This is a genomic window from Amycolatopsis sp. NPDC051061 (genome assembly GCF_040682935.1).
In the GTDB taxonomy this organism is placed as follows: Bacteria; Actinomycetota; Actinomycetes; order Mycobacteriales; family Pseudonocardiaceae; genus Amycolatopsis.
The window spans coordinates 53,341-231,889 of the sequence record NZ_JBFBBZ010000013.1 but is presented as its reverse complement, the minus strand read 5'-3'; the positions used below and the strand labels follow the sequence as shown (position 1 = coordinate 231,889).

Sequence of the window (178,549 nt, the reverse complement as noted above, 5' to 3'; positions counted from 1 at the left end):
GCGTGGTCACGTTTCCGTCGCCGACGACAACACCAAGCCCGCCTCAGTCACTACAAACGACGCGGCTACCCACTCACCTGACTGCCGTTGCAGTACTAGCCCAAAGCCGTGAAGGCCACCTTCAGGAACTTGAAGTTCCTGAAGGTGGCCTTCACGGCTTTCAGAGGGTGTCCCAGAGGAGGCGCTGGGCGCGGTCCGGGTCGGCGACCGTCGTGGAGACGTCGTCGAAAAGGCGCGTGACGCGGTCTTCCGGTGTGTAGCGCGGCCAGCCCGGATCCCCGGTCGCGACGAACCGGACCCACGCGTCGCACATCTGCGTCGCGATCGCCTGCATCCGCTCGGCCGGGAACGTCCGGCCGGCGAACAGGAACCGCCAGTTCTTGTTGCGGATGTCGTCGAACACCAGCGGCAGGTCGAGCCCGTGCGGCGCGCCGAGGCCGCGGCCGCGCGGGGCGATCCGCCAGTCCAGGCGGTACATCCACGCGTCCGGCTGCTTCTCGGCGAAGCGGATCGCCGGGATCCACCAGTCCCCCGCGGTCAACGCGCGGTTGCGGATCTGGTCCTCCGGCCAGTCCGGCAGCAGCCCGGCGTAGGCCGCGACGGCCTTCTCCACGGCGGAAGCGTCCAGCATCGTCGAACCGACGCCCAGCAGCTTCGCGCCGCCCGACTGCAGCCAGCTGAACAGGTCTTCCTCATCGGCCGTCGTCCCGATGAGCAGCGGGACCTCGCGGACGGCGTCCAGCGGTCGTTCCGGCAGCAGCTCGTCGCCGACGACCACACGGTAGGTCACCTTGGTCCCCGACGCCGCCGAAACCCGTTGCTGCGCCTGAAGAATTTGCTTCACCGGTAGGGTGGCGAGGTCGCCCGGGGCAGCGTCCAGTTCGGACAGGACCGCCGAAGCGATCGCCGCGCCTTCAGCCGGCGTGTGCACCACCGAGCCGACGCCGGTGCCGCTCTGCACGATCGCCTGCCGGACCAGGCCGCGCGTCGCGGGCACGGCCAGCAGCGTCCCGACCGTGCGGCCGCCGTTGGACTGCCCCGCGAGCGTCACGCGATCCGGGTCGCCGCCGAACGCGCCGATGTTGTCGCGCACCCACTCCAGCGCGGCGACCTGGTCGCGCAGGGACAGGTTGGAGCCGGCCACACCGGGCAGGTGCAGCATGCCGAGCACCCCGAGCCGGTAGGCGACGGTCACGACGACGACGCCTCGCCGCGCGAACGCGGACCCGTCGAACTGGTGCGGCGCGCCCATCACGCCGCCCCCGCCGTGGATCCACACCAGCACCGGATACGACCCGGGCGACGCCGGGGCGTAGACGTTCAGGTAGAGGCAGTCCTCGTCGCCGGTGAAGCCCCGCCCGGTCAGCTCCGGCTGCGGCGCTCGCGGCGCCCACTCGACGGCCTCGCGGAGACCGGACCACGGCGCCGCCGGCCGGGGCGCGCGGAACCGCAGCTCCCCCACCGGCGGCTCGGCGTAGGGCACGCCGAGGAACGTCCTGACCCCGTCCCGCTCGGCGCCGCGCAGGGCGCCGGCCGCGATCTCCACCGTCGTCACGCCTCCAGCCTATGTGCGGCCACCTGGGCTGAAGGTGCCCTTCGTCGCATCTGACGCGGTGAAGGGCACCTTCCTCTCGTCACATGAGAGCAAGGTGCCCTTCAGCCCTGGCCAGGTGACACGGGCCGCGAGCGGCGGGTAATGATTACCCCGTGCACATCGCGGCAGAGATAGTGGCGCTGGTCGTGACCGTCCTCGTCGTCAGCGCGGTGGCGCGGCGGCTGGACTGGTCCGCTCCGCTGTGCCTGATCGCCGTCGGCGTCGGCGCGTCGTACGTCCCCGGGGTGCCCGAGTACCACCTCGACCCCGAGGTCGTGCTGCTCGGCCTGCTCCCCCCGCTGCTGTATTCGGCGGCCATCCAGACGTCGCTGGTCGACTTCCGGAAGAACCGCGGGGCGATCGGGCTCATGTCGGTCGGGCTGGTCGTGTTCACCGCGTTCGGCGTCGGGCTCGTCGCCTGGGCGGTGATCCCCGGCCTCCCGCTGGCCGGCGGGATCGCGCTCGGGGCGATCGTCGCCCCGCCGGACGCGGTCGCGGCCAGCGTCGTCGCCCGCCGGGTCGGCATGCCGCGCAAGCTGATCCGGCTGCTGGAAGGCGAGAGCCTGTTCAACGACGCGGCCGCGCTGGTCGCCCTGCGCACGGCCATCGCCGCGCTGGCCGGCTCGGTCAGCTTCTGGCAGGTCGGCGCCGACTTCTTCCGCGCGGCCATCGGCGGGATCGTGGTCGGGCTGGTCGTCGGGTTCGCGGCCGCGTTCATCCGCGCCCGGCTGAACGAGCCGGTGCTGGACACCGCGCTGTCGTTCGCGGTGCCGTTCATCGCCTACATCCCGGCCGAGGCGATCCACGGGTCCGGCGTGCTCGCCGTGGTCGTCGCCGGGCTCATCCTGGGGCACAAGGCGCCGAAGATCCTTTCCGGCTCGGCCCGGCTGGCCAGCAGGCTGAACTGGCAGACCATCGCGTTCCTGCTGGAGAACATGGTCTTCCTGCTGATCGGCCTGCAGCTGCGGCGGATCCTGTCCGAAGTCGGCGAATCCGGGCTGTCGCTGGCCGTGCTGACCTGGATCTGCGTGGCGGTGCTCGCCGCGACGATCCTCACGCGGATGCTGTGGCTCATCGGGATCGGCACCGTGAAGCGGCTGGAACGGCGGCTGCTCCCGACCAAGGCGAGGGTCAAGATCTGGCCCTGGCGCTACTCGGCGGTGATCTCCTGGGCGGGCATGCGCGGCGTCGTCACGCTCGCCGCGGCCTTCGTGCTGCCGGCGGACACCCCGCAGCGCGCCGTGCTGGTGCTCGCCGCGTTCGTCGTCGTGGCCGGGACGCTCGCCCTGCAGGGCATGACGCTGCCGCCGCTGATCCGGCGGCTGCGCCTGCCGCGGCCGGACCCGGCGGAGGACGCGCTCCAGGAAGCGTCCGTGCTGCACGACATGACCACCGCGGCGCTGGCGAAGCTCGAGGAGATCCAGCGGCCCGACGACCCGCCGGAGATCATCCAACGCATCCGCGACCGGCTGCAGAACCGCTCCGACTCCGCGTGGGAGCAGCTCGGCAGGCAGAGTGTCCTGGCCGAGACCCCGAGCGACGCCTATCGCCGCCTGCGGATCCAGCTCCTCGACGTGGAACGCGAGCAGTTCCTGAAGGCCCGTGACGCCGGCAGCGCCGACGACAACGTCCTCCGGAAGGTCCTGGAACAGCTCGACATCGAAGAGTCCATGCTGGACCGGGACGAGGAAGAACCCGACGTGGAAGGCCGCGAGCTGCGCACCCCGGCCGCGACGGCCGGTTCGTGCAAGCACCTGGCCCACGAGTGGACCGACAAGGAGCCCAGCTCGGAGGACGCGTGCGCCGCCTGCCTCGAGGAAGGCACGACGTGGGTGCACCTGCGGATGTGCCTCAAGTGCGGCAACGTCGCGTGCTGCGACTCTTCGCCGCGGCGCCACGCCACCCGGCACTTCCACGAGTCCCGCCACCCGGTGATGCGCAGCTTCGAGCCGGGCGAGACGTGGCGATGGTGTTTCGTGGACAAGCAACTCGGCTAACCTCGGGCCCATGAGCACGCCCGAGCAGGAGATCGAATACCGCCAGCACCGCTTCAGCCCGCCGTCCGGCGCGACCGAGATCTTCCTGGTGCGACACGGTGAATCGGCTCCGGCTCGCGGGGACAACCCGTTCCCGCTGGTCGACGGCCAGGCCGACCCGGAACTCGCGCCCGACGGCCGTGACCACGCCCGGCGCGTCGGCGACCGGCTCGCCGGCGAGCGGATCGACGCGATCTACGTGACGACGCTGCGCCGCACCGCGGAGACCGCCGCACCGCTGGCGGAGAAGCTCGGGCTGACCCCGGTCGTCGAGCCGGACCTGCGCGAGATCCACCTCGGCGATTGGGAGAACGGCCTCTTCCGGAAGTACACGACCGACGGCCACCCGATCGTCGATCGGCTGTGGACCGAGCAGCGCTGGGACGTCATCCCGGGCGCGGAGTCCGACGAGCGGTTCGGCGCCCGGCTGCGCGGCGCGCTGACGCGGATCGCCGCCGCGCACCCCGATCAGCGCGTCGCCGTGTTCACCCACGGCGGCGTGATCGGCGAGGTGTTCGCGCAGGCCAGCCGCTCGGTCGAGCGCTTCGCGTTCCTCGGCGCCGACAACGGGTCCGTTTCGCACCTCGTGCTGCACGGCGACCACTGGATCATCCGGCGCTTCAACGACACTTCGCACCTGGCTACGCCGCTCGGCTGAGCTTTCCCGCCGCGACGAACTGCACGGTCACCAGGATCGAGACGGCTTCCGCGGCGAGCAGCCCGATCAGCACCAGCACCTGCGTCAGGCCCGCCTGGATCGGCCCGGCGCCGCCCAGCAGCACCCCGACGTAGGCGCCCGGCAGCGTCACGAGACCGACCGTGCGGGTCTGGTCCAGCGCCGGGATCAGCGCGTGCCCGGCGCTCGGACGGCAGATTTCCAGGGCGGCCGCGCGCGGCAGGAACCCCAGCGCGAGGGCGGCTTCGTACTCGCCGTAACGGGCCTTCAGCTCGTCGAGCGCCCGGCGCGCGGCCTGCGACGTCGCGGTCATCGCGCCGCCGATGACGATGCCGGCGATCGGTACGACGGCGATCGGCTTGAGCGGGACCACTCCGGCGCCCAGGATCAGCGCGAGCACCGGCGCGACGCCGGCCGCGATCGCCAGCGCCGTCCACGGCAGGTTCGCCCAGGTGCCGGCGCGGCGCGCCGACGTCACCGCGGCGATGCCGAACATCAGCAGCACGAACAGGCCGGTGAGCGGAACCGACCGCAGGACGGCCGTGATCACCAGGGAGACCAAGGCCAGCTGCACGACGGCGCGGACGGCGGCGATCAGGACGTCGCGGCCGCGGCCGAGCCCGCCGGCCTGCACGACCGCGGTGCCGGCGACGGCGAGCAGGACCAGCACCGCCACCAGGGCGGGCCCGAAGGTGATCGCGGCGTCGTTCACGCCGCCCATTGTGGGAGTCAGACGGCGCAGCTGAACTGGCGGCCCGCTTCGGCGACGGTCTTCTCGGCGACGACGACGCCGTCGACGACGATCCGGCAGCGCAGGTCGCCGGGCCCGGGGTTGCGGGCGGCGATGCTGTAGAACTCGGTGCGCCCGACCGGGCCGACGCGGGTGAATTCCGCCGACCACGGCGTCGTCACCTCGGCGTGCTGGGTCAGCGCCGAGCCCGCGGCGGCGTAGGTGACGTCCCGGGCGCCGTGCGCGCCGAGCAGCTCGTAGACGACGGAGTGGCTCGTGGTGGCGACCGCGGCCGGGACGACGACCGCGGCGGCCACCGGCTCGTCCTTGGCCGGTCCGCGGGTGGTCCGGGGCACGACGAACGCCGTCACCGCGACGGCCGCGGCGAGCACCCCCAGGACGACCACGACGCTGCCGGCCGACCTGGCGCGGCCCGGGCCGTCACGGCCGGGGCGGATCGCGGGGGGAACACCCATGGAGAGGTCTTCTCTCGTCGCGCGCACTTCCGTCGAGTGCGTCGTCTACATCTCGCCGTGACCTCACTGCGCGTTAGCCGCGATGGCCGAGATGTCCAACTTTCACCCAATCGGGTGCCTCGGCCGCCCGGTCCATTCCACGCTGTTTTTGTCGGACCCCGGGTGCATCATCGGGGGCGTGTACGAAGAGGCGGCACCACCGGCGCCGTTGGCGGGCGTGGCGCGCTGCGTGTGGCGATCGGCTTCGGCGGGACCGAAGCGGATCGTCCCCGACGGCTGCCTGGACCTGGTGGTCGGCGACGGCGGGGTGTTCATCGCGGGCCCGGACACGGCGGCGTGGTCGTCGGTGACCCGGCCGGGGGCCGAGCTGCGCGGGGTCCGGTTCACGCCGGGTCGGGCACCGGCGGTCCTCGGCGTGGCGGCCGATGAGCTGCGCGACCGCCGGGTATCGCTGGACGAGCTGTGGGGGCGCGCCGGGGAGGTGCTGGCGGAGCGGTTGCTGTCGGGCGAGCTGACACCGGCGCAAGCGGTTGCGTCCCGGTTGTCGGAGGTGCCGGAGGCGGACCCGGCGGTGGCGGCACTGATCGCGAGGCTGGACGCGGGGGCGGCGCGGGTCGCGGAGGCGGCGGCGATGGTGACGGGAGCTGGTGAGGCCGCCGCGGCACCGGATGTCGCGGCCGCTCGGCTCGAAGAGCCCTTCGCCGTGAGCGAGCGGCGGCTGCGGCGGCGGTTCGTCCAAGCCGTCGGGTACGGGCCGGCCACCTACCTCCGCGTCAGCCGCTTTCAGCGAGCCGTCGCGCTGGCTCCGCGGGTTCCGGGGCTCGCCGCGCTGGCCGCCGCCGCGGGGTACTCCGACCAGGCGCACCTCAGCCGGGACTGCCGGGCGCTGACCGGCCTGACCCCCCGCGCCTACTTCCGCGGACCCTCCACTGTGGACTTGACCCACGGTGATCGGCTCCGTTCGGCGTAACCCGTGCGAGCAACCGGAAGTGGGACCTCACCCAGGAAGGTAAGCGGACGGTAAACGACTACCAAGAGCGCTATCCTCCCTTCGACCGGTGATCAGGGAGGGCGTGTGGCCACCATCAGCGACGTCGCGGCGAGGGCCGGCGTCTCCACGGCGACCGTGTCGCGCGCGCTCAACGGCAAGTCCACTGTGGACCCGATGCTCGCCGCGCGCGTCCAGGAAGCCGCCACCGAGCTCGGCTATCACCCGAACGGGTTGGCGCGGAACCTCCGCCGCCAGGAGACCGCCGTTCTCGCGCTGATCATCTCCGACGTCGAAAACCCGTTCTTCACGGCCATCGCGCGCGGCGTCGAGGACCTCGCGCAGCGGTCGGGCTACTCCGTCGTGCTCTGCAACTCCGACGAGAACGAGGACAAGGAGCGCCGCTACATCGAGGTCGCGCTGCAGGAGCGGGTCGCCGGGGTGGTGCTGTCGCCCACCGGCCGGTCGACGAACGTCGAGGGCCTGCGGCGCCAGGGCACGCCGCTGGTGGCGGTCGACCGCCCGCTGCCGGCCGACGCGGGCGACCAGGTCCTGGTCGACACGCGCCACGCGGCCGCCGACGCCACGCGCCACCTGCTGGCGGGCGGCTACCGCCGCATCGGCTGCCTGACCGGACCCGCCGGCGTCCGCACCGCCGACGACCGCTTGGCCGGGTACGCCGACGTCGTCGGCGAGGCGAACGTCGTGTCCCGGCGCGCGGAGTACCGCGCCGAGGGGGCCCGGCTGGCGGCGCTGGAGCTGCTCGACGAGCCGTCCCCGCCGGACGCGCTCCTGGTCGCGAACAGCACCATGGCGATCGGCGTGCTGGAGGCGCTGTCGTCGCGCGGCCTGCGCTCGGGCCGCGACGTCGGCATCGTCTCGTTCGACGACGCCCCGTGGACGACGCTCATCGACCCGCCCCTGACGGTGGTCGCCCAGCCGGCGTACGAGGTCGGCCGCGTCGCGGCGCAGCTCCTGCTGGCCAGGATCACCGACAGCAGCCGCGAAGCGACGACCACGACACTCGAAGCCCGGCTGATCGAGCGCAAGAGTTCCCGCCGCTGACGCTGGCCAGGCCGCACCCGAAGGGTCGGCTCGCGTACCCGGACGGTCGGCTCGCGTACCTGGAGAGTCGGCTCGCGTACCCGGACGGTCGGCTCGCGTACCCGGACGGTCGGCTCGCGTACCCGGACGGTCGGCTCGCGTACCTGGAGAGTCGGCTCGTGCGCACTCGAGGGGTCGCGTGGAGCGACGTGCCCGGGGGGCCGGCTCGTGCCAGGCCCCCCAGGCACGCCCCACCCCCTGTGTCCCCCATGGCCGGCGCCAACCCGCCGGATCCTGTGAGCACGGAGCGGAAATCGTTTACTCACCCGGAACGTAAGACCGGGGAAGCGCACTGTCAACCTGGACAACGTCGTCCGATCCGGGGAGACTGACGGGAAGTTGCCTACTCAACGTGTTGAGTGATGTGCGTCAAGTGTCGATCTCTGGTGAATTCACCCACAGTCAGGGCAAGAAACCGCACGAACCCGCACACGCGCGCTGTTTCGGGTTAACCTGAGCCACATGTCTGTAGCGCTGGAGAACATCCTCGCCAAGGCGGGCCTGAAGGTCGACGCGAACGAGTTCCTCACGCTCGTCGAAGACGCGGCGCGCAGGCTGTCCCCACCGAACCCGGATCCCTCGCACTACTTCTCCGCCGACCAGCGCGCCGCGCTCACCGACGTCGGCCTCGACCTTTCGCCGCGCCGCGAGGGCGAACCGGACTTCCGGGCGCGCACCGTCGCCGCCCACGCCGTGCTCGCCGAAGGCGCGCTCAGCGTCAACGAAGCCGCGAAGGCCCTCGGCGTCGACGACAGCCGGATCCGCCACCGCCTCAAGGAAGGCAGGCTGACCGGCTGGAAAGACGGCGGCTGGCGCCTGCCCGCGTGGCAGTTCGCCGGCTCGGGCGTGCTGCCCGGCCTCGAGGTCGTGCTCAAAGCCCTCCACGGCGACCAGCCCGCGCTCGTCGTCGCCGCGTTCATGAGCACCCCGCAGCCGGACCTGGTCATCAACGAGCATCCGGCGACCCCGCGGCAGTGGCTCCTGTCCGGGGGTGACCCGGACCACATCGCCCGCCTCATCGCCATGCTCGGCTCGCCGTTCTAGGCTGGAGCGCCCCGAGCAAGATCACCGACAAGGACGGACCACCCCCGACCCATGGCCCGGCTACCGCTGCCGCCCGCCCGATCCGTCCTGGTCCGGCAGCTGAACCGCGCCAACGACGTGGTGACGGTCCAGCCCACGACCAGGCTGGTACGGATCTTCACGGCGCACGGCAACCACCCCCAGCAGTGGAATTCGTTCCGCTACACCGGCCCGCTCCCCCACGGCCGGTTCGACCAGCAGTCGCCCGGCCGCGGCGGCGCGCCGGTCACCGATCCCGCGAACGGGGTCCTCTACTTCGGCCTCACGGTCCGCACCTCGGTCGCCGAGGTCTTCCAGACGAGCTCGGCGGTCGACCGCCGCACGCGCGGCCCCCGGCTGGTCGTCGTCCGCCCGACGCGCACGCTGCGCCTGCTCGACCTGACCAGCCTGTGGCCGACGCGGGTGGGCGCGTCGCAGGAGATCTCGAGCGGCCCGAAGAAGCTGACGCAGGCGTGGGCCCGCGCGATCCGCGGCGCGTTCAGCGACCTCGATGGCCTTTGGTACCGCTCCTCGATGGACTCCGGCGACCCGGCGATCTGCCTGTGGGACCCGCCGGCGGGCGCGGCGCTGCCGATCGCGCCGGACGTGCTGCTGCCGCTGGACCACCCGGGCCTGGACGTCCCGCTCGGCCGGGTCTGCGAAGAGCTGAACTACACGCTGCTGAACTGAGCCTCGAGCAGCGGAACGATCGCGCTCAGGTCGCTGGAGTCGACGACGTGGGTCGCGACGGCGCGAGCGGCCGCGCTCGCGTTGAAGCCGATGCTCATCCCGACGGCGGCGAAGAGCGGCAGGTCGGACCGGCCGTCCCCGACCGCGACGCACCGCTCGGGCGCGATGCCCTGGGCCAGCGCGAAGTCCCGCTTGCCATACTCGTCGAGGTGCTCGGCGACGTCGCCGGTGTAGCGGCCGGCTTCGGCCGCGGGCACCGGCCCGCAGTACGCGGCGAACCCGAACCGCGCGGCGAGCAGCTCGCCCACCGGTGTCCACGCGAGCGTCGTCAGGATCGGGCGCAGGCCGCGTTCGTGACACCACGCCACCGTCTCGGCGATCCCCTCGACCAGCGGCAGGGACTCCAGCCGCGCCCCGATCTCGGCCTCGGTGTGCCCGGCCCAGCCGCGGGCGTCGATCACCGACGCCTCCTGGTTCGTCATCAGGCCCGCATCGTACGCCGCTTCGGCCGCGACGAGCTCGGCTTCGTGCCCCAGCACCGCGGCCACCCACGCGCACGAGCTCGTGCCGGGGACCAGCGTGCCGTCGACGTCGAAGCAGACCAGGCCCTCAGCCAAGGGTGCCTCGCGGACAGACGAACCCCACGATCTCCGACGCGATCAGCCCCGCCTGCTCCGCGGGATCGGCGTCGAGGATCGCCCGGGTCTCCGCCTCCGACGTCCGGAAGAACGCCACTCCCGTCACCGGCAGCGAAGACGACGGCTCCGGCACCGCGCCCGCGAACAGCAGCGACCCCGCCGCCTGCTGCTGACGCGCCGAGGACAGGTGCCGGGCCCGCAGCTCGCGAGCCATCTCCTCGGAGATCTCGCCGGCGCGAGGACCCGCCCGGAACAGCACCATCCGCCAGGTCTCGAGCTCGAAGTCCACCTCGGGCACCGTCATGGGACGACGTTCGCAGGCGCCCGGCGGCAAAACAAGCTACAGATGCCGCGCCCACCACTCGAGGATCGCTTCGAAGCGCTGGAGGCGGTGCCGCGGACGCCCGGACCGGGACAGCTCGTGCCCCTCGCCCGGGAACAACACCATCTCCGCCGGCGCGCCCGCCCGCCGCAGCGCCACGAACATCCGCTGCGCCTGCTCCAGCGGGCAGCGCCAGTCCTGCTCCGAATGCACCACCGCGAACGGGATCTTGATCTGCGCGGCGTAGGAAAGCGGTGAACGCTCGCGCTGCACTTCCGGCGAAGCGCCGATGTACGCGTCGACGAACGTGTAGCCGATGTCGGAACTGCCGACCATCGAGTCCCACGCGTTGACCGCGCGCTCGCTCCAGGCCGCCTTGAACCGCTCGCCGTGGTGGGCCGCCAGCCAGCTCGTCATGAACCCGCCGTACGAGCCGCCCATGATGCCCACGCGCGAGGCGTCGAGGTCCGGCCGTTCGAGGGCCTTGTCCAGCAGCGCCAGGACGTCGTCGACGTCGACCGTGCCGAAGGCGTGCGTGATCGCGTGGCCGTGGGTCTGGCCGTAGCCCGCCGACCCGCGCGGGTTGCCGAGCACCACCGCGTAACCCGCGGCCGCGTACACCTGCGCCTCGTCGAACACCGCCCAGTCCTGCTGGGTGAACGGGCCGCCGTGCACCACGCGCAGCACCGGGTGCGGTCCCTCACCCTCGGGCAGCACCAGCCAGCCGTGCACCGGGTAGCCGTCCGGCGCCGTGGTCTCCAGCTCCACCATCGGCCGGATGCCCTTGTCGCGCAACGGCTTCGAGTAGTCCGTCAGCACCTGCGGGACGCCGTCCCGGAGCAGCACGACCTCACCCGACGTCGACGGCGTCGCGATCACCGCGGCCAGCACCGAGCCGTCCAGCGTGAACGAGCGCAGGGCGGTGCGGTCCGCGTAAACCACCGGCAGGTCGGCCAGCGGGGCGTCCGCGGCGTCGACGGCGACCGCGCGCAGCTCCACCGCGCCGCGGTTGCGGACGGCCACGAGCACGTCGCCCTCGCGCGGCGCCGGCGGGCCCGCCGAGGCCTCGCAGTCCACGGTTTCGATGTCGGTGAGCCGGCGCGCCTTCACCGGGCCGGCGCCGAACTCCGGGGTGGCCGCGTAGAGCCCGGTCATCGCGGCTTCGTGGTGCTCCGCGAAGGACTGTCCGAAGTAGAACAACGTGCCGTCGGCCGCGAACACCGGGCGCTCCGCGAACCCTTCGCCCCGCACGAGGACCTCGGGCTCGCCACCTGAAGCGGAGATCGCGCAGATGTCGCGGAAGTCGCTCTCGGCCGCGCCCCAGTCCGGCAGCGCGGTGAAGACGACGCGGGTGCCGTCCGGCGTCCACACCGGGTGGGTCACGTCGTAGCCGTCGCCGGTCAGCGGCTCGGGCTCCGCCAGTTCCGCATCCAGGGCGTCGACGACGAACAGCCGCTGCATGCGGTCGCGCAGGAACCCGATGTCGTCGATGCGGTAGTCCATGCGCGTGATCCGGCGCGGGGCCTCGGCGGCCGGCTCCGGCGTCTCGTCGTCGGCATCCGCCGTGCCGTACCGGCCGGCTTCGGGCACCCGCGCGGTGAAGGCGATCCGCCGGGAGTCCGGCGCCCACACCGGCTCGCCGACGCCGAGGTGCAGCGACGTCAGGCGGCGCGCGTCACCGCCGTCGGCCGGCATGACGTGCAGCTGCGGGCTGCCGTCGGCCCCCTTGCCCTCCCCCGCGCGGAGGAACGCCACCCAGCGCCCGTCCGGGGAGATCGCGGGCGCCGCGTCGCGTGGACCGTGCGTCCACGCGGACTCGCCGCCGTCGAGCGGGACGCGCCGCAGCGAGCCGTGCACGGCGTTCGTCTTCAGGTCGGGCTTCTTCAGCGCGGTGAGCAGCAGGTCCCCGCGCAGCGCGGGACGGCCGGGGACGACGAGGTCTTCGATGTCGGCAGGACGCACGTCCTCGACCGTACCCGAAATCCTTAGCGCTGCGAACGACCTTCGTCGGGACTTACGCGGCGACCTGCTTGCGCTCGTCGCGCCGGGCCTTCGCCAGGCTGGCCACCGTGGTGACGGTGAGCACGACGATGATGACGCCGAGGGAGACCCAGTTGTTGATGTCCAGCCAGTCCGGCACGACGTGGTACTCGTGCAGGGCGTGCAGGAACAGCTTCGCGCCGATGAACGCCAGGATCACCGCGAGGCCGTAGGTGAGGTAGACCAGCTTCGTCACCAGCCCGCCGAGCAGGAAGTACAGCTGCCGCAGGCCCATCAGCGCGAACGCGTTGGCGGTGAAGACGAGGAACGCCTCCTGGGTGATGCCGAAGATCGCCGGGATCGAGTCGACCGCGAAGAGCAGGTCCGCCGAGCCGATGGCCACGATCACCAGCAGCATCGGCGTGATCATCCGCTTGCCGTTCAGCTTCACCGTGTAGTGGTGGTCGTGGTAGTCGTCGGTCACCGGGGCGAACTTGCGCACCTGCCGGGTGACGGCGTTCTCGTGGTACTCCTCGTCCTCGCCCTTGCCGCGCAGCATGCTGACCGCGGTCCAGACCAGGATCGCGCCGAAGAGGAAGAACACCCAGACGAACTGCGCGATCAGGGCGGCGCCGATGGCGATGAAGACGCTGCGGAAGGCCAGCGCGAGCAGGATGCCGACCAGCAGCACGCGGTGCTGGTGGATGGCGGGCACCTTGAACGACGCCATGATGATCATGAAGATGAACAGGTTGTCGACGCTCAGCGAGTACTCGGTGATGTACCCGGTGAAGAACTCGACACCCGAGTCGTGCCCGGCGAAGTACCACACGCCCGCACCGAAGAGGACCGCGCAGGAGACGTAGAAGATCACCCAGCGAGCGGCTTCCCCCGTGGTCACTTCGTGCGGCTTGCGATCGACGATGACCAGGTCCAGCGCGATGAGCGCGAGCAGGCCGCCGATCGTGGCGATCCACAGCCACAGGGGGACATTCATGAAACCGAAACCTCCGGATAGCGCGCATGAGCAACTAACCGGAGGTCTCTTCCGCCGGTGAACACAACCGGCCGACGGTGCCGGGGGCGCAGGCCACCGTGCTGACGACACCGCCGCGAAGGAATACTCCCCTCACAGCGCGTCCAGTTTGCCGGTTCTCCCCGGCCGAGCGCCAGCCGGAATCGCGCACGTCACCGTGTTGGTCCTGTAATTTCGGTCACCTCGGTCCACCAGGCGGTCACGAGCGTGTGATCGAGGTGAGCCGGTGAGGACACTCTCAGGAAACTTCACATACGGTCACCCCGTGCCCCGACTCCCGCTCCCGCGTACCCGCGGAGCCCGCCTCACCGCGCTCGCCGTCGTCGTCGTGGTCCTGGCCGCCGGCGCGGTCTTCTGGATCACGCGGCCCGCCGCGCCCGCGCCGGTGCCCACCCAGGACGCGTTGATCGACATGCCCGCCGCCCCCGGGTCGGCGGAGCAGGTCAAGATCGACACGACCACCTACCTGCCCGCCACCGTGCCCGCACCCGCGGTGCTGCTCGCGCACGGGTTCGGCGGGGACAAGAACAGCGTCGCCGACGACGCGCGCGAACTCGCCCGGAAGGGCTTCGTCGTCATGACGTGGTCCGCGCGCGGGTTCGGCAAGAGCACCGGCAAGATCGGGCTCAACGACCCGGACGGCGAGGTCGCCGACGCGAGCCGCCTGATCGACCGGCTCGTCGCACAGCACCAGGTGACCACCGACGCCGGCGGCGACCCGCAGGTCGCTGTCACCGGGGCCTCCTACGGCGGCGCGCTCTCGCTGCTGCTGGCCGGCACGGACAAGCGCGTCGACGCGATCGCCCCGGTGATCACCTACAACGACCTAGCGCAGGGCCTGGTCCCGAACGCGGCGACGCCCGGCCTCGAGGCCTCGGGCACCCCGGCCGCCGGCGCCTTCGCGACCGACGGCGTCTTCAAGAAGAGCTGGGCCGGCATCTTCTTCTCGGCCGGTTCCGGCGCCGCCTCCAGCGGCTCGCCGTCGGCCGAAGCGCCGGAAGCCGGGCAGCAGACGGACGCCGGGTCCACCGGCGCCGCCGGGAACGCCGCGGCGGCCGTCCCGGCCGTGCCCCCGGGCGCGGGCGGCGGTCGCCAGAGCGGGCCGGCCGACCCGTGCGGCCGGTTCACCGCCGCCGTCTGCCGCGCCTACACCGAGCTCGGCACCACCGGGCAGGCGAGCCAGGCCAGCGTCGACCTGCTGCGCCGCGTCTCCCCCGTGTCGGTGACGAACCGGATCTCCGTGCCGACCCTGCTGGTCCAGGGCGAGAGCGACACCCTGTTCGGCCTCGACCAGTCCGACGCCACCGCGCGGCAGATCACCGCGGCGGGCGGCAAGGTGCGGACGATCTGGTACACCGGCGGCCACGACGGCGGCAAGCCCGGGCCGCAGCTGCGCGCGAAGATCGCGGACTTCCTGTGGACCGCCGTCCAGGGCGGCGACCCGGGCACCGGGTTCAGCTACGACGTCCAGGGCACGTTGCGCGCCAACGGAACGCCATCGGTCCGCACGGTCAACGCAGACACCTACCCCGGGCTGACCGGCCCGGCCACCGAGCGGCGGCTGCTGGCGATGGCCGGCCCCGCGCAGGCGATCGTGCGCCCCGCCGGGGCGAACCCCTCGGCGGTGAGCGGGATCCCCGGCCTCAACGGCGTAGCGAGCAGCACGTCGCGGCTGGGCGCGCTGTTCAGCAACGACCCGCCGGGCCAGGCCGCGCAGTTCACGACCGCGCCGGTGGACGGGCAGGTCGTCGTCAGCGGCTCCTCGACCGTGCGGCTGCGGGTCGCCGCGGACCCGGCGCACCCGCAGCCGGACGCGGTGCTGTTCGCGAAGCTCTACGACGTCGGCCAGGACGGCTCCCGGGTCCTGCCGGCCAACGCGATCGCGCCGTTCCGGGTGAGCGGGCTGCCCGCCGATGGCACGCCGGTCGACGTCACCGTGACGCTGCCCGGCATCGTCCGGCCGATCGAGGGCGGGCACTCGCTGCGCCTGGTGATCGGCACGACCGACCAGGCGTTCGCGACGCCGGCCGCGCCCGCGGTGTTCCGGGTCGCGCTCGCCGGCGGCACCGCTTTGGCCGTGCCGGTCGTACCCGGGACGTCCGTCGGCTCGCCGGCCCCGGTCGGGCAGCTGGCCGGCATCGGCGTGACGCTGGTGATCGCCCTGGCCGTGGTGCTCTTCGCGGCGCTGCGCCGCCGCCGGGCCACCGACGTCGATCCGGAGCTGGCCAAGACGCCGCTGGTCATCGAGGGGCTGCGCAAGGAGTACCCGGGCGGGTTCGTCGCGGTGAACGACCTGTCCTTCCGCGTCGAGCCGGGCCAGGTGCTCGGCCTGCTCGGGCCGAACGGCGCGGGCAAGACGACCACGCTGCGGATGCTGATGGGCCTGATCACGCCGACCCAGGGCCAGATCCGGGTCTTCGGGCACAAGATCACCGCGGGCGCGCCGGTGCTCTCGCGCATCGGCTCGTTCGTCGAAGGGTCCGGGTTCCTGCCGCACCTGTCCGGCCGGTCGAACCTCGAGCTGTACTGGGCGAGCACCGGACGGCCGGCGGAGAAGGCGCACTTCGCGGAGGCGCTGGAGATCGCCGGGCTCGGCACGGCCGTCGACCGGCGCGTGCGGACCTACAGCCAGGGCATGCGGCAGCGGCTGGCGATCGCGCAGGCGATGCTCGGCCTGCCGGAGCTCATGGTGCTCGACGAGCCGACCAACGGGCTCGACCCGCCCCAGATCCACCAGATGCGCGAGGTGCTGCAGCGGTACGCCGCGACCGGGCGCACCGTGGTGGTGTCCAGCCACCTGCTGGCCGAGGTCGAGCAGACCTGTACGCACGTGGTGGTCATGCACCGCGGCGCGTTGGTCGCTTCGGGCGAGGTCGGCGAGCTGGCCGCGGCCGGCGGCGAAGCCACGTTCCGGGTCGACGACCCGGCAGCGGCCGCCGCCGCGCTGAAGGCGGCCGACGGGGTCACCTCGGTCGACGTCGACGGCGATCTGGTGCACGCCGACCTCGACGGGCTGCCGCGCGCCGAGGCGGTCGCGGCGCTGGTTCGCGCCGGCGTCGCGGTGGAGCAGGCCGGGCCGAGGCGCCGGCTGGAAGACGCGTTCCTGCAACTGGTCGGAGAAGAGTCGTGAACAGCTCGCAATCGGGTGTGCACACCGATCCGCACGCGCTCGACGAGCTGAGCGACGTCGCGTCGCACGAGCACGCCGGGGTCGGGCCGGACGGCGCCGTCGAGGGCTACAGCGCCCGGCGGACGCTGCGGCTCGGCGTCGAGCTGCGGCGCCAGCTCAAGCGGCGGCGCACGCAGTTCCTGCTCGGCTTCGTCGCGATCCTGCCGTTCATCCTGGTGCTCGCGTTCGAGGCCGGGCAGTCGAACCCGAACCGGCGCAGCGGCGGGTTCGTCGACCTGGCCACGGCGTCCGCGCCGAACTTCGTCGTGCTGGCGCTGTTCGTGTCCGGAACGTTCCTGCTGCCGATGATCGTCGCGCTGTTCTTCGGCGACACCATCGCGAGCGAGGCGTCGTGGTCGAGCCTGAAGTACCTGCTGGCGGTCCCGGTGCCGCGGCAGCGGGTGCTGCGGCAGAAGGCGATCGTGTCCGGGCTCCTGTCGGCGGCGGCGCTGGTGCTGCTGCCGCTGGTGTCCCTCGGCGTCGGGGTGCTCTGGTACGGCGCGGGCGACGCGATCAGCCCGACCGGCGACGCGGTGTCCTTCGGCGACAGCCTGCTGGCCATCGCACTGTCCACTGTGTACATCATCCTGCAGCTGGCCTGGGTGGCCGGGCTGGCCCTGGCGCTGAGCGTGTCGACCGACGCCCCGCTGGGCGCGGTCGGCGGCGCGGTGCTGGTGGCGATCCTGTCGCAGATCCTCGACCAGATCACGGCGCTGGAAGGGCTGCGCAACTACCTGCCGACGCACTACGCGTTTTCGTGGATGGACCTGATCTCGACCGACGTCGACTGGACCAACCTGGCGAGCGGCCTGCTTTCGGCGGTCATCTACGGGACGGTGTTCTTCCTCTACGCCGGGCGGCGGTTCGCCCGGAAGGACATCACCAGCTGATGACCGCCGTGGTGGAGGGCCACCGGCCGCCCGCACCGCTGGTGAAGGCGTTCAACGTGGTGCTTCGCGCGCTGCTGCCGAGCCCGCTCGGGCGCGGCGTCCGCGAGTTCATGCTGCTCGCCTTCACCGGCCGCCGGTCCGGACGCCGCTACCGGGTCCCGGTGACCGCGCACCGCGACGCCGGCGGGCTGTCCGTGCTCACGCCCGCCGGCTGGCGGCTGAACTTCACCGGCGGCGCGGACGCCGACGTGACGTTCGCCGGGCGGACCACGCGGATGCACGGCGTCCTCGTCGACGACGAGGACGCCGTCGTCCGGATCTACCTGGACCGGATCACCGAACTCGGGCTGCGCGGGGCGGCGCGGCAGATCGGCCTCCGGTTCCCGGCCGGCCGGCTGCCGACGGCGGCCGAGGTCGCCGGGTTCGTGCGGCGGGAGCACTTCGGCGTCGTCCGGTTGAGCGGCCGGACCTGAGCGTCCGGGGTACGGTCGGGCCGTGCCGATCACCTTGGACAGCCACCACGACGTCGCCGTGCTGCGGATCGACCACGGCAAGGCCAACACCCTCGACAGCGACTCCTGCCGCGACCTCGTGCTCCGGCTCGAGGAGGCCTCGCAGGCCCGCGCCGTGGTGCTCACCGGCACCGGCCGCATCTTCTCCGCGGGCGTGGACCTCAAGCGGATCCACGACGGCGGCGCGGCGTACGTGTCGGAGTTCCTGCCGCTGCTGTCGGACGCGCTGCTGGCCGTGTTCGGCTTCCCGCGTCCGGTGGTCGCCGCGCTGAACGGGCCCGCCATCGCCGGCGGCGCCGTGCTCGCCGCCGCGTGCGACCACCGCGTCCTCGGGCCCGGCACCATCGGCGTCACCGAGCTGCTGGTGGGGGTGCCCTTCCCGCTCGCCGCGCTGGAAATTCTGCGCTGCGCCTACGGCACGGCCCCGCTGCCCGCCCTCACCTACTCGGGCGAGGTCTACGGCGGCGAAGACGCCCTCGCGCGCGGCTTGGTCGACGAGCTGGCTCCCCCGGACGAGGTGCTCGAGCGGGCGCTGGCCGTCGCGGCCCGGCTCGGCGAGCTGCCCGCCGAACCGTTCGCGCACACCAAGGCCCAGCTCCGCCAGCCCTTCCACGAGCGGATCGCCGAGCACCGCCACACCGACGACCCGGAGGTCGAGCGGCAATGGCGCTCGCCCGCGGCGCTCGCCGCCGTGAAGTCCTATGTGGACGAGGTGCTCCGCTAGGCGGCGCGCACGCCGCTCTCGGCGAGGGCCTTGATGCCTTCGACCGTCTTCTGCATGTTGCCCTGCAGCTCGCCCAGCCGCATCGCGACGATCTCCTCCTCGTGCTCGGGCATCGAGCCGATGATCGTCGTCAGGTTGGACGGGCCGGGACCGATCTGGGCCCACTGGCGCAGGATCGTGCCGTCGCCGTCGGGGACGAGTTCGAAGCGCCACGACGCGGCCGGGTTCGTCACGTCCATCACGGCCCACGCGAACAGCCGCTCGGGCTCGTAGCCGGTCACGGTCGAGACCGTCTCCCACTCCCCGGCGACCGGGTGGGAGTTGCGGCCGCGGAACTGCGCGCCCAGGCCGGGCTCGGACCCCTCGACCCAGCCACCGCCCTGGAACTCGTTCGAGAACCGGGCCGGCAGATCGATGTCCAGCAGCCAGGACCAGACCTCGGCCGGCCGCGCGGCGATGCGGACTTCGACCTGGGTCGTAGGGCAGTCGGAAACCTTCATGGCGGACCCCTCGCTCGATGCCGGTGCCTACGGCTTCGGACCGTAACGTGGTGCTGATCACCCGGACAACTCGCACGGTGCCCGCGGTTGCGCACGGTGGAGGACGCGCGCGCCACCCGCCGAAAGTCGGAATCTGACCGATTCTGCGCCCGGACAGCCGATTGCCGACCGCGGCCGGTTCTGTGAGGGTCCCACGGGGAGATCCGAAGCCGGGGAGGGTGCGTCCATGCGCAGACTGTTCACCGCCGTCGCGGCGGCCGTGCTGGCCGTGGTCGGGCTCGCGCCCGCCGCGGGCGCGGCGACCGACATCGAAGCCGCCCTGCGGAAGATCCCCGGCCTGACGATCGTGCAGGAGGACCCGGCGCCGGCCGGGTTCCGGTTCTTCGAGCTGACCTTCACCCAGCCCGCCGACCACCGCCACCCCGGCGCGGGCACCTTCCAGCAGCGGTTCACCCTGCTGCACCGCGACTTCGCCGCGCCGACGGTGGCCTTCACCAGCGGCTACAACGTCAGCACCGCGCCGAACCGCTCCGAGCCGACGCAGCTCGTCGACGGCAACCAGCTTTCGATGGAGTACCGGTACTTCACGCCGTCGCGGCCGCAGCCGGAGAACTGGGCGAAGCAGCTGACGATCTGGCAGGCCGCCGCGGACGAGCACCGCGCGGTGCAGGCGTTCAAGGCGATCTACCCGGGCAAGTGGCTGGCCACCGGCGGCAGCAAGGGCGGCATGACCGCGACGTACTTCCGGCGCTTCTTCCCCGACGACGTCGACGGCACGGTCCCCTACGTCGCGCCCAACGACGTCATCGACCCGATCGACGTCTACAACAAGTTCCTGTCCCGGGTGGGCGACGACCCCGGGTGCCGTAACGCGCTCAAGGCCATCCAGCGCGACGCGCTGAAGCGGCGTGACGAGCTGGGCGTGATCGCCGCGGCGGACGCGGCCAAACGCGGCCTGACGTTCTCGATCGTCGGCTCGGCCGACAAGTCCCTCGAGATCTCGGTGATCGACTCGTACTTCGCGTTCTGGCAGTACCAGAAGCAGGCGGACTGTGCGACGGTGCCGGCGCCGGGCGCGCCCGCGGCCGACGTCTACGCCTGGTACGAGAAGGTGGAGAGCCTCAACACCTACTCGGACCAGGACCTCGAGCCGTTCATCCCGTACTACTACCAGGCGGCCGCGCAGCTGGGTTCGCCCGAGGCGTACGACGGCTACCTGCGCGACCTGCTCCGCTACCCCGGCGCCGACCAGCCGAAGACGTTCGTGCCTTCGTCGGTCAAGATCCCGCGGTTCGACTACCTGGCGATGCCGGACATCGACTTTTGGGTGAAGTCCCGCGGCACCCGGCTGCTGTACGTGTACGGCTCGAACGACCCGTGGGGCGCCGAGCCGTTCGAGCTGGGCTTCGGCAGCCGCGACTCGTACCGCTACTACGTGCCGGGCGGCAACCACGGCTCGAAGATCGCGCAGCTGCCCGCGGCCGACGCCGCCGCGGCGACCGCGACGGTCCGGCGCTGGGCGGGGCTGCCTGCGTCCGCCGCTTTGACGGCTCGCAGCGCCCCGGCCGGGTTCCCGGACTTCGACGCCGACCTCACCCTCGCGGCGCGGCCACCGCTGTGAATTTCACGGCTGGGACTTTCCTCGGGCCGGGCGTAGTCTCACGGCACCTTGTCTCACGGCACCCTGACGGCCCGGCCTGAGGAGGCACACATGCCTCGTCCCGTCCACTTCGAGATCCACGCGGGCGACCCCGAACGCGCGGTGGCCTTCTACACGGCGGTGTTCGGCTGGAAGTTCGAACGCTGGGGCGAGGTCCCGTACTGGGTGATCACGACCGGCGAGGGCGACGGCATCGACGGCGGGCTGGTCCCCCGCGTCGGCCCGGCCCCCGAGGAGTCGGCGCCGGTGCACGGTTTCGTGAACACGATCGACGTCACCGACCTCGACCACGCGCTCGCCGCCGTGACCGAGGCGGGTGGATCGCTGGCGCTGCCGAAGAACCCGGTGCCGGGCGTCGGGTGGCTGGCGTACGTCAAGGACACCGAAGGCAACATCTTCGGCATGCTGCAGCCGGACTCGGAGGCACCGGCGCCGGGCTAGGGCCGCTTCGCCTTCGGCAGCCTTCGAACGACGTCGTCGTAGGAGGCGTCGATGAGTTCTTCGAGTTCGGCGCCGGGGACACCGGCGCCGAGCTCGACGCGGTTCCAGCCGTAGCGGCCGAGGTAGTCCATGACGGTGACGGAGTCCGGGTACCGTTCCCGGACCTCGGCGGCTTCGTCCTTGGTGGCCCCGCATTTGACGGCGACGCTGCCGGGCTCCTCCTGCCCGATGAAGGCGAAGCCCTTGCCGCCGACCTTGGCGACGAGCACGTGGTCACCGAAGGGGTAGGTCTCCTCGGCCCCGGGCTTGCCGAGGCAGTGGGCGACGACGGCTTCGATGTTCACTGCTCGAGCTTGACGAGGTCGAGGTCGGTCTGCGGGAAATCCTGGCCGATGCAGAGCAACGGTTCCCTGGCTATCTTGGCCGTCGCGTAGCAATGGCAATCGCCCAAGTTGAGCTTCGCCGAGTGCCTGCCCTTTCCGAACCTCTGGAACGCCTCGATGGCAACTTCGGCATGGCGGTGGTCGAACGGGAGCGTGACCACCCCCCACTCCTGCAGGAACCGTTCGAACAGGCTCCGGCCCCGCATTCCGAACTTGGCCTGCAGGACGATTCCCGCCTCCGCCCTGGTCGGTGCACCGATCTTGGGCTCGGCGGCCGTGATCAGTGCCCGCTCGAGGACCATGCTTTCCGGCTCGCGGTTGATCATCGCGATGATGGCCGACGAATCGATGATCACACGCCCTCCGGTCCGAAGCCGAGGATGTCTTCCTGCTCTTCCTTGGAGATCGGCACGCCCAGCTGATCAGGTGGCAACTGGGACCAGACCTCCTCCTCCAAGAAGCGATGCAACCGCGCAAGTCGCTCTTCGGGCGTTTCCGTGTCCGCGAGCAGCTGGTCACGCCGCAGACGCAGCGCCTCCCGGACGGCACCGGTCTTGGTGTCGCCCGTCAGCTCGGCGACCTCGGCGGCCAAGCGCTCGGCCTCCGGGTCCTTGATGTTCATCGCCATGGTGTAACCATACCGCGCAGGGTGTAATACTCGATCGGACGACCGGCGTCACTTGATGCCGGCGGCGTCCATCCCCCGGAGCTCCTTCTTCAGGTCCTGGACTTCGTCGCGCAGCCGGGCGGCCAGCTCGAACTGCAGGTCGCGCGCCGCCTGCATCATCTGGTCCGTCATCTGCTGGATCAGGTCCGCCAGCTGGGCGCGCGGCATCGCCGACACGTCCTTGTCCACCAGCATCCCCGAGCTGCGCACCCGGTCGCCCTGCTCCGGCTTCTTGCCGCGGGAGGAGTTGCGGCCCGAGCCGCCCACCGAGACCTGCTCGGTGTCCTCGGCCTCGCTGTAGACCCGGTCGAGGATGTCGGCGATCTTCTTCCGCAGCGGCTGCGGGTCGACCCCGCGCTCCACGTTGTAGGCGACCTGCTTCTCGCGGCGGCGGTCCGTCTCGTCGATCGCGTGCTTCATCGAGTCGGTGATCTTGTCCGCGTACATGTGGACCTCACCCGACACGTTTCGCGCCGCGCGGCCGATCGTCTGGATCAGGGACGTCCCGCTCCGGAGGAAGCCCTCCTTGTCCGCGTCGAGGATCGCCACCAGCGACACCTCCGGCAGGTCGAGCCCCTCGCGCAGCAGGTTGATGCCGACCAGCACGTCGAAGTCGCCCGCCCGCAGCTGCCGCAGCAGCTCCACCCGGCGCAGCGTGTCGACCTCCGAGTGCAGGTACCGCACCCGGATGCCCAGCTCCAGCAGGTAGTCCGTGAGGTCCTCGGACATCTTCTTCGTCAGCGTGGTGACCAGGACGCGCTCGTCCTTCTCCGCGCGCTCCCGGATCTCGTGCACCAGGTCGTCGATCTGGCCCTCGGTCGGCTTCACGACCACCTTCGGGTCGACCAGGCCCGTCGGCCGGATGACCTGCTCGACGAACTCACCGCCCGCCTGGCCCATCTCGTACGGGCCGGGCGTCGCCGACAGGTACACCGTCTGCCCGATCCGGTCGGAGAACTCCTCCCAGGTCAGCGGCCGGTTGTCGACCGCGCTCGGGAGGCGGAAGCCGTACTCCACCAGGTTGCGCTTGCGGGACATGTCACCCTCGTACATGCCGCCGATCTGCGGGACCGTCTGGTGCGACTCGTCGATCACCAGCAGGAAGTCTTCCGGGAAATAGTCGATCAGCGTCGCCGGAGCGGTGCCCGGACCGCGGCCGTCGATGTGCCGCGAGTAGTTCTCGATGCCGGAGCAGAACCCGACCTGGCGCATCATCTCGATGTCGTAGGCCGTGCGCATCCGCAGCCGCTGCGCCTCCAGCAGCTTGCCCTGCTTCTCCAGCTCGGCCAGCCGGTCTTCGAGCTCCTTCTCGATGCCCCCGATCGCCTTTTCCATCCGCTCCGGGCCCGCGACGTAGTGCGTCGCCGGGAAGATCCGGACCTCGTCGACCTCCTTGACGATGTCCCCGGTCAGCGGGTGCAGGTAGTACAGCTTCTCGACCTCGTCGCCGAAGAACTCGACGCGGATCGCCAGCTCCTCGTACGCCGGGATGATCTCGACCGTGTCCCCGCGCGCCCGGAACGTGCCGCGCGCGAAGGCGATGTCGTTGCGCGTGTACTGCACGTCCACGAGCGCCCGCAGGAACACGTCGCGGTCGAGCTGCATGCCGACCTTCAGCTTCGACGACCGGTCGAGGTAGGACTGCGGGGTGCCCAGGCCGTAGATGCAGGACACACTCGCGACCACGATGACGTCGCGCCGCGACAGCAGGTTCATCGTCGCCGAGTGCCGCAGCCGCTCGACGTCGTCGTTGATCGACGAGTCCTTCTCGATGTACGTGTCCGTCTGCGCGATGTACGCCTCGGGCTGGTAGTAGTCGTAGTAGCTGACGAAGTACTCGACCGCGTTGTGCGGGAACAGCTCGCGCAGCTCGTTGGCCAGCTGCGCAGCGAGGGTCTTGTTCGGCGCCATCACCAGCGTCGGCCGCTGGACGCGCTCGATCAGCCACGCCGTCGTCGCCGACTTGCCGGTGCCGGTGGCGCCCAGCAGCACGATGTCCTTCTCGCCCGCCCTGACCCGGCGTTCGAGGTCGTCGATGGCCGCCGGCTGGTCACCGGCGGGCTGGTAGTCGCTGACCACCTCGAAGCGGCCGCCGGTCCGGGGGATCTCCGAGACCGGGCGGAAGTCGGACTGGGCGAGCACGGGGTGTTCGGTTGCGAAAGCCACGTCGACCAGAGTAAGCCGACCCACCGACAATTTCCGTCGGGCCTGGTCAGCGGGGCCGGAACACCGTGACGGAGGTGACTTCGCCATCGGTCACGGCGCAGTGCAGGACGGCGCCGGGCACGGGGCCGTCCCCGAAGCAGGAGACCAGCACCCGGTCGGGGCCCGTCGCCTGGACCTCGGTGCGCGGGAACTCCCCGAGCACCTCGGCGACTTCCCCATCGGGTTCGGCCAGGTGGGCCAGCACCACCTCGCGCGGAGCGGGCGGCGGCGGGATCGGGAGGCCGTGGCCTTCGAAGAGGCGGTTCAGCTGGTCGGCGGCCGAAACCGCGCGCGGGAAACCCGCGAACGCGGCCGTCTGGACGACGACTTCGCAGACCTCGGCGGGCGACAGTCCCGAAGCGAGACCCGTGCGGAGGTGGACGCTCAACGGCGGGCCCACCATCCCGGCCGCGACGATCGCCGCCAGGGTGGCCGCCTCCCGCGTCCGGCTGTCCAGTGCCGGGCGTTCGTGCAGGTGGCCGTAGACCGTGCCGACCGCCAGCTCACCCAGCGCGGGGACGGTGGCGAACAGCGCGTCGAGCCGCTGCGCACCGCCCTCGACCAGCCCGGCGAAGGTCTCGCGGCCCCGGTCGTGCAGGTCCGCCATCGGCTCGGTCATCGGCCCTCCCCCTCAGCAACTGCAGTCGCAGCAGTCACAACAGTCGCAGCAGTCGCAATCGCAACCGCAGCCGGAGTGGGGTTTCCCGCTCCACGGACCAGGATAGGGATCGCGGCAGCAGAATTGGCACGTGCAGCACATATAGGGAGTGAGCGCGCAGCCGAGGAAGAAGTTGCGCTTCTTCGGCGGGACGGCGAACTTCGGGTACCAGAGGCCGCCGCCCTTGCCGTCGAGCGGTTCTGGATCATCGGAATCGCCGGGCCCATCGGGACCCCCAGGTCCGCCGGGGCCACCGGGCCCACCTGGACCACCGGGGCCTCCCGGACCTCCTGGCCCGTTGGGGCCGCCTGGGCCCCAGCTGCCGGGAGCACCCGGTGGCGGAACCGGCCCCGGCGGCGGAAAGCCCTGCGGCACGCCGGATCCCGGGCCGCCCGGAGGCTGGTGCGGGTACTGCTGAGGAGCGGGCCCCCGGCCGATCCAGCCCGGCGGCGGCTGCTGCGGATGCTGCGGCGGCGTGGGCCCCGGCCCGATCCACCCGGGCGGCGGCTGCTGCCCGATGTCCGAGCCGTGGACGTGCGCCGAGCCGGCCCCCGAGCCGTGGGCGTGCGCCGAACCGTGCCCGAAGGCGCGCCGCACCGCCTGCCGCAGCTCGTGGACCAGCAATGCGTGCACCAGCCCCGGCTCCGCGAAAGCAGCCTCCCGCAGCGCCAGCTCCACACCCAGCACAGCGTCGTCGCACAACCGCCGCGCCTCGGCCCACGAGGTTCCCGTGGCCCGCAACGGATTCCACGCACCGGCCGCGACATCCGCCGCGTAGTCCTCCACCGCGTCCAGCAGGTGCGCCACCCGCCCGAACAGCCGGCCCGCCTCCGCCAGCGGCGCCGCGTTCCCCGGCCGCCCGGCCAGCTCCGCCGTCCGCGCGAACGCCGCGGAAGTGGCCAGCTCGGCGGGCTCGGTCGCGAGGAGCGCCGAGTCACCGAAACGAACGGAATGCTCCAGCAAGCCCTGTCTCGAGACCGCGTCCACCAACACCGAGGTGTCGAACCCGACCCGGCCGCCGGTGCTGCTGCCCTGCGAAGCCCACCGGGCCGCGACCCGCCGCGCGGCCATGGCCACCGGACGCCGGCCGAAGGCGCCGTCGCGGTCCTCGACGTGGTCGTCCACCTTCGCCGCGGCCAGCACCAGCGACACCGCCGCCGCGAGCTGGGCGCCCTCGCCGCGCGCCACCGACGCCGCCCGCATGCCCCGAAGCGGGCACGGCCCGGCGTCGCGGCGAAGGTCGGCGCGCGGCGTCTGGGCCTCGACCAGCGCGGAGATGATCAGCCCGTCGTAGTTCGTGACGACGCGGGCCAGCTGCCCGTGTTCGTCACGCAGCGTGAGACACAACCCGCAGAGGTGAGCGAGCCAGTCCGCGTGCAGGCCTTCGGACAGCCGATGCCGGCACGGTCTGATGATTCCGAACACGCCCGGCTCCCCTCACCCACAGTCGCCGAACCTTAGCCCGAACGTGTGGCGCGAGCGTCGCTTGTGCGCGATTCGTGATCCGCCCGGCAGGATGAGCGCCATGGCCGCACTGCACCCGCCGAAGGTCGAGGTCTTCGATCCCGCCGCGCGCGCGAACATCGACCCGAAGGGGATCCTCCGGGAGGTCGAGGAGTACCGCGAGGAGCCGTTCGGCCTGTACCTCGCCCGCCCCACGCCCGGTCGCGCCCAGTTCCACTACCTCGAATCGTGGCTGGTACCCGGCCTCGGCCTGCGGCTCACCGACTTCTGGTTCTCCCCCGGCCACGTACGCGACCAGGACTTCTACCTCGACGTCGTCCGCGTCCGCCGCGACGGCCCGCGCTGGGTCGCCACCGACCTCTACGTCGATCTGGTGCTCAAGGACAAGCTGTCGCTGCGGGTGATCGACACCGACGAGCTCCTCGAAGCCCACGCCGCCGGTCTCGTCACCGCTGAAGACGCGCAGTACGCGCTCGAGACCACCTACGCGACCGTGGAAGGGCTGGCCGCGCACGGCTACGACCTGACCGCCTGGCTGTCCACGAGGGACATCACGCTGACCTGGCGGCGCCACCCTTAGGCGCCGCCGCATCCTCCGAACGATGGATGCGATGCGGACCGTTCTGATGACGCGCCGCACCGGCCCGGCGCGGGATTCTCGATCCAGCGGAAACGGATCGAGAAGGGGGACGGCGCGATGCCGGTCATCGAGGTCGAGCACCTGCACAAGCGGTACGGGGACAAGGTCGCGGTCGACGACGTGTCGTTCACCGTCGAGCGCGGCGAAATCTTCGGGATCCTCGGCCCGAACGGCGCGGGCAAGACCACGACCGTCGAGTGCCTGGAAGGACTCCGGACGCCCGACAGCGGCCGGCTCGCGGTGCTGGGCCTCGACCCGCGCCGCGACCGGGCCGAGCTGCGCCAGCGCGTCGGCGTCCAGCTCCAGGAGAGCCGGCTGCAGGACAAGCTGCGGGTCGGCGAGCTGCTCGAGCTCTACGCCGCCTTCTACCGCTCCCCGGCGGACCCGGACAAGCTGCTCGACACGCTCGGGCTCACCGAGCACCGCGCCACGGCGTACAAGAAGCTCTCCGGCGGCCAGCAGCAGCGGCTCTCCATCGCGCTCGCGCTGATCGGGAGCCCGGAGCTGGCGGTGCTCGACGAGCTCACCACCGGCCTCGACCCGCAGGCCCGGCGCGACACGTGGGACCTGATCGAGACCGTGCGCGCGCAGGGCGTGACGATCCTGCTGGTCACGCACTTCATGGCCGAAGCCGAACGCCTCTGCGACCGGATCGCGGTGATCGACGCCGGCCGCGTCGTCGCGGTCGACTCGCCCGCCGGGCTGGTCGCGCGGGTGTCCGACGAGCAGGTCGTGCGGTTCCGGCCCTCGGCGCCGCTGGACCCCGGGGTGTTCGAGGCCCTGCCCGAGGTCCGGAAAGCCGAGCGCCACGGCGATCGGCTCATGGTCACCGGCGGCGGGAACGTGCTGCACGCGGTGACGTCGCTGCTCGCCCGGCTCGGTGTGATCGCCGGGGACCTGCGGGTGGAGCAGGCCGGCCTCGACGACGCCTTCGTCGCACTCACCGGCCACCGGCCGGAATGAAGGGACCAGCCATGTCCGTCCTGACCAAGCTGACCACCGCCGAGGCCAAGGTGTTCCTGCGCGACCCGGGCGCCCCGGCCGTCGTCGTCGGCATCCCGCTCGCGCTGCTGCTGGTGTTCGGGCTGATGCCCGGCGCGAACCAGCCGGACCCGAAGTACGGCGGGCACAGCGCCCTGGCCACGGTGATCGCGCCGATGGCCGTCACGATCCTGCTGGCCATGCTGGCGCTGACGCTGTTCCCGAACGCCATGGCCACCTACCGCGAAAAGGGCCTGCTCAAACGGCTTTCCGCGAGCCCGGTGCCGCCGAGCCGGCTGCTCACCGCGCAGCTGCTGGTGAACCTGGCGGCCGCGGTCGTCGTGGTCCTGCTCATCGCGGGCGTCGGCGGGCTCGTCCTCGGCATCCCCTTGCCGGGCAACCCGGGTGGCTTCCTGCTGTCGATCGTCCTCGGCGCGCTCGCGCTGTTCTCCGTCGGCCTCCTGGTCGCGGCCGTGGCGCCGACCGGCCGTGCGGCGAGCGGCATCGGCAGCGCGCTGTTCTTCCCGATGCTGGCGCTGGGCGGGGTCTGGGTGCCGAAGGAGCAGCTGCCGGTCTTCCTGCAGCACGTCGCCGACGTCCTGCCGCTCGGGGCGACGCTCAACGCGCTGCGCGCCACCTGGGCCGGCGACGCCCCGGAGCTGCTGCAGCTCGGCACGATGGCGGCGTTCGCCGTCGTCTGCACCACGATTTCGGTGCGGGTGTTCCGGTGGGAGTGACGACCGCACCCGCTCCGGCCCGGGTCCGGCCGGTCGCGCCGTTCGCCGTCGCCCCGGTGGCGATCGTCACGACGCTGATGGCGATCCCGTTGCTGTTGACGGCGAACCGGTACGGCTACTTCGGCGACGAGCTCTACTTCCTGGCCGCCGGGCGGCACCTGGCCTGGGGGTACGTCGACCAGCCGCCGCTGCTTCCCTTGCTGGCCAGGATCATGGACGAGGTCGGGCATTCGCCGTTCGTCCTGCGGATCCCCGCGATGCTGGCGATGCTCGGCGGGGTCGTGCTGACCGCGCTGATCGCCCGGGAGCTCGGCGGCGGCGCCAAGGCGCAGATCCTGGCCGCCGCGACCTTCGCCGTCTCGACGAACTTCCTGGCGGGCGGGCACTACCTCGCGACGTCCACAGTGGACCCGTTCCTGTGGACTCTGCTGCTGTGGCTGCTCGTCCGGTGGCTGCGCACCCGTGCCGACGGCCTGCTCGTCTGGGCCGGCGTGGTGACGGCGGTCGCGCTCTACGCGAAGTTCCTCGTCGGCGGGTTCTGGCTCGCCGCCGGGGTCGCGCTCCTCGTCTGTGGTCCCCGCGAACTGCTGCGCCGGCCCGCGTTGTGGCTCGGCGCCGCGATCGCCGTCGTAGCGCTGGTGCCGACGCTGCTCTGGCAGGCCGCGCACGGCTGGCCGCAGCTGGACATGGGCGCGGCGATCTCGCAGGAGGTCGGCGGGACCTGGGGCGGCCGGCTGACGTTCCTGCCGACGGCCTTGCTCACCGCCGGCCTCCCGGTGGGCGCCATCCTGCTGGGTTATGGCCTGTGGCGGTCGCTGCGCAGCCGTGAGCTGCGCTTCCTCGGCTGGACGACGCTGCTGCTGACCGTCGTGTTCCTGGCGGTGAACGGCCGGTTCTACTACGTCGCCGGGATGTACCCGCTGTGCTGGGCGGTGGCCGCGGTCGCGCTCGAACGCCGGGAGCCGGCGCGCTGGTGGCGGTGGATCGCGACCTGGCCGGCTTACGTGCTCGCGGTGGTGCTGGTGCTGCCCGTCGCGCTGCCGACCTGGCCCCGGGCGTGGCTGACCGAGCACCCGTCGCTGCCGTCGCCGGTGTTCGCCTTCGCGGAAATCGGCTGGCCGGAAGGGGCCCGCTCGGTGGCCGGCGTGTTCGCCCGGTTGCCCGGTCGGGACCACACGGCGGTGGTGACCGAGACGTACTGGGAGGCGAGTGCGCTCGACCGCTTCGGCCGCGACCTCGGCCTGCCCGAGCCGGCCAGCGGGAACCGCGGGTACGCGACGCTGGTCGTGCCGTCCGAGGGTGCGACGGACGTCCTGTTCGTCGGCGCCGACCCGCGGCCGCTGCTCGGGCACTTCGCCGACCTGCGGCCGATCGGCACGGTGGACACCGGTGCCGCGAAGCCGAGCCACTTCGACGGTGTGCCGCTGTGGCTGGCGACCGGCCGGACCGAGCCGTGGTCCGCGCTGTGGCCGAAGCTGGTGAACACCCACACGTGAGCGGGTGCCCGGCGTCACCATCCGCACGGTGGCGCCGGGTGGGCCCACGTAGGGTGCGGGAAGGACCGGCGCCGACCCAGGACAAGGAGCACGATGGACGCCGTAGCCGCGGCCCCCGCCCCGGTGAAAGCCGGGCTCGCCCCCTTCGCCCGGCTGCCGGTCGCGCTGCTCGCGCTGGGCACGGCCACCGCCCTGCTGCTGACCGCCGGCCGCTACGGCTACTTCGGCGACGAGCTGTACTTCCTCGCCGCCGGGAAGCACCTGGCGTGGGGCTACGCCGACCAGCCGCCGCTCGTCCCGTTCCTGGCCTGGGCGATGGACTCGCTGGCGCCCGGATCCCTGGTCGTCTTCCGGCTGCCGGCGATCGCCGCGACCGCGGCCGGGGTCGTCGTGACCGCGCTGATCGCCCGGGAGCTCGGCGGCCGGCGCAAGGCGCAGGCGCGCGCCGCGGCGGCGTTCGCGATCTGCGGGCAGTTCGTCGGCAGCGGCCACTACCTGGCGACGTCGACGATCGACCCGCTGCTGTGGACGCTCGTGCTGTGGCTGCTGGTCCGCTGGGTCCGCACCCGGGCCGACTCGCTGCTGGTGTGGCTCGGCGTCGTGACGGCCGTGGCGCTCAACGACAAGCTGCTCATCGGCGCGTTCTGGGTGGTGGCCGGGCTCGCGGTGCTCGTGTTCGGACCGCGAGAGCTGCTTCGCCGCCCGAAGCTCTGGCTGGGCGCGCTGATCGCCGCCGTCTCGCTGGTGCCCACGCTGCTGTGGCAGCGCGCGAACGGCTGGCCGCAGCTCGGCATGGGCGACGCGGTCGGTGCCGAGGTCGACGCGGCGGGCGGCCGCGAGAGCTTCGTCCCGAACCTCCTGGCCGGCGCCGGCTGGGTGATCGGCGCGCTCGGCGTCCTCTACGGCCTGGCCGTGCTGCTCGGGAGCAAGCAGCTGCGGCCGTACCGGTTCCTCGGCTGGACGGCGCTGGGGGTCGTCGCGGTCTTCCTGGTCGCCAACGGGCGGTACTACTACGCCGCCGGGATGTTCGGCGTGCTGTGGGCGGCGGCCGCGGTCCACCTGGAGGCGCGGGAGCCCGCGGTGTGGTGGCGGTGGGTGCCGACCTGGCCGGTGTTCGTGCTGTCGGCCTTGTTCAGCCTGCCGTTCACGCTGCCGCTCTGGCCGGCGCACTGGCCGGCCGATCACCCGGGCGCGCCGCGGCCCGCCTACGCGGCCGAAGAGATCGGCTGGCCGGACCTCGCCGACGACGTCGCCGCGCTGTACCGGACCGCGCCGCCGGGCACGGCCGTCGTCACCGGCGGCTACTGGCAGGCGGGCGCGCTCGGCCGCTACGGGCCCGAACGCGGCCTGCCCGAGGCCTACAGCCCGAGCCGGGGCTTCTGGTACTTCGGCCGGCCCGCCGACGACGCCGACACCGTGCTCTTCGTCGGCTACGACCCGTCGAAGCTCGCGAAGTACTTCGGCAGCGCGCACATCGCCGGGCAGGTCGGCAACCGGCTCGGCGTCGCCAACGCGAGCGCGCACATGCCGGTCTGGCAGCTCACCGGCCGGACCGCGAGCTGGGCGGCGATCTGGCCCCGGCTCAAGGACATGAGAGCGTGAGCCTCGAGGTCGACTGGGGCCGGCCGATGTGGCCGCCGGAGTCGGCGCGGACCCCGGATGGCTGGCAGCCGTGGCTGTTCCGGGCCGAGCGGATCCTGCCCGGCGTGCTGCTCGCCGTCGCGACCGTGGTCACCCTCGGCGTCGGCGGGCACGACGCCCGCTGGTGGGCGACCACCGGCGCCTTGGTCGCCGCGGCCGCGCTCTGGGTGCTCGGCACGGTGGTCCTCGCGCCGCCGCGGCTGCGCGAACGGCCGGCCTTCGCCCTGCTCACGTTCCTCGGCGTCATCGGGCTGGGCAGCGTGCTCGAAGTCCGGGACATCACGTTCCTCATCTTCATGGTCTTCGCGTTCCTGGCCGCCATGCGGCTGCGGCCCACGTGGCTCGCCTTCGCCGCGCTGGCGGTGACGTCGCTGCTGATCAACACCCTCGGCAACGGCGGGCCCGTGCACGCCCTGCGGGAGCGACCGGCGATCTGGATCACGATCATCGTCGTGCAAACCGCGGCCATCGGGGGCGGCGGTCTGCTCTCGACGGCCATCGCCCGGCAGAACGAGGAACGCCGGCGCATGCTCGACGACCTCGCCGCGGCGCACGCGGAAAACGAAGGCCTGCAACAACAGCTGCTCAGCCAGGCCCGGGAAGCCGGGATCCTCGACGAGCGGCAGCGGCTGGCGCAGGAGATCCACGACACCCTGGCGCAGGGCTTCACCGGCATCATCACCCAGCTCGAAGCCGCCGCGCTGGCCAAGGACGACCCCGCGGAGTGGCAGCGGCACCTGGGCTCCGCGAACGCGCTCGCGCGCGAGAACCTCACCGCCGCCCGGCGTTCGGTGCGCGCGCTGCACCCGGAGGCTCTGGACGCCGCGTCGCTGCCCGAGGCGCTCACCGGCGTCGCGGCCCGCTGGAGCGAGCGGACCGGCGTACCCGCCGTGGTCACCGCCACCGGCGACCGGCGGCCGCTGCACCCCGAGATCGAGTCGACCATCCTGCGCGTCACCCAGGAAGCATTGTCCAATGTGGACAAGCACGCCGCGGCCGGGCGGGTCGGCCTCACCCTGTCCTATATGGACGACGAAGTGACCCTCGACGTCCGCGACGACGGCGCCGGGTTCACCCCCGGGCCCGGTCCGGGCTTCGGGTTGCCCGGGATGCGGCGCCGGGTCCAGCGGCTCGCCGGTACGCTGCACGTCGAGTCCGAACCCGGCGGCGGCACCGCGATTTCGGCCGTCCTGCCCGCCGTCCCGTTCCCGCCGGAGGCCGCCCCATGACGATCACCGTGCTCATCGCCGACGACCACCCGATCGTCCGCGACGGGCTGCGCGGCATCTTCACCGGCCGCGGCTTCGAGGTCGTCGGCGAGGCGGCGAACGGTGCCGAAGCCGTCGTGCTGGCCGAGCGGCTGCGCCCCGACGTCGTGCTGATGGACCTGCGGATGCCGGGCACCGACGGCGTCGCGGCGATCACCGAGCTGGCCCGGCTGGGCAACCCCGCGCGGGTCCTGGTGCTCACGACCTACGACACCGACTCCGACGTCCTGCCCGCCATCGAGGCCGGCGCGACGGGCTACCTGCTCAAGGACGCCCCGCGCGAGGACCTCTTCCGCGCCGTCGAAGCCGCCGCCCGCGGGGAGGCCGTGCTCTCCCCCGCGGTCGCCAGCCGGCTGATGGGCCGGATGCGTGAGCCGGCGCGGGAACCGCTGTCCCAGCGCGAGCGCGAGGTGCTCACCCTGGTCGCCCGCGGGTCGACGAACAAGGAAGCGGCGAAGAAGCTCTTCATCAGCGAAGCGACGGTCAAGACGCACCTGATCCACGTCTACGCGAAGCTCGGCGTGAAGGACCGCGCGGCGGCCGTCGCGGTCGCGTTCGAACGCGGGCTGCTGGGCTCCTAGGGCTTCCAGCCGGTGGTCGCCGCCCACTTCTCCGCGCGGGCGAACACGCCGTTGACGAATTCCTGCTTCTCGTCCGCGTAGGCCGCGACGTTGCCGTCCTCGGCGTGCGCGCCGGCCAGCCGCAGCTTGACGTCGCGGTAGTCGTCGCGCTCGTCCGGGTTCGCGCGCAGGTAGTCGCGGAAGAGCAGCGCGAGCCGCCACGCGGGCGTCTCCTCGGACCGGACGTGCAGGTTCACCGCGCGCTTCGGGTCGGCACCGACGTGCAGGCGCTTCGGCCACGTCCCGGTGCCGTCCTGGGCGTCGTCGCGCCAGTCGCCTTCCAGCCGCGGGAACCCGGCGTCGGACAGCACCTCCCGCAGCGTGTCGGCGTCGTCCAAAGTGGACACGGTGAGCTGGAAGTCGAGGACGTCCTTCGCGGGCAAGCCGGGGACAGCGGTGGAGCCGATGTGGTCGGCGCGCCGGGCCAGGTGCCCCGCCGCGGCGCGGATCCGGGAGAGCACCCGCTCGGCCTGCGCCGGCCAGGTGAGGTCGTACTCGGCGATCTTCGGAGACACCGGCGGCCGCGGCCGCCGCAGCCGGACGTTCGCCTCGAACGGCACGAGGCGGTCGGCCCACAGCGCGTCGACGTCGGCGAGCACGGCGTCTTCGGCGCCGCCGTTGTCCAGGAGCACGTCGGCGACGGCGCGGCGCTGCTCATCGCTCGCCTGCGCCCGGATCCGGGCCCGCGCGTCCTCCTCGGCCATGCCCCGCGCCGTCACCAGCCGCCGGACCCGCACCTCGACCGGCGCGTCGACGACCACGACCAGGTGGTACGCGGTCGCAAGGCCGTTTTCGACCAGCAGCGGGATGTCGTGGACGATGACGGCGTCCGGCGCGGCGGCGGCCATCAGCTCGCCGGTGCGGGCGCCGACCAGTGGGTGCACGATCGCGTTCAACCGGCGGCGCGACTCGTCGTCGGCGAACGCCTTCGCGGCGAGCACGGGCCGGTCGAGCGAACCGTCGGCGGCCAGGATCTCCTCGCCGAACTCCTCGACGAGCCGGGCGAGCCCCTCGGTGCCGGGCTCGACCACTTCTCGGGCGATCCGGTCGGAGTCGATCAGCACGGCGCCGTGCTCGGCGAGCCGGTTCGCCACTGTCGACTTGCCGGCTCCGATCCCACCCGTCAACCCCACACGCAGCATGCCGATCACCCTAGTCAGGCCACCCGGGCCGCTCAGCGGTGCGCCCATTCGTGTGGCACGGGCGCCCACCCCGTAACACGGGTAATCGTTTTCCGATGCGTCGGGCAGCGGGTCACCCGCCCGCTTGGTCAAGGGAGGGACCATGAGGATGACGAAGATCGGCAGGACCGCGGTCGTGCTGCTGGGGGCGGGCGGGCTCGCCATGGCGGCGCCCGGCGTCACGACGGCGAGACCGGCCGAGCCGGTCGGCCACTGCGTCTCCGGTGTCTACCGGGTCCAGGTCGAGCCGTCCGGCCCGCTGTACGTGGTGAAGAGCGCGTGGATCCCCTTCATCACGACGTGCTCGAAGGGCGAGGTCACGGCGCCGCCCGCGTGACGGGCCGACGGGGGCACACGAACGGGTGATCCGCAAGGCGATCGTGACGCGTGACTCAACCGATATCCGGACACGCCGCGTTGCTTGCTCACCTTTGCCGGCCGGGCTGCGTACCGTCCGCGCGACAGGGTCGCCCACACGGAGGAACGATGGCGGACAGCAAGCACGCCGGGAAGCACCGGCTCGGCACGCCGGGGCTGGCGCACTGCCTTCTCCACCGCACTGTGGCCGACGCGCTGGCGGACTACCGCCGGACCTGGCTCAGCGCCCTGCTCGTCCCGGCCAAGCACAGCTTCGCCGGCCTCCGCCGCAGGGCCCGCGCGGCGGCACTCGAGCGCATCTGGGTCCCGGCGGTGGGCACGGTGACCATCCGGCCGGCGGCCGTCCACGCCGCCGCTGCCTGACGGCCGCTCGCGGGACGGCCGAGCCCCGGTGCGGGCAGGCGGTCAGCTACTCGATGTCTTGAATGACTCATTCAGGTCGTCGGACGTCTTGAATGACTCATTCAAGACACCACCCGGGGGCCGGTTGCCTCAGCGGCCGACCTCGAGCGTGTCGATGGCGATCTCCGCGGACAGCGTCCGGTGCACCGGACACTTGTCGGCGATCAGCATCAGTTTCGCGCGCTGGTCGTCGTCCAGCTCGCCCGCCAGCTCGATCTCGCGCGTGATCCGGCTCAGCATCCCGTGCTCGGTCTCGCACCGGGCGCAGTCCTCGGCGTGGATGCGGTCGTGCCGGAGCCGGATCGTCGCCCGGGTCAGCGGGATGCCCTTGCGGTTCGCGTACATCCGCAGCGTGATCGCCGTGCACGAACCCAGCGACGCGAGCAGCAGCTCGTACGGGTTCGGGCCGGCGTCGGCGCCCCCGACCGCGACCGGTTCGTCGACGAGCAGCTCGTGGGTCGCCGTCGTGACCCGTTGCGTGTAGGTGCCGTCGCCGCTCGCGGTGACGACGACCGTGCCGGACTCGGGGTGCTCCATCCGCGTCAGTCCTCCCAGGGTGATTCCAAGATCGTGGTCACGAAGTCCGTGCGCACGAAGCCTGGCACGAACCGGGCCAGCACGTCGGCTTTGATGTTCCCGAAGGTCGTGTCGGGCCGGTCACGGATGCCGTCGGTGAACGCCGCGAGGATGCGCCGCTTGAAATCCGGCCGCGGGTGCGCGGCCACGACCGCGGCCCGGGCCTCGGCGGGGAGGTCGTGGAACCCGATACCCAGGACGTCGTACTCGACGCCGGCCGTCACTAGCGCGACCTCGGGTTCCATGTGCTCGGGGATGCCCGGGGTGGTGTGCAGCGCGATGGCCGTCCAGGCGACCCGGGCGCGTTCGGCGTCGACGCCGTGGCCGAGCAGGAAGCGCCGGGCCTCGTCCGCGCCGTCGAGCTCGAAGCGCCGGTCGGTGCGGTGGCCGGCGACGAGGCCGAGGTCGTGGAACAGCGCCGCCACGTAGAGCAGCTCGGCGTCGAAGCCGAGGCCGCGGCGCCGGCCCTGGAGCGCGCCGAACTGGTAGACGCGGGCGGAGTGGTCGTACAGGAGCGGGCCCGCGGTGTCGCGCACGTATTCGGTGGCTTCGCGGGCGAGGGCGGTGTCAGGGACTTCGATGGTCATGACGTCGACGATGCCCGTCCGCGCGATGCTCGAACCTGCGTCCATCGGACGGGAACCCCGCACATCCGGACATCCGGCACGTTCCCAAGACGCGCCGGATATCGTATCTTCTGCTGCGGGTGGGTCACCCGGACGTCGTCGTGCGCGAAGGGGGTGCGCCGTGGCCACCAGGCACCTGTCGATGCGTCCCGCCGAGCAGGGCAACCGCGAGCGCTTCCTCGACGCGGCTCTGGCGATGCTGTTCGACCGCGGCGTCACGGGGCTGACGGTGCGCGGCGTGGCCGAGGCGGCCGGCGCGTCGACGATCTCGGTGTACACGCGCTTCGGCGGCCGCGCGGGCCTGCTCGACGCGCTGTACGAGCGCACGTTCGACTCGCTGCGGGCGCTGCTGGAGGGCCTGCCGCCGGCGAGCCCGGACGGAGTCGCGGACCTGCTGCACCTGGCGCTCGAGTACCGGCTGTTCGCCCGGGAGAGCCCGGTCCGCTACGCGCTGATGTTCGAGCGCCCGGTGCCGCGGTTCGATCCGGACCCGGCGCTGCGGTCGGCGGTCCTGCGGACGACGTTCGCGCTGTTCATCGCCCGGGTCCAGCGGGTGAGCCCCCCGGGCGCGGACGCCCGCGAGGCGGCGTACCAGCTGTGGACGGCGATGCACGGCCTGGTCGGGGCGGAGCTGATGCTGGCGTCGCGGACGCCGTTGCCGGACTGGTTCATCCCGCCGACCGACGAGGCGAACGAGCGGATGTACCACCGGGGAGTGACCGCGATGATGACCGGCCTGGGCCTGCGCAACCCCTGAGCCGGACGCGCCGAGCGGACCAGGCCGGCGAACCTCAGCCGACCACCCGAGCCGGAAACCCCGGAACGCAGCGAACCCCCGGTCCACTCAGGACCGGGGGTTCGCTGTCAGCTCAGACGCTCAGAGCGCTGGTGCTCACGCACCGCCGGAGAGCTTCTCGCGGAGCGCCGCGAGCTGCTCGTCGGAGGCGAGGGTGCCGCCGGTGCTCTTCGTGTCGGTCGAGGTCGAGCCCGAGGTGTAGCTCTCCGAGCCGCTACCACCCTCGACACCGGTCGCCGCGTCGGCGGCGGCTTCCGCGTCGGCCTCGACGGCCTTCTGGACCTGCTTCATGTGGGCCTCGTAACGAGTGTGGGCCTGGGCGTACTGGCCTTCCCACTCCTCACGCTGCTTGTCGAAGCCTTCCTGCCACTCCTGGGTGTCCGGGTCGAAGCCCTCGGGGTAGATGTAGTTCCCCTCGGTGTCGTACTCGGCGGCCATGCCGTACTGGGCCGGGTCGAACTCGGTGTCCGGCGTGACACCCTCGTTCGCCTGCTTCAGCGACAGCGAGATGCGACGGCGCTCGAGGTCGATGTCGATGACCTTGACCATGACGTCGCCGTTGACCTGCACGACCTGCTCCGGGATCTCCACGTGGCGCTCGGCCAGCTCGGAGATGTGGACCAGACCCTCGATGCCCTCTTCGACGCGCACGAACGCACCGAACGGAACCAGCTTGGTGACCTTGCCCGGCACGATCTGGCCGATCGCGTGGGTGCGGGCGAACTGGCGCCACGGGTCTTCCTGGGTCGCCTTCAGCGACAGCGAGACGCGCTCGCGGTCCATGTCGACGTCCAGGACCTCGACCGTGACCTCCTGGCCGACCTCGACGACCTCGGACGGGTGGTCGATGTGCTTCCAGGACAGCTCGGAGACGTGCACCAGGCCGTCGACGCCACCCAGGTCCACGAAGGCACCGAAGTTGACGATGGAGGACACGACGCCCTTGCGGACCTGGCCCTTGGCGAGCGCGTTGAGGAACTCGCTGCGCACCTCGGACTGGGTCTGCTCGAGGTAGGCGCGGCGGGACAGGACCACGTTGTTGCGGTTCTTGTCCAGCTCGATGATCTTCGCCTCGAGCTCGCGGCCGACGTACGGCTGCAGGTCGCGCACGCGGCGCATCTCGACCAGGGACGCGGGCAGGAAGCCGCGCAGGCCGATGTCCAGGATGAGGCCGCCCTTGACGACCTCGATGACGGTGCCCTTGACGGGCTCGTCCTTCTCCTTGAGCTCCTCGATCGTGCCCCAGGCGCGCTCGTACTGCGCGCGCTTCTTGGACAGGATCAGACGGCCTTCCTTGTCCTCCTTCTGGAGAACGAGGGCTTCGACCTCATCGCCGACGGTGACAACCTCAGCCGGGTCGACATCGTGCTTGATGGACAGCTCACGCGAGGGGATGACGCCCTCGGTCTTGTAGCCGATGTCGAGCAGGACCTCGTCGCGGTCGACCTTGACGATCGTGCCTTCGACGATGTCACCATCGTTGAAGTACTTGATCGTCTTGTCGATAGCCGCGAGGAAATCTTCCTCCGACCCGATGTCGTTGATGGCGACCTGCGGGGCCGCGTTCGGGGCGGTCGGGGCGGTGGCGGTGTCGATGGTCATTAGGCGGGTTGCTCCGGTGGATGGGATCGAGGGTTGGCAGTTGTCGGCGCGATGGGCTGTTGGGAGCATGCGACGACCCTGCGAGCAAACGTCCACCAGTGAACGACCGCGGCATGACCCGCATAACGGTGCGCGACCCCGAACCCGACCAGGAAAAGCTGAGCGGAAGGCAGCGCGAACCCACTGCGCTGACACTTATCCTACGCGGCGGCCGCTAGGCGGCACAATCAGGGTCCCCCTCGGTCGCTAAGGTCCTCGCGGAAGCAAACCGCACGCACCAGGACGCAGGGACCGGAGACCACCATCATGCCACCGGAGGAGTCCCCCGCGCCGGGGCGGCACGACGCGGCCGAGCACCGGCTGGGCACCGCGGCCGTCGCCTACCGCGCGGTCGGGGGCGCCGAAGCCGCCGCCGCGAACCTGGCCTGGTGGGACGCCGACGCCGACGACTACCAGGCCGAGCACGGCGGGTTCCTCGGCGACGCCGACTTCGTCTGGTGCCCGGAGGGCGTGCGGGAGGCGGACGCACGGCTGCTCGGCGACGTCCGCGGCAAGCGCGTGCTCGAGGTCGGCTGCGGACAGGCCGCGTCCTCGCGCTGGCTGGCGGCCCAGGGTGCCCGCGCCGTGGCGACCGACCTGTCCGCCGGCATGCTGCGCCACGCCCGCGAAGGCAACGAGCGCACCGGCGCCGACGTCCCGCTCGTGCAGGCGAACGCCGAGTACCTGCCGCTGGCGTCCGGCAGCTTCGACGCCGCCTGCTCGGCCTTCGGCGCGATCCCGTTCGTGTCGTCGGTGGACGCGGTCTTCGCCGAGGTGCACCGGGTGCTGCGGCCGGACGCGCCGTGGGTGTTTTCGGTGACGCACCCGATGCGGTGGATCTTCCCGGACGACCCCGGCCCGCAGGGGCTCACCGTCACCCAGCCGTACTTCGACCGCACGCCGTACGTGGAGGTCGACGACGAGGGCACCGCGACCTACGTCGAGTACCACCACACCCTCGGCGACTACGTGCGCGCGCTCGCCGCGGCCGGGTTCACCCTCACCGACCTGGTCGAGCCCGAGTGGCCGGAGGGGCACACGCGGGTCTGGGGCCAGTGGAGCCCGCTGCGGGGACGGCTCTTCCCGGGCACCGCGATCTTCCGCACGCGCCGCTCGTGAACCCCCTGGAGCAGGAGCAGAACGCCCGGTTCGCCGCGCTCGACCCGCTGCTGCCCCCGATCGCCGCCCCGCCGGCGGCGAGCGAACCGCTGGTCGTGACCACGGGCGGGCGCCGGGCGGGCGGCCTGCTGACGCACGTCGTGCACGCCCCGGGGGCGTGGCCCGCGCTGTGGGGCCCGCTCGAGATCTGGGACCTGACCGCGGTGCCGGGCGACAGCGGCGCGGCGGGGCTGACCGCGCTGCTGGGGGCCTGGCGCGACCGGATGCGCGGGACGCGGCCCGATCCGGACTCGGGCTGTTCGCTGGCCTGGCCGAGCCGCGACGCCGAGGCGTCGGCGGTCCTGCTGGCCCACGGCTTCGCGCCGATGACGTGCCTGGCGGTGCGGGCCCCCGCACCGCCCGCGGACGACGGGCCGTCGCGGGTGGCCGTCCGCCTCGCCGGCGAGGGCGACATCGAGGCCCTCACCGACCTGCGCGAAGCGGAATGGCGGTACACCTCGCTCGTCGGCACCGCGGTGCCGCGGGCCGGCGCGCGGGAACTGCTGCGCGCGGAGGTCGTCCGCGCGCTGCGCTTCAGCGGCCTGGTCTGGCTCGCGGAGGACGACGGCGTCCCGGTGGGCATGGCCGCCTGCCTGCCGACCTCGCCGGCGCCGGGCGACGGCATCCACGGCCGGCTCCAGCCAGGCCGCTGGGGGTACGTCGACACGCTGTCGGTCGCGCCCGGCCTGCGGGGCGGCGGCGTGGGCCGGGCGCTGATGGCGGTGGCCCATCGCGAGCTGCTCCGGCCGGAGGTGCGCGGTACGTTCCTCTTCTACCACCCGGCGAACCCGCTCTCGCCGGTGTTCTGGCACCGGCAGGGCTATCGTCCACTGTGGACGATGTGGATCCGGCGACCCGCCTGGTCCTGATCGACGCACCAGGGGGGCCCATGGACATCGCCGAACCGCTGCTCGCCGCCCACCGCGCGCGCTTCGCGGCGGTCGACGCGCTGCTGCCGCCCGCCGCGCCCCCGGCGGAGGGACGGCGGCTGGACGCCGCGACCGCGGACGGCACCCGGGTCGCCGGGGTGCTCCAGCGGCAGCGCGTGGCCCCCGGCGACATCACGACGCTGTGGGCGGCCGCCGACGTCTGGCAGCTCTTCCCGTACTTCGGCGCCACCGGCACCGAAGGCGTGGACCTCCTGCTGCGCGCGCTCAAAGGCGTGGTGGAGGCGGAGGAGACCGGCGACGACTCGGCGTGCGTCGTCCTCTGGCCCAGCCGGGACGCCGAGGCGATCCGCGCCTTCCTCGACCACGGTCTCGTCCCGCTGGCCGCGGTCGGCGTGCGCACGGCTCCCCCGGTCGAGGCGGACCCGGCGGTCACCGTCCGCCGCGCGGGACCCGACGACTTCGGCACGGCGCTGGAGCTGGCCACGGCGACGTTCGACTACACCGGCCTCGTGGCCGCGGCCGGCCGGGACGACACGGCCGAGCTGCTCGCCCCCGCACTGCGGGACGCGCTGGCCGAGGACGAGCCGGCGGTGTGGCTGGCCGAGGAAGCCGGCGAAGCCCGGGCCCTCGCGCACTGCGGGTGGATCGACGCGACCCCGGGGAGCGCGGCGGCCGAGCTGCTCCCGCCGGGACGCTGGGGTTACGTGAACAACGTGGTGACGGTGCCCGGCGAGCGCGGCAGTGGCTTCGGCCGGGCGCTGATGGCCCACGCGCACCGGGAGCTGCACCGGGGCGGCGCCACGCGCACCTACCTCTACTACAACCCGACCAACCCGCTGGCCTCGGTGTTCTGGCACCGGCAGGGTTACCGTCCGCTGTGGACCAGCTGGGAGGTGCGCCCGGCGTCGGCGCTCCGCTGAGCGGACACCCCTTCCGCGGCGCGGGGCCGCTCTGCCCGGTGCGTCACCCACGAGTGTGACGTGCGTCCGGTGATCTTGCCGCGTCCCGCCGCGGGGACTAGCTTTTGAACTGACCGGTCAGTTCAAAAAGTTCCCGACGCTGGAGTAACCGTGCAGGTCCGCGCCGATCGGGTGTCCCTCGAAGGGCACCACGGCCCCTTGTTACCGCCCACCTCGCTGACCGTCGGCGAGGGCGACCTGGCGATCGTGCACGGCGAACCCGGCGTCGGCGTCACCGCGTTCGGCCTCGCGCTGGCCGGCCGGCTGAAGCCGACCACCGGCACGGTGCACGCCGAAGGAACCGACGCCGGGCTGCCCGAGCTCGTCGCCGTCGTCGACGCCCCCGGCGTCAGCGAGCCCGACGACGCCCTCGCCCTGCGCGTGGTCGTCGGCGAGGAGCTGGCGCTGGCCCACCGCCCGGCCGGCAAGGAGGACGTCGCGCGCTGGCTCGCCGGGCACGACGCCGCGCCGTTCGCGGGCACGCGGTTCGAGAACCTCACCCCGGCCCTGCGCACGCGGCTGCTGACCGAGCTGGCCGCCGAGCGCAAGGGCGTGCGGCTGCTCGTCCTCGACACCCCCGACCGGCACACCAGCGACGTCGACAGCTGGGCCGGGCTGGCGCGCGAGCAGGCCGAACGCGGCCTGGCCGTCGTCGTCCTGACCGCGACGACGCCGCTGTCCGCGCTGCCCTTCACGCCCGCGCGCCTCGGCTCGGCCGAGCAGCCCGAGCCGCAGCACCACTCCCCCGAGCCCGGACCCGCCCCCACCGAAGAGCTCCCCGAGAGCACCGACGGAGTCTCCGAATGAACGCCTTCCGGATCGCGCGCAACGAGCTGCGCCGCCTCTCCACCGGCACGATGCCGAAACTGGCGCTGGTCGCGCTCGTGCTGGTGCCGCTGCTCTACGCGTCCTTCTACCTCTACGCGAACTACGACCCGTACGGCCGCCTCGACAAGCTGCCCGCCGCTGTGTTCACCAGCGACACCGGCGCGAAGGACTCCGGCGGCCAGCAGCGCAACGTCGGTCGCGAGGTGACCGACGAGCTCGTCAAGTCGGGCACCTTCCAGTGGCACGAGGTGTCCGAGCAGGAGGCCCGCGACGGCGTCCGCGACGACAAGTACTCCTTCGCGATCGGCATCCCCAGCGGCTTCTCCGCCGCGCTGCTGTCGGTCGGCAACTTCCAGCCGCAGCAGGCGACGATCACGCTGACCACCAACGACGCCAACAACTACCTGTCCGGCACCATCGCCAAGCAGGTGGCCGAGCAGGTGCGCAAGACGATCGCGGAGAAGGTCGGCAGCGAGGCCGCGGATCGGTTCCTGGTCGGCTTCTCGACGATCTACGCCAAGATCCAGGAGGCGTCGACCGGCGCGTCCCAGCTCGCCGACGGCGCTTCACGACTCGAGTCGGGTCAGCAACAGCTGGCCGACGGTGCCGCGAAGCTCGCGGACGGCTCGTCGACGCTGGCGACCGGCCTCGGCACGCTCAAGAGCAGCACGGCTTCCCTTCCCTCGCAGACGGAGAAGCTGGCCGACGGCGCTTCGCAGGTCGCGGCCGGAGACCAGAAGGTCGCCGACGCAGCGTCGCTGGCCGCCACGGCGTCGTCCGACATCCAGGGCAAGCTCGACTCCTACCGCACCCAGCTCGTCACCGACCTGCGCAACGCGGGTGTGCCGGAGGAGCAGGTCCAGGCGATCGTCGCGCGCGCCGATCAGCTGCGCTCCCCGGTCGACCAGGCGAACAGCAAGATCCAGCAGGCCAACGGCGACCTCGCGAAGCTGGCCGACGGCGCCCGGCAGGTCTCCGACGGCGCGGCCAAGCTCGCCGCCGCGTCCCCGCAGCTGGCGAACGGCATCGCGCAGGCGTCCGACGGCGCGAACCAGCTGCGTGACGGCGCTTCGCAGCTCGACGACGGCGAGAAGACCGCCGTCACCGGCACCAACCAGCTGGCGGACGGCGCGGTGAAGCTGCGCGACGGGCTGGCCGCCGGGCTCCAGCAGATCCCGAACCCGGACGACCCGACCCGCGCGGCGACGGCCAACACCATCGCCGACCCGGTGGCGGTGAACGCCAACGGCGAGGCGTCGGCGGGGACGTACGGCGCCGGGCTCGCGCCGTTCTTCATCTCGCTGGCCACGTGGATCGGCGCGTTCGTGCTGTTCCTGATCCTGCGGCCGCTTTCGACGCGCGCGCTGACCGCGGGGGCGGCGCCGTTCCGGGTCGCGGTCGGTGGCTGGCTGTCGTCGGCGCTGCTCGGCATCGCGCAGGTGGTCGTGCTCTTCGGCGCGGTGACGTGGCTGGTCGGCATCCACATCGCGCACCCGTTGGGCGCCATCGGGTTCGCCGTGCTGGTGTCGCTGACGTTCACGTCGGTGGTGCACGCGCTCAACGCGTTCTTCGGCGCGGTCGGGAAGTTCCTCGGCCTGGTGCTGCTGGTGCTGCAGCTGGTCAGCGCGGGCGGGACGTTCCCGTGGCAGACCATCCCGGACGCGCTGTACCCGCTGCACGTGGTGCTGCCGATGGGCTACGCGATCGACGGCTTCCGCCACCTGTTCTACAGTGGCGCCACTGTGCAGATCCTGGGAGACATCGGCGTGCTGCTGGCTTATCTGGTGGGCGGGATCCTGGTGTCCACCCTGGCCGCGCGCAAACGTCGCGTTTGGACGGTGTCGGCGCTCAAACCCGAGCTGAGCCTGTGAGCGGCGGGACGAAGCAGAAGCTCTTCGAAGCCACCTTGCGGCTCTCGAAGAGCCGGGGCCTCGTGGGGCTGACGGTGGACGACATCGCCGCCGAGGCGGGCGTCGCGAAGGGCACGGTCTACTACAACTTCGGCTCGAAGGACGGCCTGGTCGACGGGCTCCTGCGGTACGGGGTGGACATGCTCGCACTTCGGCTGCGCGCCGCGGTTTCGGAGGCGGATCCGCTCGACGTGATCGAGGCGCAGGTCGACACGACGCTGGAGTTCATCGCGGCTTACCCGGGGTTTTCGCAGATCCTGGTGAGCGAGCTGTGGCGGACGCCGGGCCAGTGGCACGACACGCTTTCGTTGCTGCGCGAGGAGATCATCTCGATCGTGAAGCACCAGCTGTCGCGCTTGGAATCGGCCGGCCGGCTGCCGGAGGGAGTGGAAATCCCGACGGCGGCGGCGGGGCTGTTCGGCACGATGCTGGTGGTGGCGCTGGACTGGCAGGTGTTCGGACCGCAGCGGAGTCGGGGTGAGGTGCGGGAAGCGGTGATGGTGCTGATCCGAGGGCTCGGCCGCCGCTGAGGACGGTCGCCGGGTCGGCCGGTTCAGCCGACTTCCGGGGCACCACTCGCGGGGCGCCCCCCGTTTTCCACTTTACCGGTGGGCACCGACAGTTCCGGCACCGAACGCGGTGGACGGGCACTCGGCCGAGGCGGGACCGCGCAGTTCGTGGGCCGGCCCGCCGGGGCGCCCCCCGTTCTCTACTTTACCGTTCGGCACCGACAGTTCCGGCGCCGAACGTCAGCCGCGGTCCTCGATGCGGGCCCGGACCGCGGCTGCGTACGTGTCGACCGCCGTGGCCGCCGCGGTCAGCTCGCAAGGACCGTCGATCAGCAGCCTCTTCGCCGGGACATACACCTGCTCCAGCTCCGGATCGCCCGCCAAGCCCTGCTCGCGCGCGAGCTCGTTGTCCGCGGCCAGGCGCGCCCGCAGTTCCTCGCGGCGGGCGACCAGTCCGTCGAGCACCGCGCGCTGGCGGCGGCCGTCCTCGACCGCCGGGGCGACCGCGTGCTCGTGGCCGCCGATGTGCTTCTCGACCCACTCCGCGTCGCCGTCGACTTCGGCCGACCGCAGCTGCTTCAGCGCGCCGCGCAGCCGCTGGGCCCGGGCGGGCAGCATCGCGACGCCGGTGAACCGGGTCGCCACGCGCAGCTGGTACGCCTCGATCTCGGCGAGTTCCTCGACGGACTGGGTCAGCACGTCGAGCCGGCCCGCGAGGTCGTCCGGCGCCGGGCGGGCCCCGAGGGTGCTCGCCCGCACCGCCGCGACCCCGGGCGAGGACTCCTCCCGGAACCCGAGCAGCAGGCGGATGCCGAGCTCGGCCGCGCGGCCGGCCAGCGGGGCCAGCACCTCGCCGACGAGCCGGTCGGGTTCGGCGGAGTCGTCGATCGCGTCGACGACGAGGGTGCGGCCCGCGACCCCGGTCGTGAGCCGATCGGCGATCCGGTGGCGGACGGCGTCGGCGGTACGGCCGGTGGCATCGACGGCGAGGTCGACGCTGCCGGCCGGCGGCATCCCGCCGGGCGGCAGGCCGGACACGCCGAGGGAGCGTTCGCGGTCGGCGAGGACGATCCCGAACCGCAGGGCCGCGGCGACGGGCGAGCCGGCCTCGCCGGTGTCGACGACCCAGACCGTGCCGGGCTCGGCCTTGGCGAACCAGTCGGCGACGCGCTGCACGAAGGAGCCGTCGACGGCTTCGCCGACGGGCCGCGAAAAACTCGCGTCGACCGCCGGGCTGCCCGAGGTCCAGATGCTCAGCTGCGGCAGGTGCCCGAGCATGGTCTCGACCGGGATCATCCAGGTCCCGGAGTCCTTGCCGACGACGACGCCGACGACGTGGCCGGTCGCCTCGTCGAGCACCGCCGTGCCCCCGAAGCCGGGGCCGAGCGGTTCGGCTTCGGAGGTGCGGAACAACCGGACCCACTCGCCGCCGGGACCGCCGGGGTGCTCGGGGCCGCCGAGCCGTGCGTGGGTCCAGCGGCCGATCGAACCCGGCGGGAACCCGAAGGCGCGCACGAGCTGGTGCTCGCCGAGCGGCATGCGGTGCAACGGTGCGCGGAAGACGCGGGATTCGGGCCGTTCGAGCCGCAGCACGGCGAGATCGCCGCGCCCACCGCCGTCGGAGGGCACCCAGCAGCCTTCGACGACGGCGGCCGTGGCGGGCATCGCCTCGGCCAGGCCGACGAAGTCGACGCTCAGCGCGGAACGCGGACCCCCGGCGGCTTCGACGACGTGCGCACTCGTGAGGACGTGGTACTCGTCGAGAACCGTGCCCGCACCGCACACCCGGCCGAGTTCGTCGTGCAGCCGGACCCGCCAGCGTCGTCGCTCACGCTCGAACCCCATTCGGCGGACCCTACGCCGTGATCGCCACGCCTCGGGTGCCGACCTCCCTACCCAGCGGTAATGGCTCACCCGAACGGAGTCCTCCGTTCGTCGCAATGCCAACGGTTTTCGTGCGCGGATGACTGAACGGGCCCCCGGGGAGACCGTTCAGCGGGACCGTGGCTCCGTCCGGCGGTCTGCCCGAAAGAGCACCCGACACTGCACCGCTTGACCGTCAAACCCGGCCGAAGACCGCGCTCCCCGGGGCCGCCGGGTCGTCGCCCGCCCAGAACTCGTACCAATGGCCCGTGAACTCGTCGTGGGACAGGCGGCCGTCGCCGTCGGTGTCCAGGAAGGCGAACACCTCGTCCGTCGGGGTGCCGGCGCCGCTCCAGGCCTCGATCATCCGGCGGTACTCCGCCGCCGAGATCGTGCCGTCGCCGTTTTCGTCCACCGCTTCGAACATCGCCGACGCGGTGCCGGTGACCGCGCCCGGCGTCTTCGGGAGCTCGTCGACGACGCCGAGGACGTCGTCGAGGCTGACCTTGCCGTCGCGGTCGCGATCGGACGCGTCGCGCAGCGTCGCCCACCAGCCCATCATGATGGTGGCGAGCTTCTCCCCCTCAAGCGTGCCGCCGTCGGTGCCGCGGAGGTCGAGCCATCTCGCCGTGAGCGCCCGGAAGTCGGACTCGGTCAGGTAGCCGTCGTCATCGGTGTCCATCGCGCCGAACACGCCGGAGATCTTGCGTCGCTGGAAGTCACTGGCCATGCACGAAGCATCGTCCCGGCAACGAGCACCCGACGACGTCCGCCCGAGTACACCCGCGCCACGACCCGGTGATCCGAATCGCGACGCTGAGTGAACCCGGACGTCAGTGCGCGGCTTCGTTCCAGGACCGGCCGTAGCCGACCGAGACCTCCAGCGGCACGGCCAGCTCGTAGGCCGACCCCATGCCGTGGCGCACGAGCTTCTCCAGCTCCTCGCGCTCCCCGTCGGCGACCTCGAGCACCAGTTCGTCGTGCACCTGCAGCAGGATCCGGCTCTTCAGCTTCGCCTCGACCAGCGCGCGGTGGACGTTGAGCATCGCGACCTTGATGATGTCGGCCGCGCTGCCCTGGATCGGGGCGTTCAGCGCCATCCGCTCGGCCATCTCGCGGCGCTGGCGGTTGTCGCTGTTGAGGTCCGGCAGGTAGCGGCGGCGGCCGAAGACCGTCTCGGTGTACCCGTTCTTCGCCGCGACGCCGACGACCGAGTGGAGGTAGTCGCTGATCCCGCCGAAGCGGTCGAAGTACGCCTCCATCTGCGCCTTGGCGTCCTCGGTGGAAATCCGCAGCTGTTGCGAGAGCCCGTACGCCGACAGCCCGTACGCGAGGCCGTACGACATCGCCTTGACGCGGTAGCGCAGCTCCGGCGTGATCTCCTCCGGCGGCATCGAGAACGCCCGCGACGCGACGAACGTGTGCAGGTCCTCGCCGGAGTTGAACGCCTCGATGAGGCCCGCGTCCTTCGACAGGTGCGCCATGATCCGCATTTCGATCTGGCTGTAGTCCGCGGTCATCAGCTCGGTGAAGCCCTCGCCGACCACGAACGCGTCACGGATGCGGCGGCCTTCTTCGGTGCGGACCGGGATGTTCTGCAGGTTCGGCTCGGTCGAGGACAGGCGCCCGGTGGCCGCGATGGTCTGCAGCAGCGTCGTGTGGATGCGCCCGTCGTCGGCGACGGCCTTGATCAGGCCTTCGACGGTCGTACGCAGCTTCGTCGCGTCCCGGTGCTCCAGCATGTGCTGCAGGAACGGGTGCTCGGTCTTCTCGAACAGGCCCTGCAGCGCCTCGGCGTCGGTGGTGTAGCCGGTCTTGGTGCGCTTGGTCTTCGGCATGCCGAGCTCGTCGAACAGCACGACCTGCAGCTGTTTCGGCGAGCCGAGGTTGATCTGCTTGCCGATCACCGCGTACGCCTCGTCGGCCGCCTGCGTGACGCGCGAGAGGTAGTGCGCCTCGAGCGAGGTCAGCTGCTCCAGGTCGACGGCGACGCCGGCGATCTCCAGCGCGGTGATGACCTCCAGCAGCGGCAGCTCCAGCTCGGCGAGCAGCCGCGCGCCGCCGGTCTGCTCGAGCTCCTTGTCGAGGGCGCCGGCCAGCTCGAAGATCGCGCGGGCCTTGACCAGCTCTTCGTCGATCTCCTTCTGCTCCAGGCCTTCCACGCCGCCGTCGAGCAGCGACAGCTGTCCGTCGCCGCCGTCGGTCTCCGAGCGCAGCTCGCGGTGCAGGTACCGCAGCGCGAGGTCGTCGAGCTCGAAGGTGCGCTGCCCGGGCCGCACGAGGTAGGCGGCGAGCGCGGTGTCCATGGCGAGCCCGGTCAGCGTCCAGCCGCGGGAGTGGATGGCGTGCAGCGGGACCTTGAGGTCGTGGCCGGTCTTGCGGATCTTCGGGTCGGCGAACCACGCGGCGAGGGCGGCGTCGTCGGCCTGATCCATCGCCGTCACGTCGACGTACGCGCCTTCGCCGTCGGCCGATGCGAAGGCGACCGCGCGCAGGTCGGACCGGACCGACGCGCCCGCGGTGCGGAAGGCCAGCGCCACCGGCTCGCCCTCGCCCGCGTGCGCCGCGAGCCAGGCCGCGAGCTCGCCCGGGGCGAGCGCGGACCCCGAGACCTCGAAGCCTTCGTCGGCCTCGGGTTCGGCGCTTTGAAGCGTCGCGAACAGCCTGTCCCGCAGGACGCGGAACTCCAGCTCGTCGAACAGCGCGTGCACGGCCTCGCGATCCCACGGGCGCAGTTCCAGCCCGGCCGGGGCGATCTCCAGCTCCACGTCGCGGATCAGCTCGGTGAGCTGGCGGTTCAGCTGGACCGAGCTGAGGTGGGCGCGCAACGCCTCGCCTGCCTTGCCCTTGACCTCGTCGACGCGGTCGATCAGGTCGTCGAGCGAGCCGAACTGCTTGATCCACTTGGCGGCGGTCTTCTCGCCGACGCCGGGGATGTTCGGCAGGTTGTCCGAGGGGTCGCCGCGCAGCGCGGCGAAGTCCGGGTACTGCCGCGGGGTGAGCCCGTACTTCTCCTCGACGGCGTCCGGGGTGAACCGCGTCATCTCCGAGACGCCGCGCTTCGGGTACAGCACGGTGACCTGGTCGGTGACCAGCTGCAGCGCGTCGCGGTCGCCCGTACAGATGAGGACGTCGAAGTCCTCCGCCGTCGCCTGCGTCGTGAGCGTGGCGATGATGTCGTCGGCTTCGAAGTTCTCCTTCGTCAGCGACGGGATGCCGAGCACGTCGAGGACTTCCCTGACCAGGTCCACCTGGCCGCGGAACTCGTCCGGGGTCGCGCTGCGGTTCGCCTTGTACTCGGCGAAGGTCTCCGAGCGGAACGTCTTGCGCGAGAGGTCGAACGCCACCGCGAGGTGGGTCGGCGTCTCGTCGCGCAGCAGGTTGATGAGCATCGAGGTGAACCCGAAGACCGCGTTCGTGACCTGCCCGGTCTTGGTCTTGAAGTTCTCCGCGGGCAACGCGAAAAACGCGCGGTAGGCCATCGAATGGCCGTCGATCAGCAGCAGCTTCGGCCGCTCGGCGACACCGGTCGTTCCTGTGGCGTTGGCAACGGTCGTCTTCTCACTCGGGCTCACGGAGCCGAGTCTAGGCTGAGGGTCCGACACTCTTACGTGTCGCATAGGAACAGGAGCTTTGCGTGACCGAAAGTGCCGCCCCCATCGACGTGGACCGGCTGTCGGGGATCGACCCGGCCGCCGCGGACCAGCAGCTGAACGACAAGGTCGGCATGAAGCTGCTGGAAGCGACCGCCGAACGCGTGGTCGGCACGATCCCGGTCGAGGGCAACCTCCAGCCGTACGGCCTGCTGCACGGCGGCGCCAACGCCGTGCTCGCCGAAGCGCTGGGCTCGACGGTCGCCGCGCTGAACGCGGGCCCGGGCCGCGCGGCGATGGGGCTGGAGCTCTCCTGCACGCACCACCGGGCCGTCCGCTCGGGCACCGTCACCGGCGTCGCGACGCCGCTGCACGTCGGGCGCGGCACCATCACCGCGGAGATCGTGCTGACCGACGACGAGGGCCGGCGCACCTGCACCGCACGGCTCACCTGCGTCGTCCGGGACCGCCCGCCGGGCGCCTGAGCCGGTGGACCTCGACCTCGCCCAGGTACGGGCGTTCGTCGTGACCGCGGAGCAGCGCCACTTCGGGCGCGCGGCCCAGGCGCTGTTCCTCACCCAGCAGGCGCTGTCGAAACGGATCCGGAAGCTCGAGGACACCCTCGCGACGCCGTTGTTCCTGCGCACCAACCGTTCGGTCGAGCTCACCGCCGAGGGCGAGCGCTTCCTCCCGCACGCGCTTGAGCTGGTGCGGGTGGCCGACGCGGCGGTGGCCGCGATGGGCGCCGACGACCGGCCGCTGCGCCTCGACGTCGTCGACTTCCGGCTCTCCCCCATGTTCGTGCTGCGCCGGCTCGCCGCGCGCGAGCCGGCGATGCGGATCGACCGCGTCGCCGGTGGCGGCTTCGCCAACGCCGTCGAGCCGCTGCTGACCGGCCGGCTCGACGCCGCCATCGGCCGGGTCACCGGCTTCGGCGCGCCGCTGCCCGACGAGCTGGAGCACCGTCCGATCCGGCTCGAGCCGCTGGTCGGGCTGCTCGCCCCGGAGCACCCCCTGGCCCAGCAGGACGTGCTGCGGCTCGACGAGCTGCGCACCGAGGGCATCTGGCTGCCCGGGTCCGGTGGGGCCGCGGAATGGCTGTCCTACCTGCAGGCGATGTGCGCCCGGTTCGACGTGCCGATCGACGACTCCGGCGTCAGCTACGACCTGCGGCACACGCTCGAGCAGACGCGGTACGGCAAGCGGCGCGTGACCCTCGCCGGCGCCGACATGGAGCTCGCGCCCGACCTCGACCTGAAAGTGCTGCCGTTCGAGCCGTCCCCGCTGTTCCCGTGGTCGCTGGTCTGGCGGCGCGGGAAAGCGCACCCGGCGCTGCGGCGGCTCCTCGCCCTGGCCGGGCGCACCAGTCGTGAAGAGGACTGGTGCGCCTACGACCCGGAGCACGCCTGGCTGCCGGAGGACGACCTCAAGCTCGCAACCACCGCGCGAACCACTCGCTGAACGCCGCGTCGACCTGCTTCGCGGCCGGCGTCCCCGGTGCGAACTCGTGCGCCATCCCGTCGACCGTCACCAGCTCGGTCCCCAGCTTCTCGCGCAGCGCCTCCGCCGGTTCACGCACGGCGACGTCGTCGTCCGCGCCGGCGACCAGCAGCAGCGGCGTGGTCAGCTCCCCGGCCCGGCGCACGAAGTCGTAGTGGCCGGCGACCTCCCGGGACCGCGGGGTCCACGGGTAGGTGACGTCGAAGAGCCGCTCGTTGCGGCCGATCACCGGCGCCAGCTGCGCGACCGGGCTGACCACGGCGGCGGCCTCGACGGCGACGTCCCCGCGGGCGAGCACCTCCAGCGCCACCAGCGAGCCCGCCGAGCCGCCGAAGACGCCGAGCGGGCCGTCCGCGCCCGGAAGCCGGTCCCGCAGCTCGGCCAGCGCCGCGGGGAACTCCGCCACCGCCTGCTCAGTGACCGGCCCGAAGACGTTCAGCACCGCGTCCTCGCTCGCCAGCCGGAACAGCTCCGCCGGACCGCCCTCGGGCAGCCGGGCCCCGGTCAGCGGCAGGCCGAAGTACACCCGCCACGCCGGCAAGCCGCTCATCGGCACCGCCTCGGCGAAGGTCTGCTCGCTCGCGGGCACCTCCATCAGGTGCCAGCCCGCCACCAGCGCCGCCGGCGCCGCCGGGTCCGCCGGCGGCAGCGCCACGAACGGCACGCCCGCCGCGGTGCCCTCGACCACTTCCCGCATCCTGTCTCTCCCTGTCTCTCGCCTGCCCCCAGCCAACCGCCGGGGAGCGGGGCGGGTCCAACAGCCGTTCGGGCACCCACGACAACCGATGGTTGTGACCGCGGTGCCCGAAGGGGCAGCCGTTCGGGCAGACCTGCCGGTCCCGGTCAGCGGGGCCGGTCCGTTCGGCCGCCGAACCGGACGTAAGGTGCATCCCTACGGTGGTGCCCGCCTCGCGGCGCCCCCGCCAGGGTGAACAGCGGGTCGACGGGAAACCGGCCACGCACCGTCCGCCGAAATGGGCGATGACATACCGGGGAAACACGGCTGTCACCCATTCGCAGAACAAGCCCCGATACTTAGCATCGCTGCGTGACCAGCGGCGGGCTGTAACGAAACGTCGTTCGGCTTTTCGTGCAATTCGTGTCGGTTGCGATCGTCACGATGTGGACACAGAGTAGTGAGGCCGCCTGTGCACATGACGGGCGAGAGGGATATCTTCCTGCCCTAACCTAGCCCCTGTGTCGGGGGCAACGCCCTACCGGCGGCTGGTTGGTTATGGGAGGTAGTCGGTGTCAGGAGTGCGTTTTGGACGGGTTCTCGCCCTCGCAGCGGCGACGTCGCTCGCGCTGGCGGGCTGCGCCGGTGGCGGCTCGTCCAGCAACAGTGGTGACGGAAGCACGCTGAAGATCGGGTTCATGGGCGACCTGACCGGGGAGAACTCCGGGATCGTGATCCCGCCCAACAACGGCGCCAAGCTCGCTATCGACGAGTACAACGCCACCAACCCGAGCGTCAAGCTCGAGCTGAAGAACTACGACAGCCAGGGCAAGCCGGAACAGGCCACCTCGCTGGTGCAGACCGCGATCGGGACGGACAAGATCACCGCCCTGATCGGCCCGGCGTTCTCCGGTGAGTCGAAGGCCGTCGGCGGCGTCCTCGAGCAGGGCAAGGTCCCGAGCGTGTCGCCGTCGGCGACCAACCCGGGTCTCGCCGCGAACGGCTGGAAGTACTGGCACCGCGTCGTCGCGAACGACAACGACCAGGGCCCCGCGATCGCGAACTTCCTCATCACGGCGAAGTCGCCCAAGAACGCGTACGTCCTCTCGGACGACCAGGAGTACAGCGTCGGCCTCGCGGACGCGTTCGAGAAGACCTTCAAGGACAAGGGCATCACGACCGAGCGCGACAAGTTCGCCAAGGACGCGTCGGACTACTCGTCGACCGTGCAGAAGGTCAAGGCGGCCAACCCGGACGTCATCACCTTCGGTGGTTACTACGCCCAGGGCGGCCGGCTGCTCAAGCAGCTCCGCGACGGCGGCGTGAAGGCCATCTTCGCCACCGGTGACGGCTCGCTCGACCCGCAGCTGGTCTCGGGTGCGGGTGCCGCGGCGGCCGACGGTGCCGTCATCGGCTGCCCGTGCAACATCCCGGACGCCGGCGCGACGAACGAGTTCGCCACCAAGTACAAGGCCAAGTTCAACGTCGACCCGGCGATCTACGCGACCGAGGGCTACGACGCGGCGACCGCGATCATCAACGCGGTCAAGGCGGGCAACACCACCGGCGAGAAGATCAACGACTTCCTCAAGACCGAGGACTTCAAGGGCGCGTCGAAGCAGATCAAGTTCAAGGAGAACGGCGAGCCGCAGACGAACGCGATCTACGTGTACCAGGTCGTCGGCGGGGTCATCAAGAACCTCGGCGACTCGACCGCCGCCAAGATCACCGGCTGACGGAGCTAGTTAACACCTAACGGGAGCGGGGGCGCTGTGCTCGGACACAGCACCCCCGCTCCCCGCCAATGTGGCGACCATCCTCGCCCCGTCAGGTAAGGCAACTACGTCATGTTCCAAGATCTGCAGAGCCAGTTTCTGGGCAGCACCATCGGCGGCCTGGTAGCCGGCTCCATCTACGCCCTCATCGCCCTCGGCTACACGATGGTCTACGGCGTGCTGAGGCTGATCAACTTCGCGCACTCCGAAATCTTCATGATCGGGACGATGACGTCCCTGTTCATCCTCATCGCCATCGCCGGTGGCACCGCCCCGATCACCGTCGGCGTGTTCGGGATGATCGGCATCCTCCTGCTCATCGCGGTGTCCTCGGCCGCCGTGTCCGGCGGGTCGGCCATCGTGCTGGAGCAGCTGGCCTACCGGCCGCTGCGCAAGAAGGGCGCGACCCGGCTGGCCGCACTGATCTCCGCAATCGGCGCCTCCCTGTTCCTGCAGGAGCTGTTCGGTCTCGCGATCATCCCCGCGCTGTCGGACAAGGCGGGCAAGGTCCAGCAGAACGCGCCCCGGTTCGTGCCGCACGAGGAGCTGTTCCGGATCGGCAACGGCGTCGTGCGCACCGACCACGTCTTCGTCGTCATCGCCGCCGTCGTCGTGATGGTCGTGCTCGACCAGCTGGTCAGCCGCACGCGCATCGGCCGCGGCATCCGGGCGACCGCGCAGGACCCCGAAGCCGCCGTGCTCATGGGCGTCAGCATCGACCGCATCGTCCGGATCACGTTCCTGCTCGGCGGCGCGATGGCCGGTGTCGCCGCGGCGCTCTACGTCATGGAGTACGAAAACACGGACTACCGGGTCGGCTTCCTGCTCGGCATCAAGGCGTTCACCGCGGCCGTCCTCGGTGGTATCGGCAACCTGCGCGGCGCCCTCCTGGGCGGCATCGTGCTGGGCCTGGTCGAGAACTGGAGCTCCATCTTCCTCGGTTCCGAGTGGAAGGACGTCACCGCGTTCGTGGTCCTCGTCCTCGTGCTGATGCTCCGGCCCACCGGCATCCTCGGTGAATCCCTCCAGCGAGCACGCGCATGAAAGGCGACGGAGTGGCTGACAACAACGAAACCCCGGCGCGCAAGGGTTTCCACCCCGTCGACGGGATGCGCGACTGGTGGGCCGACGCGCCGCACTGGCAGCGCTACGGCGTGTACCTCGCCCTGCTCGTCCTGGTCCTGATCCTGCCCGCGCCGTGGATCGGCGCGTTCATGTCGCCGTACTCGGACTGGACGACCGTCCTGATCTTCCCGGTCGGCACCTACATCCTGCTGGCCGTGGGCCTCAACATCGTGGTCGGCCACGCGGGCATGCTCGACCTCGGCTACGTGGCGTTCTTCGCGATCGGCGCCTACACGTGGGCGTCGATCGGCACGACCTACGGCTGGTCGTTCTGGCCGACGGTGGTGATCGGCATCTTCCTGGCCTCGGTGTCGGGCGTCATCCTCGGCGCACCGACGCTCCGGCTACGCGGCGACTACCTGGCGATCGTGACACTGGGCTTCGGTGAGATCGTCCGGATCACGGCGAACAACACCGACGGCATCGGCGGCGCGCGCGGCATCACGAACGTCCCGCACCCCGAGCCGCTGTTCGGCATGGAGTTCTTCCTCGACCCGGCGCCGTACTACTACCTGATGGTGTTCGCGATCGTGCTCGTCATCGTCTTCTCGGTGCGGCTCACCAAGAGCCGGGTCGGGCGGGCGTGGGCGGCGATCCGCGAGGACGAGGACGCGGCCGAGCTGATGGGCGTGCCGACGTTCAAGTTCAAGCTGCTCGCCTTCGCGATCGGCGCGATGATCGGTGGCTTCGCCGGCACGATCTACGCCAGCAAGGCCGTGTTCATCGAGCCGAACAACTTCCCGTTCATCCTGTCCGCGACCATCCTGGCCGCGGTCGTGCTGGGTGGGTCCGGCAACCTGCCGGGCGTCATCCTCGGGGCGTTCGTGATCGCGTGGCTGCCGGAGCGGTTCCGCCAGTTCAACGACTACCGCGTCCTGATCTTCGGTGCCGTCCTGGTGCTGATGATGGCGCTGCGGCCGGAGGGCCTGCTGCCGTCGCGGCAGCGCAAGGCCGAACTACGGGAAGGAACCGGTGGCATGGGCGCGCTGGGCGCGGAAGTGGCCGGCCCCGACTCCGAGGCTTCGGCGGAGGTGACGAAGTGAGCGCGCTGCTCGAATTCGACAACGTGACCATGCGCTTCGGCGGCGTCACGGCGTTGCGCGAGGTCAACCTCACCATCAACGAGGGCGAGATCTTCGCCCTCATCGGCCCGAACGGCGCGGGCAAGACCACGGTGTTCAACGTGGTCACCGGCGTCTACCAGCCGACCGAGGGCGAGGTCCGCTTCGACGGCGACCGCATCGACGGCATGAAGCGGTTCAAGGTCACCAAGCGCGGCGTCGCCCGGACGTTCCAGAACATCCGGCTGTTCCACAACATGTCGGCGCTGGAGAACGTCATGGTGGGCGTCGACGCGCACCACAAGACGGGCGCGATCGGCGCGACGCTCGGCCTGCCGTGGCACCGCAAGGAAGAGAAGCAGGGCCGTGAACGGGCCCGGGAGCTGCTCGACTTCGTCGGCATCGGCCGGGTCGAGCACAACGTCGCGAAGAACCTCTCCTACGGCGACCAGCGCCGGCTGGAGATCGCGCGGGCCCTCGCCACGGACCCGAAGCTGCTCCTGCTCGACGAGCCGGCCGCGGGCATGAACCCGGCGGAGAAGAACTCGCTGCAGGCGCTGATCCGCAAGATCCGGGACGACGGCCGCACGGTGCTGCTGATCGAGCACGACATGGGCCTGGTCATGCACATCAGCGACCGGCTGGCGGTGCTCGACTTCGGCCAGAAGATCGCAGAAGGGCTGCCGCACGAGGTGCAGAACAACCAGAAGGTGATCGAGGCTTATCTGGGGGTGTCCGAAGATGCTTCTTGAGGTCGAGGACATCAACGTCCACTACGGCAAGATCGCGGCCCTCAAGGGCATGAGCATCCAGGTCGGCGAGGGTGAGATCGTCTCCCTCATCGGGGCCAACGGCGCCGGCAAGACCACGACGCTCAAGACGATCTCCGGGCTCCGTCCGCTCACCAGCGGCCGGATCCTGTTCAACGGCCAGGACATCTCGAAGACCCCGGGGCACAAGCGCGTGCTGCTCGGGATCGGCCAGTCGCCGGAGGGCCGGGGCGTGTTCCCCGGTATGACGGTGCAGGAGAACCTCCTGATGGGTGCCTATACCCGCAAGGACGACCTCCAAGCCGACCTCGCCGAGGTCTACGAGCTGTTCCCCCGGCTCGCCGAGCGCAAGACGCAGTTCGGCGGCACGATGTCGGGCGGCGAGCAGCAGATGATCGCCATCGGCCGCGCGCTGATGACGAAGCCGAAGGTGCTGCTGCTCGACGAGCCGTCGATGGGCCTGGCGCCGATGCTGATCGCGCAGATCTTCGACATCATCCGCGAGATCAACAAGCGCGGGACGACGGTGCTGCTGGTGGAGCAGAACGCCCAGCAGGCGCTGAAGCTGTCGGACCGGGCGTACGTGCTCGAAACGGGCCGTGTGGTCCAGAGCGCGCCCGGGGCCGAACTGCTGAACGACCCGAAGGTGCGGGCCGCCTACCTCGGTGGCGACCTCGGCGTCTGAGTGGCTTTTTTTGGGGGCCCGGCTTCGTGCCGGGCCCCCTTTTTCACAGCTTGATGTCGGTGCCGTTGGCGTTCTTCATGTCGGTGATGGTCGGGCCACCGAACGCCCTGACGGCGACCGGCTTCCGGTCCTTGGGGATGTCCCAGTAGAGGTCGAACTCGACGCGCACGCCGTGCCCGAGGTCGAACTGGCCGGGCTGGCGCTTGATCAGCATGGCCTGCTCGTCCGGCGGGTGGGTGGCGCCCTGGTCGTCGACGAGCAGCTGGCGTTTCGTGTCGAACAGGACGCTCGAGGTCCCGGTGTTGGTGATCACGAGCCGCAGCCGGACGAACTGGCCCTTGGCGGGGAACTCGGTGTGGCTCCCGGTGATGCTGGGCAGGCCCGCGGCCAGGCCGATCAGCGAGAACTCGGTGTCACCGTTCTTCGCGAGCGGCACTTTGAGGGCGGTCTCGTCGGGCCGGACCTGGCGCGGCGGCAGCTCATAGGTCGTCGGCGCGGGCGTGCTGGGCGCCGCGGCGTCGCACCCGGCCAGCAGTGTGAGGGCGACGACGGCCGGCAGCAGTTTCACACTCGTGATTCTGCCCGCCGGCCGTCGGTCCGGCTAGGTTCCGATGCTTTCGACGACGGCCTCGGCGACGGCCTTCATGGTGGTCCGGCGGTCCATGGCGGTGCGCTGGATCCAGCGGAAGGCATCGGGCTCGGTGAGGCCTTGGCGGCTCATGAGCAGGCCCTTGGCGCGGTCGATGACCTTGCGCGTCTCGAGCCGGTCGGTGAGCCCGGCGACCTCGGCCTCGAGGGCCTGCAGCTCGGAGAACCGGCTGACGGCGAGCTCGATGGCGGGCACGAGGTCCCGCTTGGCGAAGGGCTTGACGAGGTAGGCCATGGTGCCGGCGTCCCTCGCCCGTTCGACCAGGTCACGCTGGCTGAAGGCGGTGAGGATGACGACGGGCGCGATCCGGTCACCGGTGATCTTGGCGGCGGCCTCGATGCCGTCCAGCTTGGGCATCTTGACGTCGAGGATCACGAGGTCGGGCTTGAGATCGGTGGCGAGGGAGATGGCCTGCTCGCCATCCCCGGCCTCACCAACGACTTCGTAGCCCTCTTCACGCAACATTTCGACGAGGTCCAGCCGGATGAGCGCCTCGTCCTCGGCGACGAGCACCCGACGCTGCGGCACGGTGGCGGCACCGTTGGCCTCGGTAGCCTGATCGGTCACCGGGGTCCTCCTGAAGATTCGGCGGGACGGTCGGTTTCGCGGCTTCCCGCGAACCTGAAGCCTACCGGGAACGATCCAGAAGCAGAGATGGCGTTCACCACGTAGTGGCGGGCGCGACACTCTGCGCCCCGGTAACTCGCCGGACACAGTGATCCCGTAGAGTCACTACGTCACGCCCCCGTAGCCCAACTGGCAGAGGCAACGGATTCAAAACCCGTCCAGTGTGAGTTCGAATCTCACCGGGGGCACCCGCAGCAATCACACCAGCGTCGACCTGCGGCTTCGCCATCCGGACGACTTCCGCGTCCGCTGCGGCTGTGGCCACCTCCTCGATCCTGTCGCCAGGCAGTGTGATGTCGATCATGGCGTGATCCGTTTCGTGGTCGATGCTGACGTGGAGTTTCGTGAGCTCGTAGAGCCGGACCTGGAGTTCGGCCGGCGCGCGGTGAAGGTTGACCGCCAGGTGCGGCAGCAGGTCGAGAACGTCGAGGTCCTCGCGGGTGGCTGTGGTCGGCGATTGCTGGTCGTCCTGGTCGAGTTGGGCGATCTGATCCAGCACGAGCTGACGTTCGGCCCCGATCGCGTTGTACCGGTCCTTCAGACCCTGGGTGAAGGGATCACCGGGGGCTGCATCCTCGGCCTGGCTGAGGATGTTGCTTTGCTTGCGAGCGAAGTCCGCGGCTCGCTTCTCCAGCCGAACTCGACGCTCGCGCCGTTCGGTGCGTTCCCGATCGTCGGCCTGATCCAGCTGCGGGGCGAGCAGGTCGATCCGGCGGTGACCGAACAGGTACTCGGCATACACGTGGTTGACCGCGGCAAGGATGGCGTCCTCGCGCATGTACACCGTCTGGGGATGGTCCGCGAACTTGTCCAGCCGACCGCGGTTGTTGTTCTTCGGCCAACAGCGGTAGTAGTTGTGCCCGCGGTGGTGATGCCCGAGCATCCGCCGACCGCAACGGCAGACCACCCGACCGCGAAGCAAGTAGGCCCGCTTGGTGTTCGGATGCAGGTTGAGGTCACTTCCGTCCCGCGACCCGCGCTTCGCCAGCCGACGCTCGACCAGCTCGTCGTACATCCACTTCGGAATCAACGGCTCATGCGCAGGCTCAACCGACCACACCCACATCTCCGGCGGGTTGACCACACCGGTGCCACCCCGGCTGCGCCGAGCGCGACGGTTGTAGACCTGGTAGCCGGTGTACTTCGGGTTCTTCAGCACATCGGCCACCGCAGACTTCGACCACGCTCCCCTGGCACGCCGGCCACCGGGCGGTTCCGGCGGCGGGTGTGCTTCCAGGTCCGCGTTCAGCCGCTCGGCGATCGTGTCGAAGCCCAGTTGCTCGTGATAGCGCCACTGGGCCATCAACGTGACCGTCTCGGCCCGCTGCCCGTCCGGCTCCAGGCGGGTCTTCGTGATGCCCTTCTCGGCCTTGACCGGGTTCGGGTGTCGGTACTTCTTCGCCCGGTAGCCGTAAAGCGCCTTGCCGATGTTGTAGCCCTCGCGGACGTGCGTGCACGTCCCGCCCCAGGACTGCTCCAGCATGTTGAGCACTTCGTACTCGGCCACCGACTGGTTGATCCGCCGTTGCAGGATCTGCTGGGCACGACCACCGGTGAGCATGATCGGCTCGTTCGAGGCGAACACCGTCACACCGGCGTCCTCCAGCCGACGCTCGACGCTCAACGTCTCGTACATCTTGCGCGCGATCCGCGACATCGACTCGCACATCACGACGTCGAACCGACGGCCTGGCCTGCCCGCTTCAGCCAGCAGGTCGCCGATCCCACCGTCGCGAGCGATCGGGATGTCGAAGCGCTCGTAGTTCGACTTCCGGCTTCGCTTGTCCAGCTCCATGCGTCCGGACTCGACGTCGTAGAAGTGCGCGACGATCACCCAGGAATCGGGCAACGCGACCTTGGACCGCTCCAGCTGGCGGAGCAATGACTGCCGCGGATCTTGGTGCTCCTCGGTCGACGTCCGGCCCACCCACGCGACCCGGACCTCCTTCGCGCGCAATGCCAGCGGCAGCGCGAACGGTGAGACCGCCAGGTCGGACATGCCGGTGTGCCCGGCCCGTGCGGCGACGGCAGGAGATGGAGGATTGGCAGCCTCGGTCATGCGGCACGCTCCTGCGAGTCGTCTACGGATTCGGCGCCAAGCTCGCGATCTTCACGTGCCCAAGCAAGCAGGTCTCGCAGCACGGTCGCGAGTTCGCCTGCAAGCCAGGCCGCCTCAGCACCGCGTGCTTCATGAACAGCAGCGCTGAACTCCCACTGCCGTTGCGCTTCGATGGCTGCAGCGCGCCGACCATGCGGGAATTGAATGACGTCCTCCGCGCCTGCCATGCGTCACCTCCCCCGACCCTCGTGCTCGCTCGGACCTTGGCGATCTCGGCCAGCTGTACCAGCTGAAACAGCTGGCACACAAGACGAATCACCCCAGCACGCACAAGCCTGAAGCGACTGTCTACTTTCCGGCGCAAATTTCCCACCGAGTTCGGCGGACGTTGTCGACGCCCCGCGAGGGGCGCGGCCGAGACGCCGTTGTCCAGCCCGGGCGGGGCCGGAGATCGGCAACGGGGAGCAGGCCCGCGGCACGCAAACTCGCGCCGCTCTCGCCCGCTTGTGTGTAGCTGATGAGGCGCACGTACCCCATGGCTCGCGCCGCGCGCCAGACAGCGCCGTACAGCTTCGAGTTCGCGTTCGGCTCGCCGACGGTGCAGCTGCGCGTGACTTCGAGCGTGACACCGTCATCAAGGCACCGAGCGACGGGACGGCCGGCTGTCGCCACACCGACCAGTTCGTCTCCGCGCGCGACGCCAATCGCGAACTTCATTCCGCGAGGTGGTCGGTGGTGCCGGTGGTGCGCGTCGATGAACGCGCAGGCCTGTCGGAAAGTCACGGGAACGATCTTCAAGCGCACCGCGGCTCATCCCCCGTCCGGGGCTGGGCACGCTGGAACACGCGCTCGTCGACCAGCGGCTCGTGTACCTTCGGCGCCGAAGTCACCCACTGCTCGACGGGAGCCGGACGGCCGGCCACGGTGCGCGCCCAGACCTGGCGCCCGGTGTACTTGACGTTGGCGACGATCCGCTGGACGGCCTTGCCGGTCCACTGACCGCCGGGCACCGGAGGCGGGTACTGGCGCGGATCCCCGTTGAGCCGGACGGCGATGGCGGCGAACGTCAGGCCGTCTTCGGCGCGCCAGCTGAAGATCTGCTTCACGACCGCGGCGGCCTGCCAGTCCGGGACGAGAACCGCCCGCAGCTTGCCGCGTCCGGCAGGCTCAATCACGCGGATGCGCAGGGCACGGTAGCCGTAGGGCGGCGGGCCGAGCTGATAGCCGGCGCGGACGACTTCGGCCATTGCCGCGCGGGCACGCCGGGTGGTCTCGGCGTGGTGGGCAGCGAGGAGGAGCTCGTCACCAAACTGGACTTCGGAGTCGGCGAGAGACCTGCCCGACCACAGAGTTGTCCATAGCTTGGACAGCCATCGTGGCCACGTCATGCCGCTCGCCCCCAGCCGGGGCTTGCAACGGTTTTGACGGGCAGCCGGCCGACCTCAGCGGCGGCGAGTTCAGCGTCGTGAACGAGCTGGAAAACGAGCACTTCGAGGTGGGCGACGACCGCGGTCTGCGCTCGGTCCGCGGCGCGGCGTTCGGCGAGGGAGGCGTGAGTCACGAGGCGGCTGCCGCGCAGTTCGGCTGTCAGGGCCACGCACCGCTCGATCGGCGCCAGCCCGGCCGAGACGCCGGCCGCGATGAGCGGCGTGGTCAGGTCGGTCAGGGAACCGTCGGCCCGGCGGCGGGGACGCGAGACGACGGCGACGTATCCGCCGGAACGCAGCAGTGGCTCGCAATGGACCAGCGTCGTGGAGAGCTCTGCGACGACGACTTCCGCAGCTGCCGAGTTTGTACCGGTCGTGCGGTCCGGCGCGGTACGCAGGCTGGTCAGGATGAGTCCGACTCGTCCGAGCAGCCCGGCGGCCCGAACGGTCGAGAGCACCTTCGGCCGCGCGTCGAGGACCGAGCCGTCGCACCAAGCGCCCCCGGCCTTGGCCGCGGTGACGTTGGCGCGAGCCAGCTTCCACCATCGGCTGTGGGCGGTCAGTCCGAGCGCATGTCGTCCGGCGCGCAGCGCTTCGGCAAGCACGGTGCCAGCGCCGCAATCCGGGTCCAACACGAGGTCGCCGGGACGCGAGTACGCGGCGATCGCGTGCGCAGCGACCGCCGGTGGAATTCGCTCGGTGTCGGCTTCGGTGCCGGGTACGAAGCCCGCGTCGCGAAGCTGCGTGAGCAGGTCACGCTGACCGGTCGACCAGACCGACAGCGGTGCCATAGAGCGCTCATTCATCGGAGGTCTCCCCCGCCGTCGGTCCCGGACATCGACGTCGGCCGGCGGGTGAACACGAGGAGGTCATCGTGCACGGGGAGGTGCCGGACGGGCGCCGCAAAGATCTGCGCGGCCGGCGCCGCGGCGGCGAGCGCGCCGTCCCGCACCGGAACGCGCAGCAGGGCGACGCGGTCGAGGTAGCGCAGTCCCACGTGGTGCGCGCCGCGCACGAGCGAACCGGCCGAGTTTATGAGGCGACCTGGTTCGCGATGACCGTGTGTGATCACGGCAAGCGTGCCCGTTGAGGTGAGCAGATCGGCCCAGTCAGCCGGACGGAACCAGTCGAGGGCGCGCGGTTCGGCCGCGGTGATGACCAGGTCGTAGCGGTCCGGACCGGACGTTGACGTGACCGGGTCCGGCCCGCAACCGTACCCTGCGAACTCGTCGGGGACGAGACCGCGAGCGAGCGGTCCGGGTCCGGACTCGGACTCGTCCGGTGCGTCGCCGTGCTGCTCGCCAACCGGCCCCGGGTTGGCGACAGCAGTCTGCGTCCGGACGCCGCGACCGAGTCGGAAGACGGTCCAGCCTGCCTCGTGCACCCCGGCATACGGTCCGGGCAGAGACCGGGCGCGGGGACCACACGCCGGCCGCGAGGCAGACGGTGCGAGGTAGGGCGCGGGCTCGACGAGAAGCACCCGTTGACCGGGCCGGGTGTAGGTCGTGACGATCTTGATGATCGCGGTGAGGAGCCAGCCGGCGAGCAGTCCAGTACCCGCGAGGACGTCGTCCTGAGCGCACGGCCAGACGGTGCTCGGCCGAGCTGGGCGGGGATGGCGCAAGTTGACCCGGTGCCTTGTGCGCCGCCTCCGCGGATGCGGGATTGGGATGGTCGGCGGGTCGGAGACGCCGTGCTCGTTCGAGCTGCCTTCTGGCGGGTCATCGTGGTGTGACGGGGTCATCGCGGTTTCCTCCGAGCGGTGGACGCTATGCGTTCTGACACCTCTCAACTCCGCATTTCGACCGCAGTTTGGACATGCGCCATCGAGCTTCTTTTCACATCCCGATTGATGTCGAAGGGGGGACCGCCAAACGAGCTAATAGCGCCGCACTAGCGGGCAACTATAACGCCACGTCAGACGCGTAACGCAACGTTTTGTCCAGTCAGCTCCAAGCGAGATGTTGATCTTGACGTCCAGCCTGGTCAGGACTGATTAGTAGGCCGCTAGTAGCTATCCGAAAATCCGCCAAAGACGCCTAGCAGCGAACTGGTATTTGCGTGGTACGAGGCCTGGCTTCATGACGTCGTTCTTATTCGCGTCGACGCCGTAGGAGCCACGACATGGCCACACAAACCGCCTTTCGCCGCCGTCGCAGCGAGGCAGCACCGAACTCCTTGGATATCGCCCGCGACACGTTCACCTTGTTGGTGACGGGGCCACATCCGGTCTCGCTGAACGGCAGATTGTTCACCGGCCTCCCGGACGAGGAAATCCCGCTGGACGAGGTCCGCGACCGGCTGCTGGCGCGCCGGTGCCCGCAGGCGACGCGGGATGCGGTCTGGGCGCACCTGGTGTTGCGCTCCCGGACCGAAGGGGCGACCTGGACCGTCGCTGCGGTCGGCGTCGCACTGCCCGCGCTGACCTCCGTCGCGGCCATTCTGTCCAACCGGTTCGCCGGCGATCCGGCCGACGTTCACGCCGAGGTCCTGCGTGGCTTCCTCGCGGCGCTGTCGACCATCGACCTGCGCCCGCCGCGGATCATGTTGCGGCTGCGCTGGGCCGCGTACCGGTCCGGCTACGACGCTCTCGCCGAGGCGTTGGCGAGTCCCACTCCGGTCGCGCCGGGCTTCCGATCGACGCCGCCGCACGCGCCGTGGGGTCACCCGGATCTCGTCCTCGCCCGTGCCGTCGCGGACGGAGTCCTGACCGAGACCGAAGCCGCGCTGATCGGTGCGACCCGGTTGGAAGAGGTGTCGGTCGCGGACTGGGCCGCGCGGCACCAGGCCGGCGAGTGGGCGGTCTACAAGGCACGCAAACGCGCCGAGCGCCGGCTCGCCGCGTACTTGCGCGAAGGCGCCGTCGAGACCGATCCGACCGACCCCTTGGTCGATCAGGTGGCTACCGCTGTGGCCCTGGCCTCACCCCCTCGCGAGATGCCCCAGTCGTCACCATCCGTGTTCACCGCAGACGGCGACGCGAAGCGGAAAGTTCGGGGCCGCGTGTCCAAAACGGACGCGGATTCCGGAGTTCAGGGCTGCGGGACGAACCCGCGCTCAGCCCGAACTTCGGAGGTGACCCAATGCGCGTGATCGATGCCGAGAGCGGGCCGCGTAGTGCTCGTCTCGACGGCGGCACGCCGCCGGACCGGACCACGGATACGAGCTCGACACTGTCGAATGCTCCGACCATTCGGCGAGGACGCCGTCGGCGGTGGTCGCACGTGGTGCTGGTGGTCGAGCTGTCGGCCGTCGCGTTGCTGGTCTCGGCGTCGGCGGGTCACGCCGACACGATGGTCGTCGCCCTCGCCGGCTCGGTCACCGCCGTCCTGGACAACGTCCGCAACTGGATCATGGGCATCCTGGCTGGCCTGGCCACGGTGTTCCTGTCCATCGGCGGCGTCCGCTACGTGATGGGCGGCGGCGACCCCGGCGAGGTCGAGAAGGCCAAGACGGCCTTCAAGTCCGCGGGGTGGGGCTACGGTTTGGCGGCGCTCGCGCCGCTGGTCGTGGAGATCCTCAAAGGGATCGTGGGGGCCTGACCGATGGCCGTCAGCACCCTGCCCACGGTTCGCCCGTACCGCCGGTCCGGCAGCCCGCCCGAGACCGCTGCCGCGGCGGATCGACCGATGCTCGCCCCCGTCCGCGACGCCGGCCAGCAGGTCTCCATCCGGCGGCGGCGCCGGCGAGCGGGCTGGCTGCTGGTGCTGACCGTCGTGCTCCTGGCCGGCATCCTCGCGGTCAACGCGTGGGCCTCGTCGGCCGCGCCTCGGCAGCCGCCGGAGGACCCGCCGCTGCCTCCGCCGACCGCGCTGCCGACGCCCACGACGTGCAGCTTCCCCGGCCAGCTCGGCTGCACATCGTCGACGCCGACCACCACGCTGAGCAAGCCGTGCACGGGCGAGGACTGTATCCCGCAGCCGACTCCGCCGGCGCCGAGCACGAACCCGCAGCAGCCGGGCACCGGAAGCGGTGACAGCGACTCGGACTGCGGCATCACCGACGTCGGCGCGTGCATCACCGAGGCCATCAACTCGGCGTTCCGCAGTGTCGTCGACGACGCGCTGGATCCGATCCTCGAGCTGATCGGCCACACCGCGCTGTCCACGCCGACGATCAGCGACCTGCCCGGCATCGGCGAGCTCTGGAACAGCTCCTGGGAGATCGTGGTCGCCGCCTACGGACTGCTCATCCTGCTCGGCGGCATCCTGCTGATGGGCCACGAGACCGTCCAGACGCGCTACTCGATCAAGGAGATCGGGCCACGCATCCCGATCGCGTTCATCGCCTCGGCGCTCTCGCTCTTCTTCGCCGACAAGCTCATCCGGCTGGCCAACGGCCTGACCCTGGGTGTCCTCGGAGACGGAGTCAACGCGCCCTCGCTGGGCAACACCTTCCAGGAGGCCGTCCAAGGCATCCAGACCGGCGGGCTCTTCATCATCTTGGTCGCGCTCGTGCTGGTGGTCCTCGGCCTCGGCCTCCTGGTCGTCTACGTCGTCCGGATCGTCATCACCCTCGTCCTGATCATCAGCGCGCCGTTCTTCCTGATGTGCCACGGGCTGCCCCACACCGAGCCGCTGGCGCACTGGTGGTGGAAGGCGATCACCGTGACGACAGGCGTTCAGTTCGCCCAGGCGCTGGTGCTGATCACCGCGGTACGCACGTTCCTGTCCGGCGGCGTGCACCTGTTCGGCTCGACGCTGTCCGCGCTCGGCACGCTGATCGCCGCGATCGCTCTGTTCTTCGTCCTGTTCAAGATCCCGTTCTGGATGCTGAAGGCCGTCAAGGTCGGCTCCGGCCGCTCCTTCCTCGGAGGTTTGGCGCGCGCATACATCGCGGCGAAAACCTTCGGCATGGTCGCCGGCAAGACCGGCGCGTTCGGCAAGGCCGGCGCCGCCGGTGCGACGAAGAACGCCGGTCGCGGCGGCGGCGCGGCGGCCGACCCACCATGGCCGGCACAACCGCGTATGGCGCCCAACCCCGAAGCGATCAACCGACGGCTCAAAGCGGCCCACGACGCCGAACGTGCCCGCGCAGCCCAGCGGCCGACGCTGCCCTCACAAGCGCCGCAGTTCCTGCAGCCCTCACCCCAAGACAGCACCCACGACCCCGCCGTGATCCCGGCGAACCAGGGACCGACCATGCCCGAATTCAGTTCCGCGCCGACGCCTGTCTCGCCCACGCCACAACGAAGGCCACGGTCGGCAACTCCGCAATTTCAAACCGCCGGCGGGCCGCGTCGACGTGGCGGCACATCGCCATCGGCTCGCCCGATCCGGTCAGCGTCGGTGCCACCGCAGTTGCAGTTCCGTCCAGCGACGCCGCCCGCACCACAACCGCTCCCAGCCAAACCGACCTCCGCACCTGCCGCGCCGGCATTCCGGCAGGCGGCGCCGGAGCTCCGCCTCGGTGATGCCCATCGCCGTACCCAGTCCGTTCCGCCGCCGATGTTCCGCGCGCCAAAGCCAGCCACCGGAGGTGAAGCGAAATGAGCCAACCCGTCCGGATTCCCGCCGATGTCGACCGCGAAGACCGGGTGATCGGTCCGCTCACCGCGCGACAGCTGCTAATCCTGACCGTCACCGGGATCGTGCTGTACGGGACGTACACGGTCACCCGCGCGTTCATCCCGCTGGCGGTGTTCCTGGTCATCGCCATCCCGATCGGCGTGACTGCCGCCTTCCTCGCATTGGGTCAGCGCGACGGCGTCTCCCTCGACCGGCTCGTGCTGGCGGCGCTGCGCCAGCGGCTGAGCCCTCAGCACCGGGTCGCTGCGCCGGAGGGCGTCCGGCCCGCACCCGAGTGGATCGGCCAGGCCGCGAGCCCGACGAGTTCTTCGACGTCGGCGATCGCACCGGCCGCGCTCCGGCTACCCGCCGAAGGGATCACCGATACCGGCGTCATCGACCTCGGCAAGGACGGCGCCGCCGTGGTCGCGGTCTGCTCCACGATCAACTTCGGGCTGCGCACGCCTGCCGAGCAGGAGGCGCTCGTCACCTCCTTCGGCCGGTACCTGCACTCGCTGACCGCGCCGGTCCAGGTGCTCGTCCGGGCGGAACGGCTGGACCTGTCGGGGCAGATCGGGAAACTTCGCGAACAGGCCGGCGGGCTGCCGCACCCCGCGCTGGAACGGGCTGCGCGTGAGCACGCCGAGTACCTCGATCAGCTCGGCCGCGCGACCGACCTGCTGCGGCGCCAGGTCCTGCTGATCCTGCGAGAGCCGCTGCGAACCAGCGGCCCGACCGACGGACTGGGCGGTGCCTCGCCGCTGGCCGCGTTGTCGGCGCGACGCAGGGCTGCGAGGCAGGTTGCTTCGATCGACGACGCCGCCCGACGCGCCGCCGAAGTGCGGTTGGTGCGTCGGCTGGGCGAGGCGGTGGAACTGCTGTCGCCGTCCGGGATCGTGGTCACCCCACTGGATGCCGGCCAGGCCACCGCCGTCCTCGCCGCGGCGTGCAACCCCGACAGCTTGATCCCGCCGAACTCCGACCTCGCCGGCTCCGACGAGGTCATCACCACCGCCCCGGACGAGAGCTGGAACGACACCGCGTTCGGCCGCACCGCGTTCGCCACCGAAGACGCGTTCGGCGCTGCCGAGCCCGGGTGGGAGGACGACGAAGACTCCGACGACTACGACGACGTCGCGAGGAGGGACCGCCGATGAAGAGGACCAGGCACCGTGACGCCGCAAGCAGGCAGGCACCCGTCGGGCAGGCCGGCGCGTTCACCCCGGATGCCATCTCCGTGCGTCCCCGAGCGCTCGAAGTCGGCGGCGAATGGGTCGCATCGTTCGCCGTCACCGGCTACCCGCGCGAGGTTCATCCCGGCTGGCTGCAGCCCCTGCTGACTTATCCCGGACGAGTCGACGTCTCGCTGCACATCGAGCCGATCGACCCCGTCACCGCGGCCAACCGGCTGAAGAAGCAGCTGTCGAAGCTGGAATCCGGTCGTCGGCACACCAGCGACAAGGGACGGCTGATCGACCCCCAGGTCGAAGCAGCCACCGAGGACGCCTACGACCTGTCCGCGCGAGTCGCCCGCGGCGAGGGCAAGCTCTACCGGCTCGGGCTCTACCTCACCGTGCACGCCGCGACCGAGGAGGCGCTCGGCGACGAGGTCGCCGCGATCCGGTCGCTGGCGGCATCGCTCCTGCTGGATTGCAAACCCACCACCTACCGGAGCCTGCAGGGGTGGATCACCAGTCTCCCGATGGGCCTGGACTTGGTCGGGATGCGCCGCACCTTCGACACCAGCGCGCTGTCTGCGGCGTTCCCATTCACGTCACCAGACCTGCCGCCGCCGGACCCGACCTCGGTCGGTGCCCCGAGCGGCGTGCTCTACGGCTTCAACGTCGGGAGCCAAGGGCTCGTCCACCACGACCGGTTCGCCCTCGACAACCACAACAGCGTGATCCTCGGCCGGTCCGGCGCCGGCAAGAGCTACCTGGTGAAGCTCGAGCTCCTGCGCAGCCTGTACCGCGGAATCGAGATCCACGTCATCGACCCGGAGGACGAGTACGCCCGGCTGGCCGCCGCGGTCGGCGGCACCTACGTCCATCTCGGCGCCGAACAGGTCCGGCTGAACCCGATGGACTTGCCGATCCACACCCGGCCGGACGGACGCCGGACAGCTCCCCGCGACGCGCTCATCCGGCGCAGCCTTTTCCTGCACACCGTCATCTCGGTGCTGCTCGGCAGCGAGCTCGCCGCGACTGAACGGGCCGCGCTCGACCGGGCGATCACCGCGACCTACCAGCGCGCCGGCGTCACGTCGGATCCGCGGACCTGGACCCGACCGGCGCCGCTGCTGGCCGACCTTGCGGAGGTCTTGGCCGAGGAAGAGGGGGCGGACCTCGCAGCGCGGCTACAGCCGTTCACCACGGGCGCGTTCTCCGGGCTGTTCTCCGGTCCGACCACGACACGGCCCGAGGGCCACCTCGTCGTGTTCTCGCTGCGCGACCTCCCCGGCGAGCTCAAGGCGATCGGCACGCTTCTCGCGCTCGATGCGGTGTGGCGCCAAGTGTCCAATCCCGCCATCCGCAAACCCCGGCAAGTCGTCGTCGACGAAGCCTGGCTGCTGATGAAGGACCCCGCCGGCGGCGAGTTCCTCCTCCGGATGTCCAAGGGCTCCCGCAAGTGGTGGGGCGGCGTCACGGTGGCGACCCAGGACGCCCCCGACGTGACGAGCACCGACCTGGGCAAGGCGATCATCGCGAACGCGGCGACGCAAATCCTGCTGCGCCAGGCACCGCAGGCAATCGACGAAATCAGCCGGATCTTCGACCTCTCGCAGGGCGAACGGCAGTTCCTCCTCACCGCCGACCGCGGCCAAGGACTGCTCAGCACCGGCACGCAACGAGTGGCGTTCCAGTCCATCGCGTCGCCGGTCGAGCACCAGCTCGTCACGTCGAACCCCGCCGAGCTCGCTGAGTATTCCGACACCTCCGCGGAGGTCGAAAGCTCCTTCGTCGATCTCGAAGCCGCCTGAAATTTCGAATTGCACCAAGGGGATGCTCATGTCTACTTCAGCTGCTCGTCGTCCTGCCCTGCTGCTGACGCAGAACAGGGAAATGCGCCAGATCGGCGTCTGGAACTGGTCGCTGCCGGCCTGGGCCGGGCGTCTGGCCGACGGCCGCACGTACAACACGTGCCCGAGCGCCGGGGTTTGCGCGCAAGCGTGCTACGCCCGCTCCACGCGGAATTGCATCGAACGAAAGACATGTGCGGCGTTCCTGCTGCGCCGTCACGGCTTCATCTAACTCTACTACAACTTCGACTCAGTGCTCCTACCTGCACGTTTGCCTTCGACCTTTCATCTGATGCAAGATTCTTCCAACAGGCGGAAGGAGGCATGGTGGCTGCTCGCGGCGATCCGCCGCCCGGCTCGGCACGGTTGGAGCTAGCCGACGACGTCCTGTTGCTGCGCCCTGAGGACGCCGTACTGACAGCGATGCTGGCCGGCTGGGAGAAGCAACAGCGCGGCGGACGACGGCTTCAGCAAGACACTGTCGACAGTCGCAGGAGTGTCATTCGCCGGTTTACCGCGTACACCAACGAGTATCCCTGGCGCTGGACCGCCGTTCACATGGACGAGTGGACGGCGGAACTGGTGATGGAGCAGGAGTTGGCGGAGTCGACGCTGCGCAACTACCAGGGCGCGATCCGCATGTTCTGCGACTACATCACCTCGCCACATTACGGCTGGGTCAGCGAATGCGAAGCCCGATTCGGCACGCATCCGGTGCAGATCGTGCACGAATGGAACAGCGCCGCCCACTTGGTGGATTACGAGGGCGGCCCGGGTCGCAGGCCGCTGACTCGTGAGGAGTGCCAGGCTCTGTTCGACTACGCCGACGACCAGGTTGAGAGGGCTGTACAGCTCGGTCGCAAGGGCGCACTGACCGCCTACCGTGACGCCACGGTCATGAAAGTCCTTTATGGATGGGGATTGCGCGTCACCGAGGCCAGCAAGCTGGACCGTGTGGACTGGTACCGAAATCCGAAGGCTCCGGAGCTTGGCAAGTTCGGCATGCTCAACGTGCGCTGGGGCAAGCGGTCCAGAGGATCGCCGCCGAAGCGGCGCATGGTGGCATCCACCATGCCGTGGGCCGTGGAGGCCGTCGAGGACTACCTGATCAACGCCCGACCTCGGTTCGGCCTGCCGGATCATCCGGCGATGTGGGTGACCGAGCGCGGTGGCCGGCTAAGGCCACGCGAGATCGAGGAGCGCTTCGCGGTCTACCGTGACGCACTAGGCATGGACTCAGATCTGGTACCGCATTGCCTGCGACACAGCCACGTCACACATCTGATCGAGGACGGTGCCGACCCGAAGTTCGTCCAAGAACAGGTCGGGCACCGGTTCGCCAGCACAACAGCGATCTACACCGGAGTGTCCGGAGACTTCATGAACACGATGCTGCGTCGGCACCTGGACCGTGGACTTTCCACCGAATGAAGGAGGAGCGGCGTGACCGCCAAGCTCGACTACACCTGGAACCTGCGGGAGATCATGGCCGCCCGTGGCATGTTCAGCACCACCGACATCCGGCCGCACCTGGTCGAACGCGGCATCACCTTGTCCTCGACCCAGATCTGGCGCCTGGTCACGGAGAAGCCCGAGCGGTTGAGCCTGAAGGTTCTGGTCGCGCTGATGGACATCTTGGACTGCCGCATGGACGAGCTGATCGTGCCGATCGCCGCCGTCTCACGCCGCGCCAATGCGGTTGGCGACAACTCCGCCCCCGACTCGGGACCGCACAGCGGACTCGGTGGTATACGGCCCAAGCGAGCGAGGATCACCGACTCATGACGCGCCCGGTATCCAGTCCTGAGCACATCGTCGCCGCGATCATCTCGAGGCTGAACCCCGCGGTCGACCAGGGCGAGGTAGCGGCGCTGGTCCAGAAAATGATTCCCTACCAACGGAACCGGAACAAGGTGGCCAGTCAGCTTGCCGAAAGACCGGACCTGCTCACCGGCGCCGGAGCGCACGGCTCGGCGACCGTCGTCGCGCTCATCGCCGAGCTGTGTGCGCGCGACGTGGCCGGCGTCGTCGCTCCGGCCTGCCCGTACTGCGACCGCGTCGTCCGTCTGTCTCACGGCCGGGACGGCTTGCGCTGCTGCAAGAGCTGCTGGAACAACGCCCACACCAAGCCCTGCGCTCGCTGCGGCAAGGCTGCCACCATGGTCCGACGCACCGACAACGGCGAGTCGCTGTGCGGCCAATTCGCCCGAGCCGAACCGTCACTGCACGAAGAGTGCAGCGGCTGCGGGCAGTTCAGTCTGCCTGCCCGCCGCGACGGCAGCAGCGTGCTCTGCAAAAATTGGGCACAGCCACCGACCGCGATCTGTTCGTCGTGCAAGCAGTCCAAGCCATGCTTGCACACCGACACCGCGTCACCACGGTGCAAGAACTGCTCCGACAAGCTTCGCGCCACGCCCTGCTCGGACTGCGGCCGGAAACGTGTGGTCAGTCGTCGCACCAGTGACGCCAAGCCACTGTGCAAAGAGTGTGGATCTATGGGCACCTGCACCGGATGCCAACGCGTTCGTCCGCTGCGCATCCGCACCGACGTCGGCGGCCTGTGCCAAACCTGCTACAAGCACGGCCCCGCGGCCCAGCACGTCTGCGAGCGCTGCGGTGCCGTCGGATCGCAGCACCGGATCGGAATCTGTGTTGCCTGCGCCTGGCCCGACGCAGTCCGTAATCTCCTCACCGGCCCCGACGGCACCGTCCGTCCCGAGATCCAGGCCGTCGAGGGTGCGCTGACCGCCACCGACGCCGCGACCGGCCTCAACTGGGTAGCCCGAACTCGCACACAGAGGATGCTTTCAGCTCTGGCAGTCGCGTCCGGTCCCGTGACACACGCACAGCTGGACGAACTGACCCCGGCCACCGCGGTGACGCGCCTGCGCACGATCCTTGTCGACGCCGGTGTTCTCTCCGCACGCGACGAGCGATTGGTCAGCTTGGAACGCTCCACCGCGCGTCGAATCGGCCGCGTCAAGGATCCGACCAGTCGTAAGATCCTGCGGAACTTCGCTAGCTGGCATCACCTGCGGCGGCTGCGTGCAATCGCCAGCCGCCAGCGGCTGACCCACGAGCAGGTAACCTATGCCGTCAACTCCCTCACTGCCGCCGCCAACCTGCTCAACTGGCTGCACGACCGCGGCCGGAGCCTGGCCGCGTGCAATCAAGCCGACATCGACGACTGGCTCACTAACGACTCCTTTTCCCGATCACGCGGTTTTGTGACCTGGGCTGTTAGCCGCGGTCATGCCAGAGGCATCGAGGTTCCCCGGTTGAGCAACGAGCCCGTTCGCGAAGTCTTCGCCGACCACGACGAGCGATGGTCCCTGGTTCGACGACTCCTCAACGACGACACCATTGCGACCTCCGACCGCGTCGCGGGACTCCTCGTCTTGCTCTATGGCCAACGAGCCGTGCGGATCACGCAACTGACGACCGAGCATGTGATCATCAATCAGGACAGCGTGGAGCTCCTTCTCGCCGACACGCCGATCTCGCTGCCCCCAATGGTCGGGGAGCTTGTCCTGCAGCTACTCCCCGACCGACGAAGCGTAACCACACCCGACCAAGAAGCGTGGCTCTATCCCGCAAAACGACTCGGTCAGCCGCTTTCTCCACGCGACCTGCTCGGACGACTCCGCGCCCTAGGCATCTCACCGACCTTAGGACGTAACACCGCGCTCATGGAGATGGCAGCCGAGATGCCCGCCGCCGTGATCGCGCGAATGCTTGGGATCAGCCTCGACCGCGCCACCCGCTGGACACAAGACGCCGGCAACACTCGACCCGGTTACGCCGCCGAACTCACTCGTCGCGCAACACTCAATTAGACTTCAAGTACGTGACAATACTGTCCCAGTTTTCCTTGATTAGATTGCTCCATGAAGGAATATCCAGTGGCGAAATCCAACGACCATAAAAAGACTCTGAGATCCCTTCATAGGTGACAAAGGTCATGAATCCCCGAAGACGAGTAGGCAGCGTCCGGCTACTTCGAATCAGATCCATCAGACTTCGATGCAATTCCTTCTCATCCGTCAGCCACACAGCGTAGTCATACTCGCCATCTTTCAAGTCATCGTCTTCGAAGACATAGACACTTACGCCCGTAGATTTGCTCACATCGAATTCTAGACCAGCCTCACTCAAACTGTAATCCGAATCGAGCTCTCGTCGAGAACGCAACCAATTGAGGTCGACACCAAAATAGCCCGGATTTTCACCCGAACTGACCGAAACTCCATCAATAGCTGGTTCGATCCAGAAACTTCCAGACTCCGTGCTCGACGCCCTGACGAGCCTAAGACCCCACCCCGACAAAGATCCTTCATTTGAATCTTGAGATTCAGATACCTCGCTAAGCTCGGCAACTTGCCGACGAAGAGCCGCCAGCAACTCATAGGGAACTGGCTGCCCTATCTGAGCGACTTGATCACCCTTCCACCGCTCCAACACCGAGACAGGAAATTCTTCGGGATGCTGATCGATGAGATGATGATGGGAGCTGCATAGAAGAAGCAGATTCTCGAAGGCATGCACGCTGCTATATTCTGCGACATGTCGCGGCCCACCAGGTTCCGGCGAGCGAATGTGAGCCACTTCGGCGTTGACCGACAGAATCCGCCCGTGAAGGAGCACCAGAGGTGCAGAACATTCCGGGAAGGCACAGTGGTTCGCACTACCGAAGAGTAAGCGCTTGGTAAGCTCACTGACGCCTTTAGGTGGCTTCGCCGGGGACATAACAACATCTTGCACCAACTCGAGCGACTTCGCAGCTACGCTCGAGCGGCAGGTCGAGGACCTCCGTCCGTCGTCGTCAGCTAGTCCCGGCACTCCCAGGTGGCTAGCCCACCGTGATTACCAGCGGGTTAGTCGGCACGGTGATCGGCGCTGGCAGCACCGTGGCGATCGACGCCGTCAAAAGCCGCTTCCCCGCCCTTACCGGCGACGCGGTCCGAGCCAGCCATCACCCCGGCAGTGCCCTCACAGGAATGCTCAGCATCGTCCACCAATCTTGACCTCAGGTAGTCCTCGCTGAGGACACGGCCTCAACAACGGCTGGCCGCTGGATCACGACGGGTCAGCATATCGCCTTCTGTCGATTAAGGCCGGTACGGTGGTTCGTAATGAGGTAGCGCGAGCAGGTTGTCATCTGAGACGCCGTCGGGTCGGTCGCGATAGTAGGGCTTGCCCTTACGGATGATGATCTCCTTATCTTCGATCAGAAGGACTCCGGCATCTTGTCGGATCGCATATTCCTCTGGAGTCAAGTCAAGTTGCAAAATCCGGGCGATGACGCCCTCCAAAAGACTCGGCAGTTCATCCCGCTCAAATGGCCCAACAAGCGGCTCGACGAGCAAGTCGACACGCCCGTTAACGGCTTCGTTTAACTCTTGCGCGGTGGGATCACGGCCGAGTAGTGCTTGAAGCTCTACGAATACGTTTTCGCGAATTTCCTGTCCTTGGTCGGCAAGGATTTGCCCTTTTGTCGTTATCTTGAAGTCCTCAATGAGTGCGTCATGTTGTTCGGTGATCTCTACGCGTGCGATGCACAGGATATTGTCGATTTGCCCGTCAACGACGTGTATTGCCTTGGGCACGAGGGAGATCGGCGCGGTCAGGCGGGTCGGACCTGCTGGCCGATCAGACTGAAGCCGGTCATGGATCTGCGCGTCGGAGAGGCTGACGAGAGTGGGGCCCCGGGAGGCCACGAACCGGTAGTCACGGCGGTCGGTCCCTGGAGCTATGGCGGCGAAATCGGAAGTGAAATTCGCGAAATCGTTCACTCGATACTGCAAGTAGGCCAGCGAGCCGTCCTCATTCCGCTCGACGTCTCTGATTGGTACGACAGCCTTCGGGGTGGGATCCTTGCCAACCGCTACTACTCCCGAGAAGGCGATCCCCTCAGCATTGATCACCATCTGGTCCATGAGGGTCACGACCTGGTGATTGGTGGTATACAGAGGATCCCAGCGTCGGCGTGCACCAACCACGCGCACAGGAAGGGCGTCAAAGAATGACAGGTCGACGGAGTCGACGATTTCGTCCTGGACGGCAGCAGCAATGATCGGCTCTGCTACTAAGTCACTGGCGATCAGCAGGCCAACAAATACGCCTGCACCTAGAACCGGATTCAGAAAAAGGGCACCAGCGATAGCGCCGGCCAGAAAACTCACTACGACCGCTCCGAGCCCAAAGTCCAGATCGGAGTCGAAGTCCCACGTCAGAGTGCCGTCCTCGAACACCGGTCGAAGTAGCAGGCTGAAGCCAAAGTTGGGATCGAAGGGCGCGTCGGTGTACTCCCCGCGCAGGTGCAGCTCCAACCGACCTGTGGGAAGGTTCAACGGCGGGGGACCTATCTCAGGCCCCACCACGATTCCCAAGTTGCGACCCAGCACATGTCTGTCAACCGTGCTTTCGTCGCGAAGCGGGAAGATGTAGCCGCTGCCATCAGCTTTGAGTTCGGCCATCCGAAATCGGATGTCAGGACCGAGCAAGTCGAGGAGATGCGGCGACGTGGCGAACGCGAGATCCTGCCCTAGGTCTAGGAAGCTTTGTCCGTCGCCGATATTGCCCCGCGGAGGCAGATACTCATCTGGGCCAGGTCCGCTCTTGAGCGCGAGATCGACGTAAACGCCGAGCGCCGCGGGCACGCCGGGACCGCCGACGTATGCCTGAAGGGCGCTCTGTTGGACAGATCCGCGCAGTAGCCCAAGGGATGTTTCACCATTGACTCTTCCCATGATCCCAGCGAGCATCTCGTCTTTGGACACACCGGCCGCTTCCAGAAACAGCTCGAGTGTTCCGCCGATGTCGATCACCTCAAGAGACAGGCGGTGGTTGATTTCGAACTCGCGCTCATCGGTATCAGACCGAAGCTCGAGCTTGACGAACAGATCAAAGAGGTCTGCAAGTTGGTCGCCCGTAATCAGGTCGGTCACCGTCACGAAGAACTGCGCGCGAACTACTGGCTGGTTTCCGCCCTCGACGATCTCAATGATGAAGCTGGATGGGTCACCGACCGCGATCGGCGCATCTGGATGCGGCGGGTAGAGGCGGTCGTAGTCTTGTGGCGGTGCGATCACAACATCGGCATCATGGCCGGGATCGCCAGGACGCATCGGTGGCCTTGTGATCCGAAACGCGTACTCGAACAGTCCAGCTTCGAGACGGGTGAACAGCAGGTACTGCAGATAGCGCTCAGACAGGAGCGTCTCGACGTCGAAGCCAGAAGTTACGAGCGACTGATCCACCATAGCTTTCTAGCCTCGCCTCCGCAGCTGATAGAGGCCCGCACGACCTCAAGTCACCCAATCGTCACGCTTGATCTCGACCACATGCGGACCGGAACATCTCGACGATCCTCCGGTGCCTACCGCCGCGCAAGGTCCCCGTCGTGCCGGGGCAGCTGCTCGGCGGGATGGATGCACCCTCCCTGGTCAAGGTTCCACACGGTTGCCGACGTGCTTGGCGATCAGTGACCCGCTGGTAGCAGCGTCAGTGGTAAGTGTGATGGTGCGGGCCGACGGGTTGAGCAGTAGCAGTAGCCGGCGAAGCGATCGGCTCTATCGATGCTCGCTGCTGCGATACCTGCCGCACCAGCGCGCTCGACGCATGACCCCTGGCAGCACGACTGCCTATTCCGCATGTTCTGATATCCGTGGTTACCAGTAGCACGGCACGTACACCTGGCCCGTCGTCCTTGCGAAGCACCAGGCGAACCTGATGTACGTCCTCGACGACCTGGCCGGCTGGCGAACCGCGATGGTTGACGAACTCGGCGCGGCCAAGTTCCGCGGTGGCTGGATCAGGATCCACGACAGCGGCGACTTCTTCTCCGACGACTACCTGCTGGCCTGGCTCGACATCTGCAGGACACGCCCGAACACGAACTTCTACGCGTACACCAAAGAGGTTTCCCGGTTCCGGTCCCTCGTCGAGCCCGATGCGCCGGCGAACTTCCTGTGGGTCTACTCGTACGGCGGCAAACAGGACGCCGCGCTTGACCCGGCAGTGGACCGCGTCGCCGACGTGTTCCCGGACGAAGCGGCGATCGTCGAGGCGGGGTGGGCCTCGCAGGAAGCCAGCGACCTCCTCGCGGTCCTCGGCCCGCAGCTGGTCGGCGTGCCGGCAAACCAGATTCCGAGCTACCTCAAGCGCCTGGCTGGACGCCGGTTCTCCGAATGGCAGGCCGAAGTCGACGCCGCACGTTCCGCCCGCCGCACGCGTCTGCGGCTGGTCGTCGACAACCCCCGTTCCGACGCGCTGCAGACGCGCGCCATCGAGGCCCGGCCTGAGCAAGGCGGCGAGCCGCGCGCTGCCTGATCCGGCGCTCCAACTTACGTTCGGAGGTCTTGATGTCCTGGCCGTTCGCCCTGTCCACCTCTCTCGCCTCACCTGCCGGCGACTACCTGCGCGACCCGCTCGGTGCGTTCCAGACCGTGCTGACCCACCTCCGCGATCTCATCTTTACCTGGGGTCCGATCGCCGGGCCGGTACTGGCGGTCGTGACGACCACCGCGGTGATCGCTCGGCGCCGGTGGCGCCGCCGCTTCCACGCGAGCCTGGTCACCGACGCCCGGTTGGTCACCGTGCTCGCGCCGCCGACCGTCGATCCGTCCGGCGCGATCACCGTGTGGTCCAACCTGGTCGGCCTGCTGCGACCAGGCTGGCGGCGGCGCTTCGGCGGGCAACCTCACCTGGCTTTCGAGTTGACGTTCACCGACGACGGCGTGCAGATCCGCTTGTGGGTGCCTGGCCTGGTGCCGCCGGGCATGGTCGAGCGCGCCATCGAGGCGGCCTGGCCCGGAGCGCACACCCGCACGACGCCGGCCAAGCCCCCGATCCCCACCGCCTCCGCGGCGGGCCAGCGAATCGAAGCGGCCGGCGGCGAGCTGCGGCTGGCTCGATCAGAAGCACTCCCGATCCGTACCGAGCACCCCGCGGACCCAATCCGGGCCCTGCTCGGCGCCCCGGTCGGGCTCGGCCCCCACGAGCGGGCCTGCGTGCAGATCCTCGCCCGTCCCGTCGCCGGGCACCGCGTGACCAAAGCACGGCGCGCGGCGAAGCGGGTGCACGCGGGCAGCTCGGTCAACCTGGTCGGCCGGCTGCTGGACGTCGTCACGCCAGGCAAAACCGTGAAGTCGTCGTCCAGTGCGCGGACGCCGGGGCTGGATCGGCAAACCAGCCTGGAGTTCGCCGCGCAAGACCGCGCCATCGTGGAGAAGCTGCGGCAGAACCAGTTCGAGACCCGAATCCGATACGCGGTCGCCACCACGGTCCCCGAGCACGCGACGACCGCCGAGGTCCAAGCGGTCCGGGAGGTCCTGCGGGGACGCGGCCACGCGATCGCCTCGGCGTTCGCCGCCTTTTCCGAGCACAACTACTACCGCCGGGTCCGGCTCCGCCGGGCCCCAGTCCAGGTTCTAACCGAACGTCGGTTCGGCAGGGGCGATCTGCTCTCGATTCCGGAGTTGGCCGCGCTCGCGCACCTGCCGATCGACGAAGCCACGCCCGGCCTTCAGCGCGCCGGCGCGAAGGCGGTACCGCCGCCGCCCGGCATCGCCACGGCTGGCGACTTGATCAAGCCGCTCGGCTTGTCGGACTCGGGGCACTCCCGGCCGATCGGCCTGCACGTCGCCGACGCGCGTCATCACCTGCACATCCTCGGCGCGACCGGCTCCGGCAAGTCGGAGCTGATGGCCCGCCTGATCCTCGACGACGCCGAGGCCGGCCGAGGTGTAGTCGTCGTCGACCCGAAGGGCGACCTCGTGTCGGACCTGCTGATGCGGCTGCCCGAGGAGCTCGGCGAGAAGGTCGTCCTCTTCGACGCCGACTCGCGCGCCCGACCGCCGGTGCTCAACCCCCTGGAGGGAGCAGACAAGGCCCGTGCGGTCGACAACCTCGTCAGCATCTTCTCCCGGATCTACGCCTCCTCATGGGGCCCGCGCACCGATGACATCCTGCGCGCCGGCCTGCTCACCCTGACCGCGATGCCCGGCACGCCGACGCTGGTCGACCTGCCGAAGCTCCTCACGGTCCCGGCGTTCCGGCAACGGGCCTGCGACCAGATCGACGATGACGTGCTGCGCGGGTTTTGGTCTTGGTACGACGCTCTGTCCGAAGCGAGCCGAGCGCAGGTCATCGCGCCGTTGATGAACAAGGTCCGCGGCTTCCTGCTGCGTCCGTTCGTCCGCGCCGCGATCGCCGGCGGGACGTCCACGGTGGACATGGACGAGGTGCTCAACACCGGCGGCATCTGCCTGGTTCGGATCGCCCGCGACGCGCTCGGGATGGAAACGGCGCGGCTGGTCGGCTCGATCGTCGTCGCCCGCACCTGGCAAGCCGCCACCCGCCGGGCCCGCGTCCCCCAGCGTCAGCGACGCGACTGCGGGCTCTACGTCGACGAGTGCCACAACTTCCTGAACCTGGCGTACCCGCTGGAAGACATGCTCGCCGAGGCTCGCGGATATCGCCTGTCGATGACCTTGGCCCACCAGTACCTCGGCCAGCTCCCGAAGGAACTCGAAGAGGGCATCAGCACGAACGCCCGGTCGAAGATCTTCTTCAACGCCTCCCCGGAGGACGCGAAGCGGCTGGCACGCCACACCATGCCGCGGCTGAGCGATCACGACCTGTCCAACCTGGGCGCCTTCCACGTCGCCGCCCGCCTGGTCCTCGCCGGCGAGGAAGCACCGCCGTTCACCGCAGTGACCGAAAAGCTGCCGCCCGCGGTCCCCGGCCGTGCCAGGGCGATCCGCAAAGCTGCTTCGCGCAATACGCGCCTTCCGACTACCAAGGTCAGCATCTGCTCCGGCAGGAACGTGGATCCTCGCCGCGCAAGTTAGCCACTTTACGATTCAATCAAAGACGATCAAAAACAAATTATAGTAACCATATATCACGGGCCCCAGGTTGCGACAATACCAACGTGCCGCATCGAACCCACACCACTCCAATTAAGCTTAACAAGCCAATTTCCAGGAATTGGACTTGATGCGCGGAGAAGTCGAACCGATCCCGAACCACCACCACCACCACCACCGACAATGTCAGCTTGGAGTCGATCAGAACCCCCTACTTCTCGGCCATTTGGATCAATGAAAGTCACCTCCGCCTCACTGGAAATACCCGTCACGGTGATTGCCAGATTGCCAGCCTTGTACGGTACACGAACCGAATAGCGCACCTCATTCGAGAATGAAACAGAATTACCCCTGAGGCATCGACTTTCAGAGAAGATACTTGCGGCCGCCCCCATTACATCAGCAGAACTATCAACAACGGTCGCCTTAGGGAAGTTTCCCGATCCGCAAGATCGCTGATATCCACCCGAAGCAAGTCTCTCAAGTGAGGTCTTGTCCACCGAACCGAAACCGATCGGCCAAATTTGAACACCTTTTCCCCGCGCCTCTGAAACCGTCTGCTCAAGGGCCGCCTGCGCATTACTGTTCCGCACCTCCGGAGAAGGCCCATATCGAGGACTGCTGGCTACATCGAGCTTCCCATCGGTCAGCAAATAGACCAGCTTCTGCCCTTCATCATCCTTTCCGTCCCCCAGCAGCGAGAGAGCTTCCTTCAGCGCCGCTACGTAGTCCGTTCCGCTAGATCCACGCGAACCCAAACGCGCAACACACGACGACAGAGTCTCGCGTTCATCGCGACCAGATATGCCCGCCGGCGGGCAGACGACGTCGACCGGAGAGCGACCTATTCCGTCGTCACTACTGAAACCGACTACTGAAATCTCAGGACGAGGAGATATCTCACTCAGAGCTATCAAGGCAGCAGCTTCGCGCTCACGGCTCATATCCTCTGCAGAAATCGAGGCAGACTGGTCGACAAGAATAACCATCCTAACCGGCGATGATACCACCTCGATAGGCTGGACCGACATTGCAGGCATCACCGAAAATTGAGGCGATAAGTACCATACCGCAGCAACTCCGATAACAACCGTCACAAGCGACACTGCCGCTATCAATGCACTCCGCGACTTGCGATAACGCCGCGAAATCGGGATAGAAATGAAACTGGCCCCATTGCGGAGCATGATCACCTCAGAAGCGCCTTGCGAAAGCGCAGCCGAATCTGACCGAGATTCCGTCACACCAAGAAGCGACGCCATGTACCTGCGACCAAACCCAGGAGACTCCACCGTAGGGTCAGCGCGATACCGAGCTCCAGTAAGCATCCGCCAGTAGCGGCTAGAGAATGATTCCCTCACGTCGTCTCCGCCTTCTCCGTCATGGCAGACTTTGACACACCGTGATCAAGGCTAGAATTTGACTTGTGCACTGACTGCAACGACTGGTGCGCTCCCAGCTGCTGAAGCAGTGCCGGCCCCGACGCCCCAACGGCAATAGCGGCCGCGACGCCAATCAACTGCTCGTGGAACACAGCACCGGCGGCCGCGCCGAGCACGAGCCGAGTGATACCGACCGCGGCAAGCACGGGAAAGTCTAGATGTCGTCGCAAAGTTGAGAGTTTGACAATACCAAGCTCCCGCTCCTCCCGACGGAGCTCCTGCCATGAATTGACGCGAGTCCAGACGGCGATGGCCTCCACCAGGGCTCCGCCCGCCGCGCCCAAGGATATCGCGGTGTACAGGTCCATCCGACTCCCTGACTTCGTCCATCGGAGCATCTCAGCTTGTCGTGACAGTCGCAGATCGCTCCGGCGATGTATCAAAACCCCGCCACCATCACCCGTATGGACCAGTGCACCGACGTCCATCAAAAACTCGAACACATTCCAAATTTATCATCTATAAAGAATGTTCGAGTTTTCTCCAAATAGAGAATTCATTACGTCGTCTGAGATCCAATAGGAGACTGCTTTATGATCTCCAACTCCACTCCCCAGCGAATGTTGCGCGGGCATTTGCCCCAACGTCCCACTCCGCGAGCAGCTACCACCGGCGAGCACCACGCCCAGCTCGCCGGGCGGCTGACCCAGCGCGATCGGTGGCTGGCCCGGATGCTCTACGAGCACAAGGTCTTCACGACCCAGCAGATCGTCGAGCTCTGCTACCCGAGCATGCGCGCGGCCAACCACCGGCTGCTCGACCTGTTCAAGTGGCGGGTCGTCGACCGGTTCCAGCCGTTCGTCACGACCGGCACCGCCCCGATGCACTACGTGCTCGACATCGCCGGCGCGGTCGCCCTCGCCTACGAAGACGGGCTCGATCCGAAGTCGATCGGCTACCGGCATGAAGACGCGATCGGGATCGCGCACTCCCTGCGTCTGGCCCACACGGTCGGCGTCAACGGCTTCTTCACCGCCCTGGTCGCGCTGAGCCGACGTCCCGGGGCTCGAGGGTCGCTGACCGCGTGGTGGTCCGAGCTCCGGTGCGGACGCCTGTTCGGCGACATGGTGCGCCCCGACGCCTACGGCCGGTGGCGCGAAGACGACCATCAGCTCGAGTTCTTCCTTGAGTTCGACTTCGGCACCGAGGACCTGGGCAAGCTCAGCCGCAAGCTCTACGGCTACGAGAAGCTAGCCGCCGCGACCGGCATCACCACCCCGATCCTCATCTGGCTGCCCACCCATCGGCGCGAGACGTCCGCCCGCCGAGCGCTCGCCGACTGCCTGTCCCAGTTCGACCGGCCCCAGCTCGTGCCGCTGGCCACCACCGCCGCGGACGCAGCCAGCAACCCCGCCGCCACCCGATGGCTGCCGATCGCCGGCCCGGCAACGCGTCACCCCGGCCGGTTGCGGCTCGTCGAGCTCGCCCAGCTCTGGCCCCAACCTGATCTGCCCGGCGACGTGCCGGCGTCAGGCTCGGTCCCGGCCCAGCCGGGTCCAGCGGCCCTGACCGCTCCGGATCCGTTCTCACCCGCCTCGCCCGCCAGCTGCTTCCCGAGGCGCCCATGAAGATCGCCTACACCGTGGTCGTGGTCGTCATCATCCTCATCGGCGGCATCGGGCAAGGCGTCGTGAAGGCCGTGTTCGGCAGCAGCACCGAGCCCAGCCAGAAGGCGATCGCCGACATCCCCGGCGACTACCTCGCCCTCTACCGAGCGGCAGCCGCCGCGTGTCCCGGGCTGGACTGGTCGATCCTCGCCGCGATCGGCAAGGTCGAGAGCGACCACGGCCGCAGCAAGCTGATCGGTATCGCGGAGGGGACCGAGAACTCGTTCGGCGCTCGCGGGCCGATGCAGTTCCTCCAGTCCACGTTCGACGGAGTCGTCGCCCGGCATCCACTACCGCAGGGCGGCAAGACCCCGCCGTCGCCATGGGACAAGCATGACGCGATCTACGCGGCGGCGTACTACCTCTGCGACTCCGGCGCGCCCAGCGACATCCGCAAGGCGCTGTTCGCCTACAACCACGCGGACTGGTACGTCGACGAAGTCCTCGACCAGGCAGAGAGGTACAGCAAGGCCGCAGTCGGCACCGGCCGTTGCGACGATATCCAGGCACCGAACGCCGCCACCGCCACGGCGATCAACTTCGCCTGCGGCCAGCTCGGGCTGCCGTACCTGTGGGGTGGGAACGGACCGTTGAACGGCGACAGCGGCTTCGACTGTTCGGGCCTCACCAAGGCGGCCTACGCGGCGGCCGGCATCGCCCTGCCGCGCACGGCCCGGACCCAGTACGCCGCCGGCCCGCTGGTGCCGGACAGCCAGCCGTTACTCCCCGGCGACCTGGTCTTCTACGGCACGCGCGGCAACGTCCACCACGTCGGCTTGTACATCGGGGCGGGGAAGATGGTGCACGCTCCGACCTTCGGCCAACCGGTCCAAATCAGCTCGTACCGCTGGAACGGAGATGACTACCTGGCAGCTTCGCGACCGGCCAGTTAAGCACACCTCGTGCATGCGCAAGATGGCTGAGAATTGCAACGCCGATGGGTCGTCGCCGGTGCTACCCGCTCATCTAACCGCCATTGCAGTACTAAGACGGAATATGCCAAACGCGCACAGTCAGGTCGTCCGATGCCGTAGCGAGCTCAGTGCCGTCGAGACTGAACCACATACTGCGGATTGAGCTTGTGTGTCCAGTCAATTTAGTTCTCGTCTGCCCGGTCGAAACGCTCAACACTTCGATCGAGAACGACGAGTTGGCGACCGCCAGCAAGTCGCCACGATCGCTGAACTGCCAGCCTTCCGCCCCGTCGATCTGCCGCGACAGATGTCCGTCAGGAACACTCCACAAGTCGACACCTCGCGCAATCTGCGAAGTGGCCAAGGCACTTCCGTCCGGCGAGAATTCGAAGTCGCCGAAGCCTCCAACCCTACCCTCGGGGAATTGGATCACTGGCTGCGGAGGTCGAATAGTCGCCTCCATCGCCCCGGTTCCAATTTGCCCGACCCTGACGTGTTCGTCATCAACCTTCGCAGCGAAGCAACAGCCGCTGGTAGGGAGGATTAGCGAATCTGCCTGAAAATCTTGCCCGACCTGCTCCCCTGTCTTCCCGTTGAGTATGCGGCGACCACCTTGAGAGGCCCCCAGAACAAACACACTGTCCCCAGTCGCGGCCAGGTCCTCCGAGAACCCCTTAAACGACATGGGGTTCCGCTCGCCTGCACGCCGGACCAGGTAGCTGTATGCGTTCCCGGCCACACCGTTCGGGTCATCGTCGATGTGAAGGTCGTACCGCACGGACAGGGTCCCATGCTGATCGAACTGCCACTCCTCGACCCGATCGAGTTCGTAGTCCTGTTCCGGACCCGCGGTCAGGTCCCACAGGAGCAGGTCGGTAGGAACTTGTTCAGCACGATAGGGCGACGCTTCGGAGTCGCGAACTTCCAACGCAGCCAGACCCGTGACGCCGACAGCGAAGTAGCTACTCATCGTCCCTTCGCCCGGAAACACAACGGTTGCCACCGGAGGCTTGCTGGTGTCGCGAATAAAAGGCGATGCTTGCTGCTGGTAGGTAGGTTTAGGCGCAGCGAGAGAGCGGCCGTGCGGATAGTACTGGCTATACGAAGGCGGTACCTCGGCGAGCCGATCGACGTTCTTACCGGTAACAGTGTCAGTCAAACGTAATTTGAGAGTTTCAGCATCGACCGTCACGAACGCCGTGCCATACGGACTGAAGGTGCCCGCCACGACGTTCTGCAATGGAGGAATACCAAGGGCGCCCGTGTTCTCATTCCACAGCTGCACGGCGCGGGTCTTGTCATTGAACACAGCGAATGTCTTGCCTTGAGGGCTGAACTCAAGATCAGCTGCCTCCGAAACAGCGAAGAGATGTTCTCCGTTTTCGCCCCACAGATCCACGGTTGGCGCTTGACCACTGGCAGTACTGGACGCCGTCGCAATTACACTGGTAACCGGATCCATCGCCCACGCGACCGCCCGAACGCGGTGGCCGACAAGCTGGCCCGTCGCCGCCGACCAGCGTGCGATCGAAAAGCTCTGACTACCAGATCTCGACGCGGTCACCAGCGTCTTACCGGAAGGTGCCCACCGTACGTCGACGACATCGCCAGCCGTTAGCGCCACACCCTCGTCCCACGGCCCTACAAGGAACGGTACGGCGATCATCGCAGAAAGAAGGACGACGACTCCGATCATGTAAACCGGCCGAGGTATCCGACGTTTCCTCGCTTCGATGCGATGCTCGACGACTCCCTCTGGACTCGTCAAAAGCTCCTGAACCCGAACATGCCGAAATTGGTAAACATTTCCGAAACGCCGGAGCACTTGACGTTTATGAGCGTCTGCAAGGAACCGCATGAGCCTGCGCGGAGTGTTTCGTCGCGGCGCGAAGACGACCAGAATGGATCGCGGCCAAGCGTAAGTAAGCAGGACGAGTAGTCCAACGAATAACGCAGGCAATACCAACGCGGCGATCATCACTGCAGGGTCGGACAGGTCCCGACTCAGCGCCTCCCAGGTCCGCTTGACCACGAAGCCGGTAGCCGAGGTACCCGGATAGCCCGGCCAGTTGGTCACAACGTTGCCGAGTAGCGTTCCAACCACCATCGCCAGAGTCCACGCCGGTACCACGAGGACCGCGACGACAATGGCCGTTGCCGCCGCGCCGGCGATCGAAGCGTTGCGGTCGCGCCTGCGACTAACCTGGGGGCCGGCCGGGGTGGCGCGCCCCGACCTGGCAGACAGCCAGGATTTCGCAGCCAGCGCGACGCCAAGCACAATCGGTAACAGAAGGCAGACGAGGCTCCATTGAACGAAGTCGATGACGGCATTGGGATTCCAGTTGCCATACACTGACTTGAACACCGCTTGAGCCAGTAGCAGTGGCACCGATACTGCCGTTCCCGTCCGGATGCCTGCCCAGAAACCTCGTCGAAGACGAGCCCAGGACCCGTCTATCTTGACGACCAGCTGGACGGGTTCGGGATGCGGTTTTATTAGCCACACCACCAGTACCGTAGCTGCGAAAAGCCCACCGAGCGCCGCGCCATAGGTGTTGAAAATCACCGCCAGTCCCGGCACTTCTGGCCTGACGGAAATTTGCGCGAGGACCAGGCATACCCCAAAGTACACTAAGCCGGAGGCGATACTCACCGCTAGAACGGGCCACGGAGCGAGCAAACGCTCGTGCAGCCTCCACCACGCGATGTCCCTATTGGAATGGCCGATGGCGCGCGCGACGGACGCAAGCTGGTGTATTCCTTGCGAGCTATCCGATTGGCCCGCGTTATCGTCCTGATAGGCCCGCCGGACGGCTTCTCGGGTAATATGATCTTCGATATCTTGTCGCGACCGGAATTGTGCTCCGATCAGCTCCTTCGGCTCTGTTCCTTCTTTCTCATAGACGGACTTGGCGAGTGAAACCATCAGTGGCGTGGACAACGCTTCGACGACAGCGGAGCCCGGCGCGGCCAGCAGGCCCTCCCACTTCGTACCAGCCACCGAAGCAGAACCAGTTAGCCCTCGAACGATGGCAGTTACATCAAGCGGCTTGATCGTCACCCTCGTGGTGTCGCGGAGATGCCGACTCCCGTGAGCGATGATCTGGTCGTAGTCCTCCTGACGGCAGACCACGACAAGGCGCTGGTCCGACCGGTCGATCGCCTCATTCAAACACTTGACCACTACCGTGCGGTCCGACTCAGCGAGCTCATCCAAGCCGTCGAGCAAAGGTACAATCAAGCCCTGCCCGAGCAACCTGGCCGGCTCAACCGTCGAGCCGCCGTAGTAGCGCTGCGCCACCGCTCTCACCACGAACTCGTCAAGGCTCTCCAAGGCGACGAGATCCCAGTCCGACAGGGCGAGCATCACCGGCGTCGGTCGTCCGCTCACCCGGCCTGCGCTGAGGCCGATCGCCAGCATGAGCAGGAGAGCGGTCTTACCTGAGCCCGGCTCGCCCAGGATCAGCAATCGCTGTGTCGGCAGCGCGCGGAACCGCTCGGCTAGCAGCCGGGTAGTCTCCTCAAAATCATGTTCGCTGTGCGTCCCTCCACCGTCCCACGCGAACGGGATAGGCCCTCCCCGGCCGCGAAGCCCACGGTTGGCTGCCTCTCCACGAAGTTCAAGGTCGACGATATCGGCCAGTTCGTCGACCAAGTCCGAAGACACTCTTGGTGCCGCTGGGTGGCGCCGGCGCTGCAGCCAATTAAAGGGGCCTGCAGCGAGACTGAGGACCGCCGCCGCACCGGCGATTACAGTCATGTTGGCCTGCGGATCACCCCACAGAGTCGTGCTGCCGCCTACAATAATCGTCAAGGTCGCGACGATCAGGAGCACCGTGCCCACATAGCTGAGCGCAACCACGCGAGCACGACGACGATCACCGGACATCGCGGTGACCGTCCGTCAACACGTACCTCTTAAACATGTAGATTTACTCGCGTAGATAGGTCGGGTTGTTACAGCTCCGACCCGTCACAGTTGGGCATCCGAACGTCGAGCGCGTCCGGTCCGACAGCAGATCGCGACGAACCGCGCCCGGAGCGTTCCTGGCGCGGTTCGAGTTCCGACGGATCACGGCGATGTCCATCCGAGTTTCCTCATCTCGGACGAGCAGCACTGACGGCGGAACCCGGAGGTCGGGGCACTGCCAGTTGCCGCCGGCTGATCCCCAGGCTGAAGCTAACGCCGGGTCCCTCAGAGTGATCTTACGAAGGCGTTCATCGCCTGATCGCGCTGCAGGTCCGCAGCAAGTCGACGGAGTTCCTCCCGCTGCGCCAGCGCCACCTCCCGCCAGCCGGGCTCCAGCGTGTTGCCCGCCTGGAAGACGATGTCTGTTCCGAGGTTCCAGATCATGCTGTTCACGGTGGCGCAGGCCACGGCGAGCGTGTCAACGTCGCACCCGATCCAACGGATGGTGTGCGGATCACGGCCTCGCTCCCGCATGACCTCCGCCACCGCGCGGAACATGCCGCCGGTTCCCATCATCGGGTCGGTGACGTTGCTGTGCTCCCGGACGTCGGACATGCCGGCGACGAGCTTCGCGATCGAACCGGGTGTGTAGAACTGACCCCGAGCCTTGAGCGCCGGTTTTGGTCGGAGGACCGTCAGCACGGTGCCGAGCAGGTCGACATCGAACCGTCGTTCGGTTCCGGTGAGGTGCGGTTGCCCCGCACGCAGCGCCGCTTGCGCGACGGCCACCGCGTGGCTGCGCACTTCGCGGTCGGGATCGTCAAAGATCCACGAGACCATCGGATGGAGAAGGTGCGTGATCTCAGGGCGATGCCGGATGACCGAAGACCAAGTGTGGCGCGCGAAGTCGTGGAAGGTGTCAGCGTCCCAGCTAGACACCGTCTCGTTGACGTGATGGCCGCACGAATCCTTCTCCGGCAATGCCGCAAGAGTGGCAACGACCGAGATCGGAACATCGAGCCGACCAGCTCCATAGGCGCGGTGCCATGCGGACTCAACTGCAGCGGCGATCTTATTCGCCAGTTGTTCAGTATTGATGGATGCGGAAACTTGATGATGCGATGAAGGCATGGAGGTTCCCTTCAGCGATCTACTGACACGGCGCGGCGTCACACCGCAGGTGGGAGCCATGCGTTAGACTGCAGACTCGCGCACCCCTCTGGGGTGTGCGGTGTTGGAACCCGGCGGGTGGTTGCCGCGCCTCTTCGGAGGTGTTCACCCGCCGGGCGCTACTAACAGATTCAAAGTCGGATTTCAGCGGTCCCAGTAGTGCCGCTCGAAATGCGTCACGTCGACCCTTGCCGCCGCGGCGATAGCGTCGGGCCAACGTAGCCCTTTTGCTTCATAGTTCTGTATAGCGTCGGCCAAGGCCTCGGCTCGCGGCGTCAGCCGCCAACCGAGCGAGCGGAAGAGGATGACCGCCCGGCCTTCCCGCGCGCACGTCGCAGTGACAGCGTCCACGCGCAAGTCCGCGGCGACGTGGCCGAGCAGCGTCGCCGGGTATCCGTCGAGGAACAGAGGCGTGTCGGGCGGCAACCATCCGGGCAACGGCGTCATCTCCGGTGGGTACTGCCGGCCGATGTGGCGCGCCACGGCCAGCAAGGTCACATCGCCGAACACCTGGTCGTCCTCGGCGTCGTCGATCTGGTGCGCCAGGCTGGCGGCGGCTCGGATGGCCTCACCCCACGTCCCCGAGTATTCGAACTCCTCGGAGAACCGTGCCAGCCGAGCGGCTTTCTCGGTGAGCCGGAATCCGAACGCCGGATAACAGGCGGCGCCACCGCCCTCCTCGAGGTATTCCGCGGTAGCCCCGAGACCTTGTAAGACGTGGCCGTGCAAGCCAAGGGCGTCGTGGTCGTCGAAAGCGGACGCGGCCGGCATGCCCGCAAACGGATGCGTTCGGCGTTGCAGTCCAGCGTGGTTGGTGACGTAGCGGAGGCGTCCGTAAAGTTCGGCACAGCCCAGGATTCGAGTGGTCATGGCACGTCCCGATCGATCTTCACGCGACCGCGTGGACGCCGTGTGCCATGGCCAGATCCTCAAGAGCCGCCACGGGAGGAGCTGCCGCGTGGTCAAGCCGGTCCAGGATCCGATCCGCAATGCGGAGCACGCACTCCGCGGAAGAGCGTGCCGTCTCGCGATCGGTGGCCCAACCGGCGACGTAGGGCACGGAGTACGCGAGCGTGTCCATGCCGCAGACCGCGGCGACGATGCACGCTACGGACTCGGCCTCGACCTCGAGCACATGCCGCGGTGTGGTGGCCAAGCGGGTTTCGTGGTCGCAGAGAATGTGCGCCAACTCGTGCGTGAGCGTCTTGGCGGCCTGCGCAGGCTCGACGTCGGCGTGCACGGTTACACGCCGCTCGGAGAACACAGTCCGGCCGAAAGCGCCGCCACAGTCTCCGCGCTCGACGGCGAAGCCGCAGGCGTCGATCTGGGCAGCGACACCGTCCCACAGGCCCCGTGGCGCGTCACCGCACAGGGCGATCGGCTCCGGCGGGGACGGCTGCGCGCCCCGCGGATCCCCTTGCAGCTGGGAGACGTCGACGACGGGCACGAGCATGAATCCTGACAGCGCAGGAGCCTTGTCCGGATCCGCCTCGGCGCCTTCGGTCGGTTTGGTGTTCTCGTCGTCGGTCGTCCTGCGGAAGCACGGCTTCCAGATTTTGATCTTGTGCGTGCCCTTGCGCATGAGGCCGTAGCCTTCGCGCTTCCACTCCGAAAGAGGCCGCACGTCGGTGGCTTCGGGGCACTGCTGCAGGATCATGATCAGGTTGTTGAGGCTGTAGCGGCGCAACCACGCGCGTGACGTGATCAGCTGCTGCCAGCCGTCGGCGGTCATCAGCTTGTCCACGCCCTCCAGCAGCTGGTCGCGGGCGGCCGCGAGGCGTTCGGCTCGTTCTTCGGGCGAAATCGTGCGCCGGGCCTTCGTCCCGGCCCTGGACGGTCGACGGGGTGCGCGCGTCATGACGGATCCCTTCCGATGGGTTGGTGCGGTGTTGGCGGTTCGGTGGCGTGCCGGGGTTGCCGTCCCGGAACACCACGGCTAAGGGTGTTTCTCGTTGTTCGCGAGCTGTCAGCCTTTGGCGCGTTCCCACTCGAAACCGGCGCCGATCGCGTACCTGCCGTCCGCCTCCCGGACGACTCGCGTCGGCAGGTAGCCATCCTGCGTCGCGGCGAGCGGGTCAAGAAGCATGATCGTGCTGTCTTCCCAGTACGCCACCGTGGCGCCCGGGTACAGCCGTCCGCAGGCGTTGAGCCAAGCGACAATGACAACCGCAACGTCGAGGCGGAAGCGCGGGATCCCCGACCGGCTCCAGCCGGTCACGGGATCCACCTGGGCCGGGAAAGCGGGATCGCTGCCGGTCGCATTGATCGTCACCGGAGTCTCACCGATCTCGGGCGTGAGCCGGTGAGCACCGGCGAGCAACGCTTGCTCGGCGGAGATGTCGGCAGCTGGCATGGTCAGTTCCCATTCCCACGCACCGGCGCCAATCGGGTAGCGGCCATCGTCGCCCGGTTCGATGCGTTCCGCACGATCGGCCGTGGTTGCGGTGATGGCGACTGCCTCGCCGTCGAATGCAGCGGCGGTGGCTCCGGCACCGTGGCAGTCGTTCAGCCAGGCGACCACGGCTTCGGCCGCCGTGCGGTTGAAGCGCGGCCGAGCGAACCTGTTCCAGCGCTCATCCTCGATCACGGCCGGGAAGACGACGCCGGAGTCGGCGACGGTTACGTAGACCTCGCCCGGCTGGGCGCGGTCGCATGCTGGTGCTGTGCTCATCGGAACCCTCCGTAGGCGTTCAGGCGGCGGGCGGCACGGAGCGCAGACGCCGAGTTGGCGCGTAGGTGCCGACGACGTAGGTTCCGTCGTGCAGCGGCGTCAAGCTCACGTGCAGCATGTGTTCCCCGGCGTACGGGGTGTGCATGATCAGCCGTCCGGCGAGGTCGCCGTCGGCGTCCTCAGGAACCCGGCGGATCGTGAAGGTGAAGGCGCCGCGTGGGTCACCGACCGAAATGGACAACGCGACCGAGTCTTCGGATTCGTCGGTTTGCGCGGTCGCACTGTTGCACCAGGACAGCCGGATCCGCTCGGGATCGTGCGGGCCCTCGCCGTAGTCTGGGTCGGTGTCGACCGTCGGCTCGAAGTCGGCACACGCGGTGTCGCCGGACGTCGATTCGTAGCCGTCCGGAGTCTCGGCCAGCTCCTCCCGGCACGCTCGGCACCGATGCGTCGGAGCCGAGTCCGTGTCGAACTGCAGGGTGATCGATTCGGCGACGTCGTCGGACAGCCCGATCGGGGTTCCGTCCACGGAGAGCACAGCAAACATTGCAGCCTCATAAGGAAGTAGAGGTGAGCGCACAGCTCACGAAGACGCGGGACCGCCCGCGCACGGCGAAAGATCAGAAGATGGAGAAGCCGACGCGACCGGTAGCGCATGCCGAGCAGGCGACGGTGCCGGATTCGTCGTCGATCTCGGCGGCGTCGTCGAAGTCCCAGGCGTCGGCGTCGCAGTCGTCGGGCCGGAAGTGCCAGGATCCCGACTCCGCCGACCAGCGCATCCCGCACGATCCGCACCTGGCAAGACAGGTTGACGCGCCGAACCCTTCGATTTCGAACAGCGAGCACAGCAAGTCGTCGCTGTCCCCTGAGATGCCTGCGACGCCGACCAGGTCCGTCGTGAAGTCGCCCGTCTCGCCGACCAGGTACCACCCGGCCGGGACGGTGTAGGCGCGTTCGGTGATCTCCCACCGGTCGGCGTACGCGTGCCCGTATCGGATCGCTCGGCTGTTTGCTTCCCGGGAACAGCGGTAGTCGACGCCGACCAGCGCGAAGGGCCGGACGACGTGCACGGCCGTCACTGTGCGCCCCTCAGACAGGTAGGTCTGGCCCGCGTCTTCCTGCAGCACGTCGCGCGTGTCGACGTACCCGGCCGCCTGCAGCTCACCCAACACGCCGGAGACGGACCGGTCGGCGACGTCCGGACACTTGGGGGCGTCCGGTCGGAAGTCCGCGAGTTCGACACGCGCGTACGGCTCAACGACGTACGCGCACTCCGCGTAGGTAGCGAACTTCAGTGCATCGTGGAGCCGTCGCCCCCATGGGTGGTCGGCGCTATCCACCAAAGCTTGGATGGTGTCCGTCGCATCGACGGTAAGGGAGAATTGGGACACGCACGCCTCAAGCATGGTCATCACTGAGCCTTCATTCAGGTGAGCGGTGTTGGTTAGCGAACCGGAGAGTTTGGGGTTGCCGTCCCGTTCTCTCCTACAATTCATTTTAGGACTGAGCCACAGGAAATCAAGACCTCCAACGGGTTATTTCCCGACAATTATGCACCCCTCGCAAGCCCGCCGGGTCGGACCGAGAGGCCAACAGATGGAAGCAAACACGCAGGTCAGCGCGCCGCCGAAACATAGACGAGCAAATAAAGAAATAAACAAAGAGCAGGACCAATAGAGCGCGAGAGGTAAATACAAGAAGACGAGTGGAAGGATTTTGCTCGAATGAATTCGGTTACACGTCAACGAAGCTGTCGGCAGCGCGCCCCTACCGACTGTTCACATGCCTGCCGGCATCCGAGTCGGGCGTCACATCGGTAGGCACCATAAGCGTTCCGACCTGGCGCTTCATATGCTGGCGGGGGCTACCGCTCTAACAGGCACCGCGAGAAGACCGTCGCAAGGACCTTGCGGAGGTAGCACCCTCCGCCGGTCGACTAGCTGCTGCACTGCCGGCGGCATCCTTCCACTGCGCGCTGCCTCGACGCTGTAGGAAATCGGCGAGATTGAGAGTCTCGGCGCTCACCTGCTGGTCGATCTCGGCGAGCGTGGTGCTCAGAAGCGCGACGGTCCGCGGAATAGCCGCGTACTGGCCCAACCGTGCCTGCATACGAATGATATCGCGGTAGACGCCTTCGTTGTACTGGTCGAACTTGCGAGCTCGTTCGAGCAGAACTAGCGCGGTCTCCGGGGAAATGTCGCCGTCGGCGCGGACAAGCGCGCCGAGCGCGTCCAAGACGTCTCGGCGGACGGATTCCCGGAACGGTTCGATCCACTGGGCGAGCAGATCCTCGGCGAGGTCGCCCCGATACAGCTCGACCGCGTTCCGGAGGTTGGCACTGCCGTGCCCGTCCGGTGGGCGCTGCGCCTGCAGAATGCGCTGCAGCTGCCAGAAGTCGACGTCGAGGAGTTCGTCGCTGAGCCGGTAGCGACCGTCCTCGTTGAGGACGACGTTGCCCGTCTGGTCGTCGGTGGCGTCGGCGAGCGCGCGGCGCAACGTCGAGAGGGTGTTGTGGAACGAGTTGTACGGCCTCGGTGGACGGCTGTCGGGCCAGACGGCCTCGTTGAGAACCTCGCGTCGGACTCCCTGGGGATGCAGCGCGAGGAAGACGAGCACTTCGCGCTGCTTCGGCGTGAACGCACCGCCCAGCTCGCGAACACCCGCTTCATCCCGTACGGCAAGTTGGACTCGGCCCAGCACGCGCAGGAACAGCCGGGGCTGCTTGGTGCGGACCGGCGGTTCCTCGCGGGCCACCGGCTGGTTGTCCTCGGCGTGCTGCTCCTCCTGCTCGAGCGAGCTGCTCGCCTCGATCTCCGCTGATCGCCGCTCGGGAACCGGTTCCCGAGCCTGTTCGGCGACGCTCTCTGCAGCTCGGAGCACCTCGAGGAGAGAGGTGGCGTCGGCTGCCGGAACGTTGAACAGGCGCGTACCGGTGAGGACGTCGTCGATCCCTGGACTGGTCGCGCTGATGGTGCCGTCCTGGCGGATGAGCAGCGTCGCCCCGGGACGCCACTGGCCGAGGAGCACGCCGGCCAGGCCGAGCGTCGAGCCATTGTCGAGGACGGCTTGCAGGCGACGATCAGCGTGGGATGCCGGTCTGGCGAGCAGTACGAGCGACGGTACAGCGGGCCGAACTCCGGTCTCCTCGATCGCGTGGCGAGTACGAGTCAGCAGGGCCGCCTCCATCTCGTCGAGCGCGGCATCGAGCGTCGCGACGACGTGAACGCTGCTCGGCAGGTCCTCGACGGCGACGCCGTCGAAAACCAGACGCAGGTCGTCAACGGGCACGATCACGCCGACACCGTTGCCAGGCTGCTGCTCGGCGAGCAGGTGCAGGAGCACCGCGCGGGCGGCCGCGGTTGCTCCGGCGCCGGCGAGGCCGAGCCCGCGGGTGCTGGCGAGGTTCAGGGCCAGTTCGCGCCGTTCTCGAACGCCGATCTTCGCGGGTACCTGGGCCAGCTCGCCGCTGAGTTCCGGCTCCCCCGGTGATGCCAGGTCGAGCTCGGCAACTTCACCAGGCTGCAGGTCGCCGTCGTCGTGCGCGGCGCAGAGGGCGCGGACCACGGGGGCGATCGGGCGCTGGAGGTCGGCACGGTCGCCGCTTCCGATCCGATAGCGGCGCCGACGCCACATCCTGGTCGACACCACGGCCGCGGCGATCGCTCCGGCGAGGCCGAGGCTGACGAACACGCCCGTCACCAGGTCCACGGCAGGCTCGGGACGGTCTTCACGGTGCTCCCCGGCCGCGGTTGGTTCCGGAGTGGGTTGGGTGGGCGCCGTGGTCGTGGGAGGTGAAGGCTGTCGGGGCGGCACCGACGGACGCTCCTGGTTGGGCGCCGGGACGTACCCGGTGATCTTCCAGCCGGGCCGCACCAGGCTGGGCTTCGTCAGCGCGCGTCCGTCGGGCTGCTCCACGCCGCGGTTCAGCTGGAAGAGTTCGGGCCAACGGCTGCCGCCACCGGGACCGTAGAGGCGCTCGGCGACGCGCCACAGGCTGTCGTAGACCCCGTCGTGTGGGAGCCGGACTTCCTCGGTGACCTGGACCATGCCTGCCGGAGCCGGCGCGGCGGGATCGATCACCGCGCCGGTCGCCTGTGGTGCCGGACCTGGAGGCAGCGATGCGACGACGGCGACCGGCCGGAGGCCGACGGTGGGCGCCGCGGTGCCCGCAAGCGGCGCCGAGTACGAGCTTCGGCTGCCGAGCAGGGTAAGCACGATGGTCCCGACGAGGACCGCGGCGACCCCGCGCAGTGGGCCGGGACGGCGACTCGGCCACGTCATTCCGCGCACCGCGTCGACGGAGCAGCGAAGGACGTCCAGAGCGAAGCAGAACCAGACGATCCAGCACACCACCGCCAAGGTGTTCAGCAGGAAGCGGATGCTCATCGGATTGAGCAGGGTCGCCTGGATCTCGTCCCAGGTCGGCAGCTGGTCTGGCAGCGGCCAGCCCACGAAGTGCACCAGCGCCCAGGGCAGGCCCACCACGAGACCGATCAGGACGCCGGACGCGAGCAGTCCGCGGACACACCGGAGTGCCGCGGCGAACACCCGCGTCCGGCGCGAGAGGGGCGGTTGCGAGGTCACGGCACCGGTACGGGAGCCCTGGTGGACGCATCGGCGGCCGACATCCGCGTGCCGGCGGCCGTCGGCGGCGCGCTCGGACTGATTTTCGGGGTAGGCGCGCTGGCGGTCTGCCGTTTACGCCTGGCCCGGGTCGTCTTGCTGCCGTCGCGCCACTGGGCGAGGTCGGCAGCCGGGACATCGGTGAACTTGGCCAGCTCGTCGACGCCGATGACGTCGCTCGCTCCGACGAGGACGTCCCCGAGCTGCCGGTCGATCTCGCTGAGCTTGTCGGCCACTTCAGTCCGCTGCCGCACGAGCTCACCGACGCGCCGCGCGGCTTCGGTCCTCTTCGCGCTGCGGGCTGCGTCTGCTTCCTCGACGCGGCGTTCGATCTCTTCGGTAGTCACCATTTTCTTGTCCTCTCATGGAAGTACGCCGGAGATTCCGCGCTGTGGTTCAGCTTGTCCGGCTCCGGTTACGGTGATCGAGGCGATGCTGACGAGCCCGAGCAGCTGGGTGGGCTGGTTGATGGTGACGGTTACGGCGACCTTGTTGCCGGTGACCGACACGCTGCCGGTGTGCCCCGCGGCGGCGAGGTAACTTCGGGCCGCGGCGCCAGCCCGTTGCGGGACCAGGCGCAGCGAGCCGTCGGCGCGGTACACAGCCAGATCGATCTCCTGGGCGCCGGCCCGTGCGGCCTCCTGCGCCTCGCCGATGGCGCGGACCTTGGCGGCCAGTGCCAGCCCGCCATCGAGGACAAGGCCGGCGAAGAGGAGGGCCGTGAGCGCGATGGTGACGACGAAGGCGGTTACCCGGCCTTCTTCATCGTCGCGCAGCCGACGTAGCACTGCGATCGACCTCATGCCGTACCTCCGGAGCTGCCGCGCCAGACGTCGACCGGCGAGGAGAAGGTGGACTCGAATGTCCGGCTGCCGGGCACGCCGAGCGAGGTCAGGTCGCCTAGTCCGACGCTGCACGTCACGGTGACGGTTACCGTGGATCCAGGTTTGAGCCCCTGGGTGTCGGCGGAAACCGACAGCGACTGGCATGCGATCCCGGCCGAGCGCAAGGCCGCGCTGGCGGTGGCCTGGGCGTTGGCGGTGGCTTGCGATGGACTGCGGGCCAGAGTGGCGGCGCGGGCGGCCTGGTGGGCGGCGTCGTTGATTCGCAGCTTGGTATCGGCCAGCCGGCCGCAGAAGACGACGAACAGCAAGAGCAGGATCAGCACCGGGGTCAGGAGGGTGAGCTCGGCCGCGGCGGATCCCCGGTCGTCCCGCCGTAGCGCAAAGAGGGTGCGGGCCGCGGTCATGGTGTCACCGCCCCGGCTTCGCTCGGCGGGGTGAATTTTTCCACTGGCCCAACGGCTTCTGCGTGGACCGTGAGGGTTGTGAATGGGATCAGGCTGGTCACGGTTCCGGTGACCGTCACGGATACTTGGGCGGCTCCACGCTGGACGTTCACCGAGGTCTCCCGCAACGGTCCGTTGCCCAGTTGCGTGAGGACTCGTTGTCCCTCGGTGTCACCCGTGGCTGCGCTGCCGCCGGAGATGCGTGCCGCGGACAGCGCCTGGGACGCAGCGGCTTGAGCAATGTGGACGGCGTGCATGTACAGCGCGAATTGAGCGATGAGCAGAACCAGCAGCAACAACAGCGGGGTGGCGATGACGAGCTCGGCCGTGCCGGCGCCGCGCTCATCCGTGCGAAGTCGGCGCAGTACGTTTCGAGGCATCGTGGTCACCGGCCTAGAGGGTGATGCCGTTGGCCTTCTCGGTCACCTTGGCGACAATGATTGCGATCACGGCAATCGCCAGGAGGACCAAGGCAGCGGTCACCACGACGGCTTCGGTTGAGTAGCCGCCTTCGTCATGACGGAGCCGTTCCAGCTCGGCACGGACGCGGGCGATCAGAATCTGAACTTCGTTCAACATCAGCTTCTCCCGGCGTCGCCGAGGCGACACCGATGACATACACGCCTGATCGGCAAGGCACACTGGTCCCGGGCTCCTGGTAGCCGGGTTTGGCTTCGCAACCTCCCTCCTACCAGGAGCCCGTCCGTTTAACCGCTCACGACACCCACGACCACCACAGGTTCAGGAACAGGCTCTCAGAGATTGCGGCGGGTCTACTCAACGGTGACCTGACCCTCTACGGCGGCGTGGTGCGTGACAGCGCTGGACACATCGTGGCCCAGCTCAAGGAAATCTCCGCCTCCAAGCTGCACCAGGACGCGGTCGGAGCGGCAGCCTGGATGCTCAAGAAGAAGCCAGTCGTCATTGCGGGGCTCGCCACGCTGGCGGTCGTCGGGACGGTCGCTGCGGCCGTTCCGCTCGTTCGCAAGCGAAATCGGGCGCTGTCGGAGTGCGTCAAGAACTGCAACGACTCGCTTCGCGCCTATCTTGAGGGTGTCCGCGACCAGAGCCTCGATGTTGAGATCATCGACCGCCTCATCGCCGATCTCGATGCGGTTAAGGCGTACTCCGAGAACGGCAACATCACGGTCGACTTCTCTGCGGAGCAGTACAAAACCCTGGTCCAGGTTGTCATCGACTACACGCAGCAGCTGGCCCAGGCGAACTCGTTCGATCTGGTTGAGTCACCGGAGTCGACCCCGATCTCGACGGGCGCTCCCGTCGTGGACCCGCGTCTCTACCTTGAGATCCAGCGGAGGATCTTCAACAACGCAGCCTGATCGACCCCGGCCGTGCCCCGCTGTCGGTGAGCTCGCGGACTGGCCGAAAAGGCCAGGCAGTCGACGCTGGTCAGGGCCGACGAGCAGTTCGCTCGAAGTAGGTCAATTCCTTGTCGGAGACCACGCTCAGGCCGAACACATAGAACACTGTGTTGCCCTCCGCGTCGCGGCCCATCGGCCCAGCCCGGGCCGGTGGCCTAGGTGAGCGGGCCGGGGGCGCCGGGCTGCTGAGCACGGAACCCGTCGAGATGCGCGATCGCCTTCTTCACGGACTCGAACGCCGTGGTCAGGATGCCGGGCTGGGCAGACGTGGTTCGGTCGTGCACTACGTACACGGCTCGCTCACTGTTTGTCATGGGCACCATACTGCCAGCTACAGCCGACCGTTGACGATCTCGACGCCGGATCTGCCGCAAGGCCGACCCCGCCGCCATCGCCGCGGCTGACCGCCGCCGGGCAAGTACCGCAACTGGACGGCTGGCCCGGTCGACTTCACCACCGTCGGCAAGAAGACCGGCGCGCTGGTCAGCGCAACCCTGCCCGCCCGTTCCTCGGCGAAAGCTGCTTCCTCCCAGGAACTTGTCGGCCTTGCGGGTAACGGTGCCGCCGTGGATATCGTGATGATCACTGTGCGAGGTGAGAAGCGCCTCGGGTGCAGGCCGCCCGGTATGGGCCGGCTGTTCTTCGGAGGGGTTCGATGGTGCTTTCCCGTCGCTCGATGCTCGGTGTGGCCGTGGCCGCAGGTGTCGCCACGACCATTGGCGGTTCGCCGGCGTTCGCATCGCCGGTGGTGAAGACCAGTCGCACGGAATCCGCACGTCATCGCACCGCCTATCTCGAGGCGGGACCGACGGACGGCCCACTCATGATCTTCTTGCACGGCTGGCCCGGCCTGAGCGTGGTCTGGAGGCGGCAGCTCGAGTACTTCGCGGCCGCGGGCTGGCACTGCGTGGCACCGGACCTGCGGGGCTTCGGAGGCTCCTCCGCGCCCGCCGATCTTTCCGCGTATGCGTTGTCCGAGCTCGTGCAGGACATGGTCGAACTGCATGATGGTCTGGGCGGGCAGCCCGCTGTCTGGGTCGGACACGATTGGGGTTGCGCCGTCGTCTGGGCGGTCGCCGCACACCACGCTCGCCGCTGCCGGGCGGTGATCACCCTTACGACGCCTTACATCGCCGACGGCCTGGCTCTGCGGAATCTGGTTCCCCTGGTCAACCGCTCGCTGTACCCCTCGAATCAGTACCCCGCTGGGCAATGGGACTACTACGCCGACTACTACGAGCATCTCGACCGGGCGGTCCAGGACTTCGAAGCGGATACCCACGCGACGCTGAACGTTCTGTACCAGCGAACTCCGGCCAGTGTTGTCGGAACACGGGCCACCCTCGCCGATGTCCGCCGGCGAGGAGGCTGGTTCGGTGACGCGCACCGGGCGCCCACCGTGCCGCGTGATCCGTCGATGCTGGCTCAAGTGGACTTCGACGCACTGGTCTCCGCTTATCTGAAGACCGGGTTCCGCAGCACGTGCGCGATCTACCTAAATGACGAAGCCAATCTCGCGTTCGCCGCGGCGGCTCCGGGCCGTCGCCTGCACATGCCCGCCTTGTTCGTCCACGCGCGGCGTGACGTCATCTGTGACACGGCTTTCAGCGCGCTTCCCGAGCCGATGCGGCAGGACTGTGCCGACCTGACCGAGACGACGCTGGACGGCGGTCACGGAATCATGATCGAACTCCCCGAGGAGACGAACGAGGCCATTACACGGTGGCTCGTGACGAAGCGCCTGTGACGCCGGACCGGTGGCGAGAACGGGAAACCCTGCGCCGCCTCGCCCGTTGTGGCTGAAAACCGCCATTGATTCCCGCAAGGAAGTGACTGCTGCATTCGGCGGCTGGACATGTCCGGCGGACAAGCCCGAAAGTGATCGCCGAAGTTCCCGCGTCGGAACAGGAAAAGAGGCCGATGTGTTCGGATCACTGTCGTCTTGGCCGTCCCGCATCGTCACGGCAGTCGTGGTTCTCCTCGTGTGGACCACCGGCGTGCTGCCCGCCCAGGCCCGAGACGGCCGTCCGGTGAGAGACGACGGCGTCGTCCGGGACGGCCATGCGCGGTTCGAAGTGCTGACGCCGACGTTGATCCGGCTCGAGTACGCGGGTGACGACCGATTCGAAGTCCGGCCGACCTTCAACGCCGTGGGGCGCGGGGTTGCGCCTCCCACCTTCACGACGAAGGTCGCCGGGGGGTACCGGGAAATCAGGACCGGCAGCCTGATCCTGCGCTACCGGCAGAACAGCGGTCCGTTCACCCGGTCCAACACGTCGGTTCAGCTGATTTCGACGGGAGTCACCGCCGCGCCTCTCTTCCCTTCGTACTGCGTCTTCTCGGCGGTCTGCGAAGGCGAGAACGGGCTCCCGGTCGGCTCGGCTTCCGTCGCATACGATCACCGGGGCTACACCGGGTCCGGTTTCCTCGCCGGGCTCACCGAAACCGGGGCCACCCTCACCCAGGACGTCTCCGCGGTTCCCGCGACGGGGCAGTACCAGCTCACGGTCCGGTACGCGAACGCGCAGGGCGGCGACGGCCAGAACACCACCCGCACCCTCTCCACGGTCGTCAACGGCGTACCCGGCCCACGACTCACCTTGCCGGTGACGTCGTCCTGGGACACCTGGGCCACGGCGTCGGTGTCGATCCCGCTGAACGCCGGGACGAACAAGGTCAGCGTCGTCCAGGGGACCGGCGACTCGGGCAACGTCAACCTCGACAGCCTGGCCGTCACCTCGCCGGGAACGGCCTACCCCGTCGCCGACTCGTCGCTGCTCACCACGGCCTACGGAGCCGGGCCGACGTCCGTGCTGGGCGGCTGGGACCGTTCACTGGACAACCCGGAGGCGGTCCCGACGCCCGAGCACCCGGGCCTGCTCGACCGCGACGGCTGGTACCTGCTCGACGACACGCGCTCGGCGTTGCTGAACGCGGACCGGACGATCACCGATCGGCCCACGCACGGGGCAGAGCCCTACCAGGACGGCTACTTTTTCGGCTACGGCAAGGACTTCAAGCGCGGATTGTCCGACCTGAACACGCTCACCGGTCCGACGGCCTTGCTCCCCCGATCCGCTTACGGCGTCTGGTACTCCCGCTACTTCGGTTATTCCGACAGCTACTACCGCTCCACGTTGCTGCCCAAGTTCCGGTCGACCGCCACGCCGATCGACTGGCTGGTCGTCGACACCGACTGGAAGTCGCCCTCGCAGTGGAACGGGTGGAACTGGAATACCGCCCTGTTCCCCGACCCGCAGGGGTTCATGAACTGGACGAAGCAGCAGGGACTGGACGTCACGCTCAACGTGCACACGTCCATCGCGAGCAATGACCCCCGGTTCGCGACGGCGAACGCGACCGCGGGTGGCCTGAAACCGGACGGTGGGGGGAACTACACCTGGGACTGGTCGAATCCCGCGCACCTGCGCAGCTACTTCGACCTGCACCAGCCGTTCGACCGCCAGGGCGTCCGGACGTGGTGGCTGGACTACTGCTCCGGATGCGGCGGGGCCACCGCCTCCGACCCCGGTGTCGCGCCGGACAACTTCATCAACCAGGCGTATGCGGACCACGCCGCCGCGCAGGGTTTCCGCGGGTTCTCGTTCGGCCGCATCGGGGGTGCCGAGCGGGGCGGCATCCACAGCAGCTTCCCGGTCGGTCCGTGGTCGGAACGCCGCAACACCCTCCAGTTCACCGGCGACGCCCCGGCGAGCTGGGACATGCTCGCGTTCGAAGCGCGGTTCACCCCTGACGAGGCGGCAGCGGGCCTCGGCAACGTGAGTCACGACATCGGCAGCTACCACGGCGGCCACCTCGCGGACGACCTCTACGCACGGTGGGTCCAGCTGGGCACCTTCCAGCCGGTCGACCGGCTGCACTCCGAACACGGAGACCGGCTGCCCTGGGACTACCCCGGTGCCGCCGGCGACAGCGCGACGAAGTTCCTCCGCTTGCGCGAGGCGCTGGTGCCCTACACCTACACCCTGGCGCAGCAGGCGAGCGCGACCGGTGTGCCGATCACGCGGCCGCTTTACCTGAACTACCCGGATCAGGACGCGGCCTACACGAACCCGCAGGAGTACTTGTACGGCGACAACGTGCTCGTCGCACCGATCACGACACCCGACAGTTCGGCGGGGACCGGTTCCGTGAACGCCTGGATCCCGCCGGGCACGTGGACCGACTACTTCACCGGAACCGTCTACACCGGACCGTCGACGGTGACGATCACGAAGCCGCTGGCCGAGATGCCGGTGTTCGTCAAGGCCGGCGGGATCATGCCGGCCCGGACGAACTACGTGGACAACGCCGCCGCGCCGCTCGACCAGCTGACGGTGAACGTGACCGCGGGCGCGGACGGCAGGTTCTCGCTCTACGAGGACCGCGGCGAAGGAAGCGGGCCGTCCACCACGACCGGGATCGGCTGGCAGAACACGGCGAGGACGCTCACGGTGGACGCGGCGTCGGGAGCCGCATCGAACCGCGCCTACACCCTGCGCCTGGCGAACTCCGCCGCGCCTGCCGCGGTGTCCGTGGATGGCGTTCGCCTGCCGGAAACCGCGTGGTCGTACACCACGAGCTCCCGGACGGTCACGGTCACCACGGCGACCCTGTCGTCGAGCAGCCGGCACACGATCAGCCTGAGTGGCGTGACCGCGCCGGCGAACTGACGAATTCCGGGTGGCGCGCCGCCGAAACGGCGCGCCACCTCGGCGGTGGTCGGTCTGTCGCAATCCCCTTCGTTGCGGAACGGCCGGAAGGATCTAGCGTCGGCCGGGTGAACTCTGCGCGTGTACCCCGTTCGGAAGCCGTTCAGCCGTTCCGGATCGCGGTCACCGATGCCGAGCTGGAGGACCTGCGGTGCCGCCTGCGAGCCACCCGGTGGCCCGATCACCTCGTGGGCGGCGGATGGGACTACGGCACGGATCCCGCGTACTTGCGCGAGCTCGTCGAGTACTGGGCTGAAGCGTTCGACTGGCGGCGTGAAGAGCGGCGGCTGAACTCGTACCCGCAGTTCCTGGCGGAGATCGAAGGCCTGAACGTCCATTTCGTACACCAGCGGGCCGGTGGCGGTGGTGGGCTGCCGGTGCTGGTCCTGCACGGCTGGCCGGGTTCGTTCGTGCAGATGCTCGACCTGCTGCCTCTGCTCGCGGCGCCCACGGAGCACGGTGGTGAAGGGGATGACGCTTTCGACGTTGTCGTCGGGTCGTTGCCCGGTTTCGGGTTCTCGGACACCACGAACCGGCCCGGCCTGACCGAGCCGCACATGGCGCGCTTGTTCCACCGTCTGATGACGGAAGTGCTCGGCTATGAGCGGTATGCGGTCCGGGGAAGCGATTTCGGGGGGAGTGTCGCCGAGGCGCTGGCCACTCGCTACCCGGAGGCCGTGGTGGGGATCCACCTGAGCGGCACCACGCCGCGCGCGGACAACCCGCCGCCAGACCCCGGCCCGGCGATCCGGCAGTACCTCCGCGATGTCGAGCGGTGGCGGGCATCCGAGGTGGGGTACGGCGCGATCCAGTCGACGAAGCCGCAGACGCCGGCGACGGCGCTGAACGATTCGCCCGCCGGCCTGGCCGGGTGGATCGTCGAGAAGTTCCGCCGGTGGAGCGATTGCGACGGCGAAGTCGAGCGTCGTTTCACCAAGGATCAGCTGCTGACCAACATCAGCCTCTACTGGTTCACCGCGACGATCGGATCATCGATCCGGCTCTACTGCGAGTCCGACTACGAACAGGAATGCGGCTGGGACGTACCGACCGCGCATCTCATGTCGTCGAAGGACATGTTCCCGACCCCGCGCGAATGGGTGGAGCACGTGTCCCGGGTCGATCGCTGGACGGCAGTGGACCGCGGCGGTCACTTCATCGAGTGGGAGGAACCCGGCCTCGTCGCGGAAGACATGCGGGCGTTCTTCCGGACCTTGCGCTGAGCGCGGGGCGCCGTGCGTGTCACGTCTGGGTGCCGACCAGGTACATCGACGTGACCTGGTTGTCCCACTCCGGGGGCACCACCTCTGACCTGCGAAAACAGGCGTCTGAGCGGGCTCGATCGGAGCGGCGATCCAGGCCACGATGTCCGGTTGTGTACGGCTGAAACCGGTGGTGTGCGGCCAGTCGCGGCCTACTTTTTGGCGGATCCGAGGCCTCGGACGGGCGGGTAGCCGGCCGCGCGGGAGAGCCGGAGACGGTACGGGCGGCAGTGTCCTGGCCCGGGCGGAGGTGGAGTCCGCCCCACCGGCGTGGCCCGCATCGGCGGCCCGATACTCGGCGTGGGCGGTGTCCGGCGCGCAGGTGATCGACAGTCCCCCGTCACTACCCGAACGGAGAGCTGTTTCAGTGCCTGCGCTCCAGTGCTGCCAGACCGGGGGCGCTGCCGGGCCGGCCTTCGGTGCCGGCATCACGACACCGATCGCACTGCGAGCAGACTGATCGCGCTGCTGGTCATCCCGCCGTCGAAGTCCGACCGCGAGCGCGTGATCCCGATGTCGCCGGAGCTGGTCCACGTCGTCGCCGCGATCCTGCGCCGGCACCTAGTTTACGGACCCGTTCCGCTGGTTCCCCGCTACGACGGGCACGAACGAACCTGGATCCAACCGATGCCCTACCGCTTCCAGCGTCAGATCGGCGCAGTCCGGCGCGTCGTCAGCACCGGCACCGTCCTGAACAACCTCCGGAGGGACTGTAAAACGTTTAACATTTTACAGTCCCGCCGGTGGAACAGCTCCCGGCCGAACTGCGGCGACGGTGAGAGCGTCAATAGCCGTGACGGTCGTGCCTGACGGGCCGGTTGCATCGCGTACGGCCGGTGTGGATTCACTGGAGGTTGCCGGTGACGTTGGCGAACGCCTCGATCCCGGTTCTCGACCAGCTTCGCCACGTCGTGGGTGATCTGGCGAAGAAGGACACCGTCATCGACGGCATCCGGACCTCGCCGCCTGTCACCGTGCCGCAGGGCGGCACCGCCGACGGGCCGGATACATTGCATCGAAGAACGCGCGGCGGTTCACCCCTGGGCGCCCGCCGCGGTCAGCATGTGCCACATCCGCGAGCGGATCGGTTTCCCGAGCGCCGTCCGGGGGATCGACGAGACGAATGCGATTTTCGCGATCGCCGGGTCGAACGAAGCCAGCGCGGCCCGGACCTCGGCGGTCTTGGCGGGGTGCTCGACCACGATGCAGGCGCCCAGCCGATCCCACTCGCCGGTGCTGTCGATCGCCACCACACCGCAATCGCGCACGGACGGTACCTCGAGCAGGCGCTCCTCGACATCGCCGGGAGTGGTGCGCCCGCTCGGCAGCATCAGGATCTCCTTGGCCCGGCCGATCAGGAAGACACACCCCAGCTCGTCGACGTAGCCGAGATCGCCGGTGCCGATCCAGTCCGGCGCCGGTGCACTGACACCGTTCGCTCGGTGGGATACCTCGATCTCCCCCACCTCGCCCGGCGCGCAGACCCGGCGACCGGCGTCGACGACCCTGGCCGCGGTGCCCGGGCTCGGCGAGCCCAGAGCAGTGGACTCGCCGAGGTCGACAAGGCGGGTGAAGATCGCCGGACCCAGCTCGGTGGCTCCGTAGATGGAGAAGATCCGCGCGTTCGGGAACGCCTCGACGGCGGCCGAGGCCAGCCCGCCGTGCACCGGACCGGCGAGCACCTTGACCGTCTTGATCCGCGCGAACGGATGGTCGCCGCGGTCGAGCAGCTTGCGCAGGCTGTACGGGGTCAGCACGATCTCCCGGCAACCATGCCGGTCGGCCAGTTCGGGGACCTCGGCAACACTTCGAGCGGCTACGCTGACGACACCGGCCGACAGGTGCCGGAGCAGGATGCCGTGGACCCCGGTCGACGTACCGAAGGGGACTCCACAGTGCACCACCCGGTCTGCCGGTCGGCCCGCCGGCCGCCACGGTCGGAAGTCCCAGTCTCCGTGGCGAGAGACGGTCGGTTTCGGCACGCCCGTGGTGCCGGAGCTGAAGATGACGTCCAGGGGGTCGTCGGGACCGGGCCGTGGACCCGGGCCGGGCCGGATCCGGTGTGGCGGTTCGTCCCCCTGTCCCAGCCGCACCACCGGGCTGCCGACCGTGGCAAGCAGCCGCTCGTCGTCTGATAGCACCGCCACCGCCCCCAGCCACGCGCAAGCCAGGTAATCGACGGCGGTCGCCGTCCAGGACCCCGCCGCGAGGGCGACGTGCGTTCCGCGGCCGACGCCTGCTTGGCGCAACAGCCGCGCCTTGCGCACGGCGCGGCCGAGCAGCGCTCGTAGCGGCAGGAACTCGTCCACGTCCACGACCGCCCCGTCGCCGGGGTCGAGTGTGCGGTGAGCCATCAGCTGGGCGATCGATTTTTCGCTCATCAGTCAGTCCTCGGTCAAGCCGAACTCGCGGGCCAAGCTTCTCCTCGACACCTTGCCGCGCGCTGTCTTGGGGATGGCGGCGACGACCACGATGTTCAGCGGGTTGTGGCTCGGACGCAGGTGATCGAGAATCGTGCTACGCAGGATCTTCGGTGTGACATCGGGACCTCCGGCCACCACGGCCACGGCCAGTCCTTCGCCGAGCGTTCGGTGCGGCACCGGGAACGCGACGCATTCCCGCACGCCCGGGTGCCTCGCCAGGACGGCCTCCACGTCATGCGGCGCGATCTTCTCGCCGCCGCAGTTGATCAGGTCGCCGATCCGGCCCTTGACCACCAGCTCCCCGGACTGGAGCGCGCCTTGGTCCGCGGTGGGTGACCAGCCGGCTCGCACGAGCTCGCACGCGGACGACGACAGTTCAGGTCCGGCGCGGGACAGGAGAGCGTCCCGGACGACGTTCGCGCCGCGGATCCAGATCTCCCCGTCGTGCCCGTCGGGCACGAGCCGTCCCGCGTCGTCCGCGATGGCGATCTCGCAGACGGTTCCCGGCCCGACGTCGCCGGGGCAGGACGGCGAGAACCGGCGGGACGACACCTCACCGGGCGCCTCGCTCAGGACGTAGGCGTTGAGCAGCAAAGACTCCCCCATGTCGCGAAGGTGTCCGACCAGTTCTGCGGTCAGTGGCGCGGAACTCGTCCGGAGGACCCGCGGAGTCCACTTCGGACCGAAAACGCCTCGGGCGAGCAGCAGGCCGAGCGCCGCCGGGCTCATCGCGCTCCACGTGCACCGCAGGCCTCTCGCCGCTGGGAGACGGGCAGCGGATGCGCGGGCGACCCGCGCACCACGGATCACCGGTGCGAGCAGCCCGGTGATCAGGCCGAGCGTGTGATGCAGCGGCGACACGGTGAGCACGGCGTCGTCCGGTCTGAGGTCGGCGTGGCGCCACACCCCGGCGAGCGCCGCCTCGACCTGCTCCGCGGGCAGCGTCACGAGGTGGGGCGCCGACGCCGTTCCCGAGGTGACCACGCCGAGTTGCAGCGCCCCCGCCGACGACCCGGCCCAGGTGTGCGGCGCGTGCGACAACCGGACCTCGTGTCCGGCCACGAGAACTGGTGTCGCGCGGCCGGTGGCCCACGCGGCAAGGCGCTCGAGCGCGTCGGAAACCACCACGAGATCGGGAGACGCGGTCTTCGCCAGGCGGTCCGCCGCCGCGTCGGGAGTGCGCCCGTCGACCATGACTGCCGTACCCCGTAAGGCGAGCAAGGTGGCGAGCGTGGTCACTCCGACGTCATCGCAGACCCACACGCACGAAGGTGAGCCGTGCCGCGCGATCGCGGCTGCGATCGCGTCGGCAAGACACAGCACGGCGTCCGCCGTCCACGATTCGCCGGTCGCCGGCCGGGTGAGCACCAGTGCGCGCGGGGCACCTTCCAGCGTCGCCCGGAGCACATCCGGCCACGGCCCGTCGAACCCCGTCACGGCCGCGTCCGGCCGGTCCGCGGGCTCACGTCCGCGTCCGCGGGTTGTGCGACTGGTGGATCCACCGGTCGAAGAGCCGGGCCAAGTCGCGGTCCGCGGCAAGCCACGCGTCCACGGTCCGCTTGAGGGTTTGAGCGCTTCGCCGGTCCGCGGGGTCGAACCTTCGGCGCAGCAGCGGGTAGCGCAGCCAAACGTGCAGGTACAGGTCGTCCAGAGCGGCCGGGTTGAGCGAACCTGCGAGCGCCGCCGTACGGGCCTCGTCGCGCTCGAACGGCCACGTGGTCCGGCCGCGTGGACCGTCCTCTTGGTACAGATCCATGTCCTTGAACGTCACCCGGCGCCGATTGAGGTAAGCAACCGGAATGCCCTTCCTGAGGCAGAAATCGATGGCCTCCGGAATGGTGTCGGCGATGAGCTCGTCCCGGCCGTCGAGCGATGCGCTGCACAGGAGCGGAACGCCGGTGGCTTCGGCGAACGCGGACAGCACCTCGTGCAGGAACGGGTCCTGTTCGCGGTTCAGCGTCTGTACCTGCGCGGCGCGGTCCAGATGTGCGATCGCGGGCACCATGGCCCCGCGGTCCTCGCGGACGAGGAACGTCTCGAGCAGGTACGGCGACGGGCGGGCGCCCTCGAACCACGCATCGCAGTCCTCCTGCCGCACCATCGACGCCGCCGGGCGCCACCACTCCCGCTCTTTGAGCCGGTTGAGCTCGTCCTTCGACTTCGGCGACGTCGGGTCGGCCAAGATCGAGCGATGACCAAGGGCGTGCGGCCCGGCGGCCGCCGGGCCGTCCACCCACACGACGGGACCCGCTCGCAGGTCGTCCACCACCTGCCGGCAGTCGCCCGGACGGGCGTCGGCGATGAAGCCCGCGAAGTCGCGCAGCGCTCCTGCGGCGTCGTGGTCCTCGTGTCCGAGGTAGGCACCGGGGTACCGGAAGTCGAAGCCGGTCCCGCAGCTCCGGTGGAATCTGTTCAGTGCGATGCCGAGCGACTGGCCGCTGTCGTCGACGCACGGCGGAGAGAGCAGGCGCCGGAACCCGAACTCCGCCATCAACGCGCTCGTCGTCGAAGAGTTCAACGCGAAGCCACCCGATAACGCCAAGTTCGTCACCGCGGGGTCGAACCCGAACCGCGCACGCGCCTCCTCCACATTGCGCACCATCACAGCCAGCGAGATCCGCTGGACCTCCTTCATGACCGCACTCACCACTTGCTCGTCGCCGCCGAAGCGCTCATCCGCCACCGCCCGGCCCCCCGCGAACGCCGCCACGACCGCGTCGTCCAGACGCCCGAGCAGCCGCTCACACTCGACCTGCAGCTTCGTGGCCGGCCCCACGAAAGATGTCCTGTCGAGCACTTCGTCCCGCAGCTCGTCCAACGTCGAGTCGCAGCGGGTGGCGGTGGCGAGCGCCACCAGGGCGTCCTCGCGCAACCCGTAGCGGTGCCGGGCCGCGGTGAACAACCGCGCGGGCGACGCCACCGGGAACCACGTGAACTCACCGGACTCGACATACGCACCGGCGAACGACGACGGGTATTCCTTCGACGCGGCCGACAGGACCGAGTCCGAGTCCGGGCCTCCGTCCACCGCCAGCGCGAGGACCGGCTCCGACCACGCGACCTCCGTGTCCAGCAACGCACAACTGAACACGTGCGCCACACTGTGCGGCGGCAGATCCACCTCCGCGAAGTCCGCTGTCACGTCGACGTAGCGGTCACCGCCGATCCCGGGGGTGCCCCAGAACTCCACCACTTGCGCGGCGTCGACACCCACCGACGTGAGCAACGACGCCACCAACTCGTCACCCGTCGCCGAATCGGGCACCGCGGCCCCGTGCCGCCGCCACCCCGACAGCCGCTCCACCGGCCAGTGCGCGATGACCCGCACCTCCCGGCCCGACTTCAGCCACAGCGACACATTGTTGTTGTGGCGCAACCAGGTGTCCAGCAGGTGGGGCAACCCCGGCGGGGTCAGGTACGCCGAAACGTAGTAGCCGTCCTTCATCGCGGACCGGGGTGGCTCGCCTCGAGCCGAGCCGCCACTCGTTCCAAAGGTTCCGAGGAGAGCAGAGCCTCGGCGCTCGCGACGATTCCCTCCTCTCGCAACGTCTCGACGACGATGATCGCCGACAGCGAGTCGCCGTCCAAGTCCTGGAAGGTCCGCGACGGATCGACCACATCGATCGCCAGCGTCTCGGCCACGACCTCGAGGAACCGCGTGGCGATCCGGCCGTCAAGCTCAACCTCGGACATGGTCCTCCTCCTTCTTCTGCCTCTCGCGGGGGCGGTCCACCAGGCCGGTCGCCCTGCTGATCCACAGCCGGATCCCCGCCTCGAGCTCGTGATTCGTCGCGAGCCAGCTGTCGACCGTTCGCCGAAGCGCCTGTGCGCTCCGGCGATCCGCGGGATCGAACCGTCGGCGCAGCAGCGGGTAACGCAGCCAAACGTGCAGGTACAGGTCGTCCAGACCGGCCGGATTGAGCTCACCTGCGAGCGCCGCCGTGCCCGCCTCGTCGCGCTCGAACGGCCACGTGGTCCGGCCGCGTGGACCGTCCTCTTGGTACAGGTGCATGTTCTTGAAGGTGACCCGGTGCCGGTTGAGGTACGCGACCTGGACGCCTTTCCGCAGGCAGAAGTTGATGGCCTGCGCCACGGTGTCGATGATGGGCTCGCCCTTGTCGTTGAGCGAGGTGTTGCACAGCAACGGAACACCCGTGGCTTCGGCGAACACGGACAGCACCTCGTGCAGGAACGGGTCCTGCTCGCGGTTCAGCGTCTGCACCCGAGCCGAGCGGTCCAGGTGCGCGATCGCGGGCACCCGGGCCTCACGGTCCCGGCGAACGAGGAAAGTCTCCAGCATGTAGGGCGACGGGCGAGCGTCTTCGAACCACGCAGCACGATCTTCCTCACGCACCATCGGCGCCACCGGGCGCCACCACTCCCGCTGCTTGAGCCGGTTCAGCTCGTCCTTCGACTTCGGCGATGTCGGGTCGGCCAAGATCGAGCGATGACCGAGCGCGCGTGGCCCGAGCTCGGCCCGGCCGTCGACCCACACGACCGGCGCCGACCGCAGGTCGTCCACCACCTGCCGGCAGTCGGCGGGTTCGACCTCGGCGATGAAATCGGCGAACTCCGCGAACGAGCCGGCCAATTCGCCGTCCTGGTGGCCCAGGTAGGCGCCCGGGAACCGGAAGTCGAAGCCGGTCCCGCAGCGCCGGTGGAAGGCGCCCAGTGCGATCCCCAACGACTGGCCGCTGTCGTCGACGCACGGCGGAGACAGCAGCCGCCGGAACCCGAACTCCGCCATCAACGCGCTCGTCGTGGGACAGTTCAACGCGAAGCCGCCCGCCAGCGCCAGGTTCGTCACGGTCGGGTCGAACCCGAACCTCGCACGCGCTTCCTCCACATTGCGCACCATCACAGCCAGCGAGACCCGCTGGACCTCCTTCATGACCGCGCTCATCACTTGCTCTTCGGCACCGAAACGCTCATCCGCCACGACCCGGCCCGTCGCGAACGCCGCCACGACCGCGTCGTGCATGCGCCCGACCATCCGCTCGCACTCCACCAGCAGCAGCGTCGCCGGCCCGGTGAACGGCAGCTCCTCGAGCGCCTCGTCCCGCAGCTCGCTCAGCTCCGCGTCACAGCCGGCCGCCGTGGCGAGCGCCATCAGCGTCCCCTCGCGCAACCCGTAGCGGTGCCGGGCCGCGGTGAACAACCGCGCGGGCGAAGCTACCGGGAACCACGTGAACTCACCGGACTCGACATACGCACCGGCGAACGACGACGAATACTCCTTCGACGCCAGCACCGAATCGGGGCCGCCGTCCACGGCGAGCGCAAGCACCGGCTCCGTCCACGCGACCTCCGTGTCCAGCAACGCGCAACTGAACACGTGCGCCACACTGTGCGGCGGCAGATCGACATCGTGGTGGTCCCCGCCGACGTCCACGTACCGATCACCGCCGATGCCGGGCGTCCCCCAGAACTCCACGACGTCCGCCGCGTCGACACCCACCGACGTGAGCAACGACGCCACCAACTCGTCACCCGTCGCCGAATCGGGCACCGCGGCCCCGTGCCGCCGCCACCCCGACAGCCGCTCCACCGGCCAGTGCGCGATGACCCGCACCTCCCGGCCCGACTTCAGCCACAGCGACACATTGTTGTCGTGGCGCGCTCGGAGGTCGAGCAGGTGCGACAGCCCCGGCGGGGTCAGGTACGTCGAAACGTAGTAGCCATCCCTCACGAATTGCCTCCAGGTCCGCTGGTCGAGGTGGGTGCCGAGGACGTCGCCGCGCTCAGTGCGGCCGCCAGTGTCCGTCCGCGGCGACGAAGCGCAGGATCGAGAGTTCCGGCGCGTGCCGGACACGGTCGGCGGTGAACGTCGCGCGAACCGAAGCGAGCCCGCGCACCACACCGGCGAGGCAGCTCCGCACCGCCTCGGCGCCGACGCAGTAGTGCCTGCCGAGGCCGAAAGAAACGTGCGGGGTACGCCGTTGCGCCATCGAGATCGGACACGGGAACGCCTGCGGGTCCAGGTTGGCCGCCGCCAGCGCCAGGAAGATCCGGCAGTCCGGCGGCACGAACTCTCCCGCGAGCCGCGTGTGGACGGTCGTGAACCGGCGAGAGAAGCGGAAGGGCGTCGCCACGCGGAGGACCTCTTCCGCGACAGTCGCCGGCGGCAGCGTGGCCAGCACCTCCGGCGTGACGGTGGTCGCGAGCGTCGTGATCACCGAGACCAAGGGATCGTAGGCACCGCTCACCGTCTGCGCCAGGGTCGCGACGGCGGACTCGAAGCCGAGCGCTGGGTCGTCCGCGATCGCGTGAACGGCCCGCAAGTACCTGGTTGCCCCCGAGGCGGCCGGCAGCGCACCAGCCAGCCAGTCCCCGAGCGCGCGCTGCGCCCGTACGACGTCGGCGGCCCGGGCGTCGTCCATGACGGGCCACGTCAGCTCACGGACGATCACCTGCGCCCAGCCGATGAGCTCCGTCGCCACATCGGCGGGGACCCCCAGCAGCCGGGCCACCAGCCCGGCCGCGATCGGCTCGGCGACCTGCTCCAACCAGGAGAACGAGTTCCCGCCGGTCTCCCGCCGCACCGCGACGACGTGCTTCAGCGCCGCTGCCCCGACGGCGTCGGTCACATCGCTCGTCGACCGGACCAGGTGCCTGCGAAGGCGAGTGTGGTAATCACCGTCGGAGAACAGCGGCCACCTCACGTAGTGGGCCTTCATGACGGTCTGGATCTCCCGCGACCCGTCCGGGAGGGTCGCGAGCGCGAGCACGTCACGACGCGGGCGCTGCGTGGTCAACTCGACGGCGGGCAAGGACGTTCTCACATCCGCGTACCTCAGGAGGACGAGTTCGCCAGTGCCCGCGCGAACCGCGTCCGACGGGCCCGCCGCCAGGCCGCGAAAGACCTCCATCGTGTCGACACCGGTGTAGTCGCGCAGCATGTCGATCATCGGACCTCGTCCCGTTCGCCGTCCGACGCCGCGGCCGGACTGGCGTACGCCCGCACCTGCGGGTCGACCAGCGGTATCACGGAGATCGCCACCCCGACGACGGCACCCAGCAGCAGGATGGGATGTGGATCGACAGCCTTGCCGAGCACGCCGACCACCGCGAACGCCACCGGCATCAGCGCCGACGAGCCCGCCGCATCGAACGCGAACACCCTGCCCCGCATGGCGTCCGGGACATCCCGCTGGATCGCCGTCACCCACAGCACGGTGTACACGTCGAGACCGACTCCGGCCAGGAAGTGCACGCCGACGAACGCCGCCACCGGCAGGTCCGCGCTGAGCACGAGCAGGAGCAGGCCGAACGGCAGGAGCGCGAGCTGCGCCAGGGTGCCCGGGCGAGCCGGCCGGATCCGCGCAACGACCAGCGAGCCGACGACGTTACCCGCCGCGAACGCCGACAGGCAGGCCGCGTAGGCGACCGGCTGGTGCCCGTACCCGGCGAGCACGGCCGGGAGCAGCGTCATCCACGGCACCATGCACAGCGCCACCTGCACGAGTGCCAGCACGATCAGCAGCCAGATCCACCGCCTGCTGCGCACCGCGTCGAAGCCCTCGCGCAGCTTCGTGGCGAAGCTCGCCGTCCGCCGCCGCGCCGTCGCCGTCGTGCGCACGCTCAGGAAGCACGCGAAGCTCACGGCGAACGTGGCCGCGTCCACGGCGAGAATTCCCGCGACGTCGGTGACCTGCGACAGCAGGCCGCCCAGCGCGGGGCCGAGGAACGCGCCCGCTCGCTTGGCCACGCTGATCACGCTGTTCGCCGGCTGCAGGTCCGCCGCGGAGACCACCAGAGGCAGCGCGGCGGAGAACGTCGGCTGGAACACCGCGCCGACGGCGCTCATCACGAACAGCAAGACCATCGCGAGCAGGTGCTGATCGGTGACGAGCGTGAGCCCGATCCCGAGCACCAGGAGCAACCGGGCGGCATCGCAGAGCGCGAGGATGCGGGTCGGCGGCCGCTCGTCCGCGATCACTCCCCCGGCCAGCGACGCGACCAGGGAACCCGCGCTGCGGGCAGCCAGTAACCACCCGAACGTCGCGACGTCGCCGTCGGCCAGCGCGGTGAACGCGAGGGCGAAAGGCAGCAGCGGGTCGCCGATCGTGCTCAGCGTCTGCCCGAAGAACATTCGCCGGAATGCCGGGTTCCTGGTCAGCAGCAAGGCCATGGGATCAGATCCGCTCCGCTCCGACAGGGATGTGCAGCCGCTGCACCACCGGGTTCCGCTTGCCCGCCGGACTGAGCACGAACTCTCCCGACGCCTTCGCGCGCAAGCTCAGATCGCTGCCGTCGGTGAAGTACCGGCTGAGGTGGGCGTTGACCTCGGTCACGGCCGCTTCCGCGTCTTGGCCGCCGGACGCCGGGATCACCAGCACGGCGACGCCCGGCTCGGACTGCACGATCTGGAAGTCGTGCAATCCGAGCCCGATCAGCGCCTCGTAGAGCAGGTACGGGCTGTACACCCGGCCGTCCGACGCGACGAGGCGCGCCTGCGAGCGGCCGTGGAGCCCCGCGATGGTGCGTCCCGGTCGTCCGCAGTCGCACGGCGCGGAGCTCGGCATCGCCAGATCGCCCGTGACGTACCGCAAGATCGGCATCACGTCCGACTTGAGCGACGTGAGCACGATGCTCTCCGCGCTGTCCTCGCCCGGCGTGCCGTGCGGCAGCGTCTCGCACACCACCCAGTCGTCTTGGAAGTGGAGAGACCGGCGCGGGCACTCCCACGCGGAAAGCCCGGTCTCGCTGGTGCCGTACATCATCGTCACCGGCGCTCCGAACACCTCCTCGACGAGCGCGCGACCCGGCTCGGGCATCTCCTCGTAGGTGGCGACGATCGCCGTCGGCCGCACCGCGATGCCGCGGTCCTGGCAGTAGCGCGCCATCGCGATCACCCGGCTGGACGTGCCGTACACCAGATCCACGTCGAACTCGCCGACGATCGCGTCGTACTCGGCGTGCACGTCGGCGGTGTCGCGGTCGTAGCAGTGCTCGAGCCCGCGCAGGTTCCACCACACATACGGCCGCGGATACAGCTGCACCTGGATCAGCGGCGAGTCCGCCCCGAGCAGCGGCGCCGCGAGCGCCACCCCGGTCTCGGGCAGGCCGCAAGCGGCGTACGCCCGTTCGCGGATGATCACGTCGGCGAGCCCGTCGCCCTCCTCGGTCTTGATACTGGACACCGGTTCGCCGGTGCTGCCGCTGGTGCGCAGCATGTACATCGCCCCAGGGCGAAGCACACCGTCCTCGGGCGAGCGCGCCACGAGATCGGCGAACGAGGCCCGCAGCTCCTGCTTGGTCAGCACCGGGAAGGCGGCCAGTCCGGGCGGCGGGCCGGCGACGTCGCCGGGGCCGGGGCCGGAAAGGTTGGCGTAGTACGGCACCTGCTCGTGGGCGACGGTGAGCAGGTCGGCCAGACGGCGCTCGCCCGCGGCGTGGTCCATCGGCACACCGGCCTCGATGTGCTCGCGGCGGCGGCGGAACTCGCCGGTCGTGCTCTCCTCGTCCCGTTCCCGCAGCGCCTCGTCGAACGCCGCCGCCAGAGAAGCCGGAAGCCCCATCTCACTCCTCTTCTCGCGAATCCCTTTGCTCCGGGCGCGCGGTCACGCGCCGACGTTGCCGGCCGGCGCGTGACCGCTGTTCGGCCTGGCCTAGTTGGCCTGCGGCACGGTCGTCTTCACCGCGGCCTTCTTGATTTTGCGACCAGCGAAGTGCATGGCTTCCCTCCTTTCGGTTCTCTGGAGCCGTGCCCGTTGCGGGCGCGGTCAGATCCGCATCGTGTCGACCGGTTCCCCCGCGAGGAGCGCACCCGCGATCGGGTAGAACTCCGGTCCGACGCTGGCGTGCTGGGCGAGCGTGGCGACGTCGCGCATCCGCCGCTGCAGCGCCGAACCGTCGTACAGGGCACCGCTGCCGGCGAGGCGGAACGACGTCTCGGTCGCCTCGGTCGCGACCTGCACCGCATAAGTGCTCGCCGCGCGCATCCTCGCCCGGTCCAGCAACGAGAAGTCACCGCCGGCCGCGGCGGTGTGCCAAGCCTGCCGGGCCTCCGCGTGGATCAGCGCCCGTGCGGCGCGGAGCTGGGTGTCCGCCTCGGCGATGCGTGTCTGGAACAGCGGCGATTCGGCGACCCGGCGCGCCCCGTAGGCGGGGCGCTTGCCACCCGCGGCCACTTCCGCCGCGTCCTCCAGCGCGGCGCGACCCGCACCGACCGCGACCGCCGCGATGAACAGCGCCAGCGGCGCCACCGGCGGCACGCGGAACACAGTGTCCGGCAACGTGCTCCACCCGCCGAAGAGCCGGCACGTCCGCTCGGCCGGGCAGAACACGTCACGCACCCGGATGTCGTGGCTGCCGGACCCGCGAAGCCCGAGCGCGCGCCACGTATCGACGATCTCCACCTCGGCTGCCGGGAGCAGGGCGAGCCGCATCACCGGCATCCCGTTGGACATCAGCTCGGGCTCGTCGCCGTTTCCGACCGCCGCATGCACGAACACCCACCCGCTGTGCCCGCACCCGCTGGCTAACGGCCACTGTCCCGACAGGACGTAACCGCCGTCGACCGGCCGCGCCGTGCCTTTCGGCGCGTGCGAACCGGCCGACACGACGTCCGGGCCATTCGCGTACACCGCGTCGACGGTGGCTTGCGGGAACAACCCGAACACCAGGAGGTTGCTGCACGCGATCATGGCCGACCACCCGGTGGACGCGTCCGCGGTGGACAGTTCCTCGATCACGTCCAGGCAGGCCGCGATGTCGAGCTCCTCACCGCCGTAGCGCCGGGGCACGAGCATCCGGAAGCACCCGGCCCCGGTCAGCTCGGCGACGAGGTCCGGCGGCAGTGCGCGGGCGTCCTCGATCTCCTGCGCGCGGCTCGCGATCCCGGGCGCCAGCTTGCGGACCCGGTCCAGCACGGTCGACGACACCGGTCCCCGCCCCATCACGTGGACCCGGTCGGCACAGCGCGCCACACTTCGGCCAGCCGGCGTAGGCCGTCGGCGAGCAGGTCGCGGTCCCTGGCCAGCGCCAGCCGGAGCTGCCCGGCGCCCTCGCCCGGCCGAGCCCAGTGGAACTGGTCGCACGGCAGCACGTGCACGGCGCGGTCCACCAGTCCGGCCCGCACGCGCTCGGCCTCGGCTGCCGAACCGACGCCGATCCGGCAGACGCTCACCCGCGCGTCCGGGTCGACCAGATCGATGCCGTCGAGGGAGTGCAGCGCGGTGGTCACCAGCCGTCGGTTCTCCGCGACCAGGCCGCGCAACCGCTCGAACCCGCCGTCGACGGCGTCGAGCGCGAGCAGCTCGACCAGCCGCAGCACGAAGGGTGACACCGTGAGCAGCACCTCGCTGAGCACGTGGTCCACGGCGTGACGCAGGTCAGCGCTGACCGCAAGGAAGCCGAGCTTGAGTTCCGAGACCGGCCACAGCTTCCCGGTGTCCTCGATGACCACGTAGGAGACCCCGGCCGCCTCCAGCACCTCGTAGTTGTCGAACTGGGCGCGCGTGTCGAACCCGCGGAACGACACGTCCAGGCAGAGGAGCAGCCCGTGGTGCGCACACGCCGCAGCCAGCCGTGCGAGGGCGTCGCGGTCGAGGAACCAGCCGGTCGGATTGTTCGGCGTGGTCACGAACACGCACGTCGCGCCGGCGGCGACGGCACCCGAGAGGTCCGCGGTCGCGCAGTCCGCCTCGGACAGCGGCCGCACCCGGACCTTGCGCACGAGGATGTCGTGGAGGTTGTCGAATGTCGGGTGCACCAGCGCCACCTCGTGGCCCAGGTCGGCGAGCACGTTCCCGACGACCATCGTCGCCACCGAAGACGAGTACACGCTGAACACCCGCTCGTCGGCCACCGGCGCGGTCCGCTGGCCGAGCGCGTGCAGGAACTCGGTCTGCGCGGAGCGCTCGAGCTCCCGAAACGACTCCACCTGCGCGGTCTCGAAGAGCTCGGGGAACCGGTAGACCACCTTCAGCTGCGAGTCGGTCAGCTCCTGGCGCGGGTGACCGTCCGCGAGGTTGATCGGCGTGTCCAGCGCCCGCTGTTCCAGCTCGGTCAGGTTCAGCATCCGAAGCCTCCGTTCCGCCCGGTGGCACCGCGCACCCCCGGCTCCTGATCCGGTCCGAGCCAGCGCGAGGCCGGGCTGACGATCCGTTCGCCCCGCTCGACGTACTCGATGACGTGTGCGGCCCACCCCACCAGCCGGGCCGCGGCGAAAACGCAGACGAACTCGTCGTCCGGGATGCCCACGGCCGACAGAACGCCGCCCGCGAAGTAGTCCACGTTGGTCAGGTTCGGCCGGTCCGGGTGGCGCGCGGCGAGCTCGCGCTCGGCCACGGCCTCGACCGCCGCCGCGACCGCGTGGTAGCGCGGGTTCGCCTCACGGCAAACCTCCGCGAGGATCCGCGCGCGCGGATCGTATCGGCGGTACTCGCGGTGCCCGAAGCCCATCAAGCGGCCACCGCGGGCCAGCAGATCCAGCACGAAGGCTTCCGCGTTCGCCGGGTCGCCGACCCGGTCGAGCATCCTGGTCGCTTCGGTGGTGGCGCCTCCGTGAGCCGGTCCCTTCAGCGCGCCGATCGCCGCGACGATCGCCGAGGTGAGGTCACTGCCGGTGGACCCGACAACCTGTGCGGTGAACGTGGATGGGCTCAGCGCGTGGTCGGCGGTGACCGTGAAGTACGCCTCGAGCCAGCGCACCTGCCGCGGGTCCGGCGCCTCGCCGTGCAGCAGGTGGAGGAAATTCGCCACGTGCCCGAGATCGGCGCGCGGCTCGAGCTCCGGCAGGCCGCGCCTACGCCGGTGGAAGGCGGCGACCGCGGTCGGCGCAACGGCGGTGAGCGCAAGCGCCTCCGGCACGTCGGGCGCCCGGACGCCACGGGCCGCGCCATGTGCGGACAGGATCGTCCGCAGCGCCGCGGCGGGCTCGGCGGCGCAGGGCAACCCCTCCAGTGCCGCCCGCGCCGCCGCGTTCAGCGGACGCCCACCCGCGAGCCGCGCGGCGAACGCCGTTGCGGCCTGAGGCTCGGGAAAACCGCCGTGCAGCAACAGGTGCACGATGTCCTCATAGGACCGGTCCACCACCGACTCGATCGAGTTGCCGCCGCGGTAGAGCAGTCTGCCGTTGGGGCCGTCGACGTGGCTGATCGCCGTTTCCGCGACGATCACGCCCTCCAACCCGGACCGGAACCCGGGATCCTCGGCGACCTTTCCCGCGGTGCTCATGGAGTCTCCGTCAGCAGTCGACCGCCGGTGATCGTCTCGGCGAACGAGAACCGATACCCGGCGATGATCTCGACCGGGCGCAGCATCGACAGCTCGTCGGTGGGCGAGTCGAACAGCTCGAGCTCGGCCGTGCCGGTCCACACCGACCCGATCCGCTGATCGGTGCTGCCGCCGGTGACCAGCTCGCTCACCGCGGTGCCGCCCGGGTCCCATGACGGGAACCGGCGCGTGTGGACCAGCGGGGCCAGCATCAGTTCGGGCGCGGCGGCCGGCTCGACCAGGGTCACCGACGCCTCGAGCAGCCGCCGGTCCCCTGCCGCCAGAGTGCCGGCGAACCGGGCACCTTCGCCCGCCGCCGGGGTCGCCCGCCCCAGCTCGAAGGACCTGGTGAGCGCGATGCTGCCCATCTTCTTGGGATAGCCTTGGATCAAACCTCGCACGAGCGAGAAGTCCTTGTCTACCCAGCAAAACGGACACCGCGCGACCGGCTGCGCCTGCCACTGGCACGCCAGCGCGACGTAGCACTCGCGGTACTGGGACCGCACGGGGTCCAGCAGCTCGGCGCCGCCGTCCGTGCACGACTGCCAGTCCCCGAAGATCGCCGCGGCGTGACCGGGCCGTGTGGACGCGGTCACGCCCGCGGGCAGGAACGCGGCAACGGCCGCCGGATCGGCGAGGTACTCGACCATCAGCACGTCGCCGGAGAAGTGCCACGGCGGTGGCGGCACCAGCGCCGACCTGCCGGTCGGCGACAGCGGCAGGGTGTAGCCGGTGAGGGCATCGGGGGCGCTCATACGATCAACCGCGATCCCGCGCTGACCCTGGCGTGTCGGGACCTGCGCAGGTCCCGGGCCACGTTGATCCGGCGCAGCCAGCGGTCGGTGCCGTCGTAGCGGGCGCCGAACGCCTCACGGCCGTGCACGACCTTGTAGTTGTCGATGACGCAGAGGTCACCGGGCGCGAGCCGGTAGCAGGTGAGCCCGTCCTCCACCGCGGCCATCAACTCCTCGAGTGCTTGCGCCGCGACGGGATCGCCCGCGGCTGCGTGGGTGTAGTGCTGGTCGAGTCGCAGGTACGGCGATCCAGGATCGCCGAAGAGCAACGGCACCGGCTCCGGGGTGTCCGTCATCCGGGCGAGCAGGTCCGCCACCCGGGTCCGGACCGGCGCGGGGATGTCGACGACCGGCGAGGCGGGCGCACTCGACAGGTGTGACCCGTCGGGCAGGATGTGGAACCGCGGCTCGTGGAGCACCGGGTCACCCAGCACTTCGGCGGGCAGGTTGTGCACGCACGCAAAGGTCGTCGCGACCGCGTCGGGATTGCGTAGGCACAGCAGCGCCAGGTAGTCCGACCGCAGTGGGTGGAACGCCTCCTCGGTGTGCCACGTGAGGGTGGAACTGCTGCCCGACGCCAGCTGCTCGTCCGCGTCCTCGCGGCTCGGCGCGATGGTGTGCACCATGCGGCCGCGCTGCTTCGTCGACCACGCCACCGGTGACCCGAGCAGGCTCCCGCACAGAAACAGGTAGAAGTCCAGCTCCCGCGTCGACACCGGCGGCCAGTGCTCCAGCCAGTGCGCGGGCGTCCGGCCCAGCCGATCGTCGTCCACCAAGAACCCGCGGACAAGGCAGATGCAGGCCGGCTCGTGCAGCCGGAAGTCGTTGAGCCCGGTCCGAAGGGCCCGGGGGAGCTCCTGCGCGTAGGCGTCGGCTTCGTCCTGGAACGCGGCGTCCTCGGCAAAGTCGAACCGAGCCACCACCTCGGCCAGCACCTGCTTCACCGCGGTGAGATCGGTGGCGGAGAGCTCGATGGTGTGCACGTGCGGTGCGCCGTTCACGCGTCACCTCCGGCGAGCTCGTGCAGACGCCACCCCAGCAGCCCGGACAACCGCTCGGCCGTCGCGTGCTCACCGTCGCCGACGACGACGATCGAGCCCGGCACCCGCTGCCGGCGGAGCGTGCCCGCGGTGGCGATCGCCCGCGCCCGCTCGGCTGGCGGCTCACCGCGGCGTCCGCCCCGGCCGTCGGTGACGACGAGGACGTACGGCGTCGCACACCCCTGGTATTGCCAGCGCCTGCCGCTCATCGCGACCGCCTGCGCGATCCCGTCGACCAGCGGCGTACGGCCCCGTGGCCGCAGCCCGAGGACGTGGTCGATCGCCTGCGTGGCGCACCGGGCGAACGGCTGGGCGACCGTGGCCCTGCTGCCCCCGGCGACGATCAGCGCGGTCCGGTCCCCTCGTTTGCCGCGGCCGAGCAGATCTGCCACGAACGTCCGCGCACGGCCGAAGGTGCCGTCCATCGCCATGGACCAGGACGCGTCGAGCACTACGATCAGCCCCACGTTCGGCCGTCCGGTGCGCCTGGTCCTCACGACGTCGCACATCCGGGGTCGCACCGGGCCCGCGGCGGGCTGTGCGCGCAGCGCAGCCCGCACCATGGTCGGCACCACCGCCAGCTGCCCGGTGGAGGCCGGCCACACCCCGGCCGGCAGTCCGCCCTCGGGTCCATGGGCCCCGACGACGAGCGTCGCGGTCGCGGCCGAGTCGGGCGCGTGGAGCCGTTCGGCCCGCAGCGGCCCGTGCTCGCCTGCGGTCAACGGCGCCGTGACCCAGGGCGTCCGGGTCCCGCCCGGCTGGACAGGACCGGACTCGGGCGCCACGTCCCCCGGCCTCGGCCGCCCGTTCGGCGCACCGGATCCGCCGGCGTTGCCGGGTTCGGCGGCGGCCGGTTCGGCACCACCCGGCTCGGCCTCCCCGTCGAGGCTCTCGGCCACCGGCTCGTCGGCGGCTCCGACGAGCGACTGCCACGGCTCGCCCCACTGGCCGAGCAGCGCGGAGAGCGAGTCGGCGGAGCCGTCCGGCACAAGGGCCGACACGGCGTCGAGCAAGGCCGCCCGATCGCCGACCCGGTGGTTGAGCACCAGCATCGCCGCCAGCGCGAGATCCCGCTCCGACACACTGTCCTGCCCGCCGAGCGCGGCCGCCGCGGCCGCCGCCCGCACCAGGACGAGGTCCGCACGGTGGCTCGCCACGGACAACCCGGCGACCAGATTGCCCACGCGCGCCAGCAACTCCGGCTGATACCGGACACCGTCGAGCCGCGTCCTCGCCCGCACCAGCCGACCGGCCAGCTCGCGATCGGCCGCGTGGTACCGCGCCCGAGCCGAAGCCGAACGCGTCAACTCCAGGCGGCGGTGCAGCACCAGTGTGCGCAGCGCCGGGTCCAGGACGACATCGGCGTCCACGCTCATGCCGAAGCGGTCCAGGATCTGGGGCCGCAGCCCGCCCTCCTCGGGGTTCATGGTGCCGATGAGACTGAACCGCGCGGGGTGCGCCGCCGACACGCCGTCCCGCTCGATCCGGTGCACGCCGGAACTGGCCGCGTCGAGCATCGCGTCGAGCAGGTGGTCGGCGACCAGGTTCACCTCGTCGAGGTAGAGGAAGCCGCGGTTGGCCGTGGCCAGCAGTCCCGGCGAGAGCCGCCGGCTGCCGTCGCGCAGGGCGGTCGCGAGATCGAGTGTGCCGAGCAGTCGGTCCTCGGTGGCCCCTACCGGCAGAGTCACCAGCGGCACCGGGCGCCGCGCACTGCTCAACGCCTCGCCCGCGGCGAGCCGGTCCCGGCACGAACCGCACAGCCCGGGCTGGTCGGCGGGGTCGCAGTGGACCGGGCACCCGTCCACGACGTCCAGGAGCGGGAGCAGGGCACGCATCGCGCGCACGGCCGTGGACTTCCCGGTGCCGGGCTCGCCCCGGACGAGAATCCCGCCGATGGCCGGGTCGACGACGGTGAGCAGCAGTGCCGCCCGCAAGCCTGCCTGACCGACCATGCTGCTGAAGGGTGGTGACCCTCGGTCGTCATCCCCGTGCGACAGATCCGGATCAGCCATCCTGGCCACCACCCGCCGACGCACCGCGGTGCGCGGTCGGCATGCGGTCGGCGTCCGGCAACGGCGTGGCACGGGACACGGACTCCAGATCGAAGTCGCGGCCGGGCGCGGCGAACGCCACCGCCTGCTCCAGGAGGTCCTCCTCGTCGAGCTCCACCAGGTCGAGGACGGTGTCGAGGCTTGCGGGACGCCTTCCGTCACTGGAGCGGCCCAGCTCGACGGCCTGCTCCTGGGTCATCCGGCCCAGCCGGGTCTCGAGTGCGCCGATCCGCGCGCCACGCCCGTAGCCCTCCTTCACGAACCTCAGGTAGTCGTGGGTGCCGACGAGGAAGCAGTCGAACTTCTCGTACTCGTGACCCGCCGGGACGCCTTCTTGCGGCGCGCCGCGCCACCCCAGCTCGCGAGTGATCACGTCCACCTGACGCCGTTCGTCCCAGCGGATGTGGTTGCTGAGGAACAGGGTTCGAACACCGGCTGCGTCGATTTCCTCGCGGCTCGGGAACGCGAACGGCGCCAGCGCCCTGGGGTCGACGTCCGGGACGGCGGCCGCCATTTCCGCGAAGCTGGTTCCGGTGACCAGCTCGTACCACTCGTCGTCCATCCGGTCGGACTCCGGGGCGTCCGCGTACGTACGACCCGGATAGCTGTAGTACTCACTGAGGCTGTGCGCATAGAACACCAGCGGAACGCCGAGCTGGATCGCGGTGCGCACCGGGTAGGCGGCGATGCCCGCGGTGCAGTGCCAGCACACGGTGCCGGCGAGCCCGAGTCCGGCGCGCATCAGCCGCTGCACCAACGGGAACGGCGGCCGCAGCACGACTTGGTCGACACCCAGCCCATCGATCACCCGGCGGCAGTTTTCCCATGCCTGGTCGCGAAGAAACCGGTTGTCGATGGTCGCCGCGAGACACCGCAGGCCCAGTACCTCGGTCAGGTAGTACAGAACGTACGACCCGTCCTTGCCACCGCCGAACGAGACCACGGCGTCGTACGGCCCCTGCCCGCGCACTTCCTGCGCCAGGACCGCGAGCTCGCGCTCACGCTGCGTCCAGTCGATCTTGTGGTGCTTCAGCTCGTGGTGACGGCACACGGAGCAGACACCCTCGTCGTCGAACGTGACGCTGCGCCGGCCCTCCGGCAGCCCGCACCGGCCGCACAGTCGCGTCGCCGTCACGACGGTCGCTCGCCGGTGGTCACTCGGCCGGCGAGTTCGTCGGCGACGGCCTGCTCCACCACGGTGCCCTTGAAGAAGTCCGGGTTCGCTCCGGCGTGCAGCTCGACGGTGTTCGAGAACACCAGCTCACGGAACTGGGTCTGGTCCACCAGCCCGTGCTCGACCAGCTCGTGCGCCTCGTGCAGCACCTCGGTCATGTCGGTGACGTCGAAGTGTGAGATGTCGGAGCTGAACAGCGGCTTCAGCTTGGGTCCGAGCCGGGTGTCGAAGGCGAGCGAGATCAGCGGATCGTCCGACTCGCAGCCGAAGTAGAAGTTGCGCGCGAACTCGTTCGCCACCTCGTCTGCGGACCCGACGCCCACGGCCGCGAAGTCGTCGAGGTCGGTCTCCCGGTCGGTCAACTCCTCGATGCCGGTGCCGGGGAACAGGATGTCCACGTTGGCGATCAGCTCATCCGCGCGCCCCTCGGCCCAGTCGCCGCCGTACTTCTCGATCAGCGAGCGCAGCACGGCCTGGTCGAGGTTGCGCGGACGCAGGTTCGCCAGCAGCGCCTGCGGGTTCCGCTTCTCCCAGTGCCCGACCAGGTCGGCGCACAGGCTCCGGCCCCAGGCGACGCCGCCTTCGAGGAACGCGAACTTCAGCGTGGGGAACCGGCGGGTGACACCACCGAGGTAGAGCGACCGTGCGAACGAGTGCGCCGCCTGGGCGAAGTGCCCCATGTGGTTGAAGACGTCGTTCGTCACCGACGCGCGGTCGGGCCAGCCCCGGCTGCCGCTGTGCGTCATCGGGGACACCTTCAGCTCGGCGAGTTTCGCCCACAGCGGGTCGTAGTCGTGCGCGCTGTCCAGCGCGAGGCTGTCCACGTAGAACGGGACGCTCGCCGGTTCGGCGCCGTCCTTGTCGAAGGCGGGGACCGGCCGGATCAAGCTGCCGTTGATGATGACGACCTTGAAGCCGAGCTCGTTGACGGCGAACTCCGCCTCCTCGATCGCCTCCTCGGGGGTGTTCGTCGCGATCGTCGCGGCGGGCATCATGCGGTCGGCAAAGGGCGCGAAGATCTCCGCGTGCATGATGTTCGCCGCGCGGACGGCCGCCCGGCGCAATGCCGGATCCTTGATGTAGTCCGGGGTGTTTCCCCGGGTTGCGAGAATCAGCGCGAAGTCGATACCGAACTCCGGGAGCCGCTCGTACATCAAGGCGGGCAACATCGCAGTCGCCCGGTCCAGGGTTCCCGCGGGGAAACCCCACCAGGCCGGGCGCCAGTAATGCCGGTCCCGCCGCTCCTGCGGCGACATCCGGTACCACGCGTCGCCCCTGCCGGATTGCATGCTCAGAAAGGTGTCCGCCTTGCTGCTGCCGGCGAGCTTGCGCACGTAGTCGGCCCACAACGGAATCGGCTCGGTCCAGTGCCCGTCACAGTCGATGACCGGATGGGAAAGCCCGGACCTGATTTTCGCCGAAGCACTTTCGGACGCCATCAACACTCCCGTCTTGACGTGCATTTCTTCGTCGTGTACGGCGGACCCACGGAATGGTTCACATGCTCTCGACGTTAGCAGCGGTCCGGATCTTCTTCCATCTATTCGGCGTCGACTGAAGTATCGGTGGCGGTAAATACTTCCCGACCGGACACGAACACCCGAAGCACCCGCTGGTAAATGTCGAGTGGATTACCCGACCACACCACGACGTCGCCGTCGAGCCCGGGGCGCAACGCGCCGACGCGGTCCGCGAGCCCCATGATCGCCGCAGGCACGACGGTGATGGCCCGCAGCGCGTCGTCCGGTGCCAGCCCCGCCCGCACCGCCAGGATCGCCTGCAGCGCCAAAAGATCGATGGGCACGAACGGGTGGTCGGTCGTCAACGCCACGGGCACGCCCGCCCGGACGAGAACCGCGGCGGTGACCGGGTCCCGCTGCCGGAGTTCGACCTTGGACCGGCTGTGGATCAGCGGCCCGATCACGCACGGGACGTCCCGCTCGGCGAGCAGGCCGGCGACGAACCTCGCCTCGGTCGCGTGCACGAGGACCAGCCGGTAGCCGAACTCATCGGCCAGCCGGATCGCGGTGGCGATGTCGTCGGCCCGGTGCGCGTGCTGGAAAAGCGGGTACTCGCGGGCAAGCACACCCGCCAATGCCTCGTGCCCGTGGTGCGTTTTCGGCGCGGAACCGTCCGCGGCCGACGCGACGTGGTCCCGGGCCGCCACGAACGCGTCGCGCAGCACCGCGACCGTGCCCATCCGGGTGCTCGGCAACGCCTGCCGGTCCCCGTAGGCGCGTTTGGGATTCTCGCCCAGCGCACTTTTCACACCCGCCGGCGCGCGGACCGTCAGCTCGTCGACGGTCCGGCCCCACGTCTTGATCGCGACGGCCTGGCCGCCGATCGGGTTGCTGCTACCGGGTTTCACCAAGCAGCACGTCACACCGCCCGCGAGCGCGTCGGCGAACGCGGGATCCGCGGGATTGATCCCGTCGAGCGCGCGCAGCCGCGCGCCGTTGGGATCGGTCACCTCGTTCCCGTCGGCGCCCGCCCATCCCTCGCCGTCCTCGATCAGCCCGAGGTGGCTGTGCGCATCGACCAGGCCGGGCAGCACCCACCGGCCGCGCACGTCCACCACCGGCACGTGCGCCGGCACCCGGACGTCAGCCCCCACCGCGGTGATCCGGCCGTCCTCGACGAGCACGGTGCCGCCGGAGACGGGGTCACCCGCGACCGGCACGACGTGGCCTCCCACCAGGGCGACGTCTCGACTTCCTGCCGTTTCATCGGTCCGCACGGGTCCGGTACACCCCCTCGGCGGAGTGCAGCGCGTGCAACGCGTCCAGCGACTCGCGCACCACCGCCTCGTCGTCGTGCACGAAGTAAGCGCCGCCGAGTTCCATCATCGCCAGGTTCGACGGCGTGATCCGCCGGCCGCGGCCGGGCACGCTCACGAGGCTGTGGAAACCGGGCAACCGGCGGACGGCGGACAGCCCGGGACTGCTCGCGAGCATCCCGGCGGTACGGGACCGCAGGTACGCCATACCCAGTGCGCGGCCGGTCGAGTACGGCGCTGCCAGCCGCCCGGCGAACCGGTCCGGCTCCAGGTGGCGTTCGGCGAGCAGGTGGACCTGGCTGCGACCGGTCGCGGCGAAGTACGGGTCGGTGTGCACGCACCCGAGGTGCCTGCAGTTCACCTCGACGAGGACGGGTCCGGCCGCCGACCACCGGACCTCGGTGTGCGCACAACCCTCCACGACGCCCAGCGCGTCCAAACACGACAGTGCGTACGCCACCACCCGGCGCAGCCGGCCGGTGAGTTCCTTGGCCAGCAGGAGATCCCGGCTGGTGGGCGCGCCGGCTGCCCAGTCGTAGCGCTGGTAGTACACATCGGACACCAGGTGCCGCCCGGCCATGCTGACGGTATTGACCCCGAACTGCGGTCCCGGTTCGTACCGCTGGAGAAGCACTGTGTCGTTCACGACGCCGATCCCGTTCGGCTTGCCGATCAGCTGCTCGAAGGCTTGCACCGCTTCGGTCCGGCCTTCGCAGCGCAGGCAGCCGCGGCTCGCGCCCGTATTGGTCCACTTCAGCACCACGGCTCCGGCGCCCAGCTCGTCCAGAGCGTTCTCCAGCTGCTCCCGGCTGGTCACCGCGTAGCTCGACGGCACCGGGATGCCGGCTGCCGCGACGGTCTTGACCATCACCGCTTTGTCCACCCGCGCGTCCAAGAGCGTCAGATCGTTGTGCGGCAGGCCGAGTGCCGCCCCGAGCCGGTCGGCGAGCCGCACCCCCCAGTTGCTGCCGGGCAGCACGGCGACCGGCCGTCGCGCCCGCAGGCGCGCCACGGTCTTACGGAAGGACTCGTGGACCTCGGTCAGCGGGGACACGGTGTCGGCGGCCTGCGCCCGCGCCAGCTCGGGCTCGTAGAGGTGCAGGGTGTCCACTCCCGCCTCCTGGCAGGCCTCGGACAGGTGGTACCCGCTCGACAGCGGGTTGACCAGCACGATCATGTCGTTCCTCCGTGTGCGTCGAAGAACTCGTGGTCGGCGAGGCCGTACGGCTCGAGGTCCGCCCACCCGGCCGCGTCGGCGCGGAAGCGGGCGTAGAACGGGCGGCCTACCAACCGGGGATCGCGCGCCTGCAGGAAGCGCAGCGCGAACGCTCGCCCGCCGGGCAGGTCTGCGACGCCATCCACGACGACCTTGCCCGGGGACACCGACATGACGGGCCCTCGTGCCGTGCGGGCGAGCCCGCTGACCCTCGTGAGCGCGTCCCGGTAGATCTCGTGCACCCGCACGAGCGGCACGCCGAAGTAGTGGTTGGCGCCGGTGTCACGCTCCACGAACAGGTAGTACGGCAGCACATCCCGGCGCACCTGCTCGCGCCACAGGTCGGCCCACACCAGCGGGTCGTCGTTGACGCGCCGGATCACCGGCGCCTGCGACCGCAGGACGGCTCCGGTCCCGCGAAGTCTGGCCAGCGCTTTGCGGGCGCCGTCGGTCCGCAGCTCCCGCGGATGCGACACGTGCAGCATCAAGGCCAGGTGCCGGCCCGCGTGCACGACGTCCTCGAAGAGCCGCAAGAGCGAGTCGGCGTCCGGCCCGGCGGTGATCCGATCCGGCTGGAACGAAACGGCCTTGGTGCCGATACGGATGGACTCGACGTGTTCGTACCGCGGATCGAGCAGCGGCCGGACGTATCGCTCCAGCAACGGCGTTTGCATCACGAGCGGGTCCCCGCCGGTCAGTACGACGTCCGAGACAGCCGGATGGTGATCCAGGTAGGACGTCATCGTCTCCGGACCGTCGACCGCCATCCGGAGGTCCGGCTCGCCGATGAACTGGGCCCAGCGGAAGCAGTAGCCGCAGTAGCTGTGGCACGTCTGCCCCTGCCTGGGGAATACCAGCAGTGTCCGCTCGTACTTGTGCTGAAGGCCCCGCACCGGCGTGTTCAACTCGAGCTGCCCGGCCGGATGCGGGTTCATGCCCGCCCGGATTTCCGCCACCGCCGCTCGCAGCCCGGCGGGATCCGCCGCCGCCTTGTCGAGCCGGTCGAAATCCGCCGGGGCCAGCATGTCCCGGTGCGGGAACAGCAGCCGGTACAGGGGGTCGTCCGGCGCCCGGGACCAGTCGACGAGCTCGTCGACCGCGTGAGTGTTGACCTTGAACGGCAGCACGGACGCAACCAGCGCCGCGTCCCGGGCCAGCACCTCGTCGCCGGTGCGCCGCTCGATCAGGTCTCGCAGGCTCGAGCCCGTGTACACCCGGGACCTCGTGCCCCCCAGCGTCGTCATCCGGCGACCACCGCCTCCGCCGCGACGAAGCGGTGCCAGCTGTTCGTCGCCCGGAACTCCACGAGCTCGCCGGTTCGTTCGGGCAGGCTGCCCTCGGCGAGCAGGGTGAGCGCACCGACCGCGTCCCGGCGCTTGACGCCTTGCCCGTGCTCCCGGACGAAGTCGAGCAGCGTGGACCGCTCGGCATCGCGCAGCCGGGCCGAGGCCAGCACGCCCGGCCAGTGGCGGTCCGGGTAGTACATCCGCTTCGCGGCGGTCACGACACCCTCGACTGCTTCCGGGCCGACGGCCGAACATTCGGCCGCGGCGTGCAGCGTTGCCCGGATGTCCACCATGGCAACGGAGAGCGCACGGTAGCCGTACTCGGCGGCGGCGTGTGCCACCGCGACCTCGTCGTCGTCCTCCAGCACCTCGTCCCGGTAGTCCTCGAACACCGAGCCGAGACCAGCCATGCCGTACTGGTGAAGCTCCGCCGCGCGCAGCGCGCCCATGCTGGCGCAGCCGAGAACCCGCCAGCCCACTGACATCGCATGGAGGATCTCTTTGTGCCGCACCGAAGGTACTTGCTCGAAGTAGCCGTCGACGATCAGCATCGTGCCTGGACTGTCCTGGTGTTGCGTGCAGCGGTACACATCGCCCATCGCGGCGGGCGGGTGGTACTGAGCCGCGAGGATGCGTTGTGCCGCCGCGACGGACAACGTCGGGCCGAGGAAGACGTGGGTGTTCACCAGACCGCTGTCCCTTCTGCAACCCGGTTCGGCAGGGGTTGTGATCCCTCGATCCCGGTGGGTGCGCGGCCCTGGGTGCGAGCCGTTCGACTTTCGGCCGACGGACTCATCACCGGATGAGCACCTGGTCGACACCGCCGGAACAGCGTGGCTCGCCGCGAGCCGGGCAACTACCGAAGACGGCATCACCGGCCCGCTTGCACGGCCGCGCCGACACGACGAACCCGCTGAGCTCCCGCTCGCGATCACGAGCGGTCCGGAAGGGACTGGTGCGGGTCAGGGGTCGACTCGAAGAGCTCATCGGCTCTCGGCCAGCGCGCGCAGACCCGGCTCGGCATCACCGAAGCGCGCCTCGAGACCCGGCACGACCACCTTGACCACGGGCACGCCGAGCTCCTCGTACGTCAGGTCGACGGCCACGACGTCGGCGAAACCCGCAGCCGTCATCCGGGCGCGGACGGTGTCGAGGTCGGCGGCCAGCGAGGCGGTTTCGGGTGGTTTGTGATCCGCGAAGTCCCGGGTGCACGGCACAGCGGCCAGCTCGGCGCTCACCCGAGCCAGCCGGTCCGGGTCGACAGCCTGCCGCAGCCCCTCGCGGCTCAGGTCGTCGCGGCTACCGGAGATGTAGGTGAGCCGGTTCTGCGCCGCTTCGGTCAAGGCCCGCGACAGCGCGACCCCAGGCCGCAGGTGGCAGCCGAACCCGTCGTGCAGGCCCACCGCACGCAGATCTCCGGAGGCCGGGGTGAGCAGGCAGCCGAACGCAGGAACCCCGATGTCGGAGGTGACGTCCCAGAGCAGGACGCCGACACCGGCGGCCCGGAGCACCGCGATCAGCTCTCGGCAGTGGGGGTCGGTAACCGTGTCCGGATCCACCCGCGCGTAGTCGGCGCGGCGTCGCCACAGCGCCTCGGCGTCGCGCTCGACGACCTCACAGAGCGCGTGGACGAGCGCTTCCGTCCTGGTGTTTCCGGACGCCAGACCGTTGCTGCTGCGCAGCAACCCGCTGGCGGCGCTGTCCCCCGCGCTGGTGAAGTCCAGTGAGACGACGTCGGACGGCACCCAGACCGGTTCACCCGTCTGCAGGTCCGCGCCCGCCACCCAGTCCATCCGCGCTGCCGGGTCGACCTCGCGGCCGGCCGCCGCCGGCAGCAAGTCGGCCGCCACGACCCGGTGCCCGCGCGCCGAGAGGAACTTGGCAGTGCCGCGCCGGGATGGGAGGCGGACCCGCTCCGCGTGCCAGATCTCGACGCTCTCCATGAGAGCGGAGACCTTGGCGGCGGCGTCCGTCCCGCCTTTCCCGAGGCTGATCACGAGCGACCGGGCGTGCGGGCGGATCGCGGCGAACACCGGGATACCGACGTCATCCAGCCCGGTCAGCCGGGCGAGCCGGGTGATGCCGCAGGTCGGGCGCAGCGGCATCACCCGGGCCAGTGTCTCTTCCGGCGTCCCGCATCGGCGCATCCCGGCCGTGTGGTCCAGCTCGCGCGCGAACCCGGTCGTGGACACGGACGCCCCCACGGCACCGAGGACGCTATTCCTGGAACGCCAGTCCGTCTCCGACGCTCTTCACCTCGCCCTTGAAAGCCAGCCCGTCGCCGACACTCTTGACTTCCTGGCGGAACGCGAGACCGTCGCCCACGCTCTTCACATCGCTTTTCACCACGGGTCGGTCGTCGTGGCTTTCGGCACGTTGCAGCATTCCAAACTCCTTCATCGCACCTGTTGTATTCGAGAATTATTAGCAGTCCCACAGAACGGCGAGCAATGTTTTCGGTCGTACCCGAAAGCATTGCGATCCAATCGGCGAGGAGCCTACTTTGACTGGCGATGCTCAAGGCAGGGGAAACGTCAATGACTAAGGACAACCTGGGTCGGGCCGGTGCGCTCATCGATCGACAGGACACCGCACCGACCCTTGACGACCAGGTCAACCGGCTCATCGATGGCGCGGGCCTGAACCGGGAGAACAATGAATTCTTCCACCGGGCTCGGCACTGTCCGACGGTCACGCCGGAAGCCGCGTACACGATTGCCGCGACATGGGGGCGAATGACGCGGTCGTTCATGTTCACGACGATCGCGAGTCTCGGACTGAACGCACGTCGGTTTGCCATGACCGAGGAACCGAATCACCTGGAGCTCGCGGTATTCCAGACCGCCTACCGGGTGATCGGCGACGACGTGGCCAACTTCGCCGGCGAGTTCGCGGCGGTCGGCCCCCAGGGCGCCGCGGGCATTCACTACGTCTGGTGGCACGACACCGTCACCGCGCGCCTGGCCCCGCACGCCGGGGAAGCGCGCACGCCCGGCGTGCCGGCCGGAGCGCGGGTGCTGCTCGCCAGCATGGCGCGGCTCGCGGACGAGCCCCTGGGAGCGGCCGTGCAATTGCGGGTCGTCGAGCACATCGCGCTCGACATCGCGGTCGCCTTCCGGCGAGTGTGCACCAACGTCGTCGTCGACGGTGCGCCGCTCTTCGCGCGGCACGGTGACCTGGACTGGATCGACTCTCACATCCGCGCGGAGACCGGCCACGCCGCGTCGGTCTCCGACGACGAGACGGGGATGACCACCGCCGTGGCCCCGACACCGGACCGCGATCGGTTCGTCGCACTCGTCGCGGAATACGTCGCCAGCTGGGCCGGCGCCCTCGACGAGTTCGCCCGGGTGCTGCCGCAGGCGGACGGGAACGCGAGTCGCGAATGACCGCCAGTGACCGGCTCGCCCCCTTAGCCGAGGTGGCGCGGCTGCGCCGGGGCGTGGTCCCGGATGCTGTCCGCGCCGACCCGGGCGAGCAAGCGCGGCTCGCGGCGCTGATCGAGAGCTCTCCCGCGCTCCGGGCCCTGCCGACGGCACAGGCGCTGACCGCGGACCTGCGGGGGTTCGCCGACGACCCGCGGATGACGAGGACGAAGGCGCACATCAACGCGGCGGTCGACCGGCAGCTGTTTTCCGTGTTCCGGGTGCCGTACTTCCCGTCGCTCGCCCTCGACTACCTCGTCTACACGCCCGTGCACACCGACGAGAGCGTGCTGACCGCGTATCCGAGCAACACGATGGCGGTCACCGTCGACGCGGCCACCGACGGATTCACCCCGCCCGGCGTGGTGGCGCTGTTCCCCGAGCACCACCTCGACGGCGTGCAGGACGACGACGATCTGATCTTCTACTTCATCGACAAGTTCGTGACGCGGCACTTCCGGGTGACCCGGCCGATGATCGAGCAGGTGATGGCCGAGGGGTCGTTCCCGAGCCTCGCGCACGCCGGCACCGCGGCCGTCCGGCAGGTTTCGGCGTGGTGGGTGCGCATGCACGAGCACCACCACCGCCTCGGCCCGATGCCAATTCCCGGCTATCTGAAGGCGAAGAGCGCCAAGCCGCTCGCGGGTCTGGAGGAGCTGCGCACGGACGTGTCGTCGATGCTCGCGTGCCTGCACGACCGGACACTCCCCGCGGCGGATGCCCTGCTCACCTACGAGTACGTCCTCGCGGAGCGGCTGCTGCGGTACGCAGTCGAGGGCATCCCCCGGCCCAACTACGACGCCGTCGCCTCGCAGTTGCTGTTCACCTACCTGCGCTCGCGCGGCGGTCTCGAGCTGCGCGCCGACCGGCTGCACTTGACCGGCGAGCTGCCCGCGGTGCTGGCCGCCTTGCACGCCGAGATCGACCGGATCGAACAACACATCCAGCACGAGCCGGTAGCGGACGTGCGGCGTCGACTGCTCGAGTTCACCAACCGCTACACCGCGTTCGACGAGCGGGCCGGGGACTACCGGCACCTCCCGTTCTTCAGCCGCGTCAAGGAAAGGCTGGGCGTGTGAGACCAGCAGACCGGTGGGCGCGCCCAAGATGCCGATCCAGCGGATCGACACCCCCGGGCGTCGAGTGCTTCGCCGCCACGATCCGGGTCCGGGTCCCGGCCGCACCACCGGGCGAGGCCAAGTCGTGAACACTCGACGCCCCGGCCGCCCCGGCCGCTCCGACAGCCCGCGGCGATACCCGATCATCGTCATCGACTGTGCCGATGTGGTCGAACTCGTCCAGGCGTGGGAGATCCTCTGCATGCCTCGCCGGCCGCAGGCAGAGCCCGTCGCGGGGCCGACCACGTGAGGGTTCGCCGCGAGCTTTGCGTCATCGTCGACGGCTACTCCAGCGGCAACGCGCTGGCGTCGGCGTTCACCGCGCACGGCTTCCAGACCGTCCACGTGCGCAGCGGCCCGACAGTCCCCGACGTGCTGACCCGCACGTTTCGGCCGCACGACTATGCGGGCTCCTTCACCTACCTCGGCGACGACGCGGAGCTGCTCGCCTGGCTCGACCGGCACGGCCAAGACGTGCGGTGCGTGGTCGCCGCCGCCGAGTCCGGAGTGCTGCTCGCCGACCGGCTGGCCGAACTGGTCGGCGCACCGGGCAATGGGACGCGGCTGAGCCCCGCTCGGCGGGACAAGGCGATGATGGCCGACGCCGTCGCGGCGGCCGCCGTCGCGACCATCCCGCACCTGCGTTCGGCCGACCGCGCGGAGGTGCTGCGCTGGAGCAGCCGGACCGGCGCGGACCACGTCGTGCTGAAACCGGTCTCCAGCTCCGGCACGTTCGGGTTCCACATCTGCCGCGGCGCCGAGGAAACCGGCCGCACCTTCGATCGGCTGATCGGATCCGCCGATGTGTTCGGCGCTCGAGTCGACGACCTGCTCGTCCAGCCGTTCGTGGTGGGCGAGGAGTTCAGTGTCAACGCGGTCAGCTCCAGCGGCCGCCACCTGGTGACCGACATCTGGCGCACCCGCAAGCGCCGGATCGGCCAGTCCCTTGTCTACGACCTCGAGACCCTCGTGCCCGTTACCGACGACGCGGGTGGCACCGGCCAGGTCCTCGAGGACTACGTGTCCCGGGTGCTCACCGCGCTCGGCATCGAATTCGGGCCGTCGCACACCGAAGTGATCCGAACCGGCGCCGGACCGGTGCTGGTCGAGTGCGCGGCCCGGTTCATGGGCTCGGTGGACATCTCACTGGTGTCGGCGGCCACCGGGCTCAACGCGGTGGTGGCCACCGCGGAGGCATACCTCGCGCCACCGATGTTCCACCGCCGGTTCGCCGAGCCCCTGCCACCGGTGCGCCGGCACCCCGCCATGGTCCAGCTGCTGTCCACCGTCGAGGGGACCCTCACCGGCTACGACCTCGACGCGTTGCGCTCACTGCCGAGCTTCCACGGGGTCGACACCTCGCTCGAGGCCGGTGCGCGTGTCGTGCCGACCACGAACTCCTACACCAGTCCCGGCCTGGTCTTCCTGTCCGCGGCCGACCCTGACCAGCTCTTGGCCGACCACGCCGCGATCCGCGCGATGGAGGCGGCGGGCGGGCTGTACCGCGTAGACACCGCGCCGACCGTCGCGGACCGCGTGCCATGACCTTCTCCGAGGACAATCACCCCTGGCTCGCCGCGATGCAGGAGCCCGGACCGCGGCAGGTCCTGCTCGAGGCGAACCCGCACATGCGCGGGTTCGCCGACGCCCTGGGCGCGCACCGCTTCCGGCTCCTGCCCCACCCGTTCACGATCGCCGCGGACGACCACGCGCGGCTGGCCGACGCTGCCCGCGTCCTCGTCCGGGCCCAGACGACGATCCTCCGCCATCTGCTCGCGACCCTGACTCGCGAGAACCTGCACGCCATGTTCGGGCTGCCTGCGTCCGCCGTGATCGACTGGGCGGAGCTCGCCGCCGAAGAACGGATCATCGCTCGGCTCGACGTGCTGCCGACCACCGAGGGCTACCGGTTCTGCGAGATGAACATCGACTCGTCGATCAGCGGCTTCGAGATCCACGACTGCGTGGACGTCCTGTGCGCGCGGCTCGGCTGGTCTCTGCTCGAGGGCACCGCGTCGCCGCAGCGGGACATAGCAGCGTTGATCGGGCGTATCGCCCGCGACCGGGCTTCCGAGCGGGTGGTCATCTGCGACTGGGACAGCCGCGTCGGCATCGGGTACTTCGGCTTCGACCTGCTGCGTGGGCACATCGTCGACGCCGTCCCGGAACTGGACGTCCAGCTCGTCCACCACGGCGACTACCGGGCCGAGTGGCTGCGCGAGGGCGACCGCACGCTCGTCTATCGGGGCTTCATGCATGCCGACGTCGACGATCCGGCCTTCGTCGAGCGGCTCGTCGGCAGCGGCGCCACGGTGGTCAACCTGTTCGACTCCGAGATCCGCACGCACAAGGCGTGGTTCGCGATGTTCTGGGACGAGCGGTACCGGCGGCTGCTGGACCCGGCGACCCTCGAAACGATCGGAACCTTCGTGCCGCGAACGGTCCGGATGACGCCGGGCAACCAGGCCGACCTCATCGCCCGGCGCGAGGAGCTCGTGTTCAAGCTGGCCCGATCCTCCGGCGGCCGGAACGTCGTCGTCGGGCGGGAGCACACCGCCGCCGAGATCACGGCCCGGCTGCGGGGCACCGGTCCGCTGGACTGGGTGGCCCAACGGTTCGTCGAGACCAGCAAGGTCGTTCTCGCGCGGGACATCGGGTCCGAACCACGGCCACACCACGTGGTGCTGGGCATCTACCTGGTCGACGGCGCGGCGAGTGGCCTGCTGCTGCGTGCGAGCGAGACGTCCACCGTGGTCAACGTCAGCGGGACGGCTGCCGCGGGCTGGGTGGTGCCGGCCACCGCCGCGGCCCGGCAGCGCCACCTCGACGAACTGCGTGCGCTCGGCGCGGCCACCCCCGTCGGCGGCCGTCGATGACCGGCCACTCCCCCGGCGATCTCATCGCTGAGTACCGACGAACCGCGGCAGGCACGCCCGACCTGGCCGACCTGCGCCGGGCCATCGCCGCGTACCCGCCGCTGACCGCGGTCAACGCCACTTACCTCGCGCAGCCGCTCTTCGTGCCGGCCGCGGAGATCACCACGTTCGCGGCCGACCTGCGCGCGGTCGTCGACCTCGCGGTGTCCTTGCCGGAGCGGGTGTTCGACGGCGACGCGGTCCGCTACTGCGCCGCGCTCGGTGTCGACGAACGGTCGGCGAAGTTGCTCACCCGGAGAGGCTGGCGGGAGCCGCCGCGCTACGGCCGGGCCGATGTCTACCACGACGGGCACGGGTTCCGGTTGCTCGAGATCGGCCTCAACAGCGCCGTCGGCAGCACGACCATGGCGGCTCACCTGCCCAGGGCTCTGCTCGCCGTTCCCGAGTTCGCCGAGTTCGCGTGCCGGCACGATCTCGGGTTCGTCGACACCGCCGACCGCTTGGCGACGGCGGTGCGGACTGCCGCGGCGGAGATCGGGGTGCGGGATCCGGTGGTCGCGCTCGTCGAGGCGCCGGGCGGAATGCGCGACTTCGCGGTGGCCTGGGGGCTGCTGCGCGACGACTTCCACCGCGCCGGTCTGGTGTGCCACGTCGCCGAGATCGGCGACTTGTCTTTCGCGGGCGGCCGGTTGCGCGCGAGAGGCGCGCCGGTCGACGTGGTGTTCCGGTGCTTCACAGTCGACGAGATCGTCCGGGAACCGGACGGCGAAGCGCTGTTCGAGCCGATCCGAACCGCAGTCGACGACGGCGTCGCAGTGCATTGGACACCGCTCGACAGCCACCTGTACGGCAACAAGGCGTGCCTGGCCCTGCTGTCCACGCCGGCGCGCCGCAACTACCTGTCCCCGGAGGAGATCGCGGTGGTGGACCGGGTGTTGCCCGAGACCCGGCGACTGGCGGCGGCCTCGGTGCCCGCCTACGCCGCGGACGGGACCGAACTCATGCTGAAGCCGAACGCGTCCTACCGCGGAATCGGCGCGGTGGCGGGCTGGGCGGTCACGCCTGACGAGTGGGCCCGAGCGCTGGCCGCCGGCGCGGCGGCCGGGTGCGTCGTCCAGCGGCGCGTGCGGCCGCGGATCGAGACCGTGGTCGACCCGGCGGGTACCAAGACCGGGTGGCACGCCTTGTGGGGTGTCTTCTACACGCCGGACGGGTACGCGGGCTGCACCGCGAAGGCTGTACCGGCTGGAGTGCCCGGTGTTGTCACCCGGGGAGCCCGGGCCGCCGTGTTCCACCACCCGGCATGAGTGCGGCGCCCGCACAGCCGCGGCCGAACCTGGTGCGGCACGCCAATTTTCGCCGCTTCTGGCTGGGCGACACGGTGAGCAGCTTCGGCTCCGCGGTAACGGTGCTGGCGCTGCCGCTGGTGGCGATCGAGACGCTCGACGCGTCGCCGTTCGAGGTCGGACTACTCACGATGAGCCAGTACCTGGCCTTCCTCGTACTGGGGCTTCCCGCAGGCGCGTGGGTCGACCGCATGAACCGGCGGCTGGTGCTGATCGGCGGCGACGTCGGTCGCGCGGTGCTGCTCGCCACGGTCCCGCTCGCCACGACCGTGCACGCGCTGACGATGGGCCATCTGTTCGCGGTCGCCCTGCTCGCCGGCGTGCTGCGGGTGTTCTTCGTCATCGCGTACCAGACGTATCTGCCGGAAGTCGTCGACGCCCCGGATCTCGTCCAGGCCAACGCGAGGCTGACGGCATCCCGCGGGGTCGCGGAGGTCGGTGGTCCCGGTCTCGCCGGGTACTTGGTGAGCTGGTTGACCGCGCCCCTGGCGATCGCGGCCGACAGCGTGAGCTTCCTCGTCTCCGCGCTCTTCGTCGCCAGGATTCGCACCGGCGAGACCGCCGCCCGCCGTCCCCGGCGGCCGCTCATCGCTGAAGTCGGCGAAGGCGCCCGGTTCGTGCTCGGCCACCCGCTGCTCCGCGCGATGGTGACACGCAGTGCGCTGTTCAACCTCAGCAACACCGTGCTGGCGACGATGTTCGTGGTGCTCTTGGCCGACGAGCTGAACCTGCCGGCGAGCACGATCGGGCTCGTGTTCACCGTCGCCGGCGGTGGGGCGGTGGCCGGAGCTCTCATCGTGGAGCGCGTCGCGGCCGCAGTCGGCGGGGGCCGCGCGATCGTCTGTGCCGCCTTCGTGGTCGGTCTCTCGGCCGTGCCGATGCCGTTCACCCAGCACGGTTGGCCGCTCTGGCTGGCCGCCGCGGGCGAGGCGGTCGGCTCGGCCGCCGTGGTCGTCTCGAACGTCACGCAGATCAGCTACCGGCAGCGGGTCTGCCCGAAGGAACTGCTGGGCCGTGTCAACGCGACGACGCGGTTCGTGGTGTGGGGCGCCGTCCCGCTGGGCGCGCTGCTCGGCGGGGTGCTCGGGCAAGGCGTGGGGATCCGGCCGGCGCTGTGGATCGGCGTGGTCGGCGAGCTGCTCGCCATCCTGCCGCTGGTGTGCTCACCTTTGTGGCGGCTGCGAAGGCTCGACGATGTCGCCTGACCCGGACCGCACGTCGGTGCGCCGGCTCAGCAAGTTCCAGCCGAGCGCGGTGATGGAGTGCATCACGGACTTGCCGTGCCGCTCCGTCGTGATGAGACCCGAATCGCGCAGGACGCGGGCGTGCTCGCTCGCCGCGGCGAGCGAGCAGCCGATGCTCGCGGCCAGCCTGGTCGTCGACCGTGGTCGCCGCAGCGCCGCCAGCGCCCGCGACCTCGTCGGGCCGATGAGCCGCGCCAAGGCGGGGTGTGGCAGCGTCGACGGGTCGCCGGAAAGTGCCTCGGTCATCTCGTCCCCCAACTGCGGCAACGTCACGACGCCACCCTTTGTGACGTCGATCGTCTCAGCCAGAATTCTAAGGACGCCCGGTGCGCGACGACGCCACGCCGGACGGATTTACCTAAACAGGTCGTCGTCCTCCAGCGGACACCGGCGCGACCATCGTCGCGCACGCCCGTCCGGCCGTCGTCAGCCAGGTTCACTTTCCGATAATTTGGGGAAATCATGAGTAAAATCGAGACCGGCGTACTGTCTACGTACACAATGGACACGCGGAGGTTGACGCAGGACCTGCAGACGGCGGAACGCTGTCCGTACACCGATACCTATGGCGAGTTCGCCTGCGGCGCATGGAAAAGCTGTGCCGTGTGGAACGGGACCGGTGACGGCCTGCAAACCAGCCTCGATGCCTACGACGGCCCCGCGGTCCTGACCGACTTGGGCAAGCAGCTGCCTTACCTCGAGGAGCTGGTCAATCGCCTGTTCGAAACCTCGCTGCTTCGTTACGCGCGCATCGCCCGGCTGACGCCCGGGAGTGCGCTCGTTCCGCACCGCGACTACCTCGAACTGGAGTCCGACCTCATCCGGATCCACCTTCCTCTCGAGACCGACGACGCGTGTCTCAACTCGCACGAGAACATCGTGTACCACATGGAAGTCGGCGAGGTCTGGTTTCTGGACGCCACGAAAACCCACAGCGCTTACTCCGCCTGGGACCGCGACCGCGTCCACCTGGTACTCGACTTCCACGCCTCGTCGATCGACGAGGTGATGGTCGCGGCCCCGTCGTACGGCGGGATCCCGGCCGAGCGCGCGATCAGCCGGGCACCACTGGCCGATGCGGAGTCCGAAGCATACGTTGCCGCGGGCGCGCTGATGACACACACGACACATCGCGAGTTCCTCAAGATCGCCATCACCACGTTGTTCACTCGGGACATCGAGCCGGCCGAGGTCTTCACCTTGTTCGAGGCAGCGGCTCTGCGCTCGGGTGATCCAGCCGTGCTCGCGGTGGTGGAACCGATGCGCGCTTACTTCCTGCACACCCGGCAGGCGATCTCGTGAAACTCCCGCTCTTCCAGGTCGATGCCTTCACGGAAAGGGTCTTCTACGGCAATCCCGCCGCCATCTGCCCGCTCGACGAGTGGCTCGACGAGGACCTGATGCAGTCGATCGCTCTGGAGAACAACCTCCCGGAAACCGCTTTCCTGGTAGCCCGGGGCGATGACTACGAAATCCGCTGGTTCACGCCGTCGATGGAGGCGGAGCTGTGCGGCCACGCCACACTGGCTTCGGCGCACGTCGTGTTCACCGAACTACGCCCCGATTTGTCCGAAGTGGTGTTCCACTCCGGCAAGGGACCATTGCGCGTCAGCCGGCTGGACGACGGGCAGCTGGCACTCGGCTTCCCGGCGCTGCCGGTGGTCCGGATCGACCCACCCGCCCGCCTGCTCGACGGCCTCTCGATCAACCCGACAGCGGTGTACGCGGGAATGGACTACGTGGCGCTGTACGAAACGGAGGAACAGATGTGCGCGGTCACACCTGACCAGAACGTGCTGCTCGGCCTGGATCGACGGGCGGTCACCATCACCGCCCCCGGTGTCGACCACGATTTCTCGTCCCGCTTCTTCGCGCCGAAGCAAGCAATCCTCGAGGACGCGTTCACAGGTTCTGCGCACTGCTTGCTGATCCCGTTCTGGGCGGACCGGGTCGGGCGCCGGAAGCTGGTCTCCCGGCAGCACTCCACCCGCCTCGGCCTGCCACACGTGATCGAGGCGTCTTGCACCCTGGTCGGCGACCGGGTCACCATCGCGGGCCACACCCGGTCCTTCATGTCCGGCACCATCTGTTTCGACGAAGGGCCCGCCGATGCCTGACGTCTACAGCCCGCAGGTGTACGCCGACGGCATCCCGTACGACGTCTATGCCGAGATGCGCGACGAGGAGCCGGTCTCGTGGCAGGAGGAGCCGGCTTTGCCGACGTCCCCCGAGGGTCCGGGGTTCTGGGCGATCATGCGGCATCGTGACGTGCAGTTCGTGAGCCGCACCCCGGCGATCTTCTCGGCACGCCTGGGCGGAACACAGCTGCGCGACCCGGACCCGGCCGACTTGCCTTACCTGCGGTCGATGCTGCTCAACATGGACCCCCCGGAGCACAATCGGTACCGCAAGATCATCAGCCGGACGTTCAGCCCGGCCAACATCGCCGCGTTCGACGCATTCATCGGTGATCACGTCGCGAAGCTGCTGGCGCCGCTGCGAGAACGCGATACCTGCGACGTGGTTACCGAGCTGACCGACGAGGTGGCGCTGTCAACCCTCACACACGTACTCGGCGTGCCCCATGAGGACCGCAAGTTCTTCTTCGACTGGGCCAACCGCGTCATCGGCTACCACGACGAGGACTACAACGACCTCGACGGCACCGATGCGGTGGTCGACCGGCGCAGCCCGTCCGAGCTGGCCGACATGATCGAGTACGCACGGAAACTCGCCGACTACCGGCGTCGAAACCCCGGTGACGACCTGATCACCGCCCTGGTGCACTCCGAGTCGGACGGCAGGAGTCTCACGGACGCAGAGTTTCAGAACTTCTTCTTCCTGCTCGCGGTAGCGGGCAACGACACGACGCGCAGCGCGCTGCCCGGCGCGCTGATGTCGCTGATGGCGCACCCGGATCAGTACGCCTTGCTGCGTGCCCAGCCCGAGCTGATCGGCACGGCGGTCGAGGAGTGCCTACGGTACGCACCCCCGGTCATCCACTTCCGCCGGACCGCGAAAGTCGACACCGCGCTGAGCGGTGTCCAGATCGGTTCCGGGGACAAGGTGGTCGTGTTCTACCCTGCGGCGAATCGCGACCCGGAAGCGTTCGACGAGCCGGACACGTTCACCATCACCCGCACGGGCGCTGCCCACGTGAGCTTCGGATACGGTCCGCACGTCTGCGTGGCTGCCGCCCTCGCGCGCACCCAGATGCGGCACGTGCTCGGCGGCGTCACCCGAGCGTTCAGCAGCATCCACGACGCAGGCCCACCCGAACGGCTGCTGTCCAACTTCGTCACCGGGATGAAGCACCTGGAGATAGCGCTTCGTGTCTGAAGCCGCTGGCGTGGTGGACGGCACAACCGAAGCACCTCGGAGGAGTTCGCTGAGGTTGTTGCGTGAACCGCGCCTGGGGGCACCCTGCCTACCCGAGCAGCGGCCCCGGAAAAGACGTCTCCTCCGGTTCCACCAACACCGACATAGTGGGCGACCTCGATTCTCGTATCGAGCTCGTCGAGGACTACAACAGCGTGAGTCCGTTGCTGAAACAGCTGCCGAACGATGAACGGACCATTCTCCAGATGCGATTCTTTGACGGTCTGAGTCAGTCGCAGATCGCTTCGCGAATCGGCGTATCACAAATGCAGGCCTCACGACTACTCACCAGAATCCTGGAGAAGCTATGCGAAAAGCTCGTCGAGTGACTGCCGCAGGGTGTCGAGCGAGCCGGTGATTTCTGCCCCTTCTGTGATCACCGTTTGCTGTGCGAGAGTGAACTCGGGGCCTGCAGCCCGGCTTCGTCGTCCACTCCGACACCGAGGCATTCGACCAGCTCGCCGCCCAGCCATCCGGTCACCCCGGCGATCGCGACACCTGCGAAGCCGAAGACCAGCGCCCACGCACTGGGGATCCAATCGGCGGCGTTCGCGCGCAACAGCCAGCTGACCGCGAACAGCACCAGCAGGAGCATGTTGCCCGCACCGTGGATCAGGCCGACCCGCTTGGCGCGTGTGCCGGCCGGGATGGCGTACCAGTCGATCCACCCGGGCAGGGCCGCCACCAGCCCGCCGATGATCCCCGCGGCGATCGTGTACGCCGCGGCCACCGGGAACCCGGCCCCGTCGGTGATCAGGTACAGGATGTCGAAGACGACCGCAGTGGCCAGCAACCCGAACGGGAACACGATCAACATCGGATGGACGGCGTGACCGAACGCCTTGACGCGACTTTCCACGATCAACCTCCCGGGGTGCGTTTCGAAGATCGGGATACCCCGTCACCCGCAACTCATGCACAGTGCTGTCCTCGCTGATCGTGTCGCCGAAAACGTCATCATCGCCGGATGCTGTGGGGCATGCCTGGGCCGCGCGCGGGCTGCGGGTGCCCGCGCGCGGCTCGCCACCGGGCCCTGAACCGTTGAACGCCACCGCCAGGCCGGCTGCCCGTGAGTCCGGCCCTCGGCACCCACGACCCGGGTCGAACCGTCGTCCGCTGTGCCAGTGGCCCGGCGCGGGACTAGGGTGGGCGGCGAAGGTCTTTCGTGTGCATCGGGTTTACGGTGCTCCGCCTTCTGACAGATCTCGTCTCGGGCGACTTGAAGGGTCGTTGGCGCACGACAGCGTGCATGACGACGACCCTGGTTCAGCCTCGAGCCGCAACCGCATCATCACCCCGCCGCACGTCCGGGCGGATGCGGAGGGCTCGATCGATGTGAACGGGGTCCGCGGCGACTCGGCGATCTCGCCGTGGCGAGCGGAGGTTGCACCATGGCTCGATCACGCTCCGATTCCGACAACATGTTGTGGCCGCAGGTGCTCGACGAGGTCACCGGCGCGCTCGGGGCGCTCACCGCGGCACTGGACAACGAAGCGGATTTCCAGGTGCTGCTGCACCAGGTGTGCCGCCAGGTGGTCGCGGCGGTGCCCGGGGCGGGAGAGGCGACGGTGACGCTCCTGCGTGATGAGCAGCCGCGCACCGCGGCCACGACCAGCGAGCTGGTCGCCGAGCTGGACCGCGATCAGTACCGCAACGGCGGCCCCTGCCTCGATGCCGCCCGTCACGGCGAAGTGGAGCGGGCGTCGGTGGAGCAGGCCCGCGAGCGGTGGCCGAAGTTCGCCGGCGACGCCCACGATGCCGGGTTCGACAGCTTCCTGTCCGCACCGCTGACGATCAACAGCGAACACGCTGGAGCGATCAACTGCTACGGCACCCGGGCACGGGGATTCGCCGACCTCGACGTCCAACTCCTGAAGCTCTACACCACCGCGGTCGAGGCGATCCTGCGTCTCCACCAGCGCTACCTCCACGCCACCGAACTCGCCGCGCACCTAAGCACCGCGCTGGCCTCCCGAGCGGTGATCGACCAGGCCAAGGGCATCCTCATGGCCATCCGGCAGATCAGCGCGGACGAGGCGTTCACCCTGCTGGTCGAACAATCGCAACGGGACAACGTCAAGCTGCGCGAACTCGCCGAACGCTTCGTCGCCCACGCTGTGAACGCCACCGGCCGATCCTAGCCAGCTCGGCCCGAAGTCGGCACGGTTCGCCGCGTTGAGAGAGACGTCCCAGCACACCAACGCCAAGTTGCACGGGGCTGCCAGTACCGTCGTGGCACCGGCAGTGCCGAGCAGGTCGAAGGAGATGCCTGGAAGCGCCAGAGGCCGCGAGAAGCCAGTTCGTACGCCTGGCTTCCCCACGATCTCGCGTCTTCGTCAGCCGGACTCGTCGGTAACACCGTGCGGGGCGCCGACCGGCTTGGACTCGGGGGAACCCCGTTGGCGGAGGTACACGCCCAGCACCGCCATCGAGCCGATCGCCAGGAACTCCGACTGCCGGTTCTGCAGCGTCCGATTCCAGAAGTCCGCCGACACCAGGTACTCCGGCCAGGACACCGGATCCCCGAAGTCGCTCAGCTGCTCGGCGTTGTACGCCGCGACCCCGGCGACGGACTGGGCCAGCCACGACAGCAGAAAGATCGTGCCCATCACCAGCCCCAGCGAGCGGGCGAACACCGCAGTCCGCCAGCCGCCCGCCTTCGCCCAGCGCGGCGAACCCGCCTTCACACACCGGCCGAGCAACTGGTCTTCGTCGCTTTCCGTGCCGATGCGACCCAGCGGCTTAGACTCCGGTGAACCGCGCTGGACCAGCCACACGGTCGCGATGACGTACAAGAAGAACTGCAGGTACTCGGACTGCCAGTTCTCCGCCACGTCGACCGCGAACGACGAGGACGTCAGGTAACTGCCAAGGCCGACCTGGTCCACGCCGTGGGCGAGTTGCTTGTCGTTGAAGTCCGCCAAACCGGACAGCGCTTGTCCGACGAGGCTCAGGAGGAAGAGGGCACCGAACGCCAGTGAGAGACCATTGTTGCGGAGGAACGCGCGAAAACCGCTCATCGCCCGAGCACTCCGATCAGGATGAAGTACGCCAGACCGCCGAGCACCACGACCGGCGAGTCTGATCATGGCCGCGGATACCCGGAATCGGGTCACCGCACACGGCCGTTGGGCGTCCAAGTCGAGATGAGGGCGATACCCGGCAGGGGCAGGACCGTGCCGACAGGCCGTACGGAACGAACCGCGGTCAGAAGTCCGGTGTCGAATCGACGGCGCGGTCGCGGCGGATCCGCTGCAGGTGCACGGCGCGGGTCAGGCGAATGATCGGGCGGATCAGCAGCTCGACACTGCCGACCAGGAACAGCCACGTGCCGGCCGTGGCGAGGTCTTCGGAGAAAAAAAGGACGCTGCCGGCGATGAACCACAACGCGATCAAGATGTCGTTCGCGATGCTGAGCACTTCGTAGCGACGCCGGATGACCAGTTCGTCGTGCCCGAAGGTCAGCACGAGGTCGGGCTTCGCGTCCGGCATCAGCTGGCCAGCACCTGCGGGGACAGGACTTTCAGCATGGCGTTGGTCCATTTCAGCTGCCTCAGCGTCTGCGGGTGACAGCGACCGGCCAGCTCCAGCAAATCCGGGTCCTTGACGGCCTGAGCGCCTTGGGCCAGCAGCTCCCAGTCGAGGGAGACCCCGGCTGCCTTGCGGTGCAGCCGCCGGAGGTCGGCGAGCAGCAGCAGGCCGGTTTCGGGGCGCCGGCCGCTCAGCTCGGCCACCGTCGCGCGGATCGCCTCCATCGGGCCGGACGGTGCCGGCGCCGCACCGGACAGGTGCACGTCGTAGGCGCGCGCGGCGTCCGCGAGGTCGCGGACGTGGGCCTGCGACCACCGGGCCAGATCATGGGCGACGTGGTGCACCTCGTGCTCGGCGGCGTGCCGATCGGCCACCTTGATGAGGTCCTTCGCCAGCGACGTTTCCGACCGGTGCAGCTCGCGGATCGCCAGTCCGAGCTTCATCGGGCCCCTCCCTTCGGCTCCACGGCTGTGAGGTCTTCCTCGACGCCGTTCCGAGGCCGGCCGGCCGCGATCGAGTCGCTCGCCGTCGTCCGGTCGGATGCCGCGCGGCGGATGGCGGCCGCGGCGGTCTTGAACAGCGGTTGCTTGGACACCGGATCCCAGTCGGTCAAGGTGAGTTCGTTGGCGGCGCGGCCGCCGTCGCGGCCGACGGGGTCTTCGGTGTCGAAGTAGCCGTAGTGGAACGGGATGAACAGGACACCTTCGCGGATACCGCCGACGCGGACACGAGCGTGGATCCGGCCGCGTGGGGTGGTGACTTCCGCCCAGTCCCCCTCGTGCAGATCGAGGCGTTTCGCATCGATGTCGGATACTTCCACCCAGGCCTCCGGGGCGGCAGCCTGAAGCTGCGTCGCGCGAGCGGTCTTGGTCCGGGTGTGGAAGTGGTAGATCGTCCGTCCGGTGATCAACGCGAACGGATGGTCCTCGCCCGGAACCTCGTGCGGCGGAAGGTATTCGGCCGCCTTGATCATCGCCTTGCCGTCCGGGTTCATGGCTTTGTACTCCGTCGGCTCCATCGGCGCGCCGGTGACCAGGTCACGTCCGTAGCTCTCGCAGTAGTCGGGCTCAGCGAAGAACTTCCCGTCGGCGTACAGCCGTTCGGTGCCGTCCGGGTTCTCGTCGTTGCAGGGCCATTGGACACCACTGGTCGTGCGAAGCTTCTCGTAGCCGAGGCCGGTGTAGTCGCACGGCCTCCCGGCCGACGCGCGCTTCCACGCCTCGAACGCGGACTCGGCGTCGTGCCACTGCGGGAGCGGCGCGCCGTCCTTGTCGCGGAAGTCCATGCGCCGGGCGTAGTCGAGCAAGATGTCGAGGTCCGGGCGGGCCTGGCCGGGTGGCTCGACGGCCTTTTCCGACAGGTGCACCGTGCGGTCGGCGTTGGTGAACGTGCCGGTCTTCTCACCCCAGATCGCCGCCGGAAGCACGACATCGGCCAGTTCCGCGGTCTCCGTGCGGAAGGCGTCCTGGACCACGAGGAAGAGCCGGTCCTGCGTGAGGATCGACCGGATCCGGCGCAGCTCCGGCAGGGACACGGCCGGGTTGGTGGCCGACACCCAGAGGAACCGCAGGGTGCCGTTTTCCGCGTAGCGCAGCATCTGCATCAGGTGCGTCGGCGGCCCGTAGTGCGGGATCTTGCTCTGCTCGACGTTCCACAGTTCGGCGAGCTCGGCGACGTGGGAGTCGTTGGCCCAGTTGCGGAAGCCGGTGAGGTCGCCGTCGGCGCCGCATTCGCGGGTGTTCTCGGCGGTGGGCTGGCCGTTCATCTGCAGGACGCCGGCGCCGGGCTTGCCGAGCATGCCGCGCACCAGGTTGAGGTTGTTGACCTGCACCGACGCCGCGCCGGCCTGGTGAGACTGGTAGAAGCCCTGCAGGACGGTGCACAGCAGCCGCTCCGCCGAGCCGAGGAGTTCGGCTGCGGCGCGGATTTCGGCTTCGGTCAGGCCGCAGATCGCCGCGACCCGCTCCGGCGGGTAATCCGCCACCATCTTCTCGAGATCACCGTAACCGACGGTGCACCGCTCGACGTAGTCGTGGTCGACCCAGTCGTGCTCGATGATTTCGTGCAGGAGCCCGTTCATCAACGCGAGGTTGGTTCCGGGCAGCGGCGCCAGGTGCAGGGTCGCCGCCCGGGCCACGGGGGTCTCGCGCGGGTCGACGCACAACACCGAGGGCGGGTTCGGACCGTCGAGCCGATCCAGGATGCGCGACCACAAGACGACTTGCGTTTCGGCGACGTTGTGTCCGAAAAGGGCGATGACGTCGGCGTGGTCGACGTCCGAATAGGACCCCGGCTGGCCGTCGCAGCCGAAGGACTCCTTGAGGGCGGCGGCCGCGGTCGCGGTGCAGAGGCGGGTGTTGCCGTCGAGGTGGTTGGTGCCGATACCGGCACGCGCGATGGCGGCGAGCGTGTAGTACTCCTCGGCGAACAGCTGGCCGCTGGTGTAGAAGCCGACCGCACTCGGCCCCTGCTCGTCCAGGAGCCGTTTGCTGTGTTCGACGACCAGCTCCATGGCTTCGTCCCAGCTCGCCTCGACGAGTTCGCCGTCCCGCCGGACCAGTGGGGTGGTCAGCCGGTCCGGGGACGCGTTGGCCTGCCAGCCGAACAGGTCCTTCGGGTCGAGCCGCCCGCGGTTGACGCGGTCGTCGGCACGGCCCCGAACTCCGGCGATCCGGCCGTCCTTGACCGCGATGTCCAGACCGTCCCCATTGGAGTGCAGAACCGCGGCGCTGCGGACCCAGCGGTCGACGTCAGCGGGTTCCAGCCCATCGGCCAGGTGACTGTCCACCCGTACCGGCCACGCTTCCCCCGGCCCGTAAGGCGTCCGGGTGCCCCATGGCTGGGTGATGCCGTCACGCTGCGCCACGACCGAACCTCCCGATCATCGTCGTACCGGCGGCGGATACCCGGGAGGACGCCCAGGCAAACTCCGATCCTTACCCAAGACAACTGTTTCCGACCGGTGGCCGATCACCGCCGGACCACGGGCACCCTCTGGCCGCTGCCGAGGCACCGCTCGGATCCTGCCCATCCGGCGGTTCCCCACCGGCTGATCGGGTGTGCGCCCGTCCAGGACGACGATCGCGCGTTGAGGTGGTGCGGACTGCCGCGTCAGCCCCGATGGGCGCGGACGTGACCCACGATGGCCTCGGCGATGTCGGGCAACGCGAGCACGTTCTGGACCAGCGTGGTACCGATCGCCGCCTCGGGCATCCCGAAGTGCTGCGAACTGGCCTCGTCCTGGGCGAGGACCGTGCCCCCGCAGTGCACGACAGCGCGGATCCCGGCCTGGGCGTCAGTGCCCTTGCCGGTCAGCACCACCGCCAGCGCCCGCGGTCCGCACGTCACCGCGTACGTCGCCGGCAGGAGATCCGCCGAAGGCCGGGCCGGCGGCAGCGCGCCGGCGTCGATCAGTCCGACTCGGGCATCGGAGGTGACCAGCAGGTGCCGGGCCGGTGGCGCCACGAGCACCGTTCCGGGGATGAGCCGGTCGTCGTTGACGGCTGCGCGGACCGTCAGGCCGGTCCGCGCGGCCAGAATGCCGGCCAGCTCGCTGGGACGGCCGGGCTGCAGGTGCTGGACCACCAGCAGCGCCGCGGGGAGCTCCGGCGGCAGCGGAGCCAGGACGCCGGTCAGCGCGGCCAGTCCACCCGCGGAGGTCACCAGCGCGATCACCGGGAACTTCAGCGCGTAGGGATCCTTGCCCGCGATCAGCTGTCGCGTCCGCTGAGCGCGTCCCGCATCTCGTTCGGGTGCACCGACCGCTGCCCGGGCTCCCCGCGGTCGAGCATCGCCGCATACGTCGCCGTGGTGACCCAGCCGTACGCGAGGTGCGGCACCACGTCGGCCACCCAGTCCGAGAACGACCAGTCGCGGGGATCCGACACTCCGATCGCGGCCATCGGCGCGGCCGACACGGCGATGGCGCCCACGGTGGCGACCGCGCCGGCCGTCGTCACGGACGGTCGCCAGCCCGCCGCGCGGATCGCGCCGTACCCGGCGCCCACCACCAGCCCGGACACGATGCCGAGCAGCGCGCCGGCCCCCGAAACGCGGTTGTCCCGCCCCCTGGCGGGGATTTTGACGCCCGCCAGGTCGGCCAGCCGGGTCACGCTCTGCTCCGGGGTCCGGCTGGCCGGCCTGCCGCGCAGCACCATGTCCAGGTAGGTGACGGCGTGCAACGCCGTGGTGCCCGCCGCTCCCGCGGCCAGGCCGCGCACAATCGATCGCCTCATGCCGACGGGTGCCCGGCCCCGGATCGCCGAAACGCGGGACTCACGGCGCGGCTCGCCGGACGAGGTCGCCGAACACGCCGAGGATCGCCCTTCCCGGCGACCGGAACCCGCTCCCCACCCAGCTCAGCTCGATGCCCGGACTTCCGGGCCGGTCACGACTCCTCCAGGCGATCGCGGTCGTCGTGGCCTTCGTCGGCGCGTTGGCTCAACACATGCTCGCGGACCGCGTCGCTGCCGGGTTCCTGCGCCAGGCCGCGGTAGATCATGTCGGCCTTGTCGTCCGGCAGGTGCGGCGCGAGCAGCGGCACGGCCGGGTCGACGACCGCCTCGACGACCACCGGCCGGTCGGCCGCGAAAGCCTCCTGCCACGCCTTGTCCACCGCGTCGGCGGAGTCGACCTTGATGCCGCGCAAGCCCAGCAGCTCGGCGTACCCCGCGTACGGGAATTCCGGTACCCGCTGCGACACCGGGAACCGGGCGTCGCCTTCCATCTCCCGTTGTTCCCAGGTGACCTCGTTGAGGTCCCGGTTGTGCAGCACCAGCACGACGAACCGCGGATCCGCCCAGGAGCGCCACCGGTCGGCCACGGTGATCAGCTCGAGCAGCCCGTTCATCTGCATCGCGCCGTCGCCCACCAGGGCCACTACCGGCCGGTCCGGCGCGGCCAGCTTGGCCGCGAGCCCGTAGGGCATCGCGCAGCCCATCGCCGCCAGGTAGCTCGACACGTGCGCGGGGACACCGCGCGGCAGCCGCAGGTGCCGGGCGTACCAGTAGGTCGCCGATCCGACGTCCACCGCGACCCGCGCGTCCTCGGGCAAGTGACCGGACAGCTCGTGCACGACCAGTTCCGGGTTCAGCGGATCAGCCGGGCGCTGGGTGCGCTGCGCGGCGACGTCCTGCCAGCGCGAAACGCTGTCGCGCACCCGGTCCTGCCACGTGCGGTCCGGGTTGCGCGCAAGATGGGTGAGCAAGGCGGCCAGGGTCTCCCGGGCGTCACCGACCAGCGCCACCTCCACCGGGTACTTCGCCCCGACCACCCGCGCCTCGATGTCGATCTGCACCGCCCTGGCCTGGCCCGGCTCGGGGTAGAACTCGGTCCACGGGTCGTTGCAGCCGACCATCAGCAGCGTGTCGCACCCGGCCATCATCTGCGCGCTCGCGGTCGTGCCCAGGTGGCCCATCACGCCGGTGTGCCACGGCGCGCTCTCGTCCAGCACGGGTTTGCCGACGAGCGACACGGTCACCCCGGCGCCGAGCCGGTCGACGACCGCCTCGACCTCGCGCGCCGCACCGGCCGCGCCCCGGCCCACCAGCAACGCCACCTTGCGCCCGGCGCGCAGGACGTCGGCCGCGCGGCGCAGGTCTTCCTGCTGCGCCACGACCTTGGGGCGGTTCACCACGACCGCCGAGGGGACCACCCCGTGCGTGTGCGGCAGTTCGCCGGGCGCGTCGGCGCGCTGGACGTCGTGGGGGACGATCAGGCAAGTCGGGGTGCTGGTGGCGATGGCGGTGCGGAAGGCGTTGTCCAGCACCATCGGTAGTTGCTCGGGCGCGAACACCGTCTGCACGTACTGGCCGCAGACGTCCTTGAAGAGGGTGTGCAGGTCGACCTCCTGCAGGTAGCCGCTGCCGAGCGCGGTCGTCACCACCTGCCCGACGACCGCCACGACCGGCCGACGGTCGAGCTTCGCGTCGTACAGCCCGCCCAGCAGGTGGATCGCACCCGGACCCTGCGTGGCCAGGCAGACCCCGGGCGTCCCGGTGTACTTCGCGTGCCCCGACGCCATGAACGCGGCCATTTCCTCGTGCCGCGTCGGCACGAACTCGGGGTCGCCGCCGGCGCGGTGCAGCGCGGCGAGGATCGGGTCGATCCCGTCGCCGGCGTAGCCGAACACCCGCGGGACACCCCACGAGCGCAACCGGGCCACCAGCGCGTCGGCGACCGTCCCGGTCACGCCGACACCTCCAGCACCGTCTTCAGCCAGCCTTCCTCACGGCGGTCGAACGTCTCGTACGCCTCGACGGCCGCCGTGGGGTCCGTGCGCTGGGTGATGAACGCGGTGGGGTCGAAGCCGCCGGTGGCGACCAGGTTCAGCAGCTCCGGCACGTAGCGGCGGTGGTTGCAGTTGCCCATCTTCACGGTGAGGTTCTTGTTCATGGCCTGTCCGAGCGGGAAGCTGGAGAACCCCGGCGGGTACACCCCGATGACCCCGATCGTGCCGGCCTTGGCAACGGCTTCGACCGCCCACTGCGCAACCAGGCTCGGCGCGTTGCCCGGCACCCACTGCTCACCCGAAGGCGACGCGTCCGGAGCCGCCTCGGCGCGTTCGGCCTCGAACTGCTCTGCCTGCTGCGCCACCTTTTCCGCGGCCGGCCCGCCGGACGGGCGCTGCGCGTCGACGCCGACCGCGTCGATCACCCGGTCCACACCGATCCCGCCGGTCAGCTCCTTCACCAGCGCCACCGGGTCCTCGCGGTTGAAGTCGACGGTCTCGGCGTGCTGCGCGCGGGCCGCGTCCAGCCGCGAGCCGATGCCGTCGACGACGAACACCCGGCCCGCGCCTTGGCGCTGCGCGGACGCGATCGCGAACTGGCCCACCACCCCCGCGCCGAACACCAGCACGCTGTCACCCCGGCCGACCTCCGCGAGACGGGCGCCGAACCACGCCGTCGGGAAGATGTCCGACACCAGGATCGCCTGGTCATCACTCACCGAATCCGGGACGGGGACAAGCGTCGTCATCGCGAACGGGACGCGCGCGTACTCCGCCTGCAACCCGTCCACCGGACCCGTCGATTCCGGACCGCCGAAGAAACACGTGCCCGCGCCGGGCCCGTTCGGATTGGCGGTGTCACACTGCGCGAAATAACCCGCCCGGCAATAGGAACACGTTCCGCACCCGACGGTGGAACACACCACCACCCGGTCGCCGAGGGAGAATCCCCGCACCGCCGGGCCGACCTCCTCGACGACACCGACGGCCTCGTGCCCCAGCACCGTGCCCGGCTGCATCCCGGGCATCGTGCCGCGCACTAGATGCAGGTCCGTCCCGCAGATCGCGCTGCGCGTGATCCGCACGATCGCGTCGCTCGGTTCCAGGATCTTCGGATCCGGCACCTCATCCACCCGGATGTCACCGACACCGTGCCACACCACTGCCTTCATGAGCTTCTCCTCGTGATCGCCGTCTCCGCGGCATTCCCGGCAGGGTCCGGGACAAACGCGATCACCTGACCCGCTGTCCGGGGTTCACGACTTGTTGCCGGGTTCCTTGGTCCGGCTGCCGAACTCGGTGTGGCCGTTCGGGCACTTCGGGATCTTGCGGCCTTCTTTGACGGGAGACCTTTTCACCGCACTTCGCGCAATGGAAGTCCCCGTCTTCTGCGCCTTTCGCCGGCTTTCGCGGTCATGGCAGAGTTCCTTCCTTCAGCTGGTGGTGGACATCAGGTCCCGGCAGGCCCGCTCGCACGACCGGCACGCGTCCGCGCAGATCCGGCAGTGCTCGTGCATCTCGGCGTGCGGCCCGCACTCGTCCCCGCACGACTTGCCCACCATCGCGCACGCTTCCCGCAGCGCGCGGATGATGTTCGCGTCGTAGCCGGTGTGCCGGGACAGCACGCGGGCGGTGGTGGCACACACGTCGGCGCAGTCCAGGTCGGTGCGCACGCACTTGGTCAGGTCCGCGACCGACTCCTCGCTCAGACAGACGTCGGCGCACGCGGTGCACGCCTCGGCGCACCGCCCTGCACGCCGGGGCGCGGCTGCTGGCCGTCGGCGTCCCGATCGCCGGGGCGCCGGTGGGCCGGGTGACCGACACCCCGCGCTACCGCCGGCTGGAGCGCCGGTACGGCGCGATGATCACCGGCCAGGAGATCAGCGGCTGCCACGTGCACGTCGGGGTACCGGACCGGGAGATCGCCGTGCAGGTGAGCAACCACGTGCGGCCGTGGCTGCCGGCCTTGCTCGGGTTGACCGCGAACTCGGCCATCCACCGCGGGCGGGACACCGGCTTCGCGAGCTGGCGGGCCGTCGAGACGTCGCGGTGGCCGTGTGCGGGCCCGCCGCCGGTGTGGACGTCGGCGGCGGAGTACGACGCGGCGGTGGCCAGGATGATCGAGTGTGGCACGGTCCTCGACGAGGACATGGTGTACTGGGACATCCGGCCGTCGGCCCACCTGCCGACCCTCGAAGTCCGGGTCAGCGATGTCCCGGCGACGGTCAACGAAACCGCGCTGCTGGCCGCACTCGTGCAGGCCCTGGTCTCGGCGTCCGTGCGGGCCGTGCAGGCCGGTGTGCCCGCGCCGCGGGTGCCCGGTCGGCTCCTGCGCATGGCGTACTTCCGGGCGGCACGCGAGGGCCTCGCGGGACGCTGGCTCGGCCGCCCTGCTCAAGCAGCTGCGCCCGGAGCTCGAAGCGTTCGGCGAATACCCCCGCGTGGCCAAGCTGCTGGCCCGTCAGCTCAATGGGGGGAACGGAGCCGACGGGCAGCGGGACCTCTGGCAGCGGCACCGGGACGTGCCTGAGCTGGCGGACACCGCCGTCCGCCGGACGTTGCTCGACTCGCAGCCGAGTCCGCCCGTACCGCGGCAGGTCACGGCCTGACGCCCGCCGGGGTCAGCACGAACCCGCTGCGGGGCCGCGCCGGGACCCGCCTCAGCGAGATGGTCAGATCCTGCTCCGGCACGTCGTAGTCCAGCCTCGCCAAGCGGATCACGAGATCTCGCAAGATCGACACCGTCGACGGCTCACCGGGACAGCGGTGGTTCGTCACCGGATCACCGCCGCCTTGCGGCACCAGCTCGAACGCGCCGATGTCGTGGCCGAGGAACCGCTCGGGGCGGAACACGAACGGGTCGCCCCACAGCTCGGTGTCGTGGTTCTGCCCCCAAAGGTGGAGCAGCACCATGGAGAACCGGGGAATGCGGTCGCCGCGCCAGGTGAGGTCCCGGACCGCGCGGCCGCCGATGAAGGGCGCGAACGGGTAGAACCGGCGTAGTTCGTGGGCGAACGCCTCGGCGAACGCGGTGTCTCCGGCGGCCAGGCGCTGCCGGTGCTGCGGCCAGCGGTGCAGCGCGTGCCCGGCGTAGGCGACGAACCAGCACACCGCGACCGTCGGACGGATGACGTTGAGCAGCTCGACCGCGGCCAGCCGGGGCGGCAGCAGTTCCCCCGTCGACCTCCCGGTGCCGCACGACAAGGTCGACGGCCGTACCGGGCTTGACCTCGGCCGCCCCGTCCCGCACCCGGGTGTGCGCCACTCCGGACGCCGACCGGGCCCGGAGGCCGGGCAGCCACGCGTACCCACCGAGCAGAGCAGCGATGGACTCGTCCGGCAAACGAGGGCGAATTCGCCTAGCCCACGGCGTACCCGCCCCGAGACGGGGTAAACCGCGGGCGCCGGGTCCCCGGCCGGATCAGGTGTTGCCTTCTTCGGAACTGATGTCGGCGAGCGCGGAGTCCGGGTCGCCTTCGATGGCGGCGTCGCCGAGGGACAGCACGCCGACCGGCCGGCCGTCCTCGACCACGGGAATGCGGCGCACGGCGGCTTCGCGCATGCGGGTGATCGCGGCGTCGGCGTCGTCGCCGGGGGACGCCGTGAGGAGCTGGTCGCTGCACACGTCGCCGAGCGTGCAGGCCGAAAGGTCGTCGAAGTCGGCCACCCCGCGAACGACGATGTCGCGGTCGGTGACGATGCCGCGCAGCTGCCCGTCCTCGACGACGAGCACGTTGCCGACGTCCTTTTCCCGCATGGCCCGGGCGGCTTGCCGCACGGGGGTGCCCGGCGACAGCGTCGCCAGGTCGGTGGTCATCAGTTCGCGCACCTGTTGAGTCATGGCAGTCCTTTCGTCGAATCACTTGCCGGTAATCGCGGCGCCGGAACGCGAACGGTCAGGGACGCCCGCGCGCCGGCGTCTGCTCGGCGACACCGTGCCGCAGCGGTGTCGACCCCGGGGCCGCGGTCGACTCGCCGACCGGCGAGCCGCCCGGCGTGCCGCTCACGGGTGGCGCCGCCTGGGGATCGCCGGGCGCGGGTTCGGCACCGTGGCGCAGCCGGTCGAGGCGGGTTTCGAGGAGCTGCAGGATCGCTACCCGCCCGCCGTGGGCGTGTTCGTGCTCGACGAGGGCGCGGACCTGGCTCTCGTCGAGCGACCGGATGCGGTGCTGCAGCACCCCGATCGGGGTCTGGTCGAAGTCGCGCAGCGGGAGCTCGTGCTCGGACATGCTGTCTCCTTTCTCGACCTGCGGCCTACCCGGTGCCGCGTCGAAGAAACACGGGGCGGCGATCGGGGTCCGCCGGGTTAGCCGCGGCCGGCGCGGGTAGCCGACGGCCCGAGGTCGCGCACGAGAGCAGTCGTGCCGGGAAAGGACGCACTCATGACCACACCGACCAAGCCACTGGCCGTCGTCACCGGGGCGTCGAGCGGGATCGGGCTGGAACTGGCGAAGCAGTTCGCCGACCACGGTTTCGACCTCGTGATCGCCGCCGAAGACGCCGAACTGATCAGCGCGGCGAAGCAGCTTCAGGAACGCGGTGCCGAAGTCGACTCCGTCCGGACCGACTTGGCCTCCTTCACCGGGGTGGAAGAGCTGATGGCCCGCATCGAGGCCGGCGGCCGCCCCATCGACGCGGTGGCGATCAACGCAGGGGTGAGCGTCGCCGGAGACGTCGCCGGGGACACCGACCTGCGCGCCCTGCTGAACATCATCAACCTCAACGTCACCTCCGCGGTGCACCTCGCCAAGCGGGCCACCACCGCCATGGCCGCACGCCGCCACGGGCGGGTGCTGTTCACCTCGTCGATCGCCTCGACCGCGCCGGTCCCCCACAACGCCGTCTACTCGGCCTCGAAAGCGTTCATCACGTCGTTCGCCGAAGCCCTGCGGATCGAACTGAAGGACACCGGAGTCACGGTCACCACCCTGCTGCCCGGTCCGACCGACACCGAGTTCTTCGAGCGGGCGGGCATGGAGGACACGAAGGTCGGCTCCGGCAAGAAGGACGACCCGGCCGAAGTCGCGCGGCAGGGTTACGAGGCGTTGATGAAAGGCGAGCAGAAGGTCGTCGGCGGGTCGGTCGCCAACAAGGCGATGGCGGGCGTATCGAGGGTTCTTCCGGACCGCGTCAAGGCCACCGCCCAGGGCAAGATGCACGAACCGGGCTCCGGGAAGCCCGACTGACCCCCGGGTGGCGGCGCAAACCGGGCGGACCGCCCGGCTCCGGGGCGTCGGCGGTCAGCCGGAGCCGCGAGAATCCGGGTGAGCGCCGGCATCAGCCTCTGCCAACACGACGATGACCAGTCGATCGCCCGGCGGATGGTGTGCCGCAGGAGCGCACCCACCCCTCTTCCAGGTCGACCCGCTGGTCCATGACCGTCACCGTCCCTCCGGACACCAGCGCCGCCCACGGCAGCGCTTCGTCCACCCGCTGCTCACGGCCGTCTTCGACGCCGAAGGCCAGGAGGCCCTCGCGGTCGGCGGCGATCTCGCCGGCGTTCGTGCCGACCAGATCCGGGCGTCGCCCGATCGCCGAGCAGCAAGGTGTCGACGTTGGCCTCGGCAGCTTGGCCACGACCTCGGCGAAACCGGTACCTCGTTCCGGTCCAGGCCCATGCGGTAGCGCTCGACGAGGCCGTCGAGCTCCTTCAGCCGGTGATCGGCCAAGCCGTCCGGATCTCCTGTTGCTCCCTTGAGTAGCCCGCGGCGCGGCCGCACGCGGACAGCTCGCGGGTGGTCTCCTGCGGCGCGGGTGCCAGCTTGATGTGCAACGCTCGGCGCGACTGCTGCTCTCCCGCCGGCAGCACGAGCCCCGGATGGAGAGTGGCCAGCTTGGCAAGCGAGGTGATCGTGTTCGCCGACGACGAGCCGGCATTCAGCAGCTCGTCGGCGAAGTCGAACGCGGTCAGGTCGGAAACCGGCAACTGCGCCCGCCAGTCGAAGAACCACTGCATGGCCCGCCGGCGGGCGATCGGCACGACCACCGAGGTGTCGACGCCGAGGCCGTCGGCACGAATCCAGCCAAGCGCGTCGGCGTGGTTGCCGGCCAGCCACCAGGTCACCTCGGCCGGCTTCACCACCAGCTTGGCCACGATCACCGCGACCTTGTCCAGCAGCCGCAGAGCTTTGAAGACGTCGCCGAACGTGGATTTCGGGGGGAAGGGGCTCGATGACATCCCGCCGTCCCACACCGGAGCAGGATCGAGTTCTGCTTCTTCGTGAGGTCGCCGAGGGCTTTGCCGAGCCTGTCGGCTTCGGCTTCCCGATCGCACGCGGCCTGGTCGTCGACGCCGGCCAATTCGCTTTCGAGCACCGCTCGGCGGTCTGCATGAGGCGAACTTCTGGGACGGTATTGCCGACGCGACAGCCAGACCGAGCCGGTGCGCGTGCCCCTGGCCGACTGCAGCCTCTTGAAGCGGCCGTCGCGCGGGCGGGAGAATTGGACGGCTCACCCTGCGACCTCGGTGAGGCTCCGCCGGGCCGGCGGATGCCCCACAGCTGCGGCACCACCCGGGCCCGGCAGCTGGATATGAAGGTAGCCAGGTAGAGCCAGTGCGGTTGATCCGTGGTTTCAGTACCAGCCGAGCTCGGCCAGCTGTTTCGCGGCTTTGCCCACGGGCCAGAAGCTCACCTTGTCCAACCGGCCCGACTCGGTCTGGAACTTGACGCCGCGGCTGAACGGCCCGCGCACCCGACGTACGCCGGTCACCTCGGCGCGGGCGATCCGGATCGGCACAAGGACCTGGACGCGCAGCTCGATCTGGGTTCGGCTGACCAGCAGGCTGGCGAACGGCCACGTCGCGCTGACGCCGTTGACCCGGGCCCCGCCCCGCAGGACGAGGTCGTAGTCCTCGTCCCGCAGCTCGGTGATCCGGCGCACGTGCTCCGGGGCCGGCGGCCGGACCTGGCCGAGACCTCCGGTCTTCTCCCGCCGCCGGATGCCGACAAACACCGTCGTCACCAAAAGAGCGCAGATCGCCAGCAGGACGATCCCCATTTCCGCGCCAGGGCTCATCGACGTTTCTCCCGCATCACCGGCGAAGTATCTCAGTCGAACAGACTCGTCAGCCAGTTCCAGACCTTCGGAGTTTCGACACCGGGAGACCTCGCGTCCGGTCGAACGCCTCCCCACGGCGCGACGTGGCAACCAGATCGGACCGGAAGCTGTCGGCGAGCGCGAACGTTCTCCCGCGAGCGCAAACCCAGCCCGGTCAGGTCAGGCTCACCACGACACCGGTCCGTCCCGCCGGGACTTCGCCGTGGAGCGGGATCACCTGCCCGGCCTCATACGTCTCGAGGATCAACAGCGGCAGCCCCGGATTGCCCACGAACCCGGTGGCGTCGGCGTTTCGGCGGCTCGGCGTAGCCGGCGGCGACCGCCGCGTCGATCTGGGCCCGGAGGACCTCGGCGTTGTCGCCGTTTCGAAGGGTAATAACCCCCAAAGTGAGCGGTCCGTTGAGACCTCTACCGCCCGAAAACGCGTCCTCCAGCACAACACCGTTCCGTGCGCTGGTCATCGACAACGTCAGCGGTCGGACGCTCGTCAACGTGTACCGTGCCTGCGGGGAATCGGGAGAGGCGAAGATGCCGGCAGGTGGCCGATGACCGGGCCCAGGTGCTACCCGAACAGCGGCCCCGGGTACGACGTTCCTTCCGGTTCCACCAGGACCGCCTCCGCGTCCTGCGGGTCGTACCGCACCACCACCGCCGAGCCCCGGGACGGCGCCTGGAACAACGGTGTCACCATCGTCGCCACCACGGTGCGCTCCCCCGTCTCCGTCGGGAAGCGGACGTGGACCACGAACCGCGGGTGACCCAGCACCCAGACGTTCGTGAACTCGATGTGCACCACTCGTCCCGTCACCTGCCGGCCCCGCTGCCGCAGCGCCTCCGCCCGGTCCTCCGCCTCCCCCTCACGAAGGAACGCCCGCAGCAGCACGACGATCAACACCAGCGCCACCACCGCCGACACCGCCGGGACCAGGTACGGCTCGTAGTACACGACCCAGTCCACATCGGACCAGGGCGCGGCCTTCCCGTCGAGGAACGGCAGCCGCTGCCCCACCGATTCCGGCGGCGTCCACGACGGGATCGCGACGCCGCTGCCCAACGCGACGCCCAGCGACGTCGTCAGCGAGCCGGCCCGGAAGCCGAGGCCGAGACCAAAACCAGGACGGTTCAGCGACATCCCCGCGCTCCACAGCATCGCGAAACCGAGGGATGACGCCACCGTCACCGCCACGCTGAAGAACAGCACCAGCGACACCGCCGGGCCCGCGTCGGCCCCCCACGCGTCGACGCGGTTCAGCGACATCAGCCGGAAGCCGTCCAGCAGGCCGAGCGCCCCCGACCAGCCCGCGGCCGCCCACGCCAGCGTCGTCGGGACGCCGAGCAGCCACAGGCGCCGGGGAGCTTCGAATCCGACCACGGCCGCCGCCTAGTCGATCGGGCCGAACACGGCGACCTTCGCCGGGTCGGCCGGGTCGACGCGGGCTTCGTGCCGGGTGCCGGGCGCGTACTGCCGGATCGTCGCCTGCGGTGTGATCAGCGGGGTCACCGTGCGGTAGGTGGTGCCGTCGGCGCGGGTGACCTCCAGCGTCGCGGTGTACTGCGCCTGCCCGGCGATCGTCCGGCCGGTCGGCTCCAGGGCGCGGATCACCAGCGTCGCCGGCTCGCACGTGTCGTACAGCCGCCGCAATTCGGTGCCGTAGGCCTGCAGCTCCTGCTGCTGACGCAGCTGCTCTTCCGGCGCAAGCGCCATGAACGCCGCCATGTCCGGGTCGGCGGTCAGGCCCCGCAGGGCCTGCGCGGCCAGCTGCGGGGTCGGCAGCTGCGGGGTGATGTCGTGCCCCTGCGCCGCCGCGGCCTGCCGGAACTGCTCCGCGTGCTGCCGGAAGTCCTGCGTGCCGCGGGCCATGCCCTGCTGGGTGGCCTCGTTGACCTTGTCGCGGATCTTCTTGAACATCGGCCCCGCCTTTCGCTGTGTGGTGTGCCCACAGCTTCGGGCGGGGCGCGTGCTACCGAACCCAGGTTTGCCCGTCGTCGGAGGCATCGAGGCAGGTCAGCGCCGCCCAGAAGACCGGCGAACGGCTCGGCTCGGCCCGTTCGCGCCACCGCGCCAGCCGCGTCCGCTGCCACGCGCAGAGCTCGGCGACCGGGTCGTCGCCGGCCAGTGCCGTGTCGACGGCGATCACCAGCTCGGCCATCGGGTCCGCGCCGGGCACCGCTGCCGACGTCGGCAGCGCCCACACCGTCGCGGCCACCAGCCGGGCCCCGGCCGCGACCGCCGCGAGCAGCACGCCGAACGGCTCGGCCAGGCCGAAGTCGCTTGCGCTGGCGCAGCCGATCAGGGCCACCCGCGCCGGCATCGCGTCCACTTCGGACAGCGCGAGGTCCGCCGCGGTGAAGGGCCGGTGCGCGCCGATCGGCGCGGCCGTGCCGGGCAGGCCGGCCGCGCAGGACAGGTGCAACGCGGTCTGCGCGCCGTGTTCGTCGCGGACCCGGCTGACGTGCCCCACGAACACCAGCCGCGAACACGGCTCGGCCAGCAGCCGCAGGAGCAGCCGCCGGTCGGTGTCGGTGCGGCGGACCAGGTCGAGACCGCGCGCGGCCGAGGGCCGGACGGGACCGGCGGCGAGCCGCGCGTCCAGGTGGCGGATCAGCGGCGACGCCGGATCCTGCTTGCCCAGCACCGAGCCCAGTTCGCCGAACGCACTCTAGCCGGGGATCCGCGGGTCGAGCAGGTAGACCGGCGGCCCGGGCGGCGCCGGCGGCCGGCGCGGGATCCCGACGGGAGCCAGCAGCGAAACGTCGGCGACGTCGAGGACACGCTCGTCGCCGTCGAAGCAAACGCCTTCCCCACCGGGTTCGAGCACGCGGTCCGGCCGCCGGTCGGGCAGGGCGAGCAGCCCCCACGGCACCGCGGCCAGCCTCGGCGACGGCTGCACCCGCAGCAGCGGACGCCGTCCGTCGACGGCCGCCTGCCGCAACCGCGCGACGAGGTCGGCCGGCAGCAGGTTCAGGCCGAGGATCCGGGCCAGCCGCTGTTCATCCGCGAAGGCGTTCAACGCCCGTCCGACAGCGTCGGGAACACTCTCACCTTCGTGCGGTGTCGGCGACGCGGCGTCCAGAAACTCGCGAGCCGTCGCGACGAGGGCAGTGTCGACCGGGTGGGTGTGGACGGTGTCGAGATCGCCGGTGCTCCGCCAGGTGAGGTAGGTGTGCCCGGCGTCGGCGTACCGCAAGAGGAACGTCTCACGCCCGGCGTCCGGCCAGGTGCGCACCATCGGGGTTTCCGTTCGGGGCAGGGCATACCGCTCGGCGGCGACGTCGAGCCAGCGGTCGAGCAGCATCGATGACGTCGGCGACCACCGCAGCGCGGGCGGCGGGGCCAGGCGCAACGGCAGCGACGACGTGACGGCGCCCAGCGCGGCGAGCGGCAGCCGATCGCCGTCGGACGCGACCTCGAAGGCGGGGACGGTCCCGGTGAGCTCGAGCGGTGGTCCCTCGGTGTGGGCCCCGACGGCGCAGGTGCGCTCGACGAGTTCCGCGACCAGCCTCGGCTCGTCCAGCCGGGTCAGCACGACCATCAGCAGTTCGGTCGCCGGGCCCGCGACACTCCGCGCCCACGCCGTGCGGGCTCGTGGCGACGCGAACTCGAAGCGGTACTCCGCCGCCGCCAAGGCCAGCGGGAGCAGCAATCGAGCAGCGCCCGCGGGTCGTCCCCACGCGCGAAGCCGATCGTGGCCGCGACGAAGTCCGTGTGCAGGCACTCCAGCCACATCCCGGACGCGCGCGCCGACTCTCGCGCCCGCGTCGCGTGGTCCTCGGCCGTGTCCCAGTCCCCCTCCGCCGCGGCGCATCGGGCCAACGCGACGTCGAGCCGTCGCAACCCCGGCGTGTCTTCGTGGGCCGTCCAGATCTTGCCGGCGTGCTCGAACTGGTCCCGCGCCTGCCGGACGTCGTCCGCGAGCAGCAGCAGCGTGCCCAGCGCGTGGCTCGCGTCCGCGACATCGCCGGTCGCGCCCGCCGCCGCGAGGTCGTCGCGGGCCGCGACGATCGCCGCGACCGCACCCGGGAAGTCACCGCCCAGCGCACGATCCGTGGCCAGGTCGACGGCGTACTTGGCCGGGTGGTCCGCGGTGAGCCGGACCAGGTCGGCACGCGCGTCGGCGTCTTCACCGCCGGCCTGGCGAAGCCGGGCACGTTCGGCCTGGACCATCGCGCGCAGGGACTCGTCGTCCAGCGCAGGCAGGATTTCGTCGAGTGCGGCCAGTGCCCCGGCCGGATCCCCGGCCGCCACCTGGACGCGGGCCTCGAGGATCCGCAGTTCCAGCTCATCGGCGCCGTGCGGGTCGAGCAGTTCGGGCGGGTACTGCTCCGGTCCGGCCGCCTTCCGCAGTGCCGCCCGATGCCGCTGTCCCGCGATCAGCTCACGGGCTCGTGCGACGTCACCCTCCTCGGTGGACAGTGAGATCACCACGCGGTCGGCCACCTCACGGGAGCCTTCGATCATCCGCAGCTCGGCGTACTGTCCGAAGTGGACGGCGGCGGCCGCGCTCACCCGGAAGGCCGTCAAGACGGCTTCGGCGCATTGGCGGGCATTGCGCAGGTCTCCCGCGGAGTAGCAGACGGTGGCCAGGTCACTGACGGCGGCGAGTTCGAGGTCGCTGCGGTCGAGCCGCTGCGCGAGCTGCCGCATCCGGCCGTACAGCCGTTGTGCCCCAACGATGTCCCGGGCCGCGGCGAGCCGCTTGGCCTCCTGCTGGACCTCGACGGCTTCGCCGAACAACCGCTGGTACTCGGGCTCGGTGAGCGAACACGCGGGCAGTTCGCCGTAGGGGGCCGGGTCCAGGCCGAAGTGCGCGGCGACGCACCGGCAGTTGTAGCCGTGCGAGCTCGCCCCGGCCAGTTCGGCCGGCACCGGCCGGTCCGGCGGAGTCAGCGGCGGCGGCAGACCCACGACCACGTCAGAACTCCCCGCCGGTGGCCGCGCGCTCGGCCAGCGTCCGGGCCTCCGGCGGCAACGCCTCGCGCGCCCGCACGAGCGACACCACCTCGGCCCGGTCCTCCGCCGTCGTGCCACCCAGGTCCTCGGCCGTCACGCCGACGATCAGTCCGAAGTGGACGGAATGCGGGCCGGCCAGGTCGACGGCACCGGCGAACCGCCCGACTCCCAGGCGCAAGGGGACTTCCGTGACCACCTCACCGTCACGGGTCGCGAACGCGGACAGCGCAGCGTCGGCGAACGCCCCGGTGACCTCCACTTCGAGCCGGGTGGCCGTCGGGGCCGCGACGACCCGCCAGGTCACGGTGTTCTCCGCGGCGTCGAGGACGCCCGGCGGCACCCGCGCCCAATCGACGCTCGTCCGCCCCTCGGCGACGACGCCTTCCCCGGCCTCGCCCGAACCTGCGCCCGCGGCCAGTGCGTACGCGCGCTGCCCCGGCGTCACGGCGGCCGCCAGCCGGGCCGCGGCTTCGGCGCGCACGACGTCGTCCTGGTCGTCGAACCAGGCCGACAACCTGGTGCACAGGCCGCGAACTTCATCGGCGACGGGCGTCGCGGCGAGCCCTCCGACGGCCGCGTCGAACAGTTCTCCGGGTGTGGCTTCGAAGCCGTCGAGCATGCCTTCGGCCACTGCCGCGGTGGCGACCGCGGCTTCGAGGTCGAGCAGCGCCGGGTCCAGGGACGGAATCCCGAGCACCACGCTCGCGGGCCACCACCGGCGGGCCCACAGCAGCAGCGCGAGCGTGGCCAGTCCGGGCCGGGCGGGGACGTCGACGTGCCCGGACGCTAGGGCCTCCAGGGCGTGTTCTTCCCCGACGAGCCGGGTCAGCCACGGTTCGGCGGCCGCCGCGTCGGTGAGTTCGACGCGCATCGAGGCGGGCACGCCGGCGAGCAGGTCGGCGAGGGCGAAGCGGACGAGACCGCCGTCCGCCGCGACGACAGGGGTGTGCACCGGGTGCGTCACGAGACGGCCTCCAGGTCCGGCAGGCGGGCCACGAGCGCGCGGCGCACCTTCGTCCGCAGGTCCAGCGAGGTCGAGCGGACGACGCCGGTGACGAGGTCTCGGACGTCCTCGGCGTCCGCCGGGAGATCTCCGCGTACGTCGAAACCGTGCAGGCGGATCCAGAGCCGGCCGAGGAACTGCTTGGCGAATTCGCGCAGCTCGCGCACGAGCTCGGCGTCCGGGCGCGGCGTGAGCGGTGTGGTGCCGGCCAGCGCCCGGCGCGCGTGGAGCACGTACCCCTCCCGCGCGACCTGGGCGTTGAGCTGCCGGGCGAACGCGGGTGCGGACCCGGGCGCGCCGCCGTCGAGCGGCCGGAGGGCGGGCGCGAGGACGACGCCGAGGGCAAAGCACGTGGCCAGGGCGGGCAGGCCGAGCCCGAACCCGGCCACGACCCGGCGGGCTTCGTCGTCGACGAGGTCGGCGACGGAACCGCGGTCATCCACGGGAAGCCGCCGCAGGGTCGCGCGCACTCGCCGTTCGACGCTGCGCTCGAGGAGTTCGGGGCCGGCTTCGTCCTGCCGGCGCAGCGGCGGGACAGCCGTGCGATCCCCGCGCTGCAGCCCGAGATCCGGCGCCGGCGAGCCGGACACGGCCTCGGCGGCCCGCGCGAGCGTCTCGGCTCCCCCGGGCTGACGCAGCGCGACGCCGAGGGCGTGTCCCGCGGCGCAACCGGCTCGCCACGCGGCGTCGGTGAGGGTGTCGACGAACTCGCCGAGCAACGCCACGGCGTCGTCCGGCGCGAGACCGGCGTCGGCGTGCCAGCGGCGGCGAAGCCCGGCGGTCAGGTCCGCGGCCGCCCGGGGATCGGCGAGGTACGCGGTCAGCTGCGCGACGCCGCCTTCAGCGCCTTCGCCGTGCAGCTCGCGCAACGCCGACGCGGCGGTCTCCGGTGCTTCCGGTCCCGGCGGGCCGAATCCCGTCGCCAGCTCGTACGCCAAGGGGAAGCAGACGTCCTGGACGTCGCCCGCGGTGATGCGCAGGGCCCGGCGCTGCCGCTTCAGGTGCACGAACCACGCGGCGGTCGCCCGCAGCCGCGGCGCGTCGGCGAGGAGCAGCTCGGTGATCTCGGCCGCCGCGGCGGGTTCCAGCAGTGGCCGGCCCAGTTTCGGCCGCGCCGCGGTGCGGACCACGAGCGGGTCGATGATCTTCTTGACGGTGCGGGTCAGCGGGCCGCCGTCCCCGGCCGACAAGACCTCGACGCCGGGGATCCGGTGCCACGCCGCCGCGAGAACGGCCGAGCGCAGCCGGGGCTTGCCCGATCCCGTCACCGCCATCCCCTCGCCACGATCGCACCTTACGTGATCGGGATGCCGCGTCGGCTGCGCTGCTCCGGCGGCACGCCAGGGCGGGCTTCAGGTCATGGACGGCGAGGACGCCACCACCATTGTGCCTACTGGGGGCCGTTGGTCAGCGAGAGGTTGAACGTGTAGCGGGACGCGCGGTAGACGTGCCAGCCGTACTCGACCACGCGGCCCGTGTCGTCGTACGTCGTGCGCTGCATGGTCAGCAGCGCCGCCCCCGGCTTCTCGTCCAGCAGCTTCGCGTCCTCTTCGGTCGCCAGGCGAGCGCCGATGTTCTGCTCCGCCGCGTGCAGGCGGACCCCCGCCGAGCGCAGCAGCTGGTAGAGGCCCTTGTCGCGCAGTTCCTCGTCCGTCGGGTCGATGACGCCGCCGGGCAGGTAGTTGTTCATCAAGGCCAGCGGTTCGCCGTCGGTCGAACGGAGGCGCTCGAGCCGCCGGACGTGCGTCAGGCCCGGGGCTTCCAGCAGCTCGGCGACCTCGGCGTCGGCTTCTTCGACGCTGTTGGCCAGCACCACCGACTCCGGCTTGCCGCCGAGGCCGGTGAGGTCGTCGAACAGGCTGCTCAGCCGCAGCGGCCGCGCCACCTTCGTCCGGACGACCTGGGTGCCGACGCCGCGCCGCCGCACCAGCAGTCCCCGGTTGACCAGCGCCTGGATCGCCTGGCGGATCGTCGGGCGCGACAGCCGCAGGCTGGCCGCCAAGTCGACCTCGTTGCCGAGGCGGGCGCCCGCGGGGAGGCGGCCGTCCTCGATCGCGGCGTGCAGCTGCCGGGAGACCTGGAAGTACAGGGGTTCCGGGCTGCCGGGGTCCAGCACGATCTCCCGGCCGGGGTCCCAGGCCGGGTGCGTGACGTCCACGCGGGACGACGGCGGCGGGGTGCTCATCGCCGGAAGCCTACCGCCAACTCGTCATCAGTAGGGATGACCTGATGTCCGTATGTCTTGACAAAGTCTCCGGGCGCGGGCAATCTCGATTTCGGACCAGCCGACGTCTGCCGGGAGGCAACTGTGACCGACCTGCTGCGGCGCCTCGTCGCGAAACGGGTGCACGACCCGGAAGCGATCGCCGAGGCGGCCGCGAACCGGGTGCGGGCCAAGTCGCCCTTCAACGACAAGGGCCGCACGATGATCATCGCCGCGGACCACCCCGCCCGCGGCGCCAACGCGGTCGGCGGCAACCCCACCGCGATGGCCCACCGCGGCGAGCTGCTCGAGCGGCTGTGCCTCGCCCTGGAACGGCCCGGGGTGACCGGCGTGCTGGCGACCGCGGACGTCATCGACGACCTGCTGCTGCTCGGCGTGCTGGACGGCAAGACCGTGATCGGGTCGATGAACCGCACCGGGCTGGCCGGGTCGAGTTTCGAGATCGACGACCGCTTCGCCTGCTACGACGCCGAAGCGATCGAGCGGATGCGGTTCGACGGCGGCAAGACGCTCACCCGGATCTGCCTCGACGACCCGGTCACGCCGAGCGTCCTCGAGAACACAGCGAAGGCCGTCAACGACCTGGCGGACCGCAAGCTGATCGCCATGGTCGAGCCGTTCCTGTCGGCCTGGGTCGAGGGGCGCGTCAAGAACGACCTCTCCCCCGACGCCGTCATCAAGTCGATCACGATCGCCGCCGGGCTCGGCCGCTCGTCGGCCTACACCTGGCTCAAGCTGCCGGTGGTGGACGACATGGAGCGCGTGCTCGCGTCGTCGACCCTGCCGGCCGTCCTGCTCGGCGGCGAGGTCAAAGACCCGGACGCGGCCTTCGCCGCGTGGCAGCGAGCACTCACCCAGCCGACCGTGCAGGGCCTGGTCGTGGGGCGGTCACTGCTCTACCCGCACGACGGGGACGTCGCCAAGGCCGTCGACACCGCGGTGGGGCTGTTGTGAAAACCGGCATCGCGAGGGCGGCCGGCACCGCTACCTGGAGGAGCACCGTGCACACCATCGAACATTGGATCAACGGCACCACCACATCCGCGGGCTCGACCCGCACGGCGCCGGTCCACGACCCCGCCACCGGACAACGGCAGGCACAGGTCCTGCTCGCCGAGCCGTCCGATGTGGACAGCGCGGTCGCGGCCGCGGGCAAGGCCTTCGAGTCGTGGGGCGACTCCTCGCTGTCCCAGCGGATCAAGGTGCTGTTCGCCTTCCGCGAGCTGCTGGTGAAGCACGAGGACGAGCTCGCGCGCATCATCTCGAGCGAGCACGGCAAGGTCGTCGACGACGCCCGCGGCGAGATCGTGCGCGGCCGCGAGGTCGTCGAGTACGCCTGCGGCATCGCCGACGCGCTCAAGGGCAGCTTCTCCGACCAGGTCTCGCGCGACGTCGACGTGCACGACTTCCGGCAGCCGCTCGGGGTGGTCGCCGGGATCACGCCGTTCAACTTCCCGATCATGGTCCCGCTGTGGATGCACCCGGTCGCCATCGCCACCGGCAACACGTTCGTCCTCAAACCCAGCGAGCGCGACCCGTCGGCGTCGAACTTCGTCGCGCGGCTCTACGCCGAAGCCGGGTTGCCCGAAGGCGTGTTCAACGTCGTCCACGGCGACAAGGTCGCGGTCGACGCGATCCTGGACCACCCGGACATCGCGGCGGTGTCGTTCGTCGGCTCGACGCCGATCGCCAAGTACGTGCACGAGCGCGCAACGGCGGCCGGCAAGCGCGTCCAGGCTCTCGGCGGGGCCAAGAACCACGCGGTCGTCCTGCCCGACGCCGACCTGGAGTACGCCGCGAACCACCTGACCGCCGCCGCGTTCGGCTCGGCCGGGCAGCGGTGCATGGCGATCTCGGTCGGCGTGGCCGTCGGAGCGGCCGGCGACAAGCTGGTCGAGATCCTCGAGCGCAAGGCCCGCGCAGTGCGGGTCGGGCCCGGCTCGGACCCGGCCAGCGACATGGGTCCCGTCGTCACCGAGGCCGCCCGCGCACGGGTGGTCGCCGCCGTCGCCGGGGGCGCCGAACAGGGTGCTTCGGTGGTGGTCGACGGGCGTGGCCTGACGGTCGACGGCCACGAGGAAGGCTTCTTCGTCGGCCCGTCCCTGCTGGACCACGTCACCACCGACATGCGGGCCTACCAGGAGGAGATCTTCGGGCCGGTATTGGCGGTCGTGCGCGCGGAGACCGTGGACGAGGCGATCGCGATCATCAACGCCAACCCCTACGGCAACGGCACGGCGATCTTCACCGCCGGCGGCGAGGCGGCGCGCAAGTTCCAGCGCGAGGTCAAGGTCGGCATGATCGGCGTCAACGTGCCGGTCCCGGTCCCGATGTCCTACTACTCCTTCGGTGGCTGGAAGGACTCCCTCATCGGCGACAGCCCCATCCACGGTCCGGCGGGCGTCCGCTTCTACACGCGCGCGAAGGTGGTCACGACCCGCTGGCCGCACACGAGCGCCTCGGCGGAGTTCACCTTCCCTACGTCCAGTTAACCGGAACACCCATCTCCGGTTTCCGGTACGGTGGGTGGCGGCACCGACGAAGGAGGCCACCGTGGGGTATCGAGGCCCGCTCCCGAAGAACGCCGTCGACCGCGTCAACACCTGCGTCGGCACGCTCCGGACATCGCCGCGCTGGGGACGGCTGGTCCGCCGTCACCTCACCCAGGTCACCTACACGGGACGCCGGTCGGGCCGCACGGTCAGCACCCCCGTCGGGTACCGGCGCGCGGGCGACGTCGTCACCATCGGCGTCCGGCTCCCCGACGCGAAGAACTGGTGGCGCAACTTCACCGGCGAGGGCGCCCCACTGTCTCTCGAGCTCGACGACACCGAACGCACCGGCCACGCGACAGCGCACCGCGACGCCAAGGGCCGCGTCACGGTGACCGTCCGGCTGGAGAAAGACGCCTAGGACGCCATCCCGTGCCAGAGCAGATGGGCGAGGCCCGCCGCGTCGCCGCGCCAGTCACCGTTCGGGTCGAGCAGCAGCAATCCGGCCAGGCCGCGCAGCACCACGAGCGGGTCGAGGCCGGGCCGCACGGTCCCGGCCGCCTCGTTGGCCTTCAGCAACGTCGACACCGCGCCGACCATCGCCTCGTACGCGCTCGCCGGCAGCTCGCCGCGGGACGCCGTCGCGCGGCGCAATGCGTCGGCCAGGCCCTTCTTGGTCATCATGTAGTGCGCCAGGTGGTCGGTCACCCATACCCGGAACGCCTCGTCCGCGGGGTGCTCGTCCAGCAGCACCGGCACGATGTCGACGATGTGCCGCACCTCGCGCTGGTACACCGCCAGGATCAGCGCCTCCGGCGTCGGGAAGTGCCGGTACACCGTGCCGACGCCGACCTCGGCCTGCTTCGCGATCGCGTTGAACGAGACTTCGCCCGTCTTGGAAAGCGACTCCGCGGCGACGACGAGGATGCGTTCGTGGTTGCGCCGGGTGTCCGCGCGCCGGGGACTGACCGATCCCGTCGTCATCGTCCTCCCGCTCCTCGTGCCGTTCCGCCGAATCTAACCCAGGCCTGGAGCGACTCCAGCATGATCGGCTCGTTGCGAACCGGATTGTAATCCGCTAGCCTCGCGATCGGGTGAAGCGGATGAGTATCCGCTCCCCGTTCGCCGCCACCACCACCGTCAGGTACCCACCCGGACGAGCTGCGGAAAGAGACCAGTGGACATCTCACTCGAAGTCAACGGCAGTACCGAACACCTGGAAGTCGATCCCGGTGTGACCCTCCTCGACGCGCTGCGCGAGCGCCTCGACGTCACCGGTCCGAAGAAGGGCTGCGACCGCGGGCAGTGCGGCGCCTGCACCGTGCACGTCGGCGGCCGGCCCGTGCTTTCGTGCCTCACCCTGGCCGCCACCGTCCGGCAGCCGGTGACCACCGTCGAAGGACTGTCCACAGAGGACAACCTGCACCCGGTGCAGCAGGCGTTCGTCGACCAGGACGCCCTGCAGTGCGGGTTCTGCACCGCCGGGCAGATCATGTCGGCGGTCGCCGCCGTCGAGCAGGACGTCGAAGACGTGCGGGAGTTCATGTCCGGCAACCTCTGCCGGTGCGCGGCCTACCCGAACATCGTCAAGGCCGTCGACCAGGCGAGGCGGGCCGATGCGTCCCTTTGAGCTGACCGCCCCCACCACCGTCGAAGACGCCCTCGCCTCGTCCGGCACGTTCCTCGCCGGCGGGACGACGCTGGTCGACCTCATGAAGCTCGACGTCCTCACTCCGCAGCACGTCCTGGACATCAACCAGGTGCCGCTGCGCGGCATCGACACGAGCGACGGCCTGCGCTTCGGCGCGCTGGAGCGGATGAGCGCCATCGCCGCGCACCCGCAGGTGTACCCGGCGATCTCGCGCGCCCTGCTGCTGAGCGCGTCCCAGCAGATCCGGAACATGGCCAGCATCGGCGGGAACCTGCTGCAGCGCACGCGCTGCACGTACTTCCGCGACGTCGCCACGCCGTGCAACAAGCGCGAGCCCGGCAGCGGCTGCTCCGCGCTCGAAGGCGCCAACCGGATGCACGCGATCCTCGGCACCAGCGACTCGTGTGTCGCCACGCACGCCAGTGACGTCGCCGTCGCCCTCGTCGCGCTCGACGCGCGCCTGCGGCTGGCGGACGCCGAAGGCACCCGCGAAGTCGCCCTGCGCGACTTCTACCAGGTGCCCGGCGACACCCCCGCGCTGGAGAACGACCTGCGCCCCGGCGAGCTGATCACCGAGGTGCTGGTCCCGCGGCTGGACTGGGCGACGAACTCCACCTACGTCAAGGTGCGCGACCGGCAGTCCTACGAGTTCGCGTTGTGCTCCGCCGCGGTCGCGCTGGACGTGCGCGACGGGAAGATCGCCGACGCCCGCGTCGCGGCCGGCGGCGTCGGGACGGTGCCGTGGCACCTGCCCGCCGTCGAGGACGCCCTGCGCGGCGCCCCGGCGACCCAGGCCACCTTCGAAGAAGCCGCGGCCGTGGCGACCGACGGTGCGCGCCCGTTGTCCGACAACGGTTTCAAGGTGTCGCTGCTCAAGCGGACGATCGTCCGCGCGCTGCTCGAACTGACCGAGGGGAGCTCCCGATGATCACCCGGCTGGACGCGCCGCTGAAGGTCACCGGCGGGGCCAAGTACGGCGCCGACCACACCTTCCCCGGCATGGCCTACGGCTACGTCGTGCTCAGCACGATCGCCCACGGCGAGATCGAGGCCGTGGACGCCACCGCGGCGAAGAGCGCACCCGGCGTGCTCGAGGTCTACACGCCGTTCGACCCGCTGACGCTGCAGACCCCGAGCATGCCGCCCTTCGGCGAGACGTGGGTTCCGTTGCAGAACAAGGAAGTCACCTACTACGGCCAGCCGATCGGCTTCGTCGTCGCGGAGACGTTCGAGCAGGCCCGGGACGCCGCGACCCTCGTCGAGGTCGCCTACCGCGAGCGGCCCGCCCGGACCTCGCTCGCCGAACACCTCGGCTCGGCCGAACCCGCGCCCCCGGCCATGGACGGCGCACCGCCGGAAATCGAGGTGCTCGAAGACGGTGTCGAATCCTTCGATGCCGCCCTGGCCGCGAGCCCGGTGGTCGTCGAGGCGACCTACACGACCGCGACGCAAAACCACGCCGCGATGGAGCCGCACTCCGCGGTCGCGGTGTGGGACGACGGCGAGCTGACCATCTACAGCGGGAACCAGGCGTCGAACATGCAGGCGGCGGAAGTGGCCACGGCCCTCGATCTGGCGCCGGAGGCCGTCCACGCGATCAACCCGTTCGTCGGCGGCGCGTTCGGCGGCAAGGGGCGGACGTCCACGCCGGCGTTCCTGGCCGCGGCCGCGGCCCGCGCCCTCGGCCGGCCGGTGAAGGCCGCGCTCACCCGCGAACAGGTCTTCACCGCCACCGCCGGCCGGGCCGCGACGGTGCAGAAGCTCGCGCTCGGCGCCGAGCCGGACGGCACCCTGGTGGCCCTGCGCCACGACTCGTGGTGCCACACCGACACCGCCCGGTCGTTCGTCGAACCGACGTCGCACGGCACCTCGCGCGAGTGGTACGCCACGAAGAACCTGTCCATCTCCCAGAAGATCGTGCCGCTGAACGTCCCGCCGACGACGTTCATGCGGGCTCCCGGCGAGGCACCCGGGTCGTTCGCGCTGGAGAGCGCGGTCGACGAGCTCGCCG

Annotated in this window: 166 protein-coding genes, 1 tRNA gene and 2 pseudogenes (1 of these 169 cut by a window edge); 72 read left to right on the top strand and 97 right to left on the bottom strand. The window is 69.8% G+C overall.

What is annotated here, in order from left to right; genetic code table 11:
* Positions 1-160 precede the first annotated feature (160 nt).
* Entirely contained in the window at positions 161-1,555 is a 1,395-nt protein-coding gene (locus AB0N03_RS20165; RefSeq protein ID WP_364373588.1) for a carboxylesterase family protein, read from the bottom strand.
* 152 nt (positions 1,556-1,707) lie between these two features.
* On the opposite strand from AB0N03_RS20165, the gene AB0N03_RS20160 reads away from it, so the two are divergent.
* Positions 1,708-3,591 carry a Na+/H+ antiporter gene (locus AB0N03_RS20160; RefSeq protein WP_364373585.1) on the top strand — a complete coding sequence of 628 codons (1,884 nt, stop codon included), beginning with the start codon at positions 1,708-1,710 and terminating at the stop codon, positions 3,589-3,591.
* 10 nt (positions 3,592-3,601) lie between these two features.
* A complete protein-coding gene (locus tag AB0N03_RS20155; protein ID WP_364373582.1) occupies positions 3,602-4,288 on the top strand; it encodes a histidine phosphatase family protein in 687 nt (228 codons plus the stop codon).
* Here the strand turns inward: AB0N03_RS20155 and AB0N03_RS20150 are convergent.
* Both AB0N03_RS20150 and AB0N03_RS20145 read right to left on the bottom strand, forming a co-directional pair.
* The gene (locus tag AB0N03_RS20150; RefSeq protein ID WP_364373579.1) at positions 4,272-5,018 is read right to left on the bottom strand and encodes an ABC transporter permease; all 747 of its coding nucleotides are present in this window, start codon (positions 5,016-5,018) and stop codon (positions 4,272-4,274) included. The two genes, AB0N03_RS20155 and AB0N03_RS20150, sit on opposite strands and share 17 nt — an antisense overlap.
* Before the next feature lie 17 nt (positions 5,019-5,035).
* A complete protein-coding gene (locus AB0N03_RS20145) occupies positions 5,036-5,512 on the bottom strand; it encodes an MmpS family transport accessory protein (protein WP_364373577.1) in 477 nt (158 codons plus the stop codon).
* A gap of 178 nt (positions 5,513-5,690) precedes the next feature.
* Here AB0N03_RS20145 and AB0N03_RS20140 point away from each other — a divergent pair, with 178 nt between their 5' ends.
* The 4 genes from AB0N03_RS20140 to AB0N03_RS20125 all read left to right on the top strand — a co-directional run bounded on the left by AB0N03_RS20140 (position 5,691) and on the right by AB0N03_RS20125 (position 9,356).
* Positions 5,691-6,482, top strand: a complete 792-nt coding sequence (locus tag AB0N03_RS20140) for a helix-turn-helix domain-containing protein (protein WP_364373574.1) — start codon at positions 5,691-5,693, stop codon at positions 6,480-6,482.
* Positions 6,483-6,587: 105 nt separating this feature from the next.
* Positions 6,588-7,565: a LacI family DNA-binding transcriptional regulator gene (locus AB0N03_RS20135; protein ID WP_364373571.1), complete on the top strand. Its 978-nt coding sequence runs from the start codon at positions 6,588-6,590 to the stop codon at positions 7,563-7,565.
* Positions 7,566-8,066: 501 nt separating this feature from the next.
* Positions 8,067-8,648, top strand: a complete 582-nt coding sequence (locus AB0N03_RS20130) for a DNA-binding protein (RefSeq protein WP_364373568.1) — start codon at positions 8,067-8,069, stop codon at positions 8,646-8,648.
* A 51-nt stretch (positions 8,649-8,699) separates the two neighbouring features.
* Positions 8,700-9,356 carry an RES family NAD+ phosphorylase gene (locus AB0N03_RS20125; RefSeq protein ID WP_155546163.1) on the top strand — a complete coding sequence of 219 codons (657 nt, stop codon included), beginning with the start codon at positions 8,700-8,702 and terminating at the stop codon, positions 9,354-9,356.
* On the opposite strand, the gene AB0N03_RS20120 is transcribed toward AB0N03_RS20125, so the two are convergent.
* Genes AB0N03_RS20120 through AB0N03_RS20105 form a run of 4 tightly spaced genes read right to left on the bottom strand, consistent with a single transcriptional unit; the run spans position 9,338 to position 13,293 of the window.
* Positions 9,338-9,973: a haloacid dehalogenase-like hydrolase gene (locus AB0N03_RS20120; protein WP_364373565.1), complete on the bottom strand. Its 636-nt coding sequence runs from the start codon at positions 9,971-9,973 to the stop codon at positions 9,338-9,340. The two genes, AB0N03_RS20125 and AB0N03_RS20120, sit on opposite strands and share 19 nt — an antisense overlap.
* Entirely contained in the window at positions 9,966-10,298 is a 333-nt protein-coding gene (locus AB0N03_RS20115; RefSeq protein ID WP_364373562.1) for a YciI family protein, read from the bottom strand. Before AB0N03_RS20115 ends, AB0N03_RS20120 begins: the two co-directional genes overlap by 8 nt.
* Before the next feature lie 36 nt (positions 10,299-10,334).
* On the bottom strand, positions 10,335-12,278 hold the full coding sequence (locus tag AB0N03_RS20110) for a S9 family peptidase (protein WP_364373559.1): 1,944 nt from the start codon (positions 12,276-12,278) through the stop codon (positions 10,335-10,337).
* Positions 12,279-12,330: 52 nt separating this feature from the next.
* The gene (locus tag AB0N03_RS20105; protein ID WP_364373556.1) at positions 12,331-13,293 is read right to left on the bottom strand and encodes a TerC family protein; all 963 of its coding nucleotides are present in this window, start codon (positions 13,291-13,293) and stop codon (positions 12,331-12,333) included.
* A 304-nt stretch (positions 13,294-13,597) separates the two neighbouring features.
* Between AB0N03_RS20105 and AB0N03_RS20100 the strand changes: the two genes are divergently transcribed.
* From AB0N03_RS20100 to AB0N03_RS20085, 4 genes are read left to right on the top strand one after another with little or no spacing between them, the layout of a single operon-like run.
* Positions 13,598-16,462: an alpha/beta fold hydrolase gene (locus AB0N03_RS20100; protein ID WP_364373554.1), complete on the top strand. Its 2,865-nt coding sequence runs from the start codon at positions 13,598-13,600 to the stop codon at positions 16,460-16,462.
* Complete coding sequence (locus AB0N03_RS20095) at positions 16,459-17,391, top strand: ABC transporter permease subunit (protein WP_364373551.1); 933 nt, start codon at positions 16,459-16,461, stop codon at positions 17,389-17,391. The genes AB0N03_RS20100 and AB0N03_RS20095 overlap by 4 nt, the downstream gene beginning before the upstream one ends.
* Positions 17,391-17,864 carry a hypothetical protein gene (locus AB0N03_RS20090; protein ID WP_364373548.1) on the top strand — a complete coding sequence of 158 codons (474 nt, stop codon included), beginning with the start codon at positions 17,391-17,393 and terminating at the stop codon, positions 17,862-17,864. Before AB0N03_RS20095 ends, AB0N03_RS20090 begins: the two co-directional genes overlap by 1 nt.
* Before the next feature lie 22 nt (positions 17,865-17,886).
* Positions 17,887-18,627 carry an enoyl-CoA hydratase/isomerase family protein gene (locus AB0N03_RS20085; RefSeq protein ID WP_364373546.1) on the top strand — a complete coding sequence of 247 codons (741 nt, stop codon included), beginning with the start codon at positions 17,887-17,889 and terminating at the stop codon, positions 18,625-18,627.
* Here AB0N03_RS20085 and AB0N03_RS20080 read toward each other — a convergent pair.
* Entirely contained in the window at positions 18,624-19,127 is a 504-nt protein-coding gene (locus tag AB0N03_RS20080) for an SRPBCC family protein (RefSeq protein ID WP_364373544.1), read from the bottom strand. The genes AB0N03_RS20085 and AB0N03_RS20080 overlap by 4 nt on opposite strands.
* 226 nt (positions 19,128-19,353) lie before the next feature.
* Here AB0N03_RS20080 and AB0N03_RS20075 point away from each other — a divergent pair, with 226 nt between their 5' ends.
* Positions 19,354-20,748: a S28 family serine protease gene (locus tag AB0N03_RS20075; protein ID WP_364373540.1), complete on the top strand. Its 1,395-nt coding sequence runs from the start codon at positions 19,354-19,356 to the stop codon at positions 20,746-20,748.
* 90 nt (positions 20,749-20,838) lie between these two features.
* The gene (locus tag AB0N03_RS20070) at positions 20,839-21,228 is read left to right on the top strand and encodes a VOC family protein (protein ID WP_364373538.1); all 390 of its coding nucleotides are present in this window, start codon (positions 20,839-20,841) and stop codon (positions 21,226-21,228) included.
* Here the strand turns inward: AB0N03_RS20070 and AB0N03_RS20065 are convergent.
* From AB0N03_RS20065 to AB0N03_RS20040, 6 genes are read right to left on the bottom strand one after another with little or no spacing between them, the layout of a single operon-like run.
* Complete coding sequence (locus AB0N03_RS20065; RefSeq protein WP_364373535.1) at positions 21,225-21,572, bottom strand: MmcQ/YjbR family DNA-binding protein; 348 nt, start codon at positions 21,570-21,572, stop codon at positions 21,225-21,227. The two genes, AB0N03_RS20070 and AB0N03_RS20065, sit on opposite strands and share 4 nt — an antisense overlap.
* Positions 21,569-21,967 (bottom strand): type II toxin-antitoxin system VapC family toxin, encoded by a 399-nt coding sequence (locus tag AB0N03_RS20060; RefSeq protein ID WP_364373532.1) that lies wholly within the window; start codon positions 21,965-21,967, stop codon positions 21,569-21,571. Before AB0N03_RS20060 ends, AB0N03_RS20065 begins: the two co-directional genes overlap by 4 nt.
* Positions 21,964-22,239: a type II toxin-antitoxin system VapB family antitoxin gene (locus tag AB0N03_RS20055; RefSeq protein WP_364373529.1), complete on the bottom strand. Its 276-nt coding sequence runs from the start codon at positions 22,237-22,239 to the stop codon at positions 21,964-21,966. Before AB0N03_RS20055 ends, AB0N03_RS20060 begins: the two co-directional genes overlap by 4 nt.
* A 48-nt stretch (positions 22,240-22,287) precedes the next feature.
* Positions 22,288-24,444, bottom strand: coding sequence for an excinuclease ABC subunit UvrB (gene uvrB, locus AB0N03_RS20050; RefSeq protein WP_364373526.1), 2,157 nt, complete (start codon positions 24,442-24,444; stop codon positions 22,288-22,290).
* Between the two features lie 46 nt (positions 24,445-24,490).
* Positions 24,491-25,102 carry a carboxymuconolactone decarboxylase family protein gene (locus AB0N03_RS20045; protein ID WP_364373523.1) on the bottom strand — a complete coding sequence of 204 codons (612 nt, stop codon included), beginning with the start codon at positions 25,100-25,102 and terminating at the stop codon, positions 24,491-24,493.
* A 12-nt stretch (positions 25,103-25,114) separates the two neighbouring features.
* Positions 25,115-26,566, bottom strand: coding sequence for a DUF5685 family protein (locus AB0N03_RS20040; RefSeq protein ID WP_364373520.1), 1,452 nt, complete (start codon positions 26,564-26,566; stop codon positions 25,115-25,117).
* A 100-nt stretch (positions 26,567-26,666) separates the two neighbouring features.
* Here AB0N03_RS20040 and AB0N03_RS20035 point away from each other — a divergent pair, with 100 nt between their 5' ends.
* From AB0N03_RS20035 to AB0N03_RS20005, 7 genes are all read left to right on the top strand, one after another.
* Entirely contained in the window at positions 26,667-27,185 is a 519-nt protein-coding gene (locus AB0N03_RS20035; protein WP_364373517.1) for a DUF402 domain-containing protein, read from the top strand.
* A gap of 117 nt (positions 27,186-27,302) precedes the next feature.
* Positions 27,303-28,208, top strand: a complete 906-nt coding sequence (locus tag AB0N03_RS20030; RefSeq protein WP_364373514.1) for an ABC transporter ATP-binding protein — start codon at positions 27,303-27,305, stop codon at positions 28,206-28,208.
* Between the two features lie 11 nt (positions 28,209-28,219).
* Positions 28,220-28,963 (top strand): ABC transporter permease, encoded by a 744-nt coding sequence (locus AB0N03_RS20025; RefSeq protein ID WP_364373511.1) that lies wholly within the window; start codon positions 28,220-28,222, stop codon positions 28,961-28,963.
* The gene (locus tag AB0N03_RS20020; protein WP_364373508.1) at positions 28,954-30,459 is read left to right on the top strand and encodes a glycosyltransferase family 39 protein; all 1,506 of its coding nucleotides are present in this window, start codon (positions 28,954-28,956) and stop codon (positions 30,457-30,459) included. Before AB0N03_RS20025 ends, AB0N03_RS20020 begins: the two co-directional genes overlap by 10 nt.
* A 93-nt stretch (positions 30,460-30,552) precedes the next feature.
* Complete coding sequence (locus AB0N03_RS20015) at positions 30,553-32,061, top strand: glycosyltransferase family 39 protein (protein WP_364373505.1); 1,509 nt, start codon at positions 30,553-30,555, stop codon at positions 32,059-32,061.
* A complete protein-coding gene (locus AB0N03_RS20010; protein ID WP_364373503.1) occupies positions 32,058-33,329 on the top strand; it encodes a sensor histidine kinase in 1,272 nt (423 codons plus the stop codon). The genes AB0N03_RS20015 and AB0N03_RS20010 overlap by 4 nt, the downstream gene beginning before the upstream one ends.
* The gene (locus AB0N03_RS20005) at positions 33,326-33,949 is read left to right on the top strand and encodes a response regulator transcription factor (RefSeq protein ID WP_364373500.1); all 624 of its coding nucleotides are present in this window, start codon (positions 33,326-33,328) and stop codon (positions 33,947-33,949) included. Before AB0N03_RS20010 ends, AB0N03_RS20005 begins: the two co-directional genes overlap by 4 nt.
* Here AB0N03_RS20005 and coaE read toward each other — a convergent pair.
* Positions 33,946-35,130, bottom strand: coding sequence for a dephospho-CoA kinase (gene coaE, locus AB0N03_RS20000; RefSeq protein WP_364373498.1), 1,185 nt, complete (start codon positions 35,128-35,130; stop codon positions 33,946-33,948). The two genes, AB0N03_RS20005 and coaE, sit on opposite strands and share 4 nt — an antisense overlap.
* Before the next feature lie 142 nt (positions 35,131-35,272).
* Between coaE and AB0N03_RS19995 the strand changes: the two genes are divergently transcribed.
* Positions 35,273-35,506 (top strand): hypothetical protein, encoded by a 234-nt coding sequence (locus AB0N03_RS19995; RefSeq protein WP_364373496.1) that lies wholly within the window; start codon positions 35,273-35,275, stop codon positions 35,504-35,506.
* Between the two features lie 149 nt (positions 35,507-35,655).
* Positions 35,656-35,910: a hypothetical protein gene (locus tag AB0N03_RS19990; protein WP_364373493.1), complete on the top strand. Its 255-nt coding sequence runs from the start codon at positions 35,656-35,658 to the stop codon at positions 35,908-35,910.
* A 129-nt stretch (positions 35,911-36,039) separates the two neighbouring features.
* Here AB0N03_RS19990 and AB0N03_RS19985 read toward each other — a convergent pair whose 3' ends face one another.
* Positions 36,040-36,486 carry an OsmC family protein gene (locus AB0N03_RS19985; protein WP_364373490.1) on the bottom strand — a complete coding sequence of 149 codons (447 nt, stop codon included), beginning with the start codon at positions 36,484-36,486 and terminating at the stop codon, positions 36,040-36,042.
* A gap of 5 nt (positions 36,487-36,491) precedes the next feature.
* Entirely contained in the window at positions 36,492-37,157 is a 666-nt protein-coding gene (locus AB0N03_RS19980) for an HD domain-containing protein (RefSeq protein ID WP_364373488.1), read from the bottom strand.
* A 136-nt stretch (positions 37,158-37,293) separates the two neighbouring features.
* On the opposite strand from AB0N03_RS19980, the gene AB0N03_RS19975 reads away from it, so the two are divergent.
* Complete coding sequence (locus tag AB0N03_RS19975; RefSeq protein WP_364373602.1) at positions 37,294-37,908, top strand: TetR/AcrR family transcriptional regulator; 615 nt, start codon at positions 37,294-37,296, stop codon at positions 37,906-37,908.
* Between the two features lie 135 nt (positions 37,909-38,043).
* Here AB0N03_RS19975 and rpsA read toward each other — a convergent pair whose 3' ends face one another.
* Complete coding sequence (gene rpsA, locus AB0N03_RS19970) at positions 38,044-39,549, bottom strand: 30S ribosomal protein S1 (protein ID WP_364373486.1); 1,506 nt, start codon at positions 39,547-39,549, stop codon at positions 38,044-38,046.
* 306 nt (positions 39,550-39,855) lie between these two features.
* Here rpsA and AB0N03_RS19965 point away from each other — a divergent pair, with 306 nt between their 5' ends.
* The 6 genes from AB0N03_RS19965 to AB0N03_RS19940 all read left to right on the top strand — a co-directional run bounded on the left by AB0N03_RS19965 (position 39,856) and on the right by AB0N03_RS19940 (position 45,863).
* Positions 39,856-40,707 carry a class I SAM-dependent methyltransferase gene (locus AB0N03_RS19965; protein WP_364373483.1) on the top strand — a complete coding sequence of 284 codons (852 nt, stop codon included), beginning with the start codon at positions 39,856-39,858 and terminating at the stop codon, positions 40,705-40,707.
* On the top strand, positions 40,704-41,615 hold the full coding sequence (locus tag AB0N03_RS19960; protein ID WP_364373480.1) for a GNAT family N-acetyltransferase: 912 nt from the start codon (positions 40,704-40,706) through the stop codon (positions 41,613-41,615). The genes AB0N03_RS19965 and AB0N03_RS19960 overlap by 4 nt, the downstream gene beginning before the upstream one ends.
* A 20-nt stretch (positions 41,616-41,635) precedes the next feature.
* On the top strand, positions 41,636-42,556 hold the full coding sequence (locus AB0N03_RS19955) for a GNAT family N-acetyltransferase (protein WP_364373477.1): 921 nt from the start codon (positions 41,636-41,638) through the stop codon (positions 42,554-42,556).
* A 150-nt stretch (positions 42,557-42,706) separates the two neighbouring features.
* The gene (locus AB0N03_RS19950; protein WP_364373475.1) at positions 42,707-43,402 is read left to right on the top strand and encodes an ABC transporter ATP-binding protein; all 696 of its coding nucleotides are present in this window, start codon (positions 42,707-42,709) and stop codon (positions 43,400-43,402) included.
* Positions 43,399-45,294: a YhgE/Pip domain-containing protein gene (locus tag AB0N03_RS19945; protein ID WP_364373472.1), complete on the top strand. Its 1,896-nt coding sequence runs from the start codon at positions 43,399-43,401 to the stop codon at positions 45,292-45,294. Before AB0N03_RS19950 ends, AB0N03_RS19945 begins: the two co-directional genes overlap by 4 nt.
* Positions 45,291-45,863 carry a TetR/AcrR family transcriptional regulator gene (locus tag AB0N03_RS19940; protein WP_364373469.1) on the top strand — a complete coding sequence of 191 codons (573 nt, stop codon included), beginning with the start codon at positions 45,291-45,293 and terminating at the stop codon, positions 45,861-45,863. The genes AB0N03_RS19945 and AB0N03_RS19940 overlap by 4 nt, the downstream gene beginning before the upstream one ends.
* Before the next feature lie 219 nt (positions 45,864-46,082).
* On the opposite strand, the gene AB0N03_RS19935 is transcribed toward AB0N03_RS19940, so the two are convergent.
* The 3 genes from AB0N03_RS19935 to polA all read right to left on the bottom strand — a co-directional run bounded on the left by AB0N03_RS19935 (position 46,083) and on the right by polA (position 51,280).
* Positions 46,083-47,687, bottom strand: a complete 1,605-nt coding sequence (locus AB0N03_RS19935) for a trypsin-like peptidase domain-containing protein (RefSeq protein WP_364373466.1) — start codon at positions 47,685-47,687, stop codon at positions 46,083-46,085.
* Positions 47,688-47,901: 214 nt separating this feature from the next.
* Complete coding sequence (locus AB0N03_RS19930) at positions 47,902-48,435, bottom strand: EF-hand domain-containing protein (RefSeq protein WP_364373463.1); 534 nt, start codon at positions 48,433-48,435, stop codon at positions 47,902-47,904.
* 103 nt (positions 48,436-48,538) lie between these two features.
* Positions 48,539-51,280 carry a DNA polymerase I gene (gene polA / locus AB0N03_RS19925; protein WP_364373461.1) on the bottom strand — a complete coding sequence of 914 codons (2,742 nt, stop codon included), beginning with the start codon at positions 51,278-51,280 and terminating at the stop codon, positions 48,539-48,541.
* 62 nt (positions 51,281-51,342) lie between these two features.
* On the opposite strand from polA, the gene AB0N03_RS19920 reads away from it, so the two are divergent.
* Both AB0N03_RS19920 and AB0N03_RS19915 read left to right on the top strand, forming a co-directional pair.
* Positions 51,343-51,783, top strand: a complete 441-nt coding sequence (locus AB0N03_RS19920) for a hotdog fold thioesterase (protein WP_020646636.1) — start codon at positions 51,343-51,345, stop codon at positions 51,781-51,783.
* A gap of 4 nt (positions 51,784-51,787) precedes the next feature.
* Positions 51,788-52,759, top strand: coding sequence for a LysR family transcriptional regulator (locus AB0N03_RS19915; protein ID WP_364373458.1), 972 nt, complete (start codon positions 51,788-51,790; stop codon positions 52,757-52,759).
* Here the strand turns inward: AB0N03_RS19915 and AB0N03_RS19910 are convergent.
* Positions 52,725-53,495 carry an alpha/beta hydrolase gene (locus tag AB0N03_RS19910; RefSeq protein WP_364373455.1) on the bottom strand — a complete coding sequence of 257 codons (771 nt, stop codon included), beginning with the start codon at positions 53,493-53,495 and terminating at the stop codon, positions 52,725-52,727. The two genes, AB0N03_RS19915 and AB0N03_RS19910, sit on opposite strands and share 35 nt — an antisense overlap.
* A gap of 560 nt (positions 53,496-54,055) precedes the next feature.
* Here AB0N03_RS19910 and AB0N03_RS19905 point away from each other — a divergent pair.
* The 5 genes from AB0N03_RS19905 to AB0N03_RS19885 all read left to right on the top strand — a co-directional run bounded on the left by AB0N03_RS19905 (position 54,056) and on the right by AB0N03_RS19885 (position 58,890).
* Complete coding sequence (locus AB0N03_RS19905; RefSeq protein ID WP_364373452.1) at positions 54,056-55,210, top strand: branched-chain amino acid ABC transporter substrate-binding protein; 1,155 nt, start codon at positions 54,056-54,058, stop codon at positions 55,208-55,210.
* A gap of 111 nt (positions 55,211-55,321) precedes the next feature.
* Complete coding sequence (locus AB0N03_RS19900; RefSeq protein WP_364373449.1) at positions 55,322-56,293, top strand: branched-chain amino acid ABC transporter permease; 972 nt, start codon at positions 55,322-55,324, stop codon at positions 56,291-56,293.
* Positions 56,290-57,417: a branched-chain amino acid ABC transporter permease gene (locus tag AB0N03_RS19895; RefSeq protein WP_364373447.1), complete on the top strand. Its 1,128-nt coding sequence runs from the start codon at positions 56,290-56,292 to the stop codon at positions 57,415-57,417. The genes AB0N03_RS19900 and AB0N03_RS19895 overlap by 4 nt, the downstream gene beginning before the upstream one ends.
* A complete protein-coding gene (locus tag AB0N03_RS19890) occupies positions 57,414-58,187 on the top strand; it encodes an ABC transporter ATP-binding protein (protein ID WP_364373444.1) in 774 nt (257 codons plus the stop codon). Before AB0N03_RS19895 ends, AB0N03_RS19890 begins: the two co-directional genes overlap by 4 nt.
* Positions 58,177-58,890, top strand: a complete 714-nt coding sequence (locus tag AB0N03_RS19885; RefSeq protein WP_364373441.1) for an ABC transporter ATP-binding protein — start codon at positions 58,177-58,179, stop codon at positions 58,888-58,890. Before AB0N03_RS19890 ends, AB0N03_RS19885 begins: the two co-directional genes overlap by 11 nt.
* Positions 58,891-58,933: 43 nt before the next feature.
* Here AB0N03_RS19885 and AB0N03_RS19880 read toward each other — a convergent pair whose 3' ends face one another.
* Both AB0N03_RS19880 and AB0N03_RS19875 read right to left on the bottom strand, forming a co-directional pair.
* Complete coding sequence (locus AB0N03_RS19880) at positions 58,934-59,458, bottom strand: hypothetical protein (protein ID WP_364373439.1); 525 nt, start codon at positions 59,456-59,458, stop codon at positions 58,934-58,936.
* A gap of 33 nt (positions 59,459-59,491) precedes the next feature.
* Positions 59,492-60,106: a response regulator gene (locus AB0N03_RS19875; protein WP_155546120.1), complete on the bottom strand. Its 615-nt coding sequence runs from the start codon at positions 60,104-60,106 to the stop codon at positions 59,492-59,494.
* A 174-nt stretch (positions 60,107-60,280) separates the two neighbouring features.
* On the opposite strand from AB0N03_RS19875, the gene AB0N03_RS19870 reads away from it, so the two are divergent.
* Positions 60,281-60,354: transfer RNA gene (locus tag AB0N03_RS19870), tRNA-Leu, on the top strand.
* 620 nt (positions 60,355-60,974) lie between these two features.
* Here AB0N03_RS19870 and AB0N03_RS19865 read toward each other — a convergent pair.
* The 6 genes and pseudogenes from AB0N03_RS19865 to AB0N03_RS19840 all read right to left on the bottom strand — a co-directional run.
* Positions 60,975-61,823 (bottom strand): annotated as a pseudogene (locus AB0N03_RS19865) (recombinase family protein); the annotation flags it as partial.
* 398 nt (positions 61,824-62,221) lie between these two features.
* A complete protein-coding gene (locus AB0N03_RS19860) occupies positions 62,222-62,452 on the bottom strand; it encodes a hypothetical protein (RefSeq protein ID WP_364373436.1) in 231 nt (76 codons plus the stop codon).
* Positions 62,453-62,573: 121 nt separating this feature from the next.
* Positions 62,574-63,029, bottom strand: a complete 456-nt coding sequence (locus AB0N03_RS19855) for an XF1762 family protein (protein WP_364373434.1) — start codon at positions 63,027-63,029, stop codon at positions 62,574-62,576.
* A complete protein-coding gene (locus tag AB0N03_RS19850; RefSeq protein WP_364373432.1) occupies positions 63,020-63,613 on the bottom strand; it encodes a recombinase family protein in 594 nt (197 codons plus the stop codon). The genes AB0N03_RS19855 and AB0N03_RS19850 overlap by 10 nt, the downstream gene beginning before the upstream one ends.
* Positions 63,610-64,443 (bottom strand): DNA methyltransferase, encoded by an 834-nt coding sequence (locus AB0N03_RS19845; protein WP_364373430.1) that lies wholly within the window; start codon positions 64,441-64,443, stop codon positions 63,610-63,612. The genes AB0N03_RS19850 and AB0N03_RS19845 overlap by 4 nt, the downstream gene beginning before the upstream one ends.
* Positions 64,444-64,454: 11 nt before the next feature.
* On the bottom strand, positions 64,455-65,276 hold the full coding sequence (locus tag AB0N03_RS19840; protein ID WP_364373428.1) for a hypothetical protein: 822 nt from the start codon (positions 65,274-65,276) through the stop codon (positions 64,455-64,457).
* Between the two features lie 500 nt (positions 65,277-65,776).
* On the opposite strand from AB0N03_RS19840, the gene AB0N03_RS19835 reads away from it, so the two are divergent.
* From AB0N03_RS19835 to AB0N03_RS19795, 9 genes are all read left to right on the top strand, one after another.
* Positions 65,777-66,745, top strand: a complete 969-nt coding sequence (locus AB0N03_RS19835; protein WP_364373426.1) for a hypothetical protein — start codon at positions 65,777-65,779, stop codon at positions 66,743-66,745.
* Positions 66,746-66,876: 131 nt separating this feature from the next.
* Positions 66,877-67,194: a pilin gene (locus AB0N03_RS19830; protein WP_364373424.1), complete on the top strand. Its 318-nt coding sequence runs from the start codon at positions 66,877-66,879 to the stop codon at positions 67,192-67,194.
* An 87-nt stretch (positions 67,195-67,281) separates the two neighbouring features.
* Positions 67,282-69,144, top strand: a complete 1,863-nt coding sequence (locus AB0N03_RS19825; RefSeq protein ID WP_364373422.1) for a hypothetical protein — start codon at positions 67,282-67,284, stop codon at positions 69,142-69,144.
* Complete coding sequence (locus AB0N03_RS19820) at positions 69,141-70,316, top strand: PrgI family protein (RefSeq protein WP_364373420.1); 1,176 nt, start codon at positions 69,141-69,143, stop codon at positions 70,314-70,316. Before AB0N03_RS19825 ends, AB0N03_RS19820 begins: the two co-directional genes overlap by 4 nt.
* On the top strand, positions 70,313-72,139 hold the full coding sequence (locus AB0N03_RS19815) for a DUF87 domain-containing protein (RefSeq protein WP_364373419.1): 1,827 nt from the start codon (positions 70,313-70,315) through the stop codon (positions 72,137-72,139). The genes AB0N03_RS19820 and AB0N03_RS19815 overlap by 4 nt, the downstream gene beginning before the upstream one ends.
* Positions 72,140-72,167: 28 nt before the next feature.
* The gene (locus tag AB0N03_RS19810) at positions 72,168-72,410 is read left to right on the top strand and encodes a hypothetical protein (protein ID WP_364373417.1); all 243 of its coding nucleotides are present in this window, start codon (positions 72,168-72,170) and stop codon (positions 72,408-72,410) included.
* A gap of 92 nt (positions 72,411-72,502) precedes the next feature.
* On the top strand, positions 72,503-73,609 hold the full coding sequence (locus tag AB0N03_RS19805; RefSeq protein WP_364373415.1) for a tyrosine-type recombinase/integrase: 1,107 nt from the start codon (positions 72,503-72,505) through the stop codon (positions 73,607-73,609).
* Positions 73,610-73,621: 12 nt separating this feature from the next.
* Complete coding sequence (locus tag AB0N03_RS19800) at positions 73,622-73,963, top strand: helix-turn-helix transcriptional regulator (RefSeq protein ID WP_364373412.1); 342 nt, start codon at positions 73,622-73,624, stop codon at positions 73,961-73,963.
* Positions 73,960-76,014 carry a hypothetical protein gene (locus AB0N03_RS19795; RefSeq protein WP_364373410.1) on the top strand — a complete coding sequence of 685 codons (2,055 nt, stop codon included), beginning with the start codon at positions 73,960-73,962 and terminating at the stop codon, positions 76,012-76,014. The genes AB0N03_RS19800 and AB0N03_RS19795 overlap by 4 nt, the downstream gene beginning before the upstream one ends.
* Here the strand turns inward: AB0N03_RS19795 and AB0N03_RS19790 are convergent.
* On the bottom strand, positions 76,007-76,924 hold the full coding sequence (locus AB0N03_RS19790) for an HNH endonuclease (RefSeq protein ID WP_364373407.1): 918 nt from the start codon (positions 76,922-76,924) through the stop codon (positions 76,007-76,009). The two genes, AB0N03_RS19795 and AB0N03_RS19790, sit on opposite strands and share 8 nt — an antisense overlap.
* A 362-nt stretch (positions 76,925-77,286) precedes the next feature.
* Positions 77,287-79,437, bottom strand: a complete 2,151-nt coding sequence (locus AB0N03_RS19785; RefSeq protein WP_364373404.1) for a hypothetical protein — start codon at positions 79,435-79,437, stop codon at positions 77,287-77,289.
* A 433-nt stretch (positions 79,438-79,870) separates the two neighbouring features.
* Between AB0N03_RS19785 and AB0N03_RS19780 the strand changes: the two are divergent.
* Both AB0N03_RS19780 and AB0N03_RS19775 read left to right on the top strand, forming a co-directional pair.
* Positions 79,871-80,509, top strand: a pseudogene (locus AB0N03_RS19780) (hypothetical protein); the annotation flags it as partial.
* A gap of 32 nt (positions 80,510-80,541) precedes the next feature.
* Positions 80,542-83,031 carry a DUF87 domain-containing protein gene (locus tag AB0N03_RS19775; protein WP_364373401.1) on the top strand — a complete coding sequence of 830 codons (2,490 nt, stop codon included), beginning with the start codon at positions 80,542-80,544 and terminating at the stop codon, positions 83,029-83,031.
* Positions 83,032-83,084: 53 nt separating this feature from the next.
* Here the strand turns inward: AB0N03_RS19775 and AB0N03_RS19770 are convergent, their stop codons facing one another.
* Both AB0N03_RS19770 and AB0N03_RS19765 read right to left on the bottom strand, forming a co-directional pair.
* Positions 83,085-84,236 carry a vWA domain-containing protein gene (locus AB0N03_RS19770; RefSeq protein ID WP_364373599.1) on the bottom strand — a complete coding sequence of 384 codons (1,152 nt, stop codon included), beginning with the start codon at positions 84,234-84,236 and terminating at the stop codon, positions 83,085-83,087.
* A gap of 170 nt (positions 84,237-84,406) precedes the next feature.
* A complete protein-coding gene (locus AB0N03_RS19765; protein ID WP_364373398.1) occupies positions 84,407-84,799 on the bottom strand; it encodes a hypothetical protein in 393 nt (130 codons plus the stop codon).
* 267 nt (positions 84,800-85,066) lie between these two features.
* Here AB0N03_RS19765 and AB0N03_RS19760 point away from each other — a divergent pair, with 267 nt between their 5' ends.
* Positions 85,067-86,059: a replication-relaxation family protein gene (locus AB0N03_RS19760; protein ID WP_364373395.1), complete on the top strand. Its 993-nt coding sequence runs from the start codon at positions 85,067-85,069 to the stop codon at positions 86,057-86,059.
* On the top strand, positions 86,056-86,991 hold the full coding sequence (locus AB0N03_RS19755) for a bifunctional lytic transglycosylase/C40 family peptidase (protein WP_364373392.1): 936 nt from the start codon (positions 86,056-86,058) through the stop codon (positions 86,989-86,991). Before AB0N03_RS19760 ends, AB0N03_RS19755 begins: the two co-directional genes overlap by 4 nt.
* Positions 86,992-87,082: 91 nt before the next feature.
* Here AB0N03_RS19755 and AB0N03_RS19750 read toward each other — a convergent pair whose 3' ends face one another.
* The 13 genes from AB0N03_RS19750 to AB0N03_RS19690 form a co-directional block, all read right to left on the bottom strand.
* Positions 87,083-90,901, bottom strand: a complete 3,819-nt coding sequence (locus AB0N03_RS19750) for a hypothetical protein (protein ID WP_364373389.1) — start codon at positions 90,899-90,901, stop codon at positions 87,083-87,085.
* 306 nt (positions 90,902-91,207) lie between these two features.
* Positions 91,208-92,113: an N-6 DNA methylase gene (locus AB0N03_RS19745; protein WP_364373386.1), complete on the bottom strand. Its 906-nt coding sequence runs from the start codon at positions 92,111-92,113 to the stop codon at positions 91,208-91,210.
* Positions 92,114-92,236: 123 nt separating this feature from the next.
* On the bottom strand, positions 92,237-92,962 hold the full coding sequence (locus AB0N03_RS19740; protein ID WP_364373383.1) for a hypothetical protein: 726 nt from the start codon (positions 92,960-92,962) through the stop codon (positions 92,237-92,239).
* A gap of 19 nt (positions 92,963-92,981) precedes the next feature.
* Complete coding sequence (locus AB0N03_RS19735; RefSeq protein ID WP_364373381.1) at positions 92,982-93,950, bottom strand: hypothetical protein; 969 nt, start codon at positions 93,948-93,950, stop codon at positions 92,982-92,984.
* A 108-nt stretch (positions 93,951-94,058) separates the two neighbouring features.
* On the bottom strand, positions 94,059-94,763 hold the full coding sequence (locus tag AB0N03_RS19730; RefSeq protein WP_364373379.1) for a hypothetical protein: 705 nt from the start codon (positions 94,761-94,763) through the stop codon (positions 94,059-94,061).
* A 19-nt stretch (positions 94,764-94,782) separates the two neighbouring features.
* The gene (locus AB0N03_RS19725; RefSeq protein ID WP_364373376.1) at positions 94,783-95,292 is read right to left on the bottom strand and encodes a hypothetical protein; all 510 of its coding nucleotides are present in this window, start codon (positions 95,290-95,292) and stop codon (positions 94,783-94,785) included.
* Positions 95,293-95,383: 91 nt separating this feature from the next.
* On the bottom strand, positions 95,384-96,175 hold the full coding sequence (locus tag AB0N03_RS19720) for a hypothetical protein (protein ID WP_364373373.1): 792 nt from the start codon (positions 96,173-96,175) through the stop codon (positions 95,384-95,386).
* Positions 96,176-96,635: 460 nt separating this feature from the next.
* Positions 96,636-99,347: a hypothetical protein gene (locus AB0N03_RS19715; protein WP_364373370.1), complete on the bottom strand. Its 2,712-nt coding sequence runs from the start codon at positions 99,345-99,347 to the stop codon at positions 96,636-96,638.
* Positions 99,344-99,736 (bottom strand): hypothetical protein, encoded by a 393-nt coding sequence (locus AB0N03_RS19710; protein ID WP_364373367.1) that lies wholly within the window; start codon positions 99,734-99,736, stop codon positions 99,344-99,346. The genes AB0N03_RS19715 and AB0N03_RS19710 overlap by 4 nt, the downstream gene beginning before the upstream one ends.
* Before the next feature lie 12 nt (positions 99,737-99,748).
* Complete coding sequence (locus AB0N03_RS19705) at positions 99,749-100,189, bottom strand: pilus assembly protein TadG-related protein (protein ID WP_364373364.1); 441 nt, start codon at positions 100,187-100,189, stop codon at positions 99,749-99,751.
* Positions 100,186-100,635 carry a TadE/TadG family type IV pilus assembly protein gene (locus tag AB0N03_RS19700; RefSeq protein ID WP_364373361.1) on the bottom strand — a complete coding sequence of 150 codons (450 nt, stop codon included), beginning with the start codon at positions 100,633-100,635 and terminating at the stop codon, positions 100,186-100,188. Before AB0N03_RS19700 ends, AB0N03_RS19705 begins: the two co-directional genes overlap by 4 nt.
* Entirely contained in the window at positions 100,632-101,054 is a 423-nt protein-coding gene (locus tag AB0N03_RS19695) for a TadE/TadG family type IV pilus assembly protein (protein ID WP_364373596.1), read from the bottom strand. The genes AB0N03_RS19700 and AB0N03_RS19695 overlap by 4 nt, the downstream gene beginning before the upstream one ends.
* Before the next feature lie 13 nt (positions 101,055-101,067).
* Positions 101,068-101,253, bottom strand: coding sequence for a hypothetical protein (locus AB0N03_RS19690; RefSeq protein ID WP_364373359.1), 186 nt, complete (start codon positions 101,251-101,253; stop codon positions 101,068-101,070).
* A 254-nt stretch (positions 101,254-101,507) separates the two neighbouring features.
* Here AB0N03_RS19690 and AB0N03_RS19685 point away from each other — a divergent pair, with 254 nt between their 5' ends.
* Complete coding sequence (locus AB0N03_RS19685) at positions 101,508-102,014, top strand: hypothetical protein (RefSeq protein WP_364373356.1); 507 nt, start codon at positions 101,508-101,510, stop codon at positions 102,012-102,014.
* 197 nt (positions 102,015-102,211) lie between these two features.
* Here the strand turns inward: AB0N03_RS19685 and AB0N03_RS19680 are convergent, their stop codons facing one another.
* Positions 102,212-102,370 (bottom strand): hypothetical protein, encoded by a 159-nt coding sequence (locus AB0N03_RS19680; RefSeq protein ID WP_364373353.1) that lies wholly within the window; start codon positions 102,368-102,370, stop codon positions 102,212-102,214.
* Positions 102,371-102,732: 362 nt separating this feature from the next.
* Between AB0N03_RS19680 and AB0N03_RS19675 the strand changes: the two genes are divergently transcribed.
* The 3 genes from AB0N03_RS19675 to AB0N03_RS19665 all read left to right on the top strand — a co-directional run bounded on the left by AB0N03_RS19675 (position 102,733) and on the right by AB0N03_RS19665 (position 107,991).
* Positions 102,733-103,803, top strand: a complete 1,071-nt coding sequence (locus AB0N03_RS19675; protein ID WP_364373351.1) for an alpha/beta hydrolase — start codon at positions 102,733-102,735, stop codon at positions 103,801-103,803.
* A 223-nt stretch (positions 103,804-104,026) separates the two neighbouring features.
* Positions 104,027-106,729, top strand: a complete 2,703-nt coding sequence (locus tag AB0N03_RS19670; RefSeq protein WP_364373348.1) for a TIM-barrel domain-containing protein — start codon at positions 104,027-104,029, stop codon at positions 106,727-106,729.
* A 107-nt stretch (positions 106,730-106,836) separates the two neighbouring features.
* Positions 106,837-107,991, top strand: a complete 1,155-nt coding sequence (locus AB0N03_RS19665; protein ID WP_364373345.1) for an epoxide hydrolase family protein — start codon at positions 106,837-106,839, stop codon at positions 107,989-107,991.
* 883 nt (positions 107,992-108,874) lie between these two features.
* Here AB0N03_RS19665 and AB0N03_RS19660 read toward each other — a convergent pair.
* From AB0N03_RS19660 to AB0N03_RS19550, 23 genes are all read right to left on the bottom strand, one after another.
* The gene (locus AB0N03_RS19660; protein ID WP_364373342.1) at positions 108,875-109,003 is read right to left on the bottom strand and encodes a hypothetical protein; all 129 of its coding nucleotides are present in this window, start codon (positions 109,001-109,003) and stop codon (positions 108,875-108,877) included.
* A 61-nt stretch (positions 109,004-109,064) separates the two neighbouring features.
* A complete protein-coding gene (locus AB0N03_RS19655) occupies positions 109,065-110,411 on the bottom strand; it encodes a class I adenylate-forming enzyme family protein (RefSeq protein ID WP_364373339.1) in 1,347 nt (448 codons plus the stop codon).
* 3 nt (positions 110,412-110,414) lie between these two features.
* Positions 110,415-111,890: an AMP-binding protein gene (locus tag AB0N03_RS19650; RefSeq protein ID WP_364373336.1), complete on the bottom strand. Its 1,476-nt coding sequence runs from the start codon at positions 111,888-111,890 to the stop codon at positions 110,415-110,417.
* Positions 111,891-111,915: 25 nt separating this feature from the next.
* A complete protein-coding gene (locus AB0N03_RS19645) occupies positions 111,916-113,898 on the bottom strand; it encodes a carbamoyltransferase C-terminal domain-containing protein (RefSeq protein ID WP_364373334.1) in 1,983 nt (660 codons plus the stop codon).
* On the bottom strand, positions 113,895-114,146 hold the full coding sequence (locus AB0N03_RS19640; RefSeq protein WP_364373331.1) for an acyl carrier protein: 252 nt from the start codon (positions 114,144-114,146) through the stop codon (positions 113,895-113,897). The genes AB0N03_RS19645 and AB0N03_RS19640 overlap by 4 nt, the downstream gene beginning before the upstream one ends.
* Positions 114,133-116,142 (bottom strand): carbamoyltransferase C-terminal domain-containing protein, encoded by a 2,010-nt coding sequence (locus AB0N03_RS19635; protein ID WP_364373328.1) that lies wholly within the window; start codon positions 116,140-116,142, stop codon positions 114,133-114,135. Before AB0N03_RS19635 ends, AB0N03_RS19640 begins: the two co-directional genes overlap by 14 nt.
* Before the next feature lie 52 nt (positions 116,143-116,194).
* Positions 116,195-117,361, bottom strand: a complete 1,167-nt coding sequence (locus AB0N03_RS19630) for a hypothetical protein (protein WP_364373326.1) — start codon at positions 117,359-117,361, stop codon at positions 116,195-116,197.
* Entirely contained in the window at positions 117,358-118,584 is a 1,227-nt protein-coding gene (locus AB0N03_RS19625; protein ID WP_364373323.1) for an MFS transporter, read from the bottom strand. Before AB0N03_RS19625 ends, AB0N03_RS19630 begins: the two co-directional genes overlap by 4 nt.
* A 4-nt stretch (positions 118,585-118,588) precedes the next feature.
* On the bottom strand, positions 118,589-119,974 hold the full coding sequence (locus tag AB0N03_RS19620; protein WP_364373320.1) for a hypothetical protein: 1,386 nt from the start codon (positions 119,972-119,974) through the stop codon (positions 118,589-118,591).
* 204 nt (positions 119,975-120,178) lie between these two features.
* A complete protein-coding gene (locus tag AB0N03_RS19615; RefSeq protein WP_364373318.1) occupies positions 120,179-121,354 on the bottom strand; it encodes an acyl-CoA dehydrogenase family protein in 1,176 nt (391 codons plus the stop codon).
* On the bottom strand, positions 121,354-122,478 hold the full coding sequence (locus AB0N03_RS19610) for an aminotransferase class I/II-fold pyridoxal phosphate-dependent enzyme (protein ID WP_364373316.1): 1,125 nt from the start codon (positions 122,476-122,478) through the stop codon (positions 121,354-121,356). Before AB0N03_RS19610 ends, AB0N03_RS19615 begins: the two co-directional genes overlap by 1 nt.
* On the bottom strand, positions 122,472-123,635 hold the full coding sequence (locus tag AB0N03_RS19605) for a citrate/2-methylcitrate synthase (RefSeq protein WP_364373313.1): 1,164 nt from the start codon (positions 123,633-123,635) through the stop codon (positions 122,472-122,474). The genes AB0N03_RS19610 and AB0N03_RS19605 overlap by 7 nt, the downstream gene beginning before the upstream one ends.
* Positions 123,632-124,429, bottom strand: coding sequence for an acetoacetate decarboxylase family protein (locus AB0N03_RS19600; RefSeq protein WP_364373310.1), 798 nt, complete (start codon positions 124,427-124,429; stop codon positions 123,632-123,634). The genes AB0N03_RS19605 and AB0N03_RS19600 overlap by 4 nt, the downstream gene beginning before the upstream one ends.
* The gene (gene gntD / locus AB0N03_RS19595; protein WP_364373307.1) at positions 124,426-125,469 is read right to left on the bottom strand and encodes a guanitoxin biosynthesis L-enduracididine beta-hydroxylase GntD; all 1,044 of its coding nucleotides are present in this window, start codon (positions 125,467-125,469) and stop codon (positions 124,426-124,428) included. The genes AB0N03_RS19600 and gntD overlap by 4 nt, the downstream gene beginning before the upstream one ends.
* On the bottom strand, positions 125,466-127,460 hold the full coding sequence (locus AB0N03_RS19590; protein ID WP_364373304.1) for an ATP-binding protein: 1,995 nt from the start codon (positions 127,458-127,460) through the stop codon (positions 125,466-125,468). The genes gntD and AB0N03_RS19590 overlap by 4 nt, the downstream gene beginning before the upstream one ends.
* Before the next feature lie 52 nt (positions 127,461-127,512).
* Positions 127,513-128,694: an N-acetyl sugar amidotransferase gene (locus AB0N03_RS19585; RefSeq protein ID WP_364373301.1), complete on the bottom strand. Its 1,182-nt coding sequence runs from the start codon at positions 128,692-128,694 to the stop codon at positions 127,513-127,515.
* Positions 128,691-130,172: an amidohydrolase family protein gene (locus AB0N03_RS19580; protein ID WP_364373298.1), complete on the bottom strand. Its 1,482-nt coding sequence runs from the start codon at positions 130,170-130,172 to the stop codon at positions 128,691-128,693. The genes AB0N03_RS19585 and AB0N03_RS19580 overlap by 4 nt, the downstream gene beginning before the upstream one ends.
* 101 nt (positions 130,173-130,273) lie before the next feature.
* Entirely contained in the window at positions 130,274-131,470 is a 1,197-nt protein-coding gene (locus AB0N03_RS19575) for an amidohydrolase (RefSeq protein ID WP_364373295.1), read from the bottom strand.
* Positions 131,457-132,686 carry a hypothetical protein gene (locus AB0N03_RS19570; protein WP_364373292.1) on the bottom strand — a complete coding sequence of 410 codons (1,230 nt, stop codon included), beginning with the start codon at positions 132,684-132,686 and terminating at the stop codon, positions 131,457-131,459. The genes AB0N03_RS19575 and AB0N03_RS19570 overlap by 14 nt, the downstream gene beginning before the upstream one ends.
* Positions 132,683-133,969 carry a lysine 2,3-aminomutase gene (locus AB0N03_RS19565; protein ID WP_364373289.1) on the bottom strand — a complete coding sequence of 429 codons (1,287 nt, stop codon included), beginning with the start codon at positions 133,967-133,969 and terminating at the stop codon, positions 132,683-132,685. The genes AB0N03_RS19570 and AB0N03_RS19565 overlap by 4 nt, the downstream gene beginning before the upstream one ends.
* Positions 133,966-134,697: a TfuA-like protein gene (locus AB0N03_RS19560; protein WP_364373286.1), complete on the bottom strand. Its 732-nt coding sequence runs from the start codon at positions 134,695-134,697 to the stop codon at positions 133,966-133,968. Before AB0N03_RS19560 ends, AB0N03_RS19565 begins: the two co-directional genes overlap by 4 nt.
* A 297-nt stretch (positions 134,698-134,994) precedes the next feature.
* Complete coding sequence (locus AB0N03_RS19555; RefSeq protein ID WP_364373283.1) at positions 134,995-136,203, bottom strand: YcaO-like family protein; 1,209 nt, start codon at positions 136,201-136,203, stop codon at positions 134,995-134,997.
* Between the two features lie 25 nt (positions 136,204-136,228).
* On the bottom strand, positions 136,229-136,396 hold the full coding sequence (locus tag AB0N03_RS19550; protein WP_364373280.1) for a hypothetical protein: 168 nt from the start codon (positions 136,394-136,396) through the stop codon (positions 136,229-136,231).
* Between the two features lie 128 nt (positions 136,397-136,524).
* On the opposite strand from AB0N03_RS19550, the gene AB0N03_RS19545 reads away from it, so the two are divergent.
* From AB0N03_RS19545 to AB0N03_RS19520, 6 genes are all read left to right on the top strand, one after another.
* Complete coding sequence (locus AB0N03_RS19545; protein ID WP_364373278.1) at positions 136,525-137,400, top strand: DUF6202 family protein; 876 nt, start codon at positions 136,525-136,527, stop codon at positions 137,398-137,400.
* Positions 137,397-138,515, top strand: a complete 1,119-nt coding sequence (locus AB0N03_RS19540) for a DUF6421 family protein (protein WP_364373275.1) — start codon at positions 137,397-137,399, stop codon at positions 138,513-138,515. The genes AB0N03_RS19545 and AB0N03_RS19540 overlap by 4 nt, the downstream gene beginning before the upstream one ends.
* Positions 138,516-138,800: 285 nt before the next feature.
* Positions 138,801-140,099, top strand: coding sequence for an ATP-grasp domain-containing protein (locus AB0N03_RS19535; RefSeq protein ID WP_364373272.1), 1,299 nt, complete (start codon positions 138,801-138,803; stop codon positions 140,097-140,099).
* Positions 140,096-141,430, top strand: coding sequence for a hypothetical protein (locus tag AB0N03_RS19530; protein WP_364373269.1), 1,335 nt, complete (start codon positions 140,096-140,098; stop codon positions 141,428-141,430). Before AB0N03_RS19535 ends, AB0N03_RS19530 begins: the two co-directional genes overlap by 4 nt.
* Positions 141,427-142,737, top strand: a complete 1,311-nt coding sequence (locus tag AB0N03_RS19525; protein ID WP_364373266.1) for a hypothetical protein — start codon at positions 141,427-141,429, stop codon at positions 142,735-142,737. The genes AB0N03_RS19530 and AB0N03_RS19525 overlap by 4 nt, the downstream gene beginning before the upstream one ends.
* Positions 142,734-143,981, top strand: coding sequence for an MFS transporter (locus tag AB0N03_RS19520; RefSeq protein ID WP_364373263.1), 1,248 nt, complete (start codon positions 142,734-142,736; stop codon positions 143,979-143,981). Before AB0N03_RS19525 ends, AB0N03_RS19520 begins: the two co-directional genes overlap by 4 nt.
* Here AB0N03_RS19520 and AB0N03_RS19515 read toward each other — a convergent pair.
* The gene (locus AB0N03_RS19515) at positions 143,940-144,293 is read right to left on the bottom strand and encodes a helix-turn-helix domain-containing protein (RefSeq protein WP_364373260.1); all 354 of its coding nucleotides are present in this window, start codon (positions 144,291-144,293) and stop codon (positions 143,940-143,942) included. The genes AB0N03_RS19520 and AB0N03_RS19515 overlap by 42 nt on opposite strands.
* A gap of 243 nt (positions 144,294-144,536) precedes the next feature.
* Here AB0N03_RS19515 and AB0N03_RS19510 point away from each other — a divergent pair, with 243 nt between their 5' ends.
* The 4 genes from AB0N03_RS19510 to AB0N03_RS19495 all read left to right on the top strand — a co-directional run bounded on the left by AB0N03_RS19510 (position 144,537) and on the right by AB0N03_RS19495 (position 147,727).
* Positions 144,537-145,322: an aspartyl/asparaginyl beta-hydroxylase domain-containing protein gene (locus tag AB0N03_RS19510; RefSeq protein WP_364373257.1), complete on the top strand. Its 786-nt coding sequence runs from the start codon at positions 144,537-144,539 to the stop codon at positions 145,320-145,322.
* Positions 145,319-146,137, top strand: a complete 819-nt coding sequence (locus AB0N03_RS19505) for a PhzF family phenazine biosynthesis protein (RefSeq protein ID WP_364373255.1) — start codon at positions 145,319-145,321, stop codon at positions 146,135-146,137. The genes AB0N03_RS19510 and AB0N03_RS19505 overlap by 4 nt, the downstream gene beginning before the upstream one ends.
* On the top strand, positions 146,130-147,359 hold the full coding sequence (locus AB0N03_RS19500) for a cytochrome P450 (protein WP_364373252.1): 1,230 nt from the start codon (positions 146,130-146,132) through the stop codon (positions 147,357-147,359). Before AB0N03_RS19505 ends, AB0N03_RS19500 begins: the two co-directional genes overlap by 8 nt.
* 62 nt (positions 147,360-147,421) lie before the next feature.
* Positions 147,422-147,727: a sigma-70 family RNA polymerase sigma factor gene (locus AB0N03_RS19495; protein ID WP_364373249.1), complete on the top strand. Its 306-nt coding sequence runs from the start codon at positions 147,422-147,424 to the stop codon at positions 147,725-147,727.
* A gap of 47 nt (positions 147,728-147,774) precedes the next feature.
* Here the strand turns inward: AB0N03_RS19495 and AB0N03_RS19490 are convergent, their stop codons facing one another.
* Positions 147,775-148,257, bottom strand: a complete 483-nt coding sequence (locus tag AB0N03_RS19490) for a DUF2231 domain-containing protein (protein WP_364373246.1) — start codon at positions 148,255-148,257, stop codon at positions 147,775-147,777.
* 532 nt (positions 148,258-148,789) lie between these two features.
* Here AB0N03_RS19490 and AB0N03_RS19485 point away from each other — a divergent pair.
* Entirely contained in the window at positions 148,790-149,539 is a 750-nt protein-coding gene (locus tag AB0N03_RS19485; RefSeq protein ID WP_364373243.1) for a GAF and ANTAR domain-containing protein, read from the top strand.
* Positions 149,540-149,734: 195 nt separating this feature from the next.
* On the opposite strand, the gene AB0N03_RS19480 is transcribed toward AB0N03_RS19485, so the two are convergent.
* From AB0N03_RS19480 to AB0N03_RS19440, 9 genes are all read right to left on the bottom strand, one after another.
* Positions 149,735-150,418, bottom strand: coding sequence for a DUF6766 family protein (locus AB0N03_RS19480; RefSeq protein ID WP_364373242.1), 684 nt, complete (start codon positions 150,416-150,418; stop codon positions 149,735-149,737).
* A gap of 187 nt (positions 150,419-150,605) precedes the next feature.
* Positions 150,606-150,890, bottom strand: coding sequence for a YrhK family protein (locus AB0N03_RS19475; protein WP_364373239.1), 285 nt, complete (start codon positions 150,888-150,890; stop codon positions 150,606-150,608).
* A complete protein-coding gene (locus tag AB0N03_RS19470) occupies positions 150,890-151,372 on the bottom strand; it encodes a hypothetical protein (RefSeq protein WP_364373237.1) in 483 nt (160 codons plus the stop codon). The genes AB0N03_RS19475 and AB0N03_RS19470 overlap by 1 nt, the downstream gene beginning before the upstream one ends.
* Entirely contained in the window at positions 151,369-153,795 is a 2,427-nt protein-coding gene (locus AB0N03_RS19465) for a nitrate reductase (RefSeq protein WP_364373234.1), read from the bottom strand. Before AB0N03_RS19465 ends, AB0N03_RS19470 begins: the two co-directional genes overlap by 4 nt.
* Positions 153,796-154,040: 245 nt before the next feature.
* A complete protein-coding gene (locus tag AB0N03_RS19460) occupies positions 154,041-154,604 on the bottom strand; it encodes a chemotaxis protein CheB (protein ID WP_364373231.1) in 564 nt (187 codons plus the stop codon).
* A 35-nt stretch (positions 154,605-154,639) separates the two neighbouring features.
* Positions 154,640-155,164 (bottom strand): hypothetical protein, encoded by a 525-nt coding sequence (locus AB0N03_RS19455; protein ID WP_364373228.1) that lies wholly within the window; start codon positions 155,162-155,164, stop codon positions 154,640-154,642.
* 152 nt (positions 155,165-155,316) lie between these two features.
* Positions 155,317-157,119: a thiamine pyrophosphate-requiring protein gene (locus AB0N03_RS19450; protein ID WP_364373225.1), complete on the bottom strand. Its 1,803-nt coding sequence runs from the start codon at positions 157,117-157,119 to the stop codon at positions 155,317-155,319.
* Positions 157,116-158,330 carry a zinc-dependent alcohol dehydrogenase gene (locus AB0N03_RS19445; RefSeq protein ID WP_364373221.1) on the bottom strand — a complete coding sequence of 405 codons (1,215 nt, stop codon included), beginning with the start codon at positions 158,328-158,330 and terminating at the stop codon, positions 157,116-157,118. The genes AB0N03_RS19450 and AB0N03_RS19445 overlap by 4 nt, the downstream gene beginning before the upstream one ends.
* A 261-nt stretch (positions 158,331-158,591) precedes the next feature.
* Positions 158,592-158,831, bottom strand: coding sequence for a hypothetical protein (locus AB0N03_RS19440; RefSeq protein ID WP_364373218.1), 240 nt, complete (start codon positions 158,829-158,831; stop codon positions 158,592-158,594).
* A 77-nt stretch (positions 158,832-158,908) separates the two neighbouring features.
* Between AB0N03_RS19440 and AB0N03_RS19435 the strand changes: the two genes are divergently transcribed.
* Positions 158,909-159,688: a YbdK family carboxylate-amine ligase gene (locus AB0N03_RS19435; protein ID WP_364373594.1), complete on the top strand. Its 780-nt coding sequence runs from the start codon at positions 158,909-158,911 to the stop codon at positions 159,686-159,688.
* A gap of 68 nt (positions 159,689-159,756) precedes the next feature.
* Here AB0N03_RS19435 and AB0N03_RS19430 read toward each other — a convergent pair whose 3' ends face one another.
* From AB0N03_RS19430 to AB0N03_RS19420, 3 genes are all read right to left on the bottom strand, one after another.
* Positions 159,757-160,362, bottom strand: a complete 606-nt coding sequence (locus AB0N03_RS19430; protein WP_364373215.1) for a cytochrome P450 — start codon at positions 160,360-160,362, stop codon at positions 159,757-159,759.
* 217 nt (positions 160,363-160,579) lie between these two features.
* Positions 160,580-160,999 (bottom strand): CBS domain-containing protein, encoded by a 420-nt coding sequence (locus AB0N03_RS19425; protein WP_364373212.1) that lies wholly within the window; start codon positions 160,997-160,999, stop codon positions 160,580-160,582.
* A 55-nt stretch (positions 161,000-161,054) separates the two neighbouring features.
* The gene (locus AB0N03_RS19420) at positions 161,055-161,387 is read right to left on the bottom strand and encodes a hypothetical protein (protein ID WP_364373209.1); all 333 of its coding nucleotides are present in this window, start codon (positions 161,385-161,387) and stop codon (positions 161,055-161,057) included.
* A gap of 153 nt (positions 161,388-161,540) precedes the next feature.
* On the opposite strand from AB0N03_RS19420, the gene AB0N03_RS19415 reads away from it, so the two are divergent.
* Complete coding sequence (locus AB0N03_RS19415) at positions 161,541-162,344, top strand: SDR family NAD(P)-dependent oxidoreductase (protein WP_364373206.1); 804 nt, start codon at positions 161,541-161,543, stop codon at positions 162,342-162,344.
* A 91-nt stretch (positions 162,345-162,435) separates the two neighbouring features.
* On the opposite strand, the gene AB0N03_RS19410 is transcribed toward AB0N03_RS19415, so the two are convergent.
* The 11 genes from AB0N03_RS19410 to AB0N03_RS19360 form a co-directional block, all read right to left on the bottom strand.
* Entirely contained in the window at positions 162,436-162,735 is a 300-nt protein-coding gene (locus tag AB0N03_RS19410) for a hypothetical protein (protein WP_364373203.1), read from the bottom strand.
* 73 nt (positions 162,736-162,808) lie between these two features.
* A complete protein-coding gene (locus AB0N03_RS19405; RefSeq protein ID WP_364373200.1) occupies positions 162,809-163,336 on the bottom strand; it encodes a hypothetical protein in 528 nt (175 codons plus the stop codon).
* A gap of 395 nt (positions 163,337-163,731) precedes the next feature.
* Complete coding sequence (locus tag AB0N03_RS19400) at positions 163,732-164,175, bottom strand: hypothetical protein (RefSeq protein WP_364373197.1); 444 nt, start codon at positions 164,173-164,175, stop codon at positions 163,732-163,734.
* Between the two features lie 604 nt (positions 164,176-164,779).
* Entirely contained in the window at positions 164,780-165,589 is an 810-nt protein-coding gene (locus tag AB0N03_RS19395; protein ID WP_364373194.1) for a DUF3592 domain-containing protein, read from the bottom strand.
* 9 nt (positions 165,590-165,598) lie between these two features.
* A complete protein-coding gene (locus AB0N03_RS19390) occupies positions 165,599-166,126 on the bottom strand; it encodes a hypothetical protein (RefSeq protein WP_364373191.1) in 528 nt (175 codons plus the stop codon).
* Between the two features lie 52 nt (positions 166,127-166,178).
* Positions 166,179-166,853, bottom strand: a complete 675-nt coding sequence (locus AB0N03_RS19385; RefSeq protein ID WP_364373188.1) for a hypothetical protein — start codon at positions 166,851-166,853, stop codon at positions 166,179-166,181.
* 24 nt (positions 166,854-166,877) lie between these two features.
* A complete protein-coding gene (locus tag AB0N03_RS19380; RefSeq protein WP_364373185.1) occupies positions 166,878-167,750 on the bottom strand; it encodes a hypothetical protein in 873 nt (290 codons plus the stop codon).
* Complete coding sequence (locus tag AB0N03_RS19375) at positions 167,750-169,129, bottom strand: hypothetical protein (protein WP_364373182.1); 1,380 nt, start codon at positions 169,127-169,129, stop codon at positions 167,750-167,752. The genes AB0N03_RS19380 and AB0N03_RS19375 overlap by 1 nt, the downstream gene beginning before the upstream one ends.
* 1 nt (position 169,130) lies before the next feature.
* A complete protein-coding gene (locus AB0N03_RS19370) occupies positions 169,131-170,132 on the bottom strand; it encodes a hypothetical protein (RefSeq protein WP_364373179.1) in 1,002 nt (333 codons plus the stop codon).
* The gene (locus AB0N03_RS19365) at positions 170,129-171,445 is read right to left on the bottom strand and encodes a hypothetical protein (RefSeq protein WP_364373177.1); all 1,317 of its coding nucleotides are present in this window, start codon (positions 171,443-171,445) and stop codon (positions 170,129-170,131) included. The genes AB0N03_RS19370 and AB0N03_RS19365 overlap by 4 nt, the downstream gene beginning before the upstream one ends.
* Before the next feature lie 116 nt (positions 171,446-171,561).
* Complete coding sequence (locus AB0N03_RS19360) at positions 171,562-172,356, bottom strand: GntR family transcriptional regulator (RefSeq protein WP_364373174.1); 795 nt, start codon at positions 172,354-172,356, stop codon at positions 171,562-171,564.
* A gap of 123 nt (positions 172,357-172,479) precedes the next feature.
* Between AB0N03_RS19360 and AB0N03_RS19355 the strand changes: the two genes are divergently transcribed.
* The 3 genes from AB0N03_RS19355 to AB0N03_RS19345 all read left to right on the top strand — a co-directional run bounded on the left by AB0N03_RS19355 (position 172,480) and on the right by AB0N03_RS19345 (position 175,308).
* Entirely contained in the window at positions 172,480-173,349 is an 870-nt protein-coding gene (locus tag AB0N03_RS19355; RefSeq protein ID WP_364373171.1) for an aldolase, read from the top strand.
* A 47-nt stretch (positions 173,350-173,396) separates the two neighbouring features.
* On the top strand, positions 173,397-174,887 hold the full coding sequence (locus AB0N03_RS19350) for a CoA-acylating methylmalonate-semialdehyde dehydrogenase (protein WP_364373168.1): 1,491 nt from the start codon (positions 173,397-173,399) through the stop codon (positions 174,885-174,887).
* Positions 174,888-174,948: 61 nt separating this feature from the next.
* Positions 174,949-175,308, top strand: coding sequence for a hypothetical protein (locus AB0N03_RS19345; RefSeq protein ID WP_364373165.1), 360 nt, complete (start codon positions 174,949-174,951; stop codon positions 175,306-175,308).
* Here AB0N03_RS19345 and AB0N03_RS19340 read toward each other — a convergent pair.
* On the bottom strand, positions 175,305-175,871 hold the full coding sequence (locus tag AB0N03_RS19340) for a TetR/AcrR family transcriptional regulator (protein ID WP_364373162.1): 567 nt from the start codon (positions 175,869-175,871) through the stop codon (positions 175,305-175,307). The genes AB0N03_RS19345 and AB0N03_RS19340 overlap by 4 nt on opposite strands.
* A gap of 193 nt (positions 175,872-176,064) precedes the next feature.
* On the opposite strand from AB0N03_RS19340, the gene AB0N03_RS19335 reads away from it, so the two are divergent.
* The 3 genes in view from AB0N03_RS19335 to AB0N03_RS19325 are tightly spaced (each overlapping or abutting the next) and all read left to right on the top strand, a layout consistent with a single transcriptional unit that may run on beyond the window.
* Positions 176,065-176,517: a (2Fe-2S)-binding protein gene (locus tag AB0N03_RS19335; RefSeq protein ID WP_364373159.1), complete on the top strand. Its 453-nt coding sequence runs from the start codon at positions 176,065-176,067 to the stop codon at positions 176,515-176,517.
* Positions 176,504-177,466, top strand: coding sequence for a xanthine dehydrogenase family protein subunit M (locus AB0N03_RS19330; protein ID WP_364373156.1), 963 nt, complete (start codon positions 176,504-176,506; stop codon positions 177,464-177,466). Before AB0N03_RS19335 ends, AB0N03_RS19330 begins: the two co-directional genes overlap by 14 nt.
* Positions 177,463-178,549 carry the beginning of a xanthine dehydrogenase family protein molybdopterin-binding subunit gene (locus AB0N03_RS19325; RefSeq protein ID WP_364373153.1) on the top strand. The gene runs 1,088 nt beyond the window's last position, so the window shows 1,087 of its 2,175 coding nt (coding positions 1-1,087); its start codon is at positions 177,463-177,465; its stop codon lies off the right edge, out of view. The genes AB0N03_RS19330 and AB0N03_RS19325 overlap by 4 nt, the downstream gene beginning before the upstream one ends.

What these genes read in the sequence shown, in the direction of transcription:
- AB0N03_RS20155 (WP_364373582.1), top strand. Translation starts at nt 3,602, where the DNA reads ATGAGCACGCCCGAGCAGGAGATCGAATACCGCCAGCACCGCTTCAGC.
- AB0N03_RS20145 (WP_364373577.1), bottom strand. Translation starts at nt 5,512, where the DNA reads ATGGGTGTTCCCCCCGCGATCCGCCCCGGCCGTGACGGCCCGGGCCGC.
- AB0N03_RS20130 (WP_364373568.1), top strand. Translation starts at nt 8,067, where the DNA reads ATGTCTGTAGCGCTGGAGAACATCCTCGCCAAGGCGGGCCTGAAGGTC.
- AB0N03_RS20125 (WP_155546163.1), top strand. Translation starts at nt 8,700, where the DNA reads ATGGCCCGGCTACCGCTGCCGCCCGCCCGATCCGTCCTGGTCCGGCAG.
- AB0N03_RS20115 (WP_364373562.1), bottom strand. Translation starts at nt 10,298, where the DNA reads ATGACGGTGCCCGAGGTGGACTTCGAGCTCGAGACCTGGCGGATGGTG.
- AB0N03_RS20105 (WP_364373556.1), bottom strand. Translation starts at nt 13,293, where the DNA reads ATGAATGTCCCCCTGTGGCTGTGGATCGCCACGATCGGCGGCCTGCTC.
- AB0N03_RS20090 (WP_364373548.1), top strand. Translation starts at nt 17,391, where the DNA reads ATGACCGCCGTGGTGGAGGGCCACCGGCCGCCCGCACCGCTGGTGAAG.
- AB0N03_RS20080 (WP_364373544.1), bottom strand. Translation starts at nt 19,127, where the DNA reads ATGAAGGTTTCCGACTGCCCTACGACCCAGGTCGAAGTCCGCATCGCC.
- AB0N03_RS20075 (WP_364373540.1), top strand. Translation starts at nt 19,354, where the DNA reads ATGCGCAGACTGTTCACCGCCGTCGCGGCGGCCGTGCTGGCCGTGGTC.
- AB0N03_RS20070 (WP_364373538.1), top strand. Translation starts at nt 20,839, where the DNA reads ATGCCTCGTCCCGTCCACTTCGAGATCCACGCGGGCGACCCCGAACGC.
- AB0N03_RS20055 (WP_364373529.1), bottom strand. Translation starts at nt 22,239, where the DNA reads ATGGCGATGAACATCAAGGACCCGGAGGCCGAGCGCTTGGCCGCCGAG.
- AB0N03_RS20045 (WP_364373523.1), bottom strand. Translation starts at nt 25,102, where the DNA reads ATGACCGAGCCGATGGCGGACCTGCACGACCGGGGCCGCGAGACCTTC.
- AB0N03_RS20035 (WP_364373517.1), top strand. Translation starts at nt 26,667, where the DNA reads ATGGCCGCACTGCACCCGCCGAAGGTCGAGGTCTTCGATCCCGCCGCG.
- AB0N03_RS20030 (WP_364373514.1), top strand. Translation starts at nt 27,303, where the DNA reads ATGCCGGTCATCGAGGTCGAGCACCTGCACAAGCGGTACGGGGACAAG.
- AB0N03_RS20025 (WP_364373511.1), top strand. Translation starts at nt 28,220, where the DNA reads ATGTCCGTCCTGACCAAGCTGACCACCGCCGAGGCCAAGGTGTTCCTG.
- AB0N03_RS20015 (WP_364373505.1), top strand. Translation starts at nt 30,553, where the DNA reads ATGGACGCCGTAGCCGCGGCCCCCGCCCCGGTGAAAGCCGGGCTCGCC.
- AB0N03_RS20005 (WP_364373500.1), top strand. Translation starts at nt 33,326, where the DNA reads ATGACGATCACCGTGCTCATCGCCGACGACCACCCGATCGTCCGCGAC.
- coaE (WP_364373498.1), bottom strand. Translation starts at nt 35,130, where the DNA reads ATGCTGCGTGTGGGGTTGACGGGTGGGATCGGAGCCGGCAAGTCGACA.
- AB0N03_RS19995 (WP_364373496.1), top strand. Translation starts at nt 35,273, where the DNA reads ATGAGGATGACGAAGATCGGCAGGACCGCGGTCGTGCTGCTGGGGGCG.
- AB0N03_RS19990 (WP_364373493.1), top strand. Translation starts at nt 35,656, where the DNA reads ATGGCGGACAGCAAGCACGCCGGGAAGCACCGGCTCGGCACGCCGGGG.
- AB0N03_RS19985 (WP_364373490.1), bottom strand. Translation starts at nt 36,486, where the DNA reads ATGGAGCACCCCGAGTCCGGCACGGTCGTCGTCACCGCGAGCGGCGAC.
- AB0N03_RS19980 (WP_364373488.1), bottom strand. Translation starts at nt 37,157, where the DNA reads ATGGACGCAGGTTCGAGCATCGCGCGGACGGGCATCGTCGACGTCATG.
- AB0N03_RS19975 (WP_364373602.1), top strand. Translation starts at nt 37,294, where the DNA reads ATGCGTCCCGCCGAGCAGGGCAACCGCGAGCGCTTCCTCGACGCGGCT.
- rpsA (WP_364373486.1), bottom strand. Translation starts at nt 39,549, where the DNA reads ATGACCATCGACACCGCCACCGCCCCGACCGCCCCGAACGCGGCCCCG.
- AB0N03_RS19965 (WP_364373483.1), top strand. Translation starts at nt 39,856, where the DNA reads ATGCCACCGGAGGAGTCCCCCGCGCCGGGGCGGCACGACGCGGCCGAG.
- AB0N03_RS19955 (WP_364373477.1), top strand. Translation starts at nt 41,636, where the DNA reads ATGGACATCGCCGAACCGCTGCTCGCCGCCCACCGCGCGCGCTTCGCG.
- AB0N03_RS19945 (WP_364373472.1), top strand. Translation starts at nt 43,399, where the DNA reads ATGAACGCCTTCCGGATCGCGCGCAACGAGCTGCGCCGCCTCTCCACC.
- AB0N03_RS19935 (WP_364373466.1), bottom strand. Translation starts at nt 47,687, where the DNA reads ATGGGGTTCGAGCGTGAGCGACGACGCTGGCGGGTCCGGCTGCACGAC.
- AB0N03_RS19930 (WP_364373463.1), bottom strand. Translation starts at nt 48,435, where the DNA reads ATGGCCAGTGACTTCCAGCGACGCAAGATCTCCGGCGTGTTCGGCGCG.
- AB0N03_RS19910 (WP_364373455.1), bottom strand. Translation starts at nt 53,495, where the DNA reads ATGCGGGAAGTGGTCGAGGGCACCGCGGCGGGCGTGCCGTTCGTGGCG.
- AB0N03_RS19900 (WP_364373449.1), top strand. Translation starts at nt 55,322, where the DNA reads ATGTTCCAAGATCTGCAGAGCCAGTTTCTGGGCAGCACCATCGGCGGC.
- AB0N03_RS19895 (WP_364373447.1), top strand. Translation starts at nt 56,290, where the DNA reads ATGAAAGGCGACGGAGTGGCTGACAACAACGAAACCCCGGCGCGCAAG.
- AB0N03_RS19885 (WP_364373441.1), top strand. Translation starts at nt 58,177, where the DNA reads ATGCTTCTTGAGGTCGAGGACATCAACGTCCACTACGGCAAGATCGCG.
- AB0N03_RS19860 (WP_364373436.1), bottom strand. Translation starts at nt 62,452, where the DNA reads ATGGCAGGCGCGGAGGACGTCATTCAATTCCCGCATGGTCGGCGCGCT.
- AB0N03_RS19850 (WP_364373432.1), bottom strand. Translation starts at nt 63,613, where the DNA reads ATGACGTGGCCACGATGGCTGTCCAAGCTATGGACAACTCTGTGGTCG.
- AB0N03_RS19845 (WP_364373430.1), bottom strand. Translation starts at nt 64,443, where the DNA reads ATGGCACCGCTGTCGGTCTGGTCGACCGGTCAGCGTGACCTGCTCACG.
- AB0N03_RS19835 (WP_364373426.1), top strand. Translation starts at nt 65,777, where the DNA reads ATGGCCACACAAACCGCCTTTCGCCGCCGTCGCAGCGAGGCAGCACCG.
- AB0N03_RS19825 (WP_364373422.1), top strand. Translation starts at nt 67,282, where the DNA reads ATGCTCGCCCCCGTCCGCGACGCCGGCCAGCAGGTCTCCATCCGGCGG.
- AB0N03_RS19820 (WP_364373420.1), top strand. Translation starts at nt 69,141, where the DNA reads ATGAGCCAACCCGTCCGGATTCCCGCCGATGTCGACCGCGAAGACCGG.
- AB0N03_RS19815 (WP_364373419.1), top strand. Translation starts at nt 70,313, where the DNA reads ATGAAGAGGACCAGGCACCGTGACGCCGCAAGCAGGCAGGCACCCGTC.
- AB0N03_RS19810 (WP_364373417.1), top strand. Translation starts at nt 72,168, where the DNA reads ATGTCTACTTCAGCTGCTCGTCGTCCTGCCCTGCTGCTGACGCAGAAC.
- AB0N03_RS19805 (WP_364373415.1), top strand. Translation starts at nt 72,503, where the DNA reads ATGGTGGCTGCTCGCGGCGATCCGCCGCCCGGCTCGGCACGGTTGGAG.
- AB0N03_RS19795 (WP_364373410.1), top strand. Translation starts at nt 73,960, where the DNA reads ATGACGCGCCCGGTATCCAGTCCTGAGCACATCGTCGCCGCGATCATC.
- AB0N03_RS19790 (WP_364373407.1), bottom strand. Translation starts at nt 76,924, where the DNA reads ATGTCCCCGGCGAAGCCACCTAAAGGCGTCAGTGAGCTTACCAAGCGC.
- AB0N03_RS19775 (WP_364373401.1), top strand. Translation starts at nt 80,542, where the DNA reads ATGTCCTGGCCGTTCGCCCTGTCCACCTCTCTCGCCTCACCTGCCGGC.
- AB0N03_RS19770 (WP_364373599.1), bottom strand. Translation starts at nt 84,236, where the DNA reads ATGCTCCGCAATGGGGCCAGTTTCATTTCTATCCCGATTTCGCGGCGT.
- AB0N03_RS19765 (WP_364373398.1), bottom strand. Translation starts at nt 84,799, where the DNA reads ATGGACCTGTACACCGCGATATCCTTGGGCGCGGCGGGCGGAGCCCTG.
- AB0N03_RS19755 (WP_364373392.1), top strand. Translation starts at nt 86,056, where the DNA reads ATGAAGATCGCCTACACCGTGGTCGTGGTCGTCATCATCCTCATCGGC.
- AB0N03_RS19750 (WP_364373389.1), bottom strand. Translation starts at nt 90,901, where the DNA reads ATGTCCGGTGATCGTCGTCGTGCTCGCGTGGTTGCGCTCAGCTATGTG.
- AB0N03_RS19745 (WP_364373386.1), bottom strand. Translation starts at nt 92,113, where the DNA reads ATGGCTCCCACCTGCGGTGTGACGCCGCGCCGTGTCAGTAGATCGCTG.
- AB0N03_RS19740 (WP_364373383.1), bottom strand. Translation starts at nt 92,962, where the DNA reads ATGACCACTCGAATCCTGGGCTGTGCCGAACTTTACGGACGCCTCCGC.
- AB0N03_RS19735 (WP_364373381.1), bottom strand. Translation starts at nt 93,950, where the DNA reads ATGACGCGCGCACCCCGTCGACCGTCCAGGGCCGGGACGAAGGCCCGG.
- AB0N03_RS19730 (WP_364373379.1), bottom strand. Translation starts at nt 94,763, where the DNA reads ATGAGCACAGCACCAGCATGCGACCGCGCCCAGCCGGGCGAGGTCTAC.
- AB0N03_RS19720 (WP_364373373.1), bottom strand. Translation starts at nt 96,175, where the DNA reads ATGACCATGCTTGAGGCGTGCGTGTCCCAATTCTCCCTTACCGTCGAT.
- AB0N03_RS19710 (WP_364373367.1), bottom strand. Translation starts at nt 99,736, where the DNA reads ATGGTGACTACCGAAGAGATCGAACGCCGCGTCGAGGAAGCAGACGCA.
- AB0N03_RS19705 (WP_364373364.1), bottom strand. Translation starts at nt 100,189, where the DNA reads ATGAGGTCGATCGCAGTGCTACGTCGGCTGCGCGACGATGAAGAAGGC.
- AB0N03_RS19700 (WP_364373361.1), bottom strand. Translation starts at nt 100,635, where the DNA reads ATGACCGCGGCCCGCACCCTCTTTGCGCTACGGCGGGACGACCGGGGA.
- AB0N03_RS19695 (WP_364373596.1), bottom strand. Translation starts at nt 101,054, where the DNA reads ATGCCTCGAAACGTACTGCGCCGACTTCGCACGGATGAGCGCGGCGCC.
- AB0N03_RS19690 (WP_364373359.1), bottom strand. Translation starts at nt 101,253, where the DNA reads ATGTTGAACGAAGTTCAGATTCTGATCGCCCGCGTCCGTGCCGAGCTG.
- AB0N03_RS19680 (WP_364373353.1), bottom strand. Translation starts at nt 102,370, where the DNA reads ATGACAAACAGTGAGCGAGCCGTGTACGTAGTGCACGACCGAACCACG.
- AB0N03_RS19675 (WP_364373351.1), top strand. Translation starts at nt 102,733, where the DNA reads ATGCTCGGTGTGGCCGTGGCCGCAGGTGTCGCCACGACCATTGGCGGT.
- AB0N03_RS19655 (WP_364373339.1), bottom strand. Translation starts at nt 110,411, where the DNA reads ATGAGCGAAAAATCGATCGCCCAGCTGATGGCTCACCGCACACTCGAC.
- AB0N03_RS19645 (WP_364373334.1), bottom strand. Translation starts at nt 113,898, where the DNA reads ATGAAGGACGGCTACTACGTTTCGGCGTACCTGACCCCGCCGGGGTTG.
- AB0N03_RS19640 (WP_364373331.1), bottom strand. Translation starts at nt 114,146, where the DNA reads ATGTCCGAGGTTGAGCTTGACGGCCGGATCGCCACGCGGTTCCTCGAG.
- AB0N03_RS19630 (WP_364373326.1), bottom strand. Translation starts at nt 117,361, where the DNA reads ATGATCGACATGCTGCGCGACTACACCGGTGTCGACACGATGGAGGTC.
- AB0N03_RS19625 (WP_364373323.1), bottom strand. Translation starts at nt 118,584, where the DNA reads ATGGCCTTGCTGCTGACCAGGAACCCGGCATTCCGGCGAATGTTCTTC.
- AB0N03_RS19620 (WP_364373320.1), bottom strand. Translation starts at nt 119,974, where the DNA reads ATGGGGCTTCCGGCTTCTCTGGCGGCGGCGTTCGACGAGGCGCTGCGG.
- AB0N03_RS19615 (WP_364373318.1), bottom strand. Translation starts at nt 121,354, where the DNA reads ATGGGGCGGGGACCGGTGTCGTCGACCGTGCTGGACCGGGTCCGCAAG.
- AB0N03_RS19610 (WP_364373316.1), bottom strand. Translation starts at nt 122,478, where the DNA reads ATGCTGAACCTGACCGAGCTGGAACAGCGGGCGCTGGACACGCCGATC.
- AB0N03_RS19605 (WP_364373313.1), bottom strand. Translation starts at nt 123,635, where the DNA reads ATGAGCACCGCGGGAAAGGTCGCCGAGGATCCCGGGTTCCGGTCCGGG.
- AB0N03_RS19600 (WP_364373310.1), bottom strand. Translation starts at nt 124,429, where the DNA reads ATGAGCGCCCCCGATGCCCTCACCGGCTACACCCTGCCGCTGTCGCCG.
- AB0N03_RS19590 (WP_364373304.1), bottom strand. Translation starts at nt 127,460, where the DNA reads ATGGTCGGTCAGGCAGGCTTGCGGGCGGCACTGCTGCTCACCGTCGTC.
- AB0N03_RS19580 (WP_364373298.1), bottom strand. Translation starts at nt 130,172, where the DNA reads ATGGCGTCCGAAAGTGCTTCGGCGAAAATCAGGTCCGGGCTTTCCCAT.
- AB0N03_RS19570 (WP_364373292.1), bottom strand. Translation starts at nt 132,686, where the DNA reads ATGATCGTGCTGGTCAACCCGCTGTCGAGCGGGTACCACCTGTCCGAG.
- AB0N03_RS19565 (WP_364373289.1), bottom strand. Translation starts at nt 133,969, where the DNA reads ATGACGACGCTGGGGGGCACGAGGTCCCGGGTGTACACGGGCTCGAGC.
- AB0N03_RS19550 (WP_364373280.1), bottom strand. Translation starts at nt 136,396, where the DNA reads ATGCTGCAACGTGCCGAAAGCCACGACGACCGACCCGTGGTGAAAAGC.
- AB0N03_RS19545 (WP_364373278.1), top strand. Translation starts at nt 136,525, where the DNA reads ATGCTCAAGGCAGGGGAAACGTCAATGACTAAGGACAACCTGGGTCGG.
- AB0N03_RS19540 (WP_364373275.1), top strand. Translation starts at nt 137,397, where the DNA reads ATGACCGCCAGTGACCGGCTCGCCCCCTTAGCCGAGGTGGCGCGGCTG.
- AB0N03_RS19530 (WP_364373269.1), top strand. Translation starts at nt 140,096, where the DNA reads ATGACCTTCTCCGAGGACAATCACCCCTGGCTCGCCGCGATGCAGGAG.
- AB0N03_RS19525 (WP_364373266.1), top strand. Translation starts at nt 141,427, where the DNA reads ATGACCGGCCACTCCCCCGGCGATCTCATCGCTGAGTACCGACGAACC.
- AB0N03_RS19520 (WP_364373263.1), top strand. Translation starts at nt 142,734, where the DNA reads ATGAGTGCGGCGCCCGCACAGCCGCGGCCGAACCTGGTGCGGCACGCC.
- AB0N03_RS19500 (WP_364373252.1), top strand. Translation starts at nt 146,130, where the DNA reads ATGCCTGACGTCTACAGCCCGCAGGTGTACGCCGACGGCATCCCGTAC.
- AB0N03_RS19485 (WP_364373243.1), top strand. Translation starts at nt 148,790, where the DNA reads ATGGCTCGATCACGCTCCGATTCCGACAACATGTTGTGGCCGCAGGTG.
- AB0N03_RS19480 (WP_364373242.1), bottom strand. Translation starts at nt 150,418, where the DNA reads ATGAGCGGTTTTCGCGCGTTCCTCCGCAACAATGGTCTCTCACTGGCG.
- AB0N03_RS19475 (WP_364373239.1), bottom strand. Translation starts at nt 150,890, where the DNA reads ATGCCGGACGCGAAGCCCGACCTCGTGCTGACCTTCGGGCACGACGAA.
- AB0N03_RS19470 (WP_364373237.1), bottom strand. Translation starts at nt 151,372, where the DNA reads ATGAAGCTCGGACTGGCGATCCGCGAGCTGCACCGGTCGGAAACGTCG.
- AB0N03_RS19455 (WP_364373228.1), bottom strand. Translation starts at nt 155,164, where the DNA reads ATGAGGCGATCGATTGTGCGCGGCCTGGCCGCGGGAGCGGCGGGCACC.
- AB0N03_RS19445 (WP_364373221.1), bottom strand. Translation starts at nt 158,330, where the DNA reads ATGAAGGCAGTGGTGTGGCACGGTGTCGGTGACATCCGGGTGGATGAG.
- AB0N03_RS19425 (WP_364373212.1), bottom strand. Translation starts at nt 160,999, where the DNA reads ATGACTCAACAGGTGCGCGAACTGATGACCACCGACCTGGCGACGCTG.
- AB0N03_RS19420 (WP_364373209.1), bottom strand. Translation starts at nt 161,387, where the DNA reads ATGTCCGAGCACGAGCTCCCGCTGCGCGACTTCGACCAGACCCCGATC.
- AB0N03_RS19415 (WP_364373206.1), top strand. Translation starts at nt 161,541, where the DNA reads ATGACCACACCGACCAAGCCACTGGCCGTCGTCACCGGGGCGTCGAGC.
- AB0N03_RS19405 (WP_364373200.1), bottom strand. Translation starts at nt 163,336, where the DNA reads ATGTCATCGAGCCCCTTCCCCCCGAAATCCACGTTCGGCGACGTCTTC.
- AB0N03_RS19400 (WP_364373197.1), bottom strand. Translation starts at nt 164,175, where the DNA reads ATGAGCCCTGGCGCGGAAATGGGGATCGTCCTGCTGGCGATCTGCGCT.
- AB0N03_RS19390 (WP_364373191.1), bottom strand. Translation starts at nt 166,126, where the DNA reads ATGTTCAAGAAGATCCGCGACAAGGTCAACGAGGCCACCCAGCAGGGC.
- AB0N03_RS19380 (WP_364373185.1), bottom strand. Translation starts at nt 167,750, where the DNA reads ATGGTCGTGCTGACCCGGCTGGACGAGCCGAGGCTGGTCGCGGAACTC.
- AB0N03_RS19365 (WP_364373177.1), bottom strand. Translation starts at nt 171,445, where the DNA reads ATGGCGGTGACGGGATCGGGCAAGCCCCGGCTGCGCTCGGCCGTTCTC.
- AB0N03_RS19360 (WP_364373174.1), bottom strand. Translation starts at nt 172,356, where the DNA reads ATGAGCACCCCGCCGCCGTCGTCCCGCGTGGACGTCACGCACCCGGCC.
- AB0N03_RS19340 (WP_364373162.1), bottom strand. Translation starts at nt 175,871, where the DNA reads ATGACGACGGGATCGGTCAGTCCCCGGCGCGCGGACACCCGGCGCAAC.
- AB0N03_RS19330 (WP_364373156.1), top strand. Translation starts at nt 176,504, where the DNA reads ATGCGTCCCTTTGAGCTGACCGCCCCCACCACCGTCGAAGACGCCCTC.